180 protein-coding genes and 5 riboswitches are annotated in these 193,018 nt (G+C 49.3%); of the genes, 47 read left to right on the top strand and 133 right to left on the bottom strand.

Annotated features, from left to right (window positions below; genetic code table 11):
* Window positions 1-178: 178 nt before the first annotated feature.
* A complete protein-coding gene (locus C7R91_RS10885; RefSeq protein WP_047073011.1) occupies window positions 179-844 on the bottom strand; it encodes a YutD family protein in 666 nt (221 codons plus the stop codon).
* Window positions 845-923: 79 nt separating this feature from the next.
* On the opposite strand from C7R91_RS10885, the gene C7R91_RS10880 reads away from it, so the two are divergent.
* On the top strand, window positions 924-1,889 hold the full coding sequence (locus C7R91_RS10880; RefSeq protein WP_236697957.1) for a YhcN/YlaJ family sporulation lipoprotein: 966 nt from the start codon (window positions 924-926) through the stop codon (window positions 1,887-1,889).
* Window positions 1,890-1,962: 73 nt separating this feature from the next.
* Here the strand turns inward: C7R91_RS10880 and lipA are convergent, their stop codons facing one another.
* The 4 genes from lipA to C7R91_RS10860 form a co-directional block, all read right to left on the bottom strand.
* A complete protein-coding gene (gene lipA, locus C7R91_RS10875; RefSeq protein WP_047073014.1) occupies window positions 1,963-2,865 on the bottom strand; it encodes a lipoyl synthase in 903 nt (300 codons plus the stop codon).
* Between the two features lie 101 nt (window positions 2,866-2,966).
* Window positions 2,967-5,162 (bottom strand): ATP-binding protein, encoded by a 2,196-nt coding sequence (locus C7R91_RS10870; protein ID WP_047073016.1) that lies wholly within the window; start codon window positions 5,160-5,162, stop codon window positions 2,967-2,969.
* The gene (locus C7R91_RS10865) at window positions 5,159-6,286 is read right to left on the bottom strand and encodes a metallophosphoesterase family protein (protein ID WP_047073018.1); all 1,128 of its coding nucleotides are present in this window, start codon (window positions 6,284-6,286) and stop codon (window positions 5,159-5,161) included. Before C7R91_RS10865 ends, C7R91_RS10870 begins: the two co-directional genes overlap by 4 nt.
* A 136-nt stretch (window positions 6,287-6,422) precedes the next feature.
* Window positions 6,423-6,974, bottom strand: a complete 552-nt coding sequence (locus tag C7R91_RS10860) for a DJ-1/PfpI family protein (protein ID WP_047073020.1) — start codon at window positions 6,972-6,974, stop codon at window positions 6,423-6,425.
* Window positions 6,975-7,181: 207 nt separating this feature from the next.
* Here C7R91_RS10860 and C7R91_RS10855 point away from each other — a divergent pair, with 207 nt between their 5' ends.
* The 3 genes from C7R91_RS10855 to C7R91_RS10845 all read left to right on the top strand — a co-directional run bounded on the left by C7R91_RS10855 (window position 7,182) and on the right by C7R91_RS10845 (window position 10,457).
* Window positions 7,182-8,189: a M23 family metallopeptidase gene (locus tag C7R91_RS10855; protein ID WP_047073022.1), complete on the top strand. Its 1,008-nt coding sequence runs from the start codon at window positions 7,182-7,184 to the stop codon at window positions 8,187-8,189.
* A gap of 105 nt (window positions 8,190-8,294) precedes the next feature.
* On the top strand, window positions 8,295-8,921 hold the full coding sequence (locus C7R91_RS10850; protein ID WP_047073023.1) for a TetR/AcrR family transcriptional regulator: 627 nt from the start codon (window positions 8,295-8,297) through the stop codon (window positions 8,919-8,921).
* Between the two features lie 3 nt (window positions 8,922-8,924).
* Window positions 8,925-10,457, top strand: a complete 1,533-nt coding sequence (locus C7R91_RS10845; RefSeq protein ID WP_047073024.1) for an aldehyde dehydrogenase family protein — start codon at window positions 8,925-8,927, stop codon at window positions 10,455-10,457.
* 23 nt (window positions 10,458-10,480) lie between these two features.
* Here the strand turns inward: C7R91_RS10845 and C7R91_RS10840 are convergent, their stop codons facing one another.
* From C7R91_RS10840 to C7R91_RS10775, 14 genes are all read right to left on the bottom strand, one after another.
* Window positions 10,481-11,599 carry a Ger(x)C family spore germination protein gene (locus C7R91_RS10840; RefSeq protein ID WP_047073025.1) on the bottom strand — a complete coding sequence of 373 codons (1,119 nt, stop codon included), beginning with the start codon at window positions 11,597-11,599 and terminating at the stop codon, window positions 10,481-10,483.
* On the bottom strand, window positions 11,596-12,684 hold the full coding sequence (locus C7R91_RS10835; RefSeq protein WP_047073026.1) for a GerAB/ArcD/ProY family transporter: 1,089 nt from the start codon (window positions 12,682-12,684) through the stop codon (window positions 11,596-11,598). Before C7R91_RS10835 ends, C7R91_RS10840 begins: the two co-directional genes overlap by 4 nt.
* Before the next feature lie 5 nt (window positions 12,685-12,689).
* Complete coding sequence (locus tag C7R91_RS10830; protein ID WP_047073027.1) at window positions 12,690-14,192, bottom strand: spore germination protein; 1,503 nt, start codon at window positions 14,190-14,192, stop codon at window positions 12,690-12,692.
* 125 nt (window positions 14,193-14,317) lie between these two features.
* On the bottom strand, window positions 14,318-14,782 hold the full coding sequence (gene ribH, locus C7R91_RS10825) for a 6,7-dimethyl-8-ribityllumazine synthase (RefSeq protein WP_047073028.1): 465 nt from the start codon (window positions 14,780-14,782) through the stop codon (window positions 14,318-14,320).
* Between the two features lie 16 nt (window positions 14,783-14,798).
* Window positions 14,799-15,998 carry a bifunctional 3,4-dihydroxy-2-butanone-4-phosphate synthase/GTP cyclohydrolase II gene (locus C7R91_RS10820; protein ID WP_047073029.1) on the bottom strand — a complete coding sequence of 400 codons (1,200 nt, stop codon included), beginning with the start codon at window positions 15,996-15,998 and terminating at the stop codon, window positions 14,799-14,801.
* Between the two features lie 16 nt (window positions 15,999-16,014).
* Window positions 16,015-16,671: a riboflavin synthase gene (locus C7R91_RS10815; protein ID WP_047073030.1), complete on the bottom strand. Its 657-nt coding sequence runs from the start codon at window positions 16,669-16,671 to the stop codon at window positions 16,015-16,017.
* Between the two features lie 19 nt (window positions 16,672-16,690).
* On the bottom strand, window positions 16,691-17,797 hold the full coding sequence (gene ribD, locus C7R91_RS10810; RefSeq protein ID WP_047073031.1) for a bifunctional diaminohydroxyphosphoribosylaminopyrimidine deaminase/5-amino-6-(5-phosphoribosylamino)uracil reductase RibD: 1,107 nt from the start codon (window positions 17,795-17,797) through the stop codon (window positions 16,691-16,693).
* 133 nt (window positions 17,798-17,930) lie between these two features.
* Window positions 17,931-18,077: riboswitch (FMN riboswitch) on the bottom strand.
* Window positions 18,078-18,190: 113 nt separating this feature from the next.
* Window positions 18,191-18,338, bottom strand: a riboswitch (FMN riboswitch).
* A gap of 67 nt (window positions 18,339-18,405) precedes the next feature.
* Window positions 18,406-19,074: an HAD family hydrolase gene (locus C7R91_RS10805; RefSeq protein ID WP_047073032.1), complete on the bottom strand. Its 669-nt coding sequence runs from the start codon at window positions 19,072-19,074 to the stop codon at window positions 18,406-18,408.
* 115 nt (window positions 19,075-19,189) lie between these two features.
* Complete coding sequence (locus C7R91_RS10800) at window positions 19,190-20,119, bottom strand: c-type cytochrome (RefSeq protein WP_047073034.1); 930 nt, start codon at window positions 20,117-20,119, stop codon at window positions 19,190-19,192.
* Window positions 20,120-20,277: 158 nt separating this feature from the next.
* Window positions 20,278-21,657: a sigma-54-dependent transcriptional regulator gene (locus C7R91_RS10795; RefSeq protein ID WP_047073035.1), complete on the bottom strand. Its 1,380-nt coding sequence runs from the start codon at window positions 21,655-21,657 to the stop codon at window positions 20,278-20,280.
* Between the two features lie 7 nt (window positions 21,658-21,664).
* Window positions 21,665-23,851 (bottom strand): ATP-binding protein, encoded by a 2,187-nt coding sequence (locus tag C7R91_RS10790; RefSeq protein WP_047073037.1) that lies wholly within the window; start codon window positions 23,849-23,851, stop codon window positions 21,665-21,667.
* Entirely contained in the window at window positions 23,848-24,843 is a 996-nt protein-coding gene (locus tag C7R91_RS10785) for an ABC transporter substrate-binding protein (RefSeq protein ID WP_047073039.1), read from the bottom strand. The genes C7R91_RS10790 and C7R91_RS10785 overlap by 4 nt, the downstream gene beginning before the upstream one ends.
* A 127-nt stretch (window positions 24,844-24,970) precedes the next feature.
* Window positions 24,971-25,696 carry a sporulation protein YunB gene (gene yunB, locus C7R91_RS10780; RefSeq protein WP_047073041.1) on the bottom strand — a complete coding sequence of 242 codons (726 nt, stop codon included), beginning with the start codon at window positions 25,694-25,696 and terminating at the stop codon, window positions 24,971-24,973.
* Between the two features lie 67 nt (window positions 25,697-25,763).
* A complete protein-coding gene (locus C7R91_RS10775) occupies window positions 25,764-26,939 on the bottom strand; it encodes an MFS transporter (protein WP_047073395.1) in 1,176 nt (391 codons plus the stop codon).
* A gap of 398 nt (window positions 26,940-27,337) precedes the next feature.
* Here C7R91_RS10775 and C7R91_RS10770 point away from each other — a divergent pair, with 398 nt between their 5' ends.
* Window positions 27,338-27,817 (top strand): cysteine dioxygenase, encoded by a 480-nt coding sequence (locus tag C7R91_RS10770; RefSeq protein ID WP_047073042.1) that lies wholly within the window; start codon window positions 27,338-27,340, stop codon window positions 27,815-27,817.
* A gap of 17 nt (window positions 27,818-27,834) precedes the next feature.
* Here C7R91_RS10770 and C7R91_RS10765 read toward each other — a convergent pair whose 3' ends face one another.
* Both C7R91_RS10765 and C7R91_RS10760 read right to left on the bottom strand, forming a co-directional pair.
* Window positions 27,835-29,151 (bottom strand): globin-coupled sensor protein, encoded by a 1,317-nt coding sequence (locus tag C7R91_RS10765; protein ID WP_047073044.1) that lies wholly within the window; start codon window positions 29,149-29,151, stop codon window positions 27,835-27,837.
* A 123-nt stretch (window positions 29,152-29,274) separates the two neighbouring features.
* Window positions 29,275-30,066 (bottom strand): YybI family spore inner coat protein, encoded by a 792-nt coding sequence (locus C7R91_RS10760; RefSeq protein WP_047073045.1) that lies wholly within the window; start codon window positions 30,064-30,066, stop codon window positions 29,275-29,277.
* Window positions 30,067-30,467: 401 nt separating this feature from the next.
* On the opposite strand from C7R91_RS10760, the gene corA reads away from it, so the two are divergent.
* Entirely contained in the window at window positions 30,468-31,403 is a 936-nt protein-coding gene (corA, locus tag C7R91_RS10755; RefSeq protein WP_047073047.1) for a magnesium/cobalt transporter CorA, read from the top strand.
* Here the strand turns inward: corA and C7R91_RS10750 are convergent, their stop codons facing one another.
* A complete protein-coding gene (locus C7R91_RS10750) occupies window positions 31,404-32,498 on the bottom strand; it encodes an HD-GYP domain-containing protein (RefSeq protein WP_047073049.1) in 1,095 nt (364 codons plus the stop codon).
* A 158-nt stretch (window positions 32,499-32,656) separates the two neighbouring features.
* On the opposite strand from C7R91_RS10750, the gene C7R91_RS10745 reads away from it, so the two are divergent.
* The gene (locus C7R91_RS10745) at window positions 32,657-33,670 is read left to right on the top strand and encodes a DUF2804 domain-containing protein (protein ID WP_047073050.1); all 1,014 of its coding nucleotides are present in this window, start codon (window positions 32,657-32,659) and stop codon (window positions 33,668-33,670) included.
* A 72-nt stretch (window positions 33,671-33,742) separates the two neighbouring features.
* On the opposite strand, the gene C7R91_RS10740 is transcribed toward C7R91_RS10745, so the two are convergent.
* From C7R91_RS10740 to C7R91_RS10720, 5 genes are all read right to left on the bottom strand, one after another.
* Window positions 33,743-34,045 carry a YunC family protein gene (locus C7R91_RS10740; RefSeq protein WP_047073052.1) on the bottom strand — a complete coding sequence of 101 codons (303 nt, stop codon included), beginning with the start codon at window positions 34,043-34,045 and terminating at the stop codon, window positions 33,743-33,745.
* A gap of 70 nt (window positions 34,046-34,115) precedes the next feature.
* Window positions 34,116-34,355 (bottom strand): DUF6154 family protein, encoded by a 240-nt coding sequence (locus C7R91_RS10735; protein WP_047073055.1) that lies wholly within the window; start codon window positions 34,353-34,355, stop codon window positions 34,116-34,118.
* A 46-nt stretch (window positions 34,356-34,401) separates the two neighbouring features.
* The gene (locus C7R91_RS10730) at window positions 34,402-35,856 is read right to left on the bottom strand and encodes a bifunctional metallophosphatase/5'-nucleotidase (RefSeq protein ID WP_047073056.1); all 1,455 of its coding nucleotides are present in this window, start codon (window positions 35,854-35,856) and stop codon (window positions 34,402-34,404) included.
* 24 nt (window positions 35,857-35,880) lie between these two features.
* Entirely contained in the window at window positions 35,881-36,705 is an 825-nt protein-coding gene (locus C7R91_RS10725) for a sulfite exporter TauE/SafE family protein (RefSeq protein WP_047073059.1), read from the bottom strand.
* Between the two features lie 20 nt (window positions 36,706-36,725).
* Window positions 36,726-37,583 carry a DUF72 domain-containing protein gene (locus C7R91_RS10720; protein ID WP_047073061.1) on the bottom strand — a complete coding sequence of 286 codons (858 nt, stop codon included), beginning with the start codon at window positions 37,581-37,583 and terminating at the stop codon, window positions 36,726-36,728.
* A gap of 51 nt (window positions 37,584-37,634) precedes the next feature.
* Between C7R91_RS10720 and C7R91_RS10715 the strand changes: the two genes are divergently transcribed.
* Entirely contained in the window at window positions 37,635-38,141 is a 507-nt protein-coding gene (locus C7R91_RS10715) for a M67 family metallopeptidase (protein ID WP_047073063.1), read from the top strand.
* Here the strand turns inward: C7R91_RS10715 and C7R91_RS10710 are convergent.
* Window positions 38,072-39,475, bottom strand: coding sequence for an aspartate kinase (locus C7R91_RS10710; RefSeq protein ID WP_047073065.1), 1,404 nt, complete (start codon window positions 39,473-39,475; stop codon window positions 38,072-38,074). The genes C7R91_RS10715 and C7R91_RS10710 overlap by 70 nt on opposite strands.
* Window positions 39,476-39,662: 187 nt before the next feature.
* Here C7R91_RS10710 and C7R91_RS10705 point away from each other — a divergent pair, with 187 nt between their 5' ends.
* A complete protein-coding gene (locus C7R91_RS10705) occupies window positions 39,663-40,415 on the top strand; it encodes a polysaccharide deacetylase family protein (protein ID WP_047073067.1) in 753 nt (250 codons plus the stop codon).
* 62 nt (window positions 40,416-40,477) lie between these two features.
* On the opposite strand, the gene floT is transcribed toward C7R91_RS10705, so the two are convergent.
* From floT to C7R91_RS10690, 3 genes are all read right to left on the bottom strand, one after another.
* Entirely contained in the window at window positions 40,478-42,019 is a 1,542-nt protein-coding gene (gene floT / locus C7R91_RS10700; protein ID WP_047073397.1) for a flotillin lipid rafts scaffold protein FloT, read from the bottom strand.
* Window positions 42,019-42,558: an NfeD family membrane protein gene (locus tag C7R91_RS10695; RefSeq protein WP_047073069.1), complete on the bottom strand. Its 540-nt coding sequence runs from the start codon at window positions 42,556-42,558 to the stop codon at window positions 42,019-42,021. The genes floT and C7R91_RS10695 overlap by 1 nt, the downstream gene beginning before the upstream one ends.
* Window positions 42,559-42,645: 87 nt before the next feature.
* On the bottom strand, window positions 42,646-44,082 hold the full coding sequence (locus C7R91_RS10690) for an aminotransferase-like domain-containing protein (protein ID WP_047073071.1): 1,437 nt from the start codon (window positions 44,080-44,082) through the stop codon (window positions 42,646-42,648).
* 153 nt (window positions 44,083-44,235) lie between these two features.
* Between C7R91_RS10690 and C7R91_RS10685 the strand changes: the two genes are divergently transcribed.
* Complete coding sequence (locus C7R91_RS10685) at window positions 44,236-45,177, top strand: DMT family transporter (protein ID WP_047073073.1); 942 nt, start codon at window positions 44,236-44,238, stop codon at window positions 45,175-45,177.
* A gap of 49 nt (window positions 45,178-45,226) precedes the next feature.
* Here the strand turns inward: C7R91_RS10685 and C7R91_RS10680 are convergent, their stop codons facing one another.
* The 8 genes from C7R91_RS10680 to sufC all read right to left on the bottom strand — a co-directional run bounded on the left by C7R91_RS10680 (window position 45,227) and on the right by sufC (window position 53,390).
* Window positions 45,227-45,691 (bottom strand): NUDIX domain-containing protein, encoded by a 465-nt coding sequence (locus C7R91_RS10680; RefSeq protein ID WP_236697958.1) that lies wholly within the window; start codon window positions 45,689-45,691, stop codon window positions 45,227-45,229.
* A 16-nt stretch (window positions 45,692-45,707) separates the two neighbouring features.
* Window positions 45,708-46,244 (bottom strand): suppressor of fused domain protein, encoded by a 537-nt coding sequence (locus tag C7R91_RS10675; RefSeq protein ID WP_047073077.1) that lies wholly within the window; start codon window positions 46,242-46,244, stop codon window positions 45,708-45,710.
* A gap of 135 nt (window positions 46,245-46,379) precedes the next feature.
* Window positions 46,380-46,682, bottom strand: a complete 303-nt coding sequence (locus tag C7R91_RS29950; protein ID WP_373454638.1) for a hypothetical protein — start codon at window positions 46,680-46,682, stop codon at window positions 46,380-46,382.
* A 1,512-nt stretch (window positions 46,683-48,194) separates the two neighbouring features.
* A complete protein-coding gene (gene sufB / locus C7R91_RS10650) occupies window positions 48,195-49,592 on the bottom strand; it encodes a Fe-S cluster assembly protein SufB (RefSeq protein WP_047073084.1) in 1,398 nt (465 codons plus the stop codon).
* 39 nt (window positions 49,593-49,631) lie between these two features.
* Complete coding sequence (sufU, locus tag C7R91_RS10645) at window positions 49,632-50,069, bottom strand: Fe-S cluster assembly sulfur transfer protein SufU (RefSeq protein WP_007726380.1); 438 nt, start codon at window positions 50,067-50,069, stop codon at window positions 49,632-49,634.
* Window positions 50,056-51,282, bottom strand: coding sequence for a cysteine desulfurase (locus tag C7R91_RS10640; RefSeq protein WP_047073086.1), 1,227 nt, complete (start codon window positions 51,280-51,282; stop codon window positions 50,056-50,058). The genes sufU and C7R91_RS10640 overlap by 14 nt, the downstream gene beginning before the upstream one ends.
* Window positions 51,282-52,580 (bottom strand): Fe-S cluster assembly protein SufD, encoded by a 1,299-nt coding sequence (sufD, locus tag C7R91_RS10635; protein WP_047073087.1) that lies wholly within the window; start codon window positions 52,578-52,580, stop codon window positions 51,282-51,284. The genes C7R91_RS10640 and sufD overlap by 1 nt, the downstream gene beginning before the upstream one ends.
* A gap of 21 nt (window positions 52,581-52,601) precedes the next feature.
* Complete coding sequence (sufC, locus tag C7R91_RS10630) at window positions 52,602-53,390, bottom strand: Fe-S cluster assembly ATPase SufC (protein WP_047073088.1); 789 nt, start codon at window positions 53,388-53,390, stop codon at window positions 52,602-52,604.
* 282 nt (window positions 53,391-53,672) lie between these two features.
* Between sufC and C7R91_RS10625 the strand changes: the two genes are divergently transcribed.
* Entirely contained in the window at window positions 53,673-54,245 is a 573-nt protein-coding gene (locus tag C7R91_RS10625; RefSeq protein ID WP_047073089.1) for a stalk domain-containing protein, read from the top strand.
* A gap of 103 nt (window positions 54,246-54,348) precedes the next feature.
* Here C7R91_RS10625 and pckA read toward each other — a convergent pair whose 3' ends face one another.
* The 5 genes from pckA to C7R91_RS10600 all read right to left on the bottom strand — a co-directional run bounded on the left by pckA (window position 54,349) and on the right by C7R91_RS10600 (window position 59,076).
* Entirely contained in the window at window positions 54,349-55,932 is a 1,584-nt protein-coding gene (gene pckA, locus C7R91_RS10620) for a phosphoenolpyruvate carboxykinase (ATP) (RefSeq protein WP_047073091.1), read from the bottom strand.
* 291 nt (window positions 55,933-56,223) lie between these two features.
* Complete coding sequence (locus tag C7R91_RS10615) at window positions 56,224-57,366, bottom strand: M20 peptidase aminoacylase family protein (protein WP_047073093.1); 1,143 nt, start codon at window positions 57,364-57,366, stop codon at window positions 56,224-56,226.
* 58 nt (window positions 57,367-57,424) lie between these two features.
* Window positions 57,425-57,766 carry an SCP2 sterol-binding domain-containing protein gene (locus tag C7R91_RS10610; protein WP_047073094.1) on the bottom strand — a complete coding sequence of 114 codons (342 nt, stop codon included), beginning with the start codon at window positions 57,764-57,766 and terminating at the stop codon, window positions 57,425-57,427.
* Window positions 57,767-58,220: 454 nt separating this feature from the next.
* The gene (locus C7R91_RS10605; protein WP_007726371.1) at window positions 58,221-58,613 is read right to left on the bottom strand and encodes a VOC family protein; all 393 of its coding nucleotides are present in this window, start codon (window positions 58,611-58,613) and stop codon (window positions 58,221-58,223) included.
* A 22-nt stretch (window positions 58,614-58,635) separates the two neighbouring features.
* A complete protein-coding gene (locus C7R91_RS10600; RefSeq protein WP_017251440.1) occupies window positions 58,636-59,076 on the bottom strand; it encodes a hypothetical protein in 441 nt (146 codons plus the stop codon).
* Between the two features lie 304 nt (window positions 59,077-59,380).
* Between C7R91_RS10600 and C7R91_RS10595 the strand changes: the two genes are divergently transcribed.
* The gene (locus C7R91_RS10595; protein WP_047073099.1) at window positions 59,381-61,435 is read left to right on the top strand and encodes a methyl-accepting chemotaxis protein; all 2,055 of its coding nucleotides are present in this window, start codon (window positions 59,381-59,383) and stop codon (window positions 61,433-61,435) included.
* A gap of 54 nt (window positions 61,436-61,489) precedes the next feature.
* Here the strand turns inward: C7R91_RS10595 and gcvH are convergent, their stop codons facing one another.
* From gcvH to C7R91_RS10560, 7 genes are all read right to left on the bottom strand, one after another.
* Window positions 61,490-61,870 carry a glycine cleavage system protein GcvH gene (gene gcvH / locus C7R91_RS10590; protein ID WP_047073101.1) on the bottom strand — a complete coding sequence of 127 codons (381 nt, stop codon included), beginning with the start codon at window positions 61,868-61,870 and terminating at the stop codon, window positions 61,490-61,492.
* A 59-nt stretch (window positions 61,871-61,929) separates the two neighbouring features.
* Window positions 61,930-62,382: a redoxin domain-containing protein gene (locus C7R91_RS10585; protein ID WP_047073103.1), complete on the bottom strand. Its 453-nt coding sequence runs from the start codon at window positions 62,380-62,382 to the stop codon at window positions 61,930-61,932.
* Window positions 62,383-62,415: 33 nt separating this feature from the next.
* On the bottom strand, window positions 62,416-63,606 hold the full coding sequence (locus tag C7R91_RS10580) for an aminotransferase class I/II-fold pyridoxal phosphate-dependent enzyme (RefSeq protein WP_047073105.1): 1,191 nt from the start codon (window positions 63,604-63,606) through the stop codon (window positions 62,416-62,418).
* Window positions 63,603-63,968 (bottom strand): arsenate reductase family protein, encoded by a 366-nt coding sequence (locus tag C7R91_RS10575; protein ID WP_047073107.1) that lies wholly within the window; start codon window positions 63,966-63,968, stop codon window positions 63,603-63,605. Before C7R91_RS10575 ends, C7R91_RS10580 begins: the two co-directional genes overlap by 4 nt.
* A gap of 58 nt (window positions 63,969-64,026) precedes the next feature.
* Window positions 64,027-64,875 (bottom strand): hypothetical protein, encoded by an 849-nt coding sequence (locus tag C7R91_RS10570; RefSeq protein WP_047073109.1) that lies wholly within the window; start codon window positions 64,873-64,875, stop codon window positions 64,027-64,029.
* An 81-nt stretch (window positions 64,876-64,956) separates the two neighbouring features.
* Entirely contained in the window at window positions 64,957-65,148 is a 192-nt protein-coding gene (locus C7R91_RS10565; RefSeq protein WP_047073110.1) for a hypothetical protein, read from the bottom strand.
* Window positions 65,149-65,195: 47 nt separating this feature from the next.
* Window positions 65,196-66,008 (bottom strand): DUF2797 domain-containing protein, encoded by an 813-nt coding sequence (locus C7R91_RS10560; protein WP_047073112.1) that lies wholly within the window; start codon window positions 66,006-66,008, stop codon window positions 65,196-65,198.
* Window positions 66,009-66,149: 141 nt separating this feature from the next.
* Between C7R91_RS10560 and C7R91_RS10555 the strand changes: the two genes are divergently transcribed.
* Window positions 66,150-66,851 carry a polysaccharide deacetylase family protein gene (locus tag C7R91_RS10555; RefSeq protein WP_047073113.1) on the top strand — a complete coding sequence of 234 codons (702 nt, stop codon included), beginning with the start codon at window positions 66,150-66,152 and terminating at the stop codon, window positions 66,849-66,851.
* Window positions 66,852-66,910: 59 nt separating this feature from the next.
* Here C7R91_RS10555 and C7R91_RS10550 read toward each other — a convergent pair whose 3' ends face one another.
* Window positions 66,911-67,639, bottom strand: a complete 729-nt coding sequence (locus tag C7R91_RS10550; protein WP_083995188.1) for an amino acid ABC transporter ATP-binding protein — start codon at window positions 67,637-67,639, stop codon at window positions 66,911-66,913.
* 207 nt (window positions 67,640-67,846) lie between these two features.
* Between C7R91_RS10550 and sppA the strand changes: the two genes are divergently transcribed.
* The 3 genes from sppA (at window position 67,847) to C7R91_RS10535 (ending at window position 70,461) form a co-directional block, all read left to right on the top strand.
* On the top strand, window positions 67,847-68,812 hold the full coding sequence (gene sppA / locus C7R91_RS10545) for a signal peptide peptidase SppA (RefSeq protein ID WP_047073116.1): 966 nt from the start codon (window positions 67,847-67,849) through the stop codon (window positions 68,810-68,812).
* Between the two features lie 29 nt (window positions 68,813-68,841).
* Entirely contained in the window at window positions 68,842-69,333 is a 492-nt protein-coding gene (locus C7R91_RS10540; protein WP_047073118.1) for an RDD family protein, read from the top strand.
* A gap of 117 nt (window positions 69,334-69,450) precedes the next feature.
* Window positions 69,451-70,461, top strand: a complete 1,011-nt coding sequence (locus C7R91_RS10535; protein ID WP_047073120.1) for a CAP domain-containing protein — start codon at window positions 69,451-69,453, stop codon at window positions 70,459-70,461.
* 343 nt (window positions 70,462-70,804) lie between these two features.
* Here the strand turns inward: C7R91_RS10535 and C7R91_RS10530 are convergent, their stop codons facing one another.
* From C7R91_RS10530 to C7R91_RS10495, 8 genes are all read right to left on the bottom strand, one after another.
* Window positions 70,805-71,989 (bottom strand): MFS transporter, encoded by a 1,185-nt coding sequence (locus C7R91_RS10530; protein ID WP_047073122.1) that lies wholly within the window; start codon window positions 71,987-71,989, stop codon window positions 70,805-70,807.
* Window positions 71,990-72,016: 27 nt separating this feature from the next.
* Window positions 72,017-74,101 (bottom strand): ABC transporter ATP-binding protein, encoded by a 2,085-nt coding sequence (locus C7R91_RS10525; protein ID WP_047073124.1) that lies wholly within the window; start codon window positions 74,099-74,101, stop codon window positions 72,017-72,019.
* A 15-nt stretch (window positions 74,102-74,116) separates the two neighbouring features.
* Window positions 74,117-75,859: an ABC transporter ATP-binding protein gene (locus C7R91_RS10520; RefSeq protein WP_047073126.1), complete on the bottom strand. Its 1,743-nt coding sequence runs from the start codon at window positions 75,857-75,859 to the stop codon at window positions 74,117-74,119.
* Between the two features lie 136 nt (window positions 75,860-75,995).
* A complete protein-coding gene (locus tag C7R91_RS10515) occupies window positions 75,996-76,571 on the bottom strand; it encodes a GNAT family N-acetyltransferase (RefSeq protein ID WP_047073128.1) in 576 nt (191 codons plus the stop codon).
* A gap of 99 nt (window positions 76,572-76,670) precedes the next feature.
* Window positions 76,671-77,711: an S-methyl-5-thioribose-1-phosphate isomerase gene (gene mtnA / locus C7R91_RS10510; protein WP_047073129.1), complete on the bottom strand. Its 1,041-nt coding sequence runs from the start codon at window positions 77,709-77,711 to the stop codon at window positions 76,671-76,673.
* On the bottom strand, window positions 77,708-78,937 hold the full coding sequence (mtnK, locus tag C7R91_RS10505; RefSeq protein ID WP_047073131.1) for an S-methyl-5-thioribose kinase: 1,230 nt from the start codon (window positions 78,935-78,937) through the stop codon (window positions 77,708-77,710). Before mtnK ends, mtnA begins: the two co-directional genes overlap by 4 nt.
* Before the next feature lie 144 nt (window positions 78,938-79,081).
* A riboswitch (SAM riboswitch) is annotated at window positions 79,082-79,227 on the bottom strand.
* Window positions 79,228-79,323: 96 nt separating this feature from the next.
* The gene (locus C7R91_RS10500) at window positions 79,324-80,502 is read right to left on the bottom strand and encodes an anti-sigma factor (RefSeq protein ID WP_174769374.1); all 1,179 of its coding nucleotides are present in this window, start codon (window positions 80,500-80,502) and stop codon (window positions 79,324-79,326) included.
* Complete coding sequence (locus tag C7R91_RS10495) at window positions 80,502-81,020, bottom strand: sigma-70 family RNA polymerase sigma factor (RefSeq protein ID WP_047073135.1); 519 nt, start codon at window positions 81,018-81,020, stop codon at window positions 80,502-80,504. Before C7R91_RS10495 ends, C7R91_RS10500 begins: the two co-directional genes overlap by 1 nt.
* 130 nt (window positions 81,021-81,150) lie before the next feature.
* Window positions 81,151-81,328: riboswitch (SAM riboswitch) on the top strand.
* Window positions 81,329-81,414: 86 nt separating this feature from the next.
* On the opposite strand from C7R91_RS10495, the gene C7R91_RS10490 reads away from it, so the two are divergent.
* The 4 genes from C7R91_RS10490 to mtnD are packed head-to-tail and all read left to right on the top strand — an operon-like array spanning window position 81,415 to window position 84,480.
* Complete coding sequence (locus C7R91_RS10490; protein ID WP_047073137.1) at window positions 81,415-82,629, top strand: 2,3-diketo-5-methylthiopentyl-1-phosphate enolase; 1,215 nt, start codon at window positions 81,415-81,417, stop codon at window positions 82,627-82,629.
* Window positions 82,626-83,294 carry a 2-hydroxy-3-keto-5-methylthiopentenyl-1-phosphate phosphatase gene (locus C7R91_RS10485; RefSeq protein ID WP_047073139.1) on the top strand — a complete coding sequence of 223 codons (669 nt, stop codon included), beginning with the start codon at window positions 82,626-82,628 and terminating at the stop codon, window positions 83,292-83,294. The genes C7R91_RS10490 and C7R91_RS10485 overlap by 4 nt, the downstream gene beginning before the upstream one ends.
* A gap of 3 nt (window positions 83,295-83,297) precedes the next feature.
* A complete protein-coding gene (locus C7R91_RS10480) occupies window positions 83,298-83,954 on the top strand; it encodes a methylthioribulose 1-phosphate dehydratase (RefSeq protein WP_047073140.1) in 657 nt (218 codons plus the stop codon).
* A gap of 13 nt (window positions 83,955-83,967) precedes the next feature.
* A complete protein-coding gene (gene mtnD / locus C7R91_RS10475; protein ID WP_047073142.1) occupies window positions 83,968-84,480 on the top strand; it encodes an acireductone dioxygenase in 513 nt (170 codons plus the stop codon).
* A 41-nt stretch (window positions 84,481-84,521) separates the two neighbouring features.
* Here the strand turns inward: mtnD and C7R91_RS10470 are convergent, their stop codons facing one another.
* From C7R91_RS10470 to C7R91_RS10430, 9 genes are all read right to left on the bottom strand, one after another.
* Window positions 84,522-85,640 (bottom strand): Ger(x)C family spore germination protein, encoded by a 1,119-nt coding sequence (locus tag C7R91_RS10470; RefSeq protein ID WP_047073144.1) that lies wholly within the window; start codon window positions 85,638-85,640, stop codon window positions 84,522-84,524.
* Window positions 85,637-86,734 carry a GerAB/ArcD/ProY family transporter gene (locus C7R91_RS10465; protein ID WP_047073146.1) on the bottom strand — a complete coding sequence of 366 codons (1,098 nt, stop codon included), beginning with the start codon at window positions 86,732-86,734 and terminating at the stop codon, window positions 85,637-85,639. The genes C7R91_RS10470 and C7R91_RS10465 overlap by 4 nt, the downstream gene beginning before the upstream one ends.
* Window positions 86,731-88,272 (bottom strand): spore germination protein, encoded by a 1,542-nt coding sequence (locus C7R91_RS10460; RefSeq protein WP_441299779.1) that lies wholly within the window; start codon window positions 88,270-88,272, stop codon window positions 86,731-86,733. The genes C7R91_RS10465 and C7R91_RS10460 overlap by 4 nt, the downstream gene beginning before the upstream one ends.
* A gap of 203 nt (window positions 88,273-88,475) precedes the next feature.
* Window positions 88,476-90,254 carry an acyl-CoA dehydrogenase FadE gene (locus C7R91_RS10455; protein ID WP_047073150.1) on the bottom strand — a complete coding sequence of 593 codons (1,779 nt, stop codon included), beginning with the start codon at window positions 90,252-90,254 and terminating at the stop codon, window positions 88,476-88,478.
* 25 nt (window positions 90,255-90,279) lie between these two features.
* On the bottom strand, window positions 90,280-91,458 hold the full coding sequence (locus C7R91_RS10450) for an acetyl-CoA C-acetyltransferase (protein ID WP_047073152.1): 1,179 nt from the start codon (window positions 91,456-91,458) through the stop codon (window positions 90,280-90,282).
* A gap of 18 nt (window positions 91,459-91,476) precedes the next feature.
* The gene (locus C7R91_RS10445) at window positions 91,477-93,885 is read right to left on the bottom strand and encodes a 3-hydroxyacyl-CoA dehydrogenase/enoyl-CoA hydratase family protein (RefSeq protein ID WP_047073153.1); all 2,409 of its coding nucleotides are present in this window, start codon (window positions 93,883-93,885) and stop codon (window positions 91,477-91,479) included.
* 358 nt (window positions 93,886-94,243) lie between these two features.
* Window positions 94,244-95,365, bottom strand: a complete 1,122-nt coding sequence (locus C7R91_RS10440) for an S-layer homology domain-containing protein (protein ID WP_047073155.1) — start codon at window positions 95,363-95,365, stop codon at window positions 94,244-94,246.
* Between the two features lie 229 nt (window positions 95,366-95,594).
* Entirely contained in the window at window positions 95,595-95,789 is a 195-nt protein-coding gene (locus tag C7R91_RS10435; protein WP_047073157.1) for a hypothetical protein, read from the bottom strand.
* 24 nt (window positions 95,790-95,813) lie between these two features.
* Window positions 95,814-96,230: a glycosyltransferase family 2 protein gene (locus C7R91_RS10430; RefSeq protein WP_047073159.1), complete on the bottom strand. Its 417-nt coding sequence runs from the start codon at window positions 96,228-96,230 to the stop codon at window positions 95,814-95,816.
* Window positions 96,231-96,382: 152 nt separating this feature from the next.
* Here C7R91_RS10430 and C7R91_RS10425 point away from each other — a divergent pair, with 152 nt between their 5' ends.
* The 7 genes from C7R91_RS10425 (at window position 96,383) to C7R91_RS10395 (ending at window position 102,282) form a co-directional block, all read left to right on the top strand.
* Window positions 96,383-97,000: a hypothetical protein gene (locus C7R91_RS10425; protein ID WP_047073160.1), complete on the top strand. Its 618-nt coding sequence runs from the start codon at window positions 96,383-96,385 to the stop codon at window positions 96,998-97,000.
* Between the two features lie 350 nt (window positions 97,001-97,350).
* Window positions 97,351-98,451: a glutamate 5-kinase gene (gene proB, locus C7R91_RS10420; RefSeq protein ID WP_047073162.1), complete on the top strand. Its 1,101-nt coding sequence runs from the start codon at window positions 97,351-97,353 to the stop codon at window positions 98,449-98,451.
* A 38-nt stretch (window positions 98,452-98,489) separates the two neighbouring features.
* Window positions 98,490-99,758 (top strand): glutamate-5-semialdehyde dehydrogenase, encoded by a 1,269-nt coding sequence (locus tag C7R91_RS10415; RefSeq protein WP_047073164.1) that lies wholly within the window; start codon window positions 98,490-98,492, stop codon window positions 99,756-99,758.
* Between the two features lie 20 nt (window positions 99,759-99,778).
* Window positions 99,779-100,621: a pyrroline-5-carboxylate reductase gene (gene proC / locus C7R91_RS10410; protein ID WP_047073166.1), complete on the top strand. Its 843-nt coding sequence runs from the start codon at window positions 99,779-99,781 to the stop codon at window positions 100,619-100,621.
* 78 nt (window positions 100,622-100,699) lie between these two features.
* A complete protein-coding gene (locus tag C7R91_RS10405; protein WP_047073167.1) occupies window positions 100,700-101,506 on the top strand; it encodes a hypothetical protein in 807 nt (268 codons plus the stop codon).
* Between the two features lie 103 nt (window positions 101,507-101,609).
* Window positions 101,610-101,936, top strand: coding sequence for a ferritin-like domain-containing protein (locus tag C7R91_RS10400; protein WP_047073168.1), 327 nt, complete (start codon window positions 101,610-101,612; stop codon window positions 101,934-101,936).
* 13 nt (window positions 101,937-101,949) lie between these two features.
* Window positions 101,950-102,282, top strand: a complete 333-nt coding sequence (locus C7R91_RS10395; protein ID WP_047073169.1) for a spore coat protein — start codon at window positions 101,950-101,952, stop codon at window positions 102,280-102,282.
* A 41-nt stretch (window positions 102,283-102,323) separates the two neighbouring features.
* On the opposite strand, the gene C7R91_RS10390 is transcribed toward C7R91_RS10395, so the two are convergent.
* The gene (locus C7R91_RS10390) at window positions 102,324-103,772 is read right to left on the bottom strand and encodes an aminotransferase-like domain-containing protein (RefSeq protein ID WP_047073171.1); all 1,449 of its coding nucleotides are present in this window, start codon (window positions 103,770-103,772) and stop codon (window positions 102,324-102,326) included.
* 148 nt (window positions 103,773-103,920) lie between these two features.
* On the opposite strand from C7R91_RS10390, the gene C7R91_RS10385 reads away from it, so the two are divergent.
* The 3 genes from C7R91_RS10385 (at window position 103,921) to C7R91_RS10375 (ending at window position 106,261) form a co-directional block, all read left to right on the top strand.
* Window positions 103,921-104,535 carry a LysE/ArgO family amino acid transporter gene (locus C7R91_RS10385; RefSeq protein WP_047073173.1) on the top strand — a complete coding sequence of 205 codons (615 nt, stop codon included), beginning with the start codon at window positions 103,921-103,923 and terminating at the stop codon, window positions 104,533-104,535.
* An 82-nt stretch (window positions 104,536-104,617) separates the two neighbouring features.
* Window positions 104,618-105,235 (top strand): DUF47 domain-containing protein, encoded by a 618-nt coding sequence (locus C7R91_RS10380; protein WP_047073175.1) that lies wholly within the window; start codon window positions 104,618-104,620, stop codon window positions 105,233-105,235.
* An 18-nt stretch (window positions 105,236-105,253) separates the two neighbouring features.
* The gene (locus C7R91_RS10375) at window positions 105,254-106,261 is read left to right on the top strand and encodes an inorganic phosphate transporter (protein ID WP_047073177.1); all 1,008 of its coding nucleotides are present in this window, start codon (window positions 105,254-105,256) and stop codon (window positions 106,259-106,261) included.
* A gap of 355 nt (window positions 106,262-106,616) precedes the next feature.
* On the opposite strand, the gene C7R91_RS10370 is transcribed toward C7R91_RS10375, so the two are convergent.
* Genes C7R91_RS10370 through C7R91_RS10360 form a run of 3 tightly spaced genes read right to left on the bottom strand, consistent with a single transcriptional unit; the run spans window position 106,617 to window position 108,191 of the window.
* Window positions 106,617-107,174 (bottom strand): DUF4825 domain-containing protein, encoded by a 558-nt coding sequence (locus C7R91_RS10370; protein ID WP_047073179.1) that lies wholly within the window; start codon window positions 107,172-107,174, stop codon window positions 106,617-106,619.
* The gene (locus C7R91_RS10365; protein WP_047073180.1) at window positions 107,155-107,844 is read right to left on the bottom strand and encodes a permease prefix domain 1-containing protein; all 690 of its coding nucleotides are present in this window, start codon (window positions 107,842-107,844) and stop codon (window positions 107,155-107,157) included. The genes C7R91_RS10370 and C7R91_RS10365 overlap by 20 nt, the downstream gene beginning before the upstream one ends.
* The gene (locus C7R91_RS10360; protein ID WP_047073182.1) at window positions 107,844-108,191 is read right to left on the bottom strand and encodes a PadR family transcriptional regulator; all 348 of its coding nucleotides are present in this window, start codon (window positions 108,189-108,191) and stop codon (window positions 107,844-107,846) included. Before C7R91_RS10360 ends, C7R91_RS10365 begins: the two co-directional genes overlap by 1 nt.
* Before the next feature lie 419 nt (window positions 108,192-108,610).
* On the opposite strand from C7R91_RS10360, the gene C7R91_RS10350 reads away from it, so the two are divergent.
* Window positions 108,611-109,000 carry a cupredoxin domain-containing protein gene (locus C7R91_RS10350; protein WP_047073184.1) on the top strand — a complete coding sequence of 130 codons (390 nt, stop codon included), beginning with the start codon at window positions 108,611-108,613 and terminating at the stop codon, window positions 108,998-109,000.
* On the opposite strand, the gene C7R91_RS10345 is transcribed toward C7R91_RS10350, so the two are convergent.
* The 3 genes from C7R91_RS10345 to C7R91_RS10335 all read right to left on the bottom strand — a co-directional run bounded on the left by C7R91_RS10345 (window position 108,990) and on the right by C7R91_RS10335 (window position 112,203).
* On the bottom strand, window positions 108,990-110,210 hold the full coding sequence (locus C7R91_RS10345) for an MFS transporter (RefSeq protein ID WP_047073186.1): 1,221 nt from the start codon (window positions 110,208-110,210) through the stop codon (window positions 108,990-108,992). The genes C7R91_RS10350 and C7R91_RS10345 overlap by 11 nt on opposite strands.
* A gap of 67 nt (window positions 110,211-110,277) precedes the next feature.
* Window positions 110,278-111,213 (bottom strand): 4-hydroxy-3-methylbut-2-enyl diphosphate reductase, encoded by a 936-nt coding sequence (locus tag C7R91_RS10340; protein WP_047073188.1) that lies wholly within the window; start codon window positions 111,211-111,213, stop codon window positions 110,278-110,280.
* 60 nt (window positions 111,214-111,273) lie between these two features.
* Window positions 111,274-112,203, bottom strand: a complete 930-nt coding sequence (locus tag C7R91_RS10335) for a ketopantoate reductase family protein (protein ID WP_047073190.1) — start codon at window positions 112,201-112,203, stop codon at window positions 111,274-111,276.
* Between the two features lie 225 nt (window positions 112,204-112,428).
* Here C7R91_RS10335 and glnA point away from each other — a divergent pair, with 225 nt between their 5' ends.
* Together glnA and C7R91_RS10325 are read left to right on the top strand one after the other, a co-directional pair.
* On the top strand, window positions 112,429-113,847 hold the full coding sequence (glnA, locus tag C7R91_RS10330; RefSeq protein WP_047073191.1) for a type I glutamate--ammonia ligase: 1,419 nt from the start codon (window positions 112,429-112,431) through the stop codon (window positions 113,845-113,847).
* 121 nt (window positions 113,848-113,968) lie between these two features.
* Window positions 113,969-114,676 carry a L,D-transpeptidase family protein gene (locus C7R91_RS10325; protein ID WP_047073194.1) on the top strand — a complete coding sequence of 236 codons (708 nt, stop codon included), beginning with the start codon at window positions 113,969-113,971 and terminating at the stop codon, window positions 114,674-114,676.
* Window positions 114,677-115,068: 392 nt separating this feature from the next.
* Here C7R91_RS10325 and C7R91_RS10315 read toward each other — a convergent pair whose 3' ends face one another.
* The 12 genes from C7R91_RS10315 to C7R91_RS10255 form a co-directional block, all read right to left on the bottom strand.
* A complete protein-coding gene (locus C7R91_RS10315) occupies window positions 115,069-115,155 on the bottom strand; it encodes a YjcZ family sporulation protein (protein WP_047073198.1) in 87 nt (28 codons plus the stop codon).
* Between the two features lie 358 nt (window positions 115,156-115,513).
* Window positions 115,514-116,068: a hypothetical protein gene (locus C7R91_RS10305; RefSeq protein ID WP_047073200.1), complete on the bottom strand. Its 555-nt coding sequence runs from the start codon at window positions 116,066-116,068 to the stop codon at window positions 115,514-115,516.
* A 200-nt stretch (window positions 116,069-116,268) separates the two neighbouring features.
* Entirely contained in the window at window positions 116,269-116,763 is a 495-nt protein-coding gene (locus C7R91_RS10300) for a hypothetical protein (protein ID WP_047073202.1), read from the bottom strand.
* A 171-nt stretch (window positions 116,764-116,934) separates the two neighbouring features.
* The gene (locus C7R91_RS29305; RefSeq protein ID WP_162837769.1) at window positions 116,935-117,099 is read right to left on the bottom strand and encodes a hypothetical protein; all 165 of its coding nucleotides are present in this window, start codon (window positions 117,097-117,099) and stop codon (window positions 116,935-116,937) included.
* Between the two features lie 54 nt (window positions 117,100-117,153).
* Window positions 117,154-118,002, bottom strand: a complete 849-nt coding sequence (locus tag C7R91_RS10295; RefSeq protein ID WP_047073203.1) for an energy-coupling factor ABC transporter ATP-binding protein — start codon at window positions 118,000-118,002, stop codon at window positions 117,154-117,156.
* Window positions 118,002-118,796, bottom strand: a complete 795-nt coding sequence (gene cbiQ, locus C7R91_RS10290; RefSeq protein WP_047073205.1) for a cobalt ECF transporter T component CbiQ — start codon at window positions 118,794-118,796, stop codon at window positions 118,002-118,004. The genes C7R91_RS10295 and cbiQ overlap by 1 nt, the downstream gene beginning before the upstream one ends.
* Window positions 118,793-119,077 (bottom strand): energy-coupling factor ABC transporter substrate-binding protein, encoded by a 285-nt coding sequence (locus tag C7R91_RS10285; protein WP_007718520.1) that lies wholly within the window; start codon window positions 119,075-119,077, stop codon window positions 118,793-118,795. Before C7R91_RS10285 ends, cbiQ begins: the two co-directional genes overlap by 4 nt.
* Window positions 119,074-119,838 carry an energy-coupling factor ABC transporter permease gene (locus C7R91_RS10280; protein ID WP_047073207.1) on the bottom strand — a complete coding sequence of 255 codons (765 nt, stop codon included), beginning with the start codon at window positions 119,836-119,838 and terminating at the stop codon, window positions 119,074-119,076. The genes C7R91_RS10285 and C7R91_RS10280 overlap by 4 nt, the downstream gene beginning before the upstream one ends.
* Window positions 119,839-119,982: 144 nt before the next feature.
* Window positions 119,983-120,176: riboswitch (cobalamin riboswitch) on the bottom strand.
* A 134-nt stretch (window positions 120,177-120,310) separates the two neighbouring features.
* The gene (locus C7R91_RS10275; protein ID WP_047073209.1) at window positions 120,311-121,402 is read right to left on the bottom strand and encodes a quinone-dependent dihydroorotate dehydrogenase; all 1,092 of its coding nucleotides are present in this window, start codon (window positions 121,400-121,402) and stop codon (window positions 120,311-120,313) included.
* Window positions 121,403-121,787: 385 nt separating this feature from the next.
* Window positions 121,788-122,912 carry an alanine dehydrogenase gene (gene ald, locus C7R91_RS10265; RefSeq protein WP_047073211.1) on the bottom strand — a complete coding sequence of 375 codons (1,125 nt, stop codon included), beginning with the start codon at window positions 122,910-122,912 and terminating at the stop codon, window positions 121,788-121,790.
* A 131-nt stretch (window positions 122,913-123,043) separates the two neighbouring features.
* Window positions 123,044-124,282 (bottom strand): PucR family transcriptional regulator, encoded by a 1,239-nt coding sequence (locus tag C7R91_RS10260; protein WP_047073214.1) that lies wholly within the window; start codon window positions 124,280-124,282, stop codon window positions 123,044-123,046.
* A gap of 81 nt (window positions 124,283-124,363) precedes the next feature.
* Complete coding sequence (locus C7R91_RS10255; protein ID WP_047073216.1) at window positions 124,364-124,933, bottom strand: helix-turn-helix domain-containing protein; 570 nt, start codon at window positions 124,931-124,933, stop codon at window positions 124,364-124,366.
* A gap of 225 nt (window positions 124,934-125,158) precedes the next feature.
* Here C7R91_RS10255 and C7R91_RS10250 point away from each other — a divergent pair, with 225 nt between their 5' ends.
* Together C7R91_RS10250 and C7R91_RS10245 are read left to right on the top strand one after the other, a co-directional pair.
* Complete coding sequence (locus C7R91_RS10250) at window positions 125,159-126,460, top strand: MFS transporter (RefSeq protein ID WP_047073218.1); 1,302 nt, start codon at window positions 125,159-125,161, stop codon at window positions 126,458-126,460.
* 17 nt (window positions 126,461-126,477) lie between these two features.
* Window positions 126,478-127,464, top strand: coding sequence for an ornithine cyclodeaminase family protein (locus C7R91_RS10245; RefSeq protein WP_047073402.1), 987 nt, complete (start codon window positions 126,478-126,480; stop codon window positions 127,462-127,464).
* Window positions 127,465-127,537: 73 nt separating this feature from the next.
* Here C7R91_RS10245 and C7R91_RS10240 read toward each other — a convergent pair whose 3' ends face one another.
* Together C7R91_RS10240 and C7R91_RS10235 are read right to left on the bottom strand one after the other, a co-directional pair.
* Window positions 127,538-127,891: a response regulator gene (locus C7R91_RS10240; protein ID WP_047073221.1), complete on the bottom strand. Its 354-nt coding sequence runs from the start codon at window positions 127,889-127,891 to the stop codon at window positions 127,538-127,540.
* Window positions 127,892-128,010: 119 nt separating this feature from the next.
* Window positions 128,011-128,202: a hypothetical protein gene (locus C7R91_RS10235; protein WP_047073222.1), complete on the bottom strand. Its 192-nt coding sequence runs from the start codon at window positions 128,200-128,202 to the stop codon at window positions 128,011-128,013.
* 173 nt (window positions 128,203-128,375) lie between these two features.
* On the opposite strand from C7R91_RS10235, the gene C7R91_RS10230 reads away from it, so the two are divergent.
* Window positions 128,376-129,386, top strand: coding sequence for a BMP family ABC transporter substrate-binding protein (locus tag C7R91_RS10230; protein ID WP_047073224.1), 1,011 nt, complete (start codon window positions 128,376-128,378; stop codon window positions 129,384-129,386).
* 5 nt (window positions 129,387-129,391) lie between these two features.
* Entirely contained in the window at window positions 129,392-131,212 is a 1,821-nt protein-coding gene (locus C7R91_RS10225; protein WP_047073226.1) for a sensor histidine kinase, read from the top strand.
* Here C7R91_RS10225 and C7R91_RS10220 read toward each other — a convergent pair.
* Together C7R91_RS10220 and C7R91_RS10215 are read right to left on the bottom strand one after the other, a co-directional pair.
* Window positions 131,209-132,009, bottom strand: coding sequence for an alpha/beta hydrolase family protein (locus tag C7R91_RS10220; RefSeq protein ID WP_047073227.1), 801 nt, complete (start codon window positions 132,007-132,009; stop codon window positions 131,209-131,211). The genes C7R91_RS10225 and C7R91_RS10220 overlap by 4 nt on opposite strands.
* Window positions 132,010-132,014: 5 nt before the next feature.
* A complete protein-coding gene (locus C7R91_RS10215; RefSeq protein WP_047073229.1) occupies window positions 132,015-132,902 on the bottom strand; it encodes a LysR family transcriptional regulator in 888 nt (295 codons plus the stop codon).
* Window positions 132,903-133,021: 119 nt separating this feature from the next.
* On the opposite strand from C7R91_RS10215, the gene C7R91_RS10210 reads away from it, so the two are divergent.
* Window positions 133,022-133,408, top strand: coding sequence for a rhodanese-like domain-containing protein (locus tag C7R91_RS10210; RefSeq protein ID WP_047073231.1), 387 nt, complete (start codon window positions 133,022-133,024; stop codon window positions 133,406-133,408).
* Between the two features lie 53 nt (window positions 133,409-133,461).
* Here the strand turns inward: C7R91_RS10210 and C7R91_RS10205 are convergent, their stop codons facing one another.
* The 5 genes from C7R91_RS10205 to C7R91_RS10185 all read right to left on the bottom strand — a co-directional run bounded on the left by C7R91_RS10205 (window position 133,462) and on the right by C7R91_RS10185 (window position 140,286).
* Entirely contained in the window at window positions 133,462-133,875 is a 414-nt protein-coding gene (locus C7R91_RS10205) for a S1 RNA-binding domain-containing protein (RefSeq protein WP_047073233.1), read from the bottom strand.
* Between the two features lie 127 nt (window positions 133,876-134,002).
* Window positions 134,003-135,121 (bottom strand): acetate/propionate family kinase, encoded by a 1,119-nt coding sequence (locus tag C7R91_RS10200; RefSeq protein ID WP_047073234.1) that lies wholly within the window; start codon window positions 135,119-135,121, stop codon window positions 134,003-134,005.
* 62 nt (window positions 135,122-135,183) lie between these two features.
* Window positions 135,184-135,687 (bottom strand): VanZ family protein, encoded by a 504-nt coding sequence (locus tag C7R91_RS10195; protein WP_047073235.1) that lies wholly within the window; start codon window positions 135,685-135,687, stop codon window positions 135,184-135,186.
* A gap of 110 nt (window positions 135,688-135,797) precedes the next feature.
* Entirely contained in the window at window positions 135,798-139,046 is a 3,249-nt protein-coding gene (locus tag C7R91_RS10190) for an efflux RND transporter permease subunit (protein ID WP_047073237.1), read from the bottom strand.
* Window positions 139,039-140,286 carry an efflux RND transporter periplasmic adaptor subunit gene (locus C7R91_RS10185; protein WP_047073239.1) on the bottom strand — a complete coding sequence of 416 codons (1,248 nt, stop codon included), beginning with the start codon at window positions 140,284-140,286 and terminating at the stop codon, window positions 139,039-139,041. Before C7R91_RS10185 ends, C7R91_RS10190 begins: the two co-directional genes overlap by 8 nt.
* A gap of 265 nt (window positions 140,287-140,551) precedes the next feature.
* On the opposite strand from C7R91_RS10185, the gene C7R91_RS10180 reads away from it, so the two are divergent.
* From C7R91_RS10180 to C7R91_RS10170, 3 genes are all read left to right on the top strand, one after another.
* Window positions 140,552-141,244 carry a CoA transferase subunit A gene (locus C7R91_RS10180; protein ID WP_015893185.1) on the top strand — a complete coding sequence of 231 codons (693 nt, stop codon included), beginning with the start codon at window positions 140,552-140,554 and terminating at the stop codon, window positions 141,242-141,244.
* 46 nt (window positions 141,245-141,290) lie between these two features.
* A complete protein-coding gene (locus C7R91_RS10175; protein WP_047073241.1) occupies window positions 141,291-141,947 on the top strand; it encodes a CoA transferase subunit B in 657 nt (218 codons plus the stop codon).
* 100 nt (window positions 141,948-142,047) lie between these two features.
* Window positions 142,048-142,812 (top strand): alpha/beta hydrolase, encoded by a 765-nt coding sequence (locus tag C7R91_RS10170; protein WP_083995192.1) that lies wholly within the window; start codon window positions 142,048-142,050, stop codon window positions 142,810-142,812.
* Here the strand turns inward: C7R91_RS10170 and C7R91_RS10165 are convergent.
* Window positions 142,790-144,004: an MFS transporter gene (locus tag C7R91_RS10165; RefSeq protein WP_047073243.1), complete on the bottom strand. Its 1,215-nt coding sequence runs from the start codon at window positions 144,002-144,004 to the stop codon at window positions 142,790-142,792. The two genes, C7R91_RS10170 and C7R91_RS10165, sit on opposite strands and share 23 nt — an antisense overlap.
* A 125-nt stretch (window positions 144,005-144,129) precedes the next feature.
* Here C7R91_RS10165 and C7R91_RS10160 point away from each other — a divergent pair, with 125 nt between their 5' ends.
* Window positions 144,130-145,023: a LysR family transcriptional regulator gene (locus tag C7R91_RS10160; RefSeq protein WP_047073245.1), complete on the top strand. Its 894-nt coding sequence runs from the start codon at window positions 144,130-144,132 to the stop codon at window positions 145,021-145,023.
* A 69-nt stretch (window positions 145,024-145,092) separates the two neighbouring features.
* On the opposite strand, the gene purU is transcribed toward C7R91_RS10160, so the two are convergent.
* From purU to C7R91_RS10135, 5 genes are all read right to left on the bottom strand, one after another.
* Complete coding sequence (gene purU, locus C7R91_RS10155) at window positions 145,093-145,989, bottom strand: formyltetrahydrofolate deformylase (protein ID WP_047073247.1); 897 nt, start codon at window positions 145,987-145,989, stop codon at window positions 145,093-145,095.
* A gap of 112 nt (window positions 145,990-146,101) precedes the next feature.
* Window positions 146,102-146,782, bottom strand: coding sequence for a TetR/AcrR family transcriptional regulator (locus C7R91_RS10150; RefSeq protein WP_047073249.1), 681 nt, complete (start codon window positions 146,780-146,782; stop codon window positions 146,102-146,104).
* A gap of 17 nt (window positions 146,783-146,799) precedes the next feature.
* Window positions 146,800-147,939 (bottom strand): ABC transporter permease, encoded by a 1,140-nt coding sequence (locus tag C7R91_RS10145; RefSeq protein ID WP_047073251.1) that lies wholly within the window; start codon window positions 147,937-147,939, stop codon window positions 146,800-146,802.
* Window positions 147,936-148,694, bottom strand: coding sequence for an ABC transporter ATP-binding protein (locus C7R91_RS10140; RefSeq protein ID WP_047073253.1), 759 nt, complete (start codon window positions 148,692-148,694; stop codon window positions 147,936-147,938). The genes C7R91_RS10145 and C7R91_RS10140 overlap by 4 nt, the downstream gene beginning before the upstream one ends.
* Window positions 148,691-149,881: an HlyD family secretion protein gene (locus tag C7R91_RS10135; protein ID WP_047073255.1), complete on the bottom strand. Its 1,191-nt coding sequence runs from the start codon at window positions 149,879-149,881 to the stop codon at window positions 148,691-148,693. Before C7R91_RS10135 ends, C7R91_RS10140 begins: the two co-directional genes overlap by 4 nt.
* Before the next feature lie 327 nt (window positions 149,882-150,208).
* Between C7R91_RS10135 and C7R91_RS10130 the strand changes: the two genes are divergently transcribed.
* Entirely contained in the window at window positions 150,209-150,586 is a 378-nt protein-coding gene (locus tag C7R91_RS10130; RefSeq protein ID WP_174769376.1) for a VOC family protein, read from the top strand.
* A gap of 53 nt (window positions 150,587-150,639) precedes the next feature.
* Here the strand turns inward: C7R91_RS10130 and C7R91_RS10125 are convergent, their stop codons facing one another.
* Window positions 150,640-152,838: a DNA topoisomerase III gene (locus tag C7R91_RS10125; RefSeq protein WP_047073258.1), complete on the bottom strand. Its 2,199-nt coding sequence runs from the start codon at window positions 152,836-152,838 to the stop codon at window positions 150,640-150,642.
* 243 nt (window positions 152,839-153,081) lie between these two features.
* Here C7R91_RS10125 and C7R91_RS10120 point away from each other — a divergent pair, with 243 nt between their 5' ends.
* The 3 genes from C7R91_RS10120 to C7R91_RS10110 are packed head-to-tail and all read left to right on the top strand — an operon-like array spanning window position 153,082 to window position 155,568.
* Entirely contained in the window at window positions 153,082-153,591 is a 510-nt protein-coding gene (locus C7R91_RS10120; protein ID WP_047073260.1) for a MerR family transcriptional regulator, read from the top strand.
* Window positions 153,584-154,024 (top strand): SRPBCC family protein, encoded by a 441-nt coding sequence (locus tag C7R91_RS10115; RefSeq protein ID WP_047073261.1) that lies wholly within the window; start codon window positions 153,584-153,586, stop codon window positions 154,022-154,024. The genes C7R91_RS10120 and C7R91_RS10115 overlap by 8 nt, the downstream gene beginning before the upstream one ends.
* Window positions 154,021-155,568, top strand: coding sequence for an MFS transporter (locus C7R91_RS10110; protein WP_047073262.1), 1,548 nt, complete (start codon window positions 154,021-154,023; stop codon window positions 155,566-155,568). The genes C7R91_RS10115 and C7R91_RS10110 overlap by 4 nt, the downstream gene beginning before the upstream one ends.
* 402 nt (window positions 155,569-155,970) lie before the next feature.
* Here the strand turns inward: C7R91_RS10110 and C7R91_RS10100 are convergent, their stop codons facing one another.
* From C7R91_RS10100 to C7R91_RS10065, 8 genes are all read right to left on the bottom strand, one after another.
* Window positions 155,971-156,897, bottom strand: a complete 927-nt coding sequence (locus C7R91_RS10100) for an Ig-like domain-containing domain (protein ID WP_047073264.1) — start codon at window positions 156,895-156,897, stop codon at window positions 155,971-155,973.
* A gap of 247 nt (window positions 156,898-157,144) precedes the next feature.
* The gene (locus C7R91_RS10095) at window positions 157,145-157,663 is read right to left on the bottom strand and encodes a ribonuclease FAU-1 family protein (protein WP_047073266.1); all 519 of its coding nucleotides are present in this window, start codon (window positions 157,661-157,663) and stop codon (window positions 157,145-157,147) included.
* A gap of 118 nt (window positions 157,664-157,781) precedes the next feature.
* Entirely contained in the window at window positions 157,782-159,035 is a 1,254-nt protein-coding gene (locus C7R91_RS10090) for an amino acid permease (protein ID WP_047073268.1), read from the bottom strand.
* Between the two features lie 117 nt (window positions 159,036-159,152).
* A complete protein-coding gene (locus C7R91_RS10085; RefSeq protein WP_047073269.1) occupies window positions 159,153-159,620 on the bottom strand; it encodes a DinB family protein in 468 nt (155 codons plus the stop codon).
* 557 nt (window positions 159,621-160,177) lie between these two features.
* Window positions 160,178-164,005, bottom strand: coding sequence for a helicase-exonuclease AddAB subunit AddA (gene addA / locus C7R91_RS10080; RefSeq protein ID WP_047073271.1), 3,828 nt, complete (start codon window positions 164,003-164,005; stop codon window positions 160,178-160,180).
* On the bottom strand, window positions 163,974-167,471 hold the full coding sequence (addB, locus tag C7R91_RS10075) for a helicase-exonuclease AddAB subunit AddB (protein WP_047073272.1): 3,498 nt from the start codon (window positions 167,469-167,471) through the stop codon (window positions 163,974-163,976). The genes addA and addB overlap by 32 nt, the downstream gene beginning before the upstream one ends.
* Window positions 167,472-167,486: 15 nt before the next feature.
* On the bottom strand, window positions 167,487-171,137 hold the full coding sequence (locus C7R91_RS10070; RefSeq protein WP_047073274.1) for an AAA family ATPase: 3,651 nt from the start codon (window positions 171,135-171,137) through the stop codon (window positions 167,487-167,489).
* Window positions 171,134-172,375 (bottom strand): exonuclease SbcCD subunit D, encoded by a 1,242-nt coding sequence (locus C7R91_RS10065; protein WP_047073276.1) that lies wholly within the window; start codon window positions 172,373-172,375, stop codon window positions 171,134-171,136. Before C7R91_RS10065 ends, C7R91_RS10070 begins: the two co-directional genes overlap by 4 nt.
* Before the next feature lie 172 nt (window positions 172,376-172,547).
* Between C7R91_RS10065 and C7R91_RS10060 the strand changes: the two genes are divergently transcribed.
* Complete coding sequence (locus C7R91_RS10060; RefSeq protein WP_047073277.1) at window positions 172,548-173,297, top strand: hypothetical protein; 750 nt, start codon at window positions 172,548-172,550, stop codon at window positions 173,295-173,297.
* 359 nt (window positions 173,298-173,656) lie between these two features.
* Here the strand turns inward: C7R91_RS10060 and C7R91_RS10055 are convergent, their stop codons facing one another.
* The 21 genes from C7R91_RS10055 to C7R91_RS09950 all read right to left on the bottom strand — a co-directional run.
* Window positions 173,657-174,571 (bottom strand): COX15/CtaA family protein, encoded by a 915-nt coding sequence (locus tag C7R91_RS10055; protein WP_047073279.1) that lies wholly within the window; start codon window positions 174,569-174,571, stop codon window positions 173,657-173,659.
* Window positions 174,572-174,693: 122 nt separating this feature from the next.
* Entirely contained in the window at window positions 174,694-175,629 is a 936-nt protein-coding gene (gene cyoE / locus C7R91_RS10050) for a heme o synthase (RefSeq protein WP_047073281.1), read from the bottom strand.
* Window positions 175,630-175,667: 38 nt separating this feature from the next.
* Window positions 175,668-176,126 (bottom strand): DUF420 domain-containing protein, encoded by a 459-nt coding sequence (locus tag C7R91_RS10045; RefSeq protein ID WP_007728156.1) that lies wholly within the window; start codon window positions 176,124-176,126, stop codon window positions 175,668-175,670.
* A gap of 43 nt (window positions 176,127-176,169) precedes the next feature.
* On the bottom strand, window positions 176,170-177,042 hold the full coding sequence (locus tag C7R91_RS10040) for a cytochrome c oxidase assembly protein (protein ID WP_047073283.1): 873 nt from the start codon (window positions 177,040-177,042) through the stop codon (window positions 176,170-176,172).
* 553 nt (window positions 177,043-177,595) lie between these two features.
* Window positions 177,596-179,038, bottom strand: coding sequence for an NAD-dependent succinate-semialdehyde dehydrogenase (locus C7R91_RS10030; RefSeq protein WP_047073287.1), 1,443 nt, complete (start codon window positions 179,036-179,038; stop codon window positions 177,596-177,598).
* 24 nt (window positions 179,039-179,062) lie between these two features.
* The gene (gene paaD, locus C7R91_RS10025; RefSeq protein WP_047073289.1) at window positions 179,063-179,566 is read right to left on the bottom strand and encodes a 1,2-phenylacetyl-CoA epoxidase subunit PaaD; all 504 of its coding nucleotides are present in this window, start codon (window positions 179,564-179,566) and stop codon (window positions 179,063-179,065) included.
* Window positions 179,567-179,583: 17 nt separating this feature from the next.
* On the bottom strand, window positions 179,584-180,417 hold the full coding sequence (gene paaC, locus C7R91_RS10020; RefSeq protein WP_047073291.1) for a 1,2-phenylacetyl-CoA epoxidase subunit PaaC: 834 nt from the start codon (window positions 180,415-180,417) through the stop codon (window positions 179,584-179,586).
* Between the two features lie 17 nt (window positions 180,418-180,434).
* Window positions 180,435-180,767, bottom strand: a complete 333-nt coding sequence (paaB, locus tag C7R91_RS10015; RefSeq protein WP_047073292.1) for a 1,2-phenylacetyl-CoA epoxidase subunit PaaB — start codon at window positions 180,765-180,767, stop codon at window positions 180,435-180,437.
* A 10-nt stretch (window positions 180,768-180,777) separates the two neighbouring features.
* Window positions 180,778-181,746: a 1,2-phenylacetyl-CoA epoxidase subunit PaaA gene (gene paaA / locus C7R91_RS10010; protein WP_047073293.1), complete on the bottom strand. Its 969-nt coding sequence runs from the start codon at window positions 181,744-181,746 to the stop codon at window positions 180,778-180,780.
* A 115-nt stretch (window positions 181,747-181,861) separates the two neighbouring features.
* Window positions 181,862-182,689, bottom strand: coding sequence for a methyl-accepting chemotaxis protein (locus C7R91_RS10005; protein ID WP_047073294.1), 828 nt, complete (start codon window positions 182,687-182,689; stop codon window positions 181,862-181,864).
* 84 nt (window positions 182,690-182,773) lie between these two features.
* Window positions 182,774-183,961 (bottom strand): ABC transporter substrate-binding protein, encoded by a 1,188-nt coding sequence (locus C7R91_RS10000; protein WP_047073295.1) that lies wholly within the window; start codon window positions 183,959-183,961, stop codon window positions 182,774-182,776.
* A 51-nt stretch (window positions 183,962-184,012) separates the two neighbouring features.
* Window positions 184,013-184,756: an ABC transporter ATP-binding protein gene (locus C7R91_RS09995; RefSeq protein ID WP_047073297.1), complete on the bottom strand. Its 744-nt coding sequence runs from the start codon at window positions 184,754-184,756 to the stop codon at window positions 184,013-184,015.
* Between the two features lie 22 nt (window positions 184,757-184,778).
* The gene (locus C7R91_RS09990; RefSeq protein ID WP_047073299.1) at window positions 184,779-185,540 is read right to left on the bottom strand and encodes an ABC transporter ATP-binding protein; all 762 of its coding nucleotides are present in this window, start codon (window positions 185,538-185,540) and stop codon (window positions 184,779-184,781) included.
* Window positions 185,537-186,565: a branched-chain amino acid ABC transporter permease gene (locus C7R91_RS09985; RefSeq protein ID WP_047073301.1), complete on the bottom strand. Its 1,029-nt coding sequence runs from the start codon at window positions 186,563-186,565 to the stop codon at window positions 185,537-185,539. The genes C7R91_RS09990 and C7R91_RS09985 overlap by 4 nt, the downstream gene beginning before the upstream one ends.
* Entirely contained in the window at window positions 186,565-187,443 is an 879-nt protein-coding gene (locus C7R91_RS09980) for a branched-chain amino acid ABC transporter permease (RefSeq protein ID WP_047073302.1), read from the bottom strand. The genes C7R91_RS09985 and C7R91_RS09980 overlap by 1 nt, the downstream gene beginning before the upstream one ends.
* A gap of 133 nt (window positions 187,444-187,576) precedes the next feature.
* Window positions 187,577-188,404, bottom strand: a complete 828-nt coding sequence (paaX, locus tag C7R91_RS09975) for a phenylacetic acid degradation operon negative regulatory protein PaaX (protein ID WP_047073304.1) — start codon at window positions 188,402-188,404, stop codon at window positions 187,577-187,579.
* 172 nt (window positions 188,405-188,576) lie between these two features.
* Window positions 188,577-188,999: a thioesterase family protein gene (locus C7R91_RS09970; protein ID WP_047073306.1), complete on the bottom strand. Its 423-nt coding sequence runs from the start codon at window positions 188,997-188,999 to the stop codon at window positions 188,577-188,579.
* Window positions 189,000-189,026: 27 nt separating this feature from the next.
* Window positions 189,027-190,226: a thiolase family protein gene (locus C7R91_RS09965; RefSeq protein WP_047073308.1), complete on the bottom strand. Its 1,200-nt coding sequence runs from the start codon at window positions 190,224-190,226 to the stop codon at window positions 189,027-189,029.
* 34 nt (window positions 190,227-190,260) lie between these two features.
* Window positions 190,261-191,460: a thiolase family protein gene (locus C7R91_RS09960; RefSeq protein WP_047073309.1), complete on the bottom strand. Its 1,200-nt coding sequence runs from the start codon at window positions 191,458-191,460 to the stop codon at window positions 190,261-190,263.
* Window positions 191,457-192,212: a 3-hydroxyacyl-CoA dehydrogenase family protein gene (locus C7R91_RS09955; protein WP_047073311.1), complete on the bottom strand. Its 756-nt coding sequence runs from the start codon at window positions 192,210-192,212 to the stop codon at window positions 191,457-191,459. The genes C7R91_RS09960 and C7R91_RS09955 overlap by 4 nt, the downstream gene beginning before the upstream one ends.
* On the bottom strand, window positions 192,196-193,018 hold an 823-nt coding region (locus tag C7R91_RS09950), incomplete at its 5' end, for a 3-hydroxyacyl-CoA dehydrogenase family protein (RefSeq protein ID WP_258183135.1). The genes C7R91_RS09955 and C7R91_RS09950, both read right to left, overlap by 17 nt.

The raw sequence follows: 193,018 nt of genomic DNA, 5'->3' as shown, positions 1-193,018 counted from the left end.
GGGGAGGCTGGCCTGGTTGGAATCCCGGCTGGGGTGGAGCAGCCGGTGGTTGGGGTGGGGCACCTGGTGGCTGGGGTGGATCCCCTGGTGGTTGGGGCGGCGGTTATTAGATCAAAAAACGAAAAGAGCCCTGAAATACAGGGCTCTTTTTCTATGCTTTTGTTATTCTGATTCGTTTTTAGGAATCGCGCTTTGGCGTATTTGGTCCTGTTGGAACTTTATCGCGTTCACGATTGGGTTTCAATTGATTGGGACGGCGGTCTCGTGAGTTGGAGTCCTTGCCGTTTTTATCGGGGCGATCCTTTTGGAACTTTGGCTTCTCCCCGCGTTCGTTTCTCCCTGCCCCGTTGCGTTCAGCACCAGCATTGTTCTGGCGATCCTGTTTATTTTGACGCGGGTGATAGCGTCTGCGCTCTTTTCGTTCTACATAGGGCGAAGAGCCACCCTCTTCACGAGGAATGTCCTGACGAATATCAATGATGACATCAAAGCCAGCTTCGTCTTGCCCGCTTTGGTCGTCGCTGTTGCCAACATTTGCTTTTACCTTGCGCAAAACGAAGTACGGACAACCAAAATTGCAGAACTCATGCAGGTACTCATCCAAAGCGGCGATCCGCTGCTCGAACGGTACTTTGCGATTGGCGTCAGTATAAAACCCACGAAGACGAAGCTGACCATAGCCCCAGTCCCCTACAATATAATCGTACTTGTCGAGGATGTCGCTATAGCGCTCCTTGAACGCTTCAAGGTTCCAGCCGTCTCGATTTACTTCCATGACTTCATAAGTACCGGCTTGCGTGCGAATCAAACTCGCTTCCTCCTTACGCATGTATACTACGTCCATCTTATCATATTTCACGCAACATGAGCTAAATTTCCCACGATAACTGCCATGTGCCTTTGGACATTCTATCGTGTAGGGGGTGTTACCATTGAAAAAGACATGGTTGTATTCTGCAATTGCAGGTATTGTGCTCTTGGCTTCTGGTTGTAACAACAACGCTGCGCCTAATAACACACAACCGAACAGGACAATGACGAATCAAGCCGCGCCTTACACCAGAAACGTTGATGGAATGCACGTCCGCAACTACGACGGGATGGGTTTGAACAACTTTGACTGGTTCAACGGCGACAACAACAACGGAGTACGTTCCAACAATTTTGGCGGTGGTCACGTCCGTAATGGCATGGGGCTTACCAACAACGATGGAATCAACAATGGCTTGTTCCCAAATGGTACCTATCCACGGGCAAATGTCAACAACTACAACGCCTTCACGAGCGGTATGAGACCGTATAATGCCTTTACGGATCATAACGCAGGAATGGGCACGACAGGAATGGGTACGATGGGTATTAACAACGGGCCAGCCGGTGCGAACCAGTCCATTTATCAAAATCGTGCCTGGAACCGCGGCGGTGCAGGTGTCATGCAAACCGGAATGCCACGAATGGGCTATGCACAGACTGACCGTCAGCATATGCGTACCGCTGGCGTAACCAACGTCTATGTAGATCGTAACACATTGGCGCAGGCTGTTGGGAATGTTACTGCGAGCTGCCCTGGCGTTCAACGGTCTACCGTCTTGGTAACGGATCGAGAAATTTTTGTGGGGCTGAACACACAAGGAGCAGATGCACGTACAGCGAAAAAACAGGCAAAAATGAATGCAGAATCGGTATCACCACGCTATTACAGAGTGTATGTAACCGATAATCCAAATGATATCCAGGAAATCGCTCGTGTTGCCAGCCGCTCCAGCAATGTGAGTACAGCGCGTACAGAAGATGCGAATAGCATTGATACGCTAGTCAAGCGTATGGGTGGAACACCCCAGCCTACGAAGACTACTCACAAAGCTCATACAGGTACAACCAGTCGCTAAAGCGCTTTTCTCCCCCATGAAGTGAAAAACCCCCTCATTTCCGCTCGTATTGGGCGGCTGAGGGGGTTACTTATTATTGTGCTTTCGGCATGGATTCTTTCGCAATCGTTTCCTTCGCGGCACTCGCCTGCTCGTGAGCGTGATAAGAACTCCGCACTAATGGCCCTGACTCTACGTGGCTAAAACCACGCTTCATGCCTTCATCCTTCAAGCGAGCGAATTCATCTGGATGGTAAAACTTTTCTACCTTCAAATGCTTCTTGGTCGGTTGCAAATACTGACCAATCGTCATGATGTTGACGTCGACAGAACGCAAGTCATCCATCGTTTCGATGATTTCCTCCATCGTCTCGCCTACACCAATCATCAGACTGGACTTCGTCGGAATGCTCGGCTGAAATTCCTTCGCCTTTTTCAACAATTCCAGCGTCCGATCGTATTTGGCTCTTGCCCGTACGCGATCTGACATTCGGCGAACCGCCTCAATGTTGTGATTTAGTACGTCAGGCTTTGCGTCCATGACCACTTTTAGCGCATCCCAGTTCCCCATAAAATCAGGAATCAATACTTCTACCGAGGCAAACGGCAGTCGACGACGAATTGCACGAATCGTATCGGCAAAAATCTGTGCGCCTCCATCTGCCAAATCATCACGAGCAACAGAAGTAACAACGACATGCTTCAAACGCATTTGTTCTGCTGCTTCTGCTACACGTTCTGGTTCAGCTGTATCCAGCTCCGTCGGCAGTCCAGTTTTTACTGCACAAAACCGACAGGCACGGGTACATATATCACCCAAAATCATGAAAGTTGCTGTACCGCTTGCCCAGCATTCATGAATGTTGGGGCATTTTGCTTCTTCACAAACGGTATGTAGCGTCTTCGTGCGCATGGTTTGCTTAAGCTCTTTAAAGCTGGCTAGTTCTGATCCTGAAACAAGGTTGATCTTGAGCCACTCCGGCTTGCGTTGCGTCATAGGGCTCACTCCTCATGTGACATCATGGTACAAGACAATAACAATCTCCATTATAGAGGTTGGATTTCGGAGGGGCAACCTCTTTCCTGCCCCGGAAACAATTACCCGATCCGATGAACGGCATGACGCTTCTCTTGACGAAGCAATGGCGCAAGCATGCGCAGCTCTCGCTCATGACAGGTGAAAAGAAACACTTGATGTTCTTCTGCCAGCATCGCGACATAGTCAAGCGTTCGACGCAGACGCTCTTCATCATAATGGACAAAATGATCATCGAAAAAGAGAGGCAATGGCTCCGACTGCTTGGCATGATGCACCAATGCCAAACGCTGGGCAAGGTATAGCTGATCGATGGTCCCGGTGGAACATTGATCCTGTTCGAGCACCATTTGTTTGGTCGGCGCAAGCAAACGGATGGCAAATCCTTCACGGGGATCGAGTCTGACATCCCGATACGCTCCCCCTGTAATATGCTCGATGATCTCCGAAGCCTGCTGATTCACCGCGGGTGTGCTATCCCGCTGCCATTCCCCTACTGCCTCCTGTAGCATTTCCCGAGCCAATTGAAGGGCATCCCGCTTATTTTGCAATTGACGAAGTGCTGCCTGCGCTTCCGCAAGCTCATCAGTCGCGCGAGATAATGACAGGCTCTCGTGAACCGCCATCTCCCCATTTCCTCTGGCTATTTGTTCCCGCAGCTCCTGCAGTCTCTCCTCCATCTCCACCAACTCGATGCGCAATTTGCCTTGCTCGGTCTCAAGCACGTTTTTTTCCTGATCCAGCAAGGTCCGAAGTGTCTCGCCCCAGCTTGCAGACAGCTCAGCCTCCTGCTTCGTTTTCGCCATTTCCGACAGAAGCTCCTCTGATTGTTGCTTGCTTGTGGCTTTCAGTAGCTCTTCCCGTCTTTCCAAAAATGTATCCCAATTACTCGCACCCCATCTCTGAACGAGTGCGGCGATTTCAGCATCGATGGAAGCAATCTCTGCTTGTACCCTTTGAGTTTCCTGTACCGTATCATGATCTGCTGTCTGTTTGGCTCTGCCCGCACCCGCGCCTGCTCGGAGCAAGAAAACCCCAAAACCGAACAGCAACAAAGCGGCAGTTACAGAAATTCCTCCCAGAACTGGATGCCCACTCATGAAACCGATTAACCCGAGAACAGACAGTATCCCTGCGCCGCTCCACATGAGTGCAGCTCCCCGCTTCCTTTTTGCCTGATTGCTTTGTCGGGTGCTGCGTGAGGCTGCACTTCGCGGAGTTGTAGAAAGAGCGGATACAGCCAATGTCGCCAAACGAATATGCAGTGCTTCTCGCTGTTTGAGCAATTGTGCGCCTTTTTCATAATCGTGCTGTAAGGGTATAAGCTGGTCAGCACTCTGTTGAACGGCGACCGATGGCATGTTTACCTGAGTGAAACCTCGTCTTGCCTCTTCGTGAATAACCAACTCTGCCTCAGAGCGAGCTGTTTGCTCCCACCACGCCCAGTCTTGTTGACTGACAGGAGCATGGCTTCGTTGCCAGCGTTCCTGCAACGCTTTTGCTTGTCCGATTGAGCGGTCCAGACGCTGCTGCAATCGGCTGCGCCGCAGTTCTAATTGCTGACATTCTTCTGTGGCTTCCGCTATTTGCAGCGTCAGTTGGCTGATCGTTCGCCACGCTGCTTTGGCGATTTCCTTCTCCTGCTCTTTTTGGGCCACCTTCGTAGCGGCTTTTCCCAAAAGTGTATTTTCGGCCCGTTCTTTTTTGCCGATGAGGGCAACCTCTCGATCCAGATCCGCCAAAATTTGTTGGACTGCCGGATTGGCTTCTTCCACAGTCGTAAAGGTCGGAATCAAATGCTCAGCCGCTTGAAGCGGTTCTCTCCTGATCCACGTCAAATCCGTAAATAGACTGCGTGTAAGTCCCGTATGCTTTTCGATAAAATTCCGTTCTTTGCGTCTGTCTTCCAAATAAAGATCAGTCAGCTCCGTCCATTCGGGGTCCAAAAAGAGGCGCGCCTCCTCCCGCTCCTTTGTCAACTGACGATGTAGGCGATAGGTTTTGCCCGCTAATTTATACGTAATGATCGTTTCATAAGAGCCACTCTGCCATGGACGGTACTTTTCATATTCAGGCAAGTATCGCGTCGTTTTGACGTAATCGCGTTTCATTCCATACAAGGCAGCGAATATTCCCTGAAGGATGGTTGATTTTCCTGACTCATTGGGGGCATAAAACAGATTAATGCCTGGAGCAAAACGGAAGGAAGCATCCTGCCATTTTCCGAAGCCCACTAGCACTAGCTCCTCCATTTTCATCGAATGGTTCCTCCAATCCGCGCTAAAGCCTCTTGCTTGGCTAACCTGACGATTTCTCGTTCATCCTCATTTTGCGCACGGGACTCCGCCTCTGCCAGCTTGGAAAGCCATCTCCCCCAGACGCCACCATCTGCGATCAGCTTGTCCTCATCCACATCGGGCCAGGTCCGGTCTATCAGATGCAGCACAAAAAAACGAGAAAATCGCTGTTGAAGGACGGACAATGGAGGCTGAAAATGGGCTGCGCGCTCCCCTGTCAGTGTGATGTACATCATATCAGAATCCTTTTCCTCTAGGAGTTGCTGCTCCATCCGATCAATGAGCTGCTCAGTCGTTTCTACTCCATTCCCTGCGATTTCCAGCTTTCGAATTTTGCGTGACTGAACAGGAATCGCCGTGAGCTGCAATCTGCCATCATGATCCAGCTCTCCATACAAAACATTTCGTTCTCCCGCTTCCTTGCTCGTCAATCCTTCTGGAGAGCCTGGGTAAGCTGCGAACGGTTGTTTTTTGACAGGATGCATGAACTGTTCAGGCTTGTGAATGTGTCCCATCGCAACATAGTCCATGTCCGTCTGTACGAGCTGCTGCAAGGTGACAGGCGCATACGGATGATGCTCTTCGTCTCCTGAACCGGAAAGCACACTGGCATGCAAAACCATCAGATGATGGGCATACCCTTCCAATTTGCCTGGAAATGTATCCAGTGGCGACTCGTACACATGTGGCTGCCCGAAGCCCCAGCCGTAGATCACGCACGACTTTTCGGGAAATTCATACACGCCCCACTCGGGTGTAAACCAGTAGACATTCCCTGGCCATTCCAATGTTTGATAAAATGAATCCGCTCGCCACGGATCGTGATTGCCAGGTGCGATTACGACAGGGATTGGTGCGATACTGGCAAAAAGATCACGTAAAAACATCGCAGTGGATCGTCTTCCCCCGTGGTATTCCAGCAAATCTCCGGCAATGAGCCAGAAGTCCGCTCCCTTTTCACGAACGAGGTCACAAATTCTTTTCATCGTTTGACGAAAATCATCCTGACGCAGCTCGTAGCGCTCCCCTAACATTTGAAGCGGCGCGTCCAGATGGACATCCGCTGTATGAATAAATGACAGCACGATCAATTCCACTCCTCACATGAAACAGACGAACATACTTTCCCTTTATGATACAGAGGAAAAGGCTGGATGAAAAGCATCTGTCAGAACGAAAAAACTTCCGCCAGCGATGACGGAAGTTTGGAGGACTGATTGTTCACTTGAGCAAACGGAGGAATTCACGCATGAAGCCTGGCAGGTCTGGCCATGCATGGCCGGAAACAAGATTCCCATCAACATGGAGCGTTTCCGTTTGGTAGATCGCTCCGCACGCTTCTACATCGGGTCTGCAAGCCTGGTAAGCTGTGATTTCACGGCCGGCTAAGTGCTCGCGAACGATGGTCAATACTTGGGAGCCGTGGCAGATGGCTGCGACCGGCTTGTTCGTCTCGAAAAAGTGCGCCACAATCGGCTTCAAATGCTCATTGAGCCTGATATGCTCAGGTGCTCGTCCCCCCGGAATAATTAAGGCGTCAAACGCCTCAGGGTTAATGTCTGAAAATGCAACATGGGCTGGAAGCTGATAAGCTGGCTTTTCTGTGTAAGTATCACTGTGTGCTTCGAAATCATGGCAAACAGTGTGCAGCGTTTTCACGCTTGGTGCTGCAATGACCGTTTCATACCCTTCCTCCAAGCAGCGGTAATACGGATAGAAAACCTCCAGTGCCTCTACAGCGTCGCCTGTTACTATCAACACTTTTTTGCTCATCACACAGCCTCCTCATGGCGATTTTTAAGGAATACACTCCTCCTGATTTCAATTCTTTGACGATATGGTGTGCTCCTGCCTGTTTTTCCTGCAAATTTACAAAACTTTCCTCGATAACAGCCAAAAGCTCTTCCAAAAGTATCTTGGATATTCCACTCCAACTGGCAGAAACTACAACCAATGACTACAAGGCTGGAGGGAGAAGGCATGCGGGTTTTCCGCCTAATCGTTCAGATCAGCTTGTGCGTGGTTGCAGCAATTTCTCCACTAGAATCCGCCGCCGGAATCGCTTCGTCCGCCAAAGAGCAAGACCCGGTTCTTCAAGAACGCTTGCAACTCTTTTTGCGCTTGGAATCGATGTACGGCATTCCGTGGAATTATTTAGCAGCCATTGATCAATACGAGCGAACCATGAAAATACGCAGGAAGAAGCAGGAGCAAAAAAATGTTTCGCGGCTAACAGCCTTGGAGATTCCAAGCGATCGTTGGGCAGGTGCGTTCAACCCTGATGCAGAGGATACGAATCCGGTATCTATTCAGTTTTTTGAAGGGATCGGGATGGACGGGGATGGCGATGGTGCCGCGGATCGTCACAACGATCTCGATGCATTCATTACTTTCATTCACTACCTATCCCAATACGGCTTCTCCCATGAAGATTGGCAAATCGGTCTCTGGTCGTACTACCAGCGGGATCGGTCCGTGAAGACGATCAGGCAATTCGCTCAGGTGTATGCAAAGTATCAGCATCTGCACTTAGATGAGCGCCATTTTCCCATCCCAGCGAGGTACGAATACAGCTACCGCAGTACATGGGGGGCTCCGCGCGGCTGGGGTGGTCGTCGTATCCACGAGGGGACCGATATTTTTGCCAGTCACGGCACCCCTGTACTCAGCACAGCCTACGGAGTCATTGAGGTAATCGGTTGGAACAGGTATGGCGGATGGCGAATCGGCATGCGGGACATGGGCAATGTGTACCATTACTTCGCACATCTGTCCTCGTTTAAAAAGGGCTTGAAGCCGGGTGACATCGTGGAGCCGGGGGAAGTGATCGGATATGTCGGCAGCTCTGGATACGGGAAGCCCGGCACCTCTGGCAAATTCCCTCCCCACCTGCACTACGGTATGTACAGGGAAACTGGCGACGCAGATTGGTCATTTGATCCTTATCCGTATTTACGACGCTGGGAGCGGCAAAAGAAGCGGCAATAAAGCTGCTTCTTTTTTATGGGCAGCTCTTTTCATTGACAGACATCATCCGTTAAAAATACAATAAAAACAGAAAAACTGGACAGTCGTCCAAAAAGAGGTGAGAAAGTGACTACCCATAAAAAAGCCGAAGCAAAACGGGCATTTTTGATTGAGCAAGCGACTGCTTGTTTGGCTGAAAAAGGGTATGCACATGTTTCCTTGCGCGACATTGCCAAGGAATCTGGCGTCTCACTTGGCATTCTGCATTATTACTTTGCAAGCAAAGAAGAGCTTTTGCTCGCTGTAATCTCTAGCTACAAAGGACGTTTTATGGAGGAGTTGGAACGCGAAGTGCTCGCAGCTCCATCTGGAAAATGGTCAGCAGCTCTAGCCCGTGTCTTGTGCCGGAGTCTACATGAGGATCGAAAGCTGCATCGGCTCTGGTATGACTTGCAAGTACAGGCCATGTACGTTCCTGCGTTTGGTGAGCAGGTAAAAGTCATTCGTTCCCGTCTGCATCAGCTCATCTCTCGTATGCTTGTACGATTGCAGCGAGAAGAACAATCCACTTTGACCATCGACGAAAACTCCGCAATTTCACTCATCTACTCTGCAATCGACGGATTCCTTTTTCAATTTTTGCTCGATGAGTTACAGAAGCCGGAAGATGCGATTGCCCATTTTGAGCAGGCCTTTGCCCATTTGATGCATGCACTCTTCTCTTCGGAATCTCTATCTCCTGAATCGAGGTGAATCATGATGGCAGTCATGTCCATGCAAAATCCCGCCACTGGAGAGCTGCTTGGCTCTTTACAGGAAGCAACTCCAGAACAGGTAGAACACGCGATGGCACGTGCGCGTCTTGCCTTTCCAGCTTGGTCCACTATATCGTTGGCCGAGCGTCTGAACTATTTGACACGGTTGCGGCACTATTTAGTCGACCACGGCGAAGAAATCGCCCGAAAAATTAGTGAGGCTACCGGAAAAGTTACATTGGAAGCCTACATGACCGAAATTTTTGTCACTGTCGACACGATCCGTTTTTATGAAAAACATGCCTATCAGATGCTGGCCGATCAGCCAGTACCAACCTCTATCGTGCTGTGGCCGAAGAAATCGTATATCCACTACAAGCCGATGGGTGTCGTCGCGGTCATCTCTCCCTGGAATTATCCGTTTCAGCTTGCCATCATTCCTGTATTATCTGCCCTCGTAGCAGGCAATACCGTTATTTTAAAACCTTCCGAGGTAACTGCTTCTACCGGACTGCTCCTTGAAGAGGTGTTTTCCGCTGTTTCTATACCAGATGGAGTCGTGACTGTCCTGCATGGGGGACGGGAAGCTGGACAGGCGCTGGTGGCAGCGCGCCCGGATAAAATATTTTTCACAGGCTCTGTCGCGACAGGCAAAAAAATTATGGCGACAGCGTCGGAGCATTTGATTCCTGTTGAATTGGAGCTGGGCGGTAAAGACCCGATGATCGTGTTTGAAGACGCTCATCTGGAACGGGCAGCAAATGGCGCGGTGTGGGGGGCTTTTACGAACTCCGGGCAGGTATGTATGTCTGTCGAACGGCTTTTTGTCCATGAAAAGGTATATCCTGAATTTCTCAAGCTGGTCACCGAAAAAACAAAAGCCTTGCGCCAAAGCTATCCGAATCAGGCCGAGGTCGGGTCGATGACGTCTTCCCAGCAAATCGGCATTGTCCGTGAGCATGTGAGCGAAGCACTGGCTGCGGGCGCGACTGCAGTCACTGGGGGACTTCCTTCCTCTGAAAGCATGTATATCGCGCCGACCATCCTCACAAACGTGACGACTGACATGAAAATCATGCGGGAAGAGACCTTTGGTCCGGTGCTGCCCATCATGACTTTTGCCACCGAAGAGGAGGCTGTCCGCTTGGCTAACAGCTCACCGTACGGGCTGAATGCCTCGGTATGGTCAGCCGATAAAACTAAAGCGGATCGCGTAGCTCGTCAGCTCGACAGCGGCAATGTGTGCATCAACGACGTCATTATCAGCTACGCCAATCCCCATCTTCCTTTTGGCGGGGTCAAACAGAGCGGTATCGGCCGTTATCGCGGGCCTTCAGGACTGCAAGCCTTTACGCACAGCATCTCTGTCATCCATGATCCAGGCAAACGCAAGCGCGAGTTCAATTGGTATCCGTATACGAAAGATCAGGAGCTCACCTTCATCGGTTTGACGAACCTGTTATACGGCAAGCTCCAAAATGTAAATCGTCGGACTTTGGGTGCGATCTGGCGCGAATTCAAGCGCCTGTTCTAACTACGCCGGATTGCTATCGCTCACTATTTCAGTGTGCCGAAACCGACTATATCCACATGAACCTTGACGTTGAATTTCGCTTTTTTATAAAGGGCGAGACCCGTTTCGCGTGTCCATTTGCCATGATATTTTTGGCGAATGCTCTCCTCTAGCTGCGCCGGGTCAACCCCTTGCTTTTGAAAACGTAGCAACATCTCCATGCTTTCCTTTTTGATCCGTTTCTCAAGCTCTTGAACCAAGGTCCGAAATTGAGCCCGCTTCTCCAAATCCTTGCTGCCTGAATAGCCCACCAGCATTCCTCTTACCCGAAGATCAATGTGGATGACAGGCTTTTTCAGGCTGCCTTCGCTTCTTACTTTCGTTTTTGCCCGCACAAAATCGAAGACGACCCTTTCCGTTTGTTTTTTACCTGTCTTGGTCACATGTTGGAACTCGAAGCTCATACGTGGCAAACGTTCTCTTCCCAGAAACCCCTGAACCATCTTTCCCTCTCGCTGTGAATAAAATCCGATCATCCTGTCTACTCGAAAAAGGGCCGCCTTAAAAATCTGAATTTCTCCGTTAACGTGGATGAGATACGGAAGATTGGGGTCCATCGTGTTGCTGGTCATCATAAAAACAAAATCATGAATGGTCGCAAAAGACGAAAAGGCCGTTTCCACTCGCGGACGGAGCAAGCTGTTCAAATACGTATTGATTTCCGGCCTGTGGTTATAGGTTCCTTTGATGACATCTTTCGCTTTTCCTTGTACAACGGCAATGTATACATTTTCTCCTACAATCGGATTGCGATAGAGATCAAGGATGACTTTTCCGATCCCTACTTTGCGGGCGTATTCTTCACTGAACAAAATCACACGCAATTGCGAAAGGGACATGGTCCTATCTGCTTTTGTCGCGAGATTCAGCATTGCCTCACTCGTCATCGAGGCATTAGTCGAGTACACCTGTGTCGTTTCTTTATTCCTGGCTGGTACCGGTACCGACACGGTGACATTTATCTTTTCACGATCCACATAATCAAAGCCCATAACCCCAATCATAGCCATGTCTTCCAGTGCCGGCCGTTCGAGTTCGCCCCCGCACCCGCAAAGGCTGAGCAAGAGGATAACCGTAACAATAAACCAGCTCACCCTCTTCATGATACCCGCTCTCCTCTACCGAACCTCAAGGAATGAAGCAATAACAAAAAAATCGGCCACAAGATCAATCCATAGGCTATATAAACAGTCACCTTGTCATAAATGTAGCGTTGTTTTTCTACAGATAATGGCCCCACAATGAATAAAAACGAAATGATGGTCGGTAAAAGCAGATGCCACAGCCGCGTCTTTTCTGCCATTTCTTCAAGACCTGTACGCGCAACCCATAAATATCCCGTACTCGTGCTGAGAATGAGGAAGACCCAGAGACCAATCCCGAGATTTTCGATCCGCTCTAAAAAAGACAACTCTACAGCCTTAAATAAATTCAAAATGGGATAAATGAGATTGTCCATTTGCCATTCGGAAAAATAAGCTACGCTTGTGATCAAGATCATGACGTACAGCAAAACAACGATCCATATCCCAATCAGCACATGCTTGTGTGCCTTGTTCTTCTCTTGGATATACGGGTAGAAAAACAGGACCAATTCATACCCAAGCATACTCGCGTAGGAATTGTGCACGGTTTCGGCTATACTGCGCCAATCTGTATTAAACAGAGGAAAAATATGCGTGAATCCTCCCTTTTGAAAACCGTACTGCAAAAGAAAAACCATCCAGCCCGTAAAAAAGAAGGTTAGCAGGCAAAAACGCGCGATCAATTTGATGCCGCCATTTGTAATGTAGACCATGGTCAATGTCAAGCCGAGCAATGGCAATGTGGCTGTCTGATTGCTCAGCATGGAGGTTTGCACCAGCCTGATGTATCCTTCATTGGCGGTTGATACATTCAGAATGGCATAGACGATAATCAGGATATTGAAACAACGTCCCAACCATTTTCCCAACAGCTTTTCATGAATCCGGAAAAGATTATCCTCTGGATAGCGTCGGCACAAGGCCATCATGGGAAATAGAGTTAGGCTGACGATGCATCCCAGCAAAATCGGAGACCACCACAGATTGTAGCCCATTTTGCTTGCATGATGAGCCAATCCAAGTAAATTAACCCCCACCATCGTATTCATAATCAATCCGATTACCAGGATCGGATTCAGGCTGTGAATTCTCCCTCTATCCATCTACCCTAGTCCTCCCCAACTGGCCGGACATGCTTTTGCTTTGCCCGGGACATGCGGTTGCGATTGACGATAAACTTCAATGGAGCACGTACGAGACTATTCATCAAATCGGTCCATTGACGCGGAACCCCCGGGGCCATGTACGGCGTCCCGAGTGACGTCAGATTGAGCAAGTGCGCGAATAAAAAAGCCAGCGCCAGCATCTGGCCGTACATGCCCAATAATCCTGCCATCAAGATGAAACCATAGCGAACGAGCCGAATCGCATTACTCATCAAAAAATTGGGTGGCACGAAAGAAAGCAGTGCTGATACAGAAACAAGGACGATCAGGATATTACTGGCTAACCCAGCTTGTACAGAGGCTGTCCCGATCACGATACCGCCAACGATACCGATCGTCTGGCCGATTTTAGTCGGCATGCGTATCCCTGCTTCCCTCAGGATCTCAATGACGAGCTCAATAATGAGTACCTCAATCACGGGCGGAAAAGGCACCCGACTGCGTGATTCAGACAAAATCGTCAGTAAAGCGGGGGGAAGCATTTCCGGATGATACGTCAGGACAGAGACGTAGCTGGAGGTGAGCATAATGGTGATAAACAAACCGAAAAAGCGAATCATCCGCAGCAAGCTCGCCGTTGACCATCGATTGTAGAAGTCTTCAGGGCTGCTAAACATCTCCAGAAAGGAAGTCGGACAGATGGCAGCATCCGGACTGCCATTCAACATGATCACGATCCTGCCGTCCAACAAGGCTGCTGTTGCGTTGTCAGGCCGACCCGTCAAGCCAAATTGCGGGAATGGAGAGTACGGCTTGTCCTCCAGCATTTGCTTTAAGACAGGCATCCCAACAAATCCAGGGTAAATGACATTGTCGAGCCGTTTCTTCACGCGCTCCACATTTTCTGCGTTCGCGATGTTGTCCAGATAAATGATAGCTATCTTGTTCTGCGCCTCGGTGCCAATCGTGTAGCTCGATACTTTCAGATGAGGCGTAGCTAGTCTTCTCCGAAGCAAAGACAAATTGATCTCCAGCATTTCAACAAAGGAGTCTTGCGGTCCAAGGACGGTCGCCTCCGTCTCGGATTTCGTAATGGAACGATGTGGGACCTGAAATGTATTCACATGCAGAATGAGATCCCTTTCCAGGAAAAACAAAATGGTATGACCGCGCAGCAAGTTACTCATCAACGTCTCCATATCGTCAAGAAGACATTCCTGCGAGAAAGGGAGCGCCTGCATCGGATCTCTACCATCGGAACGCTGCAACGGAAGAAAGACATTCTCATAAATCTGGGACACATCCACCAGCGTATCGAGAAAAAAAACGTGTACCTCTTCGTCATTCATCTTCAATGACAAGCTGCTGAGGTCATCCACGTTTTGCATGCATTGTTTTACCATATCCGGTGTAATTTGTTCGCTTCGCCGCGCTTGAACCGAACCGATGCGCCGCTTTTCTCGTATGGCCTCTACTTGCGCTCTCCACCATTCAGTCGGCTTCACGGTAGATCCCCCTTTTTTTCAGGAAAATCTTTCTTACTTTGACCCGTCCGTGGTGATTTTATCCAAAAAAATAGAAAACGGGAGCCGAAGCCCCCGTTGAAACATCTCGTTCTATTATGAAATGATTAAGCGAACTGCCTAGATAAATTAGCCATTTCGATCGCTGCCGTTGCTGCTTCCCAGCCTTTGTTGCCTGCTTTGGTTCCTGCTCTCTCGATAGCTTGCTCGATATTGTCTGTCGTCAAAACACCAAAAATAACAGGTATCCCGGTAGATAGAGATAGGGACGCAACTCCCTTTGCTGTCTCATTGCAAACATAATCGAAGTGTGGAGTGGAGCCACGAATGACAGCTCCCAATGTAACAACAGCATCATAGCGACCCGATTCCGCCATTTTTTTGGCGATTAACGGAATTTCAAACGCCCCTGGTACCCACGCCACGTCTACCTGCTCATCTTCTACGCCATGACGCTTCAGGGCATCGAGAGCCCCTCCGACCAGCTTGCTTACGATCAATTCATTAAAGCGTCCTGCCACAATCCCTACACGCAAACCTGTTCCAACCAAATGTCCTTCGAATGTTCTCATCGTTTATTCCCTCTCCTTATCCGTGCAGATGAAGCAGGTGACCCAGCTTCTCTTGTTTTGTTGTTAGGTACTGTTTGTTGTGCAGATGCTCCGGCATTTGAATCGGCACCCGTTCTTCTACTGTTAATCCATATCCGGTAAGCCCGCGGATTTTTCGTGGATTGTTGGTCAAAAGCCGCATGCGTTGCACGCCTAAATCGCGCAAAATTTGCGCACCGATACCGTAATCTCGCAGATCAGCGGCGAACCCTAGCTGTTCATTGGCCTCAACCGTATCCAAGCCTTCCTCCTGCAGCTTGTAGGCACGCAGCTTGTTAATCAAGCCAATGCCTCTGCCCTCCTGGCGCATGTACAATAAAATGCCGCGTCCGTTCGCTTCGATCTGTTCCAATGCAGCGTGCAGCTGTGGACCGCAGTCGCAGCGATGTGAGCCGAAAATATCGCCTGTCAAGCACTCCGAGTGAACGCGGACGAGAATGGGCTCATCCGGTCCGATCTCTCCCTTGATGAGAGCCACATGCTCTTTGCCATCCAGCTCGTTCGTATAGGCTGCGATTCGAAAATCACCGTAAGCGGTCGGAAGCTGCACTTCGATTTCCTTTTTCACCATGGATTCCGTCCGCATCCGATACGCTATCAAGTCTGCAATTGTAATCAGCTTGAGATCAAAGCGGCGTGCGATCTCTACCAATTGCGGCAGACGTGCCATAGAGCCATCCTCATTCATAATTTCGCAAATGACTCCCGCCGGTATGCCCCCCGCCAAGCGAGCCAAATCAACTGCCGCCTCCGTGTGACCTGCTCTACGCAATACACCGCCAGACTTCGCGATTAACGGAAAAATATGTCCCGGTCTGCGGAAATCCTCTGCGGTCTTCTGAGCGTCCAGCATCGCCAGGACCGTCTGAGAGCGCTCATGAGCGGAAATCCCTGTGTGTGTACTCCCTTCATCAATGGACACGGTAAAAGCCGTTCCTTGCTTGTCTGTATTGGCATTCACCATCGGAGCCAGCTCCAAGCGAGTTGCGTGCTCTTCTGTCACCGGTACGCAAACGAGTCCCCTGCCATGTGTGACCATGAAGTTGATCATTTCCGGCGTAGCCGCTTCGGCCATGCAGACAAAATCTCCTTCGTTTTCCCGATCCTCATCATCTACCACAATGACTGCCTTGCCCTGACGCAAATCTTCCAACGCTTCTTCTATGCGATGAAACATAATTTCTCCCTCCTACTCACGCGAAGCCGTTTTCCTGCAAAAAGGCTAGACTGAGCCCGCCAGATTTTTCTGTACCGCCATGGCTTTGATAACCTAACAAACGCTCCACGTATTTGCCGATGACATCTGTTTCGAGATTCACCAAGTCCCCAGGTCGTCTGTCTGCAAGACTCGTATTCGCCAGCGTATGCGGAATGATCGAAACGGTAAAACCGCTATCGTTTACGTCCACCACGGTGAGACTGATACCGTCTATGCAAATCGATCCTCGGGCAATGACGTACTTCAACAGCTGCGGTTTGGCCTCAATCCGAAACACGACTGCATTCGCATTCACCTCTCGTGAAGCAACCACTCCGGTCCCGTCTACATGTCCGGAGACGATATGCCCGCCAAATCTGTCCCCCAGCCGCATCGCTCTCTCCAAATTCACTCGCTGTCCACTGCGTAGTTGGCGCAAGCTCGTCTTGTTCATCGTCTCTGGCATCACATCGACGCTAAACTGACGATTGGTATAAGAAGTAACCGTAAGGCAAATGCCATTGACCGAGATACTGTCGCCGAGCTTCACCCCTTCGAGTACCTGCTGTGCGCGGATGACCAGTCGACTCGCCTGCTCGTTCCCTTGAATCGATTCCAACACGCCCACTTCTTCGACCAGTCCCGTGAACATGCTCTCTCCTCCTTACTCGCTACGTCTGATCCTCCCATTGTGGGTACCCGCTGATCTGTACATCACCTTTCCCAATAGGAGTGATCGTGACATTTGTCAGCTGTACCGCTTCTCCCATCGTCGCAAAGCCTTGACCACCGAATGGCGAGGGCGCACCGCTTCCTCCGATCAGCTTTAACGCGATATGGCTCACGACCTTTTGAATCGCTCTCGCTTGCAAAAAGGAGCCGTTTACTTCCTGCCCGCCTTCTACTAGCAACGAGGTAATCCCCAGCTCTCCCAACGTATCCAGCACCTTTTCCACGCGAATTGGCCCTGCCGTTGTAATGATCTTTACTCCTCTTGCCTCAAGCTGCTCCTGCTTTTCCCTTGGAGCTGCACCTGTCGTAAAGATCCATGTCTTCGCATCTGCATTCTGGACGACTCGGGCATCCAACGGCGTCCGTAAATGGCTGTCCAAAATAAAGCGAACTGGCTGGCTTCCAAAACGCTGATCTTCCTGGCGCGCCGTCAACAGTGGATCATCCGCGAGAATCGTCCCAATCCCAACGAGGATCGCATCGTGCTGCCTGCGCAGTTCATGCACCTCTGCCCGAGCCTCTGCTCCCGTAATCCACCGACTGTGTCCCGTGAACGAAGCGATTTTCCCGTCCAATGTACTGGCCGTCTTTACCGTCACAAATGGACGTCTGGTTTGGATGTAATGGAAAAAGACTTCATTGAGCGCCTTCGCTTCCTCTTCTCTCACGCCGACCGTCACTTCCAGCCCTGCGGCCCGCAGCATCTCCACTCCTCGTCCCGCTACCAGTGGATTCGGGTCGAGCGTCGCTACAATGACACGACGTACATCAGCTGCGATCAACGCCTCTGCACACGGCGGTGTTTTCCCGTAGTGACTGCAAGGCTCCAGCGTCACGTACACGCTCGCACCTTGCGCTTTTTCCCCAGCCATCCGCAGTGCGTGCACTTCAGCATGGGGTCCTCCTGCCCGCAGATGCGCTCCCATTCCCACGATGGTTCCATCCTTCACAATTACAGCTCCGACCATGGGATTCGGACTGGTTTGGCCTCGTGCCGATCGTGCCAGCTCCAGCGCCAGATCCATGTACTTGCTGTCCTGCTCCATACCGCACTCCTTTCTGTTCCATCATTCCAGCCAAACACAACGCAAAAAGCCCTTGAAACCTCAAAGCGTTTCAGGGCATAGGGAAAGAAGCCTTACCTCATCCGTTTTTTGAAAAAACAAATGAAGAAAGCAAAAAAATCTTCTTCCATCCGGACTGTACCGTCGGCTCTGGGATTTCACCAGATCAGTCGCTGCAAAAGCGTGGTCAGCGAGTCGCGGGCTCAGACGTACGTACGCCATTACCGCCGGTCAGGAATTTCACCTTGCCCTGAAGATTGTCGCTATGAAGTTTTATGAAAAATAAAAACGCCCATGAATATTATGCTCAGGGCGTTCAGAAAGAAGCCTTGCTTCTGCCGTTTTTTTGAAAAAAACAGCGAAACAGGCCGTTCCAAATACCTTCTCCCATCCGGACTGTACCGTCGGCCTTGGATTTGCACCAAGTCAGTCGCTATCAACTGCTTCGATAGCGAGTCGCGGGCTCAGACGTGCGTTCGTCATTACCGCCGGTCGGGAATTGCACCCTACCCTGAAGGCTGGTATTCAGTTATGCAAAGTATAGCATACTTTTCGCTATTGTCTGTAATCATTTACTGGAGAAGTGCACTTTACTCTTGCTCAAACTTTTCAAGAACGGTCAGGAGTTCTTCCAAATCATTTATGTACGCCCTTGGCACAACACCATTTCGCTCCATGTCCAGCTCATTCCCTTGATAGGCAATAAAAGCAACTTGTCCGTCACAGGCCGCCTTTCCATCGATCCACGAATCCCCGATCATCGTCCAAGCTGAAACAGGCCAGTCTGGCTTGCGGCTGCGGATATAGTGAATGCCCGATGGAGATGGCTTCAAGGTCGTCATCTGCTCGCGTGCGACGATTTCATCAAAATAGGAGGCGATTCCCGTCTCGTTCAAAGCCTCCTCAGCGGCGGCATATGCGTTGTTGGTCAAGATATACAGCTGATATCGGTTCTTTAACTCTTCTAGAACTTCTACCGCGTGCTGCTCCAGAACAGCGCCATGCATCCCTTCCTTCTCGATCGCGGTTACCGCATCCCACATCGCTTGCTCCAGCTCTCTCGTCATCTGCTCCGCTTTTCGCCCGATCTCAATGAGCTGCGATGCAGTATGCTTTTCCCACTCAAGTGTAGGAGAAATGATCCCATTGTCCACCCATAGCTGAAAAATGGCCCGCTTCATCTCGGTAAAATCGATCCTGGATTGCAACAAGGTATTGTCCATATCGAAAATAATGCCTTTTTGAAAGGTTTTAATCATTGGGCGCCTCCTTTTTTGACAATTCGCCACTTCCATTTTATCAAAAAGAGGACTATCCCTCCGTCATTTTATAACTTTTGGGACAGCCCCCTTTTTGGGGTTAGGTATTGAGTTCCTATTGCTTTTTCTTTGAACTGTCTACTTCATACGGCACATCCTTTGGAACGCCTCCAGCTGGCCAGTCTTGTGCCTTTTTGGAAAAGTCCGGACGCGGCTTGGACAAAATATAGGCAGCTAGGTCCGCTGCTTCTTGATCCGTTAACGAACCTTGCTTGATACCGCCCATTTCCCCTAGAGGCATATTGCGCTGAATGTAGCCAGCAGCTTTGGAAATTCGGGCCATACCTGCACCAATATTAAAGGAGTTATCCCCCCATAGCGCTGGTCCAGAGCTTGGACCTGTACCTGAACCATCAGCTGCATGGCATTGCATACACGATTTTTGAAAGAGGGCTTCTCCATTGGCCACATTCGGTTGAGGTACGCTCTTCATATCATTTTTCTCTATCCACGGGCGCTCTTTAATGCCTACTGGTACATCTGTTGAGATATACGTCAGATAGGCGACCATCGCTCTCATTTCATCGCTGTTGTAAGGCAATGGCTTTCCGTTCATGCTTCGTTGAAAGCAACCATTGATGCGATCCTCAATGGTAAGCACTTTGCCAGACCTTGGAATGTACTGGGGATAGACTGCGGTGACACCTGTTAAAGGAGAGGTCGCATCCATTCCGGCATTACCGTGGCAGCTGGAGCAGGAGAGCTTATTCCCTGTGTATTCAGGGATCACTGTGCTCGTTTCATTCATTAACTTATGTCCATACTTAATCGATTCTCCCAATGGCCCTTCTGGCACCTTGTCCATACTAGGCGGGGTGTAGGAATCTAGATTGATCGCTCCCGTTGCCCCACTCGCTGTTTTATCTTTGGCCTCATTCACTGTTGTGGGTTGAGCGGTCGGCTGTGTAGCGCAGCCTGCAAAGACCAGTATCGCTACTACTACCATAGACAGCTTCTTCCAGCCCGTCTTCTCTTTTTTGATCATAGCTCTCACTCCTCCATGTTGATCGTGCATTCACACCATGAGAGTAGCAAGAGGCATGCCAAACGATAAAAGCAAGAAAACGAACGGCTTGGCGCTCCCAAACTGCAAGAAAAAGAAAAGACCATGCCAAAATGTCATGGTCAGTATGCGACAAAATGTCACGGTCGCAGCTCGTACTCTTCGATTTTGCGATACAGATTACGTACGCTGATCCCCAGCTTCTCAGCTGTCTTGGTCTTGTTCCATTGCAGAACGTCTAGCACATGCTTGATATGTTCTCGCTCTACATTTTTCAGTAAAAATACCTCTTCCTCTTCCGTTTCTGCTGATGAAAGGAGCTTCCGATCTGACGGGTTGTGAAGTACTGGCTGTTCGTGAGGAAAAAGATCCTTGTCCTCAATCTCCTCTCCTTTTGCCAAAACGACAGCGCGTTCAATCATATGAGCCAACTCCCGAACATTCCCCGGGAATGAGTAGGCCAAAAGAGCTGCCTGCGCTTTCAAAGAAAGCGGTTTGACTGGGTACTTGCGCTTGAGTCGATTCAAAAAGAAAGCGGCCAGTGGCAAAATGTCCTCTCTTCTCTGGGTGAGGGGTGGAATCGTTATATCCATGACATGCAGCCGGAAATATAGATCGGATCGAAACGTTCCTTCTTCTACTTTCTTTTCCAGATCGGCATTGGTAGCAGCAATGATACGAACATCCACCTTGTGCAGAATCGGGCTCCCTATTCGGCGAAATTCACCTGTTTCCAGAAAACGGAGCAGCTTGACCTGCAAAGGAAAAGGCAAGTCCCCTACTTCATCCAAAAAGAGCGTCCCCAGGTGGGCAATCTCTACCAGTCCCTTTTTCTGAGCAGTTGCGCCTGTAAAAGCTCCCTTTTCATGCCCGAACAGTTCACTTTCCAGCATCGTTTCTGGTATCGCCCCCAAATTGATCGGCACGAATGCCTCTGATGCTCGCTCACTACATTCATAAATGAGTCTCGCGATGACATCCTTCCCTGTCCCGCTTTCCCCTTTTAAGAGAACGAGAAAATCCGTACTGGCCACTCGCTTGGCAGTTGCTATGACCTCTTTTAGCTTCGGGCTTTCCGCAACGATTTGAAACGTCGTTTTCCCATTTGTCGATAGAGCTTCTCTCAACTGTTGGTTTTCCTCGGTCAATTGCTGTTTTTCGAGGGCCTTGGATATCAGAACCTCCAATTCATTGAGGTTGTAAGGTTTTGTCAAATAATCATAAGCGCCGCGTTTCATCGCTTCGATAGCTGTTTCGATGGTTCCGTGTCCCGTCACAACAATGATTTGAATGGCAGGTGAGGCTTCCTTGCACCATTGCAGAAAGGCGAGACCGTCCATCCCGGGCATTTTCAAATCAAGCAGAATCACATGTATCGTTTCGCTGGTCACTAGCTTCTGTGCGCTGATTCCGTCAGATGCTTCCAGCGTGGTATATCCCTTTCTCTTTAATCGACTGGTTAATAGATGGCGGAAATCTGCTTCGTCATCAACAATGAGTATACGAGTGTCAGCGTGCATCTTTTGTTCATTCCCCCTTTGCCGACGGCAGGATGACCGTAACAGTCGTGCCTATGTTTGGCGTACTTTCGATCTCAATTTCTCCGCCTAAATTCGTCACAATCCCGTAGCAGACCGATAACCCAAGACCAGTCCCTTTTCCGGGAGGCTTGGTTGTATAAAAAGGCTCCAAAACATGTGGCAAATCTGCTGCAGGTATACCGCATCCATCATCTCTGATCCGCAGACGGATTCGATCATTCGATGGAGAATCAGTTGCTATCTCAATATTTCCATGCTCCTGGGTCGCGTACAGTGCATTGGTTAACAGATTAAGCAAGATCTGCTGAAGCTGTCCGGGCGTAGCGAGAAGAAACGGAGCAGAGGCCGACAGGGATTGGTTCACCGTTACCTGTTTGACACGTATTTCATGGGAGAGGAGGATGAGAATGTCTGTTAGGACTTGATGAATATTTACTTTTTCTACGGTAACGGGTGATTTTCCCGAAAAATGCAGCAATCGAGTCGTGATTTCCTTGCAACGGTTAATTTGTTTGTCCATCGTGTCCAGGTATTGGGTAAGCTCTCCTGTGTCCTGTAAATCTCGAATATCCTCATCCACTAGACGGTCTCGCAAGTCTTGTCCATACAACGACAGAATGCCTAATGGATTATTGATTTCATGGGCGAAGCCAGACGCCAAGAGTCCAATAGCAGCGAGCTTGTCTGCTTGTGCGATGGCGGCTTCTAGCTCTCGTTTCTCCGTGATGTCCTCGATGACCTCCAGAAAAGCAGACGATTCTTTCTCCGGATGCAGAGGAAAAACCTGATGGCGATAAGAACGGACACGTCCATCCTGATCGACTCTGGAGGAAATAAGGTCAGTCTGCTTTTCGTTTACCATTTGTCGCGTTCGGAGCATGCAACTGCTGCATGAACTAAATTGCTGACCAATCGTCAGATGGCAGTCTTTCCCTAGGAGATTAGCTGTATCCTGGAACCACGCTGACGCCGTTTGGTTAATCCAGCGAATGCGAAAAGACTCATCTACGAGAATCAACCCCATCCCCATGCCACTGACGACGAGATCAAGCCGTTTCTTTTCTTCCAGAAGCTGATTGGTCTTCATCTCCAGACTCTGTGCCATTTCATTGCAGGACGCTGCTAGTCTGCCAATTTCATCTGAGGTCGTTACTTGTATTCGTACGGATAAATCGCCCCCTGCGATTTTTTGCACAGCGGATTCGATCTTTTCCATTAATCGGCTAAACGAGACAGAAAACACAATGCTAATCCCCGACACGATAAGTGCGATGAATAAGGTCGTAAAGAGCAGAGATTGTTCTAATTTTGAAAAGGCAGCAAACGCCGTTTGGCTCGACTGTTCCAGCATAATGACCCAATGCGTGACTAAGGACCGCATGGCATAGTTGACCATGACATCTCCATTGGAAGCTTGATACGTACGGATAACAGGCTTTTCAGTTCGATCTGGCAGTGTCCATGAGGGAGGAATCGCTTGTTCATAATAGGTCAAAGAGCCGTCGGAAGGCTTGCCCAACATAAACGGATCTGCAAACCTATCGCTTTTCCCATCCGTGACGAATAAATAGGCCTCGTTTTCATATCGCGCTCGCAGTGTGACCTGTTCGAGCAACTGTTTTACATTGAGCTTTGCGTACATGCCGCCTTTTACACCGTTGGCAGATACATGAGGGATCGCGACCGTTACCAGCAGCTTCCCTTCCGCTGATCGGACAATGCTTCCGATGTATGGTTTTCCCGACTGGATCGTGGAAAGAAGTTGGTTGTCTATCTCCTTAGGTGTGTCCAGCCTTTGGTGCTTCCAGCGATTCAGTAAAAACTGCGACTCTCCATCCTGATGAAAAAGCGCGACCTCCTCTATGTAAGGGGAGGTTTTCAACAACGTATTTAGTAAGAAATAAGCATCATCATCGCTAGGGCGCTCACTGAGAAAACGCTGCTGGACCACCTCCATGGATTGGGAGGTGTGTAAAAAAAGCATATCTAACTGTGCCAACGTATTTTCCACGTAGATCTGATTGGCTCTGTCTACCTCTTCTCGGACCTTTTCTTTACTGGTATACAAATTGATATAACCAAGGATCAGAAATGGGAGGATGGACATGCATAGCCCAAACAGGAGCATCTTTGTCTTCAGTCGATTGATGCGCGGCAGTCTGCTACTCCTCATTTGTTCCTCACTCCATACCATTCTTGTGCCAGTGACCACTGTTGATCGGTTACGGTAATCGGAAGCTTGGACAAGGAAGTGGCATTGACAGCCAACCGCACGTCATCTGGCCATTCGATTGACAGAGCGGTAGGAGGGACTCCATCCAACACCCGAGCCACCATATGAGCAGCCTGCATGCCTTGCGCATGAAAGGAAACGCCGTAAGCGGCATACAAGCCAGCCTTCACCTGCTCGGGGTATGCGCCCATGACAAACAATTGCTTCTCGATCAAAAGAGGCAAGCAATCGGTAATCGCGTCTTCCAAAACATAGCTAGGTAAAGGAAGCATGGCGTCGTATTCTCCTGGAGAGAGCCTAGTGAGCAATTGCTCTAAATCTTTTGGGGAAGCAACCTGCTCCACCTGCAAATGAACGCCAAGCAAGGTTGCAGCTGACCCTGCTTCTACGATGGCTTGCTCTGTCGTAGGAGCATGAGAATCGGCAATGATCAGAATGCGCTTGGCTTCAGGCAACAAACGAGTTGTCAGCTCCAATCTTTTTCCAATCACATTCATTTGGCCATTGCTGATTCCACACGTAACCGTCCCCTCTGTCTCAACAAGCGGTAGCTCGACCATTGAGGCGACACCAATAAAAACGATAGGAACCGTCGTTGTCTCCTGTTGAATCAAAAAGGTCTCGTGCGCTCCTGTCGTGACAATTACATCCGGCTTTTTTGAAATCAAACTCTGGACAAGGGAGCGCTCCTCCTCTAGCGTCTGAACCGTATTCAAATAAACGGGCACATACTGAACACGCGCTCCTTCACTGAGACCTAACGATTGCAATCCAGCCTTTAATCCCGCTACTTTATCTTTTCGCTCCTCATTGGCAATCACAATTCCTATCGTGTACACATCGACGTCCTGTTTTTGCTGACTACTGGACCAATCGAGCAAAGTTCCTGCCACTAACAAGATGAGAAAGAGGATTTTCTTTTGTCTCTTCATAGGTATCACATCCAACTCTCATCATAGCGGCAAATGATTGCTGAAAATGTGAATAATTAACAAACCTTGGCCAATGTATTATGAAAAAAGCGACAGCAATGCGCTGCCGCTTTTTCCTATTCAACGATTACGGAGTGCCGTCTGGTGTATCTCCAGGGGCACGCGGCACATCCGGCTTGCCTTCCGGGTTGTTGTACAAATACGTCGGTACATCGCCAATGATCAAGGAGTGGGTGATCGGGATTTTCGTCGTGATCGTCTGCTCCTCAGTCGCAAAAGGGATGACGATGCGAAGATCGACCTCTACGAAAATATAAACCGTCGCCAGCACCATATTGATGCCTGCTTCCTTCAGCTCTGTCTCCAGCTTTGTCTTGACCGAGCCGATGGGCACGAAAGTCACTGGCAAATTCGGTCCCATCGATGCCAAAAAGGAGTTCCCAGTAGCCAAACCAAGCGGGATCGTGCGGTCTACTTTTTCTTGCTCGAACTCTTGGAGCTTGTTCTGGACTCTCGCAGTTGTTTCGCCCACGATTCTCGCATATTCCTTGAAGTTGAATTGATACGCCTGAATCTGCCCCTCGTTGTTCTTCTCAATTTTGACAATCTGATTGAAGTCGACGCCTTGCTGCGAAATCCGCTTGGTTACGGCATCTGTTATCGCTTCTTTCGCCAATTGCTCGGCTTTTTGCGTCGCCAGGATCAAAAGAGTAGGTTCCAATCGATTTTGCAAAAACACAAGGGTCTGTATCGTCAAAACAAAAAAGATAATCAACGCGATCAAAAACGCTTTCGTACGTGAAAGCGGGTTTCTCCAACGCCGACGGGGTCGAAATACGGCCAATCCCGACACCTCCCAACTGGTACATCCTATGGTTAGAAGGTCGAAAAAAGACTACGTGTATCGAGAGGCCAGATTTCTATTTTTTGGGAGAAAAAACGAGATACAAGCCAAATCCGATCAGCCCTGCAACAAACATCAATTGGGCAAAGACCAGCATCCCAAGTAAAGTGAAGGCACCCGCCAAGAATGGAGCCATGAGAAAACCAGCGAAGTACCCGCTTCGACTCAAAAGCCCCTGCACCCCCATCACCTTGCCTCGCAGCTCGTTATGGGCTTGTTGCAAAAGTGTGCTCTCATAAACCTGTGCTGCCCCGGAAAAAAGACCCGCCAAAACCAAGAGCAATAGCACAGACACAGCATGGTTTGCCGCGAATGCCCCTACAATGCCCACGGAAAAAACACCATAAGCGACGAGCATCCCATTCACCAGCTCCACCCGCAAACGAGCTGCCACATAGGAGCCAATCAAGGCTCCGACGCTCATCGCCGTCCACATCAATCCATGCAGGGTAGCGTCACTACCACGCAATTTGTCCGCCAGAAAAGGCAAACCGTAATTATAGGCAGACGTACTGAGCGATACGAGAAAAGCTAACAGGCTAATCGTCAATAGCACAGGTGTTTCCCGCAAGTAACGAAGGGTGACACGCAAGCCGCTCGCTGCTTTTCCTTTGATATTCGCATCAGAAAACGTAGCTAGGGCATTGTCACGCTTAACCTCCCAACGAAGTCTCGTCAGAATCCACGCAGAGAAAAGAAAGCTGGCGGCATCCAAGATGATCACAATGGTATAACCGTAGTGGTCTGTCAGCCATCCTCCCAGAATGAAGCCTATGATGCCTACCAATGACTCTAGCCTGACCTTTAATCCATTGATCTGGACCAGTTGCTCACTCCCAAATATTTGTGGCAAGGATGCCTGAAAGCTAATATGAAACAGCGTATACAGCATTCCATTGAGAAAAGCCGCTGCGATTAATACATACGGCGTCGGATAAAAAGCGATGGCCAAAATAGCAAGACCTGCCCCCATGTCGCTTGCGATCATGGTACGCCTTCTATCCATTCGATCAGCCAATATGCCTGCCAAGGGACTAAACAGCATCCCTCCTAGTTGTCTTGCAACGAAAAAAGCAGTCATCCAATAAGCACTATGTTCAAATGTAAAAATCAATGCGCTACACGCGATCAAGTTCATGCGTGATCCCAAGGATGACAACGCATTGACATACAAATACCATTTTATATTCATCTGCATTCAAACCTCCCGATCATGACAGGTGGTTTGAATCAACGCCCCCCTCTAGTGGGTGCGTACACTGATTATGGCAGTTGACATACGCATGCCTCCTCTTAAATGAAAATCAGAATGCTCTTGTTCTCGAAACATTTGATGGGGGACGTTTCCCCAAATCGTCCTGTACGGCATTTGTTGCCGTACCTTCATAATAGGTGGTGAGTGAGCTGGTTGTCGATAGCACAAAAAGGACGCTTTTTCTAAAAAAGCGCCCTAAACCTCAAGTAATCCTGTTGATTTACAATGTAATAATAATGGTAAATAAATTCCTTTTGGCCAAACTCAGACTATCACTACTCTTGAAATTTGATCATATGGTGTAGGAAGTATGACTTTCGTTTGGGAGGTTATTTATGAATCTGGAACGTCTGGAACAAGCATTTGGGGCCCTCGTTTCGCCTACGCCTGCCCAGCTTAGACGCGCTCTCATTTCCTTGTCTCCTTGCATGGAACAACTCGGTCCATACATCCCGGAGCCGTTAAACCTGCCTTATGGACGCAAAGTATTATTCTCCACGCCACATGTAGAGGTTGTCTTGATCCATCTGCCAGCAGACCAGGAATCCATTCCGCATAATCACGGTGACTCTTTTGGATGGGAATTGGTAGTCTCAGGCACGTTAACAAATATGATTTATGTCCAAACGAATAATGAAAATGAAGTTCAACGAGCACAAACCACTCATGTCAGCACGGGTGAATGCTATTTTGTAGAGCCTGGGGAAATTCACGCCATTCGCAACAATGGACAAAGTCCGGTTGTCTCCATAAACGTTTACAGTCCTCCATTGCGTAATTGCCGCCAATATTGCCCCTTTGAACCGACAACGTAATACTGATTTTTGCTTTTCTACAGGTTTTCTGTTATTTCCGATAGCTCATCCGCAGAGCTGGCTACCTGTGCCACTGCTTGGTTCATATCCTCCATGACTTTGAAGAAGTTTTCCAGCTCCCGCTGAATCCGTGAGCTCTGCTCTTTACTGTCTGAAACAGCGCTCATGATTCCTTCAAAAAAGGCATTCGTCTCGTTTACTACCGCAGTGCTCGATTGTACCAGCGCCTGAATTTCTACTACGACAGACGAGAGGACTGCTGTCTGTTGGTTCGTCTTCTCGATCAGCTCACGTACACCAAATACTGACTTTTTGGTCTGTTCTGCCAGCTTGCGTACCTCATCGGCTACGACGGCAAATCCGCGTCCGTGTTCGCCAGCACGTGCCGCTTCAATCGCAGCATTTAACGCCAAAAGATTTGTCTGCTCGGCAATCGCCGTCACGACCTCTACAATCCCTTGGATTTTTTCTGCGTTTTCCTCCATCGCGTTCATTTCTTCCGAGATTTGCTTGACGCTGCTCTGAATCAAGCTCATTTGTTCCTGTTGTTTTTCTAGCTTCTCTTTGCCTTCACGGGAGAGGTCTTGTGCTTTCGTGGAAAAGCCCGTGCCATTTTCAGCAAAACGGAGCACTTCTCTCGACTGTTCTGTTAATTGCACAACAGACGCGCTGTTTTCTTCTGAGACCGCTGCCAGCTCATGCGCGGAATTAGTCAGGAGGATTCGCAGCTCGTCCTTTTTGTCTTGATCCGCTCTCCGTGCCTTTTCATGCTCGTTTTCATATTCCTCCAGCACAATTTGCTGTTCGATGCTGAGAATCTTCGTGACTGCTGTGAGAGCTTGTACGAATTCGTCCTTGTTCGGGATGTTTTTTTGCAAGAGATCAATCAAGGAAACCATAATGTTTTGGAATGCACCCAAGTACCATTTTGGTTCCAAGCCAATTCGCATATGTATAACCGCAATTCTACTGCGCTGTTCAATGTAAGCGCTGTCGATGCGTCCGCTAAACATTTCGCAGATATGGCGGTTCAACGTCAACTTCAACCGTTCAATCGTGCTGTTTTGGTTTACAATCTTCATTAAAAGCGGTTCTTTCTCAATACTGGCATAAAAATAGTCCACAATAGCGTCAATATTTTGAATGATAAGTGGCTGAAGTGCTTTCACAATGCTCAGTTCTTCTTCGGTCAGGTTGATCATTGCTAGTTGCTTCGCGAGGGTGCTCTTCCCTACAATTTGCACTTCCCCCTTTTCCTTCACCCCCTGAAAAAAAGATTCACTTTTTCCTTTCCCTTTCAAACCAAAAAAGGTGGAAAACGGACATGTGCTCATAGCCTGAACTCCTTTTATCCGAGTACATATATCTCTGGAATATCCTTTCAATTATATACCCCTTTACAAACGGGTGTAAACCGCCCACCTTGACAATGGGCGGTTGAATGAGCCTAGCTACGACTATATTTCCGCTTTCCTCACAACTACTCGTTGCAGCTTCCAGCTTGTCTTGTCCCACTTCCAGTACGACTCCACATAGGCGATCGTATCGGCGTTGGCAACACCGCTGACTCTCTGCTCCCCTTTTAATTCACAGATGCCATCGCGGTTCTCATCGATAGGCATGAGTACACTGAATGTGTTAGGCATGACCTCTACTGGAGAAACCAGCTTCCCGTTCTTGTAGACACCATTTTCTTCATAGATTTTTTTGCGATCAGACAAATCGAGAACGACAGTCTCCCCCGTCTCCTTGATCGTCAATGGCACTTTGTATTGGTCCTGATAGGAGCCCGAAATCGTCAAAGACTGCGGAACAGGCAGAATCGCCGGCTTGTTGTCCTTGTCTGCGAACAAATAAAACTCAGATGTCCCTGCGCTACCCCCAGTCGGCGCCTGAAGTAAAATTTGCTGCACACCCCCTCCGGTAAAATCACAAAAGAACATCTCCGGCTGATAAGCGCCATACGGTGTTGTAAAAAAGGTTGTTTTTTTCGCAACGGGGTCTTGAACCATGATTTTTAAGTGTTCAAAGTAAGGACTGTCTGCCGCAAACCTCTTTCCTAGCAATGTTATAAGATCCGGTCGACCATCGCCTGTCACATCCTGCCGTTTGATCTGGATTTCCTCAAACACAGTCGGTGGAGGCTGTACGTCTCTCGTCTCCAAGGCAAGAGCTGCTTGTCCCCACCCGGCTCCCGTCAACATCCATACGATACAGCCAATTATACCTGCCCTCTTGTTTGTCCACATGTCGATACATCCACCTTTTCATCTGTTCAGCATATCTGTAGTATGCAAAAAATGGCTTTGGTCATACCGTCCTAAACGGTAAAATAAGAGAGAGGGATCGTAGAAAGTGAGAAACACTATAGCAATGAAACATGCGGTATTATTTGGAGCGACCGGACTCATACGAATCAAAGGAATTACCACAGCTAGCAGCAGCGGGAAAAAGGACGAGTTGACGTTCATACATATAGGATGAAGGCTTTCATCAAGGAGGCGAACTTGCATGACGACTCCCAAGCAACAGCGTCCATCAAAGGCCCCGCCTAGCCGCCGAGCACTTCGCTCTGCTTATGAACTGATTCTCACACAAATCTGGCCCCGTCTCCCCACCGCAACCGAATCCACTTGCAGGAGAATCGAACATGAAGATCAGACTTGTACAAAACGGAATCATCACTGAAATAGAAGACATCGAAGAGACTACTACTCCACCTGTGAACGGGTTTTACTGGATTCATGCCGCACCGTTCGATTTGGATATTTTACAGCCGCTGTTCGGACTGCATCATCTGGCTGTTGAGGACTGCATCGACGAGGAAGAACAGCGGCCCAAGCTGCAAAACTACGATGATCATTACTTTATGGTCATCAATGGCATTACCTTCCACAATCATGATATCTTCCTGCGTGAGATCAATATTTTTTTGGGAAGCAGCACCATCATCACCGTAACGAAGCAGGAGGCCCCGGAATTCACTACCATGCTGTCGATCATCCGGGAAAAAGAAGTGAACCGCCCCGATGCGTTTCTGTACTACCTGGTAGATCAAATTGTCGATCGTTATTTTGATGTGACCGAAAAAATTGAAGACCTGCTTGAAAATCTGGAAGAGCAAATTTTGATGCACACGAAAAAATCCCATCTGGATCAAATTATCGGGCTGCGCAGTGAAATCTTGTACGCCCGTAAAATGCTCGTTCCCCAGCGGGATTTGATTGACGCCTTACATAAAAAAGAACTCCCGCTCATTCAACCTTATCTGCGGAAGTACTTTGGCGATATTGTAGAGGATGCCAGCAAAATTGTAGAGAGCTTTGAAGCTTTTCGCGATCTCATCGGGAACTTGCGCGAAGCGTATCAAGCGGCGCTTGCTGGCAGAGCCAACGATATTATGCGTGTTTTTACCGCCTTGACGACGATTTTTATGCCGTTGACGATTGTGACCGGTATATACGGGATGAACTTTGATGTAATGCCTGAGCTGCGTTCACCCTACGGCTACTACATCGTGCTGGGATGTATGGCGGCTATCGGCACGACGATGTTTGTCATTTTTAAAAAGAAGGACTGGCTCTGATTATACCAAATCGCCACTGGCGATGATCATGAGCGTCAGCATTTTGGACAAGTCATACTCATAGGGATGCTCGATATCCCGACCTTCCTCATCCACCAGCACTCTGATGATCGGACGGCTCGGCATTCCCTTGTTCGAGTCGACGACGACACCAGACATGCCATTGTTCAAAGTGACGGTCAGACCTACAGGGTAGAGAGCAATCGTATTTCGCAAAGCCTCTACATACACTTGGTCAAACAGTTTGCCTGAACCGGAGTAGAGCACCTCCATCGCTTCGTGGGGGAGCATTCCGCGACGGTATACCCGATGCGACGTCAGGGCATCGAATACATCTGCCACTGCCATCAAGCGACCAAACGGGTGAATCTCTTCTTTTTTCAGGTGCCGGGGATAACCGGAGCCGTCCCAGCGCTCGTGATGCTGAAAAGCGCAGTGGGCTGCAAGCAACGGGATGTCGTCTTGCCGACGAAGCATTTCAAAACCAATCTCCGTATGTCTTTTCATGATTTCAAACTCTTCTTGCGTAAGGCTGCCCGGCTTTTTCAATATGTTGTCTGGGATATGCACTTTTCCGATGTCGTGGAGCATACCGCCAATACTAATCTCCAATACGTCTTTTTCTGAACAGCCGGTATTTATGGCGAGAGCTGTACTATACAAGGCAACGTTAAATGAGTGCGTGAATATGTAATTGTCGAAGGCGCAAGCATCTGCCAATAAATTCATGGCTGAATCACAGTTGTTCAATTCATCCGCAACGGTTTGCATGACATCCCGCAGCTTACGTCCCAAACCTTTGTCCGAAAAAAGCTGCTGCCATTTGTCCGGGACTTGATGAACAGTTCGGAATGTATCATGAATCAGGGACATTGCTTGTCTGCGAGTATTTTCGGAAATGACTGTCTCCACGATGATATCATCCGTGCGCTTATCTTGGATGTAGAGACTGTTCACGTTTTTATTTTTGAGTCGAGCTATCATTCGTTGGGTTAGTTCTACTCCGGCGCCAACGAGAATCGTTCCATTCTCTGTATAGATGGAACGAGCCAGTTTATCACCCGGCTGGCATTTTTGAATGGATTTCAGTCGCATTTCCTTTCCTTCGCCTTTCCTCAGGGTATCCCTATTATAGCGTGATTCGACTTGATTCTACATGAAATTTTTTCTAGATTTTCTTTCATGTCTATCGAGGAAAGACACTTGAGACGCATTTGTCTGGAAGAATCCTTGTTTGCAAGGGAGATGATCGTATGCCGCTTATCGAAAAAGAATTAACGCAGCCTCTTTCATTATGTGATGAGGATGGTCGATTGCGTCCCGAAGCGGTTGGCTGGTCCCGTTATCCGTTGCATGACTGCCAATTTAGCAGGCATTGGCTTCGCCGGAAAAAATGGAATTTTTGGTTTATCACCGCACCTGAATGTGCGATGTCGATTGCGATGGTCAATCTGGATTACGCTGGCATTGTCTTTGTTCATTTTATTGATCTGACGACAGGAGAGACCGCGGACAATGCCGTTACGGTTCCTTTTGGTGCAGGGATTCGGCTTGGTGCCGCCGTAGATGAGCCTTGCCATTTTGCGAGTCGCAAGCTCTCTGTGTCTTTTCTGCCAGGAGCCAGCGGAACGAACGTAGAAGCGACTGCCATTTGTCCCGGCGATAAGCCTCTCTCGCTCAACATCGTAATTGATCCGCCAGCAGAATCCTTAAATGTCGTGATTCCTTGGAGTGCGGAGCGCTTTCAGTTCACGTCGAAGCATACGGCCCGGCCTGTGCACGGCACCATTGCCTATAACGGGAAATCCTATTTGCTCGATCGGCAGAATGCTTTTGCCAGTCTGGATTTTGGACGTGGCGTTTGGCCGTATCACACTCGCTGGAATTGGACGACTTGCTCTTTCCGTCATGCGGAGGGTGTCGCAGGATTTAACCTTGGCAGAGGCTGGACGGACGGAACGGGAATGACCGAAAATGGCTTGATGATCGATGGTGTCCTCTACAAGCTGAGTGAACAAATTCGTTTTTCCTACGATCCTGACAACCGGATGCTCCCTTGGACGCTTGCAAGTGAAGAATCGTCTGCCGTACGCCTTACCTTTACACCACTTTTTGCTCGAACCGAGCACAAAAATTTTGCGTTGGTGCGAACCACTCTGCATCAAGTAATCGGCCGATATGACGGGACACTCTTAACATCTGATGGAAAAATAATTGCGGTGCAAAGCAAGATCGGAATCTGTGAAGAACAAAATGCTCGTTGGTAAAAAAGCGTGAGAAAACTAAAAAACCTTTGTCCTGGGACAAAGGTTTCTTCTATAGGCAAACCATTTGTTGTTTTACAGCATTTTCACGACAGCATCCCGCCCAATCATGCCAGCCGTAATCCCCTTCTTCTCCGCCGTCGTCGTCACGGACTCCAGCGGCGCATCCAGCAATTCCTGTATGGTCTTGACCCCCACCGCACGACCGGCAAGAATTTCTCTCGCTGCTAACCTTTCGTTTAATAGCCCCACATCCAGCGCTCCACACATGATGTAGCCATGATCGGTCGTTACAGCCAATAGCGTCGTCTTGGGCAAACGAACGGTGACAGCAATAGCCGTCCCCTCTGGAAAGTGGATTGGCACTACCTCTACCATCAAGATACCTCCTTTTCTCCCCTGTCTGTTGGCGTTACCATCCTATGACATTCAGAAGAGAAATGTGAGGTTAATGCATCATGGTTGTGGGGGATTGTTCATCATCCATTGCAACCTTTCGTTTCATCACTTCAATCATATACGTCGCGAGCATGTGAAACAGCTCTTCCTCGTCCATTTCCTCGACCAAGTCCAGCAAATCATCCCGAGACTGTTCCGCGAGAATACCGACGACAATCGCTGTAATGTCCTCTTCATCGCCATTAAAATGTCCTTTGTACAGCTTGTATACCTCATCAATGAAGCGCATCGCTCGTCTCCTCCCGTTTTCGATAGCATTCCCGAAAACCCGGTCTCTACGATTGGTTTTTTGACGGGGACGATATCTTTTCCCAACGTGGAAGAAACGCATTTTGCAGCATCTGCTGGTCCTTGATCGTCGTGGCGAGCACTTCACGCAGCATCTCGGGCAAAAAAAACGTAACCTCACTGCCGAGCAGCAAATCGGGAAACATGCGATTGTACATAAACATGTCGATCGTCCCGACTCGATACAGACGCTCGCGATCAAGCGGTTGCCCGTTGACTTCAATCTGGATAATTTGCGGCTTGTCATCCTCGCTGTAGCGGATGTGCAATCCGTCCACACACATCCAGCCTTCTATCTTGCCGCGAAAGCCGTACCCTCGCAGCTCCCGATGGACCATTTCCGGTTGAATGGCTTGCTCCAGAACAGTGGCGAGCTGCGCGCCTGTAATCGTGACCGCACAGGCATTGATCGGGTGGGGCATACTGTGCAGCAAATCAGCAAAAGACAAGCTCCCACGCGGCAAATCTGCAAGCAGCAGCCCTCCATTTGCCATGCCGATCTCAGCACCGGTCCATTTGCGAATGCTTGCTGCAATGAAGGAACCATAGGGGGTCTCCTCCGTCCAGCCTATGTGCATGTCTTGCTCCAGTTGAACAATGGGCTGAAACAAACGATTCTCTGCCCATACTTTTTCACGCTTAATGAAGTGGTTCAATGATTCGTCTACCTGATACTGTTCTGACTGAAAAAGCGCTGCTTGCATATCTGTAATCCTTCTACGCTTCCCGTCCCAAACGAGCTTCACATGACCGACATACTCGCCAAATCGCCCAGCTTGTGTGATCAAGGTGCCTCCCAGGCGTTCTCCATGAGGCAGCGCCCGGTGGGAGTGTCCGCCCAAAATGATATCCAGCCCATCGACTTCATTTGCCAGCACACAATCTGTCTGATAGCCGAGATGCGAAAGCAAAATGACAACATCCACTAACGAGCGCAGCGCGGCAATCTGCTCACGCAAAATCGGGATCGGTTCCTTGATCTCCCATCCCATACTTTGATAAGAGGGACCAAAGGGAATTGTCATTCCCAAGATCGCCAGCCGCAGCTCGCCTACGGTATGAATAGCGTACGGTACAGCCCAAGACGGGACAGAATTTGTTGTCGGTTCAAACAGATTGCCCGTAATGATCGTGAAGCGCGCATCTGTGTACAGTTCATTCAGCTTGTCTTTCGGGAGTGTGATGCCTTCGTTGTTTCCGATCGTCGCGTATTGAATCCCGCTTCGGTTCATGATCTCGACGTTTGTTTTCCCAAAGCTCGCTTCCGATCGGATATCCATTCGATCCATATGGTCTCCAATATCGACCGCCAGCACATGCTCTCCCTTGCCCTCCCACTCTTCTCGGTGCTTGCTCAGGCAGGTTGCAATTCGCGGCATCGTATCAAAATGGCTGTGCAAGTCATTCGTGTGCAAAATGTGTAAGGTACAGGTGTCAGCCACGACTTTCCCCTCCCTCTCGTCTCATTATCCAAAAATCGCTTCTCCGATCATTTGTATGGCAATTCCCAATATCAGAACACGCAAAAACAGCACGATGGTGCGACCTTTCATTTTACTGGCGGCAATCGCTCCGAGCTTTCCGCCCGCCCATGCTCCTGGTGCGAGCATCGCCGCATACAGCCAGTGTACGTTGTCGTGGAAAATATTCGTGATTGATCCAACCACGGCTGATAAAAAGATGACCACCATAGACGTAGCCGTGGCAATATGCGGCGGGAAGCGAAACAAAATCATCATGGCTGGAACCATCAGGATGCCGCCCCCCACGCCAAATAGCGACGAGGTAATCCCGACAAAGAAGGCAATCGTAATCACGGACCATTTGCTATACCCGTACACATATTCATTTCCTTCGTTGTCGACGAAGTGGCGTTGGACTTCCCACTCGATGCTGCGTGGTTTGATTTTGTCTTTGACCATCAATACGACGAACATACAGAGCTGAAACAAGCCAAACAGCAGCGAAAAGCCCTCCACTGCTAGTAATGTATTAAGATACACGCCCACAATAGCACCTGGGGCACTCCCGATAAAAAAGAGCATAGCGCTCTCTTTATCTACTCTTTTTTGCTTGAGATAAGAAAGGGAGGAAGATAGGGCTGTTACCGCAATCACAATTAGCGAAGTCGCCGCTGCTACTTGCGGGTTCATCGATCCAGGCATGTACCAGTTCCCAAAATATAGCAGGGCGGGCACGAAAAAAATCCCACCACCCAGACCCGCGATACTGCCAATGATGCCAGCCACGACTCCGATGATGACAAACAAGACAGCTATTATTGCAAGCATGAAACTTCCCTTCTTTCTTGCTACGTGGAGAACAGGTCCATCTGACGAGGATTCAGACCAGTAGGTGCAAGGCCAAGCATCTCCGAAAACTGCTTCGCATTCGCTGCTGCATCTCCTCCAGAATTATTGTTGAACAAAATGCAGACTTCATCCGCTTCCCGTTCGAGCAGCCTAATGTGTTCAACCCACTCTGCAAGCTCTGTCTCACTGTATCGATATAAATAACGGACATCCCGCCAATTTTGTCCCTCTCCCGGATCTCGCCAGCCCGCTTTGTTGCGCCCATGAAAGCGGACCAACGCCAAGGATGGCTTCGTCACGGCAGGAACAATTGGAACCGAGCCTTTTCCGACTTGCGGTTCATCACATACAACATGTGTCGCTTCGATCTTGTGCAAGAAATCCAGCGTTCGCTCCGAATACCGTGATTCAAACCAGCTTTGATGGCGAAACTCCACTGCAAACGGATACGCCTGCATGGCTTGGCGGCAAGCAGTCACATACTGGACATGCTCTCGTGTACAATCGAACCACGGTGGAAACTGAAACAGTAATGCTTTAAGCTTGCCCGCCTCCACGACTGGCTGAATGCTCTCTTCGAACTGACGAAACAATTCCCGTCTGCTTCCCGAAGCGTCCCCCCGTTGATGCCCCGTCATCCCTTGATGAGGCTTGACGATAAAGCCAAATCGTTCAGGTGTATCCTTCACCCACGATTCGTAATTTCGCTGTGGTAAAATAGCGTAAAAAGAACTATCCACCTCTACAATTGGAAAGTGGCTGGCATATACCGACAGCTTGTCCCGATTGCGCACACCTTGTACGTACAATTCATGCTGATCGCCCCAGCCGCAAACTCCCACATGTATCGTAGTCATCGATTGTTAACCTCCAAATCATGCCGAATAAAGAAGAAGGACGAAAGCCGAATGAAAAATCCCGCTTGGTTGGGTGACCCCTTTGCGATTAAGAATAACAAAATATTCCTGACGAAAAAAGTAGCGAAACGCCTCCTGGCCGAAGCACAAGAGGCGTTTCCTTATGAGTATTCTGCTTTGCTCGCAGGTCATGGTGCAACGATTACGGCCTATGTACCGATGCCCATCTCACCTGACAAGCACGTATTCGCTTGGGATGGGACAACGTTTCTTCAAGCCTTGCAACACATCCGCAAGAACAATCTTCAATGGTTAGGTGTCTTGCATACACACCCCCATACACCGCCAATCCCTTCTGCACGCGACATAGCTGGCTGGCATTATCCCACGCTCAGCTATTGGATTGTGGGACTCGCATCTGCACTGCCAGAATGGCGTGTCTATCAATGGGTACAGGATGCAAATAGCGGGTTATTTGAAGCACGCCACTACACACTGACAGAAGCGGCTTGTGCCGATGAGGATACCACTGGTTCTTCTCCTCCAAAAAACTCTTGATACAATGCAATCACAGCACGATCTGCCTCTTCGGCTTTTACCCCGAACATCATGCTTACTTCTGATGACCCCTGATTGATCATTTCCAGATTGATTTTCGCAGCAGCCAACGCCGTAGTGGCTCTCGCAGTTGTTCCCACAGATTGACGCATGCCCTCTCCGACAATCATAACGAGCGCAAGACTATGCTGAACAGCGACGTCATCGGCGAATAGCTCTTGGCGGATGCGCTCTACAATCCGCTGTTCCTTCTCTTCCGTGAGATCGCGCTCGCGCAGAATGACGGAAATGTTATCAATTCCAGATGGCGTATGCTCATACGAAAGCTCTTCCTCCTCCAGAATTTGCAGCAGCTTGCGGCCAAAGCCAATTTCTCGGTTCATCAAATACTTGCTGACGTAAATGCTGCAAAAGCCGCCGTCACTTGCAATCCCCGACACCCTGTTTGTAGCAGATCCTCGCTCAGCCACGATCATCGTGCCAGGCGCAGACGGATTGTTCGTATTCTTGATGCATACGGGTATATCTGCTTGATATGCGGGAATCAACGCTTCCTCGTGGAACACACTAAAGCCGGAATAGGACAACTCCCTCATCTCTCGGTACGTAATCTCTGTTACTTTTTTCGGATCGTCAATCAGGTTTGGATTGACCACATACACAGAGTCGACATCGGTAAAATTCTCGTAGACCTCTGCTTGAACCGCCGCAGCCAGAATCGATCCCGTAATATCCGAGCCACCTCGTGAAAAAGTAACCAGATCACCTGCACGCGAATAACCAAAGAAGCCAGGGAAAATAACGATTCCCTCCCGCTCTCGCAATGTCGCCAATTTGGCATACGCTTCAGGGAGGATATGAGCATTGCTTGCTTCATCCGTAACCAGCATTCCTGCATCCTTTGGATTCATGTAGGTCGCCACCTCACCCAAGCTCTGCAAATAACGAGCAACAACTTTGGCGCATGTATCCTCTCCGGCTGCTTTGACAGCATCCATGAATCTATCTGCGGACAAGCCCGCCTTGTTTGCGAGAACCTCCTCGAGCTCCGCTTCGATCGCCTGACCGATCTCGGCAGAAAGCCCGAGATCTGCCACAATCTCCCGATAGCGCAAGAAAATTGCTTGTTTCGCTTCCCCTATAGGCTCCCCAGCCAAAGATCGCTCAGCATAGGCAATTAACAAATCAGTAACCTTCGTGTCTTCCTTGTGCCGCTTCCCAGGTGCCGATACAACAATCAATCGTCTGTCCCGATCCGCCATAACAATTTGGCATACTTTTTTTATTTGCTCGGCATTCGCCAGAGATGTTCCCCCGAATTTTGCTACCTTCATGATTGATTCCTCCACCCAACTCTCACGTTTTATGCTTTTACTAGCTTAAATTATCCACACAAAAAGAACAAGTGTCTTTTCCACGGAGACACAAAAGAATATTCGTCAAGATTTATCGCATAGTAACGGTAAGTACATCATCACCTACAGCTACCTAGTTCGAAAGTCTCTGCAACGAGGTGAACGAATGAAAAAGCATATCCTCTTTTTCCCCCTTTTGCTAGCTGTCATTCTTGCTCCTTCCTTCAGCGAGACAGCCAATGCCATTCGGGGAAAAAATCGTGAGTATTACGAAACAAGAGGAGATATCGTTTGGGAGGTGCCGACAGAGAGCAAGGTGATTGCCCTTACCTTTGACGATGGTCCTGATCAGGTATACACTCCTCAGATCGCAGCGTTGCTGAAGCAATACCAAGCGAAATCTACCTTTTTTGTCGTAGGCAATCGAGTGAGCCAGTACCCGGAAATTGTCAAATCTCTCGCGAATGATCAACATGAAATTGCCAATCACACTTACAGTCATCCAGATATTCGAAAGCTGTCAGCGAAACGACTGTTAGAAGAGGTGCAAAAAACGCAGGAGACGATCTATTCAACAACCGGGGTTCGTCCCACCCTCTTTCGTCCCCCAGGGGGATATTATGACGAGACCGTCGTCGATACAGTCAAGCAAGCCGGTTTTCTCGTGATCATGTGGTCATGGCATCAAGACACACGTGATTGGAGTGATCCCGGTGTAAAAAAAATCGTTAACAAGGTTTTGAACAACGCGCGGAATGGAGACATCGTGCTATTTCATGATTACGGAGGCAATCGCAGACAGACCGTTCAAGCACTCGAGCAAATATTGCCTGAACTAAAAAATAGAGGGTATACATTCGTTACGGTCAGCGAATTGTTGAGAGGATACGGACGTGTGAAGCAGGTACACTATCCTTGATTTTCTTTCCACAAAAAAGTGCCCCTCGCTAAAAAGGGGCACTACTCTTCTGATCGATTTGATTATTTCTTTTCGTCCTCCGGAATAGAATCGGTCTCAACCTGAACTTTTACAGGTACAGGCGGTTGCTGGGCTGGCACGTTACCACCCTTTTGCATAAAGTCCGAGATCATCTTATTCATATCCAAGCCTGACACGTCTTTTAGCATCTCAGGCAGTTGGGCCATCAGCTTCGTAACATTCCCGCTCAGACGATTGACGCCATCTCCCTGACCGCCTCCCGCATCCACGATCGTTACTTTGTCGATCGCCTTCATTGGCTCGGCAATTTTCTCAGCCAGCTCAGGGAGCATTTTCGCAATAATATCGAGGACAGCCGCATGACCGAATTTTTCAAATGCTTCAGCCAGCTTCTCTTTCCCTTCTGCTTCGGCTTCGAGCTTGAGGCGTGTGACTTCTGCCTCAGCGCTACCGCGGGCTTTTTCAGCCTCGGCAATCGCCAAGCCTTCCAGACGCTTCTGCTCGGCATTGGCTTTTGCCTCAGCTTCAATGCGGTACTTGATTGCGTCTGCTTCTCTCAGCTTCTTCGCTTTTTCCGCTTCTGCCGCCTGTTCCACTGAGTAACGGTCGGCGTCGGCCTTTTTCTTCACTTCCGCATCATATTGCTTTTCGCGGCGAAGAATTTCTTTTTCCTCCAGCTCGATTTCCTTCTGCTTGCGGACGAGATCGATCTTCATCTCTTCTTCTGTTACCTGCTGCTTGGCGACAGCTTCTTGCAGCTTGTAGGCTTGGTCCGCGCTCGCCTTCGCCTTATCCTGCTCTTGCTTAAACGCCGCTACCTTCAGCTCTTTTTCCTTTTCAGCTTCAGCAATGTTCGTTTCCTTCAGCAGCTCTGCCTTACGTGCCTCTTCCTCTGCCTGAGCCTGCTTGATCCGCGCTTCTTTGTCCGCGTCAGCCTGTGAGATGGTCGCATCACGCTTCACCGCAGCGATTTGCGGTATTCCAAGGGCAGCTAAATAGCCGTTTTTGTCCCGGACATCCTTGATCGTGAAGCTGACAACGGACAGCCCCATTTTCTTCAAATCCTTTGTCGCTACCGCTTGCACCTCTTGTGCGAATCGCTCACGGTTCTTGTAAATTTCCTCTACCGTCATACTGCCGAGGATTGCCCGCAAATAGCCTTCGAGTACTTCCTGTGCTTCACCGCGCAGTGCCTCGTCACTCTTGCCCATAAATTGCTCGGATGCGGTCGCGATATCTTCAATCGAGCCGCCAACCTTGATGATCGCTACACCGTCTGCCATGACAGGAACGCCCTGTTCGGTATACACCTCAGGAGTCGATACGTCCAGCTTATGAGACAGAAGACTCAGAAAGTTTGCTTGTTGAAAAATAGGGAGGATAAATGCGCCGCCTCCGCGGACGATCTTCATCTTGCGCCCGGATTCGTCACTGAGTACGTTTTTCGAGCCGAGATAGCTACCCGTCACGATCATGGCTTCATCTGCACCCACTGTTTTGTACCGAGCCCAAAAGGCAATACCCAAAACAAGAAAGACTGCGACGACAACACCTACTATCGTCAAAATGCCGGGATCTACCATCATTTCTCATCTCCTTCGCCAGATTCAGTGTAAAAGGGGATCACATACAAGACATGGTCACGCACCTCGACTACAACGACACGGGTTCCTTGCGGGATAATCTGGCCCTCCAGACTCGCTGCCATATGGTAAGTGGTTCCACTAATCATCGGCAGCAGCACCTCTCCCAGTCCTTCCGCAGGGATCGTCGTCCCGACTTCCCCCAGCTTTCCTCCTAGTTGACTCATGGAATAGCTCGTGGAATTTTCCGCTTGACTCATTGGCTTTACCCACAGGAAGTAAGAGACAAGAGCCAATGCGATGCCAATGCCAGCAGCCAGCATCAACACGACAAGCGTCCCCAGAGAAGTGTACCGCGTTAACAGATACCCCGCTCCGCCAAAGGCAGTCATGCCGCTGACCAACAAAATGGGCTGTGCAATAGGCAGATGCAGATGTCCCAGCCAATCCGAGAGCGAATCGCCAAACAACAGCGAGATGACCGTGTAGATTAGACCAAGTACAAGGCAGACCATGTAGACGGTTTCAAGTACGCCCACGACTGTCCCCCCTTTCTAAAATTGCCTCTATAGTGCATACGAGTGAGGTGGAAATTAGTTTCATAAATAAGGAAATAATCCCTTTTCTTATCGCTTTTTCTGCTGAAGGACTCTTTGGATCCGTTGAATTCCTTCCTCGATATTCGCCGGGCACTCCCACGAATAGGTCAGTCGCAGCCACCCCGCTTCCGCTCCATAGACGCTGCCAGGTGTGAAGACAACTCCCTCTCTGATCGCATCATCCAGCAATTCTTTTTCGTCCCTGGGAGCAAGCAACCGACACCAAATATGATAGCTGCCACCCGGCTCGTTCCATACGGCGAAATCGGAGAGATGCTTGTGCATAGCGCGTACCATCGTTTGTTGCTGCTCCAACAAGTAACGAGACATCCGCTGCTGCTGATTGTTCCAGCTCTCTCGCTCAACAAAATGCCGGGCGAACTGCTGGGAGACGCTGCTCGTGCCAAAGTCCATTTGCTGCTTGGCATCGGCTAGTCTTTCTACGACAGATCTTGGTCCCACCAGCCAGCCAATCCGCAAGCCTGGCGCAATCGTTTTCGAAAGGCTCCCGACATACAGAACAGCACCTGTCTTGTCGATGGCTTTGATCGGCTTGGGCGGTCTAGGGCTTCCGGCCAGTGTCAATGCGCCGTAAGCGTCGTCTTCCACAAGTGGGAGGCGCAGCTCCTGACAAATATCGAGCAACTGGGCTCGCCGTGTCTCACTTAAAATCGTCCCGGTTGGATTATGATAGGTCGGGTTGGCGAAAACCATGCGAATCCGATGCTCCCGCTGCAAGTCGTAGACAGCCTCGGGTACAATACCGTCCTCATCCATCGGCAAGCGAAATAAACGCAGGCCAGCTGAACTGAATAAGGGCAAGGAATACGAATAGGAGGGTCCCTCCATTGCGATTGCATCTCCAGGATTCAAGAGACATAGTGTAATCAGATGCAATGCCTGCTGCGCTCCTGACGTCACCAAAATTTCGTCGGGAGAAGCGTGAATGCCGTAGGTTTCTTGCAAATGCACAGCCAGCGCTTCACGCAGACGCGGCTCCCCCTTTGGGTGTGCGTAGCCCAGCTCAAGCTTGATCTCGTCTTCTTCCCCCGTCGTCGTTGGTATCCATGACGGGATCATCGACGTTGCCAATTCAGCCTTTGCCAGATTGATGATCGAAGAATCGAAGCACGCATCCTGAATTCGTTTCGCGAGTGGATAGGCTGGCAAGAATGCCCCGCCGTTCGTGTAGGTATACCAGTTTGGCATTTGTTTGACGCCCCATAAATCACGACTGACCCAAGTACCGCTCCCTTGCCACGATTGCAAAATACCTTTTGCTCGCAATTCTTCGTACGCTGCCGATACCGTCCCACGATTGACGCCAAAGCGCCGCGCCAACACTCTTTCTGGCGGCAGAGATGTACCAGGGGACAGCACTCCTAGCACAATCTGTCGTTCCAGCTCTTTGGCGATTTGCATATAGATCGGGACTCCCGCATCTTTGTCCGGCTTCCATTCCATCCTGATCCGCCCTCCACACTTCCTGTTTACGTTTTCCTCATTTTCGACAAATTGGCTTACTGCTCCTGCTGCCAATTGGCTCTACCGTTTATGCTCGGTCGCCTCTAAGATGGAACAACAGAAAACTTTTATTCGATAAAGGATGGGATTCGGATGAGTGCACAGCTTCCTATCGAGAAGCAAGCCGTACAAACAGAGCAGCCAACCACTCCTGAGCAGCTCCATACAGAGAAAATGGGCTTGCTGTATGGCTTCATCGGGGTTCTTAGCTTCAGCTTGACCTTGCCTGCAACGAAGGTGGTTGTAACCGCGCTCTCTCCCCTCTCAGCAGGGTTGGGACGAGCGTTGATCGCGGCTGTACTGGCTGCTTTGGTGCTCCTAATCAAACGAGTATCGTTTCCTACCTGGCAAGAAACCAAGAAACTGTTTCTCGTTTCCGCCGGAGTAGTAGCGGGCTTCCCGTTTTTCTCGTCGTGGGCGATGGAGAGAGTGCCCGCTACGCACGGCGCAGTCATCATTGCGCTATTGCCATTGGCCACGGCAGGCGCAGCGATATTCTTTTCAGGAGAACGCCCCACCCGGAAGTATTGGATTTCTAGTGTGATCGCCTGTGTGACGATTATCGCCTACGCGATCAGTTCTGGCTTTGGTGCCCTCCAATGGGCAGATCTCGCCTTGCTCGGGGCGGTCATCAGTGCGGCGATCGGATACGCGGTTGGCGGTGAGCTCTCCAAGACAATGGGTGGTTGGCAGGTCATCAGTTGGTCGTTGATCTTTGCCTTTCCTTTTCTCATCGTTCCGCTCGCAGGTCCGCTGCTCGCTGAATTAAAACTAGCCACTTGGCCTGTCTGGATCGGTTTTGGCTATATTAGCGTAATCAGTATGTTTCTCGGTTTTTTCGCCTGGTATCACGGCCTGGCACTCGGTGGCGTCTCCAAGGTCAGTCAAATTCAATACCTTCAACCCTTTTTATCGATCATCGCCGCTTGGCTCCTCCTGTCAGAGCCATTGACACTCGGTGCTGTTCTCTCAGCAGTTATTGTCGTGTTCGCTGTCGCAAAAGGAAGAAAAGCTTCCGTACAGCAAAAAACGTAAGAAAAAACACCGCTCCTCTTCACTAGGAAAAGGGCGGTGTCTCTTGTTTTTATTCTGCTTGGCTCAGCATATTTCCTAAGTACATCGGTTGATAAGTGGGATCAGACAAGACTTGCTTGACTTGATCCGGGCGTGTTTTGTGGTCGTTCGGCAGTTGTTTCCACTCGTCTATCGTGACCCAGCCAGCCCATTCGATTTCTTCATCGACGATACCACCTGGCGTAGGGGTTGTCTGATCACCGACGAGCTTCGCCAGAACTCCTACTCCGACTGTATGCTTTCCGTTCCCTTCCTGATCGATCCGATCGTCTATCCAGATCAATCGCTCCATTTCCACAAGGAGTCCGGTCTCTTCCATCACTTCTCTTTTCGCCGCGTCTGGAATCGCTTCCAAATATTCTACGATTCCCCCTGGCAGATTGTAAAAGATGCCTCGTTGTGTCTGCTCACGGATGAGGAGGACTTTCCCTTCGTGTTCCACTACTACGGTGACTCTCAAGCGAATCGCTGACATTTCGCTCGCTCCCTTCTCAGATGGCAGGCGTACGTGTAACATTCAGGGAATCGACACCGGAGTGCGCTAACCATTCCTGTAATGCCATAAGTCCATATTGTTCCAAAAACTTTGCTTCAGAATCCGCGATTGCATGAAGCATCATGAACCTGATTACGTCCTTGCCGTTTGTATAATATTCAAGTCCAGCCTCTTCATAATAGGCAGGGGTCAGTACCATATGATTCAAAACCGATTTTTCCACGATTGTATCCTCGAGTGAAAAGATACTCCCAGACTCCATACGGGTAGATTGACTCTCCCACTGACGAATTACCTGGGCTGCTACTCTTGCCAAATGCGTGATCATTCTTTGCTCAAACTGATAGGAATAGACGAGATACTCTGTGGCTCCCATCTTATGCAGCTCAAGCGTGGCATACGTCCACCATCCTCGCTTGCGCGTAGCTGGATAGACGGCAATCAGGATATCCGCATCCTCGGATTGATACAGCTCTCCTCCACTTCCAAAAAAGCGGCGGCAATGATCCATTAATTGCTTTACCACTATCATATGTGCAACCCCGCTCCAAAAAGTATGAAAACCTCTATGGCTGCCTGCTCATAAAAGAGCAGCTGCACATTTGTGAAAAGGTTTGTGCTCGCCCGAAAAAAGCATGCCTGGATACGTTGGCATACTTTGTTGATGTTAGGCAGCGTTATCTTGTATATACGAACATTTTATCATTGTGTGAAGCGAATGTACATGTTTGAACACGTACAAAAAACCCCCGGTTATCCCAAGGGCACTGTTCTTGTTTATTTCGTGACTTTCGCCCAAATCGTCATGCTTTTTCCATGGTACTTCACCTTGAGCTTCGGAGTTCCTTTTGTATGTACCGTAATGTAGCCATTTTTCTACGGTGGCAATCTCCTCGTCTTCACTGGACCATACCACTTCGTCTGTTATATCTTTTTTCGATTGATCCCGGTAGTAGACGGTTGCTGTGATCTCTTCCTCTTCACCTTCTACAATCGTGACAGATCGATTACTAATGGAAAGTCGACTGATCAGCTCTGCACAAGCCCATATAGACTGTCAGCTTGGATGTTTTTCCGGCATATATGACTGAAATGACGGTCACACCCGGCGCAAGCCCGATCATTTCTCCGTTCTCATTGACCGCATTGAAAAAGTAACCAATATTCTCCATTTAAGTAATAAAACGTAAAGGAGTGAACTCCGCATGACCGACTTCGTATCCATCATATTGATAACACTACCCCTACTTAGTTGGGGTTTTATCGTAAATTCCCAGTCACTTCGTAAAAGATGGCTGTATGCACTGTTCACATTTATCCTTTTTTGGGGGATTGTCGAATTACTATATTACTTTGACCCTCATCCCCTCACTATGAGTAATCCATGAACTAAACTAATGGTGCGATTTTCCCACAATTCTTATATATCAACTTGAATACAGGGAGTAATTTATCTATGAAATTATTTTTAAAGCTCACAGTGGGCACATTAGCAACTGGCTGGTTCTTTCTTCTTTGGTGTATGCAAATGATTCTTGCAAGTGACATTCCGGTAACAATTTCATTCGATGAAATGCAGGATTTCCTTCAGATTTTTTCCATTTCCACTTTCCTTGCTCTTGTCTATGTCAGGTTTGTTGATGATACAAAATTGCATTATTTTCTTGTGATCCCCATCCTATTATGGAGTATGAACACAATTCAGGATTTGGAGTACAATTACCATCCATACGATACCTTGATAAGCTGTGTAAGTCTTATTGGATGTTTGCTCATCTTTCTATACTCTATATTAAAACAGCGTCATAAGTTAAACTGACTCGATCATTACGACTTTGACATGGTATGATTTAGGAAACGCTTTTGGAGGTGTTCCCTTGTTTAAAAAGTTTCAGGAATACACTCACATCGCAGTGATATCCATTTCATTTGTCATCGATTGGATAGCATCATAGAAGGATTTCTTTTGCCCGATCCAATGGTCGGGCTTTTTATTTTCCCGTTCTACTGTTCTCCCTCAGTTCTCATGGTTTCCTCGCTGTAAGGCGGATTAACATAAATCAAGACGTATTTGTACATCTTTCAGACTGCCTGGATAGTCGTGGCACTTCATTTGGAAATTTGTAAATAAACAAACTTCGTGATACATTTTTTGTAAATTCCTATACATAGGTGAGTATTATGAAAAAAACAACTTTGCAAAAGACAGGTTCAATTATCATTTGCTTGATTGGCCTATATTTATTGTTAACGAGTGTGGCAATTGGATTGTTTGGTTTCCTCTATTTAGTTATTGGAATTTGGTGTGTTTTTATGTACTTTGGCAAAAGTGACGAGTGATTTAAATTAATTAGCCCTGTGCAGCAGAAGATATCCCCTTCCTTTCCCCTCATGCACTTAGACATTACCACGCAATCCAGGGGATCAATAAAAAATACGTGTCTGAACGAATCAGACACGTATTTACCCGTTACAAAAACGCTTATCCGATAGAACCTTCCATCTCAAACTTAATGAGACGGTTCATCTCTACCGCGTACTCCATCGGCAATTCTTTTGTGAATGGCTCGATGAAGCCCATTACGATCATCTCAGTTGCTTCTGCTTCTGACAAACCGCGGCTCATCAGGTAGAAGAGTTGATCCTCGGATACCTTGGATACAGTCGCTTCGTGCTCAAGCGTGATGTTGTCGTTCATGATCTCGTTGTACGGGATCGTGTCGGACGTGGACAATTTATCCAGAATCAGCGTATCGCATTTGATGTTGGACTTGGAGCCTTCCGACTTGCGTCCAAACTGCGACAGACCACGGTAGGTTACTTTTCCGCCATCACGGGAGATCGACTTGGAAATGATCGTCGATGTGCAATCTGGCGCCAGGTGAATCATTTTCGCACCTGCGTCTTGGTGTTGTCCTTTGCCTGCAACTGCAATGGAAAGAACGGTACCTTTCGCGCGAGGTCCTTTCATGATAACAGCTGGGTATTTCATCGTCAGCTTGGAACCGATGTTACCATCGATCCATTCCATGTTCGCATCCGCGTAAGCAACCGCACGTTTGGTAACGAGGTTGTATACGTTGTTGGACCAGTTTTGGATCGTGGTGTAGCGGCAACGAGCGCGTTCTTTCACGATGATTTCTACAACAGCGGAGTGCAAGGAATCCGTGCTGTAGATTGGAGCTGTACAGCCCTCTACATAGTGAACGAAGGAATCTTCATCGGCGATGATCAGCGTACGCTCGAATTGACCCATGTTCTCGGAGTTGATGCGGAAGTATGCTTGCAGCGGAGTTTCCACTTTTACGCCTTTTGGTACGTAAATGAAGGAACCACCGGACCATACTGCCGAGTTCAACGCAGCAAACTTGTTGTCTGCTGGCGGAATCACTGTCGCGAAGTATTCTTTCACGATTTCTGGGTGCAGTTTTACTGCGGAATCCATATCGCAGAAAAGAACGCCCAGTTTTTCCAGGTCTTCCTGCATGTTGTGGTACACTACCTCAGATTCATACTGAGCAGATACACCTGCGAGGAACTTTTGCTCTGCTTCTGGAATACCCAGCTTGTCAAAGGTAGCCTTGATTTCTTCCGGCACCTCATCCCAGCTACGGCCTTGCTTTTCAGAAGGCTTTACGTAGTAGGTGATGCTGTCAAAATCGAGGTCGTCCAGATCGCCGCCCCATTTTGGCATCGGCATGCTGTTGAAGATGTCCAATGCTTTTAGACGGAATTCCAGCATCCATGCTGGCTCATCCTTGATCTTCGAAATTTCTTCGACGATCTCGCGGGTCAAACCCTTTTTAGTACGGAATACAGAAACGTCCTTATCGTGAAAGCCGTACTGATATTCCTGTAATTCTGGGCCTTTAACAGCCATCGTTGCTCACTCCTTCGTGTTCATGTCGCTTACCCATCACTATTCCTGCTCCGCCTGTTTGACACCTTGCTCCAATGCTTTCCAAGCCAATGTCGCACACTTGATTCGCGCTGGGAACTTGGCTACGCCAGACAAGGCTTCGATATCACCAAGATCAATCGAGTCATCGATTTCTTTGCCTTGCATCATATCGGAGAATTTTTGCGACAGCTCCAGTGCTTCTGCTACTGGCTTGCCTTTGACAGCATCCGTCATCATGGATGCAGATGACATACTGATTGAGCAGCCTTCACCGAGGAACTTCGCGTCCACCACTTTGCCGTCCTCCACTTTCAAGGAGAGCGAGATGCTGTCGCCACAGGTCGGGTTATTCAAATTCACAATGAGTCCGTCGGATTCTTCCAGCTTGCCGCGGTTGCGCGGTTTCTGGTAGTGATCCATAATGACGCGGCGGTATAAATCATCAAGAGAAGACATTGCCGAAATACTCCTTCGTCTTCTTCAAGCCCGCGATCAGCACATCTACTTCTTCTTCTGTGTTGTACAGATAGAAGCTTGCCCGAGCGGTAGCTGTCACATTCAGCCAACGCATCAGCGGTTGTGCGCAGTGATGACCGGCACGAACTGCGATTCCGTAACTGTCCAGCACTGTCGCCAGGTCATGCGGATGTACTGTATCCAGGTTGAATGTAATTAAACAGCTGCGGTCCTGCTGTGGGCCGTAAATCTTCAATCCTTCTATCTCGCGCATTTGTTCCATCGCGTACTTGACGAGATGTTTTTCATGACGCTCGATATTGTCCATACCGATCTCTTCCAAAAAGTCGATCGCTGCTCCCAATCCGATAGCTCCCGCGATGATCGGAGTTCCTCCTTCAAATTTCCAAGGAAGCTCCTTCCAGGTGGAATCGTACATATCCACGTAGTCGATCATTTCTCCGCCGAACTCCATCGGCTCCACACGCTCCAGCACTTCACGCTTTCCGTACAGAACACCTACGCCTGTCGGACCTGCCATCTTATGCGCTGAAAACGTATAAAAATCGCAATCCAAATCCTGGACGTCGATTTTCTTGTGTGGAGCACCCTGCGCTCCATCAACAAACAAAAGTGCGCCATGCTGATGAGCGATTTGGGCAATTTCCTTGATTGGAGTAGTATCCCCCAATACGTTGGAAACATGGTGAATCGCAACGATCTTGGTATTGTCCGTAATCGTTTCCTTGACCGCCTCCAGAGTAACGGTACCGTCCTCTGCCAGCGGAATGAACTTAAAGGTCGCTCCGGTCGCCTTGGCTGCCTGCTGCCATGGAATGAAATTGGCGTGATGCTCCACCAAAGTGGTCACGATTTCATCTCCCGGCCCCAGGTACTTGCGAGCATAGCCGTACGCTACCGTATTACAAGCAGAGGTCGTACCACGCGTAAAGACGATTTCTGCGGCTTCACGGGCGTTGATGAAGGCGCGAACTTTTTCACGCGCGCCTTCGTACCCATCTGTCGCTATGTTACCCAAGGTGTGCACGCCACGGTGCACATTGGAGTTATACTCCCTGTAGTATTTATCCATCGCCTCGATAACCTGAATCGGCTTTTGAGAGGTTGCACCATTATCCAAATAAACGAGCGGATGTCCGTTTACTTCTTGGTGTAGGATGGGAAAATATTTCCGAAGCTCCTTGGCGTTCATTAGCCTAACTTCCTTTCAAGCGCCTGACGGAGTCTGTTTTTCACTTCTTCTACTGGAATCTCAGCGACAACTGGCTCCAGGAAGCCGAGAATGATCAGACGTTCTGCGCCTTGACGGGAAATACCACGAGACATCAAGTAGAAGATAGACTCTTCACTAAAACGTCCTACCGAAGCTGCGTGTCCCGCTTTAACGTCATCCTCATCGATCAACAAGATCGGGTTGGCATCACCGCGAGATTTATCGCTCAGCATCAGGATGTTTTCCGCCTGTACGCCGTTTGCCTTTTCAGCGCCTTTTTCGATTTTCGTGATACCGTTCAAGATACTCACTGCTTCATCCGTCATAACAGCCTTGCTCACCATGTCAGACTCTGTGTGCGTGCCGATATGCTGAACTTGGGAAGTGAGGTTTTGGCGTTGGGAACCAGTACCTACAGAAATGGATTTGGTCTCTGCGATCGAAGCAGTTCCCTTGAGGATAGTGGTGTTGTTGGCAACGGTATTGCCATCGTTCATCTCACCCAAAATCCATTCCATTTTTCCATCGCGCTCAACTGTTGCACGACGGAAGCTGTAGTCGTGAACGTCTACAGACAGAGAACGTACAGAAGCTACTTGCACAGATGCGCCCGCGCCTACATATACTTCAACTAGGCTGTTCGCAACCATGCTTTTGCCTTCGCCAGATACATATGTGTCCACGTAGGTTACTTTGCTGTTCGCTTCTGCCACGATCAAAACATGTGGAGCCAACAGAGCGTTGTCGCCTGCGATTTCATACACAGCTTGCAGTGGAACATCTACTTCCACGTTTTTCGGAACGTAGAGGAATACCCCACCATTTACAACTGCAGTATGCAAAGCAGTCAGCTTGTGCTCATCAAGTGCGATAACGTTCAGCAAATATTTTTGCACGAGATCGCCATGTGATTGCAGAGCATCAGCAAAAGTCGTGAAGATCACGCCTTGTGCCTTCAATTCATCGGATACTGCTTGAAAAACGGTAGAAGCATTTTTTTGTACCAACAGGTTTTTCACGCTGTCGACATCGATTTGTGCTTTTACCAAATCACTGAGTTCATTCGCCGCTGCCACCTTCGCAGTGGTTTGGAACGGATCGAAATCAACGGTATTCCATTTATCAATCTTCGTTTTCTCCAAGGCAGGGAGCGCCAGCTCTCCCGCCGCCTTCAGTCCAGCGAGGCGCTTTTCCAGGAACCAGGCAGGCTCCTGATTAGCTTTGGAGTACTGGGTGATCGCCTCGGAATCGAAGCGTAGCTGTACATCCACACTCATTTCACTGCTGCCTCCTTCTTCCTACACGTTGGCGTTTACGGTTTCGTCCTCGATGCCGAGCTCTTCCTTGATCCAGTCGTAGCCTTCTGCCTCCAGGCGTTCAGCCAGCTCAGGACCACCGGACTTCACGATACGACCTTGCATCATGACGTGTACGAAGTCAGGCTTTACATAGTTCAGCAAACGCTGGTAGTGCGTAATAATCAAGAATCCGCGGTCTGCGGAGCGCATTTCGTTTACACCAGCTGCAACGATTTTCAATGCGTCGATGTCCAAACCGGAGTCGATTTCATCCAAAATACAGATGCTTGGCTCCAAGAGCATCATTTGCAGAATCTCGTTACGCTTTTTCTCACCGCCAGAGAAACCTTCGTTCAGGTAACGGTGGGAGAAAGATTCATCCATTTCCAGCGTGTTCATCTTTTTGTCCATCTCACGGATGAATTTCATCAGGGAGATTTCGTTTCCTTCGCCACGGCGCGCGTTGATTGCGGAACGCAGGAAGTCAGAGTTGGTTACACCACTGATTTCGGACGGGTATTGCATCGCCAGGAACAGACCTGCACGTGCGCGCTCGTCTACTGCCATTTCCAACAAGTCTTCGTCATTGATCAGCACTTCGCCATCGGTTACCTCATATTTTGGGTGACCCATCAGCGTGGATGCCAATGTCGATTTACCGGTACCATTTGGTCCCATGATCGCGTGCACTTCGCCGCCCTTGATCTCCAAATTCAGGCCTTTGAGGATCTCTTTGTCCTCGATCTTGGCGCGAAGGTTTTTTATTTGCAAATGCGGTACTGCTGTCATCTGAATTCCCTCCATACACGTCAAAAGTGAGTTGGTAAATTCTCAATCCATTCTCAATAACTATCTTATAATAAGAATAATTATAAATCAAGGAATGAAACATATCTGTATTTTTTATATCATTATATTTAGAAAGTCCGATTTTGCGCATGAATCCCTTCCTAAATATTCTTGCCTCCGCAGCATTTTTCCCTTTGTAACTTTTAGGCATACATTTCCGTCTAAATTCCAGGTACTTTTTGTAAAAAACACCACTGGATAACTGGAAAGGAACGGATCATTTTGAAAAAGAGTAACAAAAAACTCGCAATTGGACTAGCTGCTGTCTTACTACTCGTGGGTGGCACCACAGTCTTTGCAAAAACGGGCACAGAGAAAGTATCTGCTCGTTTCTCCAACATTAAATTGATAGTCAATGACCAGGTCATCAAAACGAATGCAGAACCATTCATATATAATGGGAACGTTTATGCACCTGTAGCGACTGTTGCCAATGCACTCGGCATTAAGCAGGAATGGGACAATAAAACTCCTGCTGTCCGTTTTTCAGGCGCTGGCGGAAACAACGGTGGCAGTAGCATTCCAGAAGCAATTGTCAAGCAGGCAAAAGACACCTTGCCGCTTCCTTGTGACACTTCCGATGTAAAAGGCAGCTTGTACTATTGCGGACCAGAGAAAGAAGTCGTTTCCAAAGGTTATGTCAATCTGACAGGAATGAGTGATCAGGAGTTTCTCGTTATGTATCGCTATCACACTATTGAAGGACTCCCCTCGGAAGCTTACCTGACTCTTTTCCGTCAGTCAAATGGAAAAGTTGTACCAATCAATACTTCGAAAGTATTCGATGGCAGCTAGTAACATGAGATAAAAACCGTCGGTCACAGGCTGACGGTTTTTTCTATTTTCACGAAGAAAAAACGGATAGACCTTATCGTCTACCCGTTTCTTTCCTGTTCGATTACTTTACTTTAGGACCCGCATTCGCGATATCTGTTGCATTCGGGAATTTCTTCTCGAAATTCTCAATGAAGCGTGCAGCCAGATCAGCCGCTTGCTTGTCGTAATCTTCCTTGTTTGCCCATGTATTGCGAGGTTGCAGAACTTCAGCAGGAACGTTCGGGCAAGAAGTCGGCACTTGTACCCCGAAGATCTCATCAGCTACATAGTCTACTTTTTCCAACTCACCGTTCAATGCTGCTGTTACCATCGCACGTGTGTAGGACAGCTTCATACGTTGCCCAACACCTACCGGGCCACCAGTCCAACCAGTGTTCACCAGGTATACTTGAACCTTGCGCTCGTCAATCTTCTTACCGAGCATTTCTGCATATACGACAGGATGCAGTGGCAAGAATGGAGAACCGAAGCAAGTAGAAAACTCTGTTTGCGGAGCAGTTACGCCACGCTCTGTGCCTGCCATTTTGCTGGTGTAGCCAGACAGGAAGTGGTACATCGCTTGCTCTTTATTCAGCTTGGAGATTGGCGGCAATACACCGAACGAATCGGCTGTCAAAAAGACGATGACATTTGGTTGCCCGCCCACGCCTGGAATCACAGCACCCGGAATTGCTTCTACTGGGTACGCAGCGCGTGTATTCTCTGTATATTTGGTGCTATCGTAGTCTGCTACACGAGTTGCTTCATTTACGTCTACATTTTCAAGTACGGTACCGAACTGGATTGCTTTCCAGATTTGCGGTTCGCCTTCTTCAGACAGCTTGACGCATTTTGCATAGCATCCGCCTTCAATATTGAACACGCCATTGTCAGACCAGCCGTGCTCATCGTCACCGATCAAGAAACGGTCCGGGTCAGCAGACAGTGTTGTTTTTCCTGTACCGGACAATCCGAAGAAAAGAGCAACGTCTCCGTCTTTGCCTACGTTTGCAGAGCAGTGCATCGAGAGTACGTTGCGCTCTGGAAGCAGCATGTTCATTACGCTGAAGATCGACTTTTTCATTTCGCCTGCATACTCAGTGCCACCGATCAACACTGTCTTTTGCTCAAAGCTCAATACGATGAAGGTCTCGGAGTTCGTGCCGTGTACCGCAGGATTGGCTTTGAAATTAGGTGCATAGATAACCGTGAATTCTGATTCATGCGCAGCCAGTTCTTCTTCGGACGGACGGATGAACAACTGACGTGCAAACAGATTATGCCAAGCGAATTCGTTGACTACGCGGATTGGCAGGCGATAGGTTGTATCTGCCCCTGCAAAGCCATCGAAGACAAACAATTCATCTTTGGATTGTAAGTATTTGAGCACGTCTTGTTGAAGTGCTTGGAATTTTTCGGTACTGATTGGTTGGTTAACCGGACCCCAGTTGATTTTATCGTGTACGGAAGCTTCGTCCACCACAAATTTGTCCTTTGGCGAACGGCCGGTAAACTTCCCTGTTAGCGCATTGAGCGCCCCCTTATCGGTCAAAATCCCTTCGCCACGCTTCACTGCCATCTCAACAAGATTAGCTACAGGCAAGTTATGATACACTTTCGTAGCTCCAAGAATGTCAGTAAGCTTTTGAACCGTATTGGTTTCCATGTGTGAACGATCTCCTTCCCAAAATGTGTACCATTTATTGTGACTTTCTAATTGTCGCTCGATTTGTAATTAGTATATCACATTTAGCTAAATAAGCTACATAATTTTATAATCTCTTATGGAGAATGTGTGAATAACCCTCCTCATGCGTATTATTCCCCAACAGCAGTATTTTGTCCACAAACCAACCAGTCTATCGATTATTCGTTAGGTACGCAGAGACATTTCCCCACAAAAAGAGCAACACCAAGAGTTTACTCTCTCAGTGTTGCTCTCACAAGGCATAAAGATTTACGTATTTTCAAACGTCTTCACGACTGTCTGACACAAAATCGCCACACCTTTTTCCAAGGCCGAGCGTTCAAAATGCATCAGGGGATGATGCAGCCCTGGTACCAAATCACATCCAAGAGCCAGCATCGTCGCCTTGATATGAGGACGTTCCACGGTATAGTAGTGGAAATCCTCCGCTCCCGGACTGACAGGCGCCGCTCGCAAATTCTCTTGACCGAGCACATCTACGATCGCCTGCTCCATAAATGCCTTGGCTTGATCATCGACCTCTGCCGCTACCATGCGAGACCCGGCCTCTACCTCTATGCGTGCCTGAAAAGACATCGCGACTCCGTCAATCATTTGACGAACTCGATTCACCAGGTCATCCATCGCCTGATTCGTCTGCGCACGCAGATCGAGGGCAAAACGCGCCTTGTCCGGAATAATGTTGTAGCTCTCTCCCCCGGCTTGCAGCATGGTCATTTTGACGGTGGCGGGCACCATTGGATTAATATGTACTTGACCGAGACCTGAAATAATCGCTCCCGCTACTTCAATCGCATTGATCCCGAGATGCGGTCTCGCTCCGTGGGCAGCGACTCCTGTGATTTCCCCGTAGAGAAACATGGCTGCACCGTTGTAGATGGCGGGTCCCGCCGTTCCATTTGCCATCTCCTGAATCGGTCTTAGGTGAACACCGTACAAATAATCGATGTCATCGACGACACCCTTCTCCACCAGCTTCAATGCTCCCGTTCCTTTTTCTTCTGCTGGTTGGAACAAAATTTTTAACGTTCCCGGCGGTTGATATCCAGCGGCAACCAATGCTTCTACCGTTTCCACGATCAACGTCATATGGGCGTCATGACCGCAGGAATGATTCGCGCGCCACTCACCGTTCACTTCTTGCCAGAGAGCATCGATATCTGTGCGCAAGCCAACAACTGGCTTCCCTTCGCCCCATTCAGCCACTAATCCTGTACAATCGTCAAAAGTCGTAACACGCAGTCCCAAGGCACGCATGCGCTCCGCCAAATAACGAGTCGTTTCTACTTCCTTCCAGCTTATCTCCGGATTCTCATGCAGATGACAGAATGTTTCGGCAATAGCATCTTTACGTGCGGCAACCGCTTGTTGCAACGACATCACAGTAGACATCAAAGCGCCTCCTCCAAAACCGTTTCTTCCTATTATATCACAATGACCATTGGACAGTTCACCGACAGGTCAGTCGCAAAATGGCATCGAGCTTCAGTTGGTCGCGCAATGGCCCCGCTATTTGCACTTTTTCTTTGGCTAAAACATAGACGAGCTCATCGCCGCCGAACAGCATGTGCATTTGTTTCTCCTCTCCTCTGATGATCAAATCGGCAGGCTGCTCCTCTGTCCATACATTCCAGGATGCAACGCCTTTTGCTATCGTCAATTGCCACTGTGCCGGTGAATCATCCACTACAATTCCGATCCTGCGCTCCCATCCTTCTGTTATGAATCGCAAGTGTGCTTTTCCTTGCAGTCTCTCGCCCAGTTCAAAAAGCAGTCTGCCCATTCCGATCATCTGCACGCCACCCCTCTCTTCCCAATTGGGTTCGTGGCCTGTCAGGTCGAATCCTTTGGCGAGGAATGAGAGTCACTGTCGGCTGTTGTCAGGGGGGACATCTTTTTCTCGACATTGTTAGAAAGGCCTTTTGAGTCAGCATAGTGGAGGAGAAGAAAAAGCACAGTTCTCTTCGACTCTGACACGCCCGCAAGGGGGATTGACTGGCCGTCTCCACTTAAAAAAGGGGACCGTCGAGCCAAAGCCACCCTACGGGCGGAAGTTTCTCAAGGAAGAAGTGTTCGACAACCGGGTCCCTTTTTTAAGTTCCGACTGGGTAGGCGTTGTCAAGGTCTGCGAGCTCTGTGCTTTTTCTTCTCAACAGCTTTGTTGGTTCATCGGTACCTTTTAAAACGTAAAGAAGATCATCCATAACAAAAAAGCATCCGCTTTACGCAGATGCTTTTCGCAAACACTACTCATCAAACTCGTCTTTATCCAGTCGCACCTCAAGGTGGTGACCATCGGGTGTCTCAAAATACAAATTATAGCTAGTAGGCTGTGTAATTGGGCCACGATAGCAAATATTTTCTGCCTCCAGCTTATCGACCAGATAGTCCAGCTCAGCTCGGCTCTGCACAGAGAAGGCGAGATGATCGACTTGCCCTACGCCGCCTTTCCCAGCTTCCCCGCCATGAGGATGAAGACCGATCCGTGTGTATGTGCCAATTTGAAAGTAGACAGGTGCTCCTTCCGTCATATTCTCTTCCGGGATAGGGACTTCCAAAATGTCCTTAAAAAAACGAGCTACCTTCACAACATCACTACAATTCAATGCGATGTGGTGAACGGCTTTCAAATGAAACATTCACACTGCCTCCCACGTCAACTCAGGTCATGCGTTCTTGTGCGACATTAGCTTTTCTTTTATTGTACTGCTTCAATCGCTCGCTTAACCGTCTTAAACGAATCATCAATGCTTCCCGCCAATCGTCATCCTGTAACTCCTTGGCGACCCCGAGCAGATCAAGTGAAATATCGATCTGCTGCTTTAACACTTCGGCGAAGCTGGCTGCTTCATCCGTCATGGTACAATTCTCAAACAACTCGGATGTATTGTCAACACTCACAAAGTCAGCAAAATCCACTTCTGGAGCCTGATCTCCTTGAGCATATTCTACTAAAATTTCATATTCTCCCTCAATACCAGGATGAACCTCAATTCTGTCACATACAGGACAAAACATGATCGGGACATTGTGTACAAGCGTTTTATAATGACGGACTGAGCCTACGGAACCTACCATTCCAGCACCACAACAAAAACTCATATAGTCTCCCTCCCTATTCGCCAATGAAACGTCCACGTCCGTTTTTTGGTCGAAACTTTGTCTGTATCCGCATTGTAGCTTATATGCCCACTAACACTCCACCCGCAAATGCTACCAATAAATGAATCGAAGTAAGATTTTGGTCTATCCATTTTACTCGATTTGCTTAGATTCATGCAACATTTTCTGATTAGTATGAATATTTCTCCTCATTTGCCTAAATCCATCATAACAGGTAGTCTTAATCTATCCGATAATAAGGAATAATAATCATTTTAGCAAAAATTCAAAGGAGAGCGGTTTCATGCTTCGTTTTAAAAGTCTTCGTGCTCGAACACTGACCATTACTCTGCCTGTCATTATCTTAACTCTTTTGCTCGTCGTGGGCATCGGTTTCTGGTTCTCTGTCGACCAACTGAATCGGGAAATTGAAGACAAAATGAACTATCAACTAGATATGGTCGGCAGTAATGTGGAAAAGCAACTGGAAGCCCATAGCAAGGTAACGTTGAGTATGGCTCGCTTTATTGAAGTCGGTCCTGTTTCAAATTCGCTAGAGCAATTAAATTCCCTGCTGTCCAAAACTGTCCTCATTAATGATACGACGGTTGGAATGGGAATTTTCATGGAACCATACGCTTTTGACCCGAACAAGAAACTTGTTGCTACTTACGGGGCTAAGACCGACGGCAAGGTTACCATTACAGCTGAGTACAGCAGCGATTCCTATAACTATCCAAATCAAGACTGGTACAAGCTCGGTATTTCGACCAAGAAGGAAACGGATTATTCCGAGCCGTACTATGACGAGGTTTCCAAGGTCTCCATGGTGACAGTAGTAGCCCCATTTTACACTCCGGATAAAAAGCTTCTGGGTGTGGCTACGGACGATATTACACTCACTGACGTGGAAAAGCTCGTCTCCAGTACAAAAGTAGGCGAAACAGGCTGGGCCTTTTTGGTGGATCAAAAAGGGAGATATCTCGCTCATCCTCAAGCAGACAAGCTGATGAATCATTCCGTTCAATCTGACGAGAATGCTTCCTTGGCAGCAATCGGTCCTTCTCTTCTAGAAGAGAAATCAGGAATGAAGACGTTTACTGACGAAAACGGCAGCAATCGTGTTTATTTTCAAGAGCTCGGAGATACAAACTGGACAATCGCTCTCGTGATGCCAGAAAAAGAAATTGCCGATCCTCTCTATGACTTGTTCTTTCAGCTTTGTACGGTGAGTCTGATCGGTCTGTTGATCATGATTGCTGTCATCTATTACTTCAGCAAATACTTGACCAAACAAATCGATCGCGCCAACCAGCTGTCGCATGCCCTCTCCAATGGAGATTTTACCGCTTCCATGGATATTCAGACAGCAGACGAGATGGGGGTTATGGCGAATCGCTTCAACTCCATGACGGCAACCTTGCGCGAAACACTGGGTCAAGTCAGCTTCAATGCTCAACAGGTTGCTGCTACGTCTGAGCAATTGATGGCAAGTGCGGAACAGACGAGCAAAGCAACAGAGCAAATTGCTCAATCCGTTCAAGAAATTGCCTACGGTACGGAGCAGCAAGTGGATGCGACCGTTCAAGGCTATGAGGTTATCAACAAGATTGCCGTACACATCGAAGCGATGGAAAAAGGCATTGAGGATGTAAATCTCTCTACACAAGAAGCGAACCGCCAAGCCACAGATGGCAATCAGATGGCAGCCAAAACGGTCGAGCACATGGATGTGATCCATAGCCAGATGGCCAAGACCTCTACCATTGTCAATGCGCTAGGCCAACGCTCCCAAGAGATTGGAGAAATGATCTCACTCATCACGACGATCGCCAGTCAAACCAACCTTCTCGCTCTGAACGCCGCTATCGAAGCAGCTCGCGCCGGAGAACAAGGACGAGGCTTTGCCGTTGTAGCCGACGAGGTGCGCAAGCTGGCCGAGCAGTCGAGTTCAGCCGCCGAGCAGGTCAGTCACATCCTCACAGTGATTCAACAGGACACAGGCTCAGCAATTGCGGCAATGAATCATGGCGCTTCTATTTTGGGAGAAGGCATGACTCTCGTTCGCTCAACAGGAAATGCATTTGAGCAAATTACTGGCTCCACGTCAGGGTTGCTCATCCGCATGAATGAAGTGACAACGGAAATGAGAAAGATCAGTCAGCAAATGCAAACGATTGTATCCGCCATTACCCATATTACACAAATCGCAGAACAATCAGCCGGCAACTCTCAAACCGTTGCAGCAGCAGCGGAAGAACAAACCGCTTCCATGGAGGAAATCTCTTCGGCTGCAACGATGCTGGCAAAAATGGCAGAAGAACTTAATGATGCAGTACGAACATTCAAGTTGGAGTAGACCTTCCATAAACGAAGAAAAGCCGGAGCACAAAAGCCCCGGCTTTTTTGTTTCCTATTCTTTTACCATCGCTTCGTATTTGTCTGCATCCATCAGCTTGTCCAACTCAGCTGTATCAGACAATTCGACGACGATCATCCATGCTTGCTCGTACGGCGAGGAGTTAACCAGTTCAGGTGCGTCTTCCAGTTCGCCATTTACTTCTACTACTTTACCAGTTACAGGAGCGTACAGTTCAGAAACGGTTTTTACCGATTCCACGCTGCCAAACGGCTCATCCTGTTGGATTGTCGCGCCTACCTCAGGCAGCTCGACAAACACGATGTCACCCAGCTCTGATTGAGCAAAAGAAGTGATTCCGATGTACGCCTTGTTTCCTTCTACTCGCACCCACTCATGCTCTTCACTGTAACGTAGATTTTTCGGGAATTCCATCGTTTACATATCCTCCTATCGGGTACAATCCATTACACATACATAATTAGACGAACATTCTAGGATTCCTCTTCGATCCCCAAAATTCTGAACAAGCGTTTTTTTACCAGTTGGAGACCCTTCTCTCCTGCCTGAAAATGACGTAACTGAAGAGCCTCGTCAAACAAATAAAAAGCGGGGACGTATTCATTCTGGAATGCATCGACTGTCCTTCTATCATTATCGATTGCAATAGGGTGTGTCAAATGTTGTTCTGCAATCGCCTTCTTAATCATCTCGATGTCTGTATCTTTTTCCGAATGAGGCATATGAATTCCAATGACCTTCAAACCGTTAGCAGCGTATTGGTCTCGCCATTCATTTATGCTTGGCATCGATTCCTTGCACATGTAACAACTGACGGACCAGATATGCACCAAAACAGGACTTCCAGCCAAATCAGCTTTGGTTGCTTGCCCGTTGATCCACTCTGTAATCCCAGGAAAGTCAGGCATTTCTTCGCGCAAACGCATGAAAGCTCATCCCCTCTTTTTTGACTTCAACTGTTACACACTTGTTTTCATGCGGAGAATCCCAGATTGATCGATGGCAGCCGCAGCCTCTAACAGGATCTCAGGAGGTTGGACGAGAGCAATTCGTACATACCCTTCTCCTTCTTCGCCGAAGGCACTTCCCGGAACCACCACGACTCCGGCTTTCTCCAGTAACGCGAAGGCAAACTCTCGTGACGTCCACCCTTTCGGTACAGCTGCCCAGACGAACATGGTCGCCTTTGGAGATGGAATGCTCCATCCTGCCTTTGCCAATGCCTCCAGCAACACATCACGCCGTTCCTGGTAAACAGGGGCAACTGTGTTTTTCCCACCCGTTTCCCGATCATACCGCAAAGCCTCAATGGCCATTTGCTGTACAGGTAAAAAGACGCCGTAATCGATATTGGATTTTACAATCGCAAGCGGCTTAATGATGTCTGCATTCCCTACAACATAAGCGATCCGGCAGCCTGCCATGTTGAAGCTCTTGGAAAACGAATTAAATTCAATTCCCACTTCCTTCGCTCCCGGCACTTGCAAAAAGCTCGGCGCTTGGTAGCCGTCAAACACCATCTCCGAATAGGCCAAGTCATGAACCACGATAATGTCAAACCGCTTGGCAAAAGCCACGACCTCTTCAAAAAAGGCAAGGGTAGCGACGGCGGAAACCGGATTATTCGGATAGTTCAGAATCATGAACGTTGCACGAGCCGCAATCTCCTCTGGAATGTCTGTCAGCTTTGGCAAAAATTCATTTTCTGCCCGCAGAGGCATCCGATAAGGTACCGCTCCCGCCAAATGAACACTGCCTTCGTAAATCGGATACCCGGGATCAGGTACGAGGACGATATCTCCAGGATCGGTCCATGCCAAAGCAAAGTGAGCCAAACCATCCTGTGACCCCATCAAGGAATGAACCTCCCCATCCGGCTTCAGCTCCACCCCAAAACGATACTGATACCAGCGGGCGACCTCTTCTCTGAAGGCCGCCGTTCCATCGCTCAATGGATAGCGAAAAGCGGTTGGTTGCTGGATGGCATGGATTAACGTTTGCAGAAGCTTCTCGTCAGGCTGCTGATCAGGACTGCCGATGCTCAAGTCGTATACCGTTCTTGTTTTGGCAACTTCCCTTTTGCGGGCCTCCATTTCTGAAAAAATATCGGCGGAAAGATGGTTCAGTCTTTTGGAAGGTTGGCGCATCATGCCTTCCCTCCCCAAGCCTTCTCCAGTTCTTCTTCTTTGAAACCAAGGGTTACGGTACGATCGCTTGCGATCAGAGGCCGTTTGATCAGCTTGCCATTGGAAGCCAACAGCTCAAGCATTTCATCCTCTGACATTGTAGGAAGCTTGTCCTTCAAGCCCAGCTCGCGGTATTGGACACCACTCACATTGAAAAACTTGCGCAAATCGAGGCCGCTTGTCTGCCAAATTTGGCGTAGCTCCTCTTTTGACGGCGGTGCATCAACAATCGGAATTTCTTCGAAGCCAATCTTTTGATCGGTGAGCCATTTTTTCGCTTTGCGGCAAGTATCACACTTGTTGTACAGGTAAGCTTTCATCGTCATATGTATTTCCTCGCTTTTGGTTTATGTCGTCGTTTCTTTCATTGTAAAAGAAGTACACCTAGCGGACAACGGTTACCGTATTGTAAAACGTCACACCAGATTCTGCAGTTTCCGGCACTTCAATCAGCAAGTAGTTATTAAGTATGGAACGATCTGCCCCTTCTCCAAATTCATATGTTTGATAATGGACGAGCATTTCTTCCACCCAGATTCTAATTCCCTCAACCTCCACCGAATCTGTTTCACTCTGCGATGTTTTGATCAAGAGATATGTTTTGCCGTTTAGAGCGGTGTTAAATGTATGGCCCTGACTGTTTTGAATAAGCGGCTTCGCCCACGCTTGGATTTGCAAATCGGCTTCGGCTAGCTCCATCACACGATAGGTTGGATACATATCTTCCGGCAGTAGGTCTTGCTCTTGCTCCACATCCGTCCTATATCCAGCCGTCATATTGTATCCTTCTATCGTCCACATTTGCCCATGATTACTCCTTTTTTTCATCGTCACCTCGTACAGCATGCCTTCTGTCGTCGCTACAAGAATTCTCTTGGGATTTAATTGACTGCCTATCGTTTGAAAGCTCTCGATTTCCGTTTTCAACTCACTCTGCACAAAACGGCGGAGAACTTTTTTGTAGTTATGGTTGTCCGGATCTTTTTGCATTTGTAACAGCTCAGCTTCGTTATACTCGAGGCCTACACCCTTGTCGTCTGTCCAATCAAACGCTTCAACAACGGCGTCACGGTCCACCAACTTATGACTCGCTTGTGTGGAAATAATCGGCGTTTCAAGTGCTGCTTTTTTCGTATTCATATTTCCGATCTGCTTTGCCCCGATTTCGTACATCCCCCACATGCAACCGATTAGCACCATCGCAACCCAAAAAGAATGCAACCAGACTTGCATACCTCTGCCTCCTCACGTATTCACCGTACTAAACAAAAACGACAGCCATGACTGTCTTCTGGCTGTCGTTCATACGTGTTGCTATTGCGGCATGTTGCTTTCATTGCGCCTGCTTTTCGCAGTCTCTTCTTCATTCGTCCGAGCATCCGGATTCACCTGCCACATTTGCGAAAGCGGCGAGAAGGGCACCCCTAGTTGCTCGGCATTCTCGTCTTCCACTGCCTCAGCCAGTGTCCCGGTTAAAGGCATGGTATACTCAATGTGCTCATCCATCTGCCCATCCTCCTTCACATGTCCTAGTGTGAGGAGTTTGCAATTCATTATGCAGATGGCTTTGCTTTGATCTCGACTTGGTAGCCAGCGTGCTTTCTCGTCTGGAATACACCATTGTCAAAGATCAAATACTGTGCTTTTACACCGATTAATCGGCCACCGAGCTGTTGTTCTTTATCAAGCGTCTTGGAATTGATTTTATCCAGTGACTCCAAGATCGGATAAGCAATATCTACCCATTCGTCCTCGCGATATTGGAATGCTTTAAACTGTTCAGGAAAATGACCGTACACTTCGTCACGCATGGCGAGCAAGTCGATTTCCTTCACATCTCCCTTGAGCATTTTGCGCCAGTTGGTCTTGTCAGGCAAAAACTGGCTCAAGTGGAATTCAAGCTCCCCTGCCATTCGACGAGTCGGAACCTCCGCAATCGGAATCGCGCGAATCGCGCCTTGATCCACCCAGCGTCTCAATTCATTATGCTTGCGAGTCAATCCTACCTTTATATCACTCGACACTGCCAAATAGACAAAATGAGGGATCATGCAATATTTCTCGCCGAAGCTCTCGTCCCGGCAAGTCCCCAAGTCAAAATGACATTCATGCGGCTTGACGATGCACAAGTCATTTTCCGGCAGTTTGGTAAAACAGGGATAGCAGTACCCGCTGTTAAACGTCTTGTTTGTTTTACGGCCACAGGCAATACAGTTTTTTTCGCCTAAAAACGAAATCGTCAATTCACTGCCCAGCCATTCATTAAGCGGAAGGCGATACCCGCCGATATTCAAATAGTAGTCTACCGGCTTGTCCCCTCCATGGTACTCGTGTGTTAGTCCTTGCAAAATACCGCGGAGTTCCACCAAACTCTCTCCTCTCCTATGTACGGTTCTTCCATTTTAACATAACCGCCACCTTCTCTGACCGCTGTTTTCTTTTGGTAGCATGTTTTCCCTATCAGGAGGTGAACCTAATCACATCCCAGAAGAAGGAGGCGATTGTTCGTGCGCAAATGCATACGGTACGCCTTGCTACTCGCCTGCCTTCTTGGCTACGGCACCCTCCCTACTTTTGCCCAGCAAACACTGCCTTCGTATGAACCGATCCACAGAATCGACACGGAGAAAAAAGTCGTCGCTCTCACTTTTGATGACGGGCCGGATGCTATCTATACGCCCAAAATTCTTGAGGTGCTGCATCAGTACAACGTTCGCGCTACGTTTTTTGTCCTTGGCTCACAAGTGGATAAACACCCAAAAGTCATGCAGTGGATTTACAAAGCTGGGCATGAAATCGGCAACCATGGCTACCACCATTTTGATCTTAACAAGCTGACCGAGCATGAAGTGTACGAAGAAATCAAGCATGCAGAGCGCTCCATTTTGAAGACGACCGGCATTTTGGCGCAATACTACCGTCCACCCTACGGCATCCTGACACATGACGTCATGAATGCGGTTCAATCCAGTGGCTACGACATCATTCACTGGTCGATCGATCCTCGTGATTGGTCTTTGGCACGCACGGCTAACGTCATTGCCAAAAGCGTCAAGAGTAATGTCTCCTCCGGGGATATCATCCTGTTTCACGATGGGGGCTTAAACCAACGGCAAACAGTCGCCGCTCTCCGGGAGCTTATCACGGATTTGCGTTCGCAGGGTTATCGATTTGTCACGGTCAGTCAATTGTTGGATGCAGCAAAATAATACGGCACCAGTGCCTCGTTTTTCATGATACGAAACGAAGCAACTGGTGCCCTTCTTTTCTACGCCAATACCTTGCCCAAGAACGAACGCAAGCGCTCGTTGACGTTATTGCCAAATACCTCACTGGGATGACCTTCTGCCATGATGATACCTTGATCCATAAAAATGATTCGGTCGCCAACTTCCTTGGCAAAATTCATTTCATGCGTCACGATCACCATTGTCATGCCTTCTTTGGCTAAATTTTTGATGACGGCAAGCACCTCTCCTACCAGCTCTGGGTCTAGAGCGGATGTCGGCTCATCAAACAACATAACCTTTGGATTCATGGCGAGCGCCCTTGCGATTGCGACTCGTTGCATCTGCCCCCCTGACAGCCGCTCGGGATACACATCGGCCTTGTCCTGGAGCCCTACCTTCTGCAAGAGAGCCAACCCTTGCTTGCGGGCTTCTTCCTGAGACATCCTCTTTACTTTTACTGGGGCCAGCATGACGTTTTCCAGCACCGTTTTATGCGGAAAGAGATTAAATCGTTGAAAAACCATCCCGACCTCTTCTCTGACTTTATTTATATCGGTCTTGGGGTCTGACAAATCATGTCCGTTGATGACAATCTTTCCGCTGCTCATTTCCTCCAGCTGATTCAAGCAACGAAGAAACGTGCTCTTGCCCGAGCCAGACGGGCCAATGACACAGACTACTTCCTTTTCTGCTACCTGAGTCGTAATGCCCTTCAACACTTTTAGGTCGCCGTAGTTCTTCGTCAAATTCGACACCTGTATAATCATTTGTCTTTCCCCCTATCGCGATAAAACAAGCTTGGTTGTGGTTCTTGCACTTTCATTTTACCGCAATAGTCAAAAAATTGCATGAATTTGCTACTCAGCCTTTGGCTGCCATCCTTGTAGATAATCGCCTCAATCCCATTTTTTCCAGTGCTTGTCGCATGCGTAACTATGCTCCCGGCGGCTCATGCTAAGCGTGAGGTGGTTTTCATGCATCGAAAAAAATGGGTCGCTCTCGTAATCGTACTGGCCGTTTTTCTATTAGGGCTTTTGGTGGAAGGTATTTACGGGACTTATACAGATCTCGTCGACCACCCTGGGTTCGCTTGGGAAGAAAATGTAGTATCGGGCTATGGCAACAGCAAAATTGTGCAGCTGTTTGTGAACGGCGTTATTTCGGGGCAACAGAATAGCGCTGGGGTGCCTTCGATGACGGAGCTATTAACTGAACAGCTACGCCGAATTGAAGAGGATGAGCTGGTAAAAGCCGTCGTTCTTCGCATTGATAGTCCAGGTGGAGAAGTCGTTGCTACCGATGAATTACACAGACGCTTGCTACGTCTCAAACAGGTCCGCAATCTACCTATTGTCGTCAGCATGGGTTCTACAGCAGCCTCTGGCGGCTATTACTTGGCCACGACAGGCGATGCGATTTTTGCCAATCCCAACACACTAACTGGCAGTCTCGGTGTGATTTTCAATCTGTTTAACTATAGTGAAGCTGCGAACAAGCTGGGTGTGCATCAATACGCGATCAAAAGCGGACGCTTCAAAGACATCGGCAGTCCATCCCGGCCACTGACGGACCCAGAACGGCAAATTTTCCAGACACTCGTCAACGAAAGCTACAACAATTTCGTCGACGTAATCGTCAAAGGCCGCAACCTCTCCCGTCAACGCGTACTGGAAATCGCTGACGGCCGTGTCTATTCCGGTGAGCAAGCAAAACGCCTGGGACTCGTCGATGAATTCGGTGATTTGGAGGAAGCGACACGCTACGCGCTCTCTTTGTCTGGAGAAAAAGAAGCCATGGTCATCCGCTATGCAGACCAGCTCTCCATCAGCAAACTGTTATTCAGCATGAAGCAGTACTGGTCGAATCCTGATCCGCTTGGTCTCAATCGAATATGGGACCGCCAAAGCTCACCTCGCCTCCTGTATCAGTTCATGCCTTAGCCTGTTATTACGGAAAGGAGTGGCTTATCATGAACCAGATTCCCGACGAAAAAAAAGCGCATGAGCCTGATTCCTTTGATCCATATTCAGAAGCCCAACCACAACATTTGTATGCTGGCTTCTGGATTCGTGTGTTGGCATCGCTCCTTGATTGGATGTTCTTGATTGGGATTAGCTATCTCATTTTCAATCCGTTGCGTCGTGTCTTTGCCGTTCCTTACGCCTCTTTTCCATTCATTGATTTGTTGGAGGTGTTATTTGATCTCCTCTATATGATCATGCTGACCTGGTGGACCGGACAAACGTTGGGAAAGCTGATAACAGGCATCCGTGTCATCAGTGCCAGACAAGCGCGAGGCAATCTGACAGGCGGACAGGTATTTTTACGAGAAGTCATCGGCAAATTCCTCGCTTCACTCGTATTCGGATTGGGCTATCTATGGGTTGCATGGCACCCACGTAAACAAGGCTGGCATGATCTGATCGCTAAAACGTATGTCATCCGGGATCGTCGACCATAACCTCCGCTCTATAGCGGGGGTTTTTATTTTTGCTTCCTTGGTCCCTATTTTTGTAGCGGCTTCCTGCCGATACCATTACCAACAAGGCAGATCCTATTCAACCGAGGAGGAAGATCCATGCGTAAACACAAAGTAACCAGCATCCTCGCCCTGAGCCTTTCGCTGGCTCTGCTCGGCCACGTTGCCCCTGTCCTTCCTGTTTCAGCTGCATCTGCTGTCCCTCAAGCAGCAGCCGTTAAAACAAATGATGTCTATAACCTTCAGCTAGGAATGAGCACAGCGCAGGTGGAACAAACACTAGGCAAGCCTGCCCGCATTGATCCTAGTCATACGGGTGTGGAATGGTGGATTTACAATCAAGATTTGAACAATTACATTCAAGTCGGCATGCAAAACGGCAAAGTCGTGACGTTGTTTACCAATGGCGCCAAGCTGAATCTGAATGGCATCAAGATTGGATCTACTACTAAAGACCTACAAAATAGTTGGGGTGCACCGCAAGATACGTTGACGATCCTCCCAAGCCTGCGTATCCAAAAAAATACCCTTACTCATCCGACCTATATCCAAAACAATCAAGCGATCACCTTCTCCATCGATCAGCTGGGTGGAAATAAGGTCGCAGGAGTGCGCATCTCTACTCCTGAGCATTTTGCCACCATTGCGATTGGCTTGATGTATCCCATTTCCTATACGAAATTACCAGAACTGCCGAAACTGACAGACGCACAGATGAAGCAGGCAGCACTCGCATACGAGAAACAAAATTTGGACTTGCTCAACGTGGCAAGGCAACGTGCCAAACTGCCTGTTATCACTTGGGATGAACAAGTGGCAGCAGTGGCCAGAGCACACAGCCAAGACATGGGCCAGCATAACTTTTTCAACCATACCTCCCCTTCTACGGGAAGTCCGTTTGATCGTTTGAAGAAAGCCGGCATTCGCTACAGCTCAGCTGGTGAAAATATTGCCTACGGACAGCTAGACGGGGTCGAAGCCCACATGAGCTGGATGAACTCCGCAGGCCATCGTCAAAACTTGCTCAATCCAAAATTCAAGCAGCTCGGTGTCGGTATCGTTATGAAAGATGGCCGCCCGTATTTTACGCAAAATTTTGTTACTCGCTAACACTACAGCAAAAAGACACGCCGTCGTCAGTGGCGTGTCTTTTTCTGCGAGCACAAGAACAAAGCTATGGCTGCGAAGTTGCATTTGTAGTGGCAGGTGCAGGTGGTTTCGGAGCCTGGTCGTCATCTGAGAAAAACGGGATGATTACCAGACTGAGGACGAAAAATAAAATCCAGGCAATGCCTCTTCTGAAAATGCAAGGTGTCAGCATCGGGTAACCCCTTCCAATCATGCTGTTCTACTTACTATTCATACGCTTCCCTCCTTGATGCCCGTTTATGCTTTTTTGGGCAAAAAATAAAAGCCTCGCCAAAAATTTGGCGAAGCTTATCCATCATTGCTTTTACCCCTGTTTTTGCAACGGCATCGAATACGTCTGTTCTTGAGTTGCTTTTTGCTTGAAAAACAGGCAAGCTGCCGCGAAAACAATGAGCAGCGATCCCATCAGCCAAAAGATCGTCCACGGCTCCCACACGTCCATCAGCAGGCCATTCACATTCGGAGCCAAAATACTGGCGACTCCAAAATTGACGCCCGCGATGATTCCTGCGGTAGGAACCATCGATGCTGGTAAAATATCTGCTGAAAAAGCCAAGCCCAGCGAGTAAAAAGAACCGACAGCCGCTCCTGCTATGGCCAATAACAGCATCATCAGCCATACGTTTTCACCTGCAAACGGGAACAGGAAGAAGGCCAATCCCCCTACAAGCGCACACACGAGCATGACCTGCTTGCGTCCTACTCGGTCACTCAATGCCCCCAGCGGCATCTGCAAGATAATGCTCCCCACGACAAACGACGGAAGGATCAAGGAAACCCATTCAACGGACAAGCCGGTACGCAAGGCATAAACGGGAAAACTGCCGTTGAGTGACGTCTCCATGAATCCGTACAAAAACGAAGGAATCAGCGCCAGCCAGGCAAGTCGCAAAACAAATGCATATTTGTTTTGCTTCTTTTCCGTTTGTTCGATCTGTGCTGGGAATTCATTTTTGATCCGGGATAATAATAAGAAGGCAATGAGATACAGAACAAGCAAGCCGCCAAAAGGTACCCAAATCCCCAAATGCAGCACGCTTAAGCCTAATGGACCAATACTAAAGCCCACGCCATATGCCAGCCCGTAAATGGAAAGATCACGTCCACGATTCTCGGGAGCTGCGATCTTGGTCACCCACATTTGGCTGGCATAATGTAAACCGCTATCGCCCACACCCATCAGTAAGCGTAGTACAAACCAGACCGCCAAATGGCTGAACATCGGGATGAGTGCTGTGGCGATCGTCACCAACAGCAATCCCCATAATATCGTGGATCGGTATCCAATGCGCCGCAGTGGGATTTCCAAAAATGGATTGACCATGACCATCCCAATATACAAGGCTGCGGCGTTGAGTCCGTTCATCACGGATGAAACACCTTGTTTTTCCAATAAAACCGTCAGCATCGGGATCGTCAAGCCTTGGCTTACCCCCGCAATACCGACAGCCAAAATCAACACCCAAAAGGTGTAACGTGACTGTGACATGGTGTTGTTTCTCCTCCCTAGCCCCTACTAAGCACTCTCTACGGAAGCACTCCCCTGCTGAAGCTGATACATTTTTTGATAAAGACCATTTTGCGCCATGAGCTCATCATGGGTACCTCGCTCCATAATCTCTCCACGGGACAAAACAAGAATCTGGTCGGCGTGTTGAATCGTCGACAAGCGATGTGCAATGATAAATGTCGTCCTACCTTTTGATAGTACATGCAACGCTTCCTGAATGGCTAGCTCTGTTTCACTGTCAATGCTTGCCGTTGCTTCATCCAAGATCAGCATCGCGGGATCAGCAGCCAATGCCCGTGCAAAAGAGATCAATTGGCGTTGGCCTGCGGATAGTGTCATACCTCGCTCAACGACTGGTTCGTCATAACCGCCCGGCAGCTTGGAGATGAATTCGTCAGCACGTACCGCTTTTGCAGCCCGCTTCACTTCTTCGTCCGTAATCGTATCCTTGTACATACGAATATTGAATCCAATGCTTCCCGTAAACAAGAACGGGTCCTGCAATACGAGGCCGACATGACTGCGCAACGAATGCGTATCAATCTGTCTCATGTCTTGCCCGTCAATCAAAATGCTCCCTTTGGTCACCGGATAGAACCCGAGTAGCAAATTCATCAAAGAGCTTTTTCCCGATCCGGTGTGTCCTACCAGCGCAATCGTTTGACCGGGCTGCGCCGTAAAGGAGACGTTTTTCAAGACGTAATCGTCACCCTGATAAGCAAACGAGACGTTATCAAAGACAACCTCTCCACGCGGGCGCTCGATTTGTGCGCCAGCTTCTTTCTTCTCAGTGGTCTCATCCATAATTTCGAAGACGCGTCCCGCTGATATAGTCGCCTGCTGCATTTGCGACAACCGATTCATGATCATGTTGATCGGTTCGAAAAAACGTCCCATGTAATCGACAAAAGCAAAAAGCGCACCGAAGGAAATCACGCTGTGGAAGGATGTCGAGCCGTAATACCAGACGATCAGGGTCAAGGAAATTTTCCAGATCAAATCTACCGCTGGGCGCAAAAGCAAGGATTCCAGATTGATTTCTTTCATTCGCACCTTAAAGTAGTCTTCGTTTACATCAGCAAACTCCTTTTGTACACCTTTCTCCCGACGAAAAGCCTGCACGATCGTCATGTTCTGGATCATTTCATTAATCGTTGTGTTCATATCACCCAGCTTCGCGCGAATCACCGCATAGTAGCGAGAGCTGTACCTTTGATACACGTAGACTAACAGTACGAGCACTGGCACGGTCAAAAAGCAGAAGAGGGCGAGCTCAGGCTGCAAGATGTAGAGCGCGATCAAGATTCCAATCAAATAAAGACCGTTCTGTACAAATGTGGCGAGCACACTTACATACAGCTCACGGATGGCTTCTGTATCATTGCTCACACGGGAGACAAGCGCCCCTACTGGCGTTTTGTCAAAAAAGGAAACCGGGAGCTTTTGCAAATGGATAAACAGCTTCATCCGCATTTGCTGAATGATGCGCTGGGCGATCTTTTGCAGCCACAAAATCTGGACGTAATTGAATCCAGCTGAGAGCAAGATCAGTGCTCCATAACCTACGGACAGCCAGACAATGGGCAGGACATCCCCCTGATACATTGCCTTGACTTCCTCTGCGGTCAGCCGAATGCCTGTGGAGGTCATCTTTTGACCTGATTGATCCTTCGTTGTTACCTCGAAGCGTTCCCTCCCGTTTTCTGGCATAATCGGGGTGAATTGCTTCTCCGTGTTTGGATTCACCTTGCCGGAAACCAAGTAATAGGTCGTGCCTTCTGTCAGTACGGTTACTTCTTTTTGATTGATCCTGTCCAAGCCAAGACCCGTCTTTGCTGCGACATCTTCACGAATATAGTTCGTACCGTTCACTGAGGCGACTTGCCCCGCTGCTTGTGGTGGCACTTCGTCCAGTTGATACCAAGGCTTTTGGATCGCCAGAATGTGATTATCAATCATGACCTTGGCTAAAAAAGGCCCCGCCAGCTCTGCACTCGTTCCGAGCAAGAGCAGGAACAGCGCGCCCAGTATTTGCTTTTGAAATGGTCTGGCGTACTCGGTCAAACGCCCCCATACATTTTCTTTGCTCATGAAACGCTCCCCCTTTCAACCAGCCACAGCCTGTTCCATTTGCTGACGACGGTACTGCTCTGCATACCAGCCGTTGCGTTGCATAAGCTCGTCATGTGTCCCCTGCTCGACGATCTGCCCCTCATCCAGTACGAGAATCAGCTGTGCGTGCTGTACGGCAGACAATCGATGAGCCGTGATAATGGTCGTTTTATCCGCGCGCTCCTGTCGCAGATGACGAAGGATGCTCTCCTCCGTCCGCGCGTCCACAGCCGACAAAGAATCGTCGAGAATCAGGATACCCGCATCCATCAAAAGAGCGCGTGCAATGGAAATGCGCTGTTTTTGCCCCCCGGAGAGGGTGACCCCCTTCTCTCCAACCATGGTCTGCAATCCATCTCTGAATTGGGCCAGATCTTTCTTCATCTCCGCAAGCTCCAACGCATGCATAACTTCCTCGGTTGTCGCTTGTGGTTTCCCGAATGTAACATTTTCTGCAATCGTCCGTGAGAACAGTAAATGCTCCTGAGGCACGTAGCCGATTTTTTCCCGCAGCGTATCAAAAGCGAGTCCTTCGATCGGAATGCCCCCGATAAACAGAGCTTGTTCCTTCATTTGATATTGATGCAATAAGGCACGGCACAACGTCGACTTGCCGCTTCCTGTCCGTCCAACAATCCCAAGCGTCTCTCCTTCGCCCAAACGAAACGAGATGTCGGTGAGCGCTGGCTTGTCAGTGCCCGGATACGTAAAGGAAAAATGACGTGCTTCTACGGTATTGGCGATTTGGCTCGTGACCGGATTCGCTGCCTCCGTCACATCTGGATGCTCCACCATTAGCTCTGTAAAACGCTTGTGGGATGCGCCACCGCGCTGCAACACATTGACCAACCAACCAAAGGCGAACATCGGCCAAATTAAAAGTCCCAAGTATAAATTGAACGCAACCAAATCCCCTAAGGAGATGGCGCTAGCGAACACCAGATACGTCCCATAGCCCAATCCGATCAAAAAGCTGAAGCCAATAATAATCGCGATCGTCGGCTCGAACAGGGCGTCGATCCGCGAAACGCTCACATTTCGCTCCAGCGTTTTTTCACTGACCCGGCGATATGCCTCGATATCTGCCTTTTCCTGAACAAATGCTCTCAATACCCGAACACCCGATACGGATTGTTGAACATGATCATTCATCTCTCCGAAGGCTTCCTGCGCCAAGTAAAAGCGCTCATGCAGCAACCTTCCATAGTACGCCGTTGACCAAGCCAAAAACGGCATCGGGATCAGTGCAGCCAGCGTCAGCTTCCAATCAATCACTGTCACCATGACGCCTAGTGTTAGCAAGGTCATGAACAACGCATCGACAAGCGTAAGCACCCCTGTACTCGCCGTTTGTTCAATAGCAGGAATGTCGTTGGTAGCGACGGCCATCAGATCGCCACTGCGTTTGCGGTGAAAAAACGACGGGGTCATTCTCGTCAAATGGGCAAACAGTCGCTCGCGCAACGTCCTCTCGAGAATCAAGGCTCCTCCATTTAACAAGTACCGCCAGAGAAACCGCAATCCATACAAGCTAACACCCAATACGAGCAAGATGACCACTGTTTGCGTCAAATCAGCGTCCGTCAGGGAACTGTTGCGAATCGAATCCACCGTGTCCCCGATTAATTTCGGCGGCCAAAGCATGAGGACATCGATGATAAACAGCACAGCGATTCCAATGACGTACCGTTTCCAATAGGCACGGAAAAACCAGGATAATTGCCGAAGTGTCTGCATGTATTTCACCTCTATTTTATTCAAGCCTACTAGCACGACTAAAAAAGGGCTTGCGAATCACACGCAGCCCTTTTGATCTGTCTTCACCATCGTAATTTACAGAATTTTCATTGTCAATCGAAGCATACAGTTCAATCTAAGATTTTTTATCGGTTTTCCAGCCAAGCCATTCCTCTTTTAACAGGCTGTAAGTGGCATGATCCACGTAATGATCGTAAAGGAATTCGTTCCGGCGCAGTATCCCTTCCAGTTGAAATCCTAATCGTTCCGGGATTGATCTGCTTTTATAGTTTTCCGTAGCAGCCTGAATTGTTACTTTTTCCAAATCCCATGACCCGAAGATCAATACGTCCAAGTAGGTCGCCACTGCTTCTGTCATCAGGCCCTTGCCCTGAAATTGCGCACCCAGCCAATAGCCAATGGACGTCTTTTTGTTGATCCAATCCACCGTATGTACGCCGACTGTGCCAGCCAGACGTCCTTGGTACCAAATGCCGTAGTTGATGCCGCGATTATCGTTGTACTGATGGATCGTCGATTGAATGAATTGACGAGAATCCTCTACCTTCTTCGTATAATTCAGCCACGGCAGCCATTCCATAAGATTCTCCCGGTTCGAATCCGTAAGCAAAAATAACTCCTCAGCATCGGCTAATTCTAATTGCTTCAAATACGTATCTTCATTGATTGCTATCCGTTGAATCGTTTGCATACGTATCTCCCCTTTTCTTGGATATTTTACTTGAAAACACCAAAATGAGCAAAAAGCGCCCGCCAGCAACAACAGGGCGAACGCTTATAAGAAGTTCTTTTATTTTTTGCTATTGCCGATCTCTTCCGGCTTGAAAATGCCTGTCTCCGTGACGATCGCTGTAATGTACTTCGCAGGTGTTACATCGAACGCAGGATTGTACACCTTGATATCATCCGGAGCGACCTGTTTGCCCAAGCCATGGGTAATTTCCTCGGCTGGACGTTCTTCAATCGGAATATCTGCGCCTGTCGGTGTCTCCAGATCGACGGAGGACAGTGGAGCTGCCACGTAAAAAGGAATGCCGTGAGCTTTTGCCAATACCGCTACCCCATACGTACCGATTTTGTTGGCGACATCGCCATTTGCTGCTACGCGGTCTGTCCCCACAATGACAGCCTCTACTTTTCCTTGGGACATGACCATCGCCGCCATGTTGTCGCAGATCAGCGTCACATCAATCCCTGCTTGCTGCAATTCGAATGCAGTAAGACGAGCGCCTTGCAGGACAGGACGGGTTTCATCCGCGTACACCTTTAGGTTCCAGCCGCGTTCCTTTGCCAAATAAAATGGAGCGGTAGCCGTACCGTACGCCGCTGTAGCCAATGCCCCTGGATTACAGTGCGTGAGAATTCCCATACCGTCATGCAACAGAGTGAGCAGATGCTCTCCGATGGTCCGGCATACTTCAGCGTCTTCCTTTTGAATCGCCAGTGCTTCATCGAGCACTGCCGCCTTCAACTCGGCAATCGACACACCGCTTTCTTTTTCAACACGAGCCTTGATGCGATCCAACGCCCAGAACAGATTCACGGCTGTCGGACGGGAGGAGCCCAGGTAGTCTGCCTGCTGGTTCAGTTCCTGCCAAAACTCGTCGTAGTTACTCGCTTCACTGCCACGAATGCCCAGGTAGAGCCCGTAAGCCGCCGCCATGCCAATCGCTGGTGCGCCACGCACTTCCAAGCGCCGGATGGAACCCCATACTTGCTCGGAGGTGGTCAAGTTCAAATAGATCGTTTCTACTGGCAGACGCGTCTGGTCAAGCAAGACCAATGCGTCATTCTCCCACTTAACAGGTGCCAATTGGGTGCTGGTTGTCATACTGTTGTAGCCTCCTGGTAGTAGCGTTCAGTTACTGAGCGTACGATGTCCGTGATATCTGTCGATTCGTCTATGCCGCCGCGACCTAGAATCAGCGCTTCTCCAATCGAGAGAGCCAGACGCTCCGCTTCTGCGCGAGTCTGATCGTCTTCAATGGCATTCAGGTCTGCTACGCCTGCCAAGCCGATGACACGGCGCAAGATTTTGCATCCGGCATAGCCTGCTGTATCCTGAATCAAGCGCTTCACGTAGCTTTGCCACAGTCCTTCGACATGGGCGCTGCGCTCTTTGGCGTGCTTGTGCCAGAGTTGAACGAATTGTGAAACGAATTCATTCCAGACATCCTCAACCGTTTCCAATAAGTATTCGCGGTACGCTTCCCGTTCTCCTTGATCTTTTTGCAAACCGTGCTGTCCTGCGTAATTGAGCAGCAGATTGGCAATGACCGCCCCGATGTCAAAACCGATTGGGCCGTAGTAAGCGAACTCCGGATCAATTGCTTTCAGGCTGTTTTCCGTGATGAAAATACTTCCGGTATGCAAGTCACCATGCAGCAGCGCTTCCGAGCGCGTAAGGAAATCGTATTTCAGCTTGGCGATTTCCAGCTTCAGCGGCTTGTTGTTCCAGATCGCTTCGACTTCACGGCGGATCAACGGGTTGAAGTCGTTGGTAGGCGCATTTTCATACGGATCAGTAAAGACGAGATCTTCTGTTATTTTGCATAATTCTGGATTTATGAATGTTCCGACTAGCGCTTTTTTATCATACGGATGCGCGCCCAGATCGGATGTGAAGAACAAGGTTTGCGCGAGAAAACGACCAATTTGCTTTGCGAATAACGGGTACCGCTTTCCTTCGATCAGACCTTTGCGCATGATGATGTGGTCCCCGACGTTTTCCATGACAGTCAACGCAAGCTCCCCGTCGAAATGATACACCTGTGGCACCAGATCCGGAACATATTTGTGCTGAATGCGGAGTGCCTCGCTCTCGATGCGGGCCCGATCAATCGTAAGCGGCCAAGATTCTCCTACGACGCGGGCAAAAGGCAGTGCTTGCTTGACAATGACGCTCTTACCGGTTGCCGGCTCCTGAATGTCAAAAACGAGGTTAAGGTTGCCATCCCCGATTTCACGGCTGGTCAGCTCTGCTCCTTCGCTAAAAAGACCCGGTATTCCTTTTACGTACTCCACTGCTTCCTGTTCAGTCAATGCGCGGTATGCCATGATCCCAAAACTCCCCTCTACGTATTTTTCCTCTATCTCTACTTGGTTTGTTTGTGTCCCGAGAGTATTTATCGACGAAAAAAGACCTCTTTTCCCGAAGAAAAGAGGTCGCTGTCGTCACGTGTAAGAACCGTGTTGATGTCCCCCTTATCTTCCAGACCACTTTTGTTTCTGCAGGAATTAGCACCGTGCATGTCGCCTGTCAATCAGTCGCTTCCTCACGTCTGAATGGCGTCATGTCGGTTGCCGGGTATCATCGGGCCAGTCCCTCCACCTTCTCTGGATAAGGTATCCAAAACGTATTCGGTTTTTGATTTAGTTTGAATCATACAACCAACGCTTCCACGATGTCAACACCCTTTTGTGCAAAAATTCGCACCTTGCTATCAGTAGCTGTATTGTGTTCCCGATGCCGAAGGTCGCTCCCAATTCCACCAGTCGACCTTGCCTAGAAACGCTGCTGTTATCGACTTTTCGGCCTTGAGCTTTAGCAGTTCTTTCGTAGGTCCGGTGAGGACGGCGCCGTAGATTCGCACTCCGTTTTGTTGCAGGTAGTTGTATCGTTCTGTGATTTGCGGGTCGCTACGAAATAACAAGGATCTACCGATATCGCGAGTCAAACCTTCTTGCTCGGACAAGTACTTCATTTCGTTCAGATAAGTCGCTATCCGCCTATCCCCTTCCCCGTTTACAAGAATAGATCCACCATAATTCAGCTCCCTTTCTGCAAAACCCCATACACTTCCCGATCCTAACATCAATTGTCCCTCTTGACTCTCTTTGGTCTCGATCCCCGTGTCTACGGCAAACCAAACCGTATCTTGTCCCGAAGAGGCAACATGGCGAGAAACCAATTCATAGTACTCCTCGTACGTGAGGAAGCGATCGAAGGAAATTGCAAGCTGAGAAACCGTTCCCTCTGGCAGTTTCTCCATCGTCGTCCAGGCAGGTGAAGTGCGAGATTCCGTATCACCCATTTCCCCGTCTATCGGATAACGGAAATACAGCTTCTGTTCCCTAACCCCATCCGGCCATTTCGGCCCAGCGTTTACGATCCACAGCACATTTGTGCTTTCAAAGCGGCCAGCGTTCTTTTCTTCCGCTCCAACCCTCTCACGCAAATCCATGCTGATATTGCCGTAAAGCAATCCGACCTGCGAGCCACTCCCTCCTACACTAACACCTGGCTGGGTAAAATTGACCATCGACTTCGCAATGCGGAACAGATCTTCATGCATCAGTGACCCAACCCAGCCATTCAGGATCAGTAATAAAACTCCAGCCAAAAAGGGAAGCCCTATGGTGAATCCAGCATTGGACAACCGATTTTTCCATTTCCCCCGGCGAACAATGGCACGCTGTTTTTCAGCGGAAAGTGTTTCAGAATCTTTGGTTTTCACGTTGTCCTCTCGCGTTTCTTCCCCCAACAAAAGCCTTTCCAACCGCTGTGCGTATTCCTCGTCAGCGGCTATTTCTTCCTCGAATTGTTTTGAATCTTCTTCCGCCATTTCCCCACGCAAATAAGCAAGCAGCCTTTGCTCGCGATGATTCTCATCCTTGTTCATCACTGGCTTTCCTCCCTCCACAACTTCCGCATCTTTTGTCGTCCCCGAAGCAGGGAACGCTTGACGTCTGCCAGATCGATCCCGAGTACCTCTGCCATTTCCGCGTAAGAAAACTGCATAGCAGACAACAAAATGACCTGTCTCTGCTTTTCTGGAAGCTTCTCCAAATAGTCGTGGGCCACTTCCCACAGCTCCTTGTTCACGACATGCTCTGCCGGATCAACCGCCGAATGATCAAGTCGCTCTGGCAAGGCTTCCACAAACGCAAATCGTTGTTTCGTCTTCTTGCGATAGCCGTCCACGAAAGCGTGATAGGCTACCTTGAACAGCCAGGGCCGAACTTTTTCCCCACGATAGTCGTCCAAGGAAGAGAAGGCGCGACAAAAGGTTTCCTGTGTTAAATCCTCCGCCAGCCTCTCATCTCGTGTCAGCCGGAAAAGATAGCGGTAAATATCGTTTACATGCAGCTGGTACACATCCTCCAGACCTACTTTCCCAAGCCGTTCACACCCTTTCATCCCTTACCACGAAGGAATTGCCAAAAAGTTTCATCTTCGTCTCATTTTCCTAATAACCTGCTGCACATTCTCTGTAAAAACAAAGATTGACTCCTGACAATGAACGTCATATCATGGGGGAAACGAATAACTCTTATCGCGAGCTGGCTGAGGGACTGGCCCTATGATGCCCGGCAACCGGCGCTATACCATGAATCGTACGCTCATCATTGCGTACCTTGGATAGCGAAACGGTGCTAATTCCAACGGATAAGAGTCGAGATCGAGCAGCTTTGGCTCATCTCGGCTACTGACCCGAGAGATGAGAGGAGACGAGACGCTTTTATAGTCGACAACCGCCTCCCCGCTCAATGGGGAGGCTTTTTTATTTAAATCAAGGAGGATTAGGCGTACCATGAGTGAACAACGTATCCTCGTCACCTATCTCACACAAGCAAAAGACTTGAACAAGAAAGCCCAAGCCATTGCTGTCGGCATGACAGTCGGTTCTTGGACGGACCTGCCGCTTGCCAAGCAAGCTGAGCTAGCGCCGTATCTCGGGGAAGCTGTAAGCGCGACACCGCTTGCGACACTGGAAAATGGAGAAACACGCGGTCTAATTACCGTCAGCTATCCGACTCGCAATTTTACAGCGGACATTCCATCCTTGTTGACCGGAATATTCGGGAAACTATCGATGGATGGCAAAATCAAGCTCATCGACATCGTACTCCCTGACTCATTCCTCCAGGCTTTTCCTGGACCGAAGTTCGGCATTGATGGTCTGCGCGAACGTTTAGGGGCACATAACCGTCCGCTCTTGATGAGCATTTTCAAATCGTGCCTGGGTCTTCCTTTCGACGATCTGAAGACGCAATTCCGAGCACAAGCCTTGGGCGGAGTCGATCTCGTAAAAGATGACGAAATCTTCTTTGCAGATGACCGCGCTCCTTTTATCGAACGGATCAAAGCATTCAAGCAGATCGCCCAGGAGACCGCGGCCGAAACAGGCAAGCCCGTCCTCTATGCAGCCAACCTGACTGGACCTGTGCATGAGCTGAACGAAAAAGCGAAGCGTGCGGTAGATGCGGGTGCTGACTGCCTCTTGTTCAACGTACTGGCCTTTGGCTTCGATGCCCTGCACCGTTTGGCAGCCGATCCTGATGTGCACGTACCGATCATGGCGCATCCAGCATTGGCAGGCGCTTACTATCCATCACCTGACTATGGCATCGCCACTCCGCTGTTGCTCGGTACGTTGATGCGTGTAGCTGGTGCAGATTTGGTGCTCTTCCCATCTCCATACGGCAATGTCGCTCTGGACAAAACAGAAGCGTTGCAGCTCGCCAAGCATTTGACTGACCCACTGAATGGTGTGCGACGTTCCTTCCCGGTTCCGTCTGCCGGCATTCATCCAGGACTCGTCCCACAGCTGTATCAAGACTTCGGTTTAGATCAAATCGTCAATGCAGGAGGCGGAATCCACGGTCATCCGGGTGGAGCAACCGCCGGAGCAAAAGCATTCGTCGCCGCGATTGATGCAGTCATCGCAGGCCGAACATTGGAAGAAGCCGCCACTGAATCACAAGAACTGGCGATCGCTCTGGAAAAGTGGGGTGGCGCACGATGAGCAAGAAGCTCGTCCTGTTCTGCGATTTCGACGGAACGATTACCGAAAAAGACAACATTGTAGCGATTGTCCGCCAGTTTGCTCCCCCTGAGTGGGAAGCCTTAACTGAGCAAATCCTTTCGCAAAAAATAAGCGTTCAAGAAGGGGTCGGCAAGCTGTTTCAACTCTTGCCCTCCTCCTTGCGCCAGGACATTATCGATTTTATTGTCCATGAAGCGACCATTCGCCCGGGATTTGCTGAATTCGTGAGTTATTGCCGCGAGCAAGGCATCGAGCTGTTGATCACGAGTGGCGGCATCGACTTTTTCCTGGAGCCTATCCTGGCACCCTTCGATCTTACCAATGTGCCGATCTACTGCAATGGCAGTGATTTCAGCGGAGAGCGCATCACCATTACGTGGCCCAACGCTTGCGATGAACATTGCACGAACGGCTGCGGCATGTGTAAGACGACCATCATCCGCCGTTACGATCCAGCAACCCATTTCCGCATCGTCATCGGCGACTCCATCACTGATTTGGCTGGAGCCAAAATCGCTGACTATGTGATTGCCCGTTCCTTCCTCGCTGACAAGGCGGAGGAGCTGCAATTGCCGCATAGCAAGTTCGCCACATTCCACGACGTGATTCGCATTTTACAGCAAGTCCAACAGGAGGTTGTCTAAATCATGACCGCAACACTCGAACAACGTCTGGATGCCTTTCGCCGTCTGGATGATGCCAAGCTGACATTTGCCCGCCGGGACTGGTTTCCCGGCACCAGTGGCAATCTGTCCATTAAAATACAAAACGATCCCTTGCAATTTGCTGTAACGGCAAGCGGCAAAGACAAAACCAAGCTGTCCCCCGAAGATTATCTGGTTGTGGATCAAGACTCGCGTCCAGTAGATGAAACTGCTCTCAAGCCGTCCGCGGAAACGCTCATCCACGCCGTCGTCTACAAAACGTTCCCGAAGGCTGGGGCTTGCTTCCACGTCCATACTGTTTGGAACAACCTCATTTCTGAGCTCTACTTTGGACAACGCGCTTTCTCCATCCAAGGACAAGAGCTAATCAAGGGACTCGGAATCTGGGAAGAAAACGCGCGCATTACTGTTCCGATTGTTGAGAACTTTGCCGATATTCCGACCTTGGCTGCCGCCATTGAAAAAGTAATCACACCAGAAGTTCCCGGCGTACTCATCCGTAACCACGGTATCTACACGTGGGGCGGCAATGACTTCGAGGCCAAGCGCCATCTGGAAGCTTTTGAATTCCTATTCGAGTATCACGCCCGCTGGCTGCAATTGCGCCAAGCAGTCGTGTCCACTACAACCACCAATTAAGGAGGAATAAACGATGGCACAAATTCGTTTTCACGACAACAATGAGTACATCTCAGCACCCGAGGAAGTTGTCTCCTTCCTGGATACCCAAGAGATCATTTACGAAAAATGGGGCGTGGATCGCCTTGATCCGAAGCACCGTGATAACTACAGCCCGACAGATGAGGAAAAACAAGAGATTCTCGACACCTTTAAGCCGGAAATCGATGCGATCAGCAAACGTCGCGGTTACTTGACAGCGGACATTATCGTCCTTTCTGACAAAACACCTAACCTCGACGAGCTGCTGGTGAAATTCAAGGGCGAGCATCACCACACAGACGATGAGTGCCGCTTCTGCGTAGATGGTCACGGTATTTTCGCCATCAAAGGTAAAGACGGTCGCTACTTCGACGTCGAGCTGGAGCCAGGCGATCTGATCTCCGTACCACCGAACTACCGCCACTACTTCACCCTGATGGACGACCGCAAAATTAAAGCGATCCGCCTGTTTGTTACTCCAGCAGGCTGGGAAGCGATCTATTAATCGTCAACACCCTGGTCCCATTCGGATGCCAGGGTGTTTTCTTATTTTACGACTCCATTTCCTTTAATAGACACTTCTGGTTTAATTTGAACCGTTGCTTTTGCAAAGGCTGCCGGCCAGTCATCTTGAACTTTTTTCCATTCCTTGTATTCATAGGCGCGCGCATAAAGGCCAAAACCAAACGGGTCTGTCTTGGCTTCCTGGCATTTTTTGATTAGCTGGGCATAATCCTTGTGGAATTGCTTGGCGATCATCTGTTCCAGCTTTTTATAGTCCTTTTCCATGTTAAAAGGAAACAGTCTCTCTGATATCGACACGCGCAAGCTCACCTGAACATCGAAATGGAATGTACCGTCTCGATAGGTCGTCTTCACTTTTTTCTTGACGCCTTTTATGAAAAAGCTGACTCTGTCCTTTATAATGGGATTCTGATCGGTTGGCCCCTTAACCGGGAGAGTAATGGATATTTCCCCCTGTTTTCCATGAAGAAGCATCTGCAAGAGAACCGTATCCCGCGGCTCGATCAATCCGGCATAAACCCCTTTTTTCGTTAACAATGCGGTTCCCATTACTCTCACCGCATGTTTCGTCTTCTTCAATTCCGATATATGGGGCGTCATGCCTTTTTCAAACATTTGCCGATGAAATTCCTGCGCTCTGGTTTTTACGGTCAGATTTCTTTTATTGGCTGTATCAATGAGCTTCGTCAGATGAAGAGCAAGGCGAGGTTTGTCCTTTGGCTTGTATTCAAACAGCTCGTTCAAAGAACCATCAAGCATGACCATTCGTGCGTTGACAGTGAACTTCGCATCACGAAAAACGACATCCAATAACCGAAACCAATCCGGGTGCTGCAACAAACGCTTTCCCAGCACAATCAACTGGATTTTGCCTGATACAGTCAGAGCCGTTACGATCTCATCAAAGCCCATTCTCGACTCTCGCGTGCTAGATGCTCGGACACCGTATTCCTCTGTCTTTTCTTTAGCTTCCCTGCTAAACACTGGGCTTGTCATATAAAAGAGGAGTTCATTTTTTTCATTCAAGTCAATTCCGACCATAAGAGAAAGGGTCGCATCCTCGAGATTCAATCGATCGGTACACCCGGTTAGCATCACGATCAAAACGAACGACAAAATGATCTGCGTAAACCGCTTCATGCTTCTTTCCCCCCAGCTCGTTTTGACAACCAAATAGGCCCCCAAGCCAATAGTGGAAGTAAGTAAGCGAATATCAGTCCAGCATAACTCCAGGTCTGCGTCATTTTTTTCAGGTCAATAAAAGAAGGAGTATACACCCAAGCCATTACCGTTATTAGCGTGAGGAGCACCCATAAATGCTTTCGATGATCCCGGCTATTAAATAACTGGCTTGTGGAAAAAACGGTGAAATACAGGTAGGGCAATGCCGTAGTCGATAAAATGAACAAGTAAAACGCGAGAAAAATAATATCGATGCGCTCCAGAAAGCGATATTCGATCACCTTCCATAAGTTCAGCGTAGGCCATACATATTCAACGATCTCATCCGGGCAGAAAAAAGCAAAGCAAATGATTGTGATGTACAAATAAACGAGCAAGGTCAGCGTGTTTGCTACGACAATGCCGATCGATGCGTATTGCTTTTTCTGAAGAAAGGGGTAAACAAAATACGCCATTTCAAACCCAAGAAAAGACAAAATCGTAGTTTGACTGGCAGTCAATATCGGCATCCACCCCTCTTTTATAAGAGGCAATAAATGCAACCAATGTGCGTCCTTTAAAGCGGTCGCGAGGACAAGTGGCATCCAGAGGGTGAGATAAAACACCAGCTCAGAATACCTCCCAATCACACGCATTCCCCCCTGTACGACCATATAGGCGGGAATCGCAAATAGGGCAACAATGATGTATGCAGGTGTCTGTGACAATATCCATACATTAATAATCGCAGTGGTATTGGCAATAAAGACGATCGATGCAATTGCAAAATACATCGCCATCAATATCGTCGCCACTTTTCCTAAATACTTGCCCAACAGGAGGTGGAATATATCGATGATCGTCTTATCTGGGTAACGTTTCATCATATTCGTGGTAACGAGGCTTACGAGAACAGCTGCTGCCCATCCAATAAACAAGGATATCCATCCGTCTGTCCCTGCCTGTTCCGCTAATTCTCTCGGTATTGTCAAGACACCGATCCCGACCTGCGTCCCGTGAATGAGAAGGATGTATTGGATGACGGATAACTCGTAATACGCGTACTTTTTCATTTCGCATCCCCCTCTGGCTGATTATCCCCTTGCCGTTTTTCTTGAACCGTTCTCGCTCCCGTCGGGCGTTCAAGCATCTTCCACAGAGGCAAACGAACAAACAGGTCTTTCCAATCTGAGAAACGTACAGGAGCCAGAGGACTTCCATAGGGGACGCCCAAGGATTGCAACGAAATCAGGTGACCAATCAGGGCCATAAGCCCCACTACAATCCCGACGATCCCAAACATCGCCGCCAAGACCATCATGACAAAACGGATGAGTCTAACAGCGGAAGACATATCGTAATTCGGGATGATAAAGGAAGCTATAGCGGTAAAAGCCACGACAATCACCATAATGTTACTTACGATTCCGGCTTGGACGACAGCTTGACCGATGACGATACCGCCGACGATACCGACTGTTTGTCCAATTGGAGCAGGCAAGCGAATACCAGATTCCCGCAGCATTTCCAGTGTGAGCTCCATGAGCAGAGCTTCCAGCAAAGGAGGGAATGGCACTTTTTCGCGCGACTCTCCGATCGACAGGATCAAATCGAGAGGGATGACCTCATAATTGAATGAAATCAACGCAATATAGATCGCCGGCAAAAAAGTGGCCACGATAAAAGCCAGGTATCGAAGCAAGCGAATAAATGAAGCAACAGGCCAGCGAATGCTGTAATCATCTACATTTTGGAAAAAGGAAGCAAAAGAAACGGGAGCAATCATTACACTTGGTGATCGATCAACGACAACGGCAATCTTCCCTTGGAGCAAATGAGAGGCGGTCGTATCAGGTCTTTCTGTTGTGATGAACTGTGGAAAAGGGGAGTATGGATTATCCTCGATATACTCCTCCAGCTCTCCTGTATTAAGGATCGAATCAACCTTGATTCGTCCAAGCCGATCTTCCAGCTCCTGCAGCACCTCTGGATTGACGACATCGGCCAAAAACATAATGGAGAGCTTCGTATCCCCTCGTTCTCCGACCCAAATCTCTTTGATTTTCAGCTCGCGGTTAGGAATATATCGGCGAATCAAGGCGATGTTTTGGGAGTCGGTTTCGACAAAGCCTTGATGTGCTCCCTTCAGTGAGGCCTCCAGCTGCGGGTCTTCAAGAGCCCTCTGCGGCCATCCATTTGTCTCGACCACGAGCGCTTCTTTTCGTCCCTCGATAAATAGAACGCTGCTGCCTTTCAAGATATCGTTCTCTACGGTCTGAAAGTCGTATACAACGGTTACCTTTCCAACGGATAACAGGTCAAAAATACTGGAGCTTTCTCCTTCTCTATGAGACAAAAGGGGACGAAGCACGTTATTGTTTATGGAGTTTTTGTCAACCAGTCCGGTTAGATAGACAAGTGTGACCTTGCCACCCGCATGTCGGCTGTCAAACGTTCGTATCACCAAATCAGGCGTCAGCGTGAAAATCGCATTCAGCTCTGCAATATTCTCGCTTAATTGATCACTGATCTCGCGGACACGGACAGGCTCACCCGAGTGGCTAAGCCTGTCTTTGACCGATGTCTTTTTTCTTCTCAGCCACCCTCTCATCGCCATTTCGTACACTCCCGCCCTTTGCGAAGTATGTTCTGTTAGCGTTCGTGGGAGCTTCCAAAAATATGCATGCGACTTGGCACAGACTTCCGTCAAAGTGACGATTTACGATGGCGGGATTTTGAAGGTGAAACAAGTGCGTTAAATGCAAAAGGAGCAAAGCGTTGAGCTTTGCTCCTTTTTTCGTCTTCTATTTGGAACTACACCACATATGCTCCCGCTTCGATCACGCGATCTGCAATCGAACGTTTGAGTGCCACCGTGTTGATCGGCGTGCGGCGAGTCAGCTTTTTGAGGATCGAGAGGCGCAGACGAAGCTCGTCGCCCTCTTCCATCGCCGCCAATGCTTCTTTCGCCCAGCCTTCGATACGATCGAATGCCTCATGTACATAGACAGCTGTCATTTCCAGCTTTTGCTGCTCAGCTTCGCTGCCATTTGCCGCCATTGCTTTCTCTGTCCGCTTCACGATACTGTCCATTGCATACAGCTCGATCAGCATGTCAGCCGCGAATGCCAAGAGCTCCTGTTCTTTGGACATTTCCTGTTGGTATTTCATCAACGCAGAACCAGCCACCATCAAAATGATTTTGCGCGTGATGTTGATCAGATGCTTCTCCATAGCCAAAGGTGCATCCTCAATCTCTTCTGGATAATAGCTCATCAGATCTGCTTGCAGACTGCTTGCTGCTTGCATAAGCGGCAGTTCGCCTTTCATCGCCTTTTTCACGAGCGTATCCGGAATGAGCATGCGGTTGATTTCGTTCGTTCCTTCGAAAATGCGGTTAATTCGAGAGTCACGGTACATGTTCTCAATCTCATACTCGGACATAAAGCCGTATCCACCGTGGATTTGCACGCCTTCGTCCACGCAGTAATCCAAAACCTCAGTGGCAAATACTTTATTGATTGAGCATTCGATCGCATAATCCGCAATCGCCTTCGCAACCTCGGCGCCATCATCCGCTTTTTCACCCAAGCGAGTCAGCGCTGTATCGAACAGACCCACTGTCCGATAGACGGAGCTTTCAGCCGCATACGTTTTCACTGCCATGTTCGCCAGTTTGTTTTTGATTAAAGTAAAGTTGGCAATTGGGGTTTTGAACTGTTTGCGCTCTTTTGCGTAGTTCGTCGCGAGTTCCACCGCTTTTTTCGAGGAGCCGACTGCGCCCACCGCGAGCTTGTAACGACCAACGTTCAAAATGTTGAACGCGATCACGTGACCCCTTCCAGGCTCACCGAGCAGATTGGCTACCGGCACAGGTACATCTTGCAAAATGACCGTGCGTGTCGAGGAGCATTTGATCCCCATCTTCTTCTCTTCCGGTCCAAACGAAACACCTGGGAATGTGCGCTCCACGATAAAGGCAGTAAATTTCTCGCCGTCAATTTTCGCGTATACGATAAACACATCAGCAAAGCCAGCGTTTGTGATCCATTGCTTCTCTCCGTTGAGAATATAATGCGTGCCATCTGCGGAGAGCGTCGCTGTCGTTTTCGCTCCCAGCGCATCTGAGCCCGAGCCTGGCTCTGTCAGGCAGTAGGCAGCGATTCGTTTTCCAGACGCCAAATCAGGCAGGTAACGCTGTTTTTGCTCCTCGTTTCCAAAGTACACGATCGGCAGTGACCCGATACCGACATGAGCGCCATAGCTGAGTGCAAAGCCGCGAGCCAGCGAGAACTTCTCTGTGACGAGTGCAGTGCTGACTTTATCCAGCCCCAGTCCCTCGTATTTCTCTGGAACGTCTCCAGCCAAGAGACCGAGCTCCCCTGCTTCCTTCAACAGACGAACCGAAATATCAAATTGGTGGTTTTCAAGCTCTTCCAGATGAGGGCGAACTTCATTGTTGACGAAATCCTCTGTCGTCTTTGCAATCATCTTTTGCTCTTCAGTGTACTCTTCTGGCACGAATACATCATCAGCTGAACCTGCATCGATCAAAAAGCTTCCACCGCGGATCAAATCTTTTGTTTCTGCCATTACTATCCCTCTCCTTATTTTAAAATTAAATCATTTCAAAAACGCCAGCGGCTCCCATTCCCCCGCCGATACACATCGTAACGACTCCGTATTTGCCGCCTCTGCGCTTCATTTCGTTCAATAGCTGGACGGTCAGCTTGGCACCACTGCAACCGAGTGGATGCCCTAAAGCGATTGCCCCACCATTTACATTGACCTTTTCAGGATCGAGTCCCAGCTCACGAATCACGGCAATCGACTGAGAAGCGAACGCTTCGTTTAACTCAAACAGATCGACATCCTCCAAGCTGATTCCCGCCAGCTTCAATGCTTTTGGAATCGCAACAACTGGACCAATCCCCATGACATCAGGATCTACGCCGCCAACCGTAAAAGAACGGAACTTGGCAATCGGCTCGACACCCAGCTCGGCTGCTTTTTCGGCTGACATCACGATAACGGCTGCCGCACCGTCACTCGTTTGCGAGGAGTTTCCTGCCGTTACGCTGCCTTGCACATGAAAGACCGGTCTGAGCTTGGCGAGTGCCTCCATCGTCGTGTCTGGACGCGCTCCTTCATCCGTGTCGAAAACACGTTCCTGAACGTGAAGCTTGCCAGCGTCATCCACAAAATGCTGCTTGACTGTCAAAGGTACGATTTCATCCTGAAATTTCCCCGCGGCAATCGCAGCCGTCGCACGCTGATGGCTGCGAAGTGCAAAAGCATCCTGATCCTTACGGGAAATGTTGTATCTCTTCGCCACTTCTTCAGCGGTATGGCCCATGCTCATGTACGCTTCCGGCTTCGTTTCTACGAGAGTTGGATTGAGTGCGATTTTGTGACCGAGCATCGGCACCAGACTCATGCTCTCCACCCCGCCAGCGACAACCACATCGGAGCTACCGACCATGATCTGCTGAGCAGCGTAAGCAATCGTCTGCAAACCAGAGGAGCAAAAGCGATTGATCGTGATTCCCGATACATTTGTCGGCAATCCGGCACGCAGTCCGATTAAGCGAGCCATATTCATGCCTTGCTCAGCTTCCGGTACAGCCGTCCCCATGATGATATCCTCGATATCAGCCGGATCGAGCTGTGGCACGCGGCGCAACAGGTCGCTTACAACTGCGGCTCCCATATCGACTGGGTGAAAATCCTTGAGGCTTCCTTTTTTCGATTTACCGATAGCGGTGCGGGCGCCCGCGACAATAACTGCTTCTCTCATCGTTATCCCTCCCTCTCCCTAGTTACGCAAAGGCTTGTTTTTGGTCAGCATGTGCTGCATCCGTTGCTGGCTTTTCGGTGTCTTGATCAGTTCGAGGAACGCTTGCTTTTCCAGCTCCAAAATGTAGCTCTCTGTCACTTCTGTACCCGCTGGCACGTTACCACCGGACATGACATAGGCAACTTTGCTTGCGATCAGCTCATCATGCTCGGAAATATATCCACTCTTCTTCATGGCATAAATATTTTGGCGCAGGCTCGTATAACCCGTTTCGCCGATCACGCGAATTTTACGTGGCGCTGGCGGCGTGTATCCCTCTTTATCCATCGAAAGCACCAGCTGCTTCGCATCGTATAACAAATGATCAGCATTCACGCTGATGCGGTCAGTTGGCCGCAGGTACCCGAGATTGATGGCTTCCTGGCCACTTGTAGATACCTTCGCCATGGCAATGGCTTCAAACGCCTTCGCCACGAACGGGAACGGATCGACTGGCATGCTGCCTCCCACTGGAACGTTTTCCATTGCTCGGAACAGCATCTCCTTCGTTCCTCCGCCACCTGGCAGAAGTCCTACTCCCACCTCTACCAGTCCGAGGTACGTCTCTGCCGATACCTGCACGCGATCCGCGAGATAGACCACCTCGACACCGCCGCCAAGTGTCATGCCGAACGGTGCCGCCACGACAGGACGATGCATGTAGCGCAGTGCCCGTGCGGTTTTGTGGAAATTGGTGACGAGCATGTCGAGCTCCAGCCAGTTCTCATCCTGTGCTTCCATCAACGCCATTGCGAGATTCATCCCGACGCAGAAGTTTTTGCCTTGATTACCGATGACCAGACCGGCGAAGTTCTTCTGCACTTCCTCTGCGGCCTGACTTGCCATGTGCAAGACATCCATCCCGAGTGCATTGTGCGGGGAGGTGAATTCCAGACATGCGACTCCATCGCCCAAATCGATCAAGGCGGCACCCGCATTTTTCTTGATCAGCTTGCCTTGTTCCTTAAGGGCTGCCAAGTTGATGTTTTCCTTGCTCTCTTCGATGTCTTTGTATGTGCCTCCGATGGAAAATACGCTGCGCTTCCCTTGCTCTTTTTGATAAAAGGAGGTTTTCCCGCTCGCGAGCAGTTCCTCGACAAGTGCCGGAATCTTCTCGTTTTCTTCACGCATTCTTGCCACCGACTTTTCGAGACCGATGGCATCCCATGTTTCGAATGGCCCCATCTCCCAGCCGAAGCCCCACTTCATGGCTTGATCAACAGAGACGATATCGTCAGCGATCTCATAAGCCTTTTCCGCAGAGTACAACAGTACCTTTTTGAAGACGCTCCAGACAAACTCACTGCCCTTGTCCTTGCCGTACGCGAGCGCTCTCAACTTCTCAGGCAAAGTCTTGGCTGTTTTGGCTGTTTCGAGGGAAGGGAACTTCGGCCTCACACTTGGACGGTATTCCAGCGTGTCAACCGACAGTGCCAAAATCTCTTTGCCTTTCTCCGTCTTCACCTGCTTGAAAAAGCCTTGACCAGCTTTTTGCCCGATCCATCTTTTCTCCACCATTTGCAGAACGAACTCCGGCACTTCAAAAACTGAACGCTCCTGCTCATCCGTGCTTTTGTTCCTGACGTTACCCGCCACATGCACGTACGTATCCAATCCGACGACATCGAGTGTGCGGAACGTCGCACTCTTCGGACGGCCGATGACCGGTCCTGTCAACGCATCTACCTCATCTACCCCAAGCCTCAGTCGCACCATTTCGTGGATCGACACCTGCAATCCATATGTACCGATGCGATTGGCGATGAAGTTAGGTGTATCCTTGCAAACGACCATTCCTTTTCCGAGCACATGCTCACCAAAATGCTTCATGAAAGAGATGACTTGGGGGTCTGTATCAATACCTGGGATCAGCTCCAACAGTTTCAAGTAACGCGGTGGGTTAAAAAAGTGCGTGCCGAGGAAATGCTTGCGGAAGTCATCAGAGCGTCCCTCTGCCATTTCGTTGATCGAAACCCCAGACGTATTGGAAGACACGATGGTTCCTGGCTTGCGATGCGCTTCTACCATAGCGAAGACGCTTTTCTTCACCTCGATGTTCTCGACAACCACCTCAATAATCCAATCGACCTCGCTCAAGCAAGCCAGATGGTCCTCGAAGTTACCAACTGTAATTAGTTCGATGTTCTTTTTATCGTAGAGCGGCGCCGGCTTCTCCTTCAAAAGTCGGTCACGGCCCGCTTGTGCTATCCGGTTTTTCACCACGCTATCAGACAAAGAAAGTCCTCTTTTACTCTCATCTTCTGTCAATTCACGCGGCACGATGTCCAGTAAATAAGTGGGAATACCGACGTTGGCTAGATGTGCTGCGATCCCGGCGCCCATGACGCCCGAACCGAGAACTGCCGCCTTGCGAATTTTGCGTTCCATCTCCAAATCCTCCTTTTTAAAAACCTAGTCATGGCATATTCATGGTCAAAAGAATGGCCGCGTAACAGTGAATACCTAATATTCAGACTAGAAGTGCATTTTTAAAACTTCTACTTTCTCCATAGATATTCCTGTGTACATCAGCACATGTCTTGCGTTGAATGAATGCTCATTCAGTATGTGGGTTAAAAAATGACATCCCACGTTTTGGCTGTTTTACACGCCCGGAGATGCTACGCTCCCACCAACTGAATCACCGTTCATTTTTATTGTAATCGAAAATTCTGTCAGTTGCAATCGTCACTTCACGAAAGAATAGAAAAGAGGCACTTTGTTGTCCAGTGTCCTCTTTTCTGTGCTACTTTTCCGAGTAAATTAGCGTTGTGATCTTGCGTCCGTAAGCGTTGGACGCGTCTTCTTCCAATCGGTATTCAATCTGGAAGTCGCCGTTTTTCGGGTCTATATAATGAGCAATCACCCAGAGAGCTTTCGAATTGTTTTCGTCTGCCTTGACCGATACTTGTACCGGTCCGTTGTACGTAGGCACTTGCTCCAGCTTTGCCATGCTTTTTATCGCATCGTCTGTAAAGAGTGCAGACAGCTGCTTCTGGTTTTTGGTTTCGTACGCCAAATTCGCCGCTCGTAAATACACCTGCGCGATGTGCTTCTGATTCGCAGGTGAACCTCGGAACTGCGAAGCTACATCCATCCGGTAATAATCAATCAGTCGATCCATCACAACGATGTATTCCGCACGCGTCAGGATCTTGTTTGGAGAAAAGGTCTTATCTGTGAGAAACAGATTGAATTCCCGGATCGCCAGTGGGTATGGTGAATATGTATCCCGATAGAATCGGTCGCGCTTCCATTCATAATAGCTGTTAAAGAAAGAGACTGTATCCTGTGGTTTAATATTGGCCGTACGGAATTTTTGTGGTGCCATCATATGAAACAAGATCAAGCTGGCCTCTTCTCTCGTCAATGGCCATTGCATCCCGGCACTGGACATCCACCAGTCCGGATTTTCCTTTTCTTGTTTTTTCATCAACTGCCCGGTTTCAGCCAAATATAGATAGTACAGCATCCGGTCTCCTGGATCAAACTTGCCCAGATCATCCGTTTCGATTTTCATCATGGTCTTTAAATTGCTCAGCAGTTGATCTACTTCCCCCCGAAGTAGATAGCGATGATCCAGGTTTGGCTTGCGTTCTGGCTTTTCTATCGGTCCGTATACCGTCTCAAATACGCGATTCAGCATAACCAGAGCTTCGCCTCGAGTAATCGGCTTGTTTGGGTAAAAAGGCTGATATCCCTTTCTCTTTACGATGCCCAGATCCGCCATTTTGTCGATCTGCTCACTTGCCCAATGTCCCTGTATATCCGTGTACATACCAGGCGCAGCCGCATTCGCACTCCCTGAAAAAACGCTTTGCACCACTAGCAGTGCCAAGAGAAAAACGATAGCAAAACGCTTTACCATGACTTACGATAACTCCTTTCTTTTCATGATCGTTTCCTTACTCCCTTTTTTTGGAATTCGTCCCCAGTAGCATCCATTCCTGCCATATTGGTCTATTTTCCTGGGTCTGATCTCTCTCTTTCTTGTATCGGGAGGAAACCGGAACTTCGTTATACTTTTTCAGAAGAAATGAAAAAGAGCCGCACTTTGTATGAGCGGCCCAATTATATCCTTTTCTTCTATGCGATGACTATCCTTCAATCTGCTCTAACCAGCCTGGTCCCCTGGTCGCAAGCAGCCGATATATGAAAATGTTAATGAGAGTGAACAGGACGATAATCCCAAGAGCGATCCCTAACAAGAATGTCCCTAGCGAAAAACTGGCGAGGACGACTAGGCCTCCTGCCATAAGGCCTATGACCAGCAGAAATAAAAAAAGAGCCATCGGTTACCCCAACGGCTCTCATAATTAGTTTTGTGGTACAAAGCTGCCATCACGCAGCATTGTCAATTCGCCCATCATGAATGCTAAATCTTCGTTTTCGTCAAACTTTCCACTTTCCTCCAGCGCTTCCAAACGACGCAGAAGCATGTTGGCAAAATCTTGAATCTGTACCGGATGTGCCTCTGTATCCGCGTCATCCAAAATTTCAAAACCAGTCAAGGCTTCCAAGTGGGTAACGATACGGAAACCGCCGATTTCCCCCAGGAACTCTTGCTTGTTCATTTTTGATTTCTCCAATTTTTGCAGCATGGACAAAATATCATTTGCTACCACGCTCGGAAAAGCAACTTGATAAAAGTTGCGATTTTTCGCTTCCTCGGTTTTGATAATCAACACATCAATACCGTCCGGTTTTTTTGCTTTTTTGCCAAACCCAAACATATATTCCACCTCAATCGTTCGATCTGTCCAACTCTCTCCATGATAGACATAATCCGAGAGTCAGACAACCCCTATCCATATATTTACTGGGCTATTTGTCTTTTTTGACACACACGCTATCGTTAAACGATTGCTCCCAAGTGAGGTGCGCCATGAAAGTTAACTGGAAAAATTGGATGTTAATTCTCGCTCTCTCTTTGCTCGTCACAGGATGCATGACGCAAGTAAAGCAGGATCAGGCCAAAACCAAGGCCAAAACACAGAGTAAGCCTGCCAAGCAGTCTGCCATCCAAAAGCTCGGCGATAACAAAATGGATGTCGTCCTCTTTTTGAAACAAGCCGAGCATCAGCTGGAAAATGTCTATTACGCTGCTGCGGACAATGCGAAGGGAAAATCTGTGATTGAGGATGGTCTCGTCTTTCGTGAATTGCCTAAGCGCTTCGACAGCAAAGACAAGATAACGGGGTACTTCGGTCGTTTTTGGAGCCGTCCACTGGCAGAAGCCATGTACGACAACATGACAACCAAGTTGGTGAAGGATAAGGTATACGTAGCAATCCCACGCGTCGATTATCCGACTTTGATCTCGGTACGAAACACGACTGTTCAAAAAAGCAATGGAGAACTCAGTGTGACCGTGGAGGATGTAACCGATTCCTCCTTTGCTTCTGACCGCACGCTGCGCTACCGACTCGTGCGCGATCAAAAGACCAAACGGTTCGAAATCAAATCACGGTTGGGCGCTTATGGGAATGAACAATTTCAATAAGCCTCTTGACATTTCTGGCAGTCCCAGCGAATAATAGTGAATTAATAAGCACATAGTGAGCGGCAATGACGGGGAATAGTAAAACCGCCCTTCAGGTCCAGAGAGCGAAATCCATCGGCTGAGAGATTTCGTCCTTGAATCGGTTTGAACCCACCCCAGAGCATCCAGGGAAGACCTGGACAGGTTTCTTTCACCTGTTATCAAAGAAAGAGAGCCGGGCGTTTCTTGGCTGAAGTATGCCTTCAGTCCAAAACGTCAAATAAGGTGGTACCGCGTGAGGTTATCAAGCCCTTTCGTCCTTATCAAAGAGACGAGAGGGCTTTTTTGTATGCAAGAAGGGGGTTTTGAGCATGAAAAAAGGTAAATTGCGTTTGGTAGTAAAGGTGGGGAGCAGTTCGATTGCAGCAGCTACGGGCGGTGTTGATCCGGCGAAAATGTCGTTGCTCGTCTCCGCTATCAGTCAATTGCGCGAAGCGGGTCATCAGGTTGTCTTAGTCTCCTCGGGAGCTGTGGCCAGCGGCTATCAAAGTCTAGGCTATCAGCAGCGACCGCGATCCTTGGCAGCCAAGCAAGCAGCGGCGGCCATCGGGCAAAGTCTGTTGATGCAAACCTATACGCAAATGTTCGGCGCCCATAACTTCAGCGTGGCGCAAATTTTGCTCACACGCGGCGACTTTTCTCACAAGGAACGGTATCAGCACGCATTCTCCACATTGTCACTGCTTTTAGATAAAAACATTTTGCCAATCATCAATGAAAACGACACGGTATCCGTAGCGGAATTGACCTTCGGAGACAATGATATGCTTGGCGCACTCGTCGCTGGTCTCATCCATGCAGATTTGTACATGATCCTGACTGATACGAATGGCCTGTACGACAAAGACCCGCGTTATCATGCTGATGCCAAACACATGGGTTGGCTCGAATGTGTGACAGACGAAATCGAGGCACTCGCAGGCGGAGCTTCCCAACTGGGAACAGGCGGTATGCGCTCCAAGCTGATCGCAGCAAAAACCGCCCAATCATTAGGAATTCCCAGCTTTATCGGAAAATTGACGAATCCCACTGATTTGCTGGAAGTCCTTACTGGCAACGGAAATGGGACCTACGTCAACTATCATCCAGAAGCGCCTGCAACGAACGGCGTTCCTACACGCAAGCAATGGATTGCGCTTCATTCCCCTACCCGCGGAAAAATAACGGTAGATAGCGGCGCAGCGGAAGCGATTTTGGAAAACAGCAAAAGCTTGCTCTTGGCGGGTGTTCGCGATGTATCCGGCATGTTCGAGCAAGGTGAGGTTATCGAGGTTTACTGTGAGGGTACGTTGATCGGTCGCGGTATCAGCAGATTTACTGCAGCACAGCTCAGTGATTTTCTTTCCCCTGATAACGTAACGCGACACAGCGGTACTGTTATACATCGAGATGAATGGACGCCTGTCATCTAAATGAATCCATGTAGATAAAAAAAGGAGTTGGAGAAACCATGGAAGACTTGAAGAAAAAAGTGCACGCACAAATAAGCCTGGCCAAACAGGCTTCACGAAAAATGGCCATACTCTCTCGCAAAGAAAAAGACGAGGTGCTCCTCGCAATCGGCCACCAGCTGCTGGCTGATCAGGCTGTCATTCTCTCCGAAAACGCCAAGGACATTGTCACCGCGGAAGCAGACGGCCAGCCTGCCTCCTATCTGGATCGTCTCCTGTTGACGCCGGAGCGAATGGCACAGCTCGTGGATAGCCTGACGCAGCTGGTATCCCTCGATGATCCGGTTGGGGAACGAATCAACTCGTGGACACGCCCAAACGGACTTTTCATCGAACAAATCCGCGTCCCTCTCGGCGTCATTGGAATGGTATACGAAGCCAGACCGAACGTCACCGTTGACGCAGCAGCTATCGCGATCAAAACGGGCAATGCGATCGTCTTACGCGGCAGCCACAGCGCTGTTCACAGCAACCTCGCGTTGGTGACTAGTATTCGTCAAGCGCTCGCTGCGACCGGACTTGACGCGGAAGCGGTGCAGTATTTGCCTTATGCCGAACATGCTTCTGTCGATTACTTGTGCACCGCCAATGGTCTCGTCGATGTCATCATCCCTCGGGGTGGCGCAGGACTGATCCAGCGGGTTCTGCAAATCGCAAGCGTTCCTGTACTCGAAACAGGGGTCGGCAACTGCCACATTTATGTGGATGAAGCCGCTCACTATGACATGGCTGAAAGCATCGTGATCAATGCCAAAACGAGTCGGCCTGCCGTATGCAATGCTGCCGAAACACTACTCGTGCACCGCAGTTGGCCACAGGACAATCAACGTGCCTTGCTTCAAAAGCTCCTTGCGAAGGGCGTTGAGCTCCGGGCTTGTGAGCGTACGTTAGAGCTGCATTCCGACCTCGCTGTTCAACTACACCATGCAACATCAGAAGACTGGGACACGGAATACTCTTCGCTGATTCTGGCCGTTCGCACTGTCGATAACCTGAGCGAGGCCATTGAACATATTACAGCGCATACTTCCGGCCATTCCGAGGCAATCGTAACGGAAGATGAAATCGCAGCCCGTCAGTTTTTGACTGCGATCGATGCAACAGCGGTTTATCACAACGCCTCTACCCGCTTTACCGATGGTGGAGAATTCGGCTTCGGTGCCGAGATCGGCATCAGCACGCAAAAGCTTCACGCTCGTGGGCCGATGGGCTTGCCAGCGCTCACTTCTTACAAGTATGTCGTACGCGGAAACGGCCAAATCCGATAGTCCAAAGGGAGGGAATCACCATGAGTAACCAAGCAACAGCGATTACAGAAGGGCGGATCGGTTTTCTCGGTGCAGGCTCGATCGTGGAGGCCATGCTTTCCGGTATTGTAAAGAAAGGCTTACTCCCTTCTGAGCGTATTTCTGTCACGAACCGCAACAATATGGAGCGTTTGGAACAGTTGGCAAATGACTACGGGATAACTGCTACCCAGGACAAATTTGAGGTAGTCCGTACTTCCGATATTTTGATTTTGGCCATCAAGCCAAAGGATGCAGCAGAGGCTTTGCAGGATTTGCGTGGGGTCGTTCGTTCCGACCAATTGATCATTTCAGTAGTTGCTGGAGTCTCTACCAGCTTGATCGGAGAGTGGCTCGGCGCAGAGTGCCCGATTATCCGCACGATGCCCAATACATCGTCTGCGGTTGGTCTGTCTGCTACAGGGCTGTCCGCGAATCCTTTTGTCCAAGAAGAGCATCGCGAGCTGGCCACCAAACTTTTCGAAGCAATTGGCACCGTATATGAAGTCGCCGAGGAAGAGCTGGACATCATTACTGGGTTGTCTGGAAGTGGTCCTGCTTATATTTACTATTTGGTAGAAGCCATGATGGGGGCAGGTGCCACAGCGGGGCTGGATCGGGAAATGGCACGCCAATTAACGCTGCAAACCGTGATTGGCGCGGCACATATGCTCCTCGATACACGCGAAGAGCCCTCTATTCTCCGCCAAAAAGTAACGAGTCCGGGTGGAACGACACAGGCAGGGCTGGAAATATTGGAAGCCTATCAATTCCAGGAGGCCGTCACGGCAGCCATCCTGCGTGCTGCGGAAAGATCGCGGGAGATGGGGGCACAATACCAGTAAAGTCGTTTTGTCCCCCTTCCTTGTCATGTATAATAGAAAAGATCAAGCATAGTCGAGAAAAATGACGAAGGAGGTCCCATGGAAATTTACGCCTTGTACGGCACCAGTGGAACAGGAAAAAGCACCAGTGCATTAGAACTTGCTCACCGAATGAACATCGACGCCATTATTGATGATGGCATCCTGATTTACCAAGGACGCAAGGTGGCCGGAACCTCTGCCAAATATGAGAAGACAAAAATTCAGGCAGTAAAACGAGCTATTTTTCATTATAAGGAGCACGCTGAAGAAGTACGACGAAGTCTTGGCGAGATTCAACCAGGCCGACTGCTCGTGTTAGGAACTTCACAGCGGATGATTGGTCGTATCGTCGAAGCGCTGCATTTGCCTTTTCAGGTGGACTTCATCCCGATTGAATCCATCAAGCCGCCGCAGGAAATCGAGGCTGCACGCTACGTGCGGGAAACAATGGGCAAGCACACGATACCGATTCCCCGTGTGGAGGTAGAAAAAGATTTCCTTCAGCGCCTCATCTCTTCAGCCCAACAGATTTTTAGCTCGAAAAAAGAAGTCATTGGGGAAACCACCGTGGTTCATCCTCCGTTTTCAGGCGGACGCATCATGATTCATTCTCAGGTGTTGCGAAAAATCGTGCAAGCGACCTGCGACCAGTTTGACGAGGTCCAATATGTGGTCAAAATCGTCTCCTCCTTTGAGGATTTGCCCCGGTTTCAGGTTTCGATTGCTCTTAAACTGCCTTACATGACAAATATTCCTGCACTTATCCAGGATCTTCAATCTACGTTATACAAAGAAGCTCAATATTGTCTCAATATCGCTCCCGCCAGCATCGACATCGTCGTTTCTTCGCTGGAGCTAACCTAATCCGGTCCTTTGTGACCGGATTTTTTTTGGCTGCAATCCTCATGGGTTACATCCTGACTTGTTGCTCATCCTATACATGATTCCATCTGAAAGGAGCAACCCGATGCCATCCATCCTGTCTTCCAAGCCCTTTACTCAAGCTCCAATTCCCGAACCGCCTAAGGTCATTTCAACAAAGGACTTGAGCTATCTCAAGGATGCTTTGTCATGGGAACTGATCGCTTTCAAAAAACTGCATGCTTTCGCACAGCAAGCTACTGATCCCCAGGTCAAGCAATGTCTGGAACAGCAAGGTCAAATGCACCAGCGACACTACCAGAAACTGCTGAGTCACCTGCAAAACAACAACACCGCAGTGATGGCGACCATTCCGCAGACACAGTCCCAGCAACAGCAACAGCAATCCCAACCACAACATCAAATGCAATAAGGGAGGAATCGGGATGCCAAACCAAAACCAGATCGCCAATCCGCAATCCGGTCAACTGCCACAAGTAAAAGGTCCGCAAATGAACGATCGTGATTATCTCAACGATTGTTTGGCTACCTGCAAATACTTGACGGATAACTTTAACGTCGCCGTTCGTGAAGCCAGCCATCAGCAGCTTTATGATGACATGCTGCAAATTTTGAATGAAACCCATCAATCAGCCCGCGATGCTTTTAATCTCATGTTCCAAAAGGGATGGTACAAGCTGGAGGCTGCCGAACAGCAACAACTGCAGCAAGCTTATCAGCAGTTTAACGGGTACTCCACGCAGTTCCCTTATCATTAAATAGCAGAAGACACCTGACAGAAGCGGGTGTCTTCTTTCCATTACCCCCTGCTACGCAGGAGCTGCGCTATTACAAATAGCGCCTTTTCCATGTCGGCTTCCTCTGCGTACACGTAGGACAAGCGAAGATGATGACTATCCGTTTGATCATATACAAAGCCTGGATTTAACAGGACCCCTTTTGCCAATGCTTCCGTAAAAAGCTTGCGCATCGAAACCGCCTGATGCAGACGTAGCCAAATATAAAAACCGCCATGTGGAATACGCCAATCTGCCAGATCGCCAAACCAGCGAGTAAGACATTCGCACATCCTGTCCCTTCTGTGTCGCAGAGCGGTTCTCAGGCGATCCAGATGCCGGGAATATCTATCGCTTGTGAGCCATTCTGTCGCTACCCATTGGGAAATAGCACTCGCTCCGTAATCTGTCTGCATTTTCACATCCGCGAGACGTTCAATGACAGGCTCTGGCCCTACAATCCAGCCAATCCGCAGTCCAGGACTAAGAGTTTTGGACAAGCTGCCCAAATACAAGACCAACCCGCTCTGATCCCTCGCCTTCAAAGGCAATGGTCCCGGTTCGTCTAACCACAATTCTCCATAAACATCGTCTTCCAGCACAGGCAGTCTCTCCCGCTCGCATGCGGCCAGCACTTGCTCCCTTCGGATCTCTGACATACTAATCCCAGTCGGATTGTGGAAAGCCGAGATCGTATAGAGAAGCGCCGCGTTATGCGCCTGTTTTTGTCTCGTCAGCACTTGGGGCGAGATTCCTTCCGTATCCATCGGTACACCAACCAGCCGCATTCCCGATGATTGAAACAAAGGCAGAGAGAATAAATACGAAGGTTGTTCGAGCAAGATGGCAGATCCACGGTGAAGGATGCCAATCGATATCAACTGCAAGGCTTGAAGGGCCCCCGAAACGACCAAAATAGACGCCGGTGAAGCTTCGATCCCCCTGCTCCGCAAATGATTGCTGATCGCCTCACGCAAAGGCAACAGCCCTTTTGGCTCCGAATAACCGAGATGAGTCAATTTGCCCTGCAAGCTAGCCATGACCTCTTCCATCTCCGCAACAGGAATCAAGCTTGGCGACAGCTCACCTGTCCCCAAACGAATGTACCTCGGGTCTGGCTCATAACGATTGATATCTTGAATCGTCGGCGAATTGGGGAGATGGGCTCCTGCCTCCACGTAGCCCAGCCAATTCGGTGGCGGTACGGTCGTCAATAAGGACCACGTGTTGTTGCTGACGACGGAGCCACTGCCTACTGTTGCTTCAATGAAGCCATCCGCTTTCAGCTCTTCCAACGCCGTCACCACCGTACTGCGATTTACATCAAAGGCTTGCGCCAACGCTCTTTGTGTTGGCAATTTACTATTGATTGGCCAATCTCCGCCTGCAATTTTCCCCTTGATATATGCCACGATCTGCGCGTAGATCGGTATGTCAGATGACTTGTCCGGCTTCCAGTCTATCGTCAGCACAGGTACATTCCTCCTCGTCTTATCATTGTACAAATTGGTTGGTTTGGATGTAAACCAATTGGCTGGAGACAACGGATTCACAACCGTGAATAATGGCAGTAATGCAAAACGACCTTTGCATTGAGAGAGACACGGGGAGGAAACCATCATGCTGGAAGCGATTTTGCACGGCTTTGTGCTAGCTTTTGGACTTATTTTACCGCTCGGCGCACAAAATGTTTTCGTTTTTAATCAGGGGGCTCTACAGCCTACATTACTTCGCGCCATGCCCGCCGTACTGACTGCGGCACTCTGCGATACCCTGCTTATTTTATTGGCGGTATTGGGAGTCTCTTTGGTCGTATTGACAGTCACATGGCTAAAAACGATTCTATATGTCGTCGGCTTTTTCTTTTTGGTGTACATGGGATATTTAACGTGGAGTAGCCGTCCCAATACGGAGGATGGAGAAAAGGAGCGCTTTTCGGCAAAAAAACAAATCATGTTTGCTGCCTCAGTTTCTTTGTTGAACCCGCATGCGATTCTCGACACGATCGGGGTGATCGGCACCAGTTCACTCAGCTACACCGGAACAGAAAAATGGGGTTTTACGATTGCCTGCATCCTCGTATCCTGCTTCTGGTTTTTCGGCCTGTCCGTAGCTGGTCGTACGGCAGGACGATTGGACCGTTCTGGAAAATTACAGCGCGGCCTCAACATGATTTCAGCTGTGATTATGTGGGGAGTAGCTGTCTATATGGCAGCCCAGCTATTTATCTCGTAAAGAGTTCGTGAAAAAGTGCATAATCCCCACCTCCTCCACTCAAAATACTCCTATTCGGGTTTTCGAAGTGGAGGTTTGTTCAATGCTTTTTACCAAATCGGATGCACTCTTGGATGACTTGTATGAGATTGCGAAAAATGTGCATCAGACGGCGATCTATTTTAATGAATACAAAATTACTTCACTAGAGACTGTCAAAACCTTTTCTACAGAAATGAAAGAGTACGAAACAAAAGGCGACAAGCTCATCCATGAAATTATCGTGCAAATCAACAAGACATTCATTACCGCCATCGAGCGTGAGGATGTTCTGGACCTTGCCGTCAAGCTGGATGATGTGCTGGACGGGTTGGAATTTTGTGCTTCGCGGCTCTATATATACGACATCATGGAACCAGATCAAACGATGGTGCGATTCGGTCAACTCATCGAAGAAGCTACCAAGCAAATTCTTCTCGCCATCGAACTGCTCCAAAAGCAAAAGTTGTCCGCTATGAAGGAGTACATCATCCGCATTAACGATTTGGAAAGCGAAGGGGATGAATTGGTGCGGGAGAGCATCCGGCAATTATTCAAAACCTCGAGCGATCCGATTCACATTATGCAGCTCAAAGAGGTCTACGAAGTGCTCGAAGATGTCATGGATCATTGCGAGGATGTCGCGGATGCGATGGAATCCGTGATCATGGGCAACTCTTAAACAAGGAGACCTACTTTCATGCAAACGAGCCTTCCCCTTGTTATTGCCGTTATCATTTTGGCTGTTTCCTTTGATTTCATCAACGGGTTTCACGACACTGCCAATGCCATCGCAACCACCGTATCCACCAAAGCTCTCCCACCTAAAATTGCCATTGGTCTGGCAGCTATCATGAACTTTATCGGTGCCCTGACATTTACTGGAGTCGCCAAAACGATCGGTGGAGATATCGCCGATCCAGCCAAGCTGGAATTCGGTGTGCTTGTGGTCATGGCTGCTCTCTTGGCTGCGATCCTTTGGAATTTGATTACGTGGTGGTACGGTATCCCCAGCAGTTCGTCTCACGCTCTCATCGGCTCACTCGTAGGTGCAGTCCTCGCTTCCGCCGGGAGTGCGCACATTAACTGGGCCGGTTTTTTAAAAATCTTTCAAGCGCTTATTATGTCACCAGTTATCGCGCTGGTTGCCGCTTACCTCATGATGAAATTGGTTTATTTCATTTTCAGTCGGATCATGATTCCCCCTACCAAGGTCAACCGGGGATTTCGCTTCTTTCAGATTTTCACGGCGGCCCTGCAATCCTTTACCCATGGAACGAATGACGCACAGAAAGCCATGGGCATTATCGTGTTCGCGCTTGTAGCCGCTGACCTGCATGCAGATACGAGCACGATTCCTTTCTGGGTACAGTTCATTTGTGCGCTTGCGATGGGATTGGGAACCTCTGTCGGAGGCTGGAAAATCATCAAGACGGTCGGGGGCAAAATCACCAAGATTGAACCCATTAATGGGGCCACTGCCGATCTCACCTCGTCTTCGATCATTTTTACCTTTACGCAGTTAGGCTTGCCTGTTAGCTCAACCCACGTCATCTCTTCCGGGATCATGGGGGTCGGTGCAGCCAAACGGCTAAAAAGCGTCAATTGGGGCGTTGCCAAACGCATCGTGATCACCTGGTTTATTACACTGCCGATCTCTGCCCTGCTCGCTGCAGCCACCTATTTGTTGCTACATGTTTTTATCTAAATGCAAAAGGGACGAGCAACAGGCTCGCCCCTTTTTTCTATTATCCGAATGGAAACCCCAAGTAAGATTCTCCATTCTGTAAAGATATTCGCATATCGTCCAAATACTTGTGGGGCCTCACCACACGCAGCCCATGTTCATCATATTCAGTTAAGACACCTTACTCGGTGGCGGCTAATCCCTCTTCTATTTTGAGCACAAGCTTTTCACCACGGTTTACCTTAAATACGTGCTGGTTATAACCTCCAAGGAGTTTGGCTTCAGATAACTGACAACCCAAGTTGGGCAAATACCTGGCTTTTCACACTCTCTGTTGCCATCGCTCATTTCCCCTCTACCGTTTTACGGTCTTTCACTATATACTCACTATTTTCTTCATACCCTCTTCAACAAATTGGTCATCCCGCAACTTGTCCTGCACACCTGCCCGCCACTTTTCTTTCGTCAACAGCGATGCCAAATCCTCACCGAAAAGTCCTTGAATAGCAACTCGTGTGGCAACAATCGTAGTATCTGAAAAACGGTATTCGATTGTTTGCAAATTATCTACCAGCGCAAAGGCTGACACGGAGTTATACAGCATCGCTTGCTTGAACAATTTCGCCTCGACATCGGTCGTCTTGTCCTCGTAATGGATCTCAATCGTAAACTTCTCCGGACGAAGCTGAAAGGTTCTCTTGAGCTGATCCAACGGCAGATGATTGAACATAACCAGATTCGAAGTAGCGCCCATGTACTTGTTTTTGTATGGCAAAATGGATTCCAAATCGTGAGTCAGTGGGCTTTGCTGAGCCAATTGATATTGCTCTGATTGCGCTTCATTCTCCGGGATAATTACGATCTGAATGACCATGAACAGGACAACCCCGATGAGAACCAAGGCAAGAATTATTTTATTTCGCAATGATGTCACCTTCCCCTGCATCGTATTTCAGAATAAGCCGCGGAATGGCATGGAGCCACAGCGGTATGAAGATATATAGAAAAGGCAGCGCATACGCTACGGCAATGTTAGCGAATTGATACGGTCCAGTAAGATTCACTGGCGTTGAAAACCATAGATTGCTGCCAAAATAGAGCGCAGTCGTAAAAACGAGTGTCCCGACAATATAAAGCACCCAAAGCATCCAGCCCGTTTTCCGCAGAAAAAAGGCAGACCGTACATTCATACTGGTCAAATTTTGCGAGGAAGCCGGTCGGTTGATCCCTAGCAAAATCAAATAGACGATTCCGATGAGGCTGCAAATCGCAAACAGACCATAGTTCAAAAAGATACCCATGCCCCAAATTCGCAAAGGCATAGTCACAATCCAGGCAATGAGTGCGTACAGCAATCCGAGCTGCAACAGTTCTTGCATGAGTGGAAATATGTAGACTTTGCGGCGTTCTCCGATAATCGAATCAATCGAAGGGAGATTGGCCTTTGCTTTTTTCACCGCTTCATCCAGGGATAGCCCCTCTGCAACCAAGTCGGCGACCTTTGCCTCCAGATTGCTTAATACTTCCCACTTGAGCTCCTCGATTTGTTTACTCCCTCTATATTTTTGAAACAATTGATCGACATAGTGCTGTAAACTTTCCATCACACTTCCTCCCGCCTTTCGATGAGCTGGTCAATCAATTCTTTGGCGACTTTCCAGGATGCGAGCGCTTTTTCGTACGCCTCTCTCCCTGCTTCTGTCACCTGATAATATTTGCGTCTCCCCCCCTGGCTCTCATCTCCCCAATACGAAGCGATCAGCTTGTTTGACTCTAATCTTTTCAGACTGGTATACAAGGAAGGCTCTTTCAGTTCGTAACGTCCACCGCTGTTTTTGAAAATCGCTTTGATGATTTCGTATCCATAATTATCACCGTCACACAGGACACGGAGAATAATCGTATCGATATGACCCCGGATAATGTCACTGCTGATACTGCTGTCACTCATCTCATTCACCTCGCAACTATAGCATAACACATATTACTATGTGTAACAAAGTAATATGTTACAGACAGCACAAAAAAGACCGTTGCAGCACAACAATCTTTTTGCTTCCACCCTTTATTCAATAAAGCACATTTTCCCATCCACCCGTTCCGCTAATGGCAGTCGCACCTCCAAAAAGGTTTGAAAAATACGTCAATGACTGATCGACGTATTTGTAGCGCAACTCGTAAATGGATCCATCCGAAGACATGGGGCTGACCAGTGGGGTTAGTAGGCTAGCCCTACACGAGACAATCCTCATAAAAGAGAGATAGTAATTGAGTTTATCCGAATAGGAAAAAGGTGTTTATCCCCCTCACTCCGGGGACAGGATAATAGTAACTTCCCATGCTATGGTCTTCAAAGGAGTTGAAAGCAAAATGTCTCGTCACTGGTATCGGCAGCTACGTTATCCAATCATCGCTCTGGCTGTGACATTAACGCTACTTTGGACACATCATCACCATCGTCTGCCCGCTTCGTACGCTGTCGCGACGCGGACACATACCGTTACGATTTCTAGCGCTGGCTTTTTGCCCAATCAATTGACTGCACACGAAGGAGAGCGCGTCTCGTTGATGATCGTCAACACCGATACGCGCCCTCACAATCTATCCATTCGTGATCTGAATCTTACATCCACAGAATTGAAGCCGACCCAATCGACTCTCTTACAGTTTTCAGCCGCCAAACGCGGTCGGTATCATTTCGTATCAGACGCACCTGGCTATCCGGAAACAGGCTTCCAAGGCATGCTCGTCATTGACTAGCTTGCACTTCTTCGTCTGGTGAGATTTGCTTCCACCGTCCGAATTTTATCATGAGCAGAGGAATGATCCCGATCGTGGTGATGATTCCAAAAAACAAATAAATAGCTAGCACCGAAAATGAATCTTTAATCCACCCTGCTACTAAATTGCAAAACATCGAACCAAGCCCGCCTCCCACTGAAAAGAAGATGGCCAGCGCCGTCACCTGAAGGGATGCGGGCGTATTTTCGCGCACAAATTGGGCTGCCGTTGCCAAATAAAAGCCAACGGAAATCCCCTGCACAAAGAACATCGTAATCACGGCAGTGGTACTCGGAGCGGAGCTATACCAAAACCAGCGCATCGCGCAAAAAATCGCCGATAGCAAGAGCGTCAACTCCAGTCCCCACCTGCGGACAATATAACCCGCCAGCTTCATAAAAGGAGCCTCACTGCCTGCAAACAACAAGAAGGCTAGACCGATCCCAGCAATGGTCCCTCCGATATCCTGATAAAACAAGGAAAACCAAATATTATTGGCGTTTACAGAGCCCATCATGCAAAACGATGAAATCAAAAACAACGCAAATCGCGGAATTCGCGCCAAATCTCTTATCCCCGCAAGCATACTGACACGAAACCGCGAAGCCTCTGTCACTTCTTCCGAAACCTTCTGAAGAAACAGAATGGCAATCAGAAACGCCGAGCAAAACGAGTAAAAAAGAACATGTGGCCCCCACTGCTCAACGAGAAGACCGGTGATGAACGCCGCTAGCGCAAAGCCAATTGCTCCCCACAAGCGAATGTCGCCGAACTGAATGCCATGTCCCTTGGCATAACCGAGAGCTAAGCTATCTGAGATGGGAACGACGGCACTTTGAAAAAACGACAACAGGATGTAGAGCAAGAAGACGTAGACAAAGGTGGAGACACCCGTAAAGAGAAGTCCCACCAGCCCGGTGATGGTCAATGTCAGAATCAGCACAGTTTTGCGAATTTGATAGCGATCACAGATCATACCCCACATCGGCTGTGCCACAATGGAAACGATCGGCGCAACTGCACTGATGAGACCAATTTGGGTCCCGGTTAGATGGATGGATTCGTAGTATTGCGTAATGAGCGGAGCAAAAGCGCCAAGCCCGTAGTAAATAAAAAGATAAAGGGCGCAAAGACTAACGTATCTGCCTTTTGCGCCCCCCAGCCCGAAAGCGGAAAGTGATTCTGGCATATAACTCTCCTATTTTGAGGTTAGTTAACCGTGTAAGAAAACATAACACAGAGCATGCCTACATGATTTATTTTACCGTTGGCAATATTTTCGCCATGTTGACGGTCCGTTTTTTCTCCCATGTAGTCGGGTTGAACTCATCGAACTGCTCCAAGAAGGTGATGACTTCCTTCGTCAATGGAGTCGGCGTCGAAGCGCCAGAAGTAACCGCCACATTTTTCTTTCCACGCAGCCATTCAATGTCCAGCTCAGACAAATCAGCGATTCGATACGACGGAACATTCGCGATTTCTTCCGAGACCTGTGCCAAACGATTGGAGTTGTTGCTGCGCGGATCGCCTACGACGATGCACAAATCTGCTTCTCCTACTTGCTCCGCTACAGCTTCCTGACGAACCTGCGTAGCGAGACAAATTTCATTATGAACTTCCACGCCAGGAAAACGCTTAAGAATGGCGTCCATCAGATGTTTGACATCCCATTGGCTCATCGTCGTCTGGTTGGTAACGATCAGCTTGTCTGTTGGCAGCTCCAGCGCGTCCAGCTCTTCCAGCTTTTGAACCAGATGTACGTGATCCGGCGCGATCCCCATAGCGCCCTCTGGCTCTGGATGTCCTTTTTTCCCGATGTAGAGCACATGATAGCCTTCTGCTACTTTTTCGCGGATCAAATCATGTGTCTTCGTTACATCCGGGCAAGTCGCGTCGACGACGGTCAAACCTTTATCACGTGCTTTCTTGCGGACCTCAGGAGACACGCCATGGGCAGTGAAGATTACCGTTCCCTCATGAACCTGATCCAAGAGAGCCAGCCGATCTTCTCCATCCAATGTTTTTATCCCTTGTTTTTCAAACGCCTCGACGACGTGAGCATTGTGTACGATCATGCCCAAAATATGAATCGGGCGGGGCAAGTCAAAGTTTTGCGCTGTTCGCAGTGCCAATACCATGGCATCTACCACACCGTAACAATATCCACGGGGTGAAATCTTGATGACTTCCATCTTTACCCCTCCTACTTTTTATAATGCGTGAGCGAAAGACATTTCACCCAGTATTATACCTTATTTGTCTCCTGCACGCTTCTGTTCGTAAACCTTCAGATTATTGTAGACAACTTTTAAAAGTGGTGTGGACAAGCCTTTTTGTTCTGCTCGCTCCAAGAGATAGCCTTGAAGATGATCTGCCTCCACCGGAAGACCTTTTCCCATATCACGCAGCATGGACGATTTCGTTTGGGGACGCTGATTTTGGAAAGTCTCCATCTGTTTGTCGACGATATCCGGCTTGATTGGTGCCTCCAAAGCGTTCATGACAGAAGCGATTTCGTCTGCGAGCTGACGCGTCAGCTCTACACCCCAAGCCGAATCCCGGATTGGTCCAACCGCGGAATTCATCAATGTAGTAATACCGGAGAACGTCGCAATAAACAAGTATTTGTGCCAGGCTTCCCGTTGAATATTTGCGCTTGCACGCATCGTTCCGTTGATCTTGGAAAAGGCTTGCTCAATTCGATCTACACGCTCACTTTTGCCGCCTTCCCACTCACCGAAAACCGCATCGTGAATAGGACTTGTCTGCACCACATCCCCATCAGCATTCAGCGTCGTCTCAATGAAACAAAGACCCCCGAGCACGCGCTCCCGACCAAAACGATCCCACAGCAGCTCCATATGCGCGATTCCGTTCAACAGCGGAATGACGACCGTATCCTCGCCTACATAGGGAGCAATGGCATCGACGCTATCTTCCAGCGTGTAAGCTTTGTTGGACAATAGCACAACATCAAATGGACCTGCTTCCTCACCCGCTTGGATCAGTTGCGGCTGCTCCAGAAGCAAATCCCCATGAATGCTCTGAATGCGCAAGCCTCGCTCTTGCAGCTGTTTGTATCTACGTTCGCGTACAAGAAATGTTACATCTATCCCCGATTCAACCAGCCTACCACCAAAATAACCGCCAATGCCCCCCGCTCCCAGTACGAGAACCTTCATTTGTATCGCCTCCGCGTTTATAAGTCATGGTTTGTCTACATTTTATTAAAAAGTAACCATTTTCTAAACCCCACAATATAATGTTAGAAAACCTTACAACAAACGTAAGAAAACCTCTTGACGAACAATGAGAATTGTCGATATAATTCGGAATATGGAAATCACGGAAAAACCGAACGTTGATAGTGAATCTTTAACTTTAATTCGTGAATGGAGTGAATCATCTTGGATATGAAAACAGTCTTGTCCACAATTGACACAGAAAAAGTGGAATATGTAGATTTTCGCATCGTTGACCTGCTCGGCCGCCAACACCATGTCACCGTTCCTGCCTACGCGGTGGATGAAGGAACATTCCGCAATGGTGTCGCATTTGATGGCTCTAGTCTAACCGGCTATAAGTCCATTGAGGAAAGCGACATGGTAGCGATGCCCGATCCGGCAACCGCCTTCATCGATCCTTTCGTAGAAGCCAAAACCATGAATATCATCTGCAACATCGTCAATCCAGACAACACCGTCTACACACGCGATCCTCGCGGCATTGCTCTCAAGGCTGAAGCCTATCTGCAACAATCCGGCCTCGCTACTGCTGCTTACTTTGGCCCAGAATCCGAATTCTTCCTCTTTGACAACGTACGCTATGCGTCTGGTCCGTCCGGCTCCTTCTTCCACATCGATTCAGAAGAAGCTTTCTGGAACACAGGTAAAGAAGGACAAAACCTCGGCTACAAAGTACGCAACAAAGGCGGATACTTCCCTGTTCAACCAACCGACTCCCAAATGGATATCCGCAATGAAATGTGCACATTGATGACAAAATGCGGCTTGTATGTCGAGCGTCATCACCATGAGGTGGCAACAGCGGGTCAAGGTGAGATTAATTTCCGCTTTGATACACTGACTCGTACAGCAGACAATCTATTGCTATTCAAATACATCGTGCGCAACGTAGCTGCAAAACACGGCAAAACAGCTACTTTCATGCCAAAACCAATCGTTGGTGACAACGGATCTGGCATGCACGTTCACCAAAGTTTGTTTAACGGCGATACCCCCTTGTTTTATGAGCAAGGCGGCTACGCAAACCTAAGTGAGACTGCGCTGCACTACATTGGTGGTATTTTGCACCACGCCCCTGCGCTGATCGCCCTGACGAACCCGAGCACCAACTCGTTCAAGCGTCTGGTTCCGGGCTACGAAGCACCAGTGAATCTGGTCTTCTCCAAAGGAAATCGTTCTGCTGCCGTTCGGATTCCGATTGCTGCCGTTACGCCAAAAGCGTCCCGCATTGAGTTCCGCACACCGGACTCTACTGCTAACCCTTACTTGGCATTTGCCGCTATGCTGATGGCCGGCCTCGATGGAATCAAGCGCAAGCTCGACCCGCGTGAACTCGGCTTTGGGCCAATGGACAAAAACATCTACGACTTGTCCGATGCGGAAAAACACGAGATCAAGAGCGCTCCCGCCTCTCTCGCAGAAGCACTTGTCGCCCTGGAACAAGACCATGATTTCTTGCTCGAAGGGAATGTCTTCACAAAAGAAGTAATTGAAGGCTGGATTGCACAAAAACGCGGTGAGATTGAGCAAGTAGAGCGGACAGTGAATCCGAAAGAATATGAGTTGTATTACGACCTATAAGCAAAGAAACAGCCCTTCTCTGATGAGGAGGGCTTTCACTTGCTCCCGAATAAAATGCTGTTTCCATTCACAAATTAAAGTTGTACTGCGAAAAAAACAGATGATCGGATGAACATGGACAATGGTGAATCGAACGATAACTCGCTTGCTCATTTGTTTTTCTGCAATTCTTCTCCTAACCATAAGCTTTCCTATCGAAATCGGCCAAAAAATCGTTTACGCCGAGCATTCGTTACCAATCATAAGCGACCAAGGATTTATTACAATTGAGGTTTATCCCAGAAAACACAAGTTAATCGTCAAAAAGCATGGAAAAACAGTAAAAACTTATCCGGTTGCAGTTGGCAATCCTTCTACACCTACACCAGTTGGAGAATACAAAGTCACATCCAAAGGAAAAGATTGGGGACCCTCATTCGGGCCACGATGGTTAGGTTTAAACGTCCCTTGGGGAATTTATGGCATCCACGGCACAAACAAGCCACACTCCATCGGACAGCATATGAGCCATGGTTGTATCCGCATGCGAAACAACGACGTCATCGAACTGTTCAAGATGATTCCACTCGGAACAAAAGTAACGATTCATGGTCATGTATTGGGGGACCTGAGCCACGATCCTAGAGATTTAGCCGAGGGCGACGTAGGCGGAGATGTACAGCTCATTCAATCTCGATTGAAAAGCGCTGGTTATTATCATGGAAACTGCGATGGCAAGTTTCGATCCTCGACAACTGCAGCTCTAAAGAAATTTCAACGGGCTCGAAAATTAATACCAAACGGTGTCGTATCCAGCAGGGTTTACCAAGAGCTGGGATTATTAGAATAACTCTCGACAAGATTCGCGATCCACTACATAAACCTTTTAAACATACTTCCAATCCCATTTGTTCCTTGGAACGTTCTGAAGACCTCGTTTGCTATGCGTACACCATTTAAAATGGTATCCATATCCAGGTTTAGATTGGAAACCCTTGGCGGTCGAGACACTTTTCTCGTCCTTCGGCTTGTTTTTGCCCACTCTTGATAATACTGTCCAAGGGATTCAGGATTTTTTTGCAGCTTTCTGACCGAAACCTTATTTGACTTGAGCCAGTCAGAGAACTCAGGGCTAAAACCATGGATTTTTCTAGCCACTTTTTACTCTCACCTCCATTCATAAATGAATAATGCAAAGGGATTGTATGTCCCTTTGCATTACTCTTTTGCTAAACCCATTTCTTAATCCCAAGCACATCCGACAATGACAAGCAAAACGAACAGGACCAGGATCAGAGCAAAGTCATCAAAGTCATTAAAGAAACCCATTCTGCCTCCTCCTTTCCCTAGACACAGTACTGTATGCGCTTTTCTCATGATTTGCCTGTACCCTCACCTAATAGCGAAAAGGGCGCAAGCATTTGCCTGCGCCCTTTTTCGCTATTGCAATCCGATTTGCGATTTCACTTGCAGAACCCCGCCTCGGAAAGAAAAATTCGCATTTGCCCCAATCGTCTCTTCTCCCTCATACATGAGGACGATCGTGTGTCCCCTACCATAATCCAAAATATGACTGCCAACAAGAATAACAACCTGACAATTCTCGACAAAGACGAATGATAATCCAAGACTTTTCGGGCATAAGAATGCAAAAAGAGCCTCATACAAGGCTCCCTTTGCGTTTCCACTACTCTTTTACATAAAACTGATACATCCCGGTTTCTTCATCAGTTGCTTTTGCAATTCGAAAAGCTGCTTCCACGCTTTTCTTGTTTTGAATTACCTCGTAGAAAAAGCGCAGTGCGAACATCAGCGCAGAACTTCCGTCCGGGTAATCATCAGGCCCGATATACGTATGGCAACCACTGTCCAGAAAGGCCTTCGCTAATTCGGGATCACCAAGCGAGCATCCGTTACCTAACACGATTTTTCCATCCAGCTTGGCAAAACGTCTAACCTCGTCAGGACCAAAATCACCCTTTGGCTCTCCTTCCTCGTAAACGTTCTCGCCCAGCTCTGGCATGATAAGGCTACCCTCATCTCCATGGAAATTCAGAACAATCATGTCGGTATTTGGGTAAAGGTCGGTGCCATTCAATACATCAATCAAATCGCTCGGTCGACCAATCCAGTACGTAAAGACTCGAGCTCCAAAATACTCAAGTGTGTTTCGGATTGCTTGGGTATCCAGATCCGTATCCGGACCGACTACTAGGGCAACATTCATTCCAGGTTTACTCATCGTGATATTCCTCCATTTGGTTGTCAGTGGTTTTTGTTTGTAGGTAAACAAAACCATTTACATGGAGGGGGTCGGGCCAACTGGTGAATGGCAAGACGTTACTTCTTGATCATCAAGTGGGAAAACTCCTCTTCAATTGGAATATTTCATAAATTTGCAGTAGTATATCACCCAATACTTGGCATGTAAAGTTTCGCTAATTACGCAAACCCTTTTTTGATTTTGGACTTTATGTCACGATACAGCTCTCCGTATGTAATCGCATGCTCGATATGCGAATAGGAAAGCACGGAATCTCCATCCTTGCTCTCGCAGCACGCAAAGAACAGGCTTTCCATCAGATTGTGATTTTCGATGGAATTGGTAATATGGACGCAATCCTCAATCGAATCATGAGCGTCATGCTTGTAAAAAAGAAACGTCCCTTCTTTGAACGCCCCTTTTTTGTTGGCGTCTTTCCAGATGAGCATGCCCAAGGTAATAAAATACCCTTCCTGGAAGCGGATGACGCCTGTAATGACAGAATTAATCGTGGTCGGAATAATCGCAATCGAGTCATTGAGCTGATTGACGTATTTATACAACGCATTATTGGATTCTCGAAGATCAGCTATTGGTACATGAAGAAGCTGCTTGTCTCTTAACTTTTCTACGAGTTGCTGAACGCATAGCGTTTTATTCAACGTTGAAATCACAACCTCATCACTTCTCCCATTGTAAGTAAGTGCCTTCTTTACGTTATTCGTGATGAATGGACATATCCCTACAAAATCCGCACAAATCTTCTTACCTTTTCATCGAGAATCATTCCATGAAAAAAAGCCCTTCACGCCTTTATATGGACAGAAGGGCTTTTTGGCGCAAATTTACGCCTTTCCTTTTAGGTAATCATCCTTTATCTTCTTTTCCTGTTCAGCGGTAGTCATCTCTTTTTCCAATACTTGATACATCAGTTCATCCTTTACATCACGAGAGATTCCTTTTTCCTGATGATTCGGGACAGATGAACTCGAGACAGAGTCATGTTGCATACGCGTACCTCCATGGCTTTTTGGGGTTAGCTTACCCGAAAGCGCCCACTCCATTCACCACACCCGCTGAACACTGAGCATTTTTCGCAGTTCGTCGACAGAACGAGGAATATTTCCGCCCAGTTCGCGCTTCCACTGCTCAGGCAGTGCTTCCCACACATCGACGAGCAGCGGCATCCCTAGATGAAGACTCTCCAGCATGGCCCTGTTTTCCAATGCCTCCTGCGGATCTCCCGCGAACACAAGCCTTCCTTTATCCATGATACAAATCCACTCTGCCCATTCAAAGGCAATATCCATATCATGTGTCGCCATCAAGACAGTCGTTCCTTGCCGATGAATAGCATCGAGTTCCCGCAACAAATTTTTGGTCTGATAGCGATCCAGATACGCAGTAGGCTCGTCCAACAGCAAAAGCTCGGGCTCCATGACCATGACCCCTGCGAGTGCCAGACGCCGTTTTTGTCCCAGGCTCAAATGATGAATCGGAGCTTCTGCCAGCTCTCTCAGCCCGAATGCATCCAGCACCCTTTCAACCTTTTCCCGGATTACGTCCACAGGCAGCTTCTGATTGAATAAACCGTAGGATATATCTTCTGCGACCGTGCTTGCGATCAACTGATGCTCAGGATCTTGAAAAACCAAGCCCACCTTTTGCGTCATCTCTTGCAATGCGGCTCGTTTGTAGACAAGCGGTTTCCCCTTCCACAGCACCTGTCCCTGCTGTGGCTCGATGATTCCGTTTCCATGCAAGAACAAGGTGGACTTCCCACAGCCATTCCGTCCCAAAAGGACACATTTTTTCCCCTCTGGAATCCATAAGGACAGCCCTGACAGGACGGGTTCCCGCCCTCCTGGATACTTGTACTGCAAATCGATGAACTCCAACAACCGTGATGTCATTACCGCCAACCTCCTGTCCACCACTCAAGCAGCACCAACAGCATACAGCCTGCGATTGACTCCCACTCATAGCGGCGCGAGCGAGCATGGGTATGAAACGAGAGCACCTGCATGCTCTCCCCGAAGCCTCTAGCCGCCATTCCTTTATGCAAGGCTTCGTATTTGCGCATCGCTCTGACAAACAATTGCGCGACGAGAACCCCTGCATCCCGAAGCGTCGCTCGGAAGCCGCGATGACCTCCGCGCGAACGTTGGGCAATCCAGAGCTGGTGAGAAATCGTTATTAACACAAAAATAAACCGATACATGATCATTAATAAGTCAGTCACAAGGACGGGCATACGAAGTCGGCGAAGCACCTGCAGGATTTCGGCAAACGGCACAGTAAACAAAATGAAAGCAAAGCAGGACAAGCTCGCCATGGTACGCCAAAATAAAATCCAAACTTTACTGAATGAGGACATCGGCACATAGAGCACATACGAACCCAGCTCCCATGCTGCCGCGACCTGGACCTGTACTTCTCCTGCTCTCGCCCCTTCTACCAATAAGGCAGGGAGCCCCGCCGCAAAAAATGAGAGTGACACAATCATAAAGGCAAAATAGATACGGACAGGAATCTGGGCATACACCACTACCCATACCGTCATCCAGACAACGACAGCCATCTGCATCCATACATGTCCCACCAGCACGAGCAGTAACAATGCACTCGCCAGCAATAGCTTATGAGCTGGCGGCAGACATTTCAGCCTGTTTTGATAAGAGAGAGAATCAAGCTGCAGCCCGTTCATTTTTTCCGCTTATCCAACCGACCTTTGTACAAGCCCACAGCGTAGCCAACCACTCCCGCTCCCAACGCCGCCTGCACCGCAAACAATAGACTTTCCGTCTCTCCCCCTGGCGGTTCTATCAGCGGTTGAAACCACGGTTCATAGTTCGGAGCGATTTCCTTGATCGCTTCCTCCGCCACACCGTCTGCGCCGCCAAATTCCGAATCCTGTACCAGCAGCAGCGGGACAATAGCCAGTACGATTACCCCCAAGAGTAAAAGCCAGTTCCATCCTTTTTTCACAGCGATTCCTCCCGTTTTAGCAAACGAAGCTGTGTAAGCTCTTTTGCGTTGTAAGATAACAACCAGTTCCAAACAAGAACGGTCAACAGACCTTCACTAATGGCGAGCGGTACTTGCGTGAAAGCAAAAATTCCTGCGAATTTGGCAAACGAGGCCAACACTCCGCCAGATTCAGCTGGAAATGCGAGTGCCAGTTGAATCGAAGTCACTACATAGGTAGCGAGATCAGCCAAAGCAGCAGCCGCAAAAACCGCCAGACGTTGACTTCCGCCCACTTTCATGATCATCTGATAAATTCCATATGCCACCAGTGGTCCTACTACTGCCATGGATACAGCATTTGCCCCTAATGTAGTCAAACCTCCATGTGCTAAAAGCAAGGCTTGAAACAAGAGCACCATGCTCCCTAACACAGACATCGCAAAAGGCCCAAACATAATGGCGCCAAGGCCCGTTCCAGTTGGGTGAGAACTGCTGCCTGTAACTGAAGGGATTTTCAGTGCAGATAAAACAAATGCAAATGCTCCTGCAACGCCAATAAGGAGCTTCATTTCGGGGTGTTCTTTTACAATTTTGTTAATCGAGCGAATCCCAAGAATAAAAAACGGCAAGAAGACAGCCCACCAAAATAAGGCCCAGGATAATGGCAAATACCCTTCCATGATGTGCATCGCGTGTCCTGTCTCTGGTTCATTGAGCAGGAAATACAGGACAAAGCCCGCGATCATCAGACAAGTAGATACGAGACGAGATCGATTCATGTTCATTCCTCCTTCACTGACTTTCGTTCTATTCCTCCAAACAAAAAAATCCCATCCATCAGTGGACGAGATGTGCACACAAAACAACAGACTGACTAGACAGCCTCATTGCCTCGTATTCACCGCTCCTTTCCGCGAAGGTTCTGTGGGTGTGGCTACTAGGTAGGTCTCCTGGCTTCCAGATCCATGCGCTCCTTGTCCTTCCCCATACGAAAATGAGTGGTTTCCTTCTCAAAGAGAGCTCCCTGGTTACAGTGGCGGGACCGCTCGGGACTTTCACCCGATTCCCTGTTACCCTTTATGCGTCACATAAAGGCACCTAACGCCGACAATATACAATTGACAGACAATTCATGTTTGTCCCACATCATTATACCGGATCACTACATAAATCGAAAGAATATAAGCAAAAACGCATAAGCCAATGACCCTCTACAAACGGCGCCATCGACCTATGCGTTACTTGTTCTATCTATTCTTTTGCGTCTACGCCAATTACTTCACTAATATGTTTAAAACCATCGCGTTGCATGAGCTTGAGCAGCTTTTTGTTGATTTGCTTGGCAATACCTGGGCCCTGATAAATCATCCCCGTATACACCTGAACGAGACTGGCTCCTGCTCGGATTTTCGCGTAGGCGTCTTCACCGTTATAAATACCGCCGACACCAATGATCGGTACCTTGTCTCCTACTTCCTGATAAATCTCCTTCACCCAAGCGGTGGAACGCTCCGTAAGAGGTCTTCCGCTCAAGCCGCCCGCTTCCTCGGCAAATCGATGACCGGAGACGGCCTCGCGTGACAGTGTCGTATTGGTGGCAATAATTCCGGATATGCCTTCTTCTACAGCAGCGTGAACAACATCGCGCATGTGCTCATCTGACATGTCTGGCGCTACTTTCAGCAAAATCGGCTTTTTCTTAATGGAACGCGCTTCCATTTCCGTTGCCTTTTCTCTTACTGCACGTACCAAATGACGCAAGCTCTCTGTTTCCTGCAAGTCACGCAGATTCGGGGTATTCGGAGAGCTGATGTTAATGACGAAATAGTGACCGTATGCGTAGAGCATGTCCATACATTTGCTATAGTCGATGGCCGCCTCTTCATTCGGCGTTACTTTGTTTTTCCCAATGTTAATCCCAATCGGAACATCTGAGTATGCGTAATCGACCAAATGCTGGGAAGCCAAATACGCACCGTGATTGTTAAAGCCCATCCGGTTAATGACAGCTTGATGTTCCGGCAATCGGAACAAACGCGGCTTCGGGTTGCCTGGCTGCCCCTGCGGCGTCAACGTTCCGATTTCCACAAACCCAAAACCAAGAGCACCCAACGCATGATAGACTTCTGCATTTTTATCAAAACCGGCTGCAAGTCCGACTGGATTCGGAAACGTCATTCCCCACAGCTTATTCTCCAACCGCTGGTCTTTTACCTGATAGATCATCTTCAGGATGCTTTTGCCTGGAGCAGAATCCTCCACCAGCCTTAAGGCACCAATTGTCTTTTCATGAATCTCTTCCGCATCCTGCTGGAACAGATATTTTCTTATGAGCTGATACATCGGCTGCACTCCTTACTCCGTTTCTACCTTTTTACCTCATAGTAGAATACCATACTTTTTCGAGAGGATGTAACCTTTATACGTGATACATATTTCCAATCAAGCAGGCAAAACCTAACAGCACCACCTTCCGCTTACCACCGAGGACCTCGTTATCAGGTCAATGTTCGACTAAAGGGGTTCGTTCGTGAAATGGTGAGTACGGTTACGCCTGCTTTCGTATAAAAAAGCTCCGAAGAACAGGTAACCCGGCGAAAATACGAAATACGCAAGCACAATAAGCTTACACCTTAATCCCTGACCCGCTTCGGCCGAATGAATAAATAAAAAACTGCTTGCCGTAAGCTCGGACAAGCAGTTTCTTCTTTTCTATTCACCGTTGAAGCTAGTTTTTCACCAGCAAAACTTCTTCAATAGAAGCATACGGCAGGTTATGCGCATCTGCGACAGCTTTGTAAGCTACTTTTCCGTCGATGACGTTTACGCCTTTTGCCAATGCTTTGTTGTCGCGAATCGCTTGTGCGTAGCCTTTGTTCGCCAATTGTACCGCGTAAGGAACGGTTACGTTGGTCAGGGCCAATGTAGATGTACGAGCGACTGCACCAGGCATATTGGCTACCGCGTAGTGAATCACACCGTGCTTCTCATAGGTTGGCTTGTCATGAGTAGTGATGCGGTCAACCGTTTCAATCGATCCACCTTGGTCAATCGCAACGTCTACGATCACAGAACCAGGTGACATCTCTTTAACCATGTCTTCTGTTACCAGACGCGGAGCACGAGCACCTGGAATGAGTACAGCGCCTACCAGCAAATCTGCTTTTTTCACAGCGTTTGCGATGTTGAAGGAATTGGACATCAGCGTCTGAACGCGGCCTTGGAACAGGTCATCCAACTGGCGCAGACGGTCTGCGTTTACATCGATGATCGTCACGTTTGCACCCAGTCCAAGCGCCATTTTCGCTGCGTTTGTTCCTACGATCCCGCCGCCGATTACGACTACCTCGCCTTTTGGTACGCCTGGTACGCCACCGAGCAGAACGCCTTTTCCACCGTATTGCTTTTCCAGGAATTGCGCGCCGATTTGAACGGACATGCGGCCTGCTACTTCAGACATCGGCATCAACAGAGGCAAAGCGCCATTGTCGAGCTGGATGGTTTCGTAAGCGATTGCAATCACTTTTTTATCGATCAATTCACGAGTCAATTCAGGCTCTGGTGCAAGATGCAAATACGTGAACAGAATCAGACCCTCGCGGAAATATCCGTATTCAGCAGGGAGTGGTTCTTTTACTTTCATTACCATGTCAGACGCCCATGCCTCTGCTGCTGTTTCTACGATCTCTGCGCCTACTGCCTTGTAATCTTCATTCGTAAAACCACTGCCTTGCCCTGCGCTTGTTTCTACACGAACCGAATGTCCGTTTTGTACCAGAGCAGCTACACCTGCCGGAGTAATGGCTACGCGGTTTTCATTATTTTTAATTTCTTTTGGAATTCCAACGATCATGATAAGTATGTCCTCCTTGGAAACGCCAATTTCTTTGCGGTTACTATTATTGTACAGCGTATCTTCGGGCATACTCCTTGGAGATTCCTTTAATTTTAGCATCTTTCCATTTGTGAAAATTCACAAACAAACTACTGTTCCCCATCTAATTTGGCTATTTTCAACTCTAAATATAAGGCAGCCCGCTGGTTCATATTGTCGAGGTCGACACGCATGATCTCCTCAATTCGTCTCAGTCGGTAGCTCAACGTATTGATGTGGATATGCAAGCGCTCTGCTGTCTTGTTGACCTTGCCAGCTGCATCCAAAAATGTTTCCAATGTCGTCAAAAGCGTGGTCTGGTTTTCGCGATCGTACTGTCTGAGCTTTTCCAGCCGTTCATTCTGATAGCCCTGCTCCTCTTCCCACTGCTTCAGTTGTAGTAGATATCGATATATCCCAAGCTCGTGATACCCGTGAACCCCTTCATTTTCCTGCGGAAACAGCTTTTTGATCTTGAGCGCATGCAGCGCTTCCCTGTAGCTTTTCACAATATCCGTATAAGACTTGTAATCTCTCCCGTACCCGGCAATCACTTGGCGTCCTTCCGTGACATGTGCTTCGAGCTTGCCGAGCGAGTCGGACAGGAACTGTTCCACCTTGCGAATGAGCACGTCACTCTTGCCTTTTTTTGCATCGGACAGACCGATCAATAAGATGATTTGCGAGCCGTCGACAACCCAGAGCAGCTTGTCACGCATTAATAACGGATACAAGTACTGGTCCAGACGGGCTCCTGCCGCTTCAATAATACAGATTAAATAAGAGGTCGGAAGCTGCATCTGCAAGATGTCCGCTTTTTGGCGAATGGCAGCCTCACTGCTGTGATTCCCCAGCAACAGCTCCCACAGAAATTCCTTGCGTCGCTGCTCCTCCGCCTTGCGTTTTCCCTGCCGCTGGATGAGACGTGAGACAGCTACCCGTGCAGCCTGACGTAGAATTTCATCATCGTCCCGGGTAATCGGCCGATTTACCTCTTGTGCCCAAATGTAACCGAGCACGTCGCTCCCTCTGCGAATGGCAATCGCCACGCGCTTCCCCAAGCCGATTTCGTCCTTGGCCGGGATGTGTACAGGATCGTCTTGCGTTAACAGCTCCTGGAATACGCCGTCCTTCCAGAGGCGCGTCAGCACCTTTTCCGGTACCCGTCGCCCCATGATGGTTGACCAGCGCGCCTCATCTGTGCTTTCTCCGTGTGAGCTGTAAGCAATCAGTTTATGATCGGCATCTTCAACCGTTATCGGATTTTGCAAAAGTTCTCCAATGACATCAGCTAATTCTTCGATATCAGCATGCTGATACTGTTGAAAATAGTTAGGCTCTACGGGCACACTTTCACCTCTTTACCGCTCTTTTCTACGCGTTCCTCTATTATAGTAGAAAACATGACTTCGCTAAACGCTCTCGCTCAATTAATAAGGAGCGGTCGGAATCATATCGCTGTCATGCGAATTGACACAAAGGAATCTGGTGACCTCACCTGTACGGTTCACCCAGTTGTGCGGCACGGATGAATCCATGTGAATACTGTCACCAGGGAACAAATCATGCTCCTCTTCCCCCAGCAAAAGTGTCAGCACACCCTCGAGGACGTAAATAAACTCTTGCCCCTTATGCACAAAAGGCGTGCCTTTTTCTCCATGCGGGGAAAGCGTGACGAGAATCGGTACCAGCGTCGGATTCGCCAAATCACCGGACAGATCCTCATACACAAAAGGCGCTTGCAAAAGCCCAGATCGTTCTTTGCTCGCCCTGCGCACTAGCTCATTCCCTTCACTCGACTCGCCCGAAAAGAAATAGCCTGGGCTCACTCCCAAGGCTTCCGAAATTTTTTTCAATGATTCCAGCGTAATGGAAGACTTCCCACGCTCTACTTGAGACAAAAAGCTGATCGACAGCTGTGTTTTTTCCGCAATTTGTTTAAGTGTCTTCTTTTTGCCGACACGAAGCGATTTGATTAATACACCAATGGTAGGTTCCATTTGCATACCTCGCCGTAAAAAGGATAGGTCTATCATACTCTTTCCTGAAAAAAGCTGTAAAGTTAGCATACGTATCAATTTTTACTATTGCTCGAAATTATATCGCATTTTATAATCTTTATTATTATCAGATTTGTAATCGCTTTATTTTCAAAAATTGAAGTGACACTTCACTCATGAATTGAAGTGACACTTCAATATCTACCGACAAAGGAGGATTACCCGATGGCATTACAAACACAAGCAGGCATTTCCAAAAAGGTTCAAAACAAAGCGTTGGTCGCGAGCCTGATTGGCAGCTCCATTGAGTGGTTTGACTTTTTTCTGTATGGAACTATGGCATCGCTCGTATTCAACAAGCTATTTTTTCCTTCTTCTGATCCAACTGTAGGCCTACTGCTCTCTTATCTCTCATTTGGTCTTCCATTTTTCATCCGTCCATTGGGTGGCGTGATCTTCAGTCATATCGGGGACAAAATCGGTCGTAAAAAGACGCTGGTCTTGACGTTATCGCTGATGGGAGGCGCTACTGTCTTGATCGGTCTGCTGCCTGATTACAATGCCATTGGTATCTGTGCTCCGATTCTTCTCGTGCTGATGCGTTTGATTCAAGGCTTGGGGATCGGGGGTGAATGGGGAGGTGCATTGCTTCTCGCCGTAGAGTACTCTGGCAAAGGCAGACGCGGCTTTTTTGGAAGTATCCCGCAAATGGGTGTAACGATCGGTATGCTGCTCGGTACGTTAGCTATTTCTTTAATGAGTGCGCTTCCCGATGATCAATTCATGTCCTGGGGCTGGCGAATTCCGTTTCTGTTGAGTGCAGCCCTTGTCTTTTTAGGACTCTGGATCCGAAATGGCATCGATGAAACACCAGCTTTTCAAGAAGCAAAAAAGACGGGGAACATTGCGAAGGTTCCCATCGTAGATACATTTCGCTACCACTGGAAGGCTGTTCTGATTGCCGTCGGAGCCAAAGTAGTAGAGACGGCGCCGTTCTATATTTTCTCGACGTTTATTATTGCCTACGCGACGAACTACTTGGGCTACGACCGAATAACGGTACTCAATGCCGTAACGATCGCCACATTAGTGACAACCATCGCGATTCCGTACATGGGCATGCTGTCAGATAAAGTAGGCAGAAAGCCATTGTATGTCGCGGGAACAATTGCGATGATGCTGTTTGCATTCCCTTACTTTTATATGCTGTCATTAAAATCAGCCCTCTGGCTTACCATCGCTACAGTCATCGGACTCGGGATTCTCTGGGCTCCGGTCACAGCCGTATTGGGTACGATGTTCTCCGAGATTTTCAGTACAAATGTACGCTATACAGGGGTAACGGTTGGCTATCAGCTCGGCGCTGCTTTGGCGGGCGGTACTGCTCCACTGATCGCTACTGCCTTGTTAAGCTCCTTTAACTCCTGGGTGCCAATCGCTTTTTACATCGTAATTTCCGGGGTTATTTCTCTCATTGCGGTCTCTGCTACGAAGGAAACAAAGGATATGGATTTGGACGAATCCTAATGGAAAGGATGAATGTCATGCTCGTATTAAGCCGTGAAAACATTGAACAAATCTACACGATGAAAGATTGCTTGGCAGATGTGGAAAACGTCTTCCGTGAGCATATACTGGGAAACGTCACCACCCCTGTTCGTACTGCCATCGACCATCCGAAATACGGAGCAACCAGTCTATACATGCCGTCCTATTTGGAAACGGACGATTATGTAGCCGTAAAAATCATCAGCATTTTCCCGGAGAATCACAAACACGATATCAAAGCACTCCAAAGCGTGATTGTTTTGACTGAAGCAAAAACGGGACAGCATGTGGCGATGATGGACGCAAGCCTGTTGACGATTATGCGCACAGGTGCAAGCAGTGGCGTTGCCACCAAATACTTGGCAAAAGAAAATGCGCAAAGCTGCGCTGTATTGGGCTGCGGGGCACAATCCATCGGACAGATTCAAGCCGTCATGGAGGTCCGTCCGCTGACAAACATTTATCTCTATAACCGCACACGTGAGAAAGCGGACGAAATGAAACAAACACTACTCTCCCTCTACCCGGAGTGGCAAGGCGAAATCACGGTTATGGATGATGCCAATGAAGCGGTAGCGAATGCCGAAATCGTGATTTGCAGCACCAAGGCTACCAGCCCGTTGTTTGATGGAACACGCTTGCGTCCGGGTACACATATCAATGCCATCGGTGCTTTTCTCCCTCATATGCAGGAGGTCGACTTGACTACCGTACAAAACAGCAAAGTCGTGGTCGATACACTGGAGGGAGCCCGGCATGAAGCAGGCGATCTGCTCATACCGATTGAAAGCGGAGAATGGAGCTTCGAGCAAATGCACGCTGAGCTGGGAGACATTCTGATTGGGAAAAAGCCCGGCCGAGAAAACGATGAAGAAATCACGCTGTACAAATCTGTGGGTGTTGCCTACTTGGATACGGCCGTTGCCAAAACGGTCTATGAACGGGCGAAAGCAAACGGCATGGGAACAGAAATCAGCTTGTAAATCTTCTCTTATAGAAAAACAGCCGCCCTCCCATCCGAGATTTGGCGGCTGTTTGCTGTTTGCTTTTTCCAGTTTACAAAAGTCGTGCGATTGCATCGAGAATCTGCTCTTTTTGAAAAGGCTTTACGACGAAATCACTCGCTCCTGTCCGCATCGCTTCCAGCACCTTCTGCCGGTGCCCGACTGCCGAGCAGATCAAAATTTTGGCGTCACAGTCAAAATCCAAGATGTGACGCATGGCTTCAATCCCGTGCATGTACGGCATGGTAATATCCATAGTGACAATATCTGGCTTGAGCTCCTTGTACTTTTCAATTGCCTCCAAACCATTGCTCGCTTCTCCACAAACTTCATGTTGTTCGCCTAACATATCCGTCAGCACCCTTCTCGTGAAGGCTGCGTCATCTACTATCAGCAATCGGGCCATGCAATCTTATCCCCTCGCATCTCGCTTGCTATTCTACTTCCTACTTTTGCAGAAATCGCAAGCCTTGTCCACGAGAGAAAATGACTTCTTTTGTCGAATATCGCGAATTCCGATCGGCATTAAGAAATAAATCCGATTCGCTCGCTGCTCTCATTCGAATCGCTATCGCTAGCGATTTCGGCTGTCCCTTTCGATGCCAAAGGGCTATCTGGTTTCGGATGTGGAGTTGTCTCTCCAATCTCCGGTCGATCGACCTGTGTAACCTCATCAGGAATATGAATCTGGGGGATTTCCACCATATCGTTTTCCATCGCGTGTACGCCTCCCTTCTGTTCCCTCTTGGCAGGGGGATATGTTCTCCATATGCTTAGCCTGTCCGTATCCCTTTTTTCCATGCACAACCCTCAGAGAACCGATATAATAGGCATGACGTGTATCTATATTTTCAAATGGATTATGCTTTTTTTCTATGGAGGAATCCCGCATGCCAAAGCTGCTGCCATTTCCCGTCTTATTTACCGGTTTGGTAGTCGGGCTGCTTTTGCTCATTACCAGTCAGTTCATTACAAGCATGAAGCATCTCGATAAAGTCATGAATAAAAGCAGCCATTCTTCTGACAAAGTGCGTGTCGCCCTGTTGCTGGAGGGTCCCACTTATGATCAAGGCTGGAACAGCAGTGCGCTGGAGAGTATGACAGAACTGCAAAAAAGATTTAACTTTTCACTCGAAATCGCCAATAATATAAAACCGGAGCAGATCAAAAAGGTGGCTGAGAAATATGCAGCCAACGACTATGATCTCATACTCGGTCATGGCCTCATCTTCTCTGATCCTTTTACAGATGTGGCGCTTCGCTATCCGAAATCACATTTTGTTTCCTTTAACGGAGAGGCTCCGCATCCAAATCAGACGACGATTCGTTACGATATGAAGCCTGCCGGCAAGCTCGTCGGTATCCTAGCCGCGAAAATGACGAAATCGGATAAAGTCGGATACATCATGGTAGACAAGCCCACAGAGTTAACTCAAGTAGAAGGCTTTATCGAAGGAGTGAAAAAGGCATCCCCTAAAACCACTATCATAGTCGGAAAGGTTCCTGATTTCAATGATATTGAGGGGGCCATTCGCACGACTCGCGACATGATTTCACAAGGTGTGGATGTCATCTACACCACAGGCGACAGCTTCAATCTCGAAGTGATTACAGAAGCGCAGCGCGCAGGAGTATTTACCATCGGATATATTGCCGATCAACGCTACATTGCGCCAGAATACGTGCTGGCCTCCATGATGCAGGATGTTCGTCAGTGCTACCGCATCATCATGGAACAGTTTATTCAAGGGAATCTCCCCAATGGAAAAGTTATGTACGGACTTGCCGAAGGGGTCAACCATCTCAGTCAATTCGGACACATGGTTCCAGCAGATGTACGTGAAGATTTAGAACGGGAACTGCAAAATCTCATTCCTTCCCGTGGCTCGTATGGAGGTTAATCAGCATGCCCCTTTTCAGCAATCTCGGATTTCAGAAAAAAATCATGCTCAGCTATCTCGTAATGATGCTTCTCATCGGTTGCGTAACGACCCTGTTCAGTTATCAAATGACCAAGGTCACCACCGATGAAGTGTATTTGACGCAAAACCTCTTACCGCAAACGAGTGCCTTATTGGAAGTCAAAAACCAGATATACACCAAGACGTATGCTTTGAACATGTATACATTGACACGCGACGAGTCTTACCTGGATCAGTACTATACCAATTTGATCGATACAGCTCGTTTTTCCTCGCTGCCCAAAACCGAGGCGAACAGTGGCTTGTTTACCATCATTGAATCGATATCTAAACTGGACTTTATTTTTTTGAACAAAATCAATCCGTTGCTGCAAGCAGGGAATGTTCCTGCCGTCAGCTTTGTCCTTACCAATGATGTACAGCCATTGCTCGACCGGTTGGAACGAGATCTGTCTTTTTCACTCAATCAGCTGGAGTATCAGACGAATAAAGAGTTTCAGAACTCGAATGAGAGCATCAAAGTTTCGTTGATCCTGACGTATTCGGTTTCCGTAGCCTCTATCTTGTTTGGGCTGTTTTGTACGTTTTACTTCCGTAATGAGCTGTTGCGCCCGATCCAGTCTCTGATGCAACAAGCCCGTGAAGTATCAAAAGGAACATTCGGTCAGCAAATCGTCTATACCCATCAAGATGAATTCCTTGAGTTGGCGCAGGAGTTCAATAAAATGTCGAGTAGCATCGCCAATTTATTCGCACTAGACGAAAGGCAACGGCAAATTTTGACCGAAGAAAAAAACATCCGGGAGCAAATTTTAAATTCTCTGCCTGTTGGAATTATTACCCGCTCCCATGCGACAGTCGATCTTCATGTAAACCAGTTGGCCAAGCTTTTGGTCAAGCTCGACGATCACGGCTACCCCGTGTCCAAGGATTCCTTTGAAGCACCCACATCCAATGAGCCGACTCCCTGGTTCGTCAATCGCAAAATGACCTTGTACAAAAAAGACGACACACCATTCATTGCCCTGGTCTCCTACATCCCTTTGCACAATCATCATCACGATCAGGAAACCGGGTGGATGGTCGCCTTCTTGGACATTACGGAGCAGGAGCAAATTCAAGAGTACTTGAATCAATCCGAGAAGCTGGCCATGGTCGGTCAGCTAGCAGCTGGAGCAGCTCATGAAATTCGCAATCCGCTAACGGTCATCTACGGCTTTATTCAGCTACTGGAACAGCGTCTATCGAATCAAGAGCGCGATTTGTACTATTTACCCTTGATCTTGCAGGAAATTGAACGGGTCAACCGCATCGTGACGGAGTTGTTGATGCTCTCCAAACCATCCAAGCCCGATTATCGCGAGGTTCCGCTAACCGGTGTCATTCATTCGATTCTTCCCTTGATGAATGCCGAGGCTATGCTACATGGGATTGAAATCGTAGACCGCTGTGATCCGAGCATTCGCATTCACGTCGATGTCGAGCAATTAAAGCAAATCCTGTTAAATTTAATGAAAAACAGCATTGAAGCCATGAAAGACGGCGGCGTTCTCTCCATCGAAAGCCGCCTGGATGATCAAGCAGTCCATATTCATGTCAGTGACACGGGGGAAGGCATTCCCCAAGAATATCTGGTGCGGATATTCGATCCGTTCTTCTCCTTAAAAGAGGATGGGACAGGACTGGGGCTGCCGATTTCGCGGCGAATGGTCGAAAACCACGGTGGGGAGCTGCACGTGAACAGCAAGCTGGGAAAAGGAACGGAAATCATCATTACGCTGCCGCTTATACCAAAAGAAGATTAGGCTTGCGCATCCAGCCAAGCGAACATCTTGCGCGTATACATCTCCATATCTTCCCCGACAAACAGATGGCTGGCCCCTTGCGCCAGCCATTTTTCATACGGTTTACCTGCCCGCGTCAGCGCATCTGCCAATTTATGAGCATGCTCCACTCCCACATTCTCATCTTCCGTTCCATGTATGATCAGCACAGGGCAAGAAATCTCGTCCATCCGATACAAAGGCGTCCGATAGCGGTAAGCATCCTCCTGCTTACGCGGATGACCGATGATTCTGCGCAGCATCCTTCTCAGATCAACCCGCTCCTCATAGGTCAAAAACATGTCGCTGACACCACTCCATACGACGCAAGACAGCATGCCCTTGCACTCCATTGCGGCAAACAAGGCCATGATGCCACCGCGTGAAAAGCCGTAGACGCTGATTCGCTTCTTGTCTACCTTCTCCAGATTGCGGAGCAATTCAAATGCGGCAAACACATCATGCCTGTCTGCCCCACCGAATTCATCCCGGCCCTCACCGCCTTCATTGCCACGGTAATGAGGAGCGAGGATCACGTAGCCAAAAGCAGCCATCTGACTGATTCTCTCGGGTCTGACGCGTCCCACTCCTTTTATCCCGCCTCGGCAATACAGGAGAGCCGGCAGACATGCCCCCTCCTGAAAATAAGCCTCTGGCACAGCCAATGCAGCTTTTACCAGCAAATCCTGACTGTAGTAGCTGACGGTATAGAGCCGCACTCCCGGATAGACTGTCTCCTCAGATGTACATGCGACAAACGGTGAAACATCTAGCTGCATCCTGCTCACGATTCCTCTCTCTGTGATCTCGTAATCGTATCCACAAGCTCCACCATCGAAGGTGACAGCCATTTCTTTTTATGATAAACAAGCTGAATGGAAAACGGCGGCTTATCCGACTGAAACGGGATGGCTGCGAGCACCCCTTCTGTGAGCTCTCTCTTGACTGCCATGAGCGGCAGCAATGCCACACCCAAGCCACAGCGTACACACTGCTTGATCGCTTCCGGATTGCTGAATTGGCAGGCGATTCGCTGGGTCATCCCTGCCTCACCAAAAGTCTCCAGCAGCATGCCCCGATACGTACAGCCTTCTTCGGTCAATACAAGCGGCTCCCCGCCCAAATCATGGACAGTGAGTGCAGTTGCTGTTGTGAATCGATGGGTGGGTGGCATGACGATCACCAAATCCTCCTCGCGAATGACGTGGGTGACCAACTCTGGGTCTGTACAAGGGCGATCGAAAATGATCCCGAAATCGAGATAACCATCCCTGATCTGTTGCACAATTTCTGCTTCCCCAGCCGTCCGCAATACTAAATCAACCTGAGGATATTGCTGGCAAAAAGCCTGCAAATACGGCGGCAGAAAGAACGCCGCCAGTGTATCGATCGTTCCAATGGCAATGGGACCTGTCGTCTGTTGCTTGATCACTTCTTTAGATTCCCCATACAGACGAATCAATTCCCGTGCGTACGGAAGCAAGGCTTCTCCTGCTTGCGTCAGTCGCAGCTTGCGCCCGTATCGTTCAAATAGCGGCGCTCCATACGACTGCTCCAGCTTTTGCATTTGTGCCGTTACAGTTGGTTGAGCATAGCCCAGTTCTTCTGCTGCCCGTGTAAAGCTCCCATACCGGGCTACTTCACGAAAAGTATGTAAATAGACCAGCTCCATCCCAGCTTCCTCCCATAGAAATCAGTAATGATCCTCATTGAATAGTATAGATAACTGTGATGATTGCTTCAATGCTATGCTGTGTACATCACCATCACATGTAACGAGGAGGATTGGATATGTCCCTTGTTTTGCAAACACCCGCCGCGTCACCTGAAGTAGCCCGCACTCATTTTCTCGACAAGCTGTCTCTTGAGACAGATGTTTCTGATGTATGGAGTGACATCCAGAACCGTGTGGAGGGCTTCTACATCCTGGATGCTCGCAACGAGAAAGCGTATCGGGATGGTCACGTTCCCGGTGCTTTGAATCTCCCCCATTCGCTTATTTCCGCTGAAACGACGGCTGCTCTGGACCCGACCCAGCTCCTGGTCGTCTACTGCTGGGGTCCCAACTGCAACGGTGCTGCAAAGGCTTGCGCGAAACTGGCCGCTCTCGGTTTCCGAGTAAAAGAGATGCTCGGCGGGATGGAATACTGGGAAAAAGAGGGGAATCCTACGGAATAGAAAACGCAAAAAAGGACGGGAGCTGATCCCGTCCTTCTTAGTTATCGCAAGGCTTAGTAGCCGCGTTTTGCGTTCTTTTTGTTGATTGTCGCAAGGTTCTCTTCGCTGTGCTTCAACCATTTTTTCATTTTGTCTTCGAAAGAAGCTCCGCTATCTCGTTTTGCATTCCCTCCGCGGTCGCCTCCACGATATCCACCACCACGGCGCTCTTCACGTTCCGGACGCTCAGGCGCTGGGAGTGCTGCGCGAACCGAAAGCGAGATTTTACCTGCATCATCAATGGAGAGTACTTTTACCTTTACTTGTGCCCCCACGGTAAAGTGATCATTGATATCCTTAACAAAACCGTTTGCTACTTGGGAAATGTGGACCAGCCCCTGCTCGGTTTCGCTGACTGCTACGAACATCCCAAACGGTTTAATCGCTGTCACTTTTCCTTCGATGATGCTTCCCACTTGTACTGCCATCCAGTTTGCACTCCTTTTATTTTTTCAGAAAAATGGTGAGAACCTCAAACCAGAAGCCTCATTCTCTTAGTATAGCAGAGAAATTCCAATACTGAAAAGCCTATTCTTTCTAGGTACATATTCCAAGCTAGTTATATCCCAGTTCGAATGCATCCATTGCCATGACAAGTTCTTCATTTGTCGGGATTACCATGACTTTTACCGGAGAGTATTTCGTGCTGATAAATGTCTCACCTTTGCTGGTGCGGTTTACCTCACGATCCAGGTTTACCCCGGCAAATTCAAGACCAGAGCACACCAATTCACGTACGGCAGCACTATTTTCTCCAACACCTGCTGTAAAGATAATGCCGTCGACTCCATTCAGTCGAGCAAGGTACAGTCCCACATGCTTATGCAGAATAGTAGTAAACAATTCCAATGCAAGTTTGCTACGGAGATGTCCCTCTTCTGCTTTTTTCATAACGTCGCGCAAATCATTGGATACACCCGATACGCCCATGAGACCGCTCTTGTTATTCAGAATCTTAATAGCGCCTGCCGTGTCGGTCTTTTCAATTTCCTCAATGTACGGGATGATACCTGGGTCAATGTTTCCGCTGCGCGTACCCATGGACAAACCTGCCAACGGTGTCATCCCCATCGAAGTATCATACGATTCACCATTTCGGATCGCCGTGATACTTACTCCGCTTCCGATGTGGCAGCTGATCAGACGAAGCTGCTCTTTCGGGCGACCCATCATTTCTGCTGCACGGCCCATGACATAGCGGTGAGATGTTCCATGGAAACCGTATTTACGAATACCGTATTGCTCGTAGTATTCATAAGGCAGTGCGTACAAATAAGAGGATGGTGGCATGGTTTGGTGGAACGCTGTATCGAATACAGCTACGTGAATCAAATCAGGAAACAGACTTTGAGCAACTTCAATCCCGGTCAGGTTAATGGGGTTATGAAGCGGGGCAAAACGGGACAGGTTACGAATTTCTTCTTTTACTTGGTCATTGACAATAACGGACTGCTTAAATGCTTCTCCGCCGTGGACAACACGATGGGAAACGATATCTATCGAATATTGTTTGAGGGATTCAAACACTCCCCGAATAGTATCTTCATACTGGTCACGCTGGATTTGCTCCAAATAATCATGCGCAATCAATGTCTTGGAAGGCATTTCATAAAGCTTGTACTTCACCGAAGAACTTCCGCAGTTCAGTACAAGGACATTCATTTTTTCTACCACGATCTAATCCACTCTCCAATCGTTCATCACAGCCTTCTATCCCCATAGGATGGATAGGCTTCCTACATTTTATAACGATATGCTCTTCGTGAATACAGGTAATTGAGAGCAATTATCAACAACATCGTGACAGATCCAGATGCATCGAGCAAAACATCCTGCACCATTCCGGTTCGATCCGGTGTAAACGTCTGGTGCCATTCATCCAAAACAGCCGTCATCACACTACAAAAAGCGCTCCAGGGCAGTGCTTGCCCAAATGAAAGTTGATGCGAAAACACGCGATACCAGCTAAAAGCCAAGAGGGCAAAAACAGTAAAGTGTGTCCCCTTCCGTATCAGGAACTCTATAAAACCAGCGGCCCCCTTTTCTTCCAGGCTCACATCCTTGCCACCGTAAGGAATGGAAATGTCGCCTATACGGTTCTGCAAGCTCTGTTCGTCCACTAGCTTGTCTATCGTTCCTCGCATGTCTTGCTTGGCGTAGGGCTGTGAAGAAGAAATGAACAATCCGAGAAGAATAGCAATCAAAAGCAAGTAATCCCATACTTTCCGATATCGACGCACGTGTTTGCTACCCCCTGCTTTCGATTCTCTTTCCTATCTTACCATGACGCATGCCTGGTTAGTCGGTTACAGCTACGTGAACGATTGAAAAGAAAAAACGCCAACCTATTTTAGCGGTTGGCGTCATGTGTAGAAGAAGAAAGAGGCAGGAAGTCCTCTTGTACAGGCACATACTCCCGGGAATCGCGGTTCGCGGCTTCGGCTTGCCCTGTTTTTGGTGAGCGAGCTTGTTCCCGTTTTCTTTCTTTGAAATCGCGGCGACGTACTTGGTTGTTTTCCCACCAAATCCGCAAATGACGGGCGAGGATCGGCAAGGACATCTCAGAATGGGCAGCCTGTCTTTGCACAGCTGCAAGCTGCATCCCAGGAAGGAGTGCCACCGTGGCAAAAGCCCCCATTAGTATGCCAAACAACAATACGCTGGCGAAGGACGCAAACGAATCATTCCCATTACCCAAGCCCCCAGCAAGCGGAAGGCTGGCTAACGCGATCGCCAAATATATCCCCGCTTGATTGAGCATGGTGCGTTTGGCACCCAGCTTGATACCGTCCCAAACTCGCTCCTGTTCCGCTTGGGCCTTGTACAGCTCATCCATCGTAAGAAGTGCCTGCAAAACTATGACGGCAATGGCAGCCACCATACCATAGAAGCTCATAATGTTCATCGGTCGATCCAACCACAGCAATCCCAGCGCAAAGCCTCCAGACAAGACTGGCAAGAGAACGAGGGCAAATAATCCATCGCGCGTTCTGCGTTGCAAAAGCAAGCTCATGACAAGTACGAGAGCAACCAGACTGCCAATCGTCAAGAATCGGCTGCTCCAATCAACCTTGTTGAGCTTTTCCTCCTCCAATTTCTTCAGCTCATTGTCGTTATATACCGTGTAGCCTTCGGGCATCGTCACCTTTTCTTGCATGGAATAAGGAATGATGTAAGACCACAGCTCAATTCGACTTGGGTCTGAGACGGCACTGCTTACCTTGAATACATACAGTCCATCTTCCCGTTGATAAACGGGCGGCTCACTGCCGATCGACCAATCTACCAGCTCAGATAATCGCACACTACCTTGTGATGTTCGAATCAAAATATTTTTCACTTGATCCGGATAGTCCATCCACCCGTCAGGGAATCGGACGTGGATAGGTACCTGACGCTCATTCCAATAGACACTGCCAGCTGTTTTTTCTCCCAAATAGCTCTCCAGTTGTCTCTTGATCTCCTCCTGCGTAATCCGGTAGCGTGCCAGCATCTCCTGTTTTGGACGAATATCGATAAAGGTCCCCTCTGCACCTGAACCAATTCTTTCATCTGTTACAAGTTCTCGCCCTTCTTTATCCTTTGCACTCTGTTTTTCCATGAATGCCAATACTTCATTGGCAATGTTCTGTGTCGTTTGCAAGGAAGGTCCCATGATCGTCAAGACGAGACGAGTTGCCTTATCTTTATTAATGACTAGCGCAAACGGATCTGTCTGAGGAATATCTCGCAGCTCTTTGTCCAGCACTTTTTCCAACTCTGAGACTGATTGCGTCCAATCGTATTTGTCCACGAGCTTTAGTTGAAAGCTCAAATTCTCTTCGGAGGCAATTGTATAGACATCCCGGACTTCGTCAATGGCGAGCAAACGCTCCTCAGCTATTTGTGCTGCTCGCATGGCCTCATCGATGCTGCTTCCCTGCACCATTGGCAAAGAAAGCGACTTGTCCCCATAATCAAGCTTGGCGTACGGATCTACAAGAATAAATGACTTGAGCAAAAAGACAAAGACAAGCGAGGCAACCAGTGTGATTCCATAAGGCAAATACCCTTGTTCCACCAGTCGTTCCCAGCGATTTTGAAAATAACTTGTCACTTTATTGGCGGCCCGTGGTGTTTCCTCCTCTACTCGTTCGGAAGCTTCCAGCCACGTTCCGGTCAGGACCGGCGTGATAAATCCATAGACAAGAATAAGAGCAAACGTCCCCAGCAACAGAACGGGCCAAGCATCGTACAAGACAACCTTGTCTTCTGCCTTGAGGAAATCAGTGAAAACGACACCTGTCCAACAGGCTGCCACTACCATAACCGTGAGCAAAAACGGCTTCATCAAACCCCACGCTACTTGCAAACAACGAATAAACGAGTACGAGGGCAACCCTGAAAACTGATGAAACAAAGCAGAGCTTGCTCCTGTGAACAGTAGTGAAAACAACACGAGTGGTCCAAGCGTGGAGAGCGTCAAAGGGATTCCCCAAAGCCACATGCCTCCAAGTACACTGCCGACCGCTAAAACGTTTGCCAAAAGCGCGAGTACAGCCCCTGCCCATTGCTTTCGGGTCAGATACAAAAAGAGCGAACAGATGATGGCAGTTAGAGCAGCCAGTGTTCCGAGCTGTCTTAATGCGGCAGTGATTGTCTGCGCGTCATCACGAAACAAATCGAGGCGGTACTTGCCACCCGAAGCCTGATTCAACTCACCAACCGCTTCCTTTACTTGCTTGCTGATTACAGGCAATTGCCCGACATCTGCTGCGTACACCGTGATTCCTAAGGCAGGCGAGCCTCGATACATCCCGATTTGTTCGCCTTTACTCCCGCGTCGATCACGAATGTCAGCCAACGTATGTAATGGCACGTATCCTTTATCGGTGGAGATCAGGTGCTTACCCAGATCTTGCAGCCCTTCCGATTTACTTGTCCATTGAATGATGGTTCGATCCTTATCAGTTCCAACAGAGCCTACCTCTTCCCCAACAACATCTGTCGGCAGTTGCGATAGAACATCAGCAGGTGTGAGCCCATAGGCGAGTAAGATAGACGGTCGGAAAATGATATCTACCTGCTCCTTCAAGGCTTGCTTGTCCATCTCGATGCGAGCGATTCCAGGCAGATTGATCAATTTGTCGTAGACGGTATTTTGGGCAATGTCAGACAAGGTTTGCAAGTCCGTGCCGTACAGGACATAAAAACCAATTTTGCTATCTGCCAGATTGCTTTGACTGACACTCCACTCCTGCACTGGCAGCTGCTTCGTGATTTCTCCCAGCTTCTTTTCCAACCGTTCCTTGTAATCCGAACCGATTTGTTCCGATGTTTTTACAGTAATAACTGCCGACCCTGTCCGAGATTCGGAAGCAATCGTAAGCACACTGCCCAATGAACGTACCGATTCCTCTACTTTTCTCGCGACCGATTCGTCTACCTCCGCAGAGGAGAGCTTGGCTGCTGAGAGATTGATTGTGTATTCAGGCACAGACCGATCCGGAAACGTCTTAATATCCAGCCACAACCAAGCTCCCACCGCAAGTAGACAGCAAATGACCGCCAGGATGCGGGCGAAGGAGGGGATAATCGATAAAAATGTCTTGTTATTCATCCGCCACCTTCACCGCCTCACCATCCACTACATACGACAAGCCTGAAGCAACAATCTGGTCACCAGGCACGAGACCTTCCACTACTTCATAGAAGGTTCCTTGCAGTGCCCCCACTTTGACAAACGTCTTTTCCACTGAATTTTCATTGATTTTCATGACGTAATATTCTTCATCAGAGACACCGATGCTACTAACAGGAACGAGCGCAACATTTGACGCCGGCAACGGATACTGACATGTGACAGTCATGCCGCCCTTCCACGCTACATTCTTGCCGTCTACGGTCACCTCGACTGGATAAGACCCCAAGCTGGTATCCATAACAGGTGAGACAAACGTCACTTTTCCTTCCGCTTCACTGCCGTCTGGAGCTTTCACCTTTACCACTTTACCTGCCTGCCAATGGGCGATTTGCTCCCTTTCTACTTGGAGCTTGACAAGCCAGGAGCTCGTATCGACCATCCGAATGACCTCTGTCCCAGGTCCAGCTTGCTCCGAGGCTGTCTTGGAGATCGCTGCAACCACGCCTGTAAACGGAGCTTTGATCACTGCATCAGCCGCTTCCTGCTTCGCTCGGCTCAATTGAACATTGGCCTGCTGGACGCTTGCATTCGCTTCTTCGATATCCAGTGGATCGGCACCCTTCAGCAGGTTGTTGTACCCCACTTGTTCTTCTTCCAGACTCAGCTCAGCCTGTCGCAGTGCAGAGGCCAGCTTGTCTTTTTCATCTTTCGAGATGGCTCCATTCGCATACAAAATCTCCGCTTTGGTGAGCTCGTCGCGAGCTTTTTGCATCTGTTCTCTCGCTTTTTCTACCTGCAGCTTCTTGGTTTGCACCTCATGACTCTCCGGCCCCTTGGCAGCCTTTTCCCGCTTGATGGCAGCACTTGCTACCTGTCCTTGGGCTGCATGAATTCCTTGCTGCAAGGCCGTTCCGTCTAATGTCGCCAATGTCTGCCCCGCCTTGACAGTGGCTCCCTTTTCAACAAGAATGCCTGAAATTTTGCCTGAGGCACCAAACGATAAAGCCAGCTCCTGACGCGGCGCCACTACACCTGCCACTTCCATCAGTCGCTCATCCTTGCCGTTCTCCACTGTATACGCACTTACCGTTTTCAGCTTGATGACCGTATCTTCTTTCGTTCGTTTCAGACTTGAGACATCCTCATTTAGCTTTTCGCACCCTACGAGCAGCAGGACCACAACCGTGAGACTTATCCATTTATTCGTATTTTTCATTCCTGCAACCCCACATTTCCCCCGAATCTTCCTAATACTAACCAAAAAACGACGAATATTGACAAAATATATTTTACAGAAAAAAATGGTATAGTTGTACTACTTTTCTGTCATTTTACATTATTTTTTATAATCCAAATGTCTCGTCACTTGTTTGTAACTCGTATCTAGTATGATAGAAGAGCAGGGAAACGGGGCATCTGCACTGACCCTATTGTTAGCGCTTACACAAATCCTTTATCTTTTCATGCTGGGAGTGATCGTCATGGCCAAAATTTATACTTCTTACACGGACATCGTGGCTGATATTCACGATGGTGCTACTTTATTAGTGGGCGGCTTCGGACTGGTAGGAATTCCGGAGAATCTGATTATCGCCCTGCGAGACAAAGCAGTGAAAAACTTGACAGTTGTCTCAAATAACTGTGGGGTAGATGATTGGGGACTCGGTCTCCTTTTACGCGAAAAGCAAATCAAAAAAATGGTCTCCTCTTATGTGGGTGAAAATAAGGAATTCGAGCGTCAATTTTTGTCCGGTGAGCTCGAAGTCGAGTTGACGCCACAAGGAACGCTCGCGGAGAGAATTCGTGCAGGCGGAGCTGGTATTCCGGCATTTTATACCCCAGCCGGAGTCGGCACACCTATCGCTGAAGGACGAGAAACGCGCGATTTCGCTGGGAAAGAGTACCTGCTTGAGTATGGCATCACGGGTGATTTCGCACTGATCAAGGCATGGAAGGCTGACAAGATGGGCAATCTCGTCTTCCGCAAAACAGCCCAAAACTTCAATCCGATGATGGCAGCAGCCGGAAAAATCACCATCGTTGAAGTGGAAGAAATCGTAGAGACAGGCGAACTGGACCCTGAGCATATTCACACACCAAGTGTCTATGTGCAACGTGTGATACAGGCACCTTCGTTCGAGAAACGCATCGAACGACGCACTGTCCGCTCATAGAGAGCAAACGAGAGAACCGGATTACATTCAAGGGAGGAAAACACAGATGTCGCTTACACGTGAGCAAATCGCCACTCGTGCCGCTGGGGAAATAGAAGATGGCTTTTACGTAAACTTGGGGATTGGAATGCCCACGCTCGTCGCCAACTACATCCCGGAAGGAAAAACGGTCGTTCTGCAATCGGAAAACGGCTTGCTCGGAATTGGCCCTTACCCGACGGAGGAAGACCTCGATCCTGATCTCATTAACGCCGGAAAAGAAACCGTTACAGCTATTCCAGGTGCGGCCTACTTCTCCAGTGCTGAATCGTTTGCGATGATTCGCGGCGGCCATATCGACCTCGCTATTTTGGGGGCAATGGAGGTTTCTGCTGCGGGTGATCTCGCAAACTGGATGATCCCTGGCAAAATGGTCAAGGGCATGGGCGGTGCCATGGATCTCGTCCACGGCGCGAAAAAAATCGTCGTCATCATGGATCATGTCAACAAGCATGGTGAGACAAAAATCTTGAATGAATGTGCGCTGCCACTTACCGGCAAGAAGGTAGTCAACCGTATCATTACGGACAGAGCTGTCATGGACGTGACACCAGACGGGCTCGTCCTCGTCGAAGTAGCAGAAGGCTATACAGTGGAAGATATCCAAGCCTGCACGCAACCTACGCTACTTATCTCTCCAGAACTGAAAACGATTGGGCTGTAACCTATTTTTCAGGTACAGAACCCCGCTAGTGAATAGCCGACTTCATCGCAGCTGCGTGAAGTCGCTTTTTCTTTCCTTTTTTTGCTTAGTGTGGGCACACTTGCGCGGTCGCCTCCTCCTCACCTTTTCGTATATAATATGGATGATCCATCAAATTTCCCAGTATTTGAGAGGAAGAGATTCCATGTCAGGAACAGTCGGATGCTTACTCATCCATGGATTCGCCGGAGACATCAACGATATACTCCCACTCGCCAAAAAGCTTCGCGAGGCTGGCTATCAGGTGGAATGCCCTACCTTGGAGGGGCATGGGACTACTCGTCGTCACATGGCAAAAAGCACCCGCCATGACTGGCTGCGCTCGGCAGAAGAAGGCTACAAACGACTGGCCATGCGCGCTGACACCATCGTGGTCATCGGTTTTTCCATGGGGGGGCTGCTCGCCTTTCACTTGACGACGAAATACCCCGTCGCCTTGCTAATTACCATCAACACCCCTTATAAATATTGGGATGTCAAAGAAGCGATGCACTATTTGCGCGAGGATTTCTCTACCCACTCCAAACGCTACATACATGGCATCGGCAGAATCCCTTTTAGCAGCATGCTGCAATTTCGCAGGCTGCTGGCAGAAACGAAGCCACTTTTGCCTCAAATTACGACCCCTTATGTCCTGCTGCAAGCAAGGCGAGACGATACTGTACACGCCGTGAGCGCACAAATACTCGCAACCAGTGTAGACGAGTCTGCCTCCCCGCAAATCACCTGGTACGAGCATTCGAATCATATGCTGCTGCACGGCCCAGACAAGGAGGCAGCCATTGCTCACGTCATGGCAACCATCAAGAAGCGCTTTCCATCTTGACCAGCTTTGGTCGCCACAGCCATACAAGACCAACCAGAAGCAAGATGATCGCTATTCCGATGTACACCAGACCCAGACCTACGTGTTCATCCAGCCAGAAAGCAAGGAGCGGCCCCAACGCAGCGCCCAAATCACTTAAAACTGAATACCCTGTCATTACCACTTGGCTGTTGGCCTGTCTCGCAGCTTCATCTGCCGCAAGGGTATCCAGCACGGTCGTGATAATTGTCGCGGTCAGCTGGATGCCGAATAAAATCGCAAACCATAGCACAAGCGAAGACGTTGCCTGCAACGCGGCAAACAGAACGGAAGCGACTAACAACGTCCCGACGAATAATTTCGTCCGGCCATGCCTGTCCGACAATTTGCCTACCAATGGGGCAGCCCACGGCTCCCACCCCCAGCGAATACCTTGGATCACACTCGCAATCACTGCTGCCCCCAGCACGACTCCGCCAATCATGATGAGCGGCTCACGTACTTCGATCACTCTGCTTAGCGTGGAGGTAAACACCCCCTGGTACACCATCGTCACGAGCAATCCCGTCATCAGCGTCAACAGCACCTGCGCCTGACTCCACAAGCGGTTTCCTGTATCCATCTGCTTCACGTCTTTCGGATGCTGACTGGTAAAGGAAGGACGTATATAGCGAAAAACAAGAACGAATGCAAACAAAGAAGGTATCGCAAGTGCGATGGAGGCAACAGAAAGCCCGTACCAAGAGGCAAGCAGCGCTCCGACCAGCATACCGCCAAGACTGCCCAATCGATACAGCCCGTTGTACAAGCCCATGAGCTGCCCGCGATTATGCCCTTCGGAAACACTCACGATCAAGGAATACGCACCTAGTCTTAAAAACGTCCAAGCGACTCCCCACAAGCATCGCATCAGAAGCCACAGCCAAAAGCCTTCCAAGCTGTACGAAAGTGTCGTCAGAAAAGCCAGCACTACTGCCACAATCAAACCTGTGCGTCCGCCCGAGCGCTCATACCATTTTCCAACAAGAGGGCCGATTGGTACACGGATGAAGCGGTTCACCGCAAGCAATACCCCCACTTCCCACAACGATGTTAATCCTGCCTCCTTCCAGAAAAGAGGAAGCACTACATACAGCATCGAATCTCCTATCATGCATAATGCTGTCACCAGTGCGACTGCCACGACTTGTGTCTTTCCACTGACTTCTCTCATCTCCTGATCCTTCTCTCTACTCGTTTTTACGTCTTTCTGAGTTATACCTTACGTGCAATCACTCATCATTTCTAATACATCTTTATCTATCACTCATAAACAAAAGTTATGAATCGAGGTACAGGATGAATTTACATGCCCTTCGCATTTTCGTAGAAGTAGCGTCACGAGGCAGTGTCACAGAAGCAGCAATCGCACTCTCGATCAGCCAGCCTGCCGTAAGTGCCCAAATCCGCAAGCTTGAAAGTGAATTGGACATGACCTTGCTCATCCCGGATGGTCGCGGCATTTCCCTCACCTATGAGGGGCGCTTTCTTTTTGAAAAATCACGCCGCATTTACGACTGGGAACGGGAAATCGAATCACATCTGACAGAAATCAAACAAGGGAAGAAAGGACGGCTAAGGATTGCTTCTACCTATCTCCCCTCCCATTATCTCGTGCCACAGTGGCTGGCTCAGTACAAGCGCGATTATGAAGGAGTCGATGTGGAAATTCGCACGCGTAATTCCATGCAATCCATTGAACTGCTTTTGAGCTGTGAGGTCGATGTGGCCGTTATTATCAAGGAATCGTGGGATGAGCTGCCTATCAATCGGCATCATCTGATGGATGTACCCTATTGGTTTATTTTGCCCGCCCATCATCCGCTTGCAGGAAAAGATATCCGTATGGAGCAGCTCGTGGAGGAACCATTTTTGTTGCGGGAGCAAGGCAGCTCTACCCGCGATTGGCTTTTTACCCTTTGTCGGGAGCATGGTGTGAAACGTCCACAGATCGGTATACAGTTTCACGGTCTGGTCGAATCTATCCACTCCGTTCGCGCGGGATATGGGACGATGTTGGCTCCTGCTCTGGCCGTCAGGGAAATGGTAGAGCGTGGGGAGGTCGGTCGAGTATCCGTGCCAGGGGTAGAGATCAAGCGTCCCTTGTATGTCTGCACACGTGACGATGAGACAGAGCAGCGGCCTGTTGTTGCTCAGTTTTTGGAGTTGGTAAAGCGGGAGAAACTGACTTGAAAATAGGATGAGTCAAAACGAAAAAAGAGGCTCTTCCTCAAAAGGAAGGCCTCTTCTTATGCGCAATGCTTATGGGAACACAATCGTCTTGTTGCCGTACACCAGCACCCGATCCTCCAGATGCCAACGAACTGCACGTGCAAGCACCGTACGCTCTACCTGACGTCCCAGCTGCTTCAGTGCCTCGACGTCTTCCTGGTGCGATACACGTTGAACGTCTTGCTCGATAATCGGCCCTGCGTCCAGCTCTTCCGTGACGTAATGCGCCGTCGCTCCGATCAGCTTCACGCCGCGACGGTACGCCTGCTCGTAAGGCTTCGCTCCGACAAAGGCCGGGAGGAAGGAATGGTGGATATTGATAATCCGCATCGCATAGTCCTCCAAAAAGCGCGGGGACAAAATCTGCATGTAGCGAGCGAGAACGATCAGATCGACGCCCTCTGCTGCTGCCAGCTGCGCTGCTTCTGCCTCCGGCTTGTTATCCTTCGTGACTGGGATGCAACGATACGGAATACCGAAGGACTCGACAGTCTCCTGCATGTCAGGATGGTTGCTGACGACAACCGCAATATCCGCGAACAGCTCCCCGGACTTCCAGCGCCACAAGAGCTCCAAAAGACAGTGATCTTCTTTGGAAACAAACAATGCGACCTTTTTGCGCTTGTTCGCTTCGACCAACGACCATTCCATGCCAAAGCTCTCGGCTACTGGGCCGAATGCTTGCTTGATCTCTTCGCAGCGCTCGTCCAAATTGATGAGATCGAATTCAATGCGCATGAAAAACCGGCCTGTTTCCGGATCGGTCGTGTACTGGTCAGATTGAACGATGTTGGCTCCTTGTTGGAACAAGAAGTTCGAAACCGCCGCGACAATCCCCGCGCGGTCCGGGCAAGAAATCAGCATGCGCGCACGATCTTTGTTTTTCTCACGATACGCGAGCCATTCTCTCTCTGATAACAATTGCATGGTTTACTCTCCTCCAAAAAAACAGCAAAAAGTTGTTTGCAATTATACCATTCCCAGAAGGGATTTCTATACCCAATTAGAGAGAAAAATGTTCACTTATCGATAAAAAAATTTAGATAGAGTGATTTCCAATCCCGTTTAGCAAAATATCTACGGTCAGGGCGATTTGCTCGTCGTCGCTGAACTGCGTAAACTCATCGGTATCCAAAACTTGCCGGAATAATACGAGCCCGATCATCGAGGACAGGATCGCCCGAAAGACTGCCTGCGTCGGGAGCGGGCGCAATTCGCCTACCTCTACCTTTGCCTCGATCAACTTATTTGCCATCTCCTTCACACCCGTGAAAACCGTAGCGATCAGTGCTTCCCTGATTTCGTCATGGAAAAAGGCTTCTTGCAGCAAAATCCGAATATGCTTTTCATTCGCCAGCACCAGGTCGATCCTGTTTCGGTACAGCTCTGTCACGATTTGAGAGAATGCTTTATTGTTCTGTTCTTTGAATATCTCTCGGACATCCTTCAAGATAAACGGCGCCGCGAATTTGACCAATACAGGTGCGACAACGGCGAGTAAAATATCCTTTTTCGATTTGTAGTGGCGAAAAATCGTTCCCTCTGCCACTCCTGCTTCTTTGGCAATTTCAGAGGTGGAGCTGGCATGGAAGCCTTTTTCAGCGAACAGCTTCACTGATGCACGCAAAATATTTCGCTGCTTCTCCGTCATCTCACTCTCATCTTTCAACTCTTCTACATATTGCAACAGGCCTTCTACAAATGTTGGCGGCTTGTTCATCACCCATTACGCTCCTCTTATTCGATCTTCTTGCGGAATCGCAGGATAGCGACCGTCAGAATCAAGAGACAGAAGCTGCTCATTCCGACGACATCCTTCCAGAGCGCATCGATGTCCACGCCCTTTAAGAAGATTCCCCGCAGGATTTCCAGAAAATAGGTCAACGGGACGAGCCCGCCTAACCATTGTATCACGAGCGGCATCGAATCGCGCGGGAACATAAAGCCGGAGAGAAGCACGCTAGGCAGGATAAAGGCAAATGCCATTTGCATCGCTTGAAGCTGGGTCTTTGCCACCGTAGAAATGAAAATGCCCAAGAGAAGCGTCGTCACCAAAAACAAGACAGACAAAGTCACCAAAAGTGAAATGCTGCCTTTGATCGGTACTCCGAACCAATACGTTCCAACCAATAGCACCAGGCAAAATGAAAAGAGACCTACACCTACATATGGGGTAATTTTGCCCAGCATTAGCTCCAATGGACGTATCGGGGTCACGATTAACTGCTCCATCGTTCCCCGCTCCTTCTCACGAACAAGGGAAAACGCCGTCAGAATCATCGTCACATTTTGCATAATCAAGCCGATTAAGCCGGGAATATTGAAGACAATACTCTCCATATTGGGATTAAACAGGACGCGTGTATCCAAGCCGAGTGGCTGTTCCAGCTCACCCAAGCCCTGTTTTTGCAGCTTCATTTCCTGCAACGTGATCGCTTGATGCTGGACGATCAACTGCGCTTGAGAGGTCGCAGTGCGGGCGATATTCGGATCGGAGCCATTAATGAGCATTTGCACATCTACCGGCTCATTGCGATCACGCTTGCGGGTGTAGTCAGGCCCGATTATGAGCGCTACATTTACGGAGCCATCGTCTAACATGGCTTCGATCTCCTTGTAGCTACTTACATGGGCTGCCACCTCAAATACACGCGTATTGACAAACTGATCCACCAGCTCTCGACTGGCAGCAGAAGGGCTTTGATTCCAGACGGCCATCTGGATGTCATTCACGTCTGTATTGACAGCATATCCGAACAAAAACAGCAGCATCAGCGGCATGACCAACGCAATCGCCAGACTGGGTCGATCCCGCTTGATTTGGATGACTTCCTTCTTCACGACAGACCAATAACGCTCCCAGACAAAATGCCTCATCGGACTCCCTCCCCCGCCGCCTGTCTGGCTTCCTCCTGCCTAACCAGATCGATGAAGACATCCTCCAGATTGCCTACTCCCATACGATCGATCAACTCTTGTGGAGTGCCTTCCGCCAGCAGATTGCCGAAAAAGATAAAGCCGATCCAATCACATGTCTGCGCCTCATCCATGTAGTGTGTGGTCACCAGCACGGTAATCCCCTGTCTCGCCAGCTCATGAATCACGTCCCAAAAAATCCGACGGGAAACAGGATCGACTCCAGCTGTCGGTTCGTCCAAAATCAACAGCTCCGGCTTGTGCAAAAGAGCGCAGGAGAGCGCGAGGCGTTGCTTCCATCCCCCAGACAGCGATCCCGCAAGCTGCTTTTCCCTGCCTGTCAGGCCTGCCATCTCAATCAGTTCAGCTTTCCGCTCCTTGCGTTCTCCAGCACCTAATCGATAAACCCCGGCATAAAAATCGAGATTTTCTTCCACTGTCAAATCTTCATACAGGCTGAACTTTTGTGACATATACCCGATCCGTTGCTTAATTTCCTCGCTCTGTGACATGACATCGAAGCCAAGTACCGTCCCCTTTCCCGTCGTCGGGGTCAGCAAACCGCAAAGCATTCGGATTGTGGTCGATTTCCCTGAGCCATTCGGACCCAAAAAACCGTAAATCGAACCTCGCGGAACTGTCAGTGTCAAGCTGTTCACGGCTACCCGATCTCCAAAACGCTTCGTCAACTGCTCGCATTGGATAGCGGTGTTCATTGACCTCCCTCCTCGTCTGCCAGCAGCACATCGGCAGGCATACCTGGTTTGATTTTGTCGAGTCCATCTGTGATGTGTATCGTAACAGCGAACACAAGCTTGGTGCGTTCATCAGGTGTTTGTACATTCTTCGGCGTGAACTCTGCTTTTTCCGAGATGCGACTGATCGTTCCAGTAAACGTCTCTTCCGGATAAGCATCCACCTTGATGCCAACCTCTTGCCCTTTTTTCACCCGATTCAATTGTGCTTCCGGGATGTACACGACGAGCTCGAGCTGATCTGGTTTCATCATCGTAAACAAGGTGGCGCCTGCTTTGGCTACCTCCCCCTGTTCGATAGAGGAGCGCAAGAGAGTCCCATCGTCGGTTGCCGTAATCTTGGACTTTTCCAACTGCAATATGGCTTGATCCAGTTTCGCTTTCGCCTGCTGCTGGCTGGCGAGCAGTGCCCGAATCGCGTAATCGGTACTTCCTTCCTTCACCTGATCAAGCTCCGCCTGCGCTCCTGCTTGCGCGGCTTGTGCTGTACCGATTTGGGCCGCAGCAGCAGCGATGTCTTCTTGTGCAGAACGGTACTGTGCCTGTACCTGTGCTACTTGTGCCGCCCATTGATCTGCCTGCGTTTTTGCCTGGTTCACTGCTTCTTTTTGCGTGTCGAGGTCTTTGGCAGAGATTGCTCCTTTTTCGAAAAGGGCTGTTGCTTCCTCGAGTCTTTTTTGTTGATACAAAAGGGTCTGCTGCGCCCCCTGCCATTGCGATTCTGCCTGCGTCATCTGCTCAGCAGCACGTGCTTTTCCTGCTTCCGCCTGATTTTTTCTCGCTAGTGCCAGTTGGATATTCGCATTGGCCTGCTGGACGTTGGCTATGCTTCTTTGGATCGTCGTGTCGCGTGAACCTGCCTTCGCCTCTTCTAGTCTGGCTGTCGCTTGATCCAATGCTGCCTGTGCTTCTGCCACAGTAATTTGGTAGCTTCGTTTATCGATTTGGGCCAGCACTTGTCCTTTTTTTACTGCACTTCCCTCTTCTGCCGTAACGTTTGTCACCAATCCGCCTACTTCTGCTACGATTGGCACCTCGATGGCCTCGATTGTGCCGGACAGAGACGGATAATTTTCGGATGTCCAATTGCAGCCAGACAAAGCCAGTAACAGTCCCCCGATACAAATAGAGCGAACAACCGGTTTCATAAACGCTTCCCCCCTACCTACATAATAGAGTGAGTAATCACTTTCTTTTTATGAGTAAAAAAACAAGCCACAGAACCAGGCTCTAGACGAACTTTTTGATTAGCGAGTGATTACTCACTTTTAATTGTGAGTATATGCTCCTCTTTTACGAAATGCAATTCCTTTTTCTAAAATGCGCAATCGAAAAGAAATCCTGTCTGATTATTCATGCTATGATGAAGACAAGCTAGACCACGTCCGTTGGCATCGGGTATCAGGTACCGTCGGAATGGAAAGGATTAGGATCGTCGGGTTTTTACATACCATGTAGGGAGTGGAAAATGTATGATGATTAGCAAGGTCGGTCAAATCATGCTGTATGTCAATAACCAGGACCAAGCAGTGAACTTTTGGACCGAAAAACTAGGGTTCCGTGTGGTTTCAGAAGAGAAGAACGGTGAAATGAGATGGATTGAAATTGCTCCCGCACAAGGCGCTGAAACAAGCATCGTTCTACACAATAAGGAATTCGTTGCGAAAATGTCGCCCGGAATGAATCTTGGCACTCCTTCGCTCCTGTTCTTTTCGGAAAATATCGATGACTTACGGAACGATTTGCTCAACAAGAATGTAAAAGTCGGAGAAATTGTGACGATGCCTTCGGGCCGTGTCTTTAACTTTGCAGATGATGAAGAAAATTACTTTGCTATTCTGGAGAAAAAGTAAATAGAAGGAGGCGGCTGACAGGAATGGTCGGCCGCCTTTTGTATCACGCCTCTTTAGTCGAACTTTAATTTGGACAGTGCGTCTTTCAACGCTGAGTTGATTCCTTCGTCCTGCTCCTTGTCTTGCCCCTTCAAATACTTGGCTACTTCTTTCTTTGAAATCTTGCTGCCCTTTTCCTTATCCCGACGCTCCTGGAAGGTTTTCAGTTTTTCCTTGTGCCCACACGCACAGACAAAGGTTTGCCCTTCCCCTTCTCCGCGCAGCTCCAATCTTTTGTGGCATTTTGGACATCTGGCATTGGTCTGCTTGGCAATGCTTTTGCGATAGCCGCATTCCCGATCCTGGCACACCTGCATTTTGCCGCGCTTTCCGTTTACCTCCAGCAAAAACTTATTGCACTCCGGGCATCTGCTTCTGGTCAGGTTGTCGTGCCGGAAAGTCTGATCGCTGTTTTTGATCTGTTGGACGACTTCTTTGGCGTACGTTTTCATCTCTTCGATAAACGCTCGCTTGTTCAAGCTTCCTTTGGCGATGGCACCGAGCTTTTGCTCCCATTGGGCGGTCAAGGTCGGCGACTGCATTTCATCTGGGACGAGCTCCAGCAATTGCTTGGCTTTTGCGGTGACAAAAATATGCTTGCCGCGCTTCTCTAGTAAAAAGCTGTTGAACAGCTTCTCGATCACATCCGCCCGGGTTGCTACCGTACCTAGTCCGCCCGTTTCCCCAATCGTTTTGATCAAATCCTTGCTCTCGTTTGCCATGTATTTCGCCGGGTTTTCCATCGCAGACAGCAGACTCGCTTCCGTGAAAGGCTCTGGCGGCTTCGTCTCGCCCTTTGTCTGGGATATTGACTGGATGTGCAGGCGATCTCCTTTGGCAAGAGAAGGCAGGATTTGTTCCTTTACGTCGTCCTTCGCATCGTCTTCTTCTACATCGTGGTCATAAGCCTCTCTCCAGCCTTGGGAGAGCACCGTTTTTCCTTTTGCCAGAAACGTTTCATTCCCGATTTTCGCCTGGATGGTTGTTTGCTCGTATTCGAAGGCAGGTAGCAACACAGCCAGGAAGCGCTTCACGATGAGATCAAAAATCTTACGTTCCTTATCGCTCAAATCACCGAGAAAAACAGCTTGCTCTGTCGGGATAATCGCATGGTGATCCGATACTTTGCTGTCATCCACGAACGATTTGTTCGCTTTGATCGGCGCACGCAGGATTCTGGCTGCGAGGGGCGCATATGGCTTCATTTGGACAGCCTTGATTCGATCCGGCAGCGTCTCGACGATATCAGCAGAGAGATAGCGAGAGTCCGTTCGTGGGTACGTCACTGCCTTGTGATGCTCATATAGCCCTTGCATGATGGACAGCGTCTGCTTTGGTGAGTAGCCAAACATCCGGTTGGCATCCCGTTGCAGCTCCGTCAAATCGTACAGCTGTGGAGCATACGTCTTTTTGTGCGCACGAGTAATCTCGATGACTTCTGCGCTTTTCTCCTGTTTGAGAGCGGCCATTAGCTGATCAGCTTTTTCCTTGGAAAATGTTTTGAAATCCTTCGTTTGCTGATCCTGCCATTGGAGCTGAATCGGACCCTGGGCCACCGCAGACAGTCCGTAAAAGGGCTTGGGTGTAAAGCGACGAATTTCCTCTTCTCGCGTTGCCACAATGGCGAGAGTTGGCGTCTGGACGCGACCGCATGAGAGCTGGGCGTTATGCTTGCACGTCAAGGCGCGGGTGGCATTGATTCCAACGAGCCAGTCTGCTTCTGCACGAGCAGCAGCGGAGGCAAACAAGTTTTCATAGTTTTTGCCGTCCTTCAGATTGCGGAAGCCTTCGCGAATCGCCTTATCTGTCACCGAGGAAATCCACAGACGCTTGATTGGTTTATTCACGTGAACCAGCTCGAGAATCCACCGGGCAACGAGCTCTCCTTCTCGACCTGCATCCGTCGCAATGACGATCTGCCCGACATCGTTGCGTCTCATTTGTTGTTTGACGACCTGGAATTGCCTGTTGCTTTCCTTGATCACGACCAAGCGCAATGGGGACGGCATAATCGGCAAATCCTCGATTCGCCACGAGCTGAATTGCTGCCCGTACGCTTCAGGGTCTGCGAGAGTGACCAAATGCCCGAGCGCCCACGTCACGATATATTTATCTCCCTCAAAAAAGCCGTTTCCTTTTTTGTGACACTGCAATACCTTGGCAATGTCGCGTCCAACCGAAGGCTTTTCTGCCAGTACAACTGTTTTGCTCATGTACGACATCCTTTCAAACCAATTCAACATCCTGTTATCCATTGTAAACAAAAAAGCAGGAAGAAGGGGCTTAGAAATGTTTCGAGAAAATAAAGTTTTAAACTCTTAGGGTTATGAAACGCTAACGGGCAAGCTCACTTTCTCATTGGGAAAAACTTCAAAAGCATCCTTGACCATTACGTAACGTAACGGTTTATAGTGAATTTACCGGTGAAACGCTAGCGATCAAGAAAGGGGCTGATCATGAAACGACATTGGAAAGTCGGAGAACTTGCGAAGATGGCAGGAATTACGATACGAACTTTACGTTTCTACGATCAGATAGGCTTGTTTTCTCCATCCGGATATTCTCCATCCGGATACCGACTCTACACCGAAAAGGACATTTCACGCCTACAGCAAATTTTGTCCTTAAAGGAGTTGGGACTATCGCTGGAGCAGATTAAAGCCGTTATGACCGGAGACCAGCTCAGCTTGTCAGACATTGTAACCATTCAAATAGACAGCCTGAAAGAAAGTATCCGCATGCAGCAGAAACTCTTGCACGAGCTTGAGAATGTATCGAGTCGGATGCAAAGGAACGAACCGTTTACCGTTGAGCATTTCATGAACATCATACGGACGATGAGAATGAACCATGAGAAGTTTTTCGCCGAGAGAAAATCGAGTATGGATCGCCACCTCGACCGACTTGGTGAATATTTAGATGAGCATCCGGAAGAGCCCGGAAAAGGAGGTTTCGACAGTGAGTGAAAGATCTGCCAAACATTCCACATTTGTCATCGAAAGGAACTATAAACATTCTCCTGCCCGTGTATTCGCTGCATGGGCGGGGCAAGCAGCAAAAGCCAGTTGGTTTCCTAAAGCCGACGAGTTCGACTTCCGCGTCGGCGGCCGCGAATTCAATCGCGGTGGTCCGCCTGGGGGACCCGTTTACACATTCGATGCCTGCTATCAGGAAATCGTTGAGAATAGGCGAATTGTATACTCGTACACGCTGGACATGGAAGACAAGCGGATGTCTGTTTCTGTGACGACAGTGGAATTCGATTCCGTGGACGGCGGCACGCGCTTGATCTATACCGAGCAGGGTGTTTTTCTAGACGGTCTCGATACGCCTGAACAGCGTGAGCACGGAACAAAGGTGATGTTGGATCGACTTGGAGAGGTTCTGGACGGCCAATGAAGGATGCTGCGCTTGAATCGAGTAACCGGGCCGGTTTGAACGAATGGATTGGACTTGCCGTGCTTTCATTGCCTGCACTGCTCGTTTCGATTGACTTGTCCGTCATGATTCTCGCCCTTCCTCACATAAGCGTCTCTATCGGCGCTGACAGTACAGAACAGCTCTGGATCATGGACATATACGGCTTCATGCTCTCGGGTTTTCTGATCACGATGGGGTCGCTCGGAGATCGGATTGGCCGCCGTAAGCTGCTGATGATCGGCGCCGCGGCATTCGGTGCAGCATCGGTGTTGGCCGCTTATTCCAACACCTCTGGAATGCTGATTGCAGCACGGGCGCTGCTCGGCATAGCCGGGGCGACGGTATCGCCTTCGTCCCTGGCTTTAATCAGCAATATGTTCCGCGATCATAAGCAGCGTTCCCTCGCCATAGGCATATGGTTCATGTGCTCCATGGGAGGTATGGCGCTTGGCCCAGTGGTCGGCGGGATGATGCTGGAGCATTTTTCATGGGGTTCGATTTTTCTACTCGGGGTTCCGGTCATGGCGCTGCTGTTGTTGACTGCGTCCCATCTTCTGCCTGAATATCGGGATCCCTCACCTGGTCATTTGGATATGACTAGCGTCGTGCTGTCGATGTGCACCATTCTACCGGCAATATACAGCCTAAAGGAAATAGCTAAGCAAGGTCTACAGACTCTGCCGCTCATTGCCCTCGCGGCTGGAGTTGTTTTCGGGACGTTATTCGTAAGACGGCAGCAACGGTTGGACAATCCGCTAATGGACTTGCGCCTATTTGCAAACCCGGCCTTCAGTACAGCTCTAGGCGGCTTGTTCGGCATCACTTTGACAGGCGCTTCCATGCTCTTCATCGCACAGCATCTTCAATTCGTGGAAGGTCTATCGCCGCTTGCAGCAGCGATGTGCATGCTTCCGGGGGTGGTTGCCTCGATGGCGGGTATGCTGTTGTCGCCGATCATCGCTCGGCGAGTTCGACCGTCGCACCTTATCGGGGCTGGCCTTGCCGTCTCGGCGACTGGTTGTATTCTACTGTCCCAGGTAGAGGCGGGATCCGGACTCTCTACCCTGATCGTCGGTTATATCTTTTTTAATGCGGGAGTGGCCCCGTTTGCGAGCTTGTCCAGCGATCTAATTATCGGATCGGCCCCGCCAGCGAAAGCGGGTTCGGCGGCGTCCTTGCTGCAGACGAGCGGTGAATTCGCATTCGCACTTGGGATCGCTGTATTAGGGAGCATCGGAACATACGTGTACCGCACTCAAATTGCTGGCTTCATACCGAGAGATATTACGACGATAACATCCGGAGCCTACCGTGAAAGTCTGGCTGGGGCAGTCTCAGCGGCTAAAGCTTTACCCGAACCTATTGGTTCAACCCTTCTTCATGGCGCCCAGATAGCCTTTACCGACGGCATGCATGCTGTTGTGGGCGTTAGCGGCGGACTCATGATCGCGATCGCCATACTCACCGTGATCAAGCTTCGGCATATCCCCCCCATCGGGCAGAAAACGCCAGGTGAGATGTAATGATCTGTGGCAGTCTAGGACATTATTTTCTGGTCCTAGGCTGCCGCTGTCACTTTTATCAAGATCTGTCTAAAGTGAAACGCACCAACTTTTTCCTGCTTTTTATACAACGCCGCAAGCTCTGTGCTAATGTACGTACCTACCTCGAGCGCTCAATGGGGACGGCATAATCGGCAAATCCTCGATTCGCCACGAGCTGAATTGCTACCCGTACGCTTCAGATTAGCGAGAGTGACCAAATGTCCGAGTGCCCACGTTATCATATATTTATCTCCTTCAAAAAAGGAAAAAAGGGCCATCTCTGGAATAGAGACACCCCTTCTATCTTTACATTTCACCCTATACACTTGTCTCCCTTTAATGTAGCAGTCGCAAATTTCAATCCAATCTTCACTGATTTTTTTACTCAAACTCTACTGAAATGTCATCTAATTCTAGATCAATTGGTTCTGGATTGTTAGGAATGGCCCCTGCATCAGATGGGGTGCCTGTTGAAAACAAGGAAAAATATTTATAGCTTTCATTCCCTGATGTATCCTTTACTGCTCCTTGGGCTACCGCTAAGAGGTACTCTGCATTATTTTTTAAAGGTGTATTCGGTTGGATCGTTACCGTGTCATTTTTGACGATAAAAGTTGCAGGAACCTCCGCAGCATTTTCATCCATTAATAGGAATTCGTTTGTGCCACTTTTCACTTTGCGATCATACTTAATTGTAATCACCGCCTTTACATCCACTTTTGTTTCCTCTTCATACGGCTTTACATCGATTACTATAGGCGCTTGGTTGTTGCTGGTCACAAACTGAGTTGAATACTTATCGATCAATTTAGTAGAACCAGTCGTGCTTACAATTGCTCCTTTGTCGATCTCGATCGCATATTTCGTATTTGATTCCAAAGTCTTGTCAGGACGAATATAGAGGGTGTTATTTTTAATCTCCAATTTTCCGCTGACTGGTGATTTTCCTTTAACCTTATAGAGAGATACTACTGTTGACGGATCATTGTCAAAAGCAATTGGCACCGAGAATGTAAGCGCAGGTTGAATGTTTGTAGGAACATCTGTCTGCGCAATAATAGGATTAGAAACTGATACGAACACATCCCCAGGCTTTGGATAACTGATTAGGTTGTCGGAAATATACGTGCTATCGAGTTGGTATTCACTTTTGAATTTCGCGTCAATTTCCTGTAGCTGCTCATCATCAAGGAACTGATTCGGTACACCAAGCTCTTCTTGCTCCGATTTTGCTGATACGTTGTTGCTGTTTAGGGTTAGACTGAACATGAGTGTTACTGCGAGTAAGGCTTGAAATAAATTCTTCATACTTCTCCTCCAAAATAGTTTTTGTGTACATAAAAATCGTATTTCATTTTTAAGGCGTAACATACAGTTTTTCACGCGAAATAAAAATACAGTTATTTTGGACGAGGAACTCTTTCATCCATCGTGATCTTCCTAAATTAGAAAACTCGGAGCAAACTCCGGGCCTCCTCCGTCTCCACTCCAAAAAAGCGGTACGTCAAACCAAAAAAAGAACGAAAGCAACAACCGCCTTCGTTCTTCCATACGTTTATGCAAAAAAATTCGGAAAGTCAAAGTCATCCCGTTTGCCCGCCAAAATATTACGTAATAAAAGATCAGCGGTCTCTGTGGCAAACTGGTGATCCTCGCTCGTGATAACGCCTTTTTTCAATGCCTCATCGAGTTCATCCTGATCAAGCAGGTATACTTCTCCTGTCGGCAGTACCACGATGTCGAGGTACAAATCGTCATACCAGATATGCCCGTTCTCATCCTTGCCATGTCCCCGGCAAATATCGATATACCATTGCACGGTATTCCCCAACTCATCCATCATTTTCGTAACCGCATAAGCTTGACCATGGGGAAAATACTGCAAATACACATATCCTCTATTGCCCACACACAGTGTTTGATCCCCGACAGACATGTAGGCAGGCTCACTTACTTCGTCCAGAGTCAGGCGGACAGTGTACCCTGAGAAAGACAAAGCTTCTACCCATTTTTGCTGGTAGCCCAATCGCTTCACGCGTCTCCAACCCGGTCGATCTGCTCGTTTTCGCTTCATAGCCTGCCCTCCCTTGTCGTTTTGGTTGTTTTTACTCTACCATGAATAGGACCGCTTTGTCAGATAGCAAACAAAGACATGCTCACGTAGAACATGCCTAAACGGATGAACCAGCCAGTTATGTTTGGGAGGAGTCGTCCTTTGCTGCCAATCGACTGTGTTTGCGCCCATAAAGAAAATAGATGATCGCTCCGACCGAAAGCCAACCGAGAAAACCGACCTTGGTGAGCTGGGCCAAGCTGGAGAGGGGCAATAATCCACCGAAGGTTGCTACTAATGCAGCCACAACGAGCGTGCTCTTTTGTGGCACCTGTGTGCGGGGATGTACGTGCGAGAAAAGCTCGGGGAGCAAGCCATCTCGGCTCATCGCAAAAAACATCCGGGCTTGTCCATACATCATAACTAACAAAACTGTCGTGATCCCGACAATGGCTCCCAACGAAATGAAGCCTGCTACCCAGTCCTGATTGACATAGCTGAGCGCAAACGCGACCGGATTTTTGACATTCAACAAATGGTACGGAACAATCCCTGTCAATGTCAGTGAGACCGCAATGTACAAAATCGTGCACACGAGTAAGGAAGAGATGATCCCGATTGGCATGTCACGCTGGGGATTACGCACTTCTTCGGCCGCAGAAGACACCGCATCAAACCCGATAAAAGCAAAAAACACCGTTGCGGCACCAGTCGCTACTCCCGCAAAACCAAACGGCATGAACGGACTCCAGTTTTCCGGCTTGACATACATGACCCCAACGACGAGGAACAGGATAACTACCGCTACTTTTATTAACACCATGATAGTATTCAAGCTCGCTGACTCTTTCGTCCCTTTCATCAATAAAGCTGTAATGATAACAATGATGAGGACCGCAGGTAAATCAATGATCGTTCCTTTCGATGCATCAAACGCACTCGTGAGCGCATGGGGTAGGTGGATGTTAAACCCGGCAAGCAATCCCTGGGCATACCCCGACCATCCGCTTGCCACCGCAGCACAAGCCACACCGTATTCGAGAATCAAGTCCCACCCGATCATCCAAGCGACAAACTCCCCAAATGCCGCATAGCTGTAAGTATAAGCACTTCCCGACACGGGAACAGTCGAAGCAAATTCTGCATAGCAGAGTGCGGCAAACACACAGGCAAGCGCCGCAATAACAAAAGACAAAACAAGTGCCGGTCCAGCGTGCAAGGCAGCGGCAACTCCCGTTAACACAAAAATCCCTGTTCCCATGATCGCGCCAATGCCCAGCATTGTCAGGTCAAAAGCACCTAATGACTTTTTGAGGGAGCTCTCTGTTTTATCCACCTGCTCCAGCATTTGCGTAACTGACTTTTTCCTCAGCAATTGATTTTTCCATGACATCATGTGCGACCTCCCAAGCGGGTCATTCACTTCCAAATGTGATTGAAAACAGTTGGAGTATGATCCGTATGGAGGAAAATTATGCACAGACACAGCTTGGATCGAGGTTTGTCAGGGCTACCTGCGCGTTAATCCGCGCCCAATTACATTGGCGGAAACGGGAGCAATCCCGAGCTCTCTTGCCCAAACAGACAACTGCCCCATGTGATGAATCTCGTGGGCGATGACATGGCGAAGCAGCTCGCCCTTTGTGTATAGTTCATCATCCCAGGCGACCTTTACTGATTCGTTCTCCATCTCGTCTGACCAATTCTCGATGAAATCACGCAATTCTACGCGCCAGGCATCTGATAGCTCTTTTACTTTTTCCAGCGTCTTGTATGCTTCGTATGCCACCTGAACATCCGGCTTTCCTTGCACACCCCGAAGCCAGCTATACTCGACGTCAGCAATGTGAAACAAGGTGTACAAAATCGTGCCAGCCCCACCTGTACGCTCGCGCAGCAATTCTTCTGGTGGAAGCTGCTTACACCATTCCATCCACTCGTCCCGTACCTGCCAGTTATACTGGAAAAACATCTTCATCGAGTTCACCCTTTGTATGATGATTATGTAGATTAGGAAAATTTTAAATGATTATAGCACGTACGTTCTTGTTTGGTAAAACCATTAGTGGTGGTCTTCTAACCGTAGTGGTCGGGTGAATCCCAGTCATCATGTTTTCCAGTCGTCTGTATCCTCTCTTCGTTCGGGCGGTCTCCTTCCAAACATGTGACAGGGCTTTCGTATAGTGTTGATCCTCTTCGGGCTTTTAGATCATATTGGTTGGTCAGTTCAAAGTAGCTTCCTTAAATTCTTTTTAGCCAAAGCAGCGTAGGAAGAAGCGCATTTCCAGTCAAAGCGCCTCTGGAGCCCACCTCAGCTCCGGAATAAATGGCGGGGAATTTAAGCTTCACTTATGGACTACCTCCTCGAAACTTCTACGTTTGAAGCGCTCCCGCCATTTATTCCGGAGCGGACAGTCAATCCCCCTTGCAGGGCGTAGGCCGAAGCGTAGACTGGAAATGCGCTTCTTCCCCCACCACAGCAGCTCTAATAAACAAAAAGACCGCCAGAGCTATTACCCCTGACGGTCCAACATACTAATCCATGCTTTCATCCGAAAACGATAAAGAGAATCCACCTGAGAGTAAGTAAAGATAACTAGACACGTTCCCTTTTGGCTTGATGATCTGCTTGATCGCCCGAACGTATAGCCTGATCTGGCCTTCGTATCTTCTTTTCATCTCTTCGATGGCTGCGGCACTGGCCTCTTTTGCCATCCAATCTGTCTTGAAGTCGATCAGGACGAGACTTCCATCCTGCTCTTCCAACAGGCAATCAATGACCCCTTGGACGACAACCTTCTCGTCGCTCTCTTCACCCAACTCCGCTTCTACTTCATAAGCAGGCAACACGAGGGTAAATGGCAATTCACGATGCACGACCGCTGCCGCCTTCATTCGCTGCCCTAAAGGATCAGCGAAGAATCGGGCAATCTGCGAAACATCTACTGCTTGTACCTGCTCGTCAGTTAAAAAGCGGCGTGCCGCGAGTGCCGTCACCTGCTCCCGAATATCCGCTTCATCCAGCGGACGTTTCAAATCGAGATGCTGGAACACTAAGTGCGTAATTGTCCCTTTTTCTGCTGCTGTCAGTCGATTGGATTTTTGCTCAGACAAAAACTTTGGCTTTTCCGTAATGGACGGCAGCGTGAGCGGCTGTCCGCCTTTGCTGACTTTGGCATGTCGCTTGAGTTCGCTGACACTCCATTTCGCAGCTACGCGTGGCGCAATTGGATGCGGGTCCTGCCATCCTAAACGCCTGTCGACAATCTCTCGCAAAGCGTCATCAGACGGTCGTTCCGCGATCGCCTCTCGTCTGGTCATGCGCTCCCACAGAGACACCTCGTCGTTGGTTGACTCTCCTTGGGCACGGAGCTCATCTGCCTGATAGAAGTGAAACGACCAAACCGAATCATCCGGCACACTTCTGACTCTTACGACTTCTCCCGAGCCTTGCTGCTCTGGATATGCCCGCAGCGATCCTGCACCAGGATGTCGCAGCATCGCACGCCCCACCCAATCCAGGTATCCCTTTGCCTGAATCAAGTCTTCGTCACTGAGCCGCTCGCTGTCATCCTGTCTCCCCCAGTCTGTCATACTTTTGGCGAGATCCTTGGATGAACCGACAAGAATGAGCTTCTCGCGTGCACGCGTCAAAGCCACATAAAGCACACGCATTTCCTCTGCCAGCATATCCCGACGCAGCTTTTGCCGGATGCCCAGCGCAGCCAGACTCGGATAGCGCAGCTGCATGGAGGGCTCGACCGCCATCGGGCCAAAGCCCAAATCTTTATGCAGCAAAAACTGGCTCTTCAAATCCATCGTATTAAACTGCTTGCCCATGCCCGCCACAAAAACAACCGGGAACTCGAGCCCCTTACTTTTGTGGATCGTCATGATGCGTACGACATCCTCGTTTTCCCCGATGGTTCTTGCTTCGCCCATATCATTGCCCGCTTCTTGCAGACGGTCAACAAAGCGCAAAAAGCGGAACAAGCCACGATAGGAACCAGCTTCGTATTGTCTCGCCCGATCATAGAGCGCACGCAAGTTGGCCTGTCTCTGCTGACCGTTTTCCAGAGCCGCCACATAATCGAGATAGCCTGTCTCCCGGTACAGCATCGTCAGCAGCTCCGATAAAGCACCTCTGCGAGCCTCTGTCCGCCATAGATCCAATCGGCAAAAAAACTGTCGCAGCCTTCTCTCCCACGACTCTTGGGGCGGGCGTTCCTCTGCATATTGGAGAACAGCTTGATGAAATGGCCCTGTCGAGTAGTGAATGCGGATTTGAGCAAGCTGCTCCTCCCGCAAGCCGACGATGGGAGACCGCAATACAGCTGCCAATGGAATGTCTTGGAGCGGGTTGTCAATGACACGCAGCAAGGAAAGCATCGTTTCTACCTCAGTCGCCGCGAAATAACCCGCAGTCTGCTCGGCATACACGGGAATTCCTGCCGCGTGCAGCTCCTCTTGCATCGTCTGCCCCCAGCCTGAGGTCGCACGAAGCAAAATAACGATATCGCGATAGGCCAGCGGGCGCATTCCCCCAGCCTTTTTATCGAAAACGAGCAGTGGCTCTTCTCCCTCGCCCGGCTCCATCCACCGACGAATACGGCTGGCGATTAGTCGAGCTTCCAGCTGTGCAACACTCGCTTCCTCTACGGACTCTCCCTCGGGAATACCTGCTTCACCCTCATCTGTCCCCTCTGCAGCTACCGCCTGACCTTCTTCTGCTATCGTTGTATTCCGGTCGATCAAATGCATCTCTGCCTGCAAACGGTTCGGCTGTGCTTCAGGATAAGAAGCGCGGTTGATCAGCTCCGCCGAAGGATCATAACCAATCTCACCTACCCCGTGAGACATGATCTGGCGAAACAAAAAGTTAACGGCATCTACGACTTCCCTTCTACTGCGGAAATTCGCCGCCAGATCGATACGCCGACCGATGCTAGCCTCATCAGCATCACCATCTTTTTGATACGTCACATATTTTTCGAGAAACAGCTTCGGCTCTGCCAAGCGGAATCGATAAATACTCTGCTTCACATCCCCTACCATGAAGCGATTCGCTGGCTGACCATTCGCTCCGTCTCGGGAAACCATTTGCAGGATTGTCTCCTGCACGAGGTTGATATCCTGGTATTCGTCTACCAGCACTTCAGCGAACTGTTCGCGCAATTGCGTGGAGATTGACGAAGGAACAGTCTCCCCTGACTCATTCGTTTCGGTTAGAACGCGCAGAGCCAGATGCTCCAAGTCGCCAAAGTCGACCAACCCACGCGATCGCTTCTCCAATTGAAACGCATCCGAAAATGCTGTCACCAGCCTGGCCAATGTCTGCATGTGAGGAGCAATCCGCTGCAAATCCGCGACGTACTGCTCGGCTGTCGTAGAAAAGTATTGCTCGATTTGCTCGGCCAGTTCCTTTTTCACACTGTTTCGCAGGTCTTGCACCTGTTCCTTCACGAGCGGATCTGTGCCTTTCACTGGAGGCAGCTTGGCAAATACAACCCCTCGAACCGCTTCGACGGTCGCTTCCCAACCATCTCTGCAAGCCGCTCCTGCACGTTGCAGGGCAGCCGCTTCCGCCTCAAGCAAAGGCAAATAGCCAGCAGGTCCTTCCGGTGAGCCAGCCAGTAGAACTGCCCTGCGAATCTTAGCGGTCATTCCACCGAGTGCCAGCTCCACAGAACGCAGTACGCTTCTCGTCCACTCCAGCCCGTCCAGACCGTTTTTATCGTGAACCGCAAACATTCCAGCCGCTTCCCCGAGCCATTGTTCTGGTGCCGGATGACTGCGCGAAAACTCATACAGCCTGAGTAGCAGTATGGTAAGAGCATGATCGTCCTGACCGTCCAGCATCACATCAGCTAATGCATGAAAATCCGCGTCATTCTCATACCAGCTCTCCAGCTGTTCCTCCAAGACATCCTGTCGCAAAAGCTCTCCTTCCATCTGATCGGCAATGCGAAAATCAGGATCGAGTTCAATCAGATAGTAATACTGGCGCAAAATCCCCAAGCAAAACGAGTGAAGTGTCGTAATCGTCGCCCGCTGGAGCAGTGCCAGTTGTCGACGCAGATGTGAAGAGTGCGGGTCATCTTTCAATGCTTTTCGCAATGCATCACCGATCCGGTGACGCATCTCTGCCGCTGCCGCATTGGTAAAGGTAACCACCAACAGCTGATCGACTCCAACCGGGTCCTTCTCGTCCAAGATGCGTCGGATAATCCGCTCAACCAGGACTGAGGTTTTCCCAGAGCCTGCCGCAGCTGCCACCAGGAGATTATTCCCGCGCTGGATAATCGCTTGCCATTGCTCGTCCGTCCATTGTTCAGGCTTGGCCTGCAACTGTTGATCCGCCATCGGTCATTCCTCCTTCTCCTGCCATCTGCTGCTCTGCCAGCATGCTCCAAATTTGCTTGTTGTTCCATTTGGCAAGCTGTCGGTGCTCATTCCCGCCGGCATCTCCGTCGAACTTGCATACCGGCCTGTACGAACAGTAATCACAAGCGGTCATCGTCCCGTTTGTGTACGGCGCGATCTGGATCTCCCCGTTAGTCATGCGCGTACTGATTTGCTTCACAGTATCGCGAACATAGGAGGTTAAGGCTTGGAACTGCTCGGCTGTTGCCACGGATGAACGCGACGAGAGCGTTCCGTCCTTTTTGATTTCAAATGGCACCAGCTCTGAAGCCCCTTGCTCTACATAGCCATCCATCATTCTAGCCAGCTCTGGGTCTGCGAGCATCAAGCCTTTCATGCGCAAGCGCTTAGCCCGCTCCTTTGCCGCTTCGTCAGCCGTTAGCAAGCGTTTTGCCGTCACAAAAGGATCGGCTACCTGATAGTAGAAAACGCCACCCATTTCGGCTTTTTTCCCCAGCCATTCCTCGGCATTTGCCACGACAACGTCGAGATAGACGAGCAGTTGCAAATTCAGACCGTTCCACACATCGGAAAGAGACAGCTGCTTGGGACTGGACTTGTAGTCAATCACGCGCAAATACGGGACCTCACTATCCAGTGATTGGTCAACGCGGTCAATGCGTCCAATTAACTGAAGCTCCACGCCATTTTCTAGCGTTAAAGCCAATCCCGGCAAATCTGAATTCGGCCCAAACGAAACCTCCAGCCCTACTGGTGCAAAACGGCTGCGCTTCGCATGCTCCCCGAGTACGTAAATCGCGCGGCCAACTGCTCGCTTCAGCTTGCCGGACAAATAACGATACCGGGCTGTCCTTGTCAAAATGCTGCTGCGAGTCGCAGGGACCAGTTCTTCTACAACCACGTTTGCAAGCTGCATGCTATTGTCTTCCGTCAGCTTGCTCCACTCCAGATTGTCTTCGTTCATTTTTTCAACAGCTCGCTTGAGTGAAGCATGGAACAGCTCTCCCACATCGAAACGCTCCAGCTTGTACATTGTTCTCTCCGACAATCTGAGACCATGGGAAGAGAAATGCGAGAACGGACATGACTGGAACCGCTCCAGACGAGATACGCTCATTTTCAGTTGTTTGCCGTACAAGGTCGTGCTCGTTTCCAAATCCAGCTCCTGCGGTCGATTGAAGTAACGCAAGCCGGACAACAGCCACTGCTCCCGTTTGACGTCGGGAGAAGAGCGAATATACCAGTCGTATACCTCCCACCAGAAGTCTGGCAGCTCTCCTGTTTTCTTCATCGATCGCAATAGCGTCAAAAGGTGGCGGAACACACGTCTCGGATGTCCGAGCAGGAATGCATCTGTCTCGTGCTGCCCTGTCGGTTCATTGTAAAACACCTGATGCGGGATATCCGGCAGTACTTCCCGGATGCGGGTAAACACAGAGGAAGGCAACAGGGCCTTGCCCTCTTCATCTGCCAACGCACAGCTCAGGATCAGCCTCTCCGACGGTCTCGTCATCGCCTGGTACAACAGGTAAGGCTCAGCCATCAGCCGCTGCTTTGCACTCGGTGCCAGAGACATGCCCATTTCAGCCAATCGCTCACGTTCCGCCTCATCCAGAATTCCTTCTTCTTTTGGACGCAACGGAATAATGCCCTCGTTTACACCAAGCAAAAACAGTGCTTTGACATCTGGTTGACGTGAGCGCTCCATTGCCCCGATCAGCACCTGATCCAACGCTGGGGGTACGAGTCCCAATTCAATCGTCTCCAGACCGCTGTCGAGCACACGGGCAAATGTCGCCAGGTCCATGCTCTCGTCGCCCATGACCTCCACGACCTGATCCATCAGCTCGATCAATCCTGTCCATACTTGTCCGTGCACCTGTGCTGCATCGAGATCGCCGTCATTTTCTGCCTTTCGCTGCCAGTGCTCCAGCTTGTTAGGCACATCCAGCGCGATCAGAAGGTTGTACAGGGCAAGGGTCATTTCCTGTACGTTTTTGCCCGTTGCTTGCTTCATCTCTTTTTCAAAGGACAGGAGCGGCGCTGCGTATTTGCGTCTCAACTCATCAATTTGCGCATCTTCCTCGGCACCTGCCTGCCCGCGGAAATGCCAAGCAGATTCTTCTGCCCATTGATAGCCAAAGACACCATGAGCCAGCACGTAGTTTTCCAGTCGGTCGATTTCCTTCCGGGCTGTATGCTCATCGGTAATATCCAAAAGGAGCAGGTCTGTTTTCAAGCAGCGGAAAACAGCGTCGTACCGCCACCTCGTAACAATGACCTCCAATGCCGATCGCACCAGCTCCACCAAGGGATGGTGCATGACGGAGCGCTTCTGGTCCAAGAAGTGCGGGATGCCGTATTCGGTAAACACAGCCGAAATCTCATCTGCGTACGTCCCGATTTCCCGAAGCAAAATCGCCATGTCCTTCCAGCGATACCCTTCTTCTCTCGACAGCGCGAGGAGCTTCAAAGCCACAGCCTCTACCTCCGCACGCCTGTTTACTGCTGAGAGCATCGTCACTTCGTCCGCTCGTCCGGGCTGATCCGGGATCGGCGGGTCTCCCCATTGGAAATACACTTGTTCGACTTGACGCAGCCACGGACTGCGGTTGAATCGCTGTGCCTCCGTCAATAAAATCGGCTTGGCGATTGATACACCCGATTCACGCGCCATCAGTGTCAAGGCTTGGTACGTTCGCAGTGTAGGGTGGAACAGCCCCAGTTCATCCACTGAAGCGTCACGTTCATTCGGGTCAAGCGTCAGCGCAATCGTCACCTGCTTGGCGTGCTGCATCAGCTGCTCGATCAAGCGCAGCTCTTGATTCGTAAACCCGGTAAAGCCATCGATAAATATTTCAGCCTGCTTGATGTACATGGAATCACGCACCATCGTCGCCACTCGGTTCAGGATGTCGTCCGCATCGCAATATCCCTCTGACAAGTAAGCCTCGTACGCATTCATAATCAAGCGAAGGTCATGTATTTTTTGATTGAGATTGGCTCCTCCCCATTCCACATTCTCGGAATGGGTGAAGGATACCCCATACGATTTGCACTCACTAATCAAGCGACCGAGCTGAGCAGCAAACCCAGGCTGTGTCGCCGAGCGCCCGAATACGTTCAGCTCTTCCTTGTGCCGCTCCAAAAGCATGCGCAAAACCATATGCTTACCCAGATCGTCAACAGGCACGGTAGTCAGATCGCCCAGCTCCTGCATGAGCCTGTGAGCCAATCGACCGAAGCTGAGCACTTGTGTCCCCATCACACCGCCCAGCTCAGGCAGTGTGGCGAGTGCATACTCTTCCTGAAAGCTGGCCTGTTCCGGAACGAGCAAAATCATAGGCGAACCCAACGGCTTTTCCCGCAGCCGGGCTTGCATCTGCCGATGGATCGATTCTGTCTTCCCTGTTCCTGCCCGTCCCAGTATAAATTGGACTGCCATGATTTTTCCCCTTCCCTACTCCATTTCCAGATGCAGCGTGCTGCCTTTTCCCATCGGTTCTGCTGGTGTCACGACCAGACGACGCGGCATGCGCACACGAATTTCCGGTACGTGGCTAATGACCCCGATGGTGAAATCGTCCATACGCAGTCGCTCAAGCGCATCCATAACGACTTCCAAAAGCTCCGGATCGAGTGTCCCAAAGCCTTCGTCCAGGAAGAAAAACTCCAGGCGTCCGCCACGCATTTGAATCTCCATCGACAGGGCAAGAGCCAGCGACAACGAGGTCAGGAATGTTTCCCCGCCAGACAATGTGCTTACCGGGCGGCGCATTCCTCCAGCTCCCTCATCCCGCAAAACAAATTCGCCCTCGTCGCCGATTTCCAGCCCGTAACGGTTGGCGGTCATCCGCTTCAGGTGATAGGAAGCGTCTCTTGCGATTGATACCAGTTTTTCCTCCGCAATGAACTGGACAAACGCCTTGGCTTCGAACAATTTTTTCAACTCTTCCAAGCGGCTCTGCTCATCCTGCTGCTGTATCATTTCTTTGTGAAGCTCTTGCCATTTGTCATGATTTTTTTCCATGCGATCCACATGCTCTTTGGCGACAGCGACTTGCTTTTGCGCCTCCTGGAAGGCTTGCTCCCATTGATCCCACGCCTCTTTTGCAGTGGTGAGCTCTTCCTGCGTAAACGAACGGCCTGCTATAGCTTGTTGCAGCCTTTCTTCCTCGTAACGAAGCTGCCCTGCGATTCGCGTGTAAGCCTCGACTTGCTCCTGTGCCTGTGGCAATTGGTCACGCTCAGCGTATCGCTCCCGTACATACTCGACAGTACCGAGACCTGTTTCCTGCAAGCCTTGGTACAATGTCTCGTGAGCTTCCGTGCGTTGCCGTGTGAGGATGGCCAGCGTCTCCGAATACTTGACCAAATTGTTTTGCACCGTTTCCCGCGCCTCGGCGGTCTCTTTGCGCTTTGTCTCTGCCAGCGTGACTGCCTGACGCAAACTGAGGAGAGTCTCCTCTACTCGCATCAAACACTCCTGTGCAGTAAGTCCACCCGTGCGTTCCAGCCATTGGGCATGCTTTTGTTCCCACATGCGCTTTCGATCTTCCAGCTTTTCCTTCAGTGCCGCTTCCCGTGATTTGCCCTCTACCTTCCGCGACTTGGCGGCTTCTACCTGCATCATCAGCTTTCCGCGCAGCGCTTCTTTCTCTGATCGCACCTGCTGCAACTCTGCCAGACGACGATCTGATTTTCCGATTTCCTCGTATCGCTGTTCGATTTCCTCGATGGGAAGTCCATGGCGCTTCGCATCCAGCTCTTCTCGAGATTGCTTTTCTTGCGTGAAAGCAGCGTCCAGGCGAACTTTATTCTCATCGATTGCCTTCTGTGCCTGCTCGAGCAACAGCACGCTCCGCTCCATCAAGCGTTTCTTTTCCGCCTCTTCCTCACGCAAGGCTTCCAGCTGTTGCTGCAATTGCTCACGCTCTGCTTTTAGCCGCTCTCTTTCCGCTTGCTTGGCAATCAGTTCCTTTTCCTCGCGCTGATAGACGGCGAGAAGCTCTTCAAAAGAATCCACGATCCAAGGCTGTCCGTACCCGCGACACTCTGCCTTGATTGCCTCAAGCCGCACCTCCAGCTGTTCTTGTTCAGCCTTTACGCTTGCTAGGCGCTCATCAAAAGCAGCAAGCGCTCCCTTTGCTGCCAACCAAGCTTCCTTGGTTTTGCCTGCTTCTTGTTCAGCCGTACGCAAAGTCTCTTCTGACGCTTTGATTCGAGCACGCAGGGAATCACCCTCCGTTCCCGCTTCAGACGCTTTTGCATGGTTCTGGTGGCCGTGTGGGTGGTGTTCGGAACCACATACCGGACACTCCTTGCCTTCCTCTAAACGTTCGCGTAAAAACCGCGCCATGTTTTCCTGCTGCCAGCGTTCCCATTCCTGACGCAGCTCATCTCGTTGGGCCAGTTGACTCTTCACTAGTGCTTCGCTTGCCTCTACTGCCCGAGCCAACTCTTCATTGCGCTCATCCAACTGCTTACGCTCCTCGACGATGTGCTGCGACTTCTCCTGCCACGATGAGAAAGCCTGCAATACTTCCCTCCACTGGCGACCTATCTGCTTCATGTCTGCCAGTACGTTTCTTGCTTTCTCCCATTCTGCTTCGCTCATCAAAGCCGAGTCGGCTGGTGCTGCCAGCTCTTCTCTTTTTTGTGCCAAGCGATTCGCACAAGCTTCCCAGCTGCGTTTGTGCTCATCGGCAGTATGAGTTGCCGCCTGAATCTGCTGCTGTGCTGCGAGTTGTTCTTTTTCCAGCTCACGTACCTTGGCATGGTCCCGCTCCCACTGCTGCTTCGCTTCTCTGGCTGCTGCTATTTGTGCTCGCCATTCAGGAGAGATCGTGACCTGCTTCATCTGCTCTTGCAGATCAGCCCACGCAAGCTCCCAGTTTTTTAAGGCGGCCTCATCCTTTTCCAGCTGTTGTTCTATGTTGGTCAAGGCAACTGACACTTCACTCCACTCTCGCTCCAGACCTGTCCACTCTTCCCGGATCGCCTTTAGCTCCTCTTCCCACTCCTGTGCCTGCACCAGCCTGCCCTTTTGCTGAATCAGTAATGGCTCCTGTACAGCCAACTCGGCATGGACCTTCTGATACGCTTGCTCTGCCTCCTCTACGGCCAAGCGAGCACTCTCCTGTTGTTCGCGGCTGCGTTCCAATGCGGTACCGGTCGCATGCCACTCCTGATCCAAACGCTCATATTGCTGCAGTAATGGCCACAGTCGAATGCTCGACTCCCATTCGCGAATTTTCGCGGTTAGAGATGCCATTTCCGCTTCATTTGCTTCCTGCTGCTGTAGTTGCGCCTGGACGTGCAGTAGCTCCTGGTGCCACTGGTTAAGCTGCTCCAGCTCCTTGAGCTTCCCAGCCAGCTCCTGTTTTTGCTGAGTGAATTCCTGCTCTTTTTGCGCAGCTTCCTCCCACGTTTGTCTCGCCAGCTCCAAGGCTTCCGGACCTGCGTCACCCAGAGCTGCACTCTCCAGTTGCAAACGATGCATCTGTTCCTTGACCTGTTCCAGAGCATGCCGTACACGCTCGCTCAGCTTTTCCCCATAAATATGTAGGCGGAACATTCGTTGCAGCATCTCATTGCGTTCACTGCCCTTCAGCGTCAAGAAGCGGGAAAATTGACCCTGTGGCAAAACGACCGCCCGGGTAAAGTCCTGCAAAGTGAGACCAATCAGCGCCTCAATCGCAGCTGTCGCGGACGTGGCTTTGGACTCCAATACGACATCCGGCTCTCCGGTCAAGGCTCCCGACTGAATCAGCCTCACTTCCGGCTGTCGCTTGTTCCCCTTTTTATCCAGGCCAAATTCCCGTTCCACCGTATATTGCTTGCGCTCATCGCCCGTCCCCAGCTCAAAGGTAAAGGAAACGAAAACACGCTGCTCCAGCTGGTTCAGCACTTCTTTCGGATGGTTACCCCCGCCCAGCCGGACGACCTGCCCGTACAACGCGAGCGTAATCGCGTCCAGGATCGTAGATTTTCCGCTTCCAGTCGGGCCAAATATCCCAAACAGTCCCGCCTGACATAGCATTTCGAAATCGACCTCTTGCATTTCTCGATAGCTGTGCATCCCTGCCAGCTTCAATCGTATCGGTCTCACTCTTCTTCCCCCTCTCCTCCCGTTTCTGCCAATAGACGCTGGAACAAGGCCACGAGCTGCTCATCCGGCTCTGCTCCCCTCTTTCGTTCATAGAAGCGCTTGAACAATTGATCGGACGTCAGCTCTGTCAGCTCGACCCGCTGTTCCTCTTCTTCCTCACGCTCTTCCCTTACGACAACACGCTGTATTTTCAAAAAATCATCCGATAGCTTGCGGACACGCTGAAATTCTGCCGGGTCGATCACGCCAGATACATGCAGCTCCAAGTCAATCCACGCCCCTGCATCGCGTCCCTCTTCCAACCAGCGCTCTACTTGCTCGATTCCCTCTGTCGCCCTCCAGCGTGCCAATGGCCGTGCGCTCGTCAAATAAATGATCTCCTCACGCACTTCTTGTCCTGGCTCCACCTCGACCAGTACGACTGCCTTGCTCTGACCTGCTTCAGAAAAGCTGTACGAAATCGGTGAGCCGCTGTAACGCACCAACGGCTTGTCACTGAGCTTTTGCAGTCGATGGAGATGGCCGAGCGCCACATAATCAGCGTTCTTCGGAAAAGCCTGCGGCGATACAGTCAACGCTCCCCCAATTTGAATCGGTCGCTCGGAATCTGTTTCCTTACCGCCCATGACAAACAAGTGGCTCGTAACCAAATTGACCGTATCCTCACGAAAATGAACAGACAGATCAGCAAGCAATTGCGCAATACGCTCGGAAAAAGCAAGCTGCATCTGCTCCTGGGTAAAGCTTTCGCTCAACAGCTCCTTTAATCGCGATTCAGAAGGATAAGGCAAGGCCAGAATTACCGCATTCGCAGCGCAGCCAGGAATCTTCATTTCCAGCCAAGACGGGCCTCCCTGCACAATTTGCACACGTTCAGACGATGCTTCCTGCGTCAGCAATGGTGCTTCCTTCGGCAACCCCAACAAAACGATCCCGTGCTTTGTGGCAAGCGGCGCTGCTGCCCGCACCCGCTCAGGCTGGTCATGGTTCCCCGCGATCACGACTACACCTCGCCTGCCTTCCGAAGACAAACGCTCCAATGCATCATAAAAAAGCTCTTCCGCCCAAGCAGGCGGATTGACCGAGTCGTACACATCCCCAGCAATGAGCACCAAGTCCACTTCCCGCTCATCCGCTATGTGACAGAGCTCGTCCACAAATGCCACTTGCTCAATACGGCGGTCCCGCCCTTCCAGTTGCCGCCCGAAATGCCAATCGGCTGTATGTAATATCCGCATGACTCCTATCACTCTCCACGATCATGTGTTTGCTTTTCATTGTAACAAAAGACAGCGCTGTTCGCGGTTGAAATTTACTCCACTTTTCCGTAACTTTTGCTTCTGACTGCTCGTCTTCCAACTGAAAGGGTCGTGATTGATCGATCTCATCCTGGAAAGGAGCTCGTAACCGTTGCGTAATTCCCGCTTGTTGCTCAACCTGGCAGTAGGACTTGCCGTCTCCAGTCTCATCCTCACTGCCCCCTCTTCCCTTGCCTCCAAGGCGCCTACCAAGACCCAAGTATTGGATTGGATTAACAAGCAAGCCAAAAATCCAGTTGTTACCTACTATTTTGACTTTCAGCTCGTCAATCTCGATGATGACCCGGAACCAGAAATTGTCGCCAAGCATAACGGCAGCGTACATATCGGGAATTTTTACATCTTGGATCAAAAGCCAGATCGTACGTATGCCCTCATCGCGGAAGAGGAATGGAATCCACCACGCCTGCAATTGGATCATTGGGACTATACGCGTGAAGTGAATCACTCCGAGATCGACAAAAACGCCGACGGTGAACCACGTTTGCTCGCAGAAAAACGAGTATTTGAAACCGTCCAGCATACTGGCGGATCAGGCATATGTGTCTACAAGGCGAATCTGTGGTATTTGGACAAAGGACGTCTGGTCAAAGCATGGGAAGGGCTGCTCCGACAAACAGTTTCCGTGCCGGGTGGTCAACTTTTCCGGACCGTCGGCAGTTATCAAATCGTACATGACGACACTGAAAAACCTTTGCTCTACTACTGGCAAACACAGCAGGAGCTAAACCCTGATACAGGTGAACCACTTCCGGGCAAACCTGAGACTTCATTGCAAATGTATCGTTGGGAAAATGGTGTTTTTGTTCCTTTGAATACAGGAAAACCGCCAGGGAAATAGCCTGACGGTTTGGTATGCAAATGCGTTGTCTTCTATCCGTTGTAACACAAAGCATCTTTGAATCTACTCGCAAATTGTTTTATCAAAGTCGCGTAGGAAGAAGTGCATTTCCAGTCCAAGCGCCTCTGGAGCCCTACCCAGCACCGAAATGAATGGCGGGGAATTTCAGCTTCACTTATGAGACACTTCCTCGAAACCTCAACGTTTGAAGCGCTCCCGCCATTCATTTCGGTGCGAACAGTGAATTCCCCCTTGCGGGGCGTAGGCCGAAGCGTAGACTGGAAATGCGCTTCTTCCCCACCACTACAGCCGCATAATAAAAAGCTGCCCTCCACGAATCAGGAGCGCAGCTTTTCCTTTTATCTTCTCAGCTTTTCATTTGTCGGTGACTTCAACGTCTGCAAACACATGTAGCAGATGATCCCGAACAAAATCGTGATGATCATCGAGTGAGTCAGTGTAGCGTACAGGTGAAGCTTGTAGATAATTACAAAGCCGCCGCTGAACACCTGCGCGATGCAAAGAATAAAGCTCAGGATACTTGCACCGTACAAGTCACGCCGTTTTTCCTTGAAATGACGTATGCAGTAAATCATTGTCCCCAACAACAAGAATCCCAACACCAACGCAGCGATTCTGTGGGCAAAATGAATACCGGTCTGTCCGTACAACTCTGGGATGACCTGTCCCTGACATAACGGCCAGTCACTGCAAGCCATACTTGAACCCGTATGTCTGACATACGCTCCCAGATAAACGACAGCGTACGTATAAATAGCGACGAACCACATCCAGTTGCGGAAGCCTTTTGAGACGGTCGTTTTCACCAGGCTTTGCATTTTTTCTCGCTGATAAACGAACACACTCAACAAGAACACGCCTGAATAAGCAAGCAAGGAGAATCCGAAGTGCAGAGCCAAAACAGATGAAGACTGTGGCCAAATAACGGCAGAAGCGCCGAGAATGGACTCCACTACGATGAAAAACAAACCAAAGATAGCGAGATTGCGAACTTCCTGGTTGTCTTTGTAAAAGCGCCAGCAAAGTACAGAAAAAATCGCGACAACAATACCGGCAACACCTGTAATCAGGCGATGAGAATATTCAATAATGGATGCCAACGTGTATTCCGGAACCCATTTCCCATTGCACAGCGGCCAGTCATTTCCACAGCCGAGTGCTGAATCTGTCTTGGTTACAAGCGAACCGGCTACCATCACGATAAACATGATCAAGGTAGCAAGAAAAGCTAATGGCTTCAGCCATTTTCCCATAGTAAGTCACCCTGTTTCTTGTGAGGATCAAACAACACCTCGTTCTATGTCCTCTTTTACGATAATGAAACATCCCCTGCTAAGCAAGGGATGTTCCGTGAACATTTAGTGAGTGTTTCGTGTCAATAATAGTTGACCATGGTACTAATGACGATCGCTGCACAAAACACTGTCAAATAAAGGATAGAATAGCCGAACAGTTTGCGTGCCCAAGCAAGATCATCCTTAGTTTTGAACCCTTGGAAAAGCAGAACCATGTATACAATCCCCATCACGCCCATGACGAGCAAATACACAAAGCCTAGGCTAGCGTGGATGAACAGCAGCAAAGAAGCCGGGAACAATACCGAACCCCACAGCACCATTTGTCGCTTCGTCTCGGCAAAGCCTTTTATTACCGGTAGCATCGGCAGATTACCTGCACGGTATTCTTCTGTTTTCAGCATAGCCAACGCCAAAAAATGGGGAGGCTGCCACAAGAACAATACCAAGAACAACAGCCAAGCGGTCATGTCCATGGTTTCTGTTACTGCGACCCACCCAATTACCGGAGGGGCTGCACCTGAAATACCGCCAATCACCGTATTGAGAGTTGTCACTCGTTTCAACGGCGTGTAAATCAGCACGTAAAAAATGTGGCCGATCAATCCCCAAACCGCCGCCAAGGGATTCGCATATACAGCCAGCACAGTAACCCCTGCCAGCAGCAGGCCAATTCCTAAGAGGATCGCGTTACGTGCAGAAATTCTTCCGGTCGCTACCGCCCGATGTTGCGTCCGCTTCATTTTTTTGTCCAAATCACGGTCGTAGAAATTGTTTAAAGCTGCACCCGACATAATGACCAAGGCGGTTCCTAGCAAGGTGAAAAAAGCCAGTTTCCAGTTCGGATAACCGTAGGACGCTAACCATAAAGCAGCAAAAGTGGTCATCAAGTTTGACAGGGTAATGCCAGGCTTCGTCAGTTGTACGTAATCCCGAAAGGTAGCTGGCCCTACTGGCTGTGTCTGCAAAGAAGCATCGGCATCAAGCGATTCCTGCACGGTCATTTGCTGGTCCACGTTTTTTACCTCCTGTTTCCTTCTATCTGAACACCCGTTTACTTACCAAAAATTACATCCAGCACGCCAGACGTCTCGCCACCTGGATAAATCCAGTACAGCAGCAGATAAACCGCAGCTCCTGTAATCGAGGTGACAAACCAGACAATGGATGTCCAAGGACCGATCTTACGATGGGAAGCATAGTTTTTCGTGTAAGCGTATCTGAGTGTAATCAGACCCATCACACCACCGACTGTTGCCAGGACGATGTGGAAGAACAAGAACGTCTGATAGATTGGCTTGATGCTGTCTGGTCCGCCAAAATGCGTGTTTCCGATAAACGCCGTTCTGGAAACATAAGTGATAAAGAAGATCGTGGCACAGATCGCAGCCCATTTCATAATCTTCATATGCTTTTCTACTTGCTTTTTCGCAATGGCATACCAGCCAATCGCAACGAGAATTCCGCTAATAACGATAAAAGCCGTACTTACCGTAGGCAATATGAGCCCCATTTTTTCACCTCATTCAACAAACGTTTCTTCTGTCCGCGCGTATTTAAAATGTCGGCTTTTCAGCACCGAAAGATTGATCCATCGGCAGGTCGTCCTGCTTCTCTGCCTTGTACCAATGGTAGAAGACGTAGGCCAGCACACAGCCGTAAACAAGCTCCTGTACCAGCTTCATAATGATTCCGCCAAGACGCTGATCGTTAAATGCGTCGAGGCTCTGGAATAGCTGTGGAGCATTTATATACGTAGCGTACAGCGGTTCCGAAGCAAAAATAATCAGCGCACAGGCTGGCGTAATCAAGACACCGTTTGCAAAAACGTACGACAGCTTTTTCAATCCGGCCAGTTGTCGCTTGTTATCAGACAACGGACTCACAATGGGCCACCACATCGCAAATGCGGCAATCACGAGAATGACATGATAAAACGTCATCCATGCATGGTTGATCGCGACGGCATCAAAAATAAACGGAACATGGTAAAACGAAAACAGGGAGTTGAACAACAGCGCTGCTACTAACGGATGTGTCAAAGAGTTTAGGATGAGCTTCAGCGCTTTCGGACGGAAAATCTTGGCCAAAAGCCATTCAGGCATTGCCAGAAGCATGAGCGGTGGCAGTGCAAAGTACAAGATCGATTGTTGGAGCATGTGTAAACTAAACATGTAATGATGGCCGTAATAACTGATTGGGCTTCCTTGTGCGGCGTAGAACAACACGATTGCCAAAACAAAAAGCAATCTTTGCTTGCCAGTTGCCGGTGTAGCGTTTTCAAAACGTTTATGCATTGGACCTGTTACGAGAAAGTAGACAGTAGTCACGAGCAACGACAAAAGCATCACATCCGGACTCCATAAATCCGAAAAGGTTGCTGATCCGGTAGCCGGTGACATTTCGTGCATTTGATGTGCATTTCCCATGGTTATATCCTCCCTTCCGAATGTAAAATCTTGGACGATGCCACACTCGCTGGGCTTCGTCATATGTACATTTTGTGTCAATATGAAATACCAATTTTTATCTATTAAATGTTGCCCTTGATCCAATCTTCATTATACCGTTGTTTTCCTTTTTCTTTGAAGACAAAAATGAACAAAGTGTTGAACAATACAATTCACAAAATTCACAATAAAACCCATTATGAATTGAGTCACCATAGTGGAGGAGAAGAAAAAGCACAGTTCTCTTCGACTCTGACACGCCCGCAAGGGGGATTCACTGGCCGTCTCCACTTAAAAAAGGTGACCGTCGAGCCAAAGCCACCCTACGGGCGGACGTTTCTCAAGGAAGAAGTGTTCGACAAGCGTGGTCCCCTTTTTTAAGTTCCGACTGGGGAGGCTATGTCAAGGTCTACGAGCCCTGTGCTTTTTCTTCTCACCAGCTTTAATGGTTCATTGATACCTTTTAAAACACTTCTATATGAAAATAAAGAAGAGTCCAGATCTTGTCTGAACTCTTCTTTATTTTCATATCTTACAGTCCGAAGGAAACGAACTTGGTTTCCAAATACTCATCCATTCCGTAGCGGCCACCCTCACGGCCGATACCGCTTTCCTTGAAGCCGCCAAACGGTGCTTGTGTCTGGGTTGGCGATCCGTCATTGATCCCAACGATTCCGTATTCAAGGAGCTCAGCCATGCGGAAGCAACGTTGGTTATCGCGAGTGTACACATAAGCAGCCAAGCCATAGCGCGTATCGTTTGCCATTTGCACGACATCCGCTTCCTCTGTGAAACGAATGAGCGGAACAACAGGACCAAATGTTTCTTCATAGGAGATTTTCATTTCGGCTGTCACGCCAGAAATCAAAGTCGGCTCGCAATAGAAGCCCTTCGCATAATCACCTTCAACCAAACGATTTCCGCCGTATACCACTTGCCCGCCTTTGTCCTTGGCGTCTTCGATATGCTCGAGCACCTTGTTCAAGGCACGCTCGTTTACCAGTGGACCGATCTCCGTCTCTTTCTGGCGACCATCCCCTACCTTCGCGCGCTTCAGACGCTCTACCAGCTTTTCTGTAAATGCATCTGCGACATCCTCGTGGACATACAGGCGGTTCGTGCAAATGCACATTTGACCAGAGTTACGGAACTTGCTCTCAAACAGACCTTTTACGGCTGCATCCAGATCCGCATCCGGGAATACGATGAACGGTGCGTGACCACCGAGCTCCATGCTGACGCGCTTCACTTGCTTCGCTGCGCCCTCCATCAGCAGCTTGCCGACACGAGTGGAGCCTGTAAATCCGATTTTGGACAGCTTCGGATTGTCGATGAACTCCTTCCCAATCGATTCAGGATTTCCAATGACGAGGTTTACGACGCCTTTTGGAAAGCCAGCCTGCTCGATCAGCTCAAACATGCGAATCGCAGACAGCGGCGTGCTTTCTGCTGGTTTTAAAACCACCGTGCAGCCCGCAGCCAAAGCCGGAGCGATCTTACGTGCAACCATGTTCACTGGGAAGTTCCATGGGGTAATCGCCCCTACCACTCCTACAGGCTGACGCAAAACCATGATGCGCTTGTTCGCAACGGAGGATGGGATCGTTTCTCCGTTGACACGCTTGGCTTCTTCTGCGTACCAGACAAAGTTATCAGCGGCACCCAGCACTTCGCCTTTTGCCTCGCCCAAAGGCTTGCCCATTTCAGCAGAAATGATTCCCGCCAGTTCATCCCGATTGTTTTTTACCAGCTCGGACAAGTTGTACAAATATTTGGCGCGCTCGCGAGCAGTCAGTCGAGACCAGCTTGCAAATGCCTGATGAGCAGCGTCGATGGCCTTGTTGGCATCACGACCATCGCCGAAGGTTACTGTTCCAACTGTTTCACCTGTAGCAGGATTCGTAATCTGAATGGACTCGCCACTTTCGGCCGTTACCCATTCTCCATTAATAAACATTTGCTTGTACTCTCCCATGACATTCGCTCCTCTCAATCTCTCTCAATAGATTGGTTTTAGGGCCTCAAACGGATTTTTGCAGTGCCGGCAATACAAAATACTTCGACAAGCAGCAGGGCCAAACAAATTTTCTATTTGTGTATAGGGGGAATCACAGTAGGGACAGGCTACTTCCCATGTGTCTCCCGGTTTGAAGTCAAGCGGGGGCGGCGCGATGCCAAAGCTTTTTAGCTTATCGCGAGCATCCAAGGCGATACGATCAGATGTCCAGGCTGGATCATAGACGAACGCGACCTGAACCTGATTGATCCCTTCTGCCTCCACCAGCTTTTCTGTGATGTTCTTCTTCATGATCTCGAGTGCCGGACAGCCGACAAAGGTAGGGAGCACCTCGATGTGTACGACGTCTGCCTCGACGCGCACTTTGTGAATCATCCCCATCTCCACCATGCTGATCACCGGAATTTCGGGATCCGTTACTTGCTGCAGCAGTTCCCAGCATGTCGCTTCAAGCCCTTCATGCAGTTGCAGTTCTTCTTGCGCCATGAGAGAATCACTCCTTTTTACCAGCCTGCAGCCGGATCAATGCGGTACACTTCAGACAAGGTAGCTAAAGCCTGCACCAGATCAGCGGTATGTTCACCGTAACGGCCACGCTCTTGTGGCACTCCTGGCTCACCCGGCCAGTCGAGTCCTGCTTTATCAAAAATGTCTTTAGTCAGTGCCAGCCATTTTTGTTTCAGCTGCTCTTCTTCTGCAATCAGACCAAACTGAACGATATCGCCCTGGTTTGGTCCAAGATGTGGCAGCTCCCCGGCATCCTCCCAAACTTTTGCAATGGCTGCCTCCAGCCTCTGACGCGCATCAGCCGTACTATTCGCCAATTGCTTCAACCAAACTTGCCAGTGCATCAGATGATAGCGATGCTCTGTCATCATTTTGCGACTGACCAGCGCGAGTGGTGCGTATGACGACTGCGTCAGTGCCTCCAAGCGAACCTGCTTGTATAAGCCGTACACATAGCTGCGAACAATCGCATAAGCCCAATCGTAATGCGGATGATCGTTGTATTCGCCGTCGCCGTTTTTACGCTCTACCAAGATCGCATTGGAAAATGCCTTCGCCTCGCGCAGCTGTGCGAGATCGTCTGCTTTGCCTACCCCTAGTTGCTCAAGCATTTCATAAAACATCACGGCATGGCCCATCATGTCCTGAGACATCGATGAAAAGGCCACATCTTCTTCAATATGCGGAGCCAGCCCAAGCCATTCCGATCCGCGATAAGCCAATATAAAATCGTCATCAGCAAGCTGGAACAACAGGTCAGTCAAGGCTTTTGCAAATGACGGGTTTTGTTTTGCTGCTTCCACTGTTTCTACATGTAAACGGTCGCCCATGATTGTATCCCTCCTGCTTAACTGCCGTTGCCTGCATGCTTCTGTTTTTCTTCGAACTGCTCGCGATGGTGGCGCCATCTCGACTGCAAGTCGCCGTATCCTTTGGTCTCCCGATAGCTCTTGTTATCGAGTCTTTCCAGGAAAGGACGCTCCTCTGGCGGCAGTCCAAAAATGTCGTCGCGCTTGACTACCCACAAATTAAAACAAGGCTCCCGGCGCAAAAAATTCTCCCTCGCCATGCTCAATGCAACTTCTTTATTGGGTGCCAACAAACTGAACTGTTGGACGAATGGAGCATTTACACTTTTTTGGCTGAATACCTCGTATATGAAAAAGTTTTCGCTGCTCATCCACATTCACCTACCCTACTTGTCGGCCGTACGACATAATCGCATCGCGCACCCATTTGGTTTCCTCATAAGACATTACCCGAAGATTCAGACGGTGAGCGGAGCGCGGTCCGTTCCCCTTGACGATTTGCTTGAACTCTTCCCAGTCAGGCTGTTGGTAGACCCATTTATCTTCTGCCTCGTCGAAGTAAATCGTATCGTCTGGCACTGTGAAGCCAAGGTGGAAAATACGCGGCAGATACTTTTTCAGGAATACTTGGCGCAATTCTTCATTGGTCTGTGTACGAATCTTGTAGCGCATGTTGGCTTCCTGATTACTCGTAATGTTCCCGTTTTCCGGCGGTCCGAAAAACATCAAGAGGGCAGGCCACCAACGATGGATGGCATCCTGCAGCATTTGACGCTGTTCATCGGTGCCTTCTGCCAACTCCAAGACGATGCTCTCCCCGTGCTGGGCATGGAACTTTTCTTCCGCACAGATCCGATGCAGAGCGCGCGCGTAAGGTGCATAAGATGTATCGAGGGACATCGATTGCGTGATGATAGCCGCTCCGTCAACCAGCCAGCCAATCACACCAGCATCAGCCCAAGTAGGTGCTTCCATGTGGAATACATTGTGAAATTTCAGTCTTTTCGCAAACAAATCATTCATGATATCCTCACGCGTCTTGCCCAATGGCTCAAGCAAGTCTTCTGCGACGCGAAGCAGCAATTGACCGTGCCCCATCTCGTCTTGGACCTTCGCCATAATCGCCAGCTTTCTGCGCAGTGTCGGGGCCTTTGGTACCCATTCTTTTTCCGGCAAGGCACCCATGATCTCACTGATACCATGCATCGAAATCAGCTTGATCAACTGGTTGCGATAGTCGTCTGGCATCCAATCGTCTGCCTCTATTTTTTCCCCGCGATCGATTCTCGCTAAAAACGCTTCCAACTTTTCGTTTTCAGTCAGATCGGCATGTTCGAGCCTCATTTGCATGGAGAACGCCCTCCTTTTATCAGATATGCATTATGTTAAAATTATAATACGTTTTTATAACGCAATAATAACATAACGTCATACGTTTTTGCAATACGCTTACATAGGGACTCATCTATTCTCCGCGCCCAGTTATATCTGCTGCCTTTTTCAACTGCTCGGCCATATGCCGCAGCTCTTGCATGACTGCATCCAGCTCCTGTATTCGCGTCGACTGCTGTACGCTGTGATTCATCGTCTTCTCCATTTCGCCAGTAACCGTTCCGACGAGTGCATTCATTTCATCCAATAGTTGGAAAATGCCCTTCGCTGAAGTAGCTGTCGTCTGGGAAAGCTGACGGATTTCCTCTGCTACCACGGAAAAGCCACGACCAGCAGCCCCTGCTCGTGCTGCTTCGAGAACGGCATTCAAGCCGAGTACATTGGAGCGCGTCGAGATATTACGGATCAATTCGTTGATCTGGGTCGTTTCTGCAATTTTCAGCCCTAATTGACCGGCTGCATCACTCAGCGTGTGGCTCGCTTGTGCCAAATGATCGGCGTCCTTTGCCAGACTTTCTGTGTGCGAAGCGATATTTCCCAGTGCGTCCGTCAAGTTTTGAGCCAAGCCGTGCAAGCGATCCTCTTGATCGGTCGTCACGCCTGTCGCCAAGCGACCGACTACTTGCCCGTTTTCCACAAGCGGATAGCCGACTGCGATATAAGGAATGCCGTAGAGCTCTTTGGAAATCTTTTTCACTACCCGCTTGCCCTCTTTTACCGCTGTCGCATTGATACTCCCCGGGCGCAATTCGTCCCCTACTCGAATCCCCAGGTTCAAGCCCTGTGCTGGATAATAGGCGAGAAACTTCTCTTTGTCGGTAACTCCTACCATACATTCGGACAAAAAGGCCTTTTGCAAAATCGGTGCAACCATTAAGACGCTATTTAGCAATTGAGACATGCATGATCCTCCTAGCCTTGTAATGAAAACAACAATTCCCCCCGCATTCTTTTTCACAACGCGGAGGGATCGAAGGTCTTTCACTTATTTAACGAGCTGGAATTTTCCATCCTTCACTTCAACCATGATCATGCTGTCTTCTGTCAAACCGTTATGATCATCAGCCGTGAACTTGAATTCTCCGGTTACCCCTACGTATTTCACCTTTTCCAGTACTTCGCCCAGCTTGGAGGTGTCGCCTCCTGCTTGCTTCAAGCCTTCCACGAGCAAATTCAAACCGTCGTATCCGTATCCCGCGAAGCCGTCTGGCTGTGTATTGTAGGCAGCTTGATAGCCATCCACGAATTTTTTGATGATCGCAGATTGCGGATCGTCTGCCGCTACTTGTTCAGGAATGAGCAGTTTTCCAGCTACCATCAGGACACCCTCGCCAGCGTCTCCAATCAGTTCGAGGAATTTGCTGTTCGCAGAGCCATGGCTGCTAATGATCGGAATAGTGAGGTTCAGTTGCTTGGCTTCCTTCACAATCGTAGCCGGTCCAGGGTTCGTGCCTGCTACAATCAGTGCCTGCGCATCAGTCCCTTTGATCTTGGTCAATTGGGAGCTCATGGACGGATCTTTTGTGCCGTACTTTTCTTCGGCTACAATCGTGATGCCGTATTCAGGCGCATATTTTTGCAATTGCGTGGTCCAGCCACTTCCGTATGGATTGCTGTCATTGAGCGTAGCAATTTTCGTAATGCCTTTTTCCTTCAAATATTTGAAAATGCGCTTTGTTCCGTGTACGTCCGTGTGCGGTGTTTTGTAGATGCCGGCACGAACCGGATTGGTGATTTGGTCTGCCGCTGCCATGGAGATCAGCGGGAGCTTTTCTGCTGCGGCATACTCCGCCATCCCGAGAGACGGACCACTGCCTGAGGAACCGAGTACAGCTACGACCTTTTCTTTCGAAGCGAGCTTTTTGATCGCTTTTACCGCTTCCGTATTGTCAGACTTGTCGTCTTCAAAAATGACTTCCAACGGTCGGCCATCCACCCCACCTGCGCCGTTGATTTCTTTTACTAACAGCTCTACCGCTTGCTTCTCCGGTACGCCGAGCGGACTGTTCGGACCAGTCAGCGAGAAAATTGCGCCGACCTTGATCGGGTCCTTGCTGGCGCCGCCAGTGCCTGATTCTGCTGCTGGCGTGGCACCGCCTCCACAGGCGCTCAAGAATACGAGTGAAGCGACTGCTGCTGGAAATAGCCATTTTTTGAATGTTCGTTTTTTCATGGGTGTACCCCCTCATGTATGTGGTTGATCTTGATCAAACTGCTATGTTGGCTACACTGCTTCGTGGGAGCTACCCAAATAAGCAGATTGTACACGCGGGTCATTGCTAATCTCGTCTGCCTTCCCTTCCAGCATGACGGTTCCCGTACTGAGTACGTAAGCCCGGTCGGAAATAGCGAGCGCTGCGCGAGCATTTTGTTCGACTAACAGCACTGTGGTGCCCCACTCCGAGCGAATCTCCTGCACAATCGTCAGGATTTCTTTGGCAATCAATGGAGCCAACCCTAGCGAAGGCTCGTCCAACAAGAGGAGCTGCGGTCGAGACAAGAGCGCCCTGCCAATAGCAAGCATCTGCTGCTGCCCCCCGGAAAGCGTTCCTCCGAGCTGCCATTTCCGCTCTGCCAAAATGGGAAAACGTTCATACACTGTCTCCATTTCCTTGGCAATTTCCTTTTTGCTCGTCTTGGGCATCCGATGCGAGGCACCCAACCATAAATTGTCCTCCACGGTCAGCGTGGAAAAAATTTGTCTGCGCTCCGGTACATGCGCCATGCCCCTGGGTACTACCAGCTCCGCAGGGACATGTGTAATGTCCGTATCACGAAACCGAATCTTGCCTTCCTTGTCGCCGTGAAGACCGCAGATACAGTTCAAAAGCGTCGTTTTGCCCGCCCCATTTGCGCCTAACAGGGAAACAATTTCTCCCTCGTTCACTTGCAGAGTAATGCCGTGCAGCACTTCTACCGGACCGTAGCGAGCCGTGATGCTGTCTACTGTAAGGACTGTCTTACCCATCTTTTTCCACCTCTTTCGCGCTTCATTCTGCACCCAGATACGCCGCAATCACTCGCGGGTTCTCCTGAATCTCACGCGGGGTTCCTTCTGCGATTTTTGATCCTTGATCCAACACAACGATGCGGTCCGCAATCGTCATGATCATGTCCATATCATGCTCCACTAGCAAAATAGCCGTTCCGTTGTCGCGAATCTCGCAAAACATGCGGCTCATCTCCGCCGTCTCGGTATGATTCAGACCCGCAGCAGGCTCATCCAACAAGAGCAGTCGCGGCTTGGCTACCATCGCGCGGGCAATTTCCATCAGCCGCAGCTTCCCATATGGCAAGCTCCCAGCCAAAGAAGACGCTTCCTCCGCCAGTCCTACATTCTCTATCCACGTCTGTGCTTGCTCTTGCATCAGCTTTTCTTCCTTGCGGGACTTTGCCAGATTCATGCCGCAGGAAAAGAGACTCGCGCTTGTCTTGGTATGCATACCGACCATGACGTTTTCCAAGACGGTCATATCGTCAAAGGTTTGGAGGTTTTGAAAGGTTCGCGTGATGCCCAATCCGGCATATTCGTAGCCTTGCACACGTGTCAACGGCTGGCTGCTGAAGCGAATTTCTCCTTCTGAAGGCGGGATCACACCTGACACCATGTTGAGCACCGTACTTTTTCCAGCTCCATTCGGACCGATCAGCGCGAGAATCTCTCCTTCACGCACCTGAAAATCTACTTGATTCACTGCCCGTGCGCCGCCAAAATCACGAGAAAGCTTTTGCACATCCAAAAGTGTTGTCATGTTGCAGCCTTCCTTTCCACCTGCTGCTTTCGCTGTGCTTCGTCAGCCATGGCCTTCGCCTTTTTCGCCTGCCCTTTTTCGAAAGCAGTCCGGATGCGCGGAACCAATCCTTCTGGCATGAACATGATGAACAGCACGAGAATCGCACCGAATACAATCGTGTCCACATCCCCCTGCAAGCCCGGCACTACTTCACTCAAGAGAACCAGCGCTTCACTGATAAAGCCAATCAGGATCGTCCCGATCAAAGCGCCCCAGATGCTTGTCATCCCGCCGATGACGACCATCGTGAGAAACTTGATCGACTCGTGCAGTCCAAACGGCTGCGGATCAAGAATTCCCATGTAATGGGCGTACAGGCCGCCGGAAATACCAGCAAACATGCCACTTACCACAAAGGCATTCAGCTTGAACTTGCGGACATCAATTCCCATCGAGGTCGCGGCGATCTCACTTTTGTGAATCGCCCGAAACGCTCTGCCGACACGTGAATTCAAGAGATTAAGTGAGAAGAGCAGCACACAGGTGACGACTCCCCAAATCAGAAAGTACATGGATAGCTCGCTTCCACCAAAGAAAGTCATTTGCGGAATGCTGATCATCCCATTTGCTCCCCCTGTGACCGGTTCCCATTCCGTAATTCCGATCTGGACGATGTAGCCAAATGCGAGAGTTGCCATCGCGAGGTAGTAGCCTTGCAGCCCCGCTATCGCCCGCCCGAGGATAAAGGCGAATAACCCTGGAACAATCGCAGCAGCTATGAGGCCGATAAATGGCGGCAGACCGTACTTGGTCGTCAATACTGCCGAGGTATAGGCGCCTATCCCCCAAAACGCTGCTTGTCCCAGCGAAATTTGTCCCGCCAGTCCCATCACGAGGCATAGCCCGATGGTTACGATTGCCTGAAGACCGATAATAATTCCGACAGAACGATAGTATTCATCTGGCATCACGAATGGGAAAAGAATCATCAAAAACAGGTAGATTCCTATGCTTTTGCCCCACTTATCGATGATCTGCTTCATCATAGCCCTCCTTTTCCAACGCTGCGTTCCCCAAAGATGCCGGATGGCTTAATCAACAGCATGCCGATCAACACCAGAAAGGCGATCGCGTCCTTCATACCGGAGCTGATGTAACCTGCTCCCAGCGACTCGACGATCCCGAGTAAAAAGGCGGCTACGGCTGCACCCAATGGATTTCCCAGTCCGCCAAGAATGGCTGCGGAAAAGCCTTTGATCCCGAGCAGCACGCCGACATCGTACGACGTTACAGAAAGCGGCGCGATCACAATTCCTGCAATCGCTCCCGTCGCTCCACTGATGGCGAAGGCCAGCATACTCATCTTTGTCGGGCTAATCCCCATCAGGCGAGCTGCCATCGGGTTGATCGAACAGGCGTTGATTTTTTTGCCGAGAATCGTCTTGTCCATCAAGTACCAAAGTAAAAAAAGAATGATAAGAACAGCAGCCAAAATCCAGATACTTTGTTGCGCGATCATCACACCGCCGATCGAGATCGGCTCATTGCTCGTAATCGGTTCAAGTGCAAACGCATCTTTTCCCCAAATAAAGCTGGCAATGCCGCGAAACAGTGTGGAAATCCCTATCGTCAAAATAATCAAACTAATTGGATTAGCCTTTTTGACGTAAGCAATTACATATTTCTGCATCAAGACTCCGATCAAAGTGACCATGAGTATCGCGAGCAATGCCGCCAACCCATACGGAAGGTTCATGCCAATCAAGGCGACTGTGACCATTCCGCCCAGCATCAAAAATTCACCTTGTGCCAGATTGATCACCTTGCTTACGTTGTAAATCGTAATGAAACCAACCGCTACGATCGCGTAAATCCCGCCACTGACGAGGCCGTTTGCAACATACTGCAGCAATTCCGTCATATTCGTGCTGTACCCCCTTTGTTTCTCGTCCACCAAACTGCACCCAAGTAAAACGCTTACATTTTGAATAATGAAAAAATATTTATAAAAAAAGACCCTAGACGTGCTAGGGCCTTTCCTTCGGAGCTTTCGCCTATGCGGATGGCGCAGCTTCATACACGGTCTCGAAGAATCGTACTGCCCCTGGATTCAATAGCTGATAGTAATTTTGGAACAACTGATCCGCCTCTTTGCCCAACCACAGCTCTGGCAACAATTCCTGCGGCAAATCAGGATCGATGAACAAAAACTTGCGGTATTGGTGGACGAGCTTTGTCTTTTCCACGAAGCAATGGCTGTCTGGGACCTCTTCCCCATTGCTAAGTTTGGCAGAAAGCTGCTCGTATTCTTCTCGGTAGGCATCGATGAAGGACTTGTATTTTTCATTAATTTCATCAATATCCCAGCATTTCTGCACGAGCTGCTTCGGATTGCTCCACCCCATGTGCTCGGATGAAAAAATCTCCACATACTCTGTAATCTCGTGCGCTTCCGTCAGATCCTTCACGCGATCACTGAGGTTATTCGGGCTGATCCATGTGCTGGTTGTCAGCATCCCGAAGCCCATCCAGCCAAGCTCCTTGCGCAGTTGATCACGCAGCGCTCGACGCTCCTCTGGGATGTTGTAGCTGGCAATGCACCACTTGCCGTCCCACACATCTGTCTCGACCTTATAAATACGCGCCGCTGCCTCTTCCAGCCGCTTTTTGCCGCGCTCGGATACCGAGTAGAAGCTGCGGTTCCCTACTTTTCGCGATTCCAGCCAGCCTTGGCGAAGCATCCGGGAGATCGCTGCACGAACAGCCGGCTCCGACAGTCCGAATTCCCCCATCAGCTTGGTCAGACTACCAATCCAGATTTCGCTTCCATAATGGCGGACGTATTCACCGTAAATTGTAAAAAGCATGGATTGTGGCTTCACGTTTCTTCTACCCCCAAATCGATTCATACCTATTAGCTGTGTGAAATTGTACCATATTCTGTAGGAAGTGCGTGAATCGATCGAGAGTATATGACGATAAAATCATATAACGTAATTTAAACGTAATTATAGTAAAACATTTTAAAAGAGTCAATTTATTCTGTCAAATTTATCATTTCCCATTTACTTCCTGGTTGATCTCTGCTTGCAAGGCCTCAAAGCGCTGCTTGATCTCGTCCTTTTTGAAGATGGCCTGGACGAACGTCCCGAGTCCTACACGATTACGCGTAGTGTCCGCCGTAACCTCGCACACTACGCGTTTTTCGGTAACCTGCACACAGGTAGCCCGGAACGTGACCTCCTGACCAATCACAGCTGGTCCCACATGCTTGATGTCCACAGCAAATCCCGAACCCTCTTCATCGGCTTCCAGGTACGGCAAAATGACACGTCTTCCCGCCCATTCCATGTAATAAATCATACTGACTGTCGACATCACGGGATGCACGACTTGGCCCTCAAAAACAGGCAGCATGTCCTTTGTCACTGTCACAGTAAATTCTTCCGTCGTACCCGGCTGCAGTCTATCTATCAAGAGTACCTGCCTCCCTATCTGTCCAAGCTACACACGCTCGATAATCGTCGCAATCCCCTGTCCAACTCCAATGCACATCGCAGCCAACCCGTAACGGGCATTACGGCGCTCCATCTCATACAAAAGCGTAGTAAGGATGCGTGCTCCGCTACACCCGAGAGGATGGCCCAAAGCAATCGCTCCGCCATTTACGTTGACCAGATCAGGGTTGACTCCCAGCTCGCGTACGCTTGCCACTGCCTGCGCTGCAAAAGCCTCGTTGAATTCGAACAGATCAATTTGCGTAAGTGACAGGCCTGCCTGCTTGAGAACTTTGCGCGTTGCAGGTACAGGTCCAATTCCCATTACAGAAGGATCGACACCAGCCACTGCGGATGCAACGATCCTTGCACGAGGTTTCAAGCCGGCTGCAAGAGCTGCTTCTTGTTCCATGATGAGCAGAGCGCAGGCTCCATCGTTTAGACCGCTGGAGTTGCCTGCTGTGACGCTGCCATCTGCTTGGAAAGCTGGTTTCAGCTTTTGCAGCTGTTCAATAGTCGTCTCTGGACGTGCATGCTCATCTTGAGCAAACAGTGTGACCTCGCCTTTGCGCCCTTTTAGCTCTACCGGAACGATCTCGGCATCCCACTTTCCTTCTGCCAAGGCACGTGCGTAATTTTGCTGACTGCGCAATGCAAACTCATCCTGCGCTTCGCGGCTAATTCCGTATTGTTCCGCTACCTTCTCCGCTGTTTCTCCCAAGCTGATCGGCGGATACATCTCTTTCATTTTTTCGTTAACCAATCGCCAGCCCAACGTCGTATCGACCAACTGCTGATTGCCGCGCTGAAAAGCCGTGCCAGGCTTCATCATCACCAGCGGAGAGCGTGTCATGCTCTCTGTCCCGCCCGCAATATAGACGTGACCTGCTCCGGCTTTGATTGCATTCGCGCTTTGGTTCACAGCCTCCAGACCTGAGCCGCACAGGCGATTCACTGTCACTCCCGGCACCTCGACAGGCAATCCCGCCAATAGAAGTGACATACGCGCGACGTTGCGGTTGTCTTCCCCGGCCTGATTGGCACAGCCCATGATGACATCATCAATCGTCTTCGGATCAATGGAGTTGCGTTCCAGCAGCTTTTGAATCACCAATGCACCCAGGTCATCCGGGCGCACATCCTTCAGCGCACCACCAATACGGCCGATTGGCGTGCGCACAGCATCTATGATGACAGGCGTACTCATTCTTCCACTCCTCCCATGCACGAGGGCTTTTTTTCTATAGTGCTTCTACTAACGTGGCCAATCCTTGACCGCCTCCTATGCACAACGAAACGATTCCGTATTTCTTTTGGCGACGTCTCAGCTCGAAAAGAATCGTACCTGCCAAGCGGGCACCGCTCATTCCGAGTGGATGACCCAACGCGATTGCTCCACCGTTTACATTGGTTTTCGAAGGGTCCAGCCCCAGTTCTCTCATGCAGGCAAGTGACTGAGAAGCAAAAGCTTCATTTAACTCAAACAGGTCGATTTGCTCTACAGTCATGTTCGTTTCTGCGAGCAGCTTGCGGATCGCCGCTACCGGACCAATGCCCATGATGCGCGGATCAACACCAGCACTGACGAAATGAACAATGCGCCCCAAAGGAGCTACGCCTGTCTTTTGCAGCGTTTCTTCGTTCATCAAGAGCAAAGCCGCCGCGCCATCGTTGATACCGGAGGAGTTGCCTGCGGTGACGCTACCATCTTTTCGGAAGGCAGGTCGCAACTTGGACAATGACTCCACACTGGAATCTCTTCTTGGGAATTCATCCGTATCAAACAGCGTCTCTTCCCCTTTTTTCCCTTTTAACGTGATGGGAATGATCTCATCGCGGAACAGACCTGCATCTATCGCGTTGATAGCCCGGGACTGACTCTCTGCTGCAAAACGATCCTGATCCTCTCGACTGATGCCGAATTGCTCCGCCACGTTTTCTGCTGTATCTCCCATGGTCAGATCGCCATAGAGCGAGACGGGAGCAGAACGAGGTCCGCCAAAAGACTCGATCAGCGTCTGACCGCCGCGTTGATACGGCTGCTCGAATTTTTCCATGATGTACGGTGAACGAGTCAAATTCTCTACACCGCCAGCCAGCATGACCTGACTATGTCCTGCCTGGATGGACTGCGCAGCCAAATTGACTGCCTCTAGCCCGGATGCACACACCCGATTCACAGTCAGTCCAGGTATGGTGTCAGGAAGCCCTGCTTTCAACAAGCCAACGCGCGCAATGTTAATAAACGGTCCGGCCGATATGACGTTACCCATGATGACCCCATCCACAATCTCACCGGATTGTCCTGCCTTCGCGAGCGCTCCATTCAAGACAATGGCTGTCAGGTCGTCGATGGGGGTGTTCTTCAGACTTCCACCCAGCTTGCCGATTGGTGTACGTACAGCTGCTGCTACGTACACCTCCTTGTTAGTCAAGCTCATGCCTCTACACCCACTTTGTCCTCGTACGTGTAAAAGCCTTGCCCACTGCGTACGCCGACACGCCCTGCCAGCACCAGCTTGCGTAATAGCGGCGCTGTGCGATAACGCTCCTCGGCCAAATCACGCTGCAAGCCTCTCGATATCGCAAAAATCTCATCCAATCCAATCCGATCTGCCCATTCGAGAGGGCCGTATGGGTAGTTGGTGCCTTTTTTCATTGCGATATCGATATCGGTAGCGGTTGCTGCTTTTTCCATCAAAGTAAAGGCAGCCTCGTTGATAATGAGTGTTAAAATGCGCGGGAACACGAGACCTACCTCGTCGTTTACGGCTTCCGTTTCTTTCCCGAGCGATTGAAAGAAGCCTTCCGTCGCTTGAATCGTATCCAGCTCCGTTTGCAGGGCAGGGGCAATCTCGATCAGCTCCCGCTCAACCAAGGGCACGAGCGTTCCAAATCCGCAAACGCGTTCAGGATGCTGTGTCCAGGACGCTACCTCTGTCGCTGTAATCGCGAGCGAAGTCGTGATGATCGGTACGTTTGGTGCTAATAAGTCATCCAGCTCGCGTACTTGCCTCTTTTTCGCCTGCATATCGACGCTATTTACTTCCACAGCCAAATCAACCAGCTCAGGTTCCGCCATCGCTTCTGCAAGGGTAAGCACCTGATAGCCTCTTTCCACCATCAAATGATTCAACTCTGCGTACAGCGGGCTTGTGCCCACGAGCAATACAGCCTTATTTGTTGTAGTCATAGAAGCCTTCCCCCGTCTTTCTGCCCAAGCTGCCGGATTGAACCATTTGTTGCTGAATCCGGCTAGGCTTAAATCGTCCTTCATGGAAGAAGTCGGTATAGACCGATTTGGTGGTAGCAAAATTGATGTCGATACCGATCATGTCTTGCAGCTCAAACGGACCCATTTTGAATCCGCCGGCCAGCTTCATGATTCGGTCAATCTGCTCCACACCTGCCACATGATCGCCCAGGATGCGCAATGCTTCATTATAATAAGGACGTGCGATGCGATTGACGATAAAGCCAGGGGTGTCCGTCACTAAAACAGGCACCTTGCCCAACTCTTGCGCAAATCGATACGCCACTTCCACATTTTCCTCGCTCGATTTTTTCCCGCGAATAACCTCAACCAAAGGCATGACGGGTGCCGGATTGAAAAAATGAAATCCGAGAATGCGCTCGGGATGCGAAAGCCCTCCTGCAATCTCCGTAATCGAGATAGAGGAAGTATTCGTTAGTAAAAGGGCATCCTCTCTGCAAATCCCAGAAAGCTGGCTGAAAATGCTTTTTTTCAAATCAAGGCGCTCTGGCACTGCTTCGATGACGATATCGCAGTCTGTCAACTGCTCCATTTCCGATACGAATTGGACTAGCTCTAGCGTCTCTTTCATTTCTTGTTCACTAATTTTGTTTTTCTCCACGTCTTTTGTCAGGATCGATTCCAAATAGACAAGCGCTTTGTCAAGCACCGCCTGATTTGCATCCAGCAGCATGACCTGATGTCCTTTTCGAGCACAGACGAGAGCAATCCCCGCCCCCATCGTT

The sequence above is a fragment of the Brevibacillus formosus genome (assembly GCF_003013405.1).
Taxonomy (GTDB): Bacteria; Bacillota; Bacilli; order Brevibacillales; family Brevibacillaceae; genus Brevibacillus; species Brevibacillus formosus.
This window is presented reverse-complemented; position numbering and strand designations above follow the sequence as displayed.

Excerpts from the sequence above, each read along its gene's own strand:
- proC (WP_047073166.1), top strand. The coding sequence starts at position 99,779 with ATGAGTAACCAAGCAACAGCGATTACAGAAGGGCGGATCGGTTTTCTC.
- C7R91_RS10095 (WP_047073266.1), bottom strand. The coding sequence starts at position 157,663 with ATGAAGCGAAAACGAGCAGATCGACCGGGTTGGAGACGCGTGAAGCGA.
- C7R91_RS10385 (WP_047073173.1), top strand. The coding sequence starts at position 103,921 with ATGCTGGAAGCGATTTTGCACGGCTTTGTGCTAGCTTTTGGACTTATT.
- addB (WP_047073272.1), bottom strand. The coding sequence starts at position 167,471 with ATGGCAGTCCAATTTATACTGGGACGGGCAGGAACAGGGAAGACAGAA.
- C7R91_RS10400 (WP_047073168.1), top strand. The coding sequence starts at position 101,610 with ATGCCATCCATCCTGTCTTCCAAGCCCTTTACTCAAGCTCCAATTCCC.
- mtnA (WP_047073129.1), bottom strand. The coding sequence starts at position 77,711 with ATGACAACCAGCACCCAATTGGCACCTGTTAAGTGGGAGAATGACGCA.
- C7R91_RS10140 (WP_047073253.1), bottom strand. The coding sequence starts at position 148,694 with ATGAACACCGCTATCCAATGCGAGCAGTTGACGAAGCGTTTTGGAGAT.
- paaB (WP_047073292.1), bottom strand. The coding sequence starts at position 180,767 with ATGAGCAGCGAAAACTTTTTCATATACGAGGTATTCAGCCAAAAAAGT.
- C7R91_RS10180 (WP_015893185.1), top strand. The coding sequence starts at position 140,552 with ATGGCCAAAATTTATACTTCTTACACGGACATCGTGGCTGATATTCAC.
- paaA (WP_047073293.1), bottom strand. The coding sequence starts at position 181,746 with ATGCAAATGAGGCTCGAACATGCCGATCTGACTGAAAACGAAAAGTTG.
- C7R91_RS10405 (WP_047073167.1), top strand. The coding sequence starts at position 100,700 with ATGGAAATTTACGCCTTGTACGGCACCAGTGGAACAGGAAAAAGCACC.
- C7R91_RS10085 (WP_047073269.1), bottom strand. The coding sequence starts at position 159,620 with ATGAAGATGTTTTTCCAGTATAACTGGCAGGTACGGGACGAGTGGATG.
- C7R91_RS10715 (WP_047073063.1), top strand. The coding sequence starts at position 37,635 with ATGAAAAATCCCGCTTGGTTGGGTGACCCCTTTGCGATTAAGAATAAC.
- gcvH (WP_047073101.1), bottom strand. The coding sequence starts at position 61,870 with ATGGAATTCCCGAAAAATCTACGTTACAGTGAAGAGCATGAGTGGGTG.
- C7R91_RS10460 (WP_441299779.1), bottom strand. The coding sequence starts at position 88,272 with ATGAGAGGGTGGCTGAGAAGAAAAAAGACATCGGTCAAAGACAGGCTT.
- C7R91_RS10570 (WP_047073109.1), bottom strand. The coding sequence starts at position 64,875 with ATGCAAGTCTGGTTGCATTCTTTTTGGGTTGCGATGGTGCTAATCGGT.
- C7R91_RS10805 (WP_047073032.1), bottom strand. The coding sequence starts at position 19,074 with ATGATTAAAACCTTTCAAAAAGGCATTATTTTCGATATGGACAATACC.
- C7R91_RS10190 (WP_047073237.1), bottom strand. The coding sequence starts at position 139,046 with ATGAATAACAAGACATTTTTATCGATTATCCCCTCCTTCGCCCGCATC.
- C7R91_RS10690 (WP_047073071.1), bottom strand. The coding sequence starts at position 44,082 with ATGGAATGGAAGCCGGACAAAGATGCGGGAGTCCCGATCTATATGCAA.
- C7R91_RS10540 (WP_047073118.1), top strand. The coding sequence starts at position 68,842 with ATGAACCAGATTCCCGACGAAAAAAAAGCGCATGAGCCTGATTCCTTT.
- C7R91_RS10785 (WP_047073039.1), bottom strand. The coding sequence starts at position 24,843 with ATGAAGAGACAAAAGAAAATCCTCTTTCTCATCTTGTTAGTGGCAGGA.
- ribH (WP_047073028.1), bottom strand. The coding sequence starts at position 14,782 with ATGAGAACATTCGAAGGACATTTGGTTGGAACAGGTTTGCGTGTAGGG.
- C7R91_RS10110 (WP_047073262.1), top strand. The coding sequence starts at position 154,021 with ATGAAGGATGCTGCGCTTGAATCGAGTAACCGGGCCGGTTTGAACGAA.
- C7R91_RS10175 (WP_047073241.1), top strand. The coding sequence starts at position 141,291 with ATGTCGCTTACACGTGAGCAAATCGCCACTCGTGCCGCTGGGGAAATA.
- C7R91_RS10740 (WP_047073052.1), bottom strand. The coding sequence starts at position 34,045 with ATGGTAGAGGTAGTGCCAATCCACTTTCCAGAGGGGACGGCTATTGCT.
- C7R91_RS10230 (WP_047073224.1), top strand. The coding sequence starts at position 128,376 with ATGCCAAAGCTGCTGCCATTTCCCGTCTTATTTACCGGTTTGGTAGTC.
- C7R91_RS10335 (WP_047073190.1), bottom strand. The coding sequence starts at position 112,203 with ATGAAGGTTCTCGTACTGGGAGCGGGGGGCATTGGCGGTTATTTTGGT.
- C7R91_RS10205 (WP_047073233.1), bottom strand. The coding sequence starts at position 133,875 with ATGGCAGTACAAGTGGGAAGCATCATCGAAGGAAAAGTGACAGCGATT.
- C7R91_RS10450 (WP_047073152.1), bottom strand. The coding sequence starts at position 91,458 with ATGAGAGAAGCAGTTATTGTCGCGGGCGCCCGCACCGCTATCGGTAAA.
- C7R91_RS10315 (WP_047073198.1), bottom strand. The coding sequence starts at position 115,155 with ATGGGTTTCTTTAATGACTTTGATGACTTTGCTCTGATCCTGGTCCTG.
- C7R91_RS10480 (WP_047073140.1), top strand. The coding sequence starts at position 83,298 with ATGACCGCAACACTCGAACAACGTCTGGATGCCTTTCGCCGTCTGGAT.
- C7R91_RS10045 (WP_007728156.1), bottom strand. The coding sequence starts at position 176,126 with ATGGGGCTCATATTGCCTACGGTAAGTACGGCTTTTATCGTTATTAGC.
- C7R91_RS09960 (WP_047073309.1), bottom strand. The coding sequence starts at position 191,460 with ATGAGCTTGACTAACAAGGAGGTGTACGTAGCAGCAGCTGTACGTACA.
- C7R91_RS10580 (WP_047073105.1), bottom strand. The coding sequence starts at position 63,606 with ATGATGCGCCAACCTTCCAAAAGACTGAACCATCTTTCCGCCGATATT.
- C7R91_RS10395 (WP_047073169.1), top strand. The coding sequence starts at position 101,950 with ATGCCAAACCAAAACCAGATCGCCAATCCGCAATCCGGTCAACTGCCA.
- ald (WP_047073211.1), bottom strand. The coding sequence starts at position 122,912 with ATGATCGTTGGAATTCCAAAAGAAATTAAAAATAATGAAAACCGCGTA.
- purU (WP_047073247.1), bottom strand. The coding sequence starts at position 145,989 with ATGCAATTGTTATCAGAGAGAGAATGGCTCGCGTATCGTGAGAAAAAC.
- mtnD (WP_047073142.1), top strand. The coding sequence starts at position 83,968 with ATGGCACAAATTCGTTTTCACGACAACAATGAGTACATCTCAGCACCC.
- C7R91_RS10710 (WP_047073065.1), bottom strand. The coding sequence starts at position 39,475 with ATGAAGGTAGCAAAATTCGGGGGAACATCTCTGGCGAATGCCGAGCAA.
- C7R91_RS10485 (WP_047073139.1), top strand. The coding sequence starts at position 82,626 with ATGAGCAAGAAGCTCGTCCTGTTCTGCGATTTCGACGGAACGATTACC.
- C7R91_RS10350 (WP_047073184.1), top strand. The coding sequence starts at position 108,611 with ATGTCTCGTCACTGGTATCGGCAGCTACGTTATCCAATCATCGCTCTG.
- C7R91_RS10680 (WP_236697958.1), bottom strand. The coding sequence starts at position 45,691 with ATGTCAGCGATTCGCTTGAGAGTCACCGTAGTAGTGGAACACGAAGGG.
- C7R91_RS10250 (WP_047073218.1), top strand. The coding sequence starts at position 125,159 with ATGGCATTACAAACACAAGCAGGCATTTCCAAAAAGGTTCAAAACAAA.
- C7R91_RS10515 (WP_047073128.1), bottom strand. The coding sequence starts at position 76,571 with ATGCAAACGATTCAACGGATAGCAATCAATGAAGATACGTATTTGAAG.
- C7R91_RS10760 (WP_047073045.1), bottom strand. The coding sequence starts at position 30,066 with ATGTGGACAAACAAGAGGGCAGGTATAATTGGCTGTATCGTATGGATG.
- C7R91_RS10855 (WP_047073022.1), top strand. The coding sequence starts at position 7,182 with ATGCGGGTTTTCCGCCTAATCGTTCAGATCAGCTTGTGCGTGGTTGCA.
- C7R91_RS10130 (WP_174769376.1), top strand. The coding sequence starts at position 150,209 with ATGATTAGCAAGGTCGGTCAAATCATGCTGTATGTCAATAACCAGGAC.
- C7R91_RS10145 (WP_047073251.1), bottom strand. The coding sequence starts at position 147,939 with ATGAGGCATTTTGTCTGGGAGCGTTATTGGTCTGTCGTGAAGAAGGAA.
- C7R91_RS10745 (WP_047073050.1), top strand. The coding sequence starts at position 32,657 with ATGCCGCTTATCGAAAAAGAATTAACGCAGCCTCTTTCATTATGTGAT.
- C7R91_RS10005 (WP_047073294.1), bottom strand. The coding sequence starts at position 182,689 with ATGTCTCAATTGCTAAATAGCGTCTTAATGGTTGCACCGATTTTGCAA.
- C7R91_RS10345 (WP_047073186.1), bottom strand. The coding sequence starts at position 110,210 with ATGCCAGAATCACTTTCCGCTTTCGGGCTGGGGGGCGCAAAAGGCAGA.
- C7R91_RS10220 (WP_047073227.1), bottom strand. The coding sequence starts at position 132,009 with ATGCAGCTAGATGTTTCACCGTTTGTCGCATGTACATCTGAGGAGACA.
- C7R91_RS10325 (WP_047073194.1), top strand. The coding sequence starts at position 113,969 with ATGGTGAATCGAACGATAACTCGCTTGCTCATTTGTTTTTCTGCAATT.
- C7R91_RS10215 (WP_047073229.1), bottom strand. The coding sequence starts at position 132,902 with ATGGAGCTGGTCTATTTACATACTTTTCGTGAAGTAGCCCGGTATGGG.
- C7R91_RS10565 (WP_047073110.1), bottom strand. The coding sequence starts at position 65,148 with ATGGATGAGCACATTGAGTATACCATGCCTTTAACCGGGACACTGGCT.
- C7R91_RS10495 (WP_047073135.1), bottom strand. The coding sequence starts at position 81,020 with ATGAAAGGGTGTGAACGGCTTGGGAAAGTAGGTCTGGAGGATGTGTAC.
- C7R91_RS10615 (WP_047073093.1), bottom strand. The coding sequence starts at position 57,366 with ATGTCTACTGTGATGTCGTTGCAACAAGCGGTTGCCGCACGTAAAGAT.
- C7R91_RS10415 (WP_047073164.1), top strand. The coding sequence starts at position 98,490 with ATGGAAGACTTGAAGAAAAAAGTGCACGCACAAATAAGCCTGGCCAAA.
- C7R91_RS10725 (WP_047073059.1), bottom strand. The coding sequence starts at position 36,705 with ATGCTTGCAATAATAGCTGTCTTGTTTGTCATCATCGGAGTCGTGGCT.
- C7R91_RS29305 (WP_162837769.1), bottom strand. The coding sequence starts at position 117,099 with ATGCAACATGACTCTGTCTCGAGTTCATCTGTCCCGAATCATCAGGAA.
- paaD (WP_047073289.1), bottom strand. The coding sequence starts at position 179,566 with ATGGCGCAAGAAGAACTGCAACTGCATGAAGGGCTTGAAGCGACATGC.
- C7R91_RS10705 (WP_047073067.1), top strand. The coding sequence starts at position 39,663 with ATGAAAAAGCATATCCTCTTTTTCCCCCTTTTGCTAGCTGTCATTCTT.
- C7R91_RS10280 (WP_047073207.1), bottom strand. The coding sequence starts at position 119,838 with ATGAATCGATCTCGTCTCGTATCTACTTGTCTGATGATCGCGGGCTTT.
- floT (WP_047073397.1), bottom strand. The coding sequence starts at position 42,019 with ATGGTAGATCCCGGCATTTTGACGATAGTAGGTGTTGTCGTCGCAGTC.
- mtnK (WP_047073131.1), bottom strand. The coding sequence starts at position 78,937 with ATGGCATACCGCGCATTGACTGAACAGGAAGCAGTGGAGTACGTAAAA.
- C7R91_RS10535 (WP_047073120.1), top strand. The coding sequence starts at position 69,451 with ATGCGTAAACACAAAGTAACCAGCATCCTCGCCCTGAGCCTTTCGCTG.
- C7R91_RS10240 (WP_047073221.1), bottom strand. The coding sequence starts at position 127,891 with ATGGCCCGATTGCTGATAGTAGATGACGCAGCCTTCACGAGAAGGGTG.
- C7R91_RS10530 (WP_047073122.1), bottom strand. The coding sequence starts at position 71,989 with ATGTCACAGTCACGTTACACCTTTTGGGTGTTGATTTTGGCTGTCGGT.
- C7R91_RS10305 (WP_047073200.1), bottom strand. The coding sequence starts at position 116,068 with ATGAGTAAACCTGGAATGAATGTTGCCCTAGTAGTCGGTCCGGATACG.
- C7R91_RS09980 (WP_047073302.1), bottom strand. The coding sequence starts at position 187,443 with ATGACGGAATTGCTGCAGTATGTTGCAAACGGCCTCGTCAGTGGCGGG.
- proB (WP_047073162.1), top strand. The coding sequence starts at position 97,351 with ATGAAAAAAGGTAAATTGCGTTTGGTAGTAAAGGTGGGGAGCAGTTCG.
- C7R91_RS10720 (WP_047073061.1), bottom strand. The coding sequence starts at position 37,583 with ATGACTACGATACATGTGGGAGTTTGCGGCTGGGGCGATCAGCATGAA.
- C7R91_RS10120 (WP_047073260.1), top strand. The coding sequence starts at position 153,082 with ATGAAACGACATTGGAAAGTCGGAGAACTTGCGAAGATGGCAGGAATT.
- C7R91_RS10340 (WP_047073188.1), bottom strand. The coding sequence starts at position 111,213 with ATGGAAGTCATCAAGATTTCACCCCGTGGATATTGTTACGGTGTGGTA.
- C7R91_RS09985 (WP_047073301.1), bottom strand. The coding sequence starts at position 186,565 with ATGAAGCAGATCATCGATAAGTGGGGCAAAAGCATAGGAATCTACCTG.
- C7R91_RS10860 (WP_047073020.1), bottom strand. The coding sequence starts at position 6,974 with ATGAGCAAAAAAGTGTTGATAGTAACAGGCGACGCTGTAGAGGCACTG.
- C7R91_RS10365 (WP_047073180.1), bottom strand. The coding sequence starts at position 107,844 with ATGGAAAGTTTACAGCACTATGTCGATCAATTGTTTCAAAAATATAGA.
- addA (WP_047073271.1), bottom strand. The coding sequence starts at position 164,005 with ATGGCGGATCAACAGTTGCAGGCCAAGCCTGAACAATGGACGGACGAG.
- corA (WP_047073047.1), top strand. The coding sequence starts at position 30,468 with ATGAAGATCAGACTTGTACAAAACGGAATCATCACTGAAATAGAAGAC.
- C7R91_RS10150 (WP_047073249.1), bottom strand. The coding sequence starts at position 146,782 with ATGAACAAGCCGCCAACATTTGTAGAAGGCCTGTTGCAATATGTAGAA.
- C7R91_RS10100 (WP_047073264.1), bottom strand. The coding sequence starts at position 156,897 with ATGAAGAATTTATTTCAAGCCTTACTCGCAGTAACACTCATGTTCAGT.
- C7R91_RS10815 (WP_047073030.1), bottom strand. The coding sequence starts at position 16,671 with ATGTTCACGGGACTGGTCGAAGAAGTGGGCGTGTTGGAATCGATTCAA.
- C7R91_RS09995 (WP_047073297.1), bottom strand. The coding sequence starts at position 184,756 with ATGGGTAAGACAGTCCTTACAGTAGACAGCATCACGGCTCGCTACGGT.
- sufC (WP_047073088.1), bottom strand. The coding sequence starts at position 53,390 with ATGACAGCAGTACCGCATTTGCAAATAAAAAACCTTCGCGCCAAGATC.
- C7R91_RS10055 (WP_047073279.1), bottom strand. The coding sequence starts at position 174,571 with ATGGGAAAATGGCTGAAGCCATTAGCTTTTCTTGCTACCTTGATCATG.
- C7R91_RS10440 (WP_047073155.1), bottom strand. The coding sequence starts at position 95,365 with ATGGTAAAGCGTTTTGCTATCGTTTTTCTCTTGGCACTGCTAGTGGTG.
- C7R91_RS10425 (WP_047073160.1), top strand. The coding sequence starts at position 96,383 with ATGAAAGTTAACTGGAAAAATTGGATGTTAATTCTCGCTCTCTCTTTG.
- C7R91_RS10295 (WP_047073203.1), bottom strand. The coding sequence starts at position 118,002 with ATGACATCACGGTTGTTGGAGTTCATCGATTTGCAGTACAAGTATCCA.
- C7R91_RS10675 (WP_047073077.1), bottom strand. The coding sequence starts at position 46,244 with ATGATAGTGGTAAAGCAATTAATGGATCATTGCCGCCGCTTTTTTGGA.
- C7R91_RS10225 (WP_047073226.1), top strand. The coding sequence starts at position 129,392 with ATGCCCCTTTTCAGCAATCTCGGATTTCAGAAAAAAATCATGCTCAGC.
- C7R91_RS10185 (WP_047073239.1), bottom strand. The coding sequence starts at position 140,286 with ATGAAAAATACGAATAAATGGATAAGTCTCACGGTTGTGGTCCTGCTG.
- C7R91_RS10840 (WP_047073025.1), bottom strand. The coding sequence starts at position 11,599 with ATGAAGAGGGTGAGCTGGTTTATTGTTACGGTTATCCTCTTGCTCAGC.
- C7R91_RS10000 (WP_047073295.1), bottom strand. The coding sequence starts at position 183,961 with ATGAAAAAACGAACATTCAAAAAATGGCTATTTCCAGCAGCAGTCGCT.
- C7R91_RS10790 (WP_047073037.1), bottom strand. The coding sequence starts at position 23,851 with ATGAGGAGTAGCAGACTGCCGCGCATCAATCGACTGAAGACAAAGATG.
- pckA (WP_047073091.1), bottom strand. The coding sequence starts at position 55,932 with ATGGAAACCAATACGGTTCAAAAGCTTACTGACATTCTTGGAGCTACG.
- C7R91_RS10575 (WP_047073107.1), bottom strand. The coding sequence starts at position 63,968 with ATGACGATGAAAGCTTACCTGTACAACAAGTGTGATACTTGCCGCAAA.
- C7R91_RS10455 (WP_047073150.1), bottom strand. The coding sequence starts at position 90,254 with ATGGCAGAAACAAAAGATTTGATCCGCGGTGGAAGCTTTTTGATCGAT.
- C7R91_RS10430 (WP_047073159.1), bottom strand. The coding sequence starts at position 96,230 with ATGTTTGGGTTTGGCAAAAAAGCAAAAAAACCGGACGGTATTGATGTG.
- C7R91_RS10445 (WP_047073153.1), bottom strand. The coding sequence starts at position 93,885 with ATGGAACGCAAAATTCGCAAGGCGGCAGTTCTCGGTTCGGGCGTCATG.
- C7R91_RS10585 (WP_047073103.1), bottom strand. The coding sequence starts at position 62,382 with ATGCGTTTGCGCGAAGAAATGCCTGACTTTCCTGGGATTACAGAGTGG.
- C7R91_RS10835 (WP_047073026.1), bottom strand. The coding sequence starts at position 12,684 with ATGGATAGAGGGAGAATTCACAGCCTGAATCCGATCCTGGTAATCGGA.
- C7R91_RS09955 (WP_047073311.1), bottom strand. The coding sequence starts at position 192,212 with ATGACTACAACAAATAAGGCTGTATTGCTCGTGGGCACAAGCCCGCTG.
- C7R91_RS10870 (WP_047073016.1), bottom strand. The coding sequence starts at position 5,162 with ATGAAAATGGAGGAGCTAGTGCTAGTGGGCTTCGGAAAATGGCAGGAT.
- C7R91_RS10550 (WP_083995188.1), bottom strand. The coding sequence starts at position 67,639 with ATGATTATACAGGTGTCGAATTTGACGAAGAACTACGGCGACCTAAAA.
- C7R91_RS10520 (WP_047073126.1), bottom strand. The coding sequence starts at position 75,859 with ATGCAGACACTTCGGCAATTATCCTGGTTTTTCCGTGCCTATTGGAAA.
- C7R91_RS10735 (WP_047073055.1), bottom strand. The coding sequence starts at position 34,355 with ATGCGCTTCATTGATGAGGTATACAAGCTGTACAAAGGACATTTTAAT.
- C7R91_RS10600 (WP_017251440.1), bottom strand. The coding sequence starts at position 59,076 with ATGAGTTTTTGTTGTGGTGCTGGAATGGTAGGTTCCGTAGGCTCAGTC.
- C7R91_RS10160 (WP_047073245.1), top strand. The coding sequence starts at position 144,130 with ATGAATTTACATGCCCTTCGCATTTTCGTAGAAGTAGCGTCACGAGGC.
- C7R91_RS10470 (WP_047073144.1), bottom strand. The coding sequence starts at position 85,640 with ATGAAGCGGTTTACGCAGATCATTTTGTCGTTCGTTTTGATCGTGATG.
- C7R91_RS10235 (WP_047073222.1), bottom strand. The coding sequence starts at position 128,202 with ATGGAAAACGATATGGTGGAAATCCCCCAGATTCATATTCCTGATGAG.
- C7R91_RS10845 (WP_047073024.1), top strand. The coding sequence starts at position 8,925 with ATGATGGCAGTCATGTCCATGCAAAATCCCGCCACTGGAGAGCTGCTT.
- C7R91_RS10375 (WP_047073177.1), top strand. The coding sequence starts at position 105,254 with ATGCAAACGAGCCTTCCCCTTGTTATTGCCGTTATCATTTTGGCTGTT.
- C7R91_RS10030 (WP_047073287.1), bottom strand. The coding sequence starts at position 179,038 with ATGGGAGAGTACAAGCAAATGTTTATTAATGGAGAATGGGTAACGGCC.
- C7R91_RS09990 (WP_047073299.1), bottom strand. The coding sequence starts at position 185,540 with ATGACAACACTTTTGGATGTGCAAAAGCTTTCTCGTGATTTTGGCGGC.
- lipA (WP_047073014.1), bottom strand. The coding sequence starts at position 2,865 with ATGACGCAACGCAAGCCGGAGTGGCTCAAGATCAACCTTGTTTCAGGA.
- C7R91_RS10765 (WP_047073044.1), bottom strand. The coding sequence starts at position 29,151 with ATGAGCACATGTCCGTTTTCCACCTTTTTTGGTTTGAAAGGGAAAGGA.
- C7R91_RS10885 (WP_047073011.1), bottom strand. The coding sequence starts at position 844 with ATGGACGTAGTATACATGCGTAAGGAGGAAGCGAGTTTGATTCGCACG.
- C7R91_RS10525 (WP_047073124.1), bottom strand. The coding sequence starts at position 74,101 with ATGAGCAAAGAAAATGTATGGGGGCGTTTGACCGAGTACGCCAGACCA.
- C7R91_RS10800 (WP_047073034.1), bottom strand. The coding sequence starts at position 20,119 with ATGATCAAAAAAGAGAAGACGGGCTGGAAGAAGCTGTCTATGGTAGTA.
- C7R91_RS09965 (WP_047073308.1), bottom strand. The coding sequence starts at position 190,226 with ATGAGTACGCCTGTCATCATAGATGCTGTGCGCACGCCAATCGGCCGT.
- C7R91_RS10245 (WP_047073402.1), top strand. The coding sequence starts at position 126,478 with ATGCTCGTATTAAGCCGTGAAAACATTGAACAAATCTACACGATGAAA.
- sufB (WP_047073084.1), bottom strand. The coding sequence starts at position 49,592 with ATGGCTGTTAAAGGCCCAGAATTACAGGAATATCAGTACGGCTTTCAC.
- C7R91_RS10500 (WP_174769374.1), bottom strand. The coding sequence starts at position 80,502 with ATGAACAAGGATGAGAATCATCGCGAGCAAAGGCTGCTTGCTTATTTG.
- C7R91_RS10125 (WP_047073258.1), bottom strand. The coding sequence starts at position 152,838 with ATGAGCAAAACAGTTGTACTGGCAGAAAAGCCTTCGGTTGGACGCGAC.
- C7R91_RS10135 (WP_047073255.1), bottom strand. The coding sequence starts at position 149,881 with ATGAAACCGGTTGTTCGCTCTATTTGTATCGGGGGACTGTTACTGGCT.
- C7R91_RS10360 (WP_047073182.1), bottom strand. The coding sequence starts at position 108,191 with ATGAGTGACAGCAGTATCAGCAGTGACATTATCCGGGGTCATATCGAT.
- C7R91_RS10595 (WP_047073099.1), top strand. The coding sequence starts at position 59,381 with ATGCTTCGTTTTAAAAGTCTTCGTGCTCGAACACTGACCATTACTCTG.
- C7R91_RS10275 (WP_047073209.1), bottom strand. The coding sequence starts at position 121,402 with ATGTATCAGCTCATAAGAAAATATCTGTTCCAGCAGGATGCGGAAGAG.
- ribD (WP_047073031.1), bottom strand. The coding sequence starts at position 17,797 with ATGGAGCAGGACAGCAAGTACATGGATCTGGCGCTGGAGCTGGCACGA.
- C7R91_RS10820 (WP_047073029.1), bottom strand. The coding sequence starts at position 15,998 with ATGTTTCATCGCATAGAAGAAGCGTTGGAAGATTTGCGTCAGGGCAAG.
- C7R91_RS10795 (WP_047073035.1), bottom strand. The coding sequence starts at position 21,657 with ATGCACGCTGACACTCGTATACTCATTGTTGATGACGAAGCAGATTTC.
- C7R91_RS10065 (WP_047073276.1), bottom strand. The coding sequence starts at position 172,375 with ATGCGGATATTACATACAGCCGATTGGCATTTCGGGCGGCAACTGGAA.
- C7R91_RS10165 (WP_047073243.1), bottom strand. The coding sequence starts at position 144,004 with ATGAGAGAAGTCAGTGGAAAGACACAAGTCGTGGCAGTCGCACTGGTG.
- C7R91_RS10605 (WP_007726371.1), bottom strand. The coding sequence starts at position 58,613 with ATGTTTCATTTGAAAGCCGTTCACCACATCGCATTGAATTGTAGTGAT.
- C7R91_RS10040 (WP_047073283.1), bottom strand. The coding sequence starts at position 177,042 with ATGGGAAATGCACATCAAATGCACGAAATGTCACCGGCTACCGGATCA.
- C7R91_RS10610 (WP_047073094.1), bottom strand. The coding sequence starts at position 57,766 with ATGATCGGAATGGGCAGACTGCTTTTTGAACTGGGCGAGAGACTGCAA.
- C7R91_RS10090 (WP_047073268.1), bottom strand. The coding sequence starts at position 159,035 with ATGTCATGGAAAAATCAATTGCTGAGGAAAAAGTCAGTTACGCAAATG.
- sufU (WP_007726380.1), bottom strand. The coding sequence starts at position 50,069 with ATGTCTTCTCTTGATGATTTATACCGCCGCGTCATTATGGATCACTAC.
- C7R91_RS10490 (WP_047073137.1), top strand. The coding sequence starts at position 81,415 with ATGAGTGAACAACGTATCCTCGTCACCTATCTCACACAAGCAAAAGAC.
- C7R91_RS10210 (WP_047073231.1), top strand. The coding sequence starts at position 133,022 with ATGTCCCTTGTTTTGCAAACACCCGCCGCGTCACCTGAAGTAGCCCGC.
- C7R91_RS10255 (WP_047073216.1), bottom strand. The coding sequence starts at position 124,933 with ATGGAACCTACCATTGGTGTATTAATCAAATCGCTTCGTGTCGGCAAA.
- sppA (WP_047073116.1), top strand. The coding sequence starts at position 67,847 with ATGCATCGAAAAAAATGGGTCGCTCTCGTAATCGTACTGGCCGTTTTT.
- C7R91_RS10380 (WP_047073175.1), top strand. The coding sequence starts at position 104,618 with ATGCTTTTTACCAAATCGGATGCACTCTTGGATGACTTGTATGAGATT.
- C7R91_RS10750 (WP_047073049.1), bottom strand. The coding sequence starts at position 32,498 with ATGCGACTGAAATCCATTCAAAAATGCCAGCCGGGTGATAAACTGGCT.
- C7R91_RS10685 (WP_047073073.1), top strand. The coding sequence starts at position 44,236 with ATGAGTGCACAGCTTCCTATCGAGAAGCAAGCCGTACAAACAGAGCAG.
- C7R91_RS10640 (WP_047073086.1), bottom strand. The coding sequence starts at position 51,282 with ATGAACGCCAAGGAGCTTCGGAAATATTTTCCCATCCTACACCAAGAA.
- paaC (WP_047073291.1), bottom strand. The coding sequence starts at position 180,417 with ATGGGCGACCGTTTACATGTAGAAACAGTGGAAGCAGCAAAACAAAAC.
- cbiQ (WP_047073205.1), bottom strand. The coding sequence starts at position 118,796 with ATGAACGGGCTGCAGCTTGATTCTCTCTCTTATCAAAACAGGCTGAAA.
- C7R91_RS10465 (WP_047073146.1), bottom strand. The coding sequence starts at position 86,734 with ATGAAAAAGTACGCGTATTACGAGTTATCCGTCATCCAATACATCCTT.
- C7R91_RS10435 (WP_047073157.1), bottom strand. The coding sequence starts at position 95,789 with ATGGCTCTTTTTTTATTTCTGCTGGTCATAGGCCTTATGGCAGGAGGC.
- C7R91_RS10775 (WP_047073395.1), bottom strand. The coding sequence starts at position 26,939 with ATGAATATAAAATGGTATTTGTATGTCAATGCGTTGTCATCCTTGGGA.
- C7R91_RS10770 (WP_047073042.1), top strand. The coding sequence starts at position 27,338 with ATGAATCTGGAACGTCTGGAACAAGCATTTGGGGCCCTCGTTTCGCCT.
- sufD (WP_047073087.1), bottom strand. The coding sequence starts at position 52,580 with ATGAGTGTGGATGTACAGCTACGCTTCGATTCCGAGGCGATCACCCAG.